Source organism: Staphylococcus sp. TE8 (assembly GCF_000692055.1).
Classification (GTDB): domain Bacteria; phylum Bacillota; class Bacilli; order Staphylococcales; family Staphylococcaceae; genus Staphylococcus; species Staphylococcus capitis.
In genome coordinates this window covers 115,343-346,028 of record NZ_JMGB01000002.1, presented here as the reverse complement: position 1 = coordinate 346,028, position 230,686 = coordinate 115,343, and the positions used below count along the sequence as shown (strand labels likewise).

At 32.7% G+C, this 230,686-nt stretch carries 211 protein-coding genes, 6 pseudogenes and 2 riboswitches (1 of these 219 only partly in view); of the genes and pseudogenes, 142 read left to right on the top strand and 75 right to left on the bottom strand.

Annotated features, from left to right (window positions below; translation table 11 throughout):
- The first annotated feature begins 126 nt into the window (after window positions 1-126).
- From CM54_RS08075 to CM54_RS08055, 5 genes are all read left to right on the top strand, one after another.
- A complete protein-coding gene (locus CM54_RS08075) occupies window positions 127-519 on the top strand; it encodes a CidA/LrgA family protein (RefSeq protein ID WP_037550491.1) in 393 nt (130 codons plus the stop codon).
- Window positions 516-1,205, top strand: coding sequence for an LrgB family protein (locus CM54_RS08070; RefSeq protein WP_002432680.1), 690 nt, complete (start codon window positions 516-518; stop codon window positions 1,203-1,205). Before CM54_RS08075 ends, CM54_RS08070 begins: the two co-directional genes overlap by 4 nt.
- A 46-nt stretch (window positions 1,206-1,251) precedes the next feature.
- Window positions 1,252-2,991 (top strand): pyruvate oxidase, encoded by a 1,740-nt coding sequence (locus CM54_RS08065; protein WP_023351115.1) that lies wholly within the window; start codon window positions 1,252-1,254, stop codon window positions 2,989-2,991.
- A gap of 259 nt (window positions 2,992-3,250) precedes the next feature.
- Complete coding sequence (gene ptsG / locus CM54_RS08060; protein ID WP_037550486.1) at window positions 3,251-5,317, top strand: glucose-specific PTS transporter subunit IIBC; 2,067 nt, start codon at window positions 3,251-3,253, stop codon at window positions 5,315-5,317.
- Window positions 5,318-5,455: 138 nt separating this feature from the next.
- Window positions 5,456-6,214 carry a CPBP family intramembrane glutamic endopeptidase gene (locus tag CM54_RS08055; protein WP_037550483.1) on the top strand — a complete coding sequence of 253 codons (759 nt, stop codon included), beginning with the start codon at window positions 5,456-5,458 and terminating at the stop codon, window positions 6,212-6,214.
- 112 nt (window positions 6,215-6,326) lie between these two features.
- On the opposite strand, the gene CM54_RS08050 is transcribed toward CM54_RS08055, so the two are convergent.
- Window positions 6,327-7,382: a zinc-dependent alcohol dehydrogenase family protein gene (locus CM54_RS08050; protein ID WP_037550466.1), complete on the bottom strand. Its 1,056-nt coding sequence runs from the start codon at window positions 7,380-7,382 to the stop codon at window positions 6,327-6,329.
- A 184-nt stretch (window positions 7,383-7,566) separates the two neighbouring features.
- Here CM54_RS08050 and CM54_RS08045 point away from each other — a divergent pair.
- The 4 genes and pseudogenes from CM54_RS08045 to CM54_RS08030 all read left to right on the top strand — a co-directional run bounded on the left by CM54_RS08045 (window position 7,567) and on the right by CM54_RS08030 (window position 10,448).
- Window positions 7,567-7,976 (top strand): annotated as a pseudogene (locus tag CM54_RS08045) (acyl-CoA thioesterase).
- 66 nt (window positions 7,977-8,042) lie between these two features.
- Window positions 8,043-8,369 (top strand): thioredoxin family protein, encoded by a 327-nt coding sequence (locus CM54_RS08040; protein ID WP_030058773.1) that lies wholly within the window; start codon window positions 8,043-8,045, stop codon window positions 8,367-8,369.
- 153 nt (window positions 8,370-8,522) lie between these two features.
- Window positions 8,523-9,371 (top strand): YitT family protein, encoded by an 849-nt coding sequence (locus tag CM54_RS08035; RefSeq protein WP_002432918.1) that lies wholly within the window; start codon window positions 8,523-8,525, stop codon window positions 9,369-9,371.
- Between the two features lie 105 nt (window positions 9,372-9,476).
- Entirely contained in the window at window positions 9,477-10,448 is a 972-nt protein-coding gene (locus tag CM54_RS08030; RefSeq protein ID WP_030058775.1) for an alpha/beta hydrolase fold domain-containing protein, read from the top strand.
- A gap of 92 nt (window positions 10,449-10,540) precedes the next feature.
- Here CM54_RS08030 and CM54_RS08025 read toward each other — a convergent pair whose 3' ends face one another.
- A complete protein-coding gene (locus CM54_RS08025; RefSeq protein ID WP_037550463.1) occupies window positions 10,541-11,461 on the bottom strand; it encodes a DMT family transporter in 921 nt (306 codons plus the stop codon).
- A gap of 103 nt (window positions 11,462-11,564) precedes the next feature.
- Here CM54_RS08025 and CM54_RS08020 point away from each other — a divergent pair, with 103 nt between their 5' ends.
- Entirely contained in the window at window positions 11,565-12,437 is an 873-nt protein-coding gene (locus CM54_RS08020; protein ID WP_037550461.1) for an AraC family transcriptional regulator, read from the top strand.
- Between the two features lie 20 nt (window positions 12,438-12,457).
- On the opposite strand, the gene CM54_RS08015 is transcribed toward CM54_RS08020, so the two are convergent.
- Window positions 12,458-12,778: a hypothetical protein gene (locus tag CM54_RS08015; protein ID WP_037550458.1), complete on the bottom strand. Its 321-nt coding sequence runs from the start codon at window positions 12,776-12,778 to the stop codon at window positions 12,458-12,460.
- Window positions 12,779-13,242: 464 nt separating this feature from the next.
- On the opposite strand from CM54_RS08015, the gene pgsB reads away from it, so the two are divergent.
- The 14 genes and pseudogenes from pgsB (at window position 13,243) to CM54_RS12580 (ending at window position 26,683) form a co-directional block, all read left to right on the top strand.
- Window positions 13,243-14,400, top strand: coding sequence for a poly-gamma-glutamate synthase PgsB (gene pgsB, locus CM54_RS08010; RefSeq protein ID WP_002432337.1), 1,158 nt, complete (start codon window positions 13,243-13,245; stop codon window positions 14,398-14,400).
- Between the two features lie 4 nt (window positions 14,401-14,404).
- On the top strand, window positions 14,405-14,857 hold the full coding sequence (pgsC, locus tag CM54_RS08005) for a poly-gamma-glutamate biosynthesis protein PgsC (protein ID WP_002432315.1): 453 nt from the start codon (window positions 14,405-14,407) through the stop codon (window positions 14,855-14,857).
- Window positions 14,858-14,880: 23 nt separating this feature from the next.
- Window positions 14,881-15,954, top strand: a complete 1,074-nt coding sequence (locus CM54_RS08000) for a CapA family protein (protein ID WP_030058782.1) — start codon at window positions 14,881-14,883, stop codon at window positions 15,952-15,954.
- On the top strand, window positions 15,944-16,105 hold the full coding sequence (locus CM54_RS12585; RefSeq protein WP_002432774.1) for a hypothetical protein: 162 nt from the start codon (window positions 15,944-15,946) through the stop codon (window positions 16,103-16,105). The genes CM54_RS08000 and CM54_RS12585 overlap by 11 nt, the downstream gene beginning before the upstream one ends.
- Window positions 16,106-16,107: 2 nt before the next feature.
- Window positions 16,108-17,712 (top strand): gamma-glutamyltransferase, encoded by a 1,605-nt coding sequence (locus tag CM54_RS07995; RefSeq protein ID WP_002432872.1) that lies wholly within the window; start codon window positions 16,108-16,110, stop codon window positions 17,710-17,712.
- A 269-nt stretch (window positions 17,713-17,981) separates the two neighbouring features.
- Window positions 17,982-18,863, top strand: a pseudogene (gene rbsU, locus CM54_RS07990) (ribose/proton symporter RbsU).
- A gap of 21 nt (window positions 18,864-18,884) precedes the next feature.
- Complete coding sequence (gene rbsD, locus CM54_RS07985; RefSeq protein ID WP_037550455.1) at window positions 18,885-19,289, top strand: D-ribose pyranase; 405 nt, start codon at window positions 18,885-18,887, stop codon at window positions 19,287-19,289.
- A 48-nt stretch (window positions 19,290-19,337) separates the two neighbouring features.
- A complete protein-coding gene (gene rbsK, locus CM54_RS07980) occupies window positions 19,338-20,261 on the top strand; it encodes a ribokinase (RefSeq protein WP_037550452.1) in 924 nt (307 codons plus the stop codon).
- Between the two features lie 205 nt (window positions 20,262-20,466).
- The gene (xylB, locus tag CM54_RS07975; RefSeq protein ID WP_037550449.1) at window positions 20,467-21,954 is read left to right on the top strand and encodes a xylulokinase; all 1,488 of its coding nucleotides are present in this window, start codon (window positions 20,467-20,469) and stop codon (window positions 21,952-21,954) included.
- 275 nt (window positions 21,955-22,229) lie between these two features.
- Window positions 22,230-23,027, top strand: coding sequence for a hypothetical protein (locus CM54_RS07970; RefSeq protein ID WP_037550446.1), 798 nt, complete (start codon window positions 22,230-22,232; stop codon window positions 23,025-23,027).
- Between the two features lie 536 nt (window positions 23,028-23,563).
- Window positions 23,564-24,607 carry a PTS sugar transporter subunit IIC gene (locus CM54_RS07965; RefSeq protein ID WP_002432706.1) on the top strand — a complete coding sequence of 348 codons (1,044 nt, stop codon included), beginning with the start codon at window positions 23,564-23,566 and terminating at the stop codon, window positions 24,605-24,607.
- 2 nt (window positions 24,608-24,609) lie between these two features.
- Window positions 24,610-25,290, top strand: coding sequence for an L-serine ammonia-lyase, iron-sulfur-dependent subunit beta (gene sdaAB, locus CM54_RS07960; protein ID WP_037550443.1), 681 nt, complete (start codon window positions 24,610-24,612; stop codon window positions 25,288-25,290).
- A 13-nt stretch (window positions 25,291-25,303) separates the two neighbouring features.
- The gene (gene sdaAA / locus CM54_RS07955; protein ID WP_002432338.1) at window positions 25,304-26,203 is read left to right on the top strand and encodes an L-serine ammonia-lyase, iron-sulfur-dependent, subunit alpha; all 900 of its coding nucleotides are present in this window, start codon (window positions 25,304-25,306) and stop codon (window positions 26,201-26,203) included.
- A 303-nt stretch (window positions 26,204-26,506) separates the two neighbouring features.
- The gene (locus CM54_RS12580) at window positions 26,507-26,683 is read left to right on the top strand and encodes a hypothetical protein (protein WP_016898584.1); all 177 of its coding nucleotides are present in this window, start codon (window positions 26,507-26,509) and stop codon (window positions 26,681-26,683) included.
- 41 nt (window positions 26,684-26,724) lie between these two features.
- On the opposite strand, the gene CM54_RS07950 is transcribed toward CM54_RS12580, so the two are convergent.
- Window positions 26,725-27,216 carry a GNAT family N-acetyltransferase gene (locus CM54_RS07950; RefSeq protein ID WP_037550441.1) on the bottom strand — a complete coding sequence of 164 codons (492 nt, stop codon included), beginning with the start codon at window positions 27,214-27,216 and terminating at the stop codon, window positions 26,725-26,727.
- 194 nt (window positions 27,217-27,410) lie between these two features.
- On the opposite strand from CM54_RS07950, the gene srtA reads away from it, so the two are divergent.
- The gene (gene srtA, locus CM54_RS07945) at window positions 27,411-28,022 is read left to right on the top strand and encodes a class A sortase SrtA (RefSeq protein WP_037550436.1); all 612 of its coding nucleotides are present in this window, start codon (window positions 27,411-27,413) and stop codon (window positions 28,020-28,022) included.
- A gap of 227 nt (window positions 28,023-28,249) precedes the next feature.
- Window positions 28,250-29,053, top strand: coding sequence for a Cof-type HAD-IIB family hydrolase (locus CM54_RS07940; protein ID WP_037550433.1), 804 nt, complete (start codon window positions 28,250-28,252; stop codon window positions 29,051-29,053).
- Window positions 29,054-29,111: 58 nt separating this feature from the next.
- Here the strand turns inward: CM54_RS07940 and CM54_RS07935 are convergent, their stop codons facing one another.
- The gene (locus CM54_RS07935; RefSeq protein ID WP_037550430.1) at window positions 29,112-30,104 is read right to left on the bottom strand and encodes a D-lactate dehydrogenase; all 993 of its coding nucleotides are present in this window, start codon (window positions 30,102-30,104) and stop codon (window positions 29,112-29,114) included.
- Window positions 30,105-30,402: 298 nt separating this feature from the next.
- Between CM54_RS07935 and CM54_RS07930 the strand changes: the two genes are divergently transcribed.
- Entirely contained in the window at window positions 30,403-31,062 is a 660-nt protein-coding gene (locus tag CM54_RS07930) for an NAD(P)H-dependent oxidoreductase (RefSeq protein ID WP_030058798.1), read from the top strand.
- A 278-nt stretch (window positions 31,063-31,340) separates the two neighbouring features.
- A complete protein-coding gene (locus CM54_RS07925) occupies window positions 31,341-32,834 on the top strand; it encodes an aldehyde dehydrogenase family protein (RefSeq protein WP_037550428.1) in 1,494 nt (497 codons plus the stop codon).
- A gap of 39 nt (window positions 32,835-32,873) precedes the next feature.
- Here the strand turns inward: CM54_RS07925 and CM54_RS07920 are convergent.
- A pseudogene (locus CM54_RS07920) lies at window positions 32,874-33,683 on the bottom strand (VOC family protein).
- Window positions 33,684-33,834: 151 nt separating this feature from the next.
- Entirely contained in the window at window positions 33,835-34,116 is a 282-nt protein-coding gene (locus tag CM54_RS07915) for a GNAT family N-acetyltransferase (protein ID WP_037550425.1), read from the bottom strand.
- Between the two features lie 154 nt (window positions 34,117-34,270).
- On the opposite strand from CM54_RS07915, the gene CM54_RS07910 reads away from it, so the two are divergent.
- On the top strand, window positions 34,271-35,224 hold the full coding sequence (locus CM54_RS07910; protein WP_037550422.1) for a metal ABC transporter solute-binding protein, Zn/Mn family: 954 nt from the start codon (window positions 34,271-34,273) through the stop codon (window positions 35,222-35,224).
- Window positions 35,225-35,276: 52 nt separating this feature from the next.
- Here the strand turns inward: CM54_RS07910 and aldA are convergent, their stop codons facing one another.
- The gene (aldA, locus tag CM54_RS07905; RefSeq protein ID WP_037550419.1) at window positions 35,277-36,704 is read right to left on the bottom strand and encodes an aldehyde dehydrogenase; all 1,428 of its coding nucleotides are present in this window, start codon (window positions 36,702-36,704) and stop codon (window positions 35,277-35,279) included.
- A gap of 158 nt (window positions 36,705-36,862) precedes the next feature.
- A complete protein-coding gene (locus tag CM54_RS07900; RefSeq protein WP_023351139.1) occupies window positions 36,863-37,912 on the bottom strand; it encodes a YkvI family membrane protein in 1,050 nt (349 codons plus the stop codon).
- Between the two features lie 365 nt (window positions 37,913-38,277).
- Between CM54_RS07900 and CM54_RS07895 the strand changes: the two genes are divergently transcribed.
- The gene (locus CM54_RS07895) at window positions 38,278-40,062 is read left to right on the top strand and encodes a cation:proton antiporter (RefSeq protein ID WP_023351141.1); all 1,785 of its coding nucleotides are present in this window, start codon (window positions 38,278-38,280) and stop codon (window positions 40,060-40,062) included.
- A gap of 237 nt (window positions 40,063-40,299) precedes the next feature.
- On the opposite strand, the gene CM54_RS07890 is transcribed toward CM54_RS07895, so the two are convergent.
- The 7 genes from CM54_RS07890 to CM54_RS07860 all read right to left on the bottom strand — a co-directional run bounded on the left by CM54_RS07890 (window position 40,300) and on the right by CM54_RS07860 (window position 46,820).
- On the bottom strand, window positions 40,300-42,264 hold the full coding sequence (locus CM54_RS07890) for a fructose-bisphosphatase class III (RefSeq protein WP_037550415.1): 1,965 nt from the start codon (window positions 42,262-42,264) through the stop codon (window positions 40,300-40,302).
- 171 nt (window positions 42,265-42,435) lie between these two features.
- Window positions 42,436-43,050: a DedA family protein gene (locus CM54_RS07885; protein ID WP_002432789.1), complete on the bottom strand. Its 615-nt coding sequence runs from the start codon at window positions 43,048-43,050 to the stop codon at window positions 42,436-42,438.
- A gap of 117 nt (window positions 43,051-43,167) precedes the next feature.
- Window positions 43,168-44,166 (bottom strand): HesA/MoeB/ThiF family protein, encoded by a 999-nt coding sequence (locus tag CM54_RS07880; RefSeq protein WP_023351143.1) that lies wholly within the window; start codon window positions 44,164-44,166, stop codon window positions 43,168-43,170.
- Window positions 44,166-44,933 carry a thiazole synthase gene (locus CM54_RS07875; RefSeq protein WP_023351144.1) on the bottom strand — a complete coding sequence of 256 codons (768 nt, stop codon included), beginning with the start codon at window positions 44,931-44,933 and terminating at the stop codon, window positions 44,166-44,168. The genes CM54_RS07880 and CM54_RS07875 overlap by 1 nt, the downstream gene beginning before the upstream one ends.
- A gap of 1 nt (window position 44,934) precedes the next feature.
- A complete protein-coding gene (gene thiS, locus CM54_RS07870; RefSeq protein ID WP_002469878.1) occupies window positions 44,935-45,135 on the bottom strand; it encodes a sulfur carrier protein ThiS in 201 nt (66 codons plus the stop codon).
- On the bottom strand, window positions 45,119-46,237 hold the full coding sequence (gene thiO / locus CM54_RS07865) for a glycine oxidase ThiO (protein ID WP_023351145.1): 1,119 nt from the start codon (window positions 46,235-46,237) through the stop codon (window positions 45,119-45,121). Before thiO ends, thiS begins: the two co-directional genes overlap by 17 nt.
- Entirely contained in the window at window positions 46,230-46,820 is a 591-nt protein-coding gene (locus CM54_RS07860) for a thiamine phosphate synthase (RefSeq protein WP_023351146.1), read from the bottom strand. The genes thiO and CM54_RS07860 overlap by 8 nt, the downstream gene beginning before the upstream one ends.
- A gap of 78 nt (window positions 46,821-46,898) precedes the next feature.
- Window positions 46,899-47,008: riboswitch (TPP riboswitch) on the bottom strand.
- Window positions 47,009-47,474: 466 nt separating this feature from the next.
- Here CM54_RS07860 and CM54_RS07855 point away from each other — a divergent pair.
- From CM54_RS07855 to galU, 11 genes are all read left to right on the top strand, one after another.
- Window positions 47,475-48,746: an MFS transporter gene (locus tag CM54_RS07855; protein ID WP_023351147.1), complete on the top strand. Its 1,272-nt coding sequence runs from the start codon at window positions 47,475-47,477 to the stop codon at window positions 48,744-48,746.
- Between the two features lie 145 nt (window positions 48,747-48,891).
- Window positions 48,892-49,182 carry a putative quinol monooxygenase gene (locus CM54_RS07850; protein WP_023351148.1) on the top strand — a complete coding sequence of 97 codons (291 nt, stop codon included), beginning with the start codon at window positions 48,892-48,894 and terminating at the stop codon, window positions 49,180-49,182.
- A gap of 183 nt (window positions 49,183-49,365) precedes the next feature.
- On the top strand, window positions 49,366-51,321 hold the full coding sequence (locus CM54_RS07845) for an FUSC family protein (RefSeq protein ID WP_037550410.1): 1,956 nt from the start codon (window positions 49,366-49,368) through the stop codon (window positions 51,319-51,321).
- A 75-nt stretch (window positions 51,322-51,396) separates the two neighbouring features.
- The gene (locus CM54_RS07840; protein ID WP_037550406.1) at window positions 51,397-51,810 is read left to right on the top strand and encodes a DUF2188 domain-containing protein; all 414 of its coding nucleotides are present in this window, start codon (window positions 51,397-51,399) and stop codon (window positions 51,808-51,810) included.
- 144 nt (window positions 51,811-51,954) lie between these two features.
- The gene (locus CM54_RS07835; protein WP_002432589.1) at window positions 51,955-52,650 is read left to right on the top strand and encodes a GTP pyrophosphokinase; all 696 of its coding nucleotides are present in this window, start codon (window positions 51,955-51,957) and stop codon (window positions 52,648-52,650) included.
- Window positions 52,651-52,806: 156 nt separating this feature from the next.
- Window positions 52,807-53,679, top strand: coding sequence for an alpha/beta fold hydrolase (locus CM54_RS07830; protein ID WP_023351151.1), 873 nt, complete (start codon window positions 52,807-52,809; stop codon window positions 53,677-53,679).
- Between the two features lie 96 nt (window positions 53,680-53,775).
- Entirely contained in the window at window positions 53,776-54,492 is a 717-nt protein-coding gene (locus CM54_RS07825; RefSeq protein ID WP_023351152.1) for a MerR family transcriptional regulator, read from the top strand.
- A 154-nt stretch (window positions 54,493-54,646) separates the two neighbouring features.
- Window positions 54,647-55,327 (top strand): GntR family transcriptional regulator, encoded by a 681-nt coding sequence (locus CM54_RS07820; protein ID WP_037550402.1) that lies wholly within the window; start codon window positions 54,647-54,649, stop codon window positions 55,325-55,327.
- A 25-nt stretch (window positions 55,328-55,352) separates the two neighbouring features.
- Window positions 55,353-56,894, top strand: a complete 1,542-nt coding sequence (gntK, locus tag CM54_RS07815; protein ID WP_037550400.1) for a gluconokinase — start codon at window positions 55,353-55,355, stop codon at window positions 56,892-56,894.
- A gap of 64 nt (window positions 56,895-56,958) precedes the next feature.
- Window positions 56,959-58,317, top strand: a complete 1,359-nt coding sequence (locus tag CM54_RS07810) for a gluconate:H+ symporter (RefSeq protein ID WP_037550398.1) — start codon at window positions 56,959-56,961, stop codon at window positions 58,315-58,317.
- 149 nt (window positions 58,318-58,466) lie between these two features.
- On the top strand, window positions 58,467-59,336 hold the full coding sequence (gene galU, locus CM54_RS07805; RefSeq protein WP_002469897.1) for a UTP--glucose-1-phosphate uridylyltransferase GalU: 870 nt from the start codon (window positions 58,467-58,469) through the stop codon (window positions 59,334-59,336).
- Window positions 59,337-59,384: 48 nt separating this feature from the next.
- On the opposite strand, the gene CM54_RS07800 is transcribed toward galU, so the two are convergent.
- Window positions 59,385-61,310 carry a glycosyltransferase family 2 protein gene (locus tag CM54_RS07800; protein WP_051600353.1) on the bottom strand — a complete coding sequence of 642 codons (1,926 nt, stop codon included), beginning with the start codon at window positions 61,308-61,310 and terminating at the stop codon, window positions 59,385-59,387.
- A gap of 262 nt (window positions 61,311-61,572) precedes the next feature.
- On the opposite strand from CM54_RS07800, the gene CM54_RS07795 reads away from it, so the two are divergent.
- Complete coding sequence (locus CM54_RS07795) at window positions 61,573-61,764, top strand: hypothetical protein (protein WP_002432938.1); 192 nt, start codon at window positions 61,573-61,575, stop codon at window positions 61,762-61,764.
- 377 nt (window positions 61,765-62,141) lie between these two features.
- On the opposite strand, the gene CM54_RS07790 is transcribed toward CM54_RS07795, so the two are convergent.
- Window positions 62,142-62,444, bottom strand: coding sequence for a DUF1413 domain-containing protein (locus CM54_RS07790; protein ID WP_037550392.1), 303 nt, complete (start codon window positions 62,442-62,444; stop codon window positions 62,142-62,144).
- A gap of 192 nt (window positions 62,445-62,636) precedes the next feature.
- Here CM54_RS07790 and CM54_RS07785 point away from each other — a divergent pair, with 192 nt between their 5' ends.
- Window positions 62,637-63,329, top strand: a complete 693-nt coding sequence (locus tag CM54_RS07785) for an SDR family oxidoreductase (protein ID WP_037550389.1) — start codon at window positions 62,637-62,639, stop codon at window positions 63,327-63,329.
- Window positions 63,330-63,434: 105 nt separating this feature from the next.
- Complete coding sequence (locus CM54_RS07780; protein ID WP_037550386.1) at window positions 63,435-64,667, top strand: acetylornithine deacetylase; 1,233 nt, start codon at window positions 63,435-63,437, stop codon at window positions 64,665-64,667.
- Between the two features lie 98 nt (window positions 64,668-64,765).
- Here CM54_RS07780 and CM54_RS07775 read toward each other — a convergent pair whose 3' ends face one another.
- The 3 genes from CM54_RS07775 to CM54_RS07765 all read right to left on the bottom strand — a co-directional run bounded on the left by CM54_RS07775 (window position 64,766) and on the right by CM54_RS07765 (window position 70,709).
- Window positions 64,766-66,931, bottom strand: a complete 2,166-nt coding sequence (locus tag CM54_RS07775) for an RNA degradosome polyphosphate kinase (protein WP_037550383.1) — start codon at window positions 66,929-66,931, stop codon at window positions 64,766-64,768.
- Window positions 66,932-66,995: 64 nt separating this feature from the next.
- The gene (gene ppx / locus CM54_RS07770; protein ID WP_023351160.1) at window positions 66,996-68,528 is read right to left on the bottom strand and encodes an exopolyphosphatase; all 1,533 of its coding nucleotides are present in this window, start codon (window positions 68,526-68,528) and stop codon (window positions 66,996-66,998) included.
- A gap of 645 nt (window positions 68,529-69,173) precedes the next feature.
- Window positions 69,174-70,709, bottom strand: coding sequence for an AbgT family transporter (locus CM54_RS07765; RefSeq protein ID WP_037550380.1), 1,536 nt, complete (start codon window positions 70,707-70,709; stop codon window positions 69,174-69,176).
- A gap of 281 nt (window positions 70,710-70,990) precedes the next feature.
- On the opposite strand from CM54_RS07765, the gene CM54_RS07760 reads away from it, so the two are divergent.
- A complete protein-coding gene (locus CM54_RS07760; protein ID WP_037550377.1) occupies window positions 70,991-71,809 on the top strand; it encodes an SDR family oxidoreductase in 819 nt (272 codons plus the stop codon).
- Between the two features lie 94 nt (window positions 71,810-71,903).
- Here the strand turns inward: CM54_RS07760 and CM54_RS07755 are convergent, their stop codons facing one another.
- Both CM54_RS07755 and CM54_RS07750 read right to left on the bottom strand, forming a co-directional pair.
- Window positions 71,904-72,095: a hypothetical protein gene (locus CM54_RS07755; RefSeq protein ID WP_037550375.1), complete on the bottom strand. Its 192-nt coding sequence runs from the start codon at window positions 72,093-72,095 to the stop codon at window positions 71,904-71,906.
- Window positions 72,096-72,117: 22 nt separating this feature from the next.
- Window positions 72,118-73,194, bottom strand: coding sequence for a M42 family metallopeptidase (locus tag CM54_RS07750; protein ID WP_037550372.1), 1,077 nt, complete (start codon window positions 73,192-73,194; stop codon window positions 72,118-72,120).
- A 189-nt stretch (window positions 73,195-73,383) separates the two neighbouring features.
- Between CM54_RS07750 and CM54_RS07745 the strand changes: the two genes are divergently transcribed.
- Window positions 73,384-73,848, top strand: coding sequence for a YehR family lipoprotein (locus CM54_RS07745; protein WP_037550370.1), 465 nt, complete (start codon window positions 73,384-73,386; stop codon window positions 73,846-73,848).
- Between the two features lie 73 nt (window positions 73,849-73,921).
- Here CM54_RS07745 and CM54_RS07740 read toward each other — a convergent pair whose 3' ends face one another.
- Window positions 73,922-75,499 (bottom strand): FMN-binding glutamate synthase family protein, encoded by a 1,578-nt coding sequence (locus CM54_RS07740; RefSeq protein ID WP_023351166.1) that lies wholly within the window; start codon window positions 75,497-75,499, stop codon window positions 73,922-73,924.
- A gap of 158 nt (window positions 75,500-75,657) precedes the next feature.
- Between CM54_RS07740 and CM54_RS07735 the strand changes: the two are divergent.
- From CM54_RS07735 to CM54_RS07715, 5 genes and pseudogenes are all read left to right on the top strand, one after another.
- Window positions 75,658-76,182 (top strand): annotated as a pseudogene (locus tag CM54_RS07735) (CPBP family lipoprotein N-acylation protein LnsB); the annotation flags it as partial.
- 46 nt (window positions 76,183-76,228) lie between these two features.
- Complete coding sequence (locus CM54_RS07730) at window positions 76,229-76,744, top strand: CPBP family intramembrane glutamic endopeptidase (protein WP_231469427.1); 516 nt, start codon at window positions 76,229-76,231, stop codon at window positions 76,742-76,744.
- Between the two features lie 151 nt (window positions 76,745-76,895).
- On the top strand, window positions 76,896-77,558 hold the full coding sequence (locus CM54_RS07725; protein WP_037550364.1) for an ABC transporter ATP-binding protein: 663 nt from the start codon (window positions 76,896-76,898) through the stop codon (window positions 77,556-77,558).
- A complete protein-coding gene (locus tag CM54_RS07720; RefSeq protein ID WP_002432324.1) occupies window positions 77,551-78,327 on the top strand; it encodes an ABC transporter permease in 777 nt (258 codons plus the stop codon). Before CM54_RS07725 ends, CM54_RS07720 begins: the two co-directional genes overlap by 8 nt.
- A gap of 140 nt (window positions 78,328-78,467) precedes the next feature.
- Window positions 78,468-79,643 carry an MFS transporter gene (locus CM54_RS07715; protein ID WP_037550361.1) on the top strand — a complete coding sequence of 392 codons (1,176 nt, stop codon included), beginning with the start codon at window positions 78,468-78,470 and terminating at the stop codon, window positions 79,641-79,643.
- Between the two features lie 39 nt (window positions 79,644-79,682).
- Here the strand turns inward: CM54_RS07715 and CM54_RS07710 are convergent, their stop codons facing one another.
- Both CM54_RS07710 and CM54_RS07705 read right to left on the bottom strand, forming a co-directional pair.
- Window positions 79,683-81,035: a carboxylesterase family protein gene (locus tag CM54_RS07710; RefSeq protein WP_037550359.1), complete on the bottom strand. Its 1,353-nt coding sequence runs from the start codon at window positions 81,033-81,035 to the stop codon at window positions 79,683-79,685.
- An 89-nt stretch (window positions 81,036-81,124) separates the two neighbouring features.
- Window positions 81,125-82,804 (bottom strand): APC family permease, encoded by a 1,680-nt coding sequence (locus CM54_RS07705; protein WP_002469890.1) that lies wholly within the window; start codon window positions 82,802-82,804, stop codon window positions 81,125-81,127.
- Between the two features lie 185 nt (window positions 82,805-82,989).
- Between CM54_RS07705 and CM54_RS07700 the strand changes: the two genes are divergently transcribed.
- Window positions 82,990-83,589 carry a YdeI/OmpD-associated family protein gene (locus CM54_RS07700; protein WP_037550357.1) on the top strand — a complete coding sequence of 200 codons (600 nt, stop codon included), beginning with the start codon at window positions 82,990-82,992 and terminating at the stop codon, window positions 83,587-83,589.
- Between the two features lie 139 nt (window positions 83,590-83,728).
- Here the strand turns inward: CM54_RS07700 and CM54_RS07695 are convergent, their stop codons facing one another.
- Window positions 83,729-84,781 carry a 2,3-butanediol dehydrogenase gene (locus CM54_RS07695; protein WP_037550355.1) on the bottom strand — a complete coding sequence of 351 codons (1,053 nt, stop codon included), beginning with the start codon at window positions 84,779-84,781 and terminating at the stop codon, window positions 83,729-83,731.
- A 526-nt stretch (window positions 84,782-85,307) separates the two neighbouring features.
- On the opposite strand from CM54_RS07695, the gene CM54_RS07690 reads away from it, so the two are divergent.
- From CM54_RS07690 to CM54_RS07675, 4 genes are read left to right on the top strand one after another with little or no spacing between them, the layout of a single operon-like run.
- On the top strand, window positions 85,308-86,579 hold the full coding sequence (locus CM54_RS07690) for a betaine/proline/choline family ABC transporter ATP-binding protein (protein WP_002432604.1): 1,272 nt from the start codon (window positions 85,308-85,310) through the stop codon (window positions 86,577-86,579).
- Complete coding sequence (locus CM54_RS07685; RefSeq protein WP_037550353.1) at window positions 86,579-87,214, top strand: ABC transporter permease; 636 nt, start codon at window positions 86,579-86,581, stop codon at window positions 87,212-87,214. The genes CM54_RS07690 and CM54_RS07685 overlap by 1 nt, the downstream gene beginning before the upstream one ends.
- A 21-nt stretch (window positions 87,215-87,235) precedes the next feature.
- On the top strand, window positions 87,236-88,180 hold the full coding sequence (locus CM54_RS07680; RefSeq protein ID WP_002432629.1) for an osmoprotectant ABC transporter substrate-binding protein: 945 nt from the start codon (window positions 87,236-87,238) through the stop codon (window positions 88,178-88,180).
- A complete protein-coding gene (locus CM54_RS07675; protein ID WP_037550351.1) occupies window positions 88,180-88,875 on the top strand; it encodes an ABC transporter permease in 696 nt (231 codons plus the stop codon). The genes CM54_RS07680 and CM54_RS07675 overlap by 1 nt, the downstream gene beginning before the upstream one ends.
- A 98-nt stretch (window positions 88,876-88,973) precedes the next feature.
- Here CM54_RS07675 and lrgB read toward each other — a convergent pair whose 3' ends face one another.
- Window positions 88,974-89,675: an antiholin-like protein LrgB gene (lrgB, locus tag CM54_RS07670; RefSeq protein WP_002453952.1), complete on the bottom strand. Its 702-nt coding sequence runs from the start codon at window positions 89,673-89,675 to the stop codon at window positions 88,974-88,976.
- A 3-nt stretch (window positions 89,676-89,678) separates the two neighbouring features.
- On the bottom strand, window positions 89,679-90,125 hold the full coding sequence (gene lrgA, locus CM54_RS07665; protein WP_002432718.1) for an antiholin-like murein hydrolase modulator LrgA: 447 nt from the start codon (window positions 90,123-90,125) through the stop codon (window positions 89,679-89,681).
- Between the two features lie 502 nt (window positions 90,126-90,627).
- Between lrgA and CM54_RS07660 the strand changes: the two genes are divergently transcribed.
- From CM54_RS07660 to CM54_RS07645, 4 genes are all read left to right on the top strand, one after another.
- Window positions 90,628-92,028, top strand: a complete 1,401-nt coding sequence (locus CM54_RS07660; protein WP_037550348.1) for an MFS transporter — start codon at window positions 90,628-90,630, stop codon at window positions 92,026-92,028.
- A 143-nt stretch (window positions 92,029-92,171) separates the two neighbouring features.
- Window positions 92,172-93,104, top strand: coding sequence for a 2-dehydropantoate 2-reductase (locus CM54_RS07655; RefSeq protein ID WP_002453949.1), 933 nt, complete (start codon window positions 92,172-92,174; stop codon window positions 93,102-93,104).
- 140 nt (window positions 93,105-93,244) lie between these two features.
- A complete protein-coding gene (locus tag CM54_RS07650) occupies window positions 93,245-93,718 on the top strand; it encodes a DUF1440 domain-containing protein (protein ID WP_037550344.1) in 474 nt (157 codons plus the stop codon).
- 49 nt (window positions 93,719-93,767) lie between these two features.
- On the top strand, window positions 93,768-94,619 hold the full coding sequence (locus CM54_RS07645) for an NAD-dependent epimerase/dehydratase family protein (RefSeq protein WP_037550341.1): 852 nt from the start codon (window positions 93,768-93,770) through the stop codon (window positions 94,617-94,619).
- 95 nt (window positions 94,620-94,714) lie between these two features.
- On the opposite strand, the gene yidC is transcribed toward CM54_RS07645, so the two are convergent.
- Both yidC and CM54_RS07635 read right to left on the bottom strand, forming a co-directional pair.
- Window positions 94,715-95,536 (bottom strand): membrane protein insertase YidC, encoded by an 822-nt coding sequence (yidC, locus tag CM54_RS07640; protein WP_002432847.1) that lies wholly within the window; start codon window positions 95,534-95,536, stop codon window positions 94,715-94,717.
- A 180-nt stretch (window positions 95,537-95,716) separates the two neighbouring features.
- A complete protein-coding gene (locus CM54_RS07635; RefSeq protein ID WP_037550338.1) occupies window positions 95,717-97,216 on the bottom strand; it encodes a serine hydrolase FLP in 1,500 nt (499 codons plus the stop codon).
- A gap of 290 nt (window positions 97,217-97,506) precedes the next feature.
- Between CM54_RS07635 and CM54_RS07630 the strand changes: the two genes are divergently transcribed.
- Window positions 97,507-99,336, top strand: a complete 1,830-nt coding sequence (locus CM54_RS07630) for an APC family permease (protein WP_002432693.1) — start codon at window positions 97,507-97,509, stop codon at window positions 99,334-99,336.
- Between the two features lie 126 nt (window positions 99,337-99,462).
- On the opposite strand, the pseudogene CM54_RS07625 reads toward CM54_RS07630, so the two are convergent.
- A pseudogene (locus CM54_RS07625) lies at window positions 99,463-101,670 on the bottom strand (cation:proton antiporter domain-containing protein).
- 248 nt (window positions 101,671-101,918) lie between these two features.
- Entirely contained in the window at window positions 101,919-103,322 is a 1,404-nt protein-coding gene (locus tag CM54_RS07620; protein WP_002432511.1) for an amino acid permease, read from the bottom strand.
- A gap of 336 nt (window positions 103,323-103,658) precedes the next feature.
- Here CM54_RS07620 and CM54_RS07615 point away from each other — a divergent pair, with 336 nt between their 5' ends.
- Complete coding sequence (locus tag CM54_RS07615; protein WP_037550335.1) at window positions 103,659-104,468, top strand: metallophosphoesterase; 810 nt, start codon at window positions 103,659-103,661, stop codon at window positions 104,466-104,468.
- Window positions 104,469-104,532: 64 nt separating this feature from the next.
- Here CM54_RS07615 and CM54_RS07610 read toward each other — a convergent pair whose 3' ends face one another.
- Window positions 104,533-105,144, bottom strand: coding sequence for a C39 family peptidase (locus CM54_RS07610; protein ID WP_037550332.1), 612 nt, complete (start codon window positions 105,142-105,144; stop codon window positions 104,533-104,535).
- A gap of 157 nt (window positions 105,145-105,301) precedes the next feature.
- Here CM54_RS07610 and CM54_RS07605 point away from each other — a divergent pair, with 157 nt between their 5' ends.
- Window positions 105,302-105,769: a GyrI-like domain-containing protein gene (locus tag CM54_RS07605; protein WP_016898598.1), complete on the top strand. Its 468-nt coding sequence runs from the start codon at window positions 105,302-105,304 to the stop codon at window positions 105,767-105,769.
- A gap of 46 nt (window positions 105,770-105,815) precedes the next feature.
- On the opposite strand, the gene CM54_RS07600 is transcribed toward CM54_RS07605, so the two are convergent.
- The 3 genes from CM54_RS07600 to CM54_RS07590 all read right to left on the bottom strand — a co-directional run bounded on the left by CM54_RS07600 (window position 105,816) and on the right by CM54_RS07590 (window position 109,057).
- Entirely contained in the window at window positions 105,816-107,024 is a 1,209-nt protein-coding gene (locus CM54_RS07600; RefSeq protein WP_037550329.1) for a multidrug effflux MFS transporter, read from the bottom strand.
- 143 nt (window positions 107,025-107,167) lie between these two features.
- Window positions 107,168-107,866, bottom strand: a complete 699-nt coding sequence (locus CM54_RS07595; protein ID WP_030063335.1) for a hypothetical protein — start codon at window positions 107,864-107,866, stop codon at window positions 107,168-107,170.
- A 33-nt stretch (window positions 107,867-107,899) separates the two neighbouring features.
- Window positions 107,900-109,057, bottom strand: a complete 1,158-nt coding sequence (locus CM54_RS07590; protein ID WP_002453937.1) for a glycerate kinase — start codon at window positions 109,055-109,057, stop codon at window positions 107,900-107,902.
- 179 nt (window positions 109,058-109,236) lie between these two features.
- Here CM54_RS07590 and CM54_RS07585 point away from each other — a divergent pair, with 179 nt between their 5' ends.
- From CM54_RS07585 to CM54_RS07575, 3 genes are all read left to right on the top strand, one after another.
- Window positions 109,237-110,724, top strand: a complete 1,488-nt coding sequence (locus tag CM54_RS07585; protein WP_037550325.1) for a DUF6056 family protein — start codon at window positions 109,237-109,239, stop codon at window positions 110,722-110,724.
- Between the two features lie 16 nt (window positions 110,725-110,740).
- Entirely contained in the window at window positions 110,741-111,121 is a 381-nt protein-coding gene (locus CM54_RS07580; RefSeq protein WP_037550322.1) for a GtrA family protein, read from the top strand.
- A gap of 230 nt (window positions 111,122-111,351) precedes the next feature.
- Entirely contained in the window at window positions 111,352-112,245 is an 894-nt protein-coding gene (locus tag CM54_RS07575; RefSeq protein ID WP_037550320.1) for a cation diffusion facilitator family transporter, read from the top strand.
- A 201-nt stretch (window positions 112,246-112,446) separates the two neighbouring features.
- Here CM54_RS07575 and CM54_RS07570 read toward each other — a convergent pair whose 3' ends face one another.
- Entirely contained in the window at window positions 112,447-112,857 is a 411-nt protein-coding gene (locus CM54_RS07570) for a hypothetical protein (RefSeq protein WP_002432800.1), read from the bottom strand.
- 407 nt (window positions 112,858-113,264) lie between these two features.
- Here CM54_RS07570 and CM54_RS07565 point away from each other — a divergent pair, with 407 nt between their 5' ends.
- Window positions 113,265-113,951 carry a 2,3-diphosphoglycerate-dependent phosphoglycerate mutase gene (locus tag CM54_RS07565; protein ID WP_002432310.1) on the top strand — a complete coding sequence of 229 codons (687 nt, stop codon included), beginning with the start codon at window positions 113,265-113,267 and terminating at the stop codon, window positions 113,949-113,951.
- 176 nt (window positions 113,952-114,127) lie between these two features.
- Here the strand turns inward: CM54_RS07565 and CM54_RS12575 are convergent, their stop codons facing one another.
- Entirely contained in the window at window positions 114,128-114,232 is a 105-nt protein-coding gene (locus CM54_RS12575; protein ID WP_000762708.1) for a putative metal homeostasis protein, read from the bottom strand.
- A gap of 195 nt (window positions 114,233-114,427) precedes the next feature.
- On the opposite strand from CM54_RS12575, the gene CM54_RS07560 reads away from it, so the two are divergent.
- The 5 genes from CM54_RS07560 (at window position 114,428) to CM54_RS07540 (ending at window position 118,662) form a co-directional block, all read left to right on the top strand.
- A complete protein-coding gene (locus CM54_RS07560) occupies window positions 114,428-115,870 on the top strand; it encodes an MDR family MFS transporter (RefSeq protein ID WP_037550317.1) in 1,443 nt (480 codons plus the stop codon).
- Between the two features lie 129 nt (window positions 115,871-115,999).
- Complete coding sequence (locus CM54_RS07555) at window positions 116,000-116,791, top strand: transporter substrate-binding domain-containing protein (RefSeq protein ID WP_037550313.1); 792 nt, start codon at window positions 116,000-116,002, stop codon at window positions 116,789-116,791.
- Window positions 116,772-117,491, top strand: coding sequence for an amino acid ABC transporter permease (locus CM54_RS07550; RefSeq protein ID WP_037550310.1), 720 nt, complete (start codon window positions 116,772-116,774; stop codon window positions 117,489-117,491). The genes CM54_RS07555 and CM54_RS07550 overlap by 20 nt, the downstream gene beginning before the upstream one ends.
- Window positions 117,488-118,213: an amino acid ABC transporter ATP-binding protein gene (locus CM54_RS07545; protein WP_023351196.1), complete on the top strand. Its 726-nt coding sequence runs from the start codon at window positions 117,488-117,490 to the stop codon at window positions 118,211-118,213. The genes CM54_RS07550 and CM54_RS07545 overlap by 4 nt, the downstream gene beginning before the upstream one ends.
- A gap of 104 nt (window positions 118,214-118,317) precedes the next feature.
- Window positions 118,318-118,662 (top strand): ASCH domain-containing protein, encoded by a 345-nt coding sequence (locus CM54_RS07540; RefSeq protein ID WP_037550307.1) that lies wholly within the window; start codon window positions 118,318-118,320, stop codon window positions 118,660-118,662.
- A gap of 49 nt (window positions 118,663-118,711) precedes the next feature.
- On the opposite strand, the gene CM54_RS07535 is transcribed toward CM54_RS07540, so the two are convergent.
- Entirely contained in the window at window positions 118,712-119,962 is a 1,251-nt protein-coding gene (locus CM54_RS07535) for an aminoacyltransferase (protein WP_037550995.1), read from the bottom strand.
- Between the two features lie 327 nt (window positions 119,963-120,289).
- Here CM54_RS07535 and CM54_RS07530 point away from each other — a divergent pair, with 327 nt between their 5' ends.
- From CM54_RS07530 to CM54_RS07500, 7 genes and pseudogenes are all read left to right on the top strand, one after another.
- A complete protein-coding gene (locus tag CM54_RS07530) occupies window positions 120,290-120,649 on the top strand; it encodes a DUF4467 domain-containing protein (RefSeq protein ID WP_002432307.1) in 360 nt (119 codons plus the stop codon).
- Between the two features lie 28 nt (window positions 120,650-120,677).
- A complete protein-coding gene (locus CM54_RS07525; protein ID WP_037550304.1) occupies window positions 120,678-121,265 on the top strand; it encodes a DsbA family protein in 588 nt (195 codons plus the stop codon).
- Between the two features lie 259 nt (window positions 121,266-121,524).
- Window positions 121,525-122,478: pseudogene (locus CM54_RS07520) on the top strand (metal ABC transporter solute-binding protein, Zn/Mn family); the annotation flags it as partial.
- Window positions 122,479-122,639: 161 nt separating this feature from the next.
- Window positions 122,640-123,107, top strand: a complete 468-nt coding sequence (locus CM54_RS07515) for an SRPBCC family protein (protein ID WP_037550297.1) — start codon at window positions 122,640-122,642, stop codon at window positions 123,105-123,107.
- An 84-nt stretch (window positions 123,108-123,191) separates the two neighbouring features.
- The gene (locus CM54_RS12765) at window positions 123,192-123,368 is read left to right on the top strand and encodes a hypothetical protein (protein ID WP_030063344.1); all 177 of its coding nucleotides are present in this window, start codon (window positions 123,192-123,194) and stop codon (window positions 123,366-123,368) included.
- A gap of 145 nt (window positions 123,369-123,513) precedes the next feature.
- Entirely contained in the window at window positions 123,514-124,335 is an 822-nt protein-coding gene (locus CM54_RS07505) for a formate/nitrite transporter family protein (protein ID WP_037550292.1), read from the top strand.
- A 171-nt stretch (window positions 124,336-124,506) separates the two neighbouring features.
- On the top strand, window positions 124,507-125,043 hold the full coding sequence (locus CM54_RS07500; RefSeq protein ID WP_037550289.1) for a GNAT family N-acetyltransferase: 537 nt from the start codon (window positions 124,507-124,509) through the stop codon (window positions 125,041-125,043).
- Window positions 125,044-125,156: 113 nt separating this feature from the next.
- Here the strand turns inward: CM54_RS07500 and nikA are convergent, their stop codons facing one another.
- Complete coding sequence (nikA, locus tag CM54_RS07495) at window positions 125,157-126,632, bottom strand: nickel ABC transporter substrate-binding protein (RefSeq protein ID WP_037550286.1); 1,476 nt, start codon at window positions 126,630-126,632, stop codon at window positions 125,157-125,159.
- Between the two features lie 343 nt (window positions 126,633-126,975).
- Here nikA and CM54_RS07490 point away from each other — a divergent pair, with 343 nt between their 5' ends.
- The 12 genes from CM54_RS07490 (at window position 126,976) to CM54_RS07435 (ending at window position 141,809) form a co-directional block, all read left to right on the top strand.
- Complete coding sequence (locus tag CM54_RS07490) at window positions 126,976-127,695, top strand: sirohydrochlorin chelatase (RefSeq protein WP_037550283.1); 720 nt, start codon at window positions 126,976-126,978, stop codon at window positions 127,693-127,695.
- A 96-nt stretch (window positions 127,696-127,791) separates the two neighbouring features.
- On the top strand, window positions 127,792-130,197 hold the full coding sequence (nirB, locus tag CM54_RS07485) for a nitrite reductase large subunit NirB (RefSeq protein WP_037550280.1): 2,406 nt from the start codon (window positions 127,792-127,794) through the stop codon (window positions 130,195-130,197).
- A 3-nt stretch (window positions 130,198-130,200) separates the two neighbouring features.
- Window positions 130,201-130,515 (top strand): nitrite reductase small subunit NirD, encoded by a 315-nt coding sequence (gene nirD / locus CM54_RS07480; RefSeq protein WP_023351207.1) that lies wholly within the window; start codon window positions 130,201-130,203, stop codon window positions 130,513-130,515.
- Window positions 130,506-131,444 carry a uroporphyrinogen-III C-methyltransferase gene (gene cobA / locus CM54_RS07475; RefSeq protein WP_037550277.1) on the top strand — a complete coding sequence of 313 codons (939 nt, stop codon included), beginning with the start codon at window positions 130,506-130,508 and terminating at the stop codon, window positions 131,442-131,444. Before nirD ends, cobA begins: the two co-directional genes overlap by 10 nt.
- A gap of 216 nt (window positions 131,445-131,660) precedes the next feature.
- On the top strand, window positions 131,661-135,344 hold the full coding sequence (locus CM54_RS07470) for a nitrate reductase subunit alpha (protein WP_037550274.1): 3,684 nt from the start codon (window positions 131,661-131,663) through the stop codon (window positions 135,342-135,344).
- Window positions 135,334-136,887, top strand: coding sequence for a nitrate reductase subunit beta (gene narH, locus CM54_RS07465; RefSeq protein ID WP_002432673.1), 1,554 nt, complete (start codon window positions 135,334-135,336; stop codon window positions 136,885-136,887). The genes CM54_RS07470 and narH overlap by 11 nt, the downstream gene beginning before the upstream one ends.
- Window positions 136,880-137,455 (top strand): nitrate reductase molybdenum cofactor assembly chaperone, encoded by a 576-nt coding sequence (narJ, locus tag CM54_RS07460; protein ID WP_002453914.1) that lies wholly within the window; start codon window positions 136,880-136,882, stop codon window positions 137,453-137,455. The genes narH and narJ overlap by 8 nt, the downstream gene beginning before the upstream one ends.
- Window positions 137,448-138,125: a respiratory nitrate reductase subunit gamma gene (narI, locus tag CM54_RS07455; protein WP_037550271.1), complete on the top strand. Its 678-nt coding sequence runs from the start codon at window positions 137,448-137,450 to the stop codon at window positions 138,123-138,125. Before narJ ends, narI begins: the two co-directional genes overlap by 8 nt.
- 19 nt (window positions 138,126-138,144) lie before the next feature.
- Window positions 138,145-138,597: a nitrate respiration regulation accessory nitrate sensor NreA gene (gene nreA, locus CM54_RS07450; protein WP_002432590.1), complete on the top strand. Its 453-nt coding sequence runs from the start codon at window positions 138,145-138,147 to the stop codon at window positions 138,595-138,597.
- Window positions 138,598-138,606: 9 nt separating this feature from the next.
- Entirely contained in the window at window positions 138,607-139,641 is a 1,035-nt protein-coding gene (locus tag CM54_RS07445) for a sensor histidine kinase (RefSeq protein WP_030062322.1), read from the top strand.
- Window positions 139,642-139,659: 18 nt separating this feature from the next.
- Entirely contained in the window at window positions 139,660-140,316 is a 657-nt protein-coding gene (gene nreC, locus CM54_RS07440; RefSeq protein WP_002432902.1) for a nitrate respiration regulation response regulator NreC, read from the top strand.
- Between the two features lie 320 nt (window positions 140,317-140,636).
- The gene (locus CM54_RS07435; RefSeq protein ID WP_023351214.1) at window positions 140,637-141,809 is read left to right on the top strand and encodes a nitrate/nitrite transporter; all 1,173 of its coding nucleotides are present in this window, start codon (window positions 140,637-140,639) and stop codon (window positions 141,807-141,809) included.
- Window positions 141,810-141,910: 101 nt separating this feature from the next.
- On the opposite strand, the gene CM54_RS07430 is transcribed toward CM54_RS07435, so the two are convergent.
- A complete protein-coding gene (locus CM54_RS07430; RefSeq protein WP_037550266.1) occupies window positions 141,911-142,327 on the bottom strand; it encodes an Hsp20/alpha crystallin family protein in 417 nt (138 codons plus the stop codon).
- A 290-nt stretch (window positions 142,328-142,617) separates the two neighbouring features.
- Window positions 142,618-143,064: a MarR family winged helix-turn-helix transcriptional regulator gene (locus tag CM54_RS07425; protein WP_002432941.1), complete on the bottom strand. Its 447-nt coding sequence runs from the start codon at window positions 143,062-143,064 to the stop codon at window positions 142,618-142,620.
- Window positions 143,065-143,229: 165 nt separating this feature from the next.
- Between CM54_RS07425 and CM54_RS07420 the strand changes: the two genes are divergently transcribed.
- The 3 genes from CM54_RS07420 (at window position 143,230) to CM54_RS07410 (ending at window position 145,795) form a co-directional block, all read left to right on the top strand.
- Complete coding sequence (locus CM54_RS07420; protein ID WP_002453908.1) at window positions 143,230-143,859, top strand: nitroreductase family protein; 630 nt, start codon at window positions 143,230-143,232, stop codon at window positions 143,857-143,859.
- A 109-nt stretch (window positions 143,860-143,968) separates the two neighbouring features.
- Window positions 143,969-144,334 (top strand): DUF3139 domain-containing protein, encoded by a 366-nt coding sequence (locus CM54_RS07415; RefSeq protein WP_037550263.1) that lies wholly within the window; start codon window positions 143,969-143,971, stop codon window positions 144,332-144,334.
- Window positions 144,335-144,514: 180 nt separating this feature from the next.
- A complete protein-coding gene (locus tag CM54_RS07410) occupies window positions 144,515-145,795 on the top strand; it encodes a cation:dicarboxylate symporter family transporter (RefSeq protein WP_037550260.1) in 1,281 nt (426 codons plus the stop codon).
- A 170-nt stretch (window positions 145,796-145,965) separates the two neighbouring features.
- Here the strand turns inward: CM54_RS07410 and CM54_RS07405 are convergent, their stop codons facing one another.
- The 4 genes from CM54_RS07405 to CM54_RS07390 form a co-directional block, all read right to left on the bottom strand.
- On the bottom strand, window positions 145,966-146,316 hold the full coding sequence (locus CM54_RS07405) for a DUF4889 domain-containing protein (protein WP_002432288.1): 351 nt from the start codon (window positions 146,314-146,316) through the stop codon (window positions 145,966-145,968).
- A 343-nt stretch (window positions 146,317-146,659) separates the two neighbouring features.
- Window positions 146,660-147,088, bottom strand: coding sequence for a pyridoxamine 5'-phosphate oxidase family protein (locus CM54_RS07400; protein WP_443027719.1), 429 nt, complete (start codon window positions 147,086-147,088; stop codon window positions 146,660-146,662).
- 62 nt (window positions 147,089-147,150) lie between these two features.
- Window positions 147,151-149,256, bottom strand: a complete 2,106-nt coding sequence (gene rsp / locus CM54_RS07395; RefSeq protein ID WP_037550254.1) for an AraC family transcriptional regulator Rsp — start codon at window positions 149,254-149,256, stop codon at window positions 147,151-147,153.
- Between the two features lie 1,001 nt (window positions 149,257-150,257).
- The gene (locus CM54_RS07390; RefSeq protein ID WP_023351217.1) at window positions 150,258-150,641 is read right to left on the bottom strand and encodes a UV damage endonuclease UvsE; all 384 of its coding nucleotides are present in this window, start codon (window positions 150,639-150,641) and stop codon (window positions 150,258-150,260) included.
- Between the two features lie 165 nt (window positions 150,642-150,806).
- Between CM54_RS07390 and CM54_RS07385 the strand changes: the two genes are divergently transcribed.
- Entirely contained in the window at window positions 150,807-152,249 is a 1,443-nt protein-coding gene (locus tag CM54_RS07385) for a sucrose-specific PTS transporter subunit IIBC (protein ID WP_002432683.1), read from the top strand.
- Window positions 152,250-152,311: 62 nt separating this feature from the next.
- Here CM54_RS07385 and CM54_RS07380 read toward each other — a convergent pair whose 3' ends face one another.
- The gene (locus CM54_RS07380; RefSeq protein WP_002432912.1) at window positions 152,312-153,259 is read right to left on the bottom strand and encodes a magnesium transporter CorA family protein; all 948 of its coding nucleotides are present in this window, start codon (window positions 153,257-153,259) and stop codon (window positions 152,312-152,314) included.
- A 70-nt stretch (window positions 153,260-153,329) separates the two neighbouring features.
- The gene (locus CM54_RS07375; protein ID WP_037550251.1) at window positions 153,330-153,941 is read right to left on the bottom strand and encodes a TetR/AcrR family transcriptional regulator; all 612 of its coding nucleotides are present in this window, start codon (window positions 153,939-153,941) and stop codon (window positions 153,330-153,332) included.
- Between the two features lie 162 nt (window positions 153,942-154,103).
- On the opposite strand from CM54_RS07375, the gene CM54_RS07370 reads away from it, so the two are divergent.
- The 6 genes from CM54_RS07370 to CM54_RS07345 all read left to right on the top strand — a co-directional run bounded on the left by CM54_RS07370 (window position 154,104) and on the right by CM54_RS07345 (window position 159,674).
- On the top strand, window positions 154,104-155,393 hold the full coding sequence (locus CM54_RS07370; RefSeq protein WP_037550248.1) for a YhgE/Pip domain-containing protein: 1,290 nt from the start codon (window positions 154,104-154,106) through the stop codon (window positions 155,391-155,393).
- A 247-nt stretch (window positions 155,394-155,640) separates the two neighbouring features.
- Entirely contained in the window at window positions 155,641-156,891 is a 1,251-nt protein-coding gene (locus CM54_RS07365) for a copper resistance CopC/CopD family protein (protein ID WP_037550245.1), read from the top strand.
- 11 nt (window positions 156,892-156,902) lie between these two features.
- Window positions 156,903-157,499 (top strand): YcnI family protein, encoded by a 597-nt coding sequence (locus CM54_RS07360; protein ID WP_037550230.1) that lies wholly within the window; start codon window positions 156,903-156,905, stop codon window positions 157,497-157,499.
- Between the two features lie 133 nt (window positions 157,500-157,632).
- Entirely contained in the window at window positions 157,633-158,049 is a 417-nt protein-coding gene (locus CM54_RS07355; protein ID WP_002432207.1) for a DUF2871 domain-containing protein, read from the top strand.
- Between the two features lie 164 nt (window positions 158,050-158,213).
- The gene (locus CM54_RS07350) at window positions 158,214-159,248 is read left to right on the top strand and encodes an NAD(P)/FAD-dependent oxidoreductase (protein WP_037550227.1); all 1,035 of its coding nucleotides are present in this window, start codon (window positions 158,214-158,216) and stop codon (window positions 159,246-159,248) included.
- 24 nt (window positions 159,249-159,272) lie between these two features.
- Window positions 159,273-159,674: a GNAT family N-acetyltransferase gene (locus CM54_RS07345; RefSeq protein ID WP_037550224.1), complete on the top strand. Its 402-nt coding sequence runs from the start codon at window positions 159,273-159,275 to the stop codon at window positions 159,672-159,674.
- A gap of 55 nt (window positions 159,675-159,729) precedes the next feature.
- On the opposite strand, the gene CM54_RS07340 is transcribed toward CM54_RS07345, so the two are convergent.
- The gene (locus CM54_RS07340) at window positions 159,730-160,728 is read right to left on the bottom strand and encodes an acrylyl-CoA reductase family protein (RefSeq protein ID WP_037550221.1); all 999 of its coding nucleotides are present in this window, start codon (window positions 160,726-160,728) and stop codon (window positions 159,730-159,732) included.
- Window positions 160,729-161,035: 307 nt separating this feature from the next.
- Between CM54_RS07340 and efeO the strand changes: the two genes are divergently transcribed.
- From efeO to CM54_RS07325, 3 genes are read left to right on the top strand one after another with little or no spacing between them, the layout of a single operon-like run.
- Window positions 161,036-161,890 carry an iron uptake system protein EfeO gene (efeO, locus tag CM54_RS07335; protein ID WP_037550218.1) on the top strand — a complete coding sequence of 285 codons (855 nt, stop codon included), beginning with the start codon at window positions 161,036-161,038 and terminating at the stop codon, window positions 161,888-161,890.
- Window positions 161,887-163,113, top strand: coding sequence for an iron uptake transporter deferrochelatase/peroxidase subunit (gene efeB / locus CM54_RS07330; RefSeq protein WP_037550215.1), 1,227 nt, complete (start codon window positions 161,887-161,889; stop codon window positions 163,111-163,113). The genes efeO and efeB overlap by 4 nt, the downstream gene beginning before the upstream one ends.
- Complete coding sequence (locus tag CM54_RS07325; protein WP_037550212.1) at window positions 163,094-164,812, top strand: FTR1 family iron permease; 1,719 nt, start codon at window positions 163,094-163,096, stop codon at window positions 164,810-164,812. Before efeB ends, CM54_RS07325 begins: the two co-directional genes overlap by 20 nt.
- Before the next feature lie 24 nt (window positions 164,813-164,836).
- Here the strand turns inward: CM54_RS07325 and tatC are convergent, their stop codons facing one another.
- Together tatC and tatA are read right to left on the bottom strand one after the other, a co-directional pair.
- On the bottom strand, window positions 164,837-165,616 hold the full coding sequence (gene tatC / locus CM54_RS07320) for a twin-arginine translocase subunit TatC (RefSeq protein WP_051600352.1): 780 nt from the start codon (window positions 165,614-165,616) through the stop codon (window positions 164,837-164,839).
- Entirely contained in the window at window positions 165,555-165,776 is a 222-nt protein-coding gene (gene tatA / locus CM54_RS07315; protein WP_002432296.1) for a twin-arginine translocase TatA/TatE family subunit, read from the bottom strand. The genes tatC and tatA overlap by 62 nt, the downstream gene beginning before the upstream one ends.
- 162 nt (window positions 165,777-165,938) lie before the next feature.
- Here tatA and CM54_RS07310 point away from each other — a divergent pair, with 162 nt between their 5' ends.
- The 3 genes from CM54_RS07310 to CM54_RS07300 all read left to right on the top strand — a co-directional run bounded on the left by CM54_RS07310 (window position 165,939) and on the right by CM54_RS07300 (window position 169,949).
- A complete protein-coding gene (locus tag CM54_RS07310; protein ID WP_037550206.1) occupies window positions 165,939-166,457 on the top strand; it encodes a GNAT family N-acetyltransferase in 519 nt (172 codons plus the stop codon).
- Between the two features lie 399 nt (window positions 166,458-166,856).
- Window positions 166,857-169,025, top strand: coding sequence for a bifunctional glycosyltransferase/CDP-glycerol:glycerophosphate glycerophosphotransferase (locus CM54_RS12360; protein ID WP_082243233.1), 2,169 nt, complete (start codon window positions 166,857-166,859; stop codon window positions 169,023-169,025).
- A gap of 324 nt (window positions 169,026-169,349) precedes the next feature.
- A complete protein-coding gene (locus CM54_RS07300) occupies window positions 169,350-169,949 on the top strand; it encodes a hypothetical protein (protein WP_023351232.1) in 600 nt (199 codons plus the stop codon).
- 55 nt (window positions 169,950-170,004) lie between these two features.
- Here CM54_RS07300 and CM54_RS07295 read toward each other — a convergent pair whose 3' ends face one another.
- Window positions 170,005-171,684, bottom strand: a complete 1,680-nt coding sequence (locus tag CM54_RS07295) for a CDP-glycerol glycerophosphotransferase family protein (RefSeq protein ID WP_023351233.1) — start codon at window positions 171,682-171,684, stop codon at window positions 170,005-170,007.
- Window positions 171,685-172,033: 349 nt separating this feature from the next.
- On the opposite strand from CM54_RS07295, the gene CM54_RS07290 reads away from it, so the two are divergent.
- Window positions 172,034-173,635, top strand: a complete 1,602-nt coding sequence (locus CM54_RS07290; RefSeq protein WP_002432694.1) for an L-lactate permease — start codon at window positions 172,034-172,036, stop codon at window positions 173,633-173,635.
- 53 nt (window positions 173,636-173,688) lie between these two features.
- On the opposite strand, the gene CM54_RS07285 is transcribed toward CM54_RS07290, so the two are convergent.
- Window positions 173,689-174,834: a glycosyltransferase family 4 protein gene (locus tag CM54_RS07285; protein ID WP_037550203.1), complete on the bottom strand. Its 1,146-nt coding sequence runs from the start codon at window positions 174,832-174,834 to the stop codon at window positions 173,689-173,691.
- Between the two features lie 344 nt (window positions 174,835-175,178).
- Here CM54_RS07285 and mqo point away from each other — a divergent pair, with 344 nt between their 5' ends.
- Window positions 175,179-176,657, top strand: coding sequence for a malate dehydrogenase (quinone) (gene mqo, locus CM54_RS07280; RefSeq protein ID WP_037550200.1), 1,479 nt, complete (start codon window positions 175,179-175,181; stop codon window positions 176,655-176,657).
- A gap of 133 nt (window positions 176,658-176,790) precedes the next feature.
- Here the strand turns inward: mqo and CM54_RS07275 are convergent, their stop codons facing one another.
- Window positions 176,791-178,158 (bottom strand): sensor histidine kinase, encoded by a 1,368-nt coding sequence (locus CM54_RS07275; protein ID WP_037550197.1) that lies wholly within the window; start codon window positions 178,156-178,158, stop codon window positions 176,791-176,793.
- Window positions 178,151-178,825 (bottom strand): response regulator transcription factor, encoded by a 675-nt coding sequence (locus CM54_RS07270; protein ID WP_030063514.1) that lies wholly within the window; start codon window positions 178,823-178,825, stop codon window positions 178,151-178,153. The genes CM54_RS07275 and CM54_RS07270 overlap by 8 nt, the downstream gene beginning before the upstream one ends.
- Window positions 178,826-178,957: 132 nt before the next feature.
- On the opposite strand from CM54_RS07270, the gene CM54_RS07265 reads away from it, so the two are divergent.
- Together CM54_RS07265 and CM54_RS07260 are read left to right on the top strand one after the other, a co-directional pair.
- A complete protein-coding gene (locus CM54_RS07265; protein WP_037550194.1) occupies window positions 178,958-180,013 on the top strand; it encodes an ABC transporter permease in 1,056 nt (351 codons plus the stop codon).
- Complete coding sequence (locus CM54_RS07260) at window positions 180,013-180,675, top strand: ABC transporter ATP-binding protein (RefSeq protein WP_023351240.1); 663 nt, start codon at window positions 180,013-180,015, stop codon at window positions 180,673-180,675. Before CM54_RS07265 ends, CM54_RS07260 begins: the two co-directional genes overlap by 1 nt.
- A 65-nt stretch (window positions 180,676-180,740) precedes the next feature.
- Here CM54_RS07260 and CM54_RS07255 read toward each other — a convergent pair whose 3' ends face one another.
- The gene (locus tag CM54_RS07255) at window positions 180,741-181,703 is read right to left on the bottom strand and encodes a YdcF family protein (RefSeq protein ID WP_037550190.1); all 963 of its coding nucleotides are present in this window, start codon (window positions 181,701-181,703) and stop codon (window positions 180,741-180,743) included.
- 185 nt (window positions 181,704-181,888) lie between these two features.
- On the opposite strand from CM54_RS07255, the gene CM54_RS07250 reads away from it, so the two are divergent.
- The 3 genes from CM54_RS07250 (at window position 181,889) to CM54_RS07240 (ending at window position 185,344) form a co-directional block, all read left to right on the top strand.
- On the top strand, window positions 181,889-182,344 hold the full coding sequence (locus tag CM54_RS07250) for a MarR family winged helix-turn-helix transcriptional regulator (protein WP_002453883.1): 456 nt from the start codon (window positions 181,889-181,891) through the stop codon (window positions 182,342-182,344).
- Between the two features lie 280 nt (window positions 182,345-182,624).
- On the top strand, window positions 182,625-184,022 hold the full coding sequence (locus CM54_RS07245; protein ID WP_037550188.1) for a zinc ribbon domain-containing protein: 1,398 nt from the start codon (window positions 182,625-182,627) through the stop codon (window positions 184,020-184,022).
- A 98-nt stretch (window positions 184,023-184,120) separates the two neighbouring features.
- Window positions 184,121-185,344 carry a multidrug effflux MFS transporter gene (locus tag CM54_RS07240; RefSeq protein ID WP_155980156.1) on the top strand — a complete coding sequence of 408 codons (1,224 nt, stop codon included), beginning with the start codon at window positions 184,121-184,123 and terminating at the stop codon, window positions 185,342-185,344.
- Window positions 185,345-185,434: 90 nt separating this feature from the next.
- On the opposite strand, the gene CM54_RS07235 is transcribed toward CM54_RS07240, so the two are convergent.
- Window positions 185,435-185,986 carry a TetR/AcrR family transcriptional regulator gene (locus tag CM54_RS07235; RefSeq protein WP_037550182.1) on the bottom strand — a complete coding sequence of 184 codons (552 nt, stop codon included), beginning with the start codon at window positions 185,984-185,986 and terminating at the stop codon, window positions 185,435-185,437.
- Between the two features lie 131 nt (window positions 185,987-186,117).
- On the opposite strand from CM54_RS07235, the gene CM54_RS07230 reads away from it, so the two are divergent.
- Window positions 186,118-186,765: an HlyD family secretion protein gene (locus CM54_RS07230; protein ID WP_002432737.1), complete on the top strand. Its 648-nt coding sequence runs from the start codon at window positions 186,118-186,120 to the stop codon at window positions 186,763-186,765.
- A gap of 12 nt (window positions 186,766-186,777) precedes the next feature.
- Window positions 186,778-188,829 carry a DHA2 family efflux MFS transporter permease subunit gene (locus CM54_RS07225; protein WP_037550167.1) on the top strand — a complete coding sequence of 684 codons (2,052 nt, stop codon included), beginning with the start codon at window positions 186,778-186,780 and terminating at the stop codon, window positions 188,827-188,829.
- Window positions 188,830-189,003: 174 nt separating this feature from the next.
- On the opposite strand, the gene CM54_RS07220 is transcribed toward CM54_RS07225, so the two are convergent.
- Complete coding sequence (locus CM54_RS07220) at window positions 189,004-189,642, bottom strand: hypothetical protein (RefSeq protein WP_037550164.1); 639 nt, start codon at window positions 189,640-189,642, stop codon at window positions 189,004-189,006.
- A 217-nt stretch (window positions 189,643-189,859) separates the two neighbouring features.
- On the opposite strand from CM54_RS07220, the gene CM54_RS07215 reads away from it, so the two are divergent.
- On the top strand, window positions 189,860-190,759 hold the full coding sequence (locus CM54_RS07215) for an alpha/beta hydrolase (RefSeq protein ID WP_023351247.1): 900 nt from the start codon (window positions 189,860-189,862) through the stop codon (window positions 190,757-190,759).
- A 51-nt stretch (window positions 190,760-190,810) separates the two neighbouring features.
- Here the strand turns inward: CM54_RS07215 and CM54_RS07210 are convergent, their stop codons facing one another.
- Both CM54_RS07210 and CM54_RS07205 read right to left on the bottom strand, forming a co-directional pair.
- Window positions 190,811-191,203: a hypothetical protein gene (locus tag CM54_RS07210; protein WP_002432953.1), complete on the bottom strand. Its 393-nt coding sequence runs from the start codon at window positions 191,201-191,203 to the stop codon at window positions 190,811-190,813.
- 2 nt (window positions 191,204-191,205) lie between these two features.
- Window positions 191,206-191,682: a thioesterase family protein gene (locus CM54_RS07205; protein WP_037550161.1), complete on the bottom strand. Its 477-nt coding sequence runs from the start codon at window positions 191,680-191,682 to the stop codon at window positions 191,206-191,208.
- Window positions 191,683-191,789: 107 nt separating this feature from the next.
- On the opposite strand from CM54_RS07205, the gene corA reads away from it, so the two are divergent.
- Window positions 191,790-192,737, top strand: coding sequence for a magnesium/cobalt transporter CorA (corA, locus tag CM54_RS07200; protein ID WP_037550158.1), 948 nt, complete (start codon window positions 191,790-191,792; stop codon window positions 192,735-192,737).
- 45 nt (window positions 192,738-192,782) lie between these two features.
- On the top strand, window positions 192,783-193,832 hold the full coding sequence (gene fni / locus CM54_RS07195) for a type 2 isopentenyl-diphosphate Delta-isomerase (RefSeq protein ID WP_037550155.1): 1,050 nt from the start codon (window positions 192,783-192,785) through the stop codon (window positions 193,830-193,832).
- Between the two features lie 129 nt (window positions 193,833-193,961).
- Here the strand turns inward: fni and gltS are convergent, their stop codons facing one another.
- Both gltS and CM54_RS07185 read right to left on the bottom strand, forming a co-directional pair.
- Entirely contained in the window at window positions 193,962-195,170 is a 1,209-nt protein-coding gene (gene gltS / locus CM54_RS07190) for a sodium/glutamate symporter (protein WP_002453872.1), read from the bottom strand.
- 403 nt (window positions 195,171-195,573) lie between these two features.
- Window positions 195,574-196,182: a DNA-3-methyladenine glycosylase gene (locus tag CM54_RS07185; protein ID WP_037550153.1), complete on the bottom strand. Its 609-nt coding sequence runs from the start codon at window positions 196,180-196,182 to the stop codon at window positions 195,574-195,576.
- 204 nt (window positions 196,183-196,386) lie between these two features.
- Here CM54_RS07185 and CM54_RS07180 point away from each other — a divergent pair, with 204 nt between their 5' ends.
- The 3 genes from CM54_RS07180 to CM54_RS12355 all read left to right on the top strand — a co-directional run bounded on the left by CM54_RS07180 (window position 196,387) and on the right by CM54_RS12355 (window position 198,044).
- Complete coding sequence (locus CM54_RS07180; RefSeq protein WP_037550150.1) at window positions 196,387-196,980, top strand: DUF805 domain-containing protein; 594 nt, start codon at window positions 196,387-196,389, stop codon at window positions 196,978-196,980.
- A 127-nt stretch (window positions 196,981-197,107) separates the two neighbouring features.
- On the top strand, window positions 197,108-197,305 hold the full coding sequence (locus CM54_RS07175; RefSeq protein ID WP_002453866.1) for a helix-turn-helix transcriptional regulator: 198 nt from the start codon (window positions 197,108-197,110) through the stop codon (window positions 197,303-197,305).
- Entirely contained in the window at window positions 197,298-198,044 is a 747-nt protein-coding gene (locus tag CM54_RS12355; protein WP_231469424.1) for a hypothetical protein, read from the top strand. The genes CM54_RS07175 and CM54_RS12355 overlap by 8 nt, the downstream gene beginning before the upstream one ends.
- A 44-nt stretch (window positions 198,045-198,088) precedes the next feature.
- On the opposite strand, the gene CM54_RS07165 is transcribed toward CM54_RS12355, so the two are convergent.
- Entirely contained in the window at window positions 198,089-199,708 is a 1,620-nt protein-coding gene (locus tag CM54_RS07165; RefSeq protein ID WP_037550147.1) for a ribulokinase, read from the bottom strand.
- Window positions 199,709-199,901: 193 nt separating this feature from the next.
- On the opposite strand from CM54_RS07165, the gene CM54_RS07160 reads away from it, so the two are divergent.
- From CM54_RS07160 to CM54_RS07140, 5 genes are all read left to right on the top strand, one after another.
- A complete protein-coding gene (locus CM54_RS07160; protein ID WP_037550144.1) occupies window positions 199,902-200,801 on the top strand; it encodes an ABC transporter ATP-binding protein in 900 nt (299 codons plus the stop codon).
- A complete protein-coding gene (locus CM54_RS07155) occupies window positions 200,794-202,029 on the top strand; it encodes an ABC transporter permease (protein ID WP_037550141.1) in 1,236 nt (411 codons plus the stop codon). Before CM54_RS07160 ends, CM54_RS07155 begins: the two co-directional genes overlap by 8 nt.
- A gap of 244 nt (window positions 202,030-202,273) precedes the next feature.
- Window positions 202,274-202,600 carry a YnfA family protein gene (locus tag CM54_RS07150; protein ID WP_002432587.1) on the top strand — a complete coding sequence of 109 codons (327 nt, stop codon included), beginning with the start codon at window positions 202,274-202,276 and terminating at the stop codon, window positions 202,598-202,600.
- A 29-nt stretch (window positions 202,601-202,629) separates the two neighbouring features.
- A complete protein-coding gene (locus CM54_RS07145; RefSeq protein WP_002453859.1) occupies window positions 202,630-203,640 on the top strand; it encodes an aldose epimerase family protein in 1,011 nt (336 codons plus the stop codon).
- A 224-nt stretch (window positions 203,641-203,864) separates the two neighbouring features.
- Complete coding sequence (locus tag CM54_RS07140; protein WP_002432473.1) at window positions 203,865-204,551, top strand: ribose 5-phosphate isomerase A; 687 nt, start codon at window positions 203,865-203,867, stop codon at window positions 204,549-204,551.
- A 168-nt stretch (window positions 204,552-204,719) separates the two neighbouring features.
- Here the strand turns inward: CM54_RS07140 and CM54_RS07135 are convergent, their stop codons facing one another.
- Window positions 204,720-205,796, bottom strand: coding sequence for a CPBP family intramembrane glutamic endopeptidase (locus CM54_RS07135; RefSeq protein ID WP_037550138.1), 1,077 nt, complete (start codon window positions 205,794-205,796; stop codon window positions 204,720-204,722).
- 246 nt (window positions 205,797-206,042) lie between these two features.
- Between CM54_RS07135 and hutG the strand changes: the two genes are divergently transcribed.
- Window positions 206,043-206,978, top strand: coding sequence for a formimidoylglutamase (gene hutG / locus CM54_RS07130; RefSeq protein ID WP_002453856.1), 936 nt, complete (start codon window positions 206,043-206,045; stop codon window positions 206,976-206,978).
- Window positions 206,979-207,097: 119 nt separating this feature from the next.
- On the opposite strand, the gene CM54_RS07125 is transcribed toward hutG, so the two are convergent.
- On the bottom strand, window positions 207,098-207,967 hold the full coding sequence (locus tag CM54_RS07125) for a LysR family transcriptional regulator (protein ID WP_002432524.1): 870 nt from the start codon (window positions 207,965-207,967) through the stop codon (window positions 207,098-207,100).
- A 269-nt stretch (window positions 207,968-208,236) separates the two neighbouring features.
- Between CM54_RS07125 and hutU the strand changes: the two genes are divergently transcribed.
- The 8 genes from hutU to CM54_RS07085 all read left to right on the top strand — a co-directional run bounded on the left by hutU (window position 208,237) and on the right by CM54_RS07085 (window position 217,762).
- Window positions 208,237-209,898 (top strand): urocanate hydratase, encoded by a 1,662-nt coding sequence (hutU, locus tag CM54_RS07120; protein ID WP_037550135.1) that lies wholly within the window; start codon window positions 208,237-208,239, stop codon window positions 209,896-209,898.
- On the top strand, window positions 209,898-211,133 hold the full coding sequence (hutI, locus tag CM54_RS07115; RefSeq protein WP_037550132.1) for an imidazolonepropionase: 1,236 nt from the start codon (window positions 209,898-209,900) through the stop codon (window positions 211,131-211,133). The genes hutU and hutI overlap by 1 nt, the downstream gene beginning before the upstream one ends.
- Window positions 211,134-211,360: 227 nt before the next feature.
- A complete protein-coding gene (locus CM54_RS07110; RefSeq protein ID WP_037550129.1) occupies window positions 211,361-212,539 on the top strand; it encodes a SulP family inorganic anion transporter in 1,179 nt (392 codons plus the stop codon).
- Between the two features lie 3 nt (window positions 212,540-212,542).
- Window positions 212,543-213,664, top strand: a complete 1,122-nt coding sequence (locus tag CM54_RS07105) for an amidohydrolase (RefSeq protein ID WP_037550125.1) — start codon at window positions 212,543-212,545, stop codon at window positions 213,662-213,664.
- Between the two features lie 131 nt (window positions 213,665-213,795).
- On the top strand, window positions 213,796-214,677 hold the full coding sequence (locus CM54_RS07100; RefSeq protein WP_037550990.1) for an SDR family oxidoreductase: 882 nt from the start codon (window positions 213,796-213,798) through the stop codon (window positions 214,675-214,677).
- A gap of 189 nt (window positions 214,678-214,866) precedes the next feature.
- On the top strand, window positions 214,867-215,457 hold the full coding sequence (locus tag CM54_RS07095) for a hypothetical protein (protein ID WP_231469420.1): 591 nt from the start codon (window positions 214,867-214,869) through the stop codon (window positions 215,455-215,457).
- A 71-nt stretch (window positions 215,458-215,528) separates the two neighbouring features.
- Window positions 215,529-215,625: riboswitch (SAM riboswitch) on the top strand.
- A gap of 195 nt (window positions 215,626-215,820) precedes the next feature.
- The gene (locus CM54_RS07090) at window positions 215,821-217,122 is read left to right on the top strand and encodes a Na+/H+ antiporter NhaC family protein (RefSeq protein WP_002432627.1); all 1,302 of its coding nucleotides are present in this window, start codon (window positions 215,821-215,823) and stop codon (window positions 217,120-217,122) included.
- A gap of 127 nt (window positions 217,123-217,249) precedes the next feature.
- On the top strand, window positions 217,250-217,762 hold the full coding sequence (locus tag CM54_RS07085) for an SRPBCC family protein (protein ID WP_002432851.1): 513 nt from the start codon (window positions 217,250-217,252) through the stop codon (window positions 217,760-217,762).
- A gap of 62 nt (window positions 217,763-217,824) precedes the next feature.
- On the opposite strand, the gene CM54_RS07080 is transcribed toward CM54_RS07085, so the two are convergent.
- Complete coding sequence (locus CM54_RS07080; protein WP_002432676.1) at window positions 217,825-218,586, bottom strand: MurR/RpiR family transcriptional regulator; 762 nt, start codon at window positions 218,584-218,586, stop codon at window positions 217,825-217,827.
- Window positions 218,587-218,798: 212 nt separating this feature from the next.
- Between CM54_RS07080 and CM54_RS07075 the strand changes: the two genes are divergently transcribed.
- Complete coding sequence (locus CM54_RS07075; protein WP_037550121.1) at window positions 218,799-220,397, top strand: alpha-glucoside-specific PTS transporter subunit IIBC; 1,599 nt, start codon at window positions 218,799-218,801, stop codon at window positions 220,395-220,397.
- Window positions 220,398-220,500: 103 nt separating this feature from the next.
- Here CM54_RS07075 and CM54_RS07070 read toward each other — a convergent pair whose 3' ends face one another.
- Window positions 220,501-221,031, bottom strand: a complete 531-nt coding sequence (locus CM54_RS07070) for a hypothetical protein (protein ID WP_037550118.1) — start codon at window positions 221,029-221,031, stop codon at window positions 220,501-220,503.
- A 260-nt stretch (window positions 221,032-221,291) separates the two neighbouring features.
- Between CM54_RS07070 and CM54_RS07065 the strand changes: the two genes are divergently transcribed.
- The 3 genes from CM54_RS07065 to CM54_RS07055 all read left to right on the top strand — a co-directional run bounded on the left by CM54_RS07065 (window position 221,292) and on the right by CM54_RS07055 (window position 223,151).
- Window positions 221,292-222,206, top strand: a complete 915-nt coding sequence (locus tag CM54_RS07065) for a bile acid:sodium symporter family protein (protein WP_037550115.1) — start codon at window positions 221,292-221,294, stop codon at window positions 222,204-222,206.
- A gap of 106 nt (window positions 222,207-222,312) precedes the next feature.
- Complete coding sequence (locus tag CM54_RS07060; RefSeq protein WP_037550110.1) at window positions 222,313-222,951, top strand: HAD family hydrolase; 639 nt, start codon at window positions 222,313-222,315, stop codon at window positions 222,949-222,951.
- An 11-nt stretch (window positions 222,952-222,962) separates the two neighbouring features.
- The gene (locus CM54_RS07055) at window positions 222,963-223,151 is read left to right on the top strand and encodes a hypothetical protein (RefSeq protein WP_002453841.1); all 189 of its coding nucleotides are present in this window, start codon (window positions 222,963-222,965) and stop codon (window positions 223,149-223,151) included.
- A gap of 131 nt (window positions 223,152-223,282) precedes the next feature.
- Here the strand turns inward: CM54_RS07055 and CM54_RS07050 are convergent, their stop codons facing one another.
- Both CM54_RS07050 and CM54_RS07045 read right to left on the bottom strand, forming a co-directional pair.
- Window positions 223,283-223,468 carry a hypothetical protein gene (locus CM54_RS07050; protein ID WP_037550107.1) on the bottom strand — a complete coding sequence of 62 codons (186 nt, stop codon included), beginning with the start codon at window positions 223,466-223,468 and terminating at the stop codon, window positions 223,283-223,285.
- A gap of 2 nt (window positions 223,469-223,470) precedes the next feature.
- Complete coding sequence (locus CM54_RS07045; RefSeq protein ID WP_037550104.1) at window positions 223,471-223,824, bottom strand: hypothetical protein; 354 nt, start codon at window positions 223,822-223,824, stop codon at window positions 223,471-223,473.
- A 275-nt stretch (window positions 223,825-224,099) separates the two neighbouring features.
- Between CM54_RS07045 and CM54_RS07040 the strand changes: the two genes are divergently transcribed.
- Window positions 224,100-225,518 (top strand): amino acid permease, encoded by a 1,419-nt coding sequence (locus CM54_RS07040; RefSeq protein ID WP_037550101.1) that lies wholly within the window; start codon window positions 224,100-224,102, stop codon window positions 225,516-225,518.
- An 88-nt stretch (window positions 225,519-225,606) separates the two neighbouring features.
- Here CM54_RS07040 and CM54_RS07035 read toward each other — a convergent pair whose 3' ends face one another.
- The 5 genes from CM54_RS07035 to CM54_RS07015 all read right to left on the bottom strand — a co-directional run bounded on the left by CM54_RS07035 (window position 225,607) and on the right by CM54_RS07015 (window position 230,401).
- The gene (locus CM54_RS07035) at window positions 225,607-226,479 is read right to left on the bottom strand and encodes a MurR/RpiR family transcriptional regulator (RefSeq protein ID WP_023351272.1); all 873 of its coding nucleotides are present in this window, start codon (window positions 226,477-226,479) and stop codon (window positions 225,607-225,609) included.
- A gap of 1 nt (window position 226,480) precedes the next feature.
- Entirely contained in the window at window positions 226,481-227,923 is a 1,443-nt protein-coding gene (locus tag CM54_RS07030; RefSeq protein WP_002432328.1) for a PTS transporter subunit EIIC, read from the bottom strand.
- A 12-nt stretch (window positions 227,924-227,935) separates the two neighbouring features.
- Window positions 227,936-228,823: an N-acetylmuramic acid 6-phosphate etherase gene (gene murQ, locus CM54_RS07025; RefSeq protein WP_037550100.1), complete on the bottom strand. Its 888-nt coding sequence runs from the start codon at window positions 228,821-228,823 to the stop codon at window positions 227,936-227,938.
- Window positions 228,795-229,871, bottom strand: coding sequence for a MupG family TIM beta-alpha barrel fold protein (locus CM54_RS07020; protein ID WP_037550098.1), 1,077 nt, complete (start codon window positions 229,869-229,871; stop codon window positions 228,795-228,797). The genes murQ and CM54_RS07020 overlap by 29 nt, the downstream gene beginning before the upstream one ends.
- 191 nt (window positions 229,872-230,062) lie before the next feature.
- Window positions 230,063-230,401, bottom strand: coding sequence for a hypothetical protein (locus CM54_RS07015; protein WP_023351276.1), 339 nt, complete (start codon window positions 230,399-230,401; stop codon window positions 230,063-230,065).
- A 51-nt stretch (window positions 230,402-230,452) separates the two neighbouring features.
- Between CM54_RS07015 and CM54_RS07010 the strand changes: the two genes are divergently transcribed.
- A protein-coding gene (locus tag CM54_RS07010) for a CPBP family intramembrane glutamic endopeptidase (RefSeq protein ID WP_037550096.1) crosses the window boundary here: on the top strand, window positions 230,453-230,686 show its 5' end (the start). The gene runs 513 nt beyond the window's last position; only the first 234 of its 747 coding nucleotides appear in the window; the start codon lies at window positions 230,453-230,455; the stop codon falls past the right edge of the window.

The following is a 230,686-nucleotide window of genomic DNA, read 5'->3' as shown; positions in this document are numbered from 1 at the left end:
TTAGAGGAATAGAAAACATTCTTAAAATGTATTTTTACTATAGAAGAGTCAGTATTATAATAGTAAATAACACTGAAAAAAGTTAGTAACAATTTAGACACAATTTGATAGAAAGGGATGTTGACTATGTATAGGGCTAAATTTTTGGTTAAGTTAGTACTTCAACTTGCACTGATATTACTGATTACCTATATAGGAACAGAAGTGCAGAAATTATTACACATCCCACTAGCAGGTAGTATAGTTGGTTTAATTTTGTTCTTCTTACTTTTACAGTTTAAGATTATTCCAGAAATTTGGATTGATGTAGGGGCTAATTTCTTACTCAAGACAATGGTATTTTTCTTTATCCCATCAGTGGTAGGTATTATGGATGTAGCTTCTGATATTACGTTAAATTATGTATTATTCTTTATCGTAATTATTATAGGTACATGTGTAGTTGCTTTATCTTCAGGCTTTATAGCTGAAAAAATGGTAGGAAAAGACAAAATAACTAAAGGGACAGATCAGTCATGAATGATTATTTACAAGCCGTTCTCATGATATTATTAACAGTCATTTTGTACTATGGTTCTAAGCGACTCCAAGATAAATATAAAAATCCATTATTAAACCCTGCGCTGATAGCATCAATTGGGATAATAATTATACTATTAGTTTTCGGAGTGAGTTACAAAGGGTATATGAAAGGTGGTACATGGATTAACCATGTATTAAATGCAACAGTCGTCTGTCTTGCTTATCCACTATATGAAAACAGACACAAAATAAAGAAATATCTGTCTATCATTTTTGCAAGCGTACTGACTGGTGTACTTCTTAATTTTGTGTTAGTATTTACAACGTTGAAAATCTTTGGTTATTCTAAAGACACGATTGTCACCCTGTTACCAAGATCAATCACTGCAGCAGTTGGTATTGAAGTTTCCCAAGAATTGGGAGGCACAGATACAATGACTGTACTCTTTATTATAACTACAGGTTTAATCGGCAGTATTTTAGGTTCAATGTTATTGCGTATGGGAGGTTTCAAATCCTCTATTGCTAGAGGATTAACTTATGGAAATGCTTCACACGCCTTCGGTACTGCAAAAGCATTGGAATTAGATATAGAATCAGGAGCATTTAGTTCTATTGGTATGATTCTTACGGCTGTCATAAGTTCAGTCTTAATACCAATACTGATTTTAGTGTTTTACTAAAGGGAAAGATGTACTCGTATACTAGAAAGGGAGGCTATTTGTAAAAATGGCAAAAATTAAAGCAAATGAAGCATTAGTTAAAGCATTACAAGCTTGGGATATTGACCACTTATATGGTATTCCAGGTGACTCAATTGACGCAGTAGTAGATAGCTTACGTACAGTAAGAGATCAATTTAAATTCTACCACGTTCGTCACGAAGAAGTAGCAAGTTTAGCTGCTGGTAGTTACACAAAAATGACAGGTAAAATTGGTGTTGCATTAAGTATCGGTGGACCTGGTTTAGTTCACTTATTAAACGGTATGTATGATGCTAAAATGGACAACGTTCCTCAATTAATTTTATCAGGTCAAACTAATAGTACTTTATTAGGTACTAAAGCATTCCAAGAAACTAATCTTTCTAAATTATGTGAAGACGTTGCTGTATACAACCACCAAATCCAAAAAGGTGACAACGTATTTGAAATCGTTAATGAAGCAATCCGTACAGCTTATGAGAAAAAAGGTGTAGCGGTAGTTATTTGTCCTAACGACTTATTAACTCAAAAAATTAAAGATACTACAAACCGTGCAGTAGATACTACTAAACCTAAACCAGTATCTCCTAAATTCAAGAGCATTAAAAAAGCTGCTAAATTAATTGATAAAGCTAAAAAACCAGTAATGATTATTGGTATGGGTACTCAACACGCTAAAGAAGAATTACGTGAATTTATCGAAGCTGCTAAAATCCCAGTAATTCACACATTACCAGCTAAAACAATCTTACCTGATGATCATCCATACAGCATTGGTAACTTAGGTAAAATTGGTACTAAAACATCTTATCAAACAATCCAAGATGCTGATTTATTAATCATGGCTGGTACAAACTATCCTTACGTAGACTATCTACCTAAGAAAAACATTAAAGCTATCCAAATTGATACAAACGAAGCTAACTTAGGTCATCGTTTCAACATCAATGTTGGTATTTTAGGCGATAGTAAAGTTGCTTTCCATCAACTAACTGAAAATATTAAACACGTTGCTAAACGTCAATTCTTAGATAAAACATTAGAACGTAAAGCTGTTTGGGATAAATGGATGGAACAAGATAAAAATAATAATAAATCACCATTACGTCCAGAACGCTTAATGAAAGCAATCAATGCTAACTTAAAAGATGATGCTATTATCTCAGCAGACGTTGGTACTGCTACAGTTTGGTCAACTCGTTACCTAAACTTATCAGTTAATAACAAATTCATCATCTCAAGTTGGTTAGGTACTATGGGTTGCGGTCTTCCAGGTGCTATGGCAGCTAAAATTGCTTACCCTAACCGTCAAGCTGTTGCTATCGCTGGTGACGGTGCATTCCAAATGGTAATGCAAGACTTCGCAACTGCAGTTCAATATGATTTACCAATGACTGTATTCGTATTAAACAATAAACAATTATCATTCATTAAATATGAACAACAAGCTGCTGGTGAATTAGAATATGCGATTGATTTCTCTGATATGGATCACGCTAAATTCGCTGAAGCTGCTGGTGGTAAAGGTTATGTTGTTAGAGATGCTAGTCGTTTAGACGATATCGTTGAAGAAGCTATGGCTCAAGACGTTCCAACTATCGTAGACGTACACGTTGATCCAAACGCTGCACCATTACCAGGTAAAATCGTTAACGAAGAAGCATTAGGTTATAGTAGATGGGCTTACAGATCAATCACTGAAGATAAAAACTTAGACTTTGATCAAATCCCACCAATCTCTGTAGCAGCTAAACGTTTCTTATAATAGATGATTTACAGAACTCGACTTATTAAGTCGGGTTCTTTTTATATAAAAAATAAAAAAATTGTCTTGTAAACGCTTTATTAACTGTGTATACTTAGTGTAAATAAATATTAAATATTGCGTGTTACTGGTTATGCAGGCATGAGCAAATGAGGTTTACCATCTTTTTGAGTTATTAAAGAAAATGATGGTCTTGTTTGTTCATGTCTTTTTTTATGCCATTACATGTATCAACTATAGATGGAGAGGAATGTTTAATATGTTTAAAAAGCTATTTGGGCAGTTACAACGTATTGGTAAAGCATTAATGCTACCAGTAGCAATATTACCTGCTGCCGGAATCTTGCTTGCATTTGGTAATGCAATGCATAATGAACAACTTGTTCACCTTGCACCGTGGTTAAACCATCCTGTGTTTGTAGCAATTTCTTCAGTTATGGAAGCCTCAGGACAAGTGGTTTTTGACAATTTACCATTATTATTTGCAATCGGAACAGCACTTGGTTTAGCAGGAGGAGACGGTGTAGCAGCACTTGCAGCACTAGTAGGTTACCTTATTATGAATGCGACAATGGGTAAAGTACTACATATCACTATTGATGATATATTCTCATACGCAAATGGTGCTAAGGAATTAAGCCAAGCAGCTAAAGATCCTGCTCATGCATTAATTCTTGGAATTCCGACACTTCAAACAGGTGTATTCGGTGGTATTATCATGGGGGCCTTAGCTGCATGGTGTTATAACAAATTTTATAACATTACATTACCAGCATTCTTAGGTTTCTTTGCAGGGAAGCGTTTTGTACCTATCGTGACATCAGTTGTCGCAATTGCGACAGGTATCATATTAAGTTTTGTTTGGCCGCCTATTCAAGATGGTTTAAATGGGCTTTCAAACTTCTTATTGAATAAGAACTTAACTTTAACTACGTTTATTTTTGGGATTATTGAGCGATCACTTATTCCATTCGGTCTGCATCACATTTTCTATGCACCATTTTGGTTTGAATTTGGCCATTATACAAATCACGCTGGAGATTTAGTACGTGGAGACCAAAGAATTTGGATGGCACAATTGAAAGATGGCGTGCCATTTACAGCTGGCGCATTCACTACAGGTAAATATCCATTCATGATGTTTGGTTTACCAGCGGCAGCATTCGCCATTTATAAAAATGCTCGCCCAGAACGTAAGAAAGTTGTTGGAGGTTTAATGTTATCAGCAGCTTTAACTTCTTTCTTAACAGGTATTACTGAACCATTAGAGTTCTCATTCTTATTTGTGGCACCCATTTTATATGTGATTCATGTATTTTTAGCAGGTACTTCTTTCTTGGTCATGCACTTGTTAGGTGTAAAAATAGGTATGACTTTCTCCGGAGGGTTTATTGATTATATTTTATACGGTTTACTTAACTGGCATCGTACAAACGCGCTTTGGGTTATTCCAGTAGGTATTGTGTATGCGATTGTGTATTATTTCTTATTTGATTTTGCAATTAGAAAATTCAAATTAAAAACACCTGGTCGTGAAGATAAAGAACAAGAGATACGCAATTCAAGTGTTGCTAAATTACCATTTGATGTATTAGATGCTATGGGCGGTAAAGAAAATATTAAACATCTATATGCTTGTATTACACGTCTTAGAGTTGAAGTCGCAGATAAATCGAAGGTAGACGTTCAAGGATTGAAAGCGTTAGGTGCCTCTGGAGTTCTAGAAGTAGGAAATAACATGCAAGCTATATTTGGCCCAAAATCAGATCAAATTAAGCATGACATGGCAAAGATTATGAGTGGAGAAATTACTAAACCTAGTGAGACAACAGTAACTGAAGAGATTTCTGATGAACCAGTTCATGTAGAAGACGTCATTGAAACTGAAATTTATTCACCTGGACATGGTCAAATGATTCCATTAACGGATGTTCCGGATAAAGTTTTCTCTGAAAAAATGATGGGCGATGGCGTAGGTTTCATTCCTGAAAAAGGCGAAATTGTAGCACCATTTGATGGTACAGTTAAAACCATCTTCCCAACGAAACATGCGATTGGTTTAGAATCAGATACAGGTGTAGAAGTCTTAATTCACATTGGTATCGATACAGTTAAATTGAATGGACAGGGCTTTGAAAGCTTTGTTCAAGCTGATGAAACTGTAACACAAGGTCAACCTTTAATGAAAATTGATTTAGCTTACCTAAAAGATAACGCACCAAGTATTGTTACGCCGGTAATTATCACAAATTTAGGTGATAAAACATTAACAATTGAAGATGTTAAATCTGTAGATCCAGGAAAAGTTATAATGAAAATTAAATAACACATAATTGGTAGTGCATATTTTTGAGATTTCAAAGATGTGCACTTTTTTTGTATAACATTGACAACGGTAACAATATATAGCAATGTAGTAATGTAAGTTACATAAATGTTGTCACTAAAGCTGGAGGTCAAAAGTATGTGTGATTCTAAAATAAACAAGAATTCTAGAGTTAGACATCAAGGGAACAAGATAATCAATGTTCTCATTTACGTAATAATGATAGTCGTAATACATGTTCCTGTGGGTTTATCACTTGTTGCACTTCCATTATCTTTAAGACTGAATGATTGGTATACCATAGCGATGAGTATGTTTATTCTAGGAATTACACTTTTAATAATTTGGGGGATAAGATCCTATTATTTATATCGTACTTATGAATATCAAGATTTTAAGATGAGTATTAAAGATATCTTTATCAATATTGGTTTTTTCTTTCTCGTAATACTCTGTAGTATTAGTGCGAATGCTTTAATGTTTATTTTTACAGGTAATTCAAACACACAAAATCAGGAAACAATAGATGACAGTTTAAGTTCACTTATGGATAAAAGCCATTTACCTCATCCCACTATTGTATTAGTAACCGTATTGTGTCTTTGTATCATAGGACCATATTTAGAAGAATTGGTATTTAGAGGAATCTTTAAGGAAACTTTATTTATGAAATGCCGCTTTTGGCTACCCTTAATATTTTCATCATTGATATTCAGCTCTCAACATCTATCATCAAATATATTTTCTTATGCAATTTATTTTTTAATGGGAATTATTCTCTATATTGCTTATGATAGAAGGCGAAACTTGAAGGACAGTATGATGGTACATATATTTAACAATTCTTTAACAACGCTACCTTTTTTAATTATTTACTTATATTTCTATTTTAAATAATAATGAAAGTTTTGATTTAGCAAAAAGCATTTAATTCAAACTTGGTCATCTGTCACATAATGATTAAGTAAGAATTAAATGCTTATTTTTTTAGTGTATAAAAAAGGGTATATTATACTGGAGTAATATCATTCTCTATAAGTAACTTAATTGCTTTATGGTCAGTTGCATTTCTAAATAATTCGTAGGCATTTTCAATATCACTTAATTTACTATAATGTGTAACTAATTGTTCAGGTTGAATAATTTTACTTTTTAAAGCTTCTAACAATTCTTCAGTTGTATTACCAGAAACTAATCCTGTGGTTACATTGATATTTTTAATCCAAAGTTTGTCTATATCAAATTGAACAGGTAGACCATGAACGCCGACGTTCGCAATCGTACCATCGACACCAATGAGTTTTTGACATAAGTCAAATGTTTGTGGGATACCTACTGCCTCAATGGCTACATCTACACCGCGAGAATTTAATTCTTTCACTTTTTGTATAGCCTCTTCGACATTTTTAGAATTAATTAAATGCGTTGCACCAAGGGAGCGGGCTGTTTGTAATCGGTTATCGTCTAAATCAATCATGATTATTTTAGAAGGAGAGAAGAATTGTGCAGTTAACAGTGTAGCTAAACCAACTGGACCAGCACCTACTATTGCAACAGTGCTTCCTGGTTTGACCTTTCCTTTTAATACACCAATTTCATAACCTGTTGGTAAAATGTCTGATAGCATTACAAGTGCTTCATCAGGTAAAGAAGCGGGGGCATGATATAAAGAGTTATCTGCGAAAGGAACTTTAACATACTCAGCTTGAGTACCATTGATTAAGTGCCCAAGAATCCATCCGCCATCATTTTCACAATGAGCGTATATACCTTTTTTACAGTAGTAACACTTACCACATGAAGAAACAGCAGATACGATAACTTTATCACCGACTTTAAAGTTATTAACGTTGCTACCAACAGATTCTACAATACCAATACCTTCATGACCTAAAGTTGTATTTTCAGTAACTTCAGGAGTATCTCCTTTAATAATATGTAAATCAGTTCCACAAATTGTTGTTTTAACCATTCTTATAATAGCATCAGTACTTTCAGTAATTTCTGGTTTTTCTTTATCAATGAGTTCGGCCACTCCGGGTTTAACATAGTTGTATGCTTTCATTAGCAAAACCTCCTAATATTGTGAATATTTTCACAATAATTATACCATGCTTCTTGTAAGCGGTTTAAGTCATCTTTATGACAAATAGTAAATTTACTCATATTAATCTTAATCAGTTTATCTAAATGAAAATCTGTAAATAACGTTGTAAAATAAAATTGAATATAGTAAAGGAGAATGAGTTATGAATCATGAAGGTAAATTAGTAGCTGAGAAAGAGATAGAAGTGAATAATTACGATATTGATGCTATGGGTATTGTTAGTAATATTGTTTATGTCAGATGGTTTGAAGACTTACGAACAGTATTTATTAATCAATATATGAATTACTCAGAGATGATTAAGAATCACATTTCGCCGATCCTTATGAAAACTGAAATTGAATATAAAAAGTGCCTATAACGATTCACGATCGCCCAGTGGGTAGATGTTGGCTTGTTCAAGCTAGTAAATTGAAATGGGTTTTTAAATTTGAAATCGCGTCAGGTGATAAAGTGCATTGCGTAGGGTCTCAAATGGGTGGATTTTATGATTTAGATAGAGAAAAAATCACAAAAATGCCACAAGTATTTCAAGATATTCTTAAAAATTAAATAAAAACTTTGCTAAAAGAAAAGTTTTAATTAATAATAATAGAAAATAAAAGTAAGGTGATGACCATGACTCAAACATTACAAAGTATTTATGCATTTAACCAGTTTATTCAATCTAATGAACTAGCAGTTATCCATGTTATGAGAGATCATTGTAGCGTTTGTCATGCTGTCCTTCCACAACTTCAAGACTTATTACAAGAATATCCTTTTGCAAAATTAGGTGTCGTCAATCAATCTCATGTAGAGGAGATTGCTGGAGAATTATCAATTTTTACAGTACCGGTAGATTTAATTTTCTTAAATGGTAAGGAAATGCATAGACAAGGACGTTTTATCGATATGCAATCGTTTGAACATCAACTTAAGTTAATGCATGATTCTCTTAAATAAAGAAATGGAACAACTTTTGTTTCATTTCTTTTTTTATTTAAACTTCATTGATTGGGTAGACTAAAGCTTAGTGTTATTATTAGAGACGTGTGACTTTTTCAAGAATAAGAAAAATCAAACATAAAAAAATGAAAACACTTGGAGGAGGCTCAAATGGAGAAAAAACGTCGTCAAGAACACTTTAAAAACGTTATTTTTTGTTTACTAGGGACGTTAATTATTGCGTTAGGAGTCAATTGCTTTGTTATTCCTGGTAATTTAGGTGAAGGTGGAGCAATTGGTCTATCGCTTATTTTGAACTATACATTAGGTATTTCACCGGCGCTAAGTTCATTTATTATTAACGCTATTTTAATTGTTGTAGGATGGAAATTTTTAAGCCGAACGACTGCTATATACACTGCAATAACTATTACAGCAAGTTCTATTTTCCTAGATTTAACAGAGCATTTTGGATTAGGTATTCATGAAAACTTTATCAATTCTGTTTTCGCTGGTTTACTCATCGGTATTGGCACAGGACTTGTTATTGCTGCTCAAAGTACATTAGGCGGAACATCAGTTATTGCTAGAATTATAAGTAAATATTCAGAAGTAAAAACCTCTCAAGCATTATTAATTTTAGATGCTTTAGTCGTGCTATCCTTCCTTCTTGTCTTACCGGTTTCAAATGTACTTTATACAATTGTTATGCTATTCATAGTGGAGAAAGCAATGGCTTTTGTAGTAGAAGGTTTTAATCCTAAGAAGGCTGTGACAGTGATTTCTGAATACAATAGACAAATAAGCTCTGACATATATCAAGCAACTGGCAGAGGGTCAACATTATTAAGTGGTAAAGGCGCTTATCAGCAAAACAATACAGATGTATTATACGCTGTTGTTTCACAAAGTCAGATTGGTACTGTGAAGAAGATTGTTAATTCTTATGATGAAAGTGCCTTCCTCGTTATACACGATGTGCGTGATGTCTTAGGTAATGGTTTTATTAATACTAAATAATTAATCTTCTTATTTAATTAGGGACTGTTGAAGCCATTTACTCAAAGTTTTTCTATTTTTGATTTAAAATGGTATTAAATAGAAAATGAGGAGGTCGACTTTCAGATGTTGAGAAAATTAGCAACCATTATAGGATCCACTATTGTCGGCACAATTTTATATGCAAGAGTCAAAGAAAAGAGAAGTTATAAGAGCTTTTTACAAGAAAAAATGATTCGCATGTCTGGAATGAAAAAAACGTTTGAAAATGTACAAGATGCAGAAAAAGCTCTAGAGGAAACGAAATACGAAACAGCGGGTAAATATAGTGGAACAGATTATGAATTTAGTCATGGAGTTCAAATTAAAGACTACGATGGTTCCTTAGTTTATATCGTCAATGATGAAGGACAACGCGATCAACGTACTATTTTGTATATACACGGTGGAGCATGGTTTCAGGACCCATTAGATTATCATTTTGAATACATGGATTTATTGGCTGATTCGCTAAATGCGAAGGTTGTTATGCCAATTTATCCAAAAATTCCACATAGGGATTATCGTACTACATTTGAATTACTGACAAAGCTGTATCATCATTTGCTAAATAAAATAGATGATTCAAAACAAATGATAATAATGGGGGATTCTGCTGGTGGACAAATTGCATTAGCGTTTGCTCAACAACTTAAAAAAGATAGTGAACCACAACCAAGCCATATTGTATTAATTTCACCTGTTTTAGATGCAACATTTAGTAATCCAGAAGCTCGAAAATATGAAAAAGAAGATCCAATGTTGGGTATTGAAGGTAGTAAATATTTAGTCAATTTATGGGCTGGCGATGCACCTTTAGATCATTACAAATTATCACCAATGTATGGAGATTTAGAGGACTTGGGGCATATTACTATAACAACGGGTACGAAAGAAACATTGTATCCAGATGCTGTTAAATTCTCAACTATGTTGAATGAAAAGGGTATTAATCACGAATTTATACCAGGTTATAGCTTGTTCCATATTTATCCTATTTTTCCTATTCCAGAACGAGAACGCTTCTTAGAACAATTAAAGCGTATTATCCTAAAATAATTTCGATAAGTTAAAAGCTCACATGAGAGAAATCACTCATTATGGTAGTTCCTCATGTGAGTTTTTTAAAATTTTAGTGGTTGGTAATCATTTTAGTTGTCGATATTGGGTTGCTTTTTCAAAGAAAGAACTAAAATAAGAACGACTATGATAATAATTCCTAATATTTGAAAAGCCTTAAATGATACACCTAGAAATAAACCACTTGCTACAACTGCAACTACAGGTTCTATCGTACCAAATAACGTTGTTTCTTTAGCTGATAGATATTTCAAGCTATCAATAAATAGATAATATGCTAGAGCAGTGCCTCCAATAATTCCAAATATTAAATAAAGAAACGTGGACACATGCCATTGAGTCATACTGACGTTCCAAATAGGATGACGTAAAGTCATAATTATACCGGAAATAATCATTGCCCAACCAACGACTAAAATGGAGGCATATTTATTCAATAATTTTTCCGCATAGATAGTGTAAAATGCTAGAGCTAATCCGGCCAAGATTCCCCAAAATAAGCTTGAAGGGGCAACAATTAATTTAGAAAGTGAACCGTTTGTTAAGAGCAGAAATGTACCGACAAGTGTCAAGAGTACAACAACTATATCAAATGCCCTTAGCTTTTCTTTACCTCTGAATGCAAACCATAGAATGATATATACAGGCGCAATATATTGTAATAAAGTAGCGACTGCTGCATTACCTTCATTAATTGATGCCATGTAAGCATATTGAACGATTAACATGCCAAAGAGACTATAAATTATCAAAGTAATCACGTGAGATACACGAGTAAAAATGACAAATATGGATTGTCTAGAATTCATTATTTTAAACATGACTAATAAAAATAAACCGCTAATTATTAATCTTGTAGTTACATACCAGTCTACATTGATTCCTGCATGCTTAAATAGAAAATCTGAAACAGTCCCCCCTAATCCCCATAAGCTTGCCCCTATAATAGCGAATAAGATACCTTTTAATCTCGATTTTTTATAACCTTTCAATTCGCCACCTCCATAATGATGATTAATCTCATGATATATAGTATATAATTAGAAATATATCTTTTTACTTTAAAAAAGTATCAATATATTGAGGTTGATATCCATGACAATAAATATCCGATTGAAAGAAAATTTAGAAGAAATTATTCATTACCCAGATTCCTTATGGCAACATATCATGTTACATACTCAACTTGACCAAACGATTCTAGGTTATATCCCTTTGCATTGGCACAATGATTTACAGCTGATGGTGGTCACTTGTGGGACTATTCAAATTGAAATTGCTAATCAAACCGTTGTATTAAAAAAGGATCAAGCTTTGTTTATTAATACAAATGTAGTTCATAAAATAGAAGGGTTTGAAGCGGATACTTCCTTTTACTGTTGGAATATTGGTTTACCTGATGCGACAGACTATGTAAATTATAAATATGTAAATCAAATTATTAATACGCTTGATAAGCATCCTTATATGAAAATAAATGGTGTCAATGTAGAAGAAAAGATATTAATTGAAAAGATAAAAAATGTAGGAGAATTATTTGAAGCAAAAGATAAGCATTATCAACTTAATATATTAAGTGAGTATTATATTTGTTTGAAATATCTCGTCATGCTGATTGATCAAACTCATCATTCCAAACAATATTATTACTTTGATCAAAGAATAAAAGATTGCATAAACTTTATTCAGAGTAATTACACATATAAAATAAAAATGCATGACTTATGTAAGATATCCTGCATTAGCAGTTCAGAAACGATTAAGCTCTTTAAAAGGTATGTAGGTATGACGCCTTTCCAATATTTATTACACTATCGATTGGAAAAGGGCGCAAAGCAACTTAAATTAACTCATAATAATGTAACGGAAGTAGCTATGGATTGCGGTTTTTCTACAACGAGTTATTTCATACAGATGTTTAAAGATAAATACAAAGTTACACCTAAACAATTTCAATTATCACATTAATAAAAATGCGAATTCTGTTATCAATATACCTGATAACTGGAATTCGCATTTTTTGGTGTTTGATGGTAATTATTTTGAGTGTTTTTCGAATCTACATTTTTGTAGTTAGAAGTTGTGAAAGAGTGTGAATGAGATGAATCTGAATGACTTGATGTTGAACTTACGTCCTCATCACTATTTCTAGATGTGTTGTTGATACGAGAATGATCACTATCTAAAACTGAATTACTCATATCTTTACCTTGTAAACTACCGATAAGTATAAAAGCAAGATAACAACTACAAACAACTAGTATGATTGCAAGATAGACGCCAACAGCGAGTTTTACTGGTTTATCCATCCATATCCTCCTAAGGTCGTAGTAACTTTCATATTTAAGGTAACATGTGTTTTTTAAGCTAATGTAAATTCAAAGTAAAATTCTCATTACTTTACTAAAGATATGAAATGAATTAAAAAATTCTACAATATAAAAATAAAATTTATCATTTTTTCTAAAAAATGCATAGTGTATATGAAATAACTTTACATTTATTTACATTATCTTAATGTTGGGTTAAAAGATTTAAAACTGAGTCAACACGCACATGATAGTCTACTACTAGTTAGAGAATAAAAAAATTTGTAATGAATTATGATGAATTATATAGATTATATTGACTTTTGATTAATTTTTTATTTAGACTTTACTATGATGGAAACGTTTTAAATTTTTGTAAAAATTGTGAGTTAATTAATTTAAATTAGTGTTTATCATTTTCCATTAACAATTTAATATTACATAGAAAAGCGAGGTAAGACGGATTGATTCTCATTATAGTGTGTGTCCTGTTGATTCTATGGCTAGGAATTAAAGAAAAAAGACGTCATGCGAATCGACTAAAGAAAATCCCTTTACGAATTAATATCAATGGGATTCGTGGGAAATCTACAATCACTCGAATGGCTTACAGTGTGCTTCGAGAAGACCATTACAGAGTAATCGGTAAAACGACTGGAACAGATGCAAGAATGATGTACTGGTTCACACAGAAAGAATACGATGTAATTAGAAAACCTCAAGGTGCAAATATTGGTGAACAGCGTGATATTATTCGTAAGGTTGTAAAGCAAAAAGCAAACGCACTTGTTAATGAGTGTATGGCTGTTAACCCTGACTACCAAATTACATTCCAAAAAGATTTAGTAAAGGCAAATATTGGCGTTATTGTAAACGTGATGGAAGATCACATGGATGTATTGGGTCCAACTCTTAAAGATGTAGCTCAAGCCTTTACAGCAACAATTCCATATAATGGTAAATTAGTTGTAATGAAAGATGAATATACTGATTTCTTCGCGAAAGAAGCTAAAAAGCGAAATTCGGAAATCATCGTTGTAGATAAAGACGAAATACCTGAATCATACTTAAGAAAATTTGACTACTTAGTCTTCCCGGATAATGTTGCCATTGTCTTAGGTATAGCAGAGGCTGTTGGTGTAGATTATGAAACAGCACTTCAAGGTATGTTAAATGCCCCAGCCGATCCAGGTGCGGTGCGTATTAAATATTTCCATGCAAATAACACGCAAAATGTCTTTGTTAATGCTTTTGCTGCAAATGAACCAAAATCTACAAAGGCAATTTTGAATAAAGTTGAATCATATAATTATCCATACAAAAAGAAAATTATCATTTTAAATTGTCGTTCAGATAGAATTGATAGAACACAATTATTCGTTGAAAATTTCTTAGAAGATGTTGATTATGATGTTTTAATTTGTACTGGTAAGAGTACGCAAATGGTTTCAAACCTAATGCAAAAAATGCCAGATAAGAAATATTTAAATTACGAAGGGCAAGAATTCTCTGAAATTGAAAAAGGAATTATGCATGAGTCAGAAAATGCACTTGTCTTTTGTGTAGGAAACATCCACGGCCCGGGTGGAAGAATAGCGGAATTCATAGAAGGGATAGAATAAAAAAATGATAGGTTCAGAGTTATATTTCTCCTTATTCGTAGGTGTTATTCTCAGTTTAATATTTGCTGAGAAATTCGGGATCAACCCGGCAGGACTTGTTGTTCCTGGTTACTTAGCTTTAATTTTTGATCAACCCATAATGTTATTATCAGTATTGATTATTAGTTGTTTAACTTACTTTATTGTTAATAACGGTATTAGTAAATGGGTGATTTTATATGGTAGAAGAAAATTCGCTGCTATGATTTTAACTGGTATGGTACTCAAGTTTATATTTGACTTAATTTATCCTCTCACGCCATTTGAGATGGTTGAAGTTTCAGGTATTGGTGTTGTCATTCCAGGAATCATTGCAAATACGGTTCAAAAGCAAGGTGTCGTAATTACATTATCAACTACAATGTTATTAACTTGTATTACTTATGTCATCTTGTTCTTATATAGCTTTATCAACTAATCACGAACAAGGAGCGCGTATTAATGAAAAAGAAAAAACGATTATCGCCCAGTGAGTGGTTACTTAAACAGTCTAAAAGACATAAAAGAAGAAACACGCTTTACACGGCGATTGTCCTTTTATTAGCTTTAATTCTATTAGTATTTGCGATCAGAGCAATACATGTCGATCCTGTCAAAAGTGATGCCAAAAGTGGAAATAGCCTTCGATTTACATACTTAGGCAACATTACTTTAAATAAACACATTCGCCAAAATAATTTGAATGATGTATTTGCAGGAATTCAAGACACGTTAAAGAATAGTGATTTTTCTTCGGCTTCTTTATTGGTTAATGAATTTTCAAAAAATCAAAAAGATGATCTTAATAAAAACATAGAAAATATCATGTTCTTACGTAAACAAAATATTAAAAGTGTAAATCTCATCAACAAGTCTATTGATAATATTCAAGCGACAGAGTTAATGAGAAAAGTTGAATCTCAAGCAGGTTATAACTTTTTAACAGGAAATGGTTCAAATCCTATAAATAGTAAAACTGTTCAACAAGAAATTAAAGGTAAGAAAATCGCAAATGTATCATTTACAGATGTTGAATCAAATTATACTAAACCTTTAAAAAATACGACTTCAATCAGTTTAGATCCGAAGATTTTTTATCCACTCATTAAGAAGTTAAAAGAAAACAATGATTACGTAGTAGTTAATGTTGACTGGGGTATTCCTAATGAAAGAAATGTAACTGATAGACAAAAAGAATATGCGCACGCATTATCAGATGCTGGTGCTGACATTATTGTTGGTCATAATTCAGTTGTACAGAAAATAGAAAAATATAAAAACACACCTATTTTCTATAGTTTAGGTAATACAACTTCAGATGACTTCTTATCGAAAAATCAAAAAGGCATGGTCGTACAACAAGATTGGAACGGAAAACATAATAAATTCCATATCACACCAATTCAGTCAAAAGACGGTAAAATCTCTAAAGATGATATGAATAAATTGGATCATGTAAGATTCCATAACAATATCAAAGATAAAACAGTTAATTTAAAATCAGATAATAGTGGAGGTTATACTTTTGAATATTAAAAAACATTGGTTGCCAATCGTCGTTGTCATCTTAGTTATTGTCATTTTCTTATTAGTGACATTTGCCAAAGCAAATGAAGGTTTAGATCATTATGAACAAAATGAATTGAAAAATGGAGAACAGCAATATCTTTCAAAAGGGGCAAGCTAAATATGAATATATATAATAAAGTGACCTTGAGTGTCATTTTAGTTATAACAATTGTGATTTCGTTCCTCTTTTATTTCTTAACAACAGAGAAGAAAGTGGACAAAGACACGTTATATGAAAATAAGATAGCGAACCATAAACAATCTGGTAACCAAAAAAATTATGGTGTTGCCTCTAATAATGCAATTGCAACTAAAGTAGGTAATAAAATAATTGAAGATGGCGGTAATGCAACAGATGCAGCTGAAGGTGTTGCTTATGCTCTAGCTGTAACTGAACCTCATTCGTCTGGTTTAGGCGGTGGGGGCGCAACGCTAACGTACAATGGTAAAGATGGAGAAGTCCCTAAAATGTATGAATATAAGACAATGTCTTCATACAATTATAAACAAGGCGACAAAATCGGTGTACCTGGCTTCGTTAGAGGTATGCATGATATGCATGAAAAAGAAGGTAAAATGGATGAGAAGAAAATCTTTAACTACGTCATTCCTTTAGCAGAAGATGGCTTCGAAGTAGATTCAGAACTTGAACGTAGTTTGAAAATTTACGGCTCTAAGATTGACCGTAATTCACCTTTCTTCAAAGGAAGTAAAACAGTACGTGAAGGTGACGTTGTTAAGCAAAGTAAACTTGCTGACACGTTAAAGAAAATCCGTGATAAAGGCCCAGATTACTTCTACAAAGACGTAGGTAAAAGTATTTCTAAACAGTTAAAAAATAAATTGACTGAAAAGGATTTCACAACCTTCAAAACTGAATCAAAAGAACCAGTAAGTACAACTTATAAGAATAACAAAATTTATTCAGCTTCTAACCCATTAGGTGGTACGCTAACTTTACAAGGTTTAAAAGTTGATGAACAAGAAAACCAAAATAATGCTGACCGTACTAGCTTTATTACTGCGATGATTAAATCACGTGATTTAATGTACCAAAACCGTGATATCGTTAATGGTTCAGAAGCAAGTAATGACCAACAATTATCGGATGATTACTTACTTGGTCAATTAAATAAAGTTAATGTTGGAAGCAACACAGAAAATGGTAGTGACTTTAACCAAATAAGAACTGATAATACAAGTACAACGCACTTTGTAGTTATTGATAAAGATGGTAAATTAGCAAGCACGACTAATACACTTTCAAGTTACTTTGGATCTGGTGATTTCATGAAAGAAGGATTCTATATGAACAACTCATTAGGAGACTTCTCTAAAGAATCAACGAGTCCTAACTATGGGGAACCTCATAAAGCACCAAGATCATTCATTTCACCATCAGTAGTGGTAGGTCCTAACTTCTATATGGGTATTGGTACTCCTGGAGGTAACAAAATTCCTACTATCTTAGATGAGGTTATCGTAGATTATTTAAATGGTAACGGTACGTTGCAAGAATCTGTTGATAAACCACGTTTTTATAATGATGGTGGTACAGTTTATTATGAAAATGCTACAAGCGATGAAGATATTAACATCTTCAAAAGTTTAGGTTATGGCGTTCAAGAAAAACGTAATGACCCTAACTTCGGTAGTGTTCAAGGTGCCGTGTATGATAAAAATAAAAAATCAGTAGACGTCGGTTCAGATGTTGGTAACCGTTAAAAATTAAATACAAATAATAGTACACCTTCAAAGTTGAAATCGTATCACTTTGAGGGTGTTTTTATGTATTTAGTGGAATCATATGATTAAAATATTTAATTTTAAAATGACTGATTTATGATTGCAATATTAATTTTCCCTCATCGTAAAAATTTTATGCATATCCGACAGTTTTATGACATTGGGTGTAAGCGTATACAGGTCAATTCATAAATAGTATGATGATTGAGTAAAAGTTTTACATATAATTTAAGACTTCGAGGTGGCTTATGGATATTATAGCTTTATTAATAGGATTAGGACCGTTATTAGGTTGGGGATTGTTCCCAACGATTGCATCTAAATTTGGCGGACGACCTGTGAACCAAATCTTTGGTGCAACAGTCGGGACATTAATCTTTGCAATTATATTAGCCGTGGTAAAAGGTATTGGAATACCCGTAGGTATGGCACTCATATTTTCAATTATTTCAGGTGCCGGATGGGCATTTGGTCAAATTATTACATTTAAAGCGTTTGGGTTAGTAGGATCATCTAGAGCTATGCCTATTACAACAGCTTTTCAATTATTAGGTGCTTCATTATGGGGCGTATTCGCTTTAGGTAACTAGCCTGGTGTAACAAACAAAATGATTGGATTCGTAGCACTCATAGTAATTTTAGTTGGCGCACGAATGACAGTTTGGTCAGAGAAAAGTGAACAAGAGTATAGTCAAAATCTTAGAAAAGCAGTGGTTTTATTACTTATTGGTGAAATTGGATATTGGGTTTATTCAGCTGCACCACAAGCTACAGATATAGGTGGATTAAAAGCATTTTTACCACAAGCTATTGGTATGGTAATTGTAGCAGTCATCTATGCTCTAATGAATATGAACAAAGGGAATGCCTTTAAAGAAGCAGTCAGTTGGAAACAAATTATTTCTGGTTTCTTCTTCGCCTTTGCCGCGTTAACATATTTAATTTCAGCCCAACCCAATATGAATGGACTAGCTACTGGTTTCGTTCTTTCCCAAACTTCAGTCGTTTTAGCAACTTTAACAGGTATTTTCTTTTTAAATCAGAAGAAAACACCAAAAGAATTAATGATTACTATTGTCGGATTGGTTTTAATTCTTATTGCTGCTTCCGTAACTGTATTTATTAAATAACTTAGTGAGGGATTGATATTTATGAAAAAGACAGCAGTATTAAATAGTCATGTTTCACAAGCTATCTCAACTTTAGGACATTATGATTTAATTACCATCAACGACGCAGGAATGCCTATACCTAATGATAAAAGACGTATTGATTTAGCAGTAACTAAAGGCTTACCGAGTTTTATAGATGTACTTGAAAATGTTTTAACAGAAGTGGAGATTCAAAAAATTTACTTAGCAGAAGAGATAAAAACAAATAATTCAACTCAGCTTAAAGCAATTAAACACTTAATCGAGGAACATGTAGAGATTGAATTTATTTCTCATAGTAAAATGAAAGAGATGCTTCAATCACCACATAATAAAGGGAACATTAGAACAGGAGAGACCACACCATTCTCTAATATCGTATTAGAATCTAATGTCACTTTTTGATAGAAAGCACGATTGAAGAATTATATATCTAAAAAGGGGGCTATTTCAATGAGTAGAAACAAGGTAGTTATAGTAGGTTCAACCAATGTTGATAAATTTATTAACGTGACGCGTTTTCCTAAACCAGGAGAGACATTACACATTGATCAAGCGCAACGAGAATTTGGTGGAGGAAAGGGTGCTAATCAAGCGATTGCAGCTGGTCGTCTAGAAGCTGAAACAACTTTTGTTACTAAAGTAGGTAAAGAAGGGAATGCCGATTTTATCATTGAAGATTTCAAAGAGGCGTCTATTAATACGGAATATATTTTAACCGCTGATAATGAAGAAACAGGACAAGCTTTCATAACAGTATCAGAAGACGGTCAGAATACAATTTTAGTATATGGTGGAGCAAATATGACTTTAAGTGCTGAAGATGTCATGGTAGCAGAACAACCAATTACTGAAGCGGACTTTGTTGTGGCACAATTAGAAGTACCAATTGAAGCTATAGAACAAGCCTTTAAAATTGCTAAAGCAAATGGTGTAACAACTATACTCAATCCTGCCCCTGCGATTGATTTGCCTAAATCTTTATTAGCATTAACAGATATTATTATTCCTAATGAAACTGAAGCTGAACTGATATCAGGTATCTCTATAACTAATCAAGATAGCATGAAAGAAACCGTAGAATATTTCTTCAAATTAGGAATTTCAACAGTACTTATTACGCTTGGGGAACAAGGTACGTATTATGCAACTGAGAATGAATTCAATATTGTTCCATCCTATAAAGTAAAAGCTATTGATACTACTGCTGCAGGTGATACATTTATTGGAGCTTTTGTGAGTCAATTAAACAAAGATTTGAGTAATTTGGAACAAGCTATCCAATTCGCTAATCAAGCATCATCTTTAACTGTTCAACGACAAGGAGCTCAAGCAGCTATTCCTACTAGAGATGAAGTAATCAATGTCTATAAATAATTAGTGAAAGGTATTTCATTACGTATTCATAATTAAAAAAATGCTCTAAGAAGTTGTGTTAAAACAATCATCTTAGAGCTATTATTTTTTTTAAAATACTATTAACTCTAAACTTTAAGTTTTCATATAGTATGTAAGCATATATGATATAAATATACAGAGATAACTTAATACATATTTGACATAAACGAAGGGTGATCAAAAGATGGAAGAAGTTGTTTTAGGTATTGATTTAGGAACGAGCGCAATTAAAATTATCGCAGTCAATCGCCAAGGCGAAGTATTGGAGACTGTAAGTGAACCATTGAAATTATTTCAAGAGCAACCTGGATATAGTGAACAAGACCCTAATGAATGGTTTCAAGCTACTAAGCGGGGCGTTAAGCGCATCATCTCTTCAAATGCTTTAAAGAATAAAGCTGTGAAAGGTCTTTCGTTCTCAGGACAGATGCACGGTCTAGTCGTCTTAAATAAAGAAGGACAGCCCTTACGCAATGCAATACTCTGGAATGATACTAGAAATTCGGAACAGTGTCGTCAAATTAAAGAAGTGTATGGTGAGAGACTCAACTATAATCCAATATTAGAAGGATTCACATTACCTAAAATGTTATGGGTTCAACAACATGAGCCTGAAATTTGGGAACAAGTGAATGTATTTATGTTACCTAAAGATTATTTACGATATTGTCTAACGAATCAAATTAATATGGAATACAGTGATGCGGCTAGCACGTTATTATTAAATCCTAAAACAAATTTGTGGACAAAAGATGTGGGCTCAATTTTCAATATCCCTGATATTTATCCATCATTAGTCAATTCACATGAATGTGTTGGGTACGTTAGCGAATTACTGGCAGATGAACTAGGTTTAAAGCATCAGGTTGCTGTATTTGCCGGAGGTGGGGATAATGCCTGTGGAGCTATAGGAGCTGGCGTAATTAATGATAAAGAGGCATTATGTAGTATAGGAACATCTGGCGTTGTATTAAATGTTGAACATAATCATGTTACAGAGTATGATCAGAATTTACATTTCTTCAATCACAGTATTCCTAATACGTATTATGCGATGGGAGTTACATTAGCTGCAGGTTATAGTTTGAATTGGTTGAAGACCACATTCTTTGAAAATGACTCCTTCGCTAAAATTTTAGATTATGCTGAAAGTGCCAAACTAGGAGGAAATGGCTTATTATTTGCTCCTTACTTAGCTGGTGAACGCACGCCACATGGGGATGCCTACATTAGAGGTAGTTTTATTGGTATTAGTGGACAACACAAAAAAGCAGATTTTGCACGTGCAGTTATAGAAGGTATTACTTATTCTTTATATGATTCAATCAAAATAATGCGAGAAGCAGGACACGAAATCAATTCAATTACCTCAATTGGTGGAGGGGCTAAAAGTAAGTTCTGGCTTCAACTTCAAGCAGATGTTTTTAATATGAAAGTGAAAAAATTAAAACATGAAGAAGGTCCAAGTATGGGAGCAGCTATGCTTGCAGCATACGGACTAGGTTGGTTTGAAAGTGTAGCTGATTGTGTTGAGACATTTATTAAAGTTGAAGAAGTTTTTAAACCTAATGCCGAAAATCATAAACGATACGAACAATTCCATAATGTTTATCAACGAGTCTATAAGCAAACGAAAGAACTAACAAAGGAACTGCTAGCGATTACAAAGTAAAGTACGAACTCTCGGACAATTCATGTGCGAGAGTTTTTTTATATTGATAACTCTAAATGTAAAACCTAGACTTTATATAGAAATTTATTGAAAAAAATGAATTATTGAAAAGATTGGAATCAATATTTGATTTTTAGTTTGAGCGACAAAAAAGAAAAATTATTTTCAAGGAAATGAATATTGACATTAAACTAAATAGAACGTTTAATAAAATTATATTTTAACAATTAATATATGAGCACAATTAAAAAATAAGACATCGAGAGGATGATAATATGTTAATTTTGAAACAAGAATTGTGTGAGTTTCTAAACCATATGTCGCCACGAACGTTTGCGTATATGAATGAACTCGACTATCCTAATTTATTACTTGAACTTGAACACCAAGATATTACACTACCCACTACATACCAACTTCAAAGGTCAATTCAATTCCCTCAATATCAACCACCTTCGCATCAAGTAAGTAATCAGTTTATCAATCTAAGAGATGAAGCTGAAAGTGATATTAATGATGAAAAGTTACGTTTTTTACAATTCTATCCTGTCAACCAGCACAGTGAAATGTTGAGTGCATACTCTAGAATGACCCAATTAAAAATCAAAACAACTGTTAAACCACTTAAATTATCATTCCCATTAGATCCAGATACATTAACTGATAAACTCAACCTTCCACCTGCTCATGAAAATCGCGACATTCCTTTACTCCTATATATGCTTCAAAAACTACTTTCAGAACTCAAAAAATGCAATTTAAAATTCTCTATTCAAGATAATATTATAGAAATCATCTATCCCAGTCATATTGTTAAAGTCTTCATTAATTTATATAAAAACAATCAAAGCATCTATCCTCTACAAATATTTGTTAGTGCTTACTGTAGATACGCACCATTTATTGAGCAAATGGAATCAATATCTATGTCTACATCTAAAAAAGTGTTAACAAATGTAGACAAACTTTTCTTACTTATACTTGAATTACCAGAAAGACTTACAAGACAAGAATTTTCATTGAGTCAAAAGAATTATGACTTAGCTGAAAAATTATTTTTCATTAAAGGGTAACTTTTACTTATTGAAAAGTTATAGAGGTAGAAGTCCGCCTAATTAATTAAACTGATATAGGTAAGAGTAGAAAATGATAAAATTCACCCGTGAATCTGAAAATAGGTTTAAGGGTAAAAAATACAATTTTAAATTAAACATTCATATTTAAGGGCTGGTTGCACTAGAAATTTGCAATAAGCCCTTAAAAATTGTGAGCAATTTGTTACATTTTGAGATAATAAGCGTTAGAATATATAAGTCGCCTAAATGATATGTACTAGTTATCTTGTACATCATATGAAGACGATTTTGAGGTAAGGGTAAATTAATGTTGATGATAGCGTTTACATTCGTCAGGGTTAGGTGTAAAATGTTTCGAATAAAATCAAATAACAAAATAATTTCTCTTTTGTACTTTTTGCAACAATAAAAATATAAATTAGTGAATTATTTCACAATATCTACTAATTTATTTGTTGTAAATTATTGAAATCGCTTTCTTAAGGGTGTACGATAGCTATGGCCTAAAAAAACAGAAAGAAGGTTATGGGGAAATGAATATAATCTTAGGAGTAGGGACACTAGTAATTGTACTTATCATCATGACGCTGTTCTTAAACTTTGCGCCATATGGTAAACAAGGTTTACAAGCTTTATCAGGGGCAGCTTGTGCCACATACTTACCACAAGCATTCTTAAGTTATGCTATCGGTGGCGTGTTCCACATTAAATTTTTTCAAGAAATTGGTGACTTAGCAGGGAGTTTAAGCGGAATTGCAGTTGGTATTTTAACATGTTTAAACTTGGGTGTATCTCCAGTTTTTGCTGTTATCGTTGGTTTAGTTTTACATGACTCAAAATTATTGCCAGCATTTATAGCAGCATATATTATTGCTTTTGGGATTAAATTGATAGAGAAAAAAGTTCCAGAAGGACTAGATTTAATTGTTGTAATTTTATTGGCTCCAGCAATTACATTTGGTTTAGCAAATTTAATTTCACCAGGGGTTATCGCTGTACTTAAACAAATTGGTTCAGCTATCTCATCTGTAGGTAATGATAATCCTTATGCTTTAGCAGTTATATTAGGACTAGTTATACCTGTAACAGGCATGACGCCTTTAAGTTCAATGGTCTTAACAAGCTTATTAGGGCTTACAGGTATTCCAATGGCAATCGGTGCATTAACATGTACTGGTGCTTCATTCGTTAACGCAGTACTATTCAGTAGACTGCATATTGGTAAGAAAACTAATGCGTTCGCAGTATTTATCGAACCATTGACACAAATAGATTTAATTGCAAAATATCCACTACAACTTTATGGTACGAATGCCATCATCGGTGTTGTAAATGCTTGTATCGTTACATTCAGTGGACTAGTAATCAATGTAAAAGGTATGGCTACACCGATCGCAGGTGCGATTGTATTATTTGGATTTAATAATGCAGTGACTTCTATCATAACTATCATCACAGTGGGTATAGTAAGTGTAGTACTAGCATTCGTTATGAGTTCAATTATCAAGAAATTTAACTTAATGAATATTAGTTTCAAATTACCAGGGAAAAAGAATCGAGTTAAGGAGAGTGTTTAATAATGGCTAAAAGCTATGATTACCAAAGTGCTTTTGACATTATTGGACCAGTTATGATGGGACCATCAAGTTCTCATACTGCTGGTGCAGTTAAAATAGGTAACTCAGCACGTGCTGTTTTAGGAGACATGCCTAAAACTTTAGAGATTCATTATTATGAATCTTTTGCTAAGACGCACCAAGGACATGGTACAGACGTAGCTGTAGTTGGTGGTGCTATGGGCTATAGCACCTTCGATAGCCGAATTAAATCAGCATTAGATATAGCTAGGGATGAAAATATCGATGTTGATATCATCGAAGAAGATGGAGAAAGTATCGGTCAACATCCTAACTGTGCTTATATTAAGGCGAACTCTGAAAGTGGACGTCACATTGAAGTCATTGGTATTTCAATTGGTGGCGGTACAATTAAACTTAAAGGCATTAACGTCAATGGCTTAGAAGTTGAAATTAACAATGGACTTCCAATGTTAGAAATAGACGGCGAAATGGATAAAGCTCAGGTGAATCACTTAATCAACGACATGACAGATATGGAAATTGATTTTGGTGATGAAACTGTCAAGACGAGCGACAATAATGGTCTAGTTGTATTACCTTTAAATAAAGCAATCTCAGAATCAACATTAAACAAAATTAGAGAAAAATACAGTGACTTAAACGTTTCCTATATCAATTAGAGGGGGATTATAAATGTTTGATTCAATTAGAGAGACAATAGATTATTCTGTTGAACATGACATTTCCTTCGCTGATATCTTGATCAACGAAGAAATGGAAAGAGAAGGTATATCACGCGACGAAGTACGTGAACGCATGAAACAAAATCTTGAAGTGATGCGTGATGCAGTAGAAAAAGGTACTACTGGAGACGGTGTAGAAAGTGTTACAGGTTATACAGGCCATGATGCGGCAAAACTTCGTGATTACAACGAAAACAATCATGCTTTATCAGGGAAAGAAATGATTGAAGCCGTTAAAGGCGCAGTTGCAACAAACGAAGTGAATGCAGCAATGGGTATCATCTGTGCTACACCTACAGCTGGTTCCTCGGGAACTATTCCCGGCGTTCTTTTCAAATTAGAGAAAACTCATGATTTAACTGAAGATCAAATGATAGATTTCCTATTTACTTCAGCATTATTTGGACGTGTAGTTGCAAACAACGCAAGTGTTGCTGGTGCTACAGGCGGTTGCCAAGCAGAAGTTGGTTCTGCGTCAGCAATGGCTGCAGCAGCTTCTGTAGCTATCTTTAATGGTACTCCAGAGCAATCTGGTCATGCGATGGCACTTGCGATAAGTAACTTATTAGGTTTAGTTTGTGACCCTGTAGCAGGACTCGTTGAAATTCCTTGTGTAATGAGAAATGCTATTGGTTCAGGTAACGCATTAATTTCAGCAGACCTTGCATTAGCTGGCGTTGAAAGTCGTATTCCAGTTGATGAAGTTATAGGTGCGATGGACAGAGTTGGTCGTAATTTACCTGCATCTCTTCGTGAAACAGGTTTAGGTGGTCTAGCTGGTACACCAACTGGTGAAGAAATTAAACGTAAAATTTTCGGTGAAGCTGAAAATATGGTAAATAATAAATAACTTATAAATATAATGATTAAGCACTTTAGTTTTGTATATAGCAAGACTAAAGTGCTTTTTTCTAAGGTTATAAAGATTAACTGTTTTAGTAAGTACATAGTTGAATGATTAAAAAGGATACCAATAGACTATGGTCTATTGCATTAAGAACACCGTCGAATTAGAATTCGCATATTAGATGAACACAATAGTCAAGAAACTATTATGTAAGAAGCACTAAAGAATTATTAATATCATAAGTGCTTCTTTAATATTGCAAAATGTGGGTCCCCAATCTAAAATAGCTTAAAAGGGGTTGATGCAATGCTAAGATTATTCCTTATCTTTCTAGCATTCATCATTAACACAACGATAACTTATTTATGGACTACAGAGGGGACATGGGTCAACTTATTATTTAAATCATTATCATTAAGTATGATTCTCGTTTTTATGTTCTACTATATTCGTTTTGTTATTGAAAATAAAAACAAAGAATGAAATTTAACCAAAGACATTCCTTAGTTAAATTTCATTCTTTTTTATTGATGTAAATCAAGCTGATAAAATGCTAAATCGAGCCATCTTTCAAATTTATATCCTACATTTTTAATTGTTCCAACGTGAGTGAAATTAAATTTTTTATGTAGCTCAATACTTCCTACATTAGAAGCATCTATCCCCGCTACAATTGTTCGATAATTTTTGGCCTTTGCGTCTTGAATGAGTGTTTCTAATAACTTTGAAGCTATACCTTGACCACGATAGTCGGGATCAACATAAATCGAATGTTCAATAGAATAAAGATAGGCTGGCCAATCTCTAAAAGAGCCATATGTTGCATAACCTATAACATGATGGTCTTTAACATATACCCATATAGGTTCTTCGGCTATTGATTTTGTTTCAAACCACTGAAGTCGTTCTTCTAATTCCTTGGGATCATATGTATATACTGCAGTAGTATTAATTATGGCGTCATTATAAATTTTAAGAATATCTGGCAGGTCTTCTTTTCTAGCATGTCTAATCATTGGGCACCCCTCTTTTTACATTCCATTAAATACCTTTATTTCTAATAAATCAATTATTTGTTAAGTAATTTCACATGCGATATTTATAAAAGATTTTATAAGCTCCTTTTATATTAGTGTTGTCGTGTCAAAATAATGCTATACTTATCTCAAACTACGATAAATCTTTAAAAACATTTAAAGGAGTTACAGTAATGAAAAAATGGACGAGTCGATTAACGACGTTCATTGGTGTCTTATTAATATTATTAGCAATATATTTATTTACAAAGCCACATATTGATAATTATCTTCATGAAAAAGATAACGACAATAAGATTGAGAAATATGACAACGATGAAAAAAAGGATACCTCGACGAAACAAAAGACACCTACAATTCCAAAGGATAAATCCAAAATGGCTGGTTATATTGAAGTACCAGATGCTGAAATTAAGGAGCCGGTTTATCCAGGACCTGCGACACTAGAGCAACTTAATAGAGGTGTGAGTTTCGCTGAAGGTGATGAATCATTAGATCAACAAAATATTTCTATCGCTGGTCACACATTTACTGACCGTCCGCACTATCAATTTACTAATCTAAAAGCAGCTAAAAAAGGAAGTAAAGTATATTTTAAAGTAGGTAATCAAACACGTAAGTATAAAATGACAAAAATTCATGACGTTAATCCATCAGATGTTGAAGTTTTAGATGAACAAAAAGGTAAAAAAAATCAATTAACGTTGATTACTTGTGATGATTATAATGAGAAAACAGGTGTCTGGGAGAAACGAAAAATATTCATCGCAACACAAGTGAATTAAGAACGATCAGGTAGGAGTATATACAAGATACTTCTACTTTTTACTATAGTAATAAATCATAAAGTTTAATAGACATTTAACAAACATTCACATGAGTTAAGTATTTTTAAGTGATGAAATCAATTTCTAAATGTGAATATAGTTTCATAGACTTATCTTTAACTTCATTCCATTCACACACACAGATATAATGAGATTAAAGTTGGTCAATTAAAGGGGATATTAAAATGATACGCGCAATTGCAGTAGATATGGATGGCACTTTTTTAGATTCAAATAAGCAATTTGATGAGGCACGGTTTGAAACAATTTTTAAAAAATTAAAGAAGCATAACATACAATTTATAGCTGCAAGTGGAAATCAATATGCGAAATTGAAGTCTATCTTTGGCGTTAGAGATATGTTCTTTATCTCTGAAAATGGGGCGGTCATATATAATGGGAATAAGCTGTACAACTATCGAAGTTTCAATAGACAAGATTTTCAAGACGTTGTTGATTATTTAAGCATTGACCACAAGATGGATGAACTCATTATATGTGGTGTGAAAAGTGCGTATATTTTAAAAAGTACACAAGCAACTTTTAAAGAGGACGCGCATTTTTATTATCATAAATTAGAAGAAATTGATTCACTACAACATTTACCTAAAGACGATTATGTTAAAATTGCTTTCAATATCAATCGAGAAACTCATCCTCACTTGGATGATGAGTTAGAGAGAGCTTTTAAAGATACAATTAAGCTAGTCTCAAGTGGGCACGATAGTATAGATGTCATTATGCCTAATATGACAAAGGGTCAAGCATTAAGACGATTACTTACTGAATGGGGGATGTCGTCTACTGAATTAATGGCATTTGGTGATGCTAATAATGATAAAGATATGCTAGAACTCGCACAATATAGTTATGTTATGGAAAATAGTAACGACGCATCATTATTTGAATTAGCGAGTGGTGTAGCACCATCTAATGATAAACAAGGTGTATTAACTACTATTGAAGAAGTAGTACTAAGTAACATATGAGCATAAATAAAGGTGAGAAGAAGTGGATATACCAACTTTTCTCACCCTTTTAAATATATTAGTTTAAACGTGTTTCACAAGTTCCAGTTTGAATAACTGATAACGCTGCATTTAAGCCGCCTTCAACTAAGTTTTGTACTGCTTCATCTGAGAAGAAAGCAATGTGAGGTGTTACTAAAATCTTTTCGTGTCTAATAAGCTCTAAAAGCGTTTGATCTTCGATTGTTTTGTTAGTCCAATCAAATGTAAAGTAGTCGGCCTCATTTTCATAAGTATCGATTGCAGCACCATATAATGTGCCATCGTTAACTGCATCAATAAGATCAGGTGTGTTAATAACAGCCCCACGAGCAGCGTTAACTAAAATAGCACCTTTCTTAACTTTCGCAAACATTTCTTTATCAAATAAGTGGAAGCTTTCTTTGTTTGCAGGTACGTGTAATGAAATGATGTCTGCATCTTTAATAGCTTCTTCAACAGAATCCTTATACTCTAAGAAGTCTAAAGAATGATTAGGATAAGCATCGTAACCAACAACCTTTGCACCAAATCCTGTGTAAATTTTAGCAGTGGCAGCTCCAATACGTCCTGTACCAATGATAGCGACTGTCATATTCTTAACTGGACGTGACATAATCGGTGCCGCCCAAGTAAAGTTGTGATCTTGTACGCGTCTTTCGATTGCAGGGAATCTACGTACAAGTTGTAATGCGATAGAAACAGAATATTCTGCGATAGTCTCAGGTGAATAACTAGGAATGTTAGAAATAACAATACCATGTTTTTTAGCAAGATCTAAATCGTACATATCGAATCCCGCAGTACGTTGAGCGATTTGTTTGATGCCGTATGCTTCGAGTTTAGGGTAAACTTCATCTTCTAATTTACCGAATTGCATGGTAGTTACACCATCATAATCCTTAAGTTGGTCGACAGTATCTTTACTTAAAAGTTCAGTAGAAGTAGTTACTTCAATGTTATTCTTTTTACCCCAGTTTAATGCCATTTCTTTCTCATATTCGCGTGTACCGAAAAACATAATTCTTGTCATTAAAAAATAACCCCATTTCTAAAATGTAAAAAATCGTACTAAATAATAAGTTATAAGAATAAAAATAAATAAGTAAGACTAAAACGTACAAGCTCATTATATTGTGAAAGTTTTCACAAATCAAGTACGAAATGACTTTAGGAAAAGAAAAATGTGAAAAATCTCTCATTTTAAAATAAAAAATCCTCTTTTTTATGAAATTCATTTACTTTTATCGTGTACAAAAGTCATTTATACTTTTGATGTAATGAAAATTGATATTGTTAACAATGTATTTTAGGAAGGATGAAACACTGGTATGAGTAATATGAATCAAACAATCATTGATGCGTTTAAATTTAGACACGCTACAAAACAATTTGATCCGTCTAAAAAAGTGAGTGATGAAGATTTTGAAACAATTTTAGAGGCAGGGAGATTATCTCCGAGTTCTCTAGGTTTGGAACCGTGGCATTTTGTTGTAGTCCAAAGTGAAACATTAAGAGATAAACTTAAACCATACAGTTGGGGTGCTCAGAAGCAGTTAGATACAGCGAGTCACTTTGTATTGATATTTGCACGTAAAAATGTAACTTCTCAATCTGAATACGTCCAAAACTTAATTCGTGGTGTTAAACAGTACGAAGAAAGCACAATTCCAGCAGTCAATGAAAAGTTTGATAATTTCCAAACCAATTTCCACATTAATGATAATGAACGTACATTGTATGATTGGGCTAGCAAACAAACTTATATTGCATTAGGTAATATGATGACGACTGCAGCACTCTTAGGCGTTGATTCATGCCCAATGGAAGGATTTGACTTAGATAAAGTGACTGAGATATTAGCTGATGAAGGTATCCTAGATACTGAACATTTCGGTATTTCAGTAATGGTTGGTTTCGGTTATAGAGCTGAAGAACCTGCTCATGGTAAAGTTCGTCAAAACAAAGATGACGTTATTAGCTGGGTATAATAATTTAAAATATTCAAGAACAGATTCTATAATTTTAGATTGTAGAGTCTGTTTTTTTGAAAATTTTTAAATTTTTCAGAAGTGAATAAGTCTTTATATATGCGGGTAATTCAAGACTAGGACTTCTTTTTGAGTATGCTCATAAACACATTGTTTTGAATCATATAGAAAAGAAGGTAAAATAAAAACTACAAAAGTAAACGTTTACATTTTTAATATATTTAAGTTAAGCAAGGTAGTTTCAACAATTCAAATATCACTATAAAGGATGGGTTAAAATGGCAAATATTAACGTAAGAGATTATATCGACGAAAGTTATGGCTTATTTATCAATAACGAATTCCAATCAAGTGGTAGTGGAGAAACATTAACAGTAACTAACCCAGCTAATGGCGAAGACTTAGCTAAAGTTGCAAGAGCTGGCAAAGAAGATGTCGATAAAGCAGTGCAAGCTGCACATGATGCTTTTGATAGCTGGAGTAAAATTTCAAAAGCTGAACGCGCTGATTACTTATTAGAAATTAGTCGTCGCATTCATGAAAAGGCTGAACATTTAGCTACAGTTGAATCATTACAAAATGGTAAACCATATCGTGAAACTTCTACAATTGATGTACCTCAAGCAGCAAATCAGTTTAAATATTTCGCAAGTGTTTTAACTACTGATGAAGGTACAGTCAATGAAATTGACGAAAACACTATGAGTTTAGTTGTCAATGAACCTGTAGGTGTTGTAGGTGCAGTGGTTGCATGGAACTTCCCAATTTTATTAGCTTCATGGAAATTAGGACCAGCATTAGCTGCAGGTAACACAGTGGTTATTCAACCATCTTCTTCAACGCCTTTATCATTAATTGAACTTGCTAAAATTTTCCAAGAAGTTTTACCTAAAGGTGTAGTGAACGTTTTAACTGGTAAAGGTTCTGAATCAGGTGACGCTATCTTTAACCATGAAGGTGTAGATAAGTTATCATTCACTGGTTCAACAGATGTAGGTTACGGCGTAGCAAAAGCAGGAGCTGAACGCATTGTACCTACAACATTAGAACTTGGTGGTAAGAGTGCCAACATCATCTTTGATGATGCGAATTTAGAACAAGTTGTTGAAGGCGTTCAGTTAGGAATTCTATTTAACCAAGGTGAGGTTTGTAGTGCAGGTTCAAGATTGCTAGTACAATCTTCAATTTATGACGAATTATTACCTAAACTAAAAGAAGCTTTTGAAAATATCACAGTTGGCGATCCATTTGATGAAAACGTAAAAATGAGTGCGCAAACTGGTCCAGATCAATTAGAAAAAATTCAAAGTTACGTAAAAATTGCAGAAGATGATGATAAAGCTAATGTCTTAACTGGTGGTCATCGTATTACAGACAATGGATTAGATAAAGGTTATTATTTCGAGCCGACTATTATTGAGTTAAAAGATAATAAACACAAATTAGCTCAAGAGGAAATCTTTGGTCCAGTTTTAGTAGTTGAAAAGTTTGATGATGAACAACAAGCGATTGATATCGCGAATGACTCAGAATATGGTTTAGCTGGTGGTATTTTCACAACTAATATCAACCGTGCATTAAATGTTTCTAAAGCAATGAGAACTGGTCGTATTTGGATTAATACGTATAACCAAATTCCAGCAGGCGCACCATTCGGCGGCTATAAGAAATCTGGTATTGGTCGTGAAGTTTATAAAGACGCAATTAAAAACTATCAACAAGTTAAAAATATCTTTATTGATACAAGTAACCAACCAAATGGTATGTATTAATATAAATAAAAAATTAAAAGAGGGCGAAAGCCCTCTTTTTTATGTGTTTAACACTAAGTTTTTATCACCATGAATCTTAATGTCAAAGCCTTCTGGTGATGTTAAATGTTTAATCTCTGCATTAGGTTGATATATATCTACATGAGTTAACCCATATGATAGTTGATTATGAGTTCTTGCTATATTTGACTGCCAAGTATTCACCGCAATGTGGTGATGATATTTCTGCGTGGACATGAAGAGTGCTTGGGGGAAATTAGAAATTTGTTCTAACCCTAGATCATCAATATAAAATGCGCGTGCTTGTCCTAGATCATGTGTTTTAAGATGTAAATGTCCAATTATCCCATCTTCTGGCCAACCTTGCCATCCTTCTTTAGAACGTTGAGCAATTAAATCATTGGCATCAACTTGTAGTGTATCCATTTTGACAAATCCATCATTCCATTGCCATCCTTCATCAGGACGGTCTTGATAGACCTCAATGCCGTTACCTTCTGGATCATTAAAATATAAAGCCTCACTTACAAGATGATCGCCACCACCAACCGCGATATTGAGTTGGCTAGCATGATAAAGGAAGTTTGCTAAGTCAACACGCGAAGGGAGAAGGTAGGCGATATGGAATAATCCAGCTTCTCTCAATCCAGGTTGACGACCATCAATCAATCTATTCAAAGTTAATGTATGTCCATGTTTACCGATATAAAAAATGGTTTATTGCTCAGTTTGTTTATTGATTGTAAAACCTAAAACATTAGAGTAAAAGTCAGTCATTGTATTTAAATCTTTAACGTTCAGAGTGATATTTGTAACTTGCGTTGCTTCTGATGAGTGAAAGGTATGCAAAGTGTAGTCCTCCTCAGATGAAAAAGTCATCTTTATTTAATATTTATACTAAGTATAATAAATATACTACAAGGAGGTGAAAAGAGCAAGTTTGAATCAAAAAAATTCCAAGAAGAATAATATCTCCTTGGAATAATTAACTATCAATGTATTAACCTAAATAAACATCTTGCGCATGGTCATCTTTTTCTAAAACATCTTTAGCAAATGGGCAAGAAGCAATGATTTTTAAATTATTATTACGCGCATATTCTACAACGCTGTTCACTAAATTTTTCCCTAAACCTTGTCCGCCTAGTTCATCAGATACACCAGTATGGTCAATATCGATTTCATTATTATCTACTTCTTTGAAAGTAATTACTGCTTGTGGATTATTCTCATCTTCTCCCACATAAAATTTATGATCGCCTTGTTTAATTTCTTCAGCCATTAACGTTCACTCCTTTAAAATGTTTATACATATATTTATCACTCATCTTAAATTTTAAAACATGATTAATGTTTTAAAGGCTTAGCTATTGCTTTTTTAGAAGGTTATAGATATAGTGATAAACGAAATAATTACGCTTTGTGGAGGGCTCATTTTGAAAAGAAAGGCAATTATCTTTATTACGTTATCATTAATTTTAATATTAAGTGGATGTAGTAAGAGTATAAATTCTAGCAAAAAAGACAATGTCAATAGTCACAACAAAATGAAAATATATACAACCGTCTTTGTATTTCAAAGTTTTACAGAACAAATTGGCGGTAAATACGTAGATGTAGAATCTATTTATCCTCCAGGTGCTGATTTACATTCTTATGAGCCTACGCAAAAAGATATGATTAATATTGCGAAAAGTGATTTATTCATCTACTCTAGCGATGGCTTAGACCCAGTTTCAGCTAAAATAACTCAATCAATTGAAAATAAAAATATGAAATTAGCCCTTGCAAGTGATTTAAATCAAAAAGAATTAATCCATTCCGATGATCACGATGAAGATGAAGGTCATAATCATGCTGAAACTGAAAACGACCCACATGTTTGGCTAGACCCAGTATTAGATCGCATTTTCGCTGAGAAAATCAAAGATAAGCTTATTCAAAAAGATCCTAAACATAAGTCATACTATGAAAAAAACTATAAAAAGTTAGATAAAGATATCTCAAATATCGATAAAAAGATGCAAAAAATCACTAAAAGCCCTAAACGTGAAAAAATTATTATTTCTCACGATTCTCTAGGCTATCTTACTCATCGTTATCATTTTAAACAAGAGGGCGTTAATGGAATGAATGATGAAGAACCAAGTCAAAAGAAGATATTGAGTATCGTAAAGAACATCAAAAATTCCAAGTCTCCTTATGTATTATATGAACAAAATATTACTTCTAAAATTACAGATGTGATAAAAAAAGAAACAGATACCCAACCTTTAAGTTTCCATAATTTAGCAGTACTTACTAAAAAAGAAAAAGACAATCAGTCAATCACTTATCAATCACTAATGAAAAAAGATATTGAATCGTTAGACAAAGCTTTAAATCAATAATTAAAAACCCTTTTAGAATGACATGTTCACTCTAAAAGGGTCTTTTCATATACTACTGATATCTTAAATAACTTACTGTAGTGTTATAGTATTCTTCAAAGCCGTGAATACCATCAGCGCCTCCTAAACCAGATTCGCGCCATCCTGCGTGATAACCGTTCACTACTTCTTCTGCTTCACAATTGGCGTAAACTTCACCAAATTTTAAACGTTCTGAAGCGGTCATCACTTCTTTAAAGTTTTCAGAGAAAATGTATGAAGATAAACCAGCATTTGTATCATTAGCGTCATCAATCACTTGATCGAAGTCGTTATACGTTGTAACCGCTAGGACTGGTCCGAATATTTCTTCTTTAAATACACTATCTTCAGGATTTACATGATCTAATACAGTTGGTTCGTAGAAGAAACCATCACGTTGTAATTTTTGTCCGCCCAATACTAATTTGGCACCGTTTTTCACTGCAGTTTCGACTTTTTCATGAATACTATTGAGTTGAGTTTGGTTAATAATAGCGCCGTAATCTGAATTCTCATCGAGTGGGTCTCCTACAGTTAATTGACTCATTTTGTTAGAAACCTTTTCAATAAATTCGTCATGAACATCTTCGTGAACAAAGATACGTTCAGGGCATGTGCACACTTGACCAGCGTTATTAATACGAGCTGTGACAATATAGTCTACAGCTTTGTCGATATCCGCATGAGGTGTAACGATAACAGGTGCGTTACCACCTAACTCAAGGTTTACCTTCTTAACTGTTTGTGCTGCATGTTCATATACTGATTTACCAGCACGCATACTACCTGTAAGTGAGATGAGTTGAATATCTTTATGCGTTGCAAGTTGTGTTCCAACCGTTTCGCCAGTGCCTGGAACAATTTGAATTAATCCAGCTGGTATTGTTGAAGCACGGAATAGTTCAGCTAATTTTAGTGTTAAAAGTGTTGTTTCTTCACTAGGTTTAATAACGACTGAGCACCCCGTAACAACAGCGGGAATAACTTTTCGCATTAAAACCATAATAGGGGCATTCCAAGGAACGATACCTGCTGTCACACCAATAGGTTTCTTCGTAATTTGGATAATTTCGTTTTCTACGCTATTTTGAAGTACTTCGCCTTTATTACTCATACTTAAACTAGTCATATAATCAATAAATGCGATAGACTTATCAATTTCACCATAAGCTTCAGCTAACGTTTTCCCTTGTTCTTTCACATATAATTGTGCTATTTCATCGCGATTTTGTTCTAATAATGGAATGAGTAATTTTACATGTTCAGCACGTGTAGGTTGAGGAACGCGTTCCCATTCACGTTGAGCATGTTTAGATTTTTCAATTGCGTTATTGACTTCTTCTTTAGTCGCAAATGTAATTGTATCGAATTTTTCCCCTGTAGCAGGATTAATCACATCCATCGTTTCATTCGATTGACTCTCGATAAATTCATTATTAATAAATAGTTGATTTGTCATTTAAGACACCTCCACAATTTATATTCCCGAAATTTTTTATCCTAATTTTGAAAATTAAAAACATATATAGAGTAATAATCTTTGAGAAATATGAAGGGGAAGTAAGATACATTTAACAAAAAAGCCAGACGAGCATTAACAGCTCGCCTGACTCATATTTAGTGTCTAAGAAAACCTTTATATATGACAGGGATAAGCAAGATAAAACCAAATAGTCCCATAATTGGGAATACCTTACCAATCAGTGAGATAAATCCAATAAATGTACAAATGAAAGTAATGATAGCCATCACAATAATTAAACTAAAATAACGTTTTGTAAAGGGTTGGCTAAAACGTGTAGCAAATGCATACATTAGACCTACAACAGTATTATATATTACTAACACCATAATCACAGACATAATTGTGCCGATAGAAGGTGAAATCTGTTTTGCTAAGAGTAGCGATGGTAATGCCACATGTTTTATTTTATCGAACTCAGTAATTAATCCTAGATTAATCATTAGCAATAGGAAAGTAATGATGAGACCACCAATTAAGCCACCATAAACAGTCGATTTCTGAAACTTCAACTTACCACCCATAACTGTTAGAAAACTGAAAGCAGCGGCAATCTGTAGACTGGCGTAGTTGATTGCATCGAACCACCAACCTGGAGAAATTGATTTATTGTTATTAGAATATTGATTCGCGGCAGTAAAATCAATGTGACCAGTAACAAAATAATACACAGCAATCATTACTACTACAGCGACTAGGAAAGGTGTAACCCCACCAAGTACAGCAATTAATCGATCAAACTGTAAAAACAACGTGAGTAATATTAGCACTACTAAGATTAAAGAACTTAGCCAAAAAGGTATGCCAAAGCTCTCGTTAATTGTTGATGCACCACCTGCCGTCATAATAATAGCAAGTGAAAATAAAAATATAGTCAGTATGATATCGAAAACTTTTGCAATCAAAGGATGTAAATAGAAATTGATTGATTCAGAATGATTTTGAGATTTAAGACGGAAGCCAGTGTGTAAAACAAATATTCCACCTAAAGTAACGATAAGACCAGTAATGATAATTCCAGCGATACTATAGATACCATTACTTGTGAAAAATTGAAATATTTCCTGACCTGTCGCAAATCCAGCGCCAACGACCACGCCAACGAAAGCGAAGGCAACGATGATGGATTCTTTAACAGTATTCATTTAACATGCATATCCCTTCAAATTTATATATTTTAAAGATGTCGTATGTATTCATTTATTTTAAAAAATTGAAAAATCACATCTATCTATTGTAGATGATATAGACGAAAAAATAAACAGTAAAGTTCATCACATATGTACTATTGTATAAATGTGACGTACGATAATTTGACTTTAGTGTATAATTAATATGTATCATAAACTTAAGATACTCAGTAATTGTAAGTTTAATTTTAATCAATTTAATTATTTTTATACATTTACAAAAGTTTTAAGCAAATAATAATGCATTTATACATCATTTTTGATAGTATTAGGCAATATTGAATATATTAGGCAAGTAAATAGATTAAGAAGGTGTTCATATGTCATTGGACTTACCCATTATGCTGATGATAGTTCTATTTCTAGCATTAGGGATTTTTAGTCAATGGTTAGCAGATAGAATTAAATGGCCATCTATAGTAGTTATGGCGATTGTTGGTTTACTCGTTGGCCCGATATTAGGTATCACTAATCCTAAAGAAGCGTTAGGATCTGAAGTGTTTAGTCCAATCGTTTCCTTAGCTGTTGCAATTATTTTATTTGAAGGTAGCAGTAATTTAGATTTTAGGGAACTTAAAGGAATTTCTAAAGCGGTTATTCGAATCATAACAGTCGGCGCAGTTATTGCATGGATTTTAGGTGCGATAGCCTTACATACAATCTTAAACTTTCCAATCTCCGTATCCTTTGTCATGGGAGGACTCTTTTTAATTACAGGTCCAACTGTGATTCAACCATTATTAAAACAAGCGAAAGTAAAGAGGAATGTTGACTCTATATTAAGATGGGAAAGTATTATTCTCGACCCAATTGGTCCGATGCTTGCATTGACAGCATTTTATATCTTCCAAATTATTGAACAAGGTATAAGTTTCATTGTTATTCTCATATTCGTACTGAAAATATTAGCCGTTGTCGTAATCGGCTTTGGTGCGTCATATTTATTTAATTGGTTCATACGCCAAGATATGATTCCACAAAATTTAATGCCACCTATCCAATTCGTTTTTATTCTCTTAACATTTAGTGTTTGTGATGCAATATTATCGGAATCTGGATTATTAGCGGTGACAATTTTTGGTTTAATAATGGCACGTAAAAAACGTCATGATTTAATCTTTAAAGAATCAGATCATTTCATCGATAATGCATCTTCTATATTAGTAAGTACAGTCTTTATTTTAATCACGTCATCACTTACGAAAGATGTATTACTTAATGTAGTATCATGGCAACTCTTTATTTTCTGTATTGTCATGATTGTCTTAGTTCGACCTATTTCAGTGCTTTTCTCAACATTTAAAACTGAAATTTCTAAGAAAGAACGAGCGATTGTTGCAATGATGGCGCCAAGAGGGATTGTCGTATTAACAGTGGCCCAATTCTTCTCAGGATTATTTATGGATGACAAAGTAGCTATGGCGAAGTATATCACGCCCGTGACATTCGGCTTAGTATTTATTACCGTGGTCATTTATGGCTTTAGCTTTACACCATTAAGTAAATTATTCGGTGTCGCTAGTAATGAACCGCCAGGTGTAATTATAGTAGGTGAGAGTGAGTTCTCATTCCACCTAGGGGTGAATTTACGAGATCATGGTATTCCAGTTATGATGTTCAATTTATTTGAAAATACATCTGAGAAAGCACATGAAGCGGGATTTGAAGTCTTCAAAGGTAATTTATTATCAAGTAATGATCGTATTTACTCCGACTTACTTCGATATAATAAATGTATCTTAATGACACAGTCATTTATTTTCAATAGTTTGGCATTTAATGAATTAGTACCAGAATTCGGATTAAATAATGTAGATATGATGCCTGTTTCTTTCAATGATGAACAGGCGAGAAATAACTTGAGTGGCCCGATTCGTAATCATATTTTATTTGATGAAAATCACAGCCCACGCTGGTTTAATAATTACATTACACAACACAATATAGTAGAAGTGCCAGCAGAAGAGTACCATGAACTTACAGATAAAGACATGTTGATTTACTACATTAGTGAAGATAAAGAAGTCACATTCAAACGTAGTAATAGAGAATTACCAGAAAATGACACAGGTGTTTATGGTATTTTAAGAGATGCACATGCATGATAATGACTAAGGTCATTTTAATGTAAACTAATAACCCGTAGATGAAGTTGAGTCATCTACGGGTTTATTTGTGAATATTATGATATAAAAAGGTCATCCGGCTCCTGTGGGAATAGGGCGAGTTAAAAACTTGCTGAGCAAGATTGAGACCGTCCCCACGGAGAGCAAGATGACCTTTAAATAGAATTCACTTTATTTATGACAAGAAACTAAGGATTTTATGCTTAGTATTCCTATTTATTTTAAATATCTATCATGCATTAGAATTTTTAAGATATCAATTTGGTCTTGCAACTCTTTACCAACATTGGTATCTTTTATTTTTTTACGTTGTAATTCTTCATCTACAACTCGCTTCACTGATAGTTCGTCAGATCCGTCTGATAATACCTTTTCTTTAGTATTGAACTCTTGATGAGCCACCAATTGCATACCGAATGAGTTATAAAGCAGTGTATACCCAGCAATACCCGTCGTTGATTGATAGGCTTTAGAGAAACCACCATCGATGACAAGCATCTTACCATCAGCTTTGATTGGATCTTCACCGTCGATTTCTTTAACAGGTGTGTGACCATTAATAATTCGACCTTCATCTGGATTTAATCCAAAGTCTTTCAACATCTTGCGAATCATATCAACATCTTCACGTAAGTGATAATATGGATTCTTTTCCTCTTTATGAGAAGCTTTGTCTTCTATAAAGTAGCGTTCAAATGTTGTCATTGCACGCTTGCCAAATAGAGATGAATACTTACCAGTCCATAAATACCATACTAGGTCAGTTGATATATCATCAGTGATTTCTTTATGGTCAAAAGCTTTGCGTACATGGTATTCAAAGACATCTAATAACTCACGTCCACTTAACTGCTCGCCTTCGATTTCGAAAGATTCCATTTCTCCATTTTCATCAACGGGGATACACCCATGAATCAGAAGGTTGCCATTGTATGGAAGGTATAGTTTACCTTCGCGCATTAAGAATGACATATGACGACGTAATTTCTCAGATTGTTGGAATGAAAGAAGTAATTTATCTACAACTTCCTCTTCTTCAGGCAATAATTTCGCCGGATCGTTTCGGTCTACAGTTTGGAAACAAGTATCTTTAAGGGGATAAGTTTTGCCATAAACTGTAATTTCATTGTTGTCATAATCAATTTTTTCTAATACTAAACGTTCTTCCATTTCGAAAGAAGAGCGACGCTTAATAATAGGCATTTCGAGTTTAAATTGAATCATAGCAATCGCTTGATGTATTTTAGTGATTTGGCTTTCTTCACGTTTGGTTAAACTTGCATCTTTATCAGGACGTTTCTTAGGCTTGAAAGCAGGGTTCTCAGCGTCGTAATACTTTTCAGCTAAAGTAAGTAAAGGACGTAAGTTAATGCCATAAGCATCTTCAATAATATCTAAGTTATCATAGCGTGCACAGATACGAAGTAAGTTAGCTAAACATACTTTAGAGCCTGCATAAGCGCCTATCCACAACACATCATGGTTACCCCATTGAATATCAACTGAATGATAGTTTATGAGTGTATCCATAATCTTGTCTGGTTTCGGTCCACGGTCATAAATATCACCAACTACGTGAAGATGATCTACTACAAGACGTTGGACGGTATATGATAAACCGATAATAAGATCGTCAGATTGTTCTAATTCAATAATTTGGTTAACTAAAGTTTCATAATAGGGCTTTTTATTATGAAATTCATTACTTTTATATAGTAGCTCTTCAATAATATAAACAAATTGTTCAGGTAAAGCTTTACGTAGTTTAGATCTAGTATATTTTGATGAACAATATGTAATGAGTTCTATCAGACGTTCAATAGTAGTGATATACCATACGTTGAGTTTACCTATGGAATCAAAATTATTTTTTACTAATTTTAATTTTTCTTCTGGATAATACACTAAGGCTGCTAAGTCATCAATCTCTTGTTGAGATAATTTATTTTCGAATATATCATTGATTTTTGCTCGAACGTTTCCTGAACCATTACGTAAAACGTGCTGGAAAGATTCATATTCACCGTGTAAATCACTCACAAAGTGTTCTGTGCCTTTAGGTAATTCTAAGATAGATTCTAAATTAATGATCTCTGTTGCTAATTTCTCAGCACTATCAAATTTTTGAGAGAGTAAATCTAAATATTTTTGTTTCATTTCACTTTCAGTAATAGGAGTCATGCTTAGTCACCTCTGTTAAATATTTCCATCACATATGCATTATTTTAAAAAGTAATGCGCTTACATAAATTATCTTTAAAATGTAGTGTTTTTTCAATGATAGCGTACTAAAAATTTTAATTTGTATGAAAAAAGCTGAGTAAACCCTAAATAAGGCTTACTCAGCTAAACTTATTTAACATTTTTGCGTCTTTTCATGAAGTAACGGATAACGAAGTAAATAATAGCGATAATGATGATGACATACATGATACGTGAGTATGTATGAATGCCATTCATTAGAGCGCCGAAACTATCACTTAATAAGCGTCCAAGTAAAATAAGTGCGAAATTCCAAATTGTTGTTCCTAATAAGGAAAGGATAGTAAATTGAACCACATTCATACGGTTAATGCCAGCCGGTATAGTAATTAGCACACGTAATACTGGTACGAAACGACACAAGAAGACAGCCCATGCACCATATTTTTTAAACCAATCATTGGCACGTTTTAAATCTTTACTTTTTAATTTCATCCATTTACCATGACGGTCCACAAATCGATATAATTTTTCCTCAGATATAAGTCTACAAATATAGTACAAAATGAGTAGACCAATAAACGAAGCTATAGTAGCAATAATTAATAGTGTCCATATAGATAAGTGGGATTTCACTGATAGTAAACCAGCAAAGGTAAGAATAATCTCTGAAGGAACTACAGGTAAGACGTTCTCTAATAAGATTAAAATAAATATAGCGGTATAGCCCCACTTACTAATAAACTCTGTAATAATCTGTTCCATTAATAACTCGTTTCTCCTTTAAATTAAGCAATGTTAATACATTGTATGTTAATTATAATAGATAATAACAATAATTGCTTAAAATTGATAATAAAGGCAAACTTACTTTGTACGAAATTATCGAATAGATTTGATTAAAGTATGATATAAACCACTAGCTTCTTCATCACTATGAACCCCGTAAGCATTCATACGTCCATCTTTAAATAGAGTAAATTCATAATTTTCATATTTGATAAGTTTAGCGAATGAAGTAGCTTTTACAATATTTCCAGGGAAATGATTTGAGTAATCAAATGCATGTTTAGGCATTCTAAATAGGTACGTGTGACCACACATTTGCTCAATAGTATTTTCTTGTTTTGTTTCTAATAAGTCATATTGATGGTTTTCACACACTGGGCATTCATTATTTTTCAATATATCTACGTTCATCGCTTTATAACCAAGATCAAACGCATCGATGGTAATCATTTGCTTTGAAAATCCTTTTCCACTTAAGTAGCGAATCACTTCAGCCACTTCATAACTTGCTACAATTGAAACAATAGGTGGGAGAACACCATTAATAGCACAACTTTCTCCAGTCTCAGGTATGGTTTGCATGAGACATTTTAAACAAGGACCTTGGTAATCAATGCCGTAAACAGTTCCTTTACTACCTACAGCTGCTCCATAGACCCACGGTATTTCATACTTATGACACACTTCATTTATGAGAAATCTTACTTTAAAATTATCCATTCCATCAATAATGATGTCTGGATTAATCTCACTTACGATATCCTCAATATTTGAAGAAGTGACTTCAACATCATAAGCAGTAAGAGTGACTTCTGAGTTGATTTGACTCACCTTATTTTTTACAGCTTCAACTTTAGAAACAAGATGATAGGCATCTTCTTCATCATAAAGCGTCTGACGATGTAAATTTGATGTTTCAACGATGTCCATGTCTATAACTGTAAGATGATTAGCACCCATGCGAGCAAGCTGGTCTATGATATGGCTCCCTAAAGCTCCAGCACCAAAGACAAGTATTTGTGATGTAGAAATTTGATGTTGTCCGTCTTCGCCAAAAGGGTGAAATCTCGTTTGTCTATCGTAGCGTGACATTATAGAAAACCTAAACCTTCAGTAGGGCTTGATGCTTGTGCAGTATATTTTACTGGTATTCGTCCAGCTTCGTATGAAAGTCTACCCGCATTAATTCCAAGCTTCATTGCTTCAGCCATTTTTATAGGATCTTTAGCTGCAGAAATCGCTGTGTTGAGTAATATACCGTCAGCGCCTAGCTCCATTGCATGACATGCATCTTTCGGTGAACCGATACCTGCATCAACAATAACCGGTACCTTTGCATTTTCAATAATATAACTTAAATTAAGTGGATTATTAATACCACGACCAGTTCCAATAGGGGATGCAAGTGGCATGACTGCATGTACACCTAGTTCTTCCAAACGTTTCGCCAAGACGAGGTCATTTGAGATATATGGACATACGATATATCCTTTTTCTAAAAGTACTTTACAAGCTTCATATGTTTCAAATGGATCAGGAAGTAACGTTTCGTCATCGCCAATAACTTCAACCTTTATCATGTCACATACACCTGCATGGTTAGCAATTTCAGCAATTCTAATTGCTTCTTCAGCTGTTTTAGCACCTGCTGTATTCGGAAAAGTTATAAAGTCTTTTAAGTTAACGTTAGCTAAAGGATTGGGTAAATCACGATCATATAAATTCATACGACGAACAGCAAAGGTTAAAACGTTTGTTTCAGAAGCTGCAATTGCTCGTGATTGAATATCTTCATTGTCAAATTTACCAGTACCTAATAATAAACGAGATTGTAATTCTAAATTTCCAATTTTAAACATTTTATCCGCCTCCAACAATTTCTAATAATTCTAATCGATCATCTTCTCTAACAGTATGTTCATGATACTTATCTTGTTTAATTAATTCTTTATTGAATTCAACGATAACGCGCTTAGGATCTAATTCTAGTGCTGTTAAAACATCATAAATTGATTGTTCTTGGTCAAAGCTGAATGAGTCTCCGTTAATAATACACTTCATAATTGTTCCTCCTTTTCACACTAAAGCTTGAATAACGGGGTGGTTTAATGCCAGAAATTAACCAATTTGCTATATCGCGTCCAATTACGGGAGATAATAAAATCCCATTACGATAGTGTCCTGTAATAACGAACAAGCCATCATCAATTTGATCCATCAGTGGCATTTCATTATTCGTGTAAGGACGAACACCTGACCATTCTTTTAGAACACGACTATTCTTAAGTTCTGGAACACGAGCGCTTGCATGATCTAAAAGCCAATTCAAACCGCCTTCTGATGTGCCTACAGAGTAATTGTTAAATTCACTTGTTGCTCCTATTAAGAAACGATTGGGTTGTTTTGGAACGATATAACATCCATTAGTCATAAATAATGTCTCTTCAAGATCTAGTTCATCGTTTTCAAGTAATAGAACTTCGCCTTTAACTCCAATGACTTCTCTAGGAAGAGAGTAGTTTTTTAATAATTGAGAGGACCAAGCACCACTTGCAACGATCACTTTATGTGCTTCAATAGGTGACATTTGGTCAGTACACACAGCGTAGTAGCCATTTCTTCTATCAATCGATTGAACCTCTTGGTGATAATATCGTGTGATGTGATGTTGTTGTAACGATTTAAACAAAGCTTTCGTGTATTTATTAGCATTGATTTGACCATCATTTGGTATATGAATTGCGCCATAAGCTGGTTCAACATTCCCATTGGTAAGCTGTATAAGTTCATCATTGGATAGTAGTTTGACACTAGAATCCATTTGTCTAAGGAACTCATATTGACGTGTGAGTGATTCGAGGTCATCTTCTTGGTTAGCAATCTTAATAAGTCCTGAATCTTTGAACTGTATGTCGATTCCAGTCTCATTTAATAAAGATTCGCTTAATTTAGGAAACATCTCACGCGATTCAATGGCTAATTTATATAAATCGTTATCTTCAGTAAATTCATTTTGTGCTCCTAACATGCCTCCAGCTTTATATGAAGCATGTTTACCTGGAACATCTCGGTCGATGATCGCGATGTCATAATTTGTTGCGCTTAACTGTCTAGCAATTGACATACCTATGACACCAGAACCAATAATAAGTACATCATGCATGTTGCAACCACTTCCTTCTTAATTCCTTAATTTCTTTTAAAGACGCATTCATGAAAAATGAAATAGCACAAATACCATCAAATCCATATTCCAACTTTGAAATCGTATGTTCAGAAATTCCTCCTATAGCATAAATAGGTATAGGTAGATTTAATACTTCTACGATTTCATCATGTGAACGTGGTGTATCACCCGGATGTGAGGGAGTAGGGAAAATATGACCGTAAAAAACATAATCAAGTCCTTCATCTATACATGTATAAATAGTATCTATGCTATGTGTGGACATACCCACTTGGATTTCTGGATGTGATTTTTTATATGCAAAAGCTGTTTTAACATTTTCTTTAAAATGAATACGACTAAGGTTTAATTCTTCTAATAATGCCGTGTCACTATGAATAATCATTTTATCCTTAGGAAAACCTTGGTTAATGAGTTGAATCAAAATCTTCTTTAATTCATTTTTTGGCATAGACGTTCGAAATAATAGAGCATCAATGCCTTCCTCGATATTTAAGAAGTGTTCTAAGTCTTGTGTTGTAAGTGTCTTATCGTAAGTTATTGCGGTAAATATGTGCATCACCTCAAATTTATAAATAAAAAAACGCTACCTCCCTGAATGGGAAATAGCGCTTAAATCATCTATATAAGTCCTAAAACTCTTTTGTCGCCACTTCCCTACGCCAGTATGAACTGGATCAGGTTCTAGGAATTATAAAGTCACTTCTTTACTCTCAGCCCTAAACAAAGGCACTTCCAGTGGATTGATATGAAATTGTATCAAAAAAATTTCAAACGTTTTCTTTGAATTCAGTTTACTATTTTTAGGAATATTCTTCAAACTTCTTTAGCTTTTATTAATCATATTCAATTTATGCATAAAATTACATATATGCTTCATATAATGAATAAAAAATAATTACTTTAATGTTTTAAGCTACTCAATTTTATAAAAATTATGGTTTTAGACTTCATTATATAAGTGAATCTAAATCACATGCTTAAAACTGGAGATTCCGGTAAAATATACGAAAAATATACATTTTTTAAAGAAATTTCGTCTAAACTATTGTAACCGTTTTCACAACGTGCTATATTATATAAAAATTGTAGCGCTACAACTTAAAAAGTTGTTCTAAAAAGGGTAGTTTTAACAGTCATCGCAGGGAATTTCTGAAACTTAACGACATCTTATATAGAAACAACATAATTTAAATGGAAGTAGGAAACAAATATGAATGAAAAACGCAGTAATGTACGCTGGTATTTTGCAATTGGGTTCTTTCTCATCGGCGTAATTGCATATATGGATAGGTCTAATATTTCATATATTGCAGCTCCAATGATGAAAGATTTAGGTATGACAAAAACACAATTTGGTTTATTAGCCTCATTTTTCTCACTAGGTTATGCATTTATGCAAGTGCCTTCTGGAATGTTAGCTGAGAAGTTCGGTCCTCGTAAAATGATTACTATAGCTCTCGTATGGTGGAGTGCATTTACAATTTTGACAGGTATGATTAAACATCACGGTTTATTATATTTTGTAAGATTTTTATTCGGAGTGGGTGAAGCCCCAATGTACCCATCGAATGCCGTATTTAACTCATTTTGGTTTGCTAAAAATGAAAAAGGAAGAGCTTCAAGTGCTCTTTTAGCTGGGTCTTATTTTGGACCAGTACTAGCACCGATTATCACAATTGCAATTGTTAATGCCTTTAACTGGCAAGCAGTATTTTATATCTTTGGTGCAGTTGGTATTGTTATGGCTATCTTATGGGCAATCATTGCTAAAGATTTACCTGAGCATCACAAAATGGTAAGTGAAGCGGAGAAGAAATATATCATTGAGCATCGTGATATTGTTGCAACTGAAAAGTCTTTACCACCCTGGAAACGTTTCTTAAGTCACTTTAGTTTCTATGCAATTGCACTACAATATTTTGTAGTACAATTCGTTATCGCATTATTCTTAATTTGGTTACCAACATATTTGGCTGAGCAATATCATGTGGATTTCAAAGATATGGCAATCAGTTCATTACCATGGTTGTTTATGTTCTTCCTAATACTCTCAGCTGGAGCAATCTCAGACAAAATTTTAAATTCTGGGCAGTCACGATTTGTAGCGCGTGGTGCGATTGCTATCGCTGGATTTGTAGTGTTCTCTGTATCAATCTTTTTAGCAGTTCATACTGATAACTTATACATGACAATTGTTTGGTTATCCTTATGTTTAGGTGGCGTAGGTATTTCAATGGGTATGAGCTGGGCAGCAGCGACTGACCTTGGTCGTAACTTCTCAGGCACAGTGTCTGGTTGGATGAACTTATGGGGGAACATCGGCGCACTAATTAGCCCATTACTTGCCGGTATAGTAGTCGATCAACTAGGTTGGTCAATGACATTACAATTATTAATTGTTCCTGCAGTTATAGCTGCTATTCTATGGTTCTTCGTTAAACCAGATCAACCACTTGTTGTAGATGAAGAACAATCAAATTAATATTTTTATCTCGAACATACTAAGATTCCCAAACCACTCATCTTAGTATGTTTTTTTATTTTCTTCTGAATTTACAAGAGTTTAAAGCATGATGTTTCAGGTTATCTATGTATTAAACTGTTAAGAAGTTGAGGAGATGACTCATATGATTATCATTAATGCTAAGATTAAAGTTGATGAAAATAAACGCGAAGATTACTTACAATTAATGGCTGACTTAGTGGAACATTCTAGACAAGAAAAAGGAAATTTATTCTATCATCACTATGAAGATGTAAGCGAAGCGAATACATTTGTGGTGGTTGAGAATTATAAAGATGAAAATGCTGTTGAAGAACACAATCAATCTGAACACTTCCAAATATTTAGCCAAAATATTAGTAAATTTATTACTGAGGAACCTAAGATAGATGTAAGTCGAACAGTAGAAAAATAATTCAATTCGCACGTTCAACATAAATGAATAATCAGTGTTATAATTGGTAAGTAAATGCAACACTTATGAACATCATAGATTATAAAAAATGAACGAGACAATGTTATTCAACTCATAAAATTCAATTGTCTCGTTCTTTCTTATGTTCTTATTTGGGGATGTAAATTAGAAAGGAAGATTAAAGTGAATCACGTACTTAATTCACTGACCCGTGTTGATAAATCTAAAATTGATTATTATAAAGGGTTAAGACAAGGATTATTACTTATTATACCTGCTTTAATAGGCTATTTTTTTGGATTTTTCAATTTTGGCTTATTAATATCAACAGGTACACTTGCACATGTCTATGTGTTTAAAGGCTCAACGCAATCTATGTTAAGAACAGTTATTATCTGCTCACTGTCGTTCTCACTTTGTATGATGTTAGGTACGTTAACGATTATACAGCCGATAGTATTTGGTCTTATCTTACTTGTTGTAGTTGCGGTACCGTATTATATTTTTAATGCACTCAAAGTAGCTGGACCGTCTTCTACCTTCTTCTTAGTAACATATTGTTTGCCTATTAATTTACCTCATGCGCCAGAAGAAGCATTACTACGTGGGTTAGGCATTCTTATTGGTGGTATATTAGCGACAATAACTGTAATGTTAACCATCTTATTTACCAAAGTTAAAGCAGAAGATAGAGCGATTAACGCGGATTTTGCTACAATTCATAACTTGTTACATCATTATAATGACCCTGAAGCGTTTAAAACATACGCGAGAAATGCTGTAACTGAATTTAGAACATCGGAAAAGCTCCTTATCACTTCTACATCAGGTGGTAATGGAAAGTTAAGTTCACGTTTCCAAAAGTTAATACTCCTACATACTGCAGCACAAGGTATCTATTCAGAGTTACTCGAATTAAATGAGAAAAATGTTCGTCCTATTCCACAAGATCTTATTGAAATGATGGATCATATCTATAATGGAATACAACAACCTCGAACTTCAAGACCATGGACAAAGCCTGTGGACGTACCTTCAGAATTTGAAAATTTATTGAATCATATATTGAAAATCGATGAAATGGTACATGCGAACGACAATCAAATTGAACATGAAGCCGATATTCGCAAACCACTTTATAGTAAACGTATTTATCAAAATTTAACTTTTGATTCAATCGTCTTCAGAAATGCGCTACAATATACGGTTATTATGGCTATAGCAATATTTATTGCGCTAGGATTTAATATTCAAAAGGCTTATTGGGTACCACTTTCAGCACATACTGTATTACTCTCAAATATGACGACAATCCGTTCACTTGACCGTGCATTAGCAAGAGGAATAGGTACAATTATTGGCGCCCTTATTTTGTCAGGCATATTAGCCTTAAATATTAATCCGTTAATTGCAATATTAATCATGGGTGTTTCAGCAGTGATGACTGAAGCATTTGTTGCGGCAAACTATGCATTTGCTGTTATTTTCATTACTACGCAAGTAATTATGCTGAATGGTCTAGCTTCGCATAATTTAAGTATAGAAATTGCTTATACACGTATCATCGACGTTATATTGGGTATTGTCATAACTGTTATAGGGATATTCTTAGTTGCCAGAAACACGGCTTCCTCCATGTTACCAGGAGCGATTGCAGAACTAGTTCGTAAAGAAGCCACGCTATTTCATTATTTATTTTCTAAAAATAAATACGAAACGGATGAAGTAGATAAGGGAGAACGTTTAAATTTAAACGTAAAAATCAGCAACGTCACTCAAATGTATAATTCTGCTAATGGAGAATTGTTCAGTAATAAAGAGGTTGTGCGATATTATTATCCTAGTATCTTTGCGTTAGAGGAAATTAGTTTTATGTTAGAAAGGGCGATGAATAACAAACATCGTATAACTATTGATGATGAGCAAATGGGTGAGTACCTCTTAGCGTTTGAAAATATTGCCAAACATTTCCAACTACAAGGTAGTTTAGAGGAAAGAGAGTTAAGTCATTTACCTCAATATAATTATATTCGATCAGCATTAATTAATATTCAGCGTAACAGTGTTCACGCACGTAAAGATATCACAGAGAATGAAGAAGAACATCATACTTCAAATGACTCTCAATCAAAAGGTTAGTAAGTGTACCTTTCGTTTAATAACTCATGATAGTGGTAAATACTATTAAAAGTTATTTTATTGGGAGGTAAAGTTATGCCTTGGACAATGGACGATTACCCACAAAGTTGGAAAAATTTCGATGAACTTGAACGTAAGAAGGCAATAGACATCGGAAATGCTATGCTAAAAGATGGCTATAAAGAAGGCGACGTGATTCCTATTGCTACACAACAAGCTGAAAATTGGTATAAAGACGCGTCTAAAGAAGAATTAGATGAATTAAAGAATAAACATATCACACAACACCAGAAAGATCAGTCAGCTAATCCAAAATTAAATGACGAAAATATACATGTTTATTACGAAGACAATGAATGGAAAGTTAAAACTGAAGATGCTAAACAAGCTTCAGATACATTCGATCAAAAGCAAGACGCCGTGAAACGTGCGAACGAGATTGCTGACAATAAAGGAACTAAAGTCATCGAACATAAAAAAGATGAATAGATTAAATTGAACCGCGTAAGTGCTCATACTTATGCGGTTTTAGTTTGCTTACTTAAATGAGGCGAAAGTATGATGGGCTAACGTTTCTCTATCGATTTCAATTCCGATATAATGGAGGTGTATAGAAAACGGAGGTCGAGATATATGTACGTAGAAAGAAAGCCTTCATTATATGTCGAAGACTTAAGAAATGAATTCAAAAATAGTTTAAATAACTTTCAGGATAGTGAGGCAGCATTTGATACACTATTAGGCTTTGTTGAACTAGACCATGTGTATTCTTCCGCACTTAAAGAAATTAGTACGAAGTTAAGTATTTTAGATGAAAATTTTAATTATCAATTTAAACATAATCCCATACATCATATGGAAAGACGAGTTAAAGAAATGCACAGCTTAGTTAAGAAACTAAGTCGTAAAGGGCTTGAAGTGAGTGCACAAAGCGCCAAAGAGAATATCATGGATATTGCAGGTATTCGAGTGGTTTGTAATTATTTAGATGATATTTATGTGATTGAACAAATGCTACTCAAACAAGAAGACGTTAAATTGTTGAAGCGAAAAGATTATATTGAACATCCCAAAGAAAATGGCTATCGTAGTTTGCATATTGTGGTATCCATTCCTGTCTTTTTAGCTGATGCTGTAGAAGTGACGCCAGTAGAAATTCAAATTCGTACAATTGGTATGGATATGTGGGCAAGTTTAGAACATAAGATTCGATATAAGAATGACGCAGACACTGAAAAGTATAAAGGATTACTTGAACAATGTGCGACTGATATTACAAATGTTGAAAGTAAGATGCAACAAATCCATTCAGAGATATCGAGTAATTAAAGTGTATTATAGAATGAATTTTATTAACCATCTGGTCACACAGATGGTTTTAATTATGTTAAATTCAATAACCACTTTATTTTGGCTATATTTATATAAAAATTATTTATATGTTATTATTATTTTAATTGATATATTAGAAATACGAGGTTATTTATGATTAAGCAGAATTTTACAACTAAGGTTTATCCACTGAAACGATTTAAAGATGAATATAGCGAAGTCGCATACGCAGGAGATATGAATTCTAATAATGTAATTGTCTTTATCCACGGAGCATTATTAACTTATAAAATAATGACAATGTTCGAACCCTATTTTAGAGAATATAAAATGATCTTTGTGAATTGTCCTAGTAGAGGAAAGAGTTCTGATTTAGACAGGGATACACACACGCTTGATGATTACTCTGAACGTATTTATGATGTCTTAACGCAAGTGGTTGAGGAACAACAAATTCACGAATTAAGTATCGTCGGTTATTCAATGGGAGGTATGATTGCAACGCGTCTACTTAAATACAATACTCTCCCCATTACTCATCTTATTTATTTACATAGCGCAGCTAAAATTACCCCAGATGCTAGTATGCTCGCGCGTCTATTTACAAATAATAGTAAGAGGGATATTTTGAAGGACGAAGTGAAAGCAGTTAAAAATCTTCCTCAATACATCTTGAACAAAACCATTTATGCTCATAAAGAGAATGCGTTAGATTTAATACAATTTGTCGCTCCAATAAAAACCATCATTACCGACATACTCTATACTATTAAGACAGATTACTTACCTGATATAGATGAAATAAAGCAGTTCCCTAAAATCATGTTCATGTCTGGTAAAGAAGATCAAATTATTCCATACACAGATTCACAAGCCACACTTGAAAAGTTTAAACAACTGGGTGGTGAAACAAAAGAAATATTATATCCAGGAATAGGTCATATCGATTTTCCTAGTGTGTTGGAAACAACTTCTAAAGATCAAATAGGCGTAGTAGACCACATTAAAAATTGGATTTCGAATTAAATGAAAAAGTTAGACGGAAGGGCGTCTTAAATTTACAAAAGGTGTTGCTAATGACGTTACGTTATTTAATAAAGTGTAATTAGGAGGTGAAAATCTATGTCTAATTATACAACGGGAGAGATAGCACAAAAATGTAGCGTTTCTGTGAGAACAGTTCAATATTATGATAAACAAGGGATACTTAGCCCAAGTCAAATGACAGACGCTAATCGGCGTCTTTATACAGACCAAGAAGTTAAGAAACTTGAACTAATTATTTTACTTAAGGAATTAGGTTGTTCAATAAAAGATATAAGATTGTTGTTGAAAAATAATCAATCCCTTAAGGCATTGAACGCTATGTTAAAAGTTAAAGAAGAAGAACTTCAAGAGGATATTAAATCTAAGGAAGTTATCATTAAGAAAATTAAAGATATTTGTAAGTACTTTAACACAACGTCAAATTCACCAATTACACATTTATATGACATAGATCATGTTATGAAACAAACGTCAAATTTAAATAGTTTTAGAAAGAAAATGTGGTTTAGTACCGGCGTTATAAGTCTCATTCAGTATACAGGACTCATCGCAACTATTGTGAAAAAGGACAAAACACCATTCATATCTACTGTGCCAATAACATTTAGTTATGCCTTAATATTAACTTTCTTCTATAAAAATAATGTTTCTTACTTATGTCCTAATTGTCAAAATGTATTTAATCCTAACACATTTGACTTTATTAGAGCTCAGCACACACCGAATACCAGAAAACTGAAATGTCCAAAGTGTCATGAAACACATTTCTGTGTTGAAGTTTCCAAAACTTAAATAGAAAATAGATACTAACCTTGACGTAATATTACGTTAAGGTTTTTTATTTTGAAAAATAATAACAACTAAAGAAAGCGCTTGCAAAATAAAAACGTGTATATTACCATACTTGTATACAAGTTAAGATGTTCAAGTTTGGAGGGTGGAGACAATGACTTATGGCTATCCTAAAAAGTGGATGGAAAGTTTAACAACCGGAGAGTCTATTGCAGCTGAAATACGTTTAGGAATCGTAAGCGGAGAAATCTTAGCTGACACATTATTAACAGAGAATCAAATAGCCAAGCAATTTAATGTTAGTCGCTCTCCAGTTAGAGATGCTTTCAAATTGTTACAAACTGACCAATTAATACATCTTGAACGTATGGGAGCTCAAGTTTTATCTTTTGGAGATCAAAAGAAAAGAGAAATGTATGATTTACGTCTCATGCTTGAATCTTTCGCATTTTCAAGATTAAAAGGTCATGACACACAAGCGATAGCTAAAGAAATGAAGAAACAATTAGAAATGATGAAAGTGGCGGTTCAGTTTGAGGATGCAGAGGCATTTACAAAACATGATTTCGAATTTCACGAAGTCATCATTTATGCTGCGAATCATCAATATCTTAAAACATTTTGGAATCACTTGAAGCCAGTAATGGAGTCGCTCATATTACTATCTATGAGACATCGAATGGCTACAGACAAACAAGATTTTGAAAGAATTCATCGCAACCACCAAGTATTTATAGAAGCAATTGAACATTATGATGCTGAGAAATTAAGAGAAGCGTTTCACTTAAACTTTGATGACGTTGGAAAAAATATAGAAAGTTTTTGGTTACGGTAAAGATTTGGAAGAGAGGGACCCTATAATGAAATATATGATTGGCGTTGATATCGGAACTACAAGTACTAAATCTGTACTTTACGATGAAAATGGTCAATTTATAATGAAACATAATATTGGTTATGACTTACATACACCCAATGTAGACGTATCAGAAGAAAATCCAGATGAATTATTTGATGCAGTGTTAATGACGGTGAAATACATCGTTCGAGAATCTGGTATTTCGAAAGAAGATATTAAGTTAATTTCATTTAGTGCTCAAATGCACAGCTTAGTGGCAATGGACGCTCAAAATAAACGTTTAACTGAGAATATTACTTGGGCTGACAATCGCTCAAGTCGCTATGCTGATTTAATTGAAAATGAATATAATGGCTTTGAAATTTATCAGCGAACAGGTACACCGTTACATCCAATGTCACCACTATCTAAAATTTTCTGGATGAAACATGAACAGCCTGACATATATAATCAAACAGCTAAATTTGCTGATATTAAGACTTACATTTTCTATCAATTATTTGATAAGTATGTCATCGATTATTCAATGGCGTCAGCAACAGGGATGTTCAACTTAGAACAATTAGACTGGGATGAAAAAGCGCTAAAACTACTAGGTATTAGTAGAGACCAATTACCAGAGCTTGTACCAACAACCCATATCTTAACTGGCATGAAGAAACGTTTTGCCGAGCTCATGGATATTGATGAAAATACTCCAGTGGTTGTGGGAGCAAGTGATGGTGTACTTTCGAATTTAGGTGTTAATAGCTATAAAAAAGGTGAAGTTGCAGTGACTATCGGTACATCCGGTGCCATTAGAACAGTTATAAATAAACCACGTACAGATTATAAAGGTCGTATATTTTGTTATGTTTTAGATGATGAACACTACGTCATTGGTGGTCCAGTGAATAATGGTGGAGTGATTCTACGATGGTTACGTGATGAGATTCTTGCAAGCGAAGTAGAAACTGCTAAGCGTTTAGGTGTTGATCCCTACGATGTGTTAACGCAAATTGCTAGTCGAGTAAAACCAGGTGCAGAAGGTCTTATCTTTCATCCATATCTTGCTGGCGAACGTGCCCCACTATGGAATGCAGACGCTAGAGGTTCATTCTTTGGTTTAACGCTCTCTCATAAAAAGGAACACATGATACGTGCAGCATTAGAAGGTGTACTTTACAATTTATACACTGTATATCTTGCGTTAATAGAAGTTATGAATGAGACACCAAATACAATTAAAGCAACAGGCGGTTTCGCTAAAAGTGAGATTTGGAGACAAATGATGGCAGATATTTTTGATACTAATCTTATCGTGCCAGAAAGTTATGAGAGTTCATGCTTAGGTGCATGTGTACTAGGACTGAAAGCAATAGGGGAAATTGATGACTTCTCTATTATTGAAAAAATGGTAGGAACAACAAACGCTCATCAACCAAATGAAGATACTGTAGCAATTTATCAAGAGCTTGTTAAAATCTTTATTAATATAAGTCGTTCTATAACTGAAAGCTATAGTGAAATAGCAAACTTCCAACGTAAACATATAAGCAATTAAGCACTAAGAGTATTAACTATAAACTTGCAACTCAGACATTTAAAAGAGAAAGAAGGGGAATGTTATGTTTGGAGAAATTTGGCCACTCATAAGTGTTGTACTCGGGATTGTTATCTTACTTACTTTAATTATATTCTTGAAATTAAATACATTTATTTCATTAATCATTACTTCAATCATTACGGCACTATTACTAGGAATGCCTTTAAATAAAATTATGGAAACGATTGAAAATGGAATGGGTAGTACCTTAGGTCATATTGCGCTCATCTTTGGATTAGGAGCAATTCTAGGTAAACTACTAGCTGATGGTGGAGGTGCTACTCGAATTGCAGATACGCTCATCGCTAAATTTGGTCAGAAACATGTTCAGTGGGCTATGCTCATCGCTGCTTTCATCGTAGGTATTGCATTATTCTTTGAAGTTGGTTTGGTACTATTAATACCACTCGTATTTACTGTAGCTAAACGTGCAAATGTTTCAATCTTAAAACTAGGACTACCAATGGTTACAGCATTATCAGTAACTCATGGTTTCTTACCACCACATCCGGGTCCTGTCGTGATAGCAAAAGAGCTTAAAGCTAATATTGGTGAAGTATTATTATACGGTATCATCATTGCAATTCCAGTGACACTTATCGCAGGCCCATTCTTTAATCATATGGCTCAAAAAATAATTCCTAGTGCTTATAGACGCGAAGGGGATATTACTTCATTAGGTACTCAAAAAGAATTCAAAGAGGAAGAAATGCCAAGTTTTGGTATTAGCTTACTCACAGCAACATTACCGGTTATTTTAATGTTAATTTCCACAATTGTGCAATTAGTGACAGGTCATGAAGATCCAACAAACTGGTTTGAACAAATCATTTACCTTATAGGTACAGCTGGTACAGCAATGTTAATTGCGGTTATCTTTGCAATTTTCTCCATGGGTGTAATGAGGCAACGTAAGATGGAGAATATTATGGAATCCGTTACAAATGCAATTTATCCTATAGGTATGATGTTACTCATCATTGGCGGTGGCGGTACATTTAAACAAGTGTTAATTGATGGAGGAGTTGGAGACACTATCGCTAAAATGTTTGAAGGTTCCAACATGTCACCTATATTGCTCGCATGGATTGTCGCAGCTGTATTACGTATCGCGCTTGGATCAGCTACAGTTGCTGCGGTCTCAACAACAGGAATTGTAATACCTTTATTACATCATTCAGATACAAACATAGCATTAGTTGTGCTCGCAATTGGTGCAGGAAGTGTTATCCTATCCCACGTCAATGATGCAGGTTTCTGGATGTTCAGAGAATACTTTGGTCTCACGATTAAAGAAACATTCTTAACGTGGTCATTACTAGAGACAATCATCTCTGTTTCTGGAATTATTTTCATACTATTTATCAGTTTATTTGTTTAATTAAATATAACCGAATGATTATCGATATGAATAACAGTCCCTTCACTAAGTAAATTGGTGAAGGGATTAACTCTACTATGAAAGCATTTTAAATAATGATACACTTTAAAATGAATACGATAAACAATATAAATAAAGGGGTTTACATATTGAGACAAATTAAAAAAGCAATTATACCTGCAGCTGGCTTAGGTACGAGATTCTTACCAGCTACAAAAGCTATGCCTAAAGAAATGTTACCAATATTGGATAAACCAACAATACAATACATAGTAGAAGAAGCTTCACGTGCAGGCATCGAAGATATTATCATCGTTACTGGAAAACATAAACGAGCAATTGAAGATCATTTCGATAATCAAAAAGAACTTGAAATGGTGTTAGAAGATAAAGGTAAAACTGAATTATTAGAAAAAGTTCAATATTCTACTGAATTAGCTAATATTTTCTATGTACGACAAAAAGAGCAAAAAGGTCTAGGACATGCAATTTATTCTGCTCGTCAATTTATAGGTGATGAACCGTTTGCTGTGCTTCTAGGTGATGATATTGTTGAATCTGATACACCAGCTATTAAACAATTAATGGAAGTATATGAAGAAACTGGTAATTCAGTGATAGGTGTTCAAGAAGTGCCAGAGTCAGAAACGCATCGCTATGGTATTATTGATCCTTTATCTAAAAAAGAACGTCGTTACGAAGTTCAAAAGTTTGTTGAGAAACCTGAACAAGGTACAGCACCTTCTAATTTAGCAATTATGGGACGTTATGTCCTAACTCCAGAGATCTTTGATTATTTAAAAACACAGAAAAAAGGTGCAGGTAATGAAATTCAACTCACTGATGCTATCGAAAGAATGAATAGTGAACATCAAGTATTTGCATATGACTTTATCGGTAACCGCTACGATGTTGGTGAAAAGTTAGGTTTCGTAAAAACTACTATCGAATACGCACTAAAAGACGAAAGTATGAAAGATGAACTTAAGCAATTCATCAAAAAACTTAATATTGATTAATATGAAAAGGCACACAGAAATTTTATTTCTGCGTGCCTTCTTAATGTATTAATGTAATACCTCTACAAACTTAACGTTAGCAGTAATGTAATAGCCATCAACGGTTTTTAATCTTGGAGTAAAATTATTTGTATAATCGATATCGATAATATTTAATTCATCTTTAGGTTGCATCGTTTGAATTGGTTCGTTTTTGAAAGTAACGTCAGTGTAAAGTTTACACTTCTTCAATACTCTAATTCTTTTAGGAATAGTAGAAACGTAGCAATCTTTCTTTTTCAATTCAGTAGGTTTAACAAAATTTACATTAGCAGTAATGAATCGCTTATCTTTAGTAATTAATCTCATTGTTCCCTTAGATGATTGACTCATATCTGATATGGGAATTAAACTACCTTTTTTTATAGTATTAAATTCTTCTTTAAAGTCTGCATCAATATAACTTTTAATAGTTTTTTTAGTAATTATAAAATTGGGTTTTTCGCTTAAATACTTAGTATCATTTACTTTATTTGTTGGGACATCCTCAATTTTAGATTGTTTATTTATAAATTCTAACTTAAAGTTTTGACGGTTTAGACTAACATCATCATTGAAATTAGGATAAGTAGCGAATACAAGTGCTGTTTTGTAAAAATTATATTTAATAGCAATATTAAAATCAAATTCATCAAAGATTAAATCATCAGTTTTAATATATATGAAGTTATCTTTATGTTCATAATTCACAGATTTAGAAAATCTTTCGTCTCTAATTTTAATTAATTCTACGTTATTGATTTCTACACTTGGTTTAGTAAATAATTCAATTACCTCATAAAATGTATCATCTATCATCTCTGTACCTTTATACACAGGCATACACGCTTCTTGTAGAGGTATTAAATGGTTATATTTATCAGGATATTTTAAATAAACACTTGTATTTTTAATAAACTTTTGTTTGTTAGAATCAAAAATTTTGTAATAAATGTATTCTTGCATAGCTTCTTTATCTGAGTGAAAAAGACTATAAACATTTTTATACTCATCTATAGTAAGTAAGTCTTCCACATTGTATCCAGTTTCTTTAATAATGGATTCTACTTTAGAAAATTGATTAAAAAAGAATTCTTTATTATCAGATTTTAAAAATGTTTTAGTCACTAAGAAGCGTTGCATGTAATCCACTTCTACTATACGACTCAAAATACTTTCCATAGCTATTTTAGGAATATCTAAATTAACAATTTGACGTAAAACTTCTAAATTGATTTTTGATTTTTCAATAACATCAGTAGATTTAACTAATGAGACATTATCTGTAAAGCGATTAACGTGATAGGTAGCTTCAGTTGTCATTGATGCACTTGTACACTTACTAATTAATTCCGCAAAGAATAATTTATCTTCACCAAATTTCATATGTTGAAATTTTATTTGATTATCTATTACTGTTGAACGCTTAAAGATTTTACCTGGTGGACCCACAGCACGAAAAATTTCATTGATTTCATATGGAATTAAACCATTGGCTTCCTTATATGAAGCGAAACGAGCCATTTTAGAAACATTTTTATCTTTATGCCTAAAGCTTTGTCCAAAGCCAATATCTGAATGATGTTCAGACATTTGAAATACTAATTTCGGAAAGCCCTTTTTATCTAACCAATCGTCAGCATCCAATAAAGCAATGTATTCACCGTTTGCCACCTCGATACCTACATTACGAGGTTCAGCTGGACTTCCAGAGTTTTGTTCTAATTGAATACATTTTATAAAATCGTACTTATCATCATAGTACTGAAGAATTTCATAAGATCTATCCGAAGAAACATCATCTACAAATATAGCTTCAATTAATGAATGGTCCATTTCTAAATCCACTAAAGATTGTACACATCTCTCAATAAAAGGTTCCTTATTATAAACAGGAACAATAATTGAAATTAACTTACTAATTTTAAACTCCCCCAAAACAAAAATATTACTCACTATATTTTTGTATAATAAAATAGTTATACTACAAGAATAGCGTTTTTACAAGAAACAGAATAGATATATTACCTAAAACTTTTTAAAGAACTATCACAAGGTTATTATAAATTATGTTGATGCTTAAATATTATCGAGAATTTACATAAAAAATAAGAAGTGATGATTTTGTGAAAAGTATCACAAAATACTTTTATTTTACATGAAAAGGTGTAGTATATGAATTGTAAGGAGTAAGTAATAAATTATGGAGTGATTGACTATGAGAAATGTAATTGAGAATTTAATTAACTCTGATGTAAGTAGTTACGAAATTTATGTACACACTGGCGTAAATCAAGGTCTTATAGGTGATCTTAAAGATGGATATTTAACAATTGACTCAATCCCTTATATTGATGCCGAGAGATTATATTATTATAGTCTAGAACGTAAATCCCTTGTTACAAGTTAACCAAACCAATAACGCTATTGATAACTCCCGAAAATGATGAAATGAACTTGCTCTCAAAGAGTAATTGAGAGCAACAAACACTCTATATACCCCTAAAATCTAGAATAATGTGTTAGAAGACCACATCCTACGCCCCAGTAAGATGTGGTCTTCGCTATGTTTATTAAAATTAATAATTATTTAATAAATAAAAAATTAAAATCCTAAAAATTCTCTATGTATTTAATATTTTTTGAAGGATGAACGAAAAATAAGGTCATCCGACTCCTCTGGGAATAGGACGAGTTGAAAACTTGCATAGCAAGGTTGAGACTGTCTCCAAGGAAAGCGTGATGACCAAATTATATTTATCTTCTAATGAATCATTCTAGACTAATCTATTGAGTAATTCGACCTCTTGGGTTTTCTTTTTTATCATTTTGTTTAAAGTTCTTTTTAATACCATTATATGCATAAGTGATATTGAATAACTTATTCTTTGCTGCATCTCTACTGGCAAATGGTAATCTCACGTCTTCCATTTTCTCAACTTCATGTCTAAAAGCTTTTTCTTCTTTTAGACGTTCTTTTATAGACATATTTAACCATTCTTCTTCAGTAAATAAATCCTCGAAATGAAATTCAAATGCAGTACGGTGCTTTTCTTCTCTTAATTTTAGAACGCGATCATGATAACACATCTCTCTCACTACCTCCTTCTAGTATATACTCATAATTATATATCACTACTTTATATTAATTATTAAGTACCCACACTAAAATTATAACATTTTTTAATTTTCGCAATCACTACAATTTTATAGAGTATTGAAAAACGTTAAGATAGATATAACTTATATTGAAATTCATTTTCCAAAAAGGAGACTAAAGATATGTCAGAGTTAAACAATAAAGTAGCAGTAATCACAGGAGCAGGTAGTGGGATTGGAGAAGCTATCGCCAAAGCGCTAAGCCAACACGGGGTTAACATTGCGCTTGCTGGAAGAAATGAAGAAAAACTACAAACCGTGGCACAACAACTTGAAACTGAGACAAAAGTCATCCCTACAGATGTCACTCAAAAAGACAGTGTTGACCAAATGCTACAAGTCGTTAAAGGACACTATGGCAAAGTCGACATCGTTGTTAATAGCGCTGGACAAAGTTTATCCTCTAAAATCACAGATTATGAAGTTGAACAATGGGACACAATGATTGATGTGAATTTAAAAGGGACGCTTTATGTATTACAAGCAGCATTACCACATTTATTAAATCAATCAAGTGGGCATATAATAAATATTGCTTCTATTTCTGGATTTGAAGTTACGAAGACAAATGCTGTATACAGCGCCACTAAAACAGCAATCCATACTATTACACAAGCGCTTGAAAAAGAACTCGCACGTACCGGCGTAAAAGTGACAAGTGTATCACCAGGCATGGTTGAAACACCAATGACTGAAAGGAATGACTTTGGCGGACGTAAAAAGTTAGATGCACGTGACATCGCCGATGCAGTTGTATATGCGTTAACACAACCAAGCCATGTAAATGTTAATGAAGTGACAGTCAGACCTGTATAGAAATATTAAAAAGCATACTATTAAGATGACAAGCACTTATAGAATGTTAAACTTGAATTGTAAACTATTTGATACTTTTAATTTACATAAAGGAAGGGATATCAAATGAATCAACGTCAATTCGAGATTTTAAACATGCTTGTTGAATTTAACACGGAGAGTCCTCCAGGAAGAAATACAGACCCATTACAAAATGAAATTGAATTATTATTAAGAGATTTAGGTTTCTCTATTCAGCGGGAACACCTTTATGACAATGATAGTATCATTGTGGCCACTTTAAAGGGTGAAGACCCTGAAGCACCCAAGTTAATATTAAATGGCCATGTTGATGTCGCGTCTGTAGATGATGATCAATATTGGCAATATCCTCCATTCAAATTAACAGAAGTGGACGGCTGGTTATACGGCAGAGGTGTCAGTGATATGAAAGGCGGCATGTCATCCTTATTTTATGTTTTGGAAAGGTTAAAACATGAAGGACGTCCTCCTAAAGGTGACATTATCGTACAATCAGTTGTAGGTGAAGAAGTTGGAGAGGCAGGTACGAAACGTGCATGTGAGATAGGTCCTAGAGGGGATTTAGCCTTAGTATTAGATACGAGTGAAAATCAAGCTTTAGGACAAGGTGGCGTTATCACAGGTTGGATTACTGTTAAAAGTAAAAACACGATTCATGATGGTGCCCGTAGTCAGATGATTCATGCGGGTGGTGGTTTGTTTGGTGCAAGTGCGATTGAAAAGATGACAAAGGTCATTCAAGCATTAAATGAACTTGAATCTCATTGGGCAGTGATGAAAAAGAGTCCAGGCATGCCACCAGGTGCGAATACCATTAATCCAGCAGTGATAGAAGGCGGTCGTCATCCAGCTTTTATTGCAGATGAATGCCGATTATGGATTACCGTACATTATTTACCTAATGAGCGATATGAAGATGTTGTTGAAGAAATTGAAGATTACTTAAATCGCGTGGCTGAAGCGGATATTTGGATGAGAGAGAATCCACTTGAGTTTGAGTGGGGTGGAGCATCTATGATTGAAGACAAGGGAGAAATTTTCCCAAGTTTTACAGTGCCAATAGAACATCCTGGATTTAAACAACTAGAAGATGCGCACCAACATGTGCATGGTAGTGCGTTAAGACATGGCATGAGTACGACCGTAACAGATGGTGGTTGGATTGCGCATTTCGATATTCCAACTATATTATATGGTCCAGGTAGTCTGGAAGAGGCACATAGTGTTGATGAAAAGGTTGAGAAACGTGAATTAGAGCAGTATAGCGAAGTGTTATATGAGTTTCTGAAACATTGGTATGAGCACCCTGAGAAGTAATATAGAATGTGAATAAAAACCCCTCACTATTTTGTATAGTGAGGGGTTGCTTCATATCAAGCGGAAATGACTTTTACTATTAGTAAAAATTTAAGATTTTATCTTCTAAACGATTCTTTCAATCTACTCATCCAACTACCACCGCGTTTTGAACGAACGGGTTGACCTGTTGGCTGTGCAGTTTGTTTCTTGAGCTCTTGTCCATATTTGATTGCTTTTTGCATTAAGTATACTTGAGAATTTAATGGTGACAAGTTGTTTTTAACATAGTGATATACACCATTTTCATCTTGGTAACGTCCTTTTTCATTATCTGAAAGTTGTAAGTTCATGTAATCGACTAAACGCTTACCAATGGTTTTATTTTCAACAGGGAACAAGATTTCAACACGTTTAATCATGTTACGTGTCATAACATCTGCTGAAGATAAGTAAATACGTTCGTCGCCATTATTATGGAAGTAGTAAATACGAGAGTGTTCAAGTAAACGTCCAACAATACTTACTACTTCAATATTTTCGCTAATTCCAGGAACACCAGGTTTGAGACAACAGATACCTCTTATAATAAGCTGAATTTTAACACCAGCTTGAGAGGCTTCAAAGAGCTTTTCAATAATAGCTTTATCGGTAAGAGAATTCATCTTCATCATAATCTTACCGTTTCCATATTCTAAGTGATTACTGATTTCTTTATCTATGCGATCGATAAAGACATCACGAATATCAAATGGCGCTACAATCAGTTTATTATATTCAGGTTTGATAGAGTAACCACTTAAATAATTAAAGAAGTTAATCGCATCCTCTGCAATTTCTTGATTTGTAGTGATGATTCCCATATCTGTATAAAGTTTGGCTGTTTTGTCATTATAGTTACCTGTACCAAGGTGTACAAATGATGTTAATTCGCCACCAATACGTTTAACTACCAGTGCGATTTTACTGTGTGTCTTAAGGTGCGTCATACCATAAATCACGTGACAACCTGCATCTTCAAGCATACGTGCCCAATGAACGTTATTCTCTTCATCGAAACGAGCTTTTAGTTCCACAAGTACTGTAACTTGCTTACCATTTTCAGCGGCTTCTTTCAGACTATTGATGATTGGCGAGTCTTTACTCACACGGTAAAGCGTCTGTTTAATCGCAATGGTATTTGGATCGTCAGCTGCTTCACGAATAAAATCAACGATAGGCTCAAATGATTCATAAGGATGATGGAAGAAAATATCTCTTTCTAAAGCTAATTTATAAATATTATTGTTCCCTAATGATCTAGGTACTTGTGGCGTGTATTTCTCATAAGTAAGATATTTAAGTTTATTCGAAAGATGGTCAACTAAGCCGAATAAAAATGTTAAATCTAAGGGACCATTTAAGAAGTATACGTCATTTTCTTCTACTTCTAATTGTTCATTAAGCCATTCGATATTCTCTCTTTGAGCTGTACGTCCATCGACTTCTAAACGCACGGCTGAACCACTTTTACGTTCTTTTAAAAAGCGTTCAATTTCAATCAGTAAGTCTTCAGCACCGTCTTCATGAATCGTTAAATCAGCATTTCTGGTAATTCTAAAAGTAAATGTATTTAAAACCTCGTATCCCGTAAATAGGTAGTTGATAAAGTATGTAATGACATCTTCAACCATTACAACATATTGTTTATTACCTTCGTTAAGTGTTAAAAAGCGAGGAATTAAAGATGGAATTTGTACAATTGCAGAATTAATAGCATCTTCAGTATCAATATCTACAAAAATATTTAAACTTTTGTTATTTAATTTTGGAAATGGGTGATACGCGTCAATACCTAGTGGCGTCAGAGTAGGTAGAATACGCATTTTGAATTCTTTTTCAAGTTTCTCTAAGAGCGTTTCTGATAAACAATCAGGTTTAACCATTTCAATATCATAATTACGTAACTCTTCAATAAGTTCGTTGTAGCGTTGATATTGCATATGAACATACTCTGTATTCTTTATCTTAATCGCATCAAGTTGTTCTTGAGGCGTCATTTGAGCTTTATTTTCAGGTTTATCATAACCCATTTTCACTTGGTCTTTTAAACCAGCGACACGAACCATGAAAAATTCATCTAAATTCGAACTGAAAATAGATACAAAATTAAGCATTTCGAGTAACGGATTATTCTTATCATAAGCTTCCTGTAAGACTCTATAGTTAAAATCTAACCAACTTAACTCCCTGTTATTATAGTACTGTGGTAAATTAATAGCCTTTTCTCCCAATTGAGTTTGCATAACTCTCAATACACCTCATTATTTAGTCTTTATAGTTGTGTAGTCTAAAAATATCATATGAATTTTAAGATTTTGTAAAGACGATTGAAACTTTCCCCTTTAAAATCTTTTCGATATGTTTCTTCTGTCTATTGGCTTGATATTCTTCTGCAATAGGCTCTCCTTTGTAGTAAACATAGAGTTCATATTTATCGTCTTTTTTTTCTTTAAGTTTAACCTCTTCTACAAAGCTGGTATGTGAAATATTTAACGCATTCACAAATTTAATGATGCCACCTAAAGCCTGAATGGTATCAACTTCCTTACCGCTAAACCATTCTGTTTCTTTAACATAGAACTTAAGTAATGATTTATTTTTAAAACTTGCAAGTAATGCTAGCTTCACGCGGTCTTTATGAGAAAATCCATTAATCATAGAATTCGCAATTAAGTAATAGGTATGTGGTGAACTTGAATCTGAATCTATAAAGCTACCAAGGTAATAAATGTAAGCACCTTCGACGAATAAAGCTTTTTCTTGATCTGAAACTTTCAAATTACCGTGTTTTAATAGTTGATCCAGTAAAGATTGAGCTAATTTTAATCGACGATTCGCACTATCTTCTTCAATGTTATACTCATTCGCAAGATGTCTTAATGCATCTTGACGTACGTTATCTTTTTTAAACTCATTAGGGTGACGTTGACGTATTAAGTTCATAACATAGCCTTCACGAATACCGTTTCTTGAGAAAGTGAATTGTGTAGCATCAATTTTCTTGAAAAGTGTTTTAAACACAGAGACGGCAGGTAGGATAATATCTACGCGATCTCGACTTAGGCCATCAAGGTTAGTTAAATCATCTCGTGAGCTTTTACGGATGATATCATATACTTCATCGATGTCTTTAAGTGACATGGTATAGTTATGAACGCCACCAATAGGGTAGGAATGTTCTGATTGATGGATTCGCGCAACGTTACGTGCAGAGCCACCTACACCAACGAGTGCAATCTCTTGATCTTTTAACCAATCAAGTTGATTAAACTGTTCGGATAAAAACTTTTCCATACTTTTAATGGCTGGTTTATCGTTATGGTCTTTGTCGCCAAAGAATTGACGTTTTAATGTTACTACTCCAAATGGAAAACTATGTGCCTCTTTAAGTTTCTTGTCTTTGAAGAGCGTCACTTCTGTAGATCCGCCACCAATATCTACAGAAATACCATTTTCAATATCTGTCGTATGTGAAATGGCATAGTATCCATAGAAAGCTTCATCTTCTTCAGGCACAATTTGAATTTCAATATTCAAATCTTTTTTGATTTGCTTAATGATGTCATCTCTATTTTTCGATTGACGTATTGCTGCTGTCGCAATAGGATGTAATTCTTGAACATCAAACTTGTCAGCAACTTTCTTGAAACTACGAAGCGCTTCTTTTAACACTTCAATACCTTCATCGTTCATTTTTGTGTCTTCAGTTAAATATTGACTAAGACGTGCAGGTGTCTTAATGTTGAGGATTTCATTTAGTCCTGTTTCTGTAGTGAAACCAAAAATAACGAGTCGAATCGTATTTGAGCCAATGTCTATTAAACCTATTCTTTCTTCCATCTCTGCCTCCTGTGATTCTTACGGGAAGTTTGAAATTACCCCTGTTTAATTTTATTTTACATGATATAGATAAATTGAAAAGATTTTTAAGAAACTTTTTGTTAAAGTTTTATAGTAATTTGGGAAAACTATAATATTTTAGGCAATATGTATTTAATTACGCAGATAAAAGGGTGTCTGTAATAAAATTTTGAATTTAAAAGTTGAAAAAGCTAGTACATCTAGAGGGAAGATATACTAGCGATTATTTTTATTGTAAGTGAGTTTAAAATGCCAGGAATGATAGACGGGCTTCAGTGAGCAGGTCAATCGACAATAATACACAACTCGCAAAAATTTGAGGAACAATTTTAGCTCATTGCTAGTTATTGCTCATGACCTAAGCGCTCACTTCCACACCTTGATAGACGGGCTTCAGTGAGCAGGTCAATCGACAATAATACACAACTCGCAAAAATTTGAGGAACAATTTTAGATCATTGCTAGTTATTGCTCATGACCTAACCGCTCACTTCCGCACCTTGATAGACGGGCTTCAGTGAGCAGATTGCTCAACAATTATACGCATCGCGCAAAAACTAAAGAACAGTTTTCGCTTGATGCTAGTAATTGCTCGCAACCTAACCGCTCACTTCCACACCTTTTTTACACCTTAATTGGTCCTCCGGGGCCTACTGGTATACCAAGTAGGAACCATATTAATGTAAAGGCTATCCATACAATAGTGAGGGCGATAGAGTAAGGCATCAAACTTGATAGTAGTGTACCGAGTTTCATATTTTTATCATACTTTTGTGCATATGAAAGTAATAATGGTAGATATGGCATCATCGGTGTAATAGGGTTTGTAATTGAATCGCCTACACGATAAATTGCTTGTGTGAATGCTGGATGGAATCCAACTAAGATGAGCATTGGTACAAAGATAGGTGCTAGAATACCCCATTTGGCAGAAGCGCTACCGACCAACATATTGACTAAAGCACTTAGTAAAATAATTCCTATAATTAAAACTATTCCATTTTGATGTTGTAATAATTTGGCACCTTTAACGGCTGCAATGACACCTAAGTTACTCCATTCTAAAAAGGCAAGTAATTGTGATGCGAAGAATACGATGACAATAAATGACCCCATAGAACCTAATGATTCTGCAATCATACTGCCTAAATCTTTAGTATTTTTAATTTCTCCACTTAATATCCCATAAATTGTGCCTGGTAATAAGAACACAACTAAAATAATTAATCCGACACCATTAATTAACGGTGCATCGTCGAGTAGACTTCCAGTCTTCGCATTTCTTAAGAAACTATGTTCTGGTATTGCGCATATAATGAGTAAAACGATGAGTACTACAAAGCTTATGTTTGCCCAAAAGAGTGCTTTATTCTCTCGCGATGTGATATGAGAAGATGTTTCTTCTGTGTCTTCATGGGCCTGGCTTTCATCATAGCGTCCTAATCTAGGAATAATGAGTTTTGTCGTAACCAAATGGATTGTTGGTAACAAGACAACAACACTTGCTGCAATAAAGTACCAGTTCATAGCCACGTTTGTCTTAATGTCTTTAGAAACAATACGTGCTGCTGGGTCTGTGAAAGAATAGACGAGTGCATCTTGCATCCCTACTACTAAATTTGCAGCAAAACCTCCAACTGCTGAAGCGTAGGCCATGGCTAAACCAGCGATAGGATGGTAGCCAATCTTAATAAATAACATTGCTGCAAGTGGTGGTAAGATAATTGTTGCCGCGTCTCCAGCAGTACTTCCTAATATGCCAATTAATATAATCGTTGGAACAATTAACTTTTTTGGTGCTTTGTTCACGACTGAAATCATTAATTTGTCGAAGTAGCCAGACTTTTCAGCAGCGCCAATTCCAATCATCACGCCTAATACTAAACCTAGTGCGGGAAATTCTGAAAAGTTCTTAATCGCGTTATTCATGATATAAGCGAAGCCGTCATGGCTTAATATACTCTTAATATGTATGACTTTCCCATCACCAGGATGTTTTACGGATACGTTGAATAATGATACAAACCAAGTAATGATTGCGAGTCCTACACACATAAAGAAGAAGAGTACCGCAGGATCTGGTAATTTATTCCCCACAAATTCGACTCCATTTAAAAATTTACTTACGAAAGACTTTTTCTCCTTTGCATTTGCCCCCATTAGTTATTTGCCCCCTTTGATTCATTATTGAATCTATACCCATCAATACCATCTTTAGGTAAGAATTTTCTGAAATTTAAAACTAAGCTTACATGATTAATACATATATGTAAACGCTATCTATAATATTAAAGTTCATTTTCCGGAAAATAAATATCATAAACTAAAGCGATATCATTGATATAACAGCGTTTAAGAAGAATTTAAAAGTGGAAGATATATATTGTAAATAATGAAGAAAGTTTTATGAAGGAATTAAAAAATCGGGAGAGTGACGAGCGATGAAACGTTTAGAAAACAAAATTGTAGTAGTAACCGGCGCAAGTACAGGTATAGGCCAAGGTTCTGCAAAGGTCTTAGCCAATGAAGGTGCACATGTCTTAGCATTAGACATTTCTGATAAGTTAGATGACACAGTGAAGGAAATTAATGAGGCTGGTGGTCAAGCTACAGCCTATAAAGTAGATATTTCCGATGAACATCAAGTAGAACAATTTGCCGAAGAAGCTAAAGATAAATATGGTCGTATCGACGTGATATTTAATAATGCAGGTGTAGATCATGGTGCGGGTCGTATTCATGAATATCCAGTAGAGGTCTTCGATAAAATTATGGCTGTAGATATGAGAGGAACTTTCTTAGTAACTAAGTTCTTATTACCTTTAATGATGGATCATGGTGGCTCTATCATTAATACGGCATCATTCTCAGGTCAAGCAGCTGACTTGTATCGTTCTGGTTACAACGCTGCTAAAGGTGGCGTGATTAACTTTACAAAATCTATTGCCATTGAATATGGTCGTGAAAATATTCGCGCAAACGCGATAGCACCTGGTACAATCGAAACACCATTAGTTGATAATTTAGCAGGTACCTCAGAAGATGAAGCGGGTAAAACATTCCGTGAAAATCAAAAATGGGTTACACCTTTAGGTCGTTTGGGTACGCCTGATGAAGTAGGTAAACTAGTGACATTCCTTGCTTCTGATGACAGTTCATTTATTACAGGTGAAACGATTCGTATCGATGGTGGTGTGATGGCATATACATGGCCTGGTGAAATGTTAAGTGACGATAGTTGGAAGAATTCAACGAAATAATGATGACCATATCATATATGATATAATCACAAACCCCCAGTTTCCATAAATGAGGAACTGGGGGTTATATGCGTTTCAGATTTAGGCATTTATTCTATTGTTGGGCGCAGTTTTCACATAATTTATATTGCGAATCAGCCCAATTTGCTAGATGGGTATAACCTTTTAAGTCTTTCGCTTTAACTTGTATTGTAAGATTTTCATCTTTATTGATTTCTTTGCCACAATTAGAACATTTCATTGCTCCAAAAATAGTTGTCTTTTTATCATCATTTTTAGAAAACATGATTTGCCTCCTTGTCTTTTTGTTACCACATTAATGATTGATAGCTGTCGTCATTTAACGAGCGTACGATCTCAGTAATCAGTTGAACAGAATTTTCATAATCATCTGTGTGCATGACTGAAACATTAGAATGCATATATCTTAATGCTACACCAATAGTGATTGTCGGAATTCCTTCATTGGCTACATGAATGCTACCAGCATCAGTACCGCCTCCAGGAGTTGTAGCCCATTGAACAGGAATATGATGAGCTTCTGCAACCTCTTTAATATGTTTACGGAAACCATCATGTGCAATACTTGTTGCATCCATCATGATAACAAGAGGGCCATCACCTAAGTTGCCTTGATTCTTCTCACTAGTCATACCTGGAACATCATATGCCACGCCGACATCTACTGCAATTGCAAGATCTGGTTTGATAAGATTAGCTGCGACTTTAGCACCACGTAAACCGACTTCTTCTTGAACTGTGGCACCAGCGAATAAGTTGATATCAATACTGTCATCTTTTAAACGGTTGAGGACATCAATAGCTAATGCGCAACCATACCGATTATCAAACGCCTTCGCAGTTAAATATTTATCATTTGCAAGTGTTTCAAATTCACTATATGGTGTAATCATATTTCCAAGCTCTACTCCCGCAGCTTCAGCTTCTTCTTTGTTTGCTACACCTATATCAATATACATATGTTTAATTTCAACTGGTTTCTTACGTTCTTCCTGTGAGAGCGCATGAGGAGGTTTTGAACCGATAATACCTCTAATTTCTTTACCATTTTCAGTAGTGATTGTTACTTTCTGAGATAACATCACTTGGTTCCACCAGCCCCCGATAGGTGTGAAATAAATATAGCCGTCTTTATCGATTTGAGTCACGATAAATCCGATTTCATCAAGATGACCTGAAATCAATAATGATTTTGAACCATTTTGGGCACGCTTTTTCCCGAAAATGCCTCCCAAATTATCCTCGACGATCTCGTCACTTACAGGAGTTAAGTAATCTTTCATTAGTGATTTAACAATTTTTTCATGTCCAGCAATGCCGTTAACGTCTGTTAATGATTTAAGTAGTTCCTTTGAGTCAGACATAGCTATCTCCTCCAATAATAAGTTTTCAATTTTAGTATAACATGCATGTGACATTCTTTATGATGTGGCAGTAGCTTTTGAGTTCATTTTCAAGAAATAAAATCAAATAGTGGAAAATAATATGAGTAACATATTTGTATCGATGGTGGTATAATTTATTTGAAAAAAAGACGAGAGAAGGCGACAACAATGAAAAAAGTGATTTCTCTTATAGCAGTGTTAGTTCTAAGTGTGGCTGCACTTTCTGCGTGTAGTAAGGAACAAACGAAGACATATGAGGGAGACGTTAATGGTAAGAATGTCATTACGTCATTAACATATAAGGATGACGAAGTACTTAAGCAATCTACCATTGGAACGGTTAAATATGATGATTTAGGAATTGATCAATCACAAGCTAAAGAAATGTTAAAAAAAGATGAGAAAGCTTTTAAAGGCGTTAAAGGTGTAACGTATAAAGTCGATTACAAAGATCAAAAAGCTGTCGAGCATATAGATGTCGATTATAAAGAAGTAGACGTAGATAAATTGAAAAAGAATTTAGGTTTCGAGTCTGCTAAAGCTAAGAAAAAAGATTATGTAAGTATGAAGAAATTAGTTAAACAATTGAAACGTAATGGTTTGAAAGAGAAAAGCAAAATGAATGATGAATAATTGTTGAAGTTGATTGAACAATTATTTTAGATGATGAAGAGTGCGGGACGTGAATCTCGCACTCTTTTTTTAGTTATGAAATTAATTTAAGTTTATAATCTTTAATTTTTTGAGTAGCTCCATCAAGCTCTCTATAAATAATATGTTCTGATGTGATTTCAGTCGGACTATTAACACCAACAGCCGCTGCGATATTAAATAGACCTTCATGTAAACTAGTTACATAATTTGTCACACGGTATTGTTTCTCATCAACGATGAGCGCTTTTTCTTTTTTAGGATCAGTTGTAGCGACACCAACTGGACATGTATTTAAGTGACATTGTTGACTCATGATGCAACCAACACTAATCATCATACCTCTAGCAATATTTACTAAATCAGCACCTAAACCTAACGCAATGGCAATTTTATCGGGAGTGATGAGTTTACCAGATGCAAATATTTTAATTTTATCTCTGACACCATATTTTTCTAACATACCTGAGACGATGGGTAGTGCGGTAAGTAAAGGTAATCCGACGCCATCTTCAAGTTCTTGGAAAGTAGCCCCCGTGCCACCTTCACCGCCATCGACAGTGATAAAACTTGGATAAGTATCGAGTTGAACCATTGTTTTTACTAGTTTTTCGATTTCATCAACTTTACTTACTACGATTTTAAATCCTACAGGTTTTTGACCTAGATTCTTAATTTGATCAACAAATTTGAGTAAGTCTTCTGGATTTTTAATAAAGTCAAAACGGTTTGGTGAATTAATTGTTTCATGGGGTTTAACATTACGAATTTTAGCAATTTCTTCTGTAACTTTATTGCCTTCCATATGACCACCACGTGTTTTAGCGCCTTGAGCTAACTTTAATTCAAATGCGCGAATATTTTCACGATCAGCCAATTGTAAAAACATGTCTTTATTAAAGTGTCCTTCTTTATCTCTCACGCCAAAAAGTCCTGGGCCAATTTGGAAAATGATATCACCATCACCCTTAAGATGGTAATCTGATAGCCCACCTTCACCTGTATTCATCCAAGTGCCTGCTTTAGATAACCCTTTTGATAAAGCAGTTATAGCATTTCTACCGAGTGCACCATAACTCATACCTGATTGTCCTACTAAACGTTTTACTTTATATGGATGTTTAAGTTCAGGTCCTAGGACAACTGCATGTTCATCTGATAAGAAGAAAGGATCGATTTGAGATCTTTTTCTATGTTCATCACGACTAAATAATCGTTCGTTTTCAATTTGATATAAAAATGTTGAGATTAAATCTGAATTATCGACATGTAATTCTGAGGCTTGTAATGGAAACATTGTGTTTTGTATGTAAAACCCATCTTTATATTCTCTTTGAGTACCGTAACTCGTCATGCGAGAGTTATATTTACCTGCAAGAACAATATGTTTATAATCATTTCTTGAAAATGGTTTGCCTTCATTATCATCAGCGAAGAAGTACTGACGAAGTTCGGGGCCTATTTTTTCAGAGATATAACGGATACGTCCTAAAACTGGAAAATTTCTAAGTACACTATGTTGATCTTGACCTTTATCTTTAAATAGCCAAATTAAACTCATGATAACAATACCTAATAGCACAATCATTATGATGATATTGACTATAAATTGCATCGTTGTCAATATAGACATAAACATTCCCCCTAAACTAGTTTCTTCATTATTATGATACATCAATGTATGCGTTTTACAATGAAAGCGTATAAAATTAATTTTAAAATTTCAATTAAATTATTACATTTACGTACTTTAGTGATAATGTTTAAGTGATAGGTAATAAGAGGTGAGCTATGAATAGAGAGACACAATCAATAGAGAGAAAACGACATATTCCTTTATGGAACAGTAAAAAGGTTGTTAAAAAAGACATTCTACTTATACCAGCATACATATTTTGTCAAAGTATAATACCTATCATCGTAGTCTTTGGAACACTAGGTATTACTGCAATGATTACACAGCATGCACCACCTGACTGGTTTTACAACCTTTCATTAAGTATAAGCTTTGTTCTGGCACAAGGTTTAGTGCTCATGCTGTTTTTTACCTTACATAAGTTTTATATTGCCAGTGTCGCAAGGAGACAGTTTAAAAACGCTAAAAAGTATGTACGTCAAATACTTATTGTAGTTATAATTACATTTGTGCTAATGTTACTTATTGAGTGGCTTGTTCAGTGGCTACCTGCTTCATTAAGATTTGGTGTAACACAATATGAACGGCGAGTGGAAGGATTATTTCTACACCCAATCGCCTTATGCTTTACGTTTATATCAATGGTAATTTTACGCCCTATGATTGAACAACTTATCTATTGGAAGTGTAATTGGAGCATTCATTTTACTAATTGTGTTTTATCTCATGCATAAAAACAACATTAAACCTATAGCTATATCACGATTCAAAGCACTTAAGAAACATATTATATTAATTATAGGATCTATCATCATGATTTATGTATTTGAATCTTTTTATCAGATTTTAATGCAGTTTTTACCGGAAAAGTTTCAATTTAATGATACTGAAAATAATAAAGATATAGCGAAAATGTTTACACATGGATGGTTAGTGCCATTTCTTTTTCTAGATATTGTTATACTCACACCTTTTGTTGAAGAGCTAATATTTAGACATTTGATTATTCATGAATTAGGTAAAAAATTAACTTACGGCCTCATGTATATAGTCTCGATACTTATATTTGCTAGCTTACATTGTGTGGGCGCTAAATCACCATTTGAAATAGGACCTTATATTATCATCGCGTCCATGATCGTTTTTGTTTATCATAAAACTGGTAGAAATTTAGCAGCTACCATTACGATGCATACTATAAACAATGCTGTTTCATTTCTAATAATGGTAATGGGTTTATAATGTAAATGAGTACACATTTGTGAGTGTGTACTCATTTTTTGTTTAATGATAAATATAATATTCAGAAAATATAAATATTTATTTAATGTTAATATAAAACTTAAAATAGGGAATATAAACAACAATAGTTTCATAGAAAGGAGCGTTAGTCTTGCTATTAAAAGTTGAGAATCTTACATATGAAGCGGATAAACGTACAATATTAAACAACATCAATTTAAATATTGAAAAAGGGGATACCATAGCAGTTATAGGGCCATCTGGAAGCGGAAAGAGCACCTTATTTAAGCAACTTAATAATTTAATTAGTCCTACTGAAGGTGAGCTATATCTAGATGGCAAAAATTACAATGACTATTCGCCGGAAGAATTAAGATCACGTGTAAGTTATCTTATGCAACAAAGTGGCTTAATAGGTTCAACGATTGAACATAATATGAAATTCCCTTGTGAGGCAAGAGGGGATAAGTTTGATAAGGAAAAAGCAAAACAACTTATTAAACAAGTCGGACTGGGAGATTATGACTTAGATGCTGAAATTGAACATATGTCTGGTGGGGAACGTCAAAGAATTACGATTGCACGTCAATTAATGTATGAGCCAGAAGTGTTACTATTGGATGAATCGACAAGTGCACTAGATACTAAGAACAAAGAAAATATTGAAAATATTATCTTTGATTTTGCTAAAAAAGGCGTAGCCATTCTTTGGATTACTCATAGTGATGATCAGAGTATGAGACATTTTAAAAGAAGAATCACCATTACTGACGGTAAAATCACTAAGGACGAGGAGTTGAATAATGATGAGTAATACAGCATTATGTTTAACAGCACTACTATTATTGATTCCAATCTTTATTTCATATAAAGAAGGTTTACATATCATTAAAGATTTAGTAGTGGCAACGATACGAGCTGCAATACAATTACTTATTTTAGGATTCTTGCTACATTACATTTTTAAAATTAATGAAAAATGGCTACTCATGCTATGTGTGCTAGTGATTATAATTAATGCATCATGGAATACTATAAGTCGTGCTTCACCAGTGATGCATCACGTATTCTGGATTTCATTCGTAGCTATATTTATCGGTACAGCATTACCATTAGCAGGCACTTTAGCTACAGGAGCGATTAAATTTACTGCGAATGAAGTTATTCCAATTGGCGGAATGTTGGCGAATAATGGTTTGATTGCCATTAACTTAGCTTATCAAAACTTAGATCGGTCATTTGTTCAAGACATTTCAGGTATTGAATCTAAATTAACGCTATCAGCAACTCCGAAGATGGCATCAAAGTCTTCTATTAGAGAAAGTATCCGTTTGGCCATTGTACCAACTATTGACTCTGTGAAAACGTATGGACTTGTATCTATTCCTGGGATGATGACTGGCTTAATTATTGGTGGGGTACCTCCATTACAAGCCATTAAATTCCAACTATTAGTAGTCTTTATTCATACGACAGCAACGATTATGTCAGCATTAATTGCAACTTACATGAGTTATGGCCAATTCTTTAACGCTAGACATCAGTTGATAGCGCGAAACTCAGATGTAGTAGGGGACGAATAATATCTAAATCCATTCTACACAAAACATAATTTCTTATTATATAATGAAACAGTTATGAACATTACAGCGTTTGTAGCTGTTTTATTTTTTGCTACAAACCTTTGCAATACAATTTAGTTTTAAAAGAAAGGAGTTTATTTATGTCTATCGTGCGTATTGCCACTTTTATATTGAGTGTGTTTATCGTGGGAATGGTGGAGATGATGGTAGCTGGTATTATGAATTTAATGAGCCATGATCTTAATGTTTCCGAAGCGGTTATAGGTCAGCTAGTTACGATGTACGCGTTGACATTTGCAATTTGTGGTCCGATTTTAGTTAAATTAACGAATCGATTTGCTGTACGACCAGTTTTATTATGGACGTTATTCACCTTTATCATTGGTAACGGAATCATCGCAATTGCACCGAATTTCACTATTTTAGTTATAGGACGTATACTATCGTCAGCTGCAGCATCATTAATCATTGTTAAGGTCTTAGCCCTAACTGCAATGTTAACGAAACCGAAGAATAGAGGTAAGATGATAGGGGTTGTGTATACAGGATTTAGTGGTGCTAACGTATTTGGTGTCCCTATTGGAACAATGGTAGGTGATTGGGTTGGTTGGCGCTTTACATTTCTATTTATTATGGCAGTTAGTGTTTTAGTAGGTATATTGATGATTATCTATCTTCCTAAAGAAAGCGAATTAGCACATGCCAATCGTTCTAATCATTCATCGGACCATGATTCCGAAACACCTTCACGTATCTTACGTCCTATGGAAATCGTAAAATATTTAATTATCACTTTCTTAGTTTTAGTAGCAAACTCAGTCACTTTTGTGTATATTAACCCATTAATTTTGTCTAAGGGACACGAGTTATCTTTTGTATCTCTAGCATTGTTAGTCAACGGTGTTGCTGGAGTAATCGGAACATCACTCGGCGGAGTCTTTGCAGATAAAATTACAAGTAAGCGTTGGTTGATGATATCAGTATCAATCTTCATTATCATGATGCTTGTGTTAAACCAATTACTTGCAGGAACTGTTATTCTACTCATTGGATTGTTTGTATGGAATATTATGCAGTGGAGTACGAACCCTGCGATTCAAAGTGGGATTATTGAACACGTTGAAGGTGATACAAGCCAAGTAATGAGTTGGAATATGTCATGTCTGAACGCCGGTATTGGTTTTGGTGGCATCGTTGGAGGATTAGTGATATCTCATATTAATGTTCAAGCCATAACCTATACAAGTGCTATAATTGGCTTACTCGGACTTATTGTTGTTTTAACTTTAAAGAATATTCATTACGCTAAAAATTAAAACCTGAATCGCTCATGTTAGTGGATGAGCGTTTCAGGTTTATTTATATATATGAAAGTATTCAGTATCTTCATGGTATTTAGACCAAGGCATTTTATTATATCTTACAAAGTGACCTAAATCTGCCATCATGTCATGACTTAATTGAATATCTGATTGCGTATAATGATAGTTATTTGCTGATAAAATATTTAAGTTGCCAAACCAAAATATCATATCGAGAATATGGTAAGCAGATTTAAAATGAATGCTTTTAGGTTTACACCAGTCGAAACGTGCTAACCATTTGTGTTGAGAATGCGAAGATTGTAGAAAGTTCAATGCCATATTTTTAAAATAAGATGTCGTTATTACTTCTCTTTGTTGTTGTGCATTTTGAACATCTTCTAAAATGGGAATATCGAATAAGCGCATGATTTCTTTAAAGCGCAATGGTGACAGTTTCCGTGAATCATTCTCTATATAAATATCTCCCTCAGAATTCGTGAAACCAACGAATACTGGTTTTGAAAATGCAGTTACAGATCGTGTCATTTCAGGGCTTTGGATAGGTTGATAAATCAAATCAAGACTTCTCGATGGCCCTCGTTCTACTTTATGTAATCTCATTAAATCTAAAATTTCATTACTAGTTAATGATTCAATTGATTTATCAAGATAATGCATGTGAACTAAAGATTCAAATTGTTGCGCCTTCTTATTTGCAGTTAGAGGAGAATCACTGTGTAATGTGCCACTGAGCAACATCACTTTGTGATAATACTGGTCTAATTCTGGTATTTGCATGAGTGCCATTATACTCATACTTCCTGCAGATTGACCCATCAACGTTATGTTTTGAGGATTACCACCAAAGTAGGCAATATGATGGTGTACCCATTTTAAAAGGTTGATTTGATCAGACATACCATTATTGTAATCATAATGATTATTGAAATAAGACCAGTCTAAATAACCTAGAGCACCTAAACGATAATTGAAGGTAATAACAATAATATCTTCTTGTTCTACGAGATGATAGGGATTGTATAAATCTGCTGTTCCGTGCCCTTGAGTAAATCCTCCTCCATAGAAATAAATAACAACGGGTTTTAAATTTTTGGTATTACTTGCTCGCCAAATATTAAGATAAAGACAATTCTCATCTTGTTTAAAAGTTTCAAACGTCTGAACACCATTTGAGAAGAAATCTTCAAGTGAATTATAAGGTTGGGGAGGAATAGGTTTAGCTTTCTTGGCATCAATCATTTCATCGATAATGTTGTATAACTGTGAATGTTGAAAACGTGTCTTAGAATTAAATGATTGGGCATAAGGTATACCTAGAAATGTATCGATATGATCGTCACTTGTTCCAATAACCGTTCCTTTATTGATATTTACTTTAACCACATTCCCATCTCCTTATCATTCTCTTAATTTAAACTATACCATTAAAAAAAACGCTCGAGACATTCATCTCGAGCGCTATAAGTTATGCGTTAGTTATTTTGTTCTTGACGATCTCTTTCTTTCCAGTCTTTACGTCTTGCTTTTCTGCGACGTTTTCTTAATTTATCGCCCATCTTCTTGTTTAATTTATTGGCACGTTTGAAGTAAATACTTTCGAAGTAACTTGTTGTACCTAATTGATAGAAGATTAAAGCTACAATTGCGATAACTAAGAAATCCCATGGGTAATGAATCCAGTTCATACCCTTGAATTCTTTACTTCCGATGAATGATAAGAATGCGAGTACGACTAAGTAAATAATAATCCATAAACTACCGCCGATTTGTTTTTTAGTGTTTTTCCAATTCATCTTATATTCATAGAAGAAATAAATTGGTAAACCTAAAATGATAATGAAAATAACTTCTGCAGTCGTAGGCCACATAGCCCAATAAATTGCTAGTGACGCAAGTACGAATGATAATGGCGCCATAAATTTTAATATATTTGCTTTAAATGGACGTGTCATTTTTGGTGCCATTTTACGTAATGAAATAACTGTTGTTGGGCCTGTTAAATATGCTACTAATGTTGCTGTAGAAATAACAGCTGCTAATGTACCCCAGTCACGGAAAAGTGTAACCATAATCATACTGATGATTGCGTTAAATGCAATTGCTACACGTGGAATATTATATTGTTCATTCATTTTACCTAAGAATTTAGGAATATGACCATTCTTTTCCATAGCGCGTAACACACGGCCAGTAACAGCTACGAATGATACACCTGTACCAAATGGTGAAACAACAGCCTCAACATAAAGTAGAATTGCTAACCAATTGATACCTAATAAAATTGCCATATCTGCGAAAGGTGAATTGAAATTAATTCCATTCCAACCATGTTCATGAATCATTGAACTTGGCATTGATGTAATAAACGTACTTTGAAGTACAATGTATAAGATTGCACTTAATGTAAGTGAAATCGCAATACCTCGAGCGATATTTTTCTCAGGATTTTTAATCTCAGATCCCATATTAATGATAGTTTGGAATGCGTTGAATGAGAAAATGATACCTGATGTAGTCGTTGCAGCGAAGATTGGTGCACTACCATATGGCATAAATGCACTTGCTGAGTGACCATAGTTATTTGTATCAAATCCAGAAATCATTAACATAATAATAGTTAATAAAGGTACTCCTAATTTAAACACTGAAATTAAACTAGTGAAAGAAGTTAATAGTTTGACAGACCAGTAGTTTAAAAGGGAGAATATTGCGATAATAACGTAAACGGCGAATAAACCAATTGTACTGATTGAGCCGTCTTTCATTAAAGCTCCCATAGGTTTAGCCCATTCCCAAGGCCACGAACTCATATATTGTACAGCTGAAACAGCTTCAATTGGAATAATTGTTACGAGTGAAACCCAGTTAGCCCATGCTGCTATGAATCCAAGTAGTGATCCATGTGTGTATTGAGCATAATTACTCATGCCACCTGATTGTGGGAACATTGTCCCAATTTCAATATAGTTATAAGCTATCGTTCCAATAACTATGAAACCGATGATCCATGAAATAATGGCGGCTGGACCAGCGATAGAAGATGCCTCCCATGCTCCGAATAACCAACCAGAACCGATTAATGAACCAAGCCCTAGTAAGACGAGTTGCGAGAGGTTAATCTTACTACTTTTTGATTTATTTTTATTTTCCATATTTACTCCTTCTTATGTGCTGAAAGATTTTTCAACAAATTACTGGTACAATTATACGCGAGTTTAATTAATAGTCAAATTGTGTTTTTGTAAAATTTTAATTAACGTTACATAATTAGATTTTTCTGAAAATTAATTATACAATAGCTAATAATATTTAATAAAAGGATTGAAGGGGGTAGCTAATGATGAATAAACAAAAAAATGAAAAGGTTGAACAATTTTTACAAAAAGATAGTCAATGGCAGGCGTGTTATAAATATTTGAGAAAGTTAATTTTTGAAGAAACTGAACTTGAAGAAACATATAAATGGATGCACCCATGTTACACATTAAATAATAAGAATGTAGTGCTTATTCATGGTTTTAAACATTATGTAGCACTACTATTTCATAAAGGGGCTATCTTAGAGGATAAATATCATACGTTAGTGCAACAAACTGAGAAAGTTCAAGCAGCCCGTCAATTGCGTTTTGAAAGTTTAGACGAAATTAAAGAACGAAAAGATGAGATTTTATTTTATATAAATGAAGCCATTCAAACTGAAAAAGCAGGTAAGAAAGTTGAAATGAAGAAAACTAAAGATTATGAAGTGCCTGAAGAGTTAGAGGAAAAATTCTCAGAAAATCCACAATTTAAAGAGGCGTTTGATAATCTGACTCCAGGTCGTCAGCATCAGTACATATATCACATTTCACAAGCGAAACGTAGTCAAACTAGAATTAATCGCATTGAAAAGTATTATGAGCATATTTTAAATGGAAAAGGCATGCAAGATAAGTGATGAAAAGAAAGAGCAGGCGCATGATTTTATTCTCTAAGCATAAATAAAAAACTGTCGACATCGTCAGAGACCATGCCGACAGCTTTAAAGCGAACAGATTCCACCCTGTTCGCTTATTTATTTCACTCTAATTGTTGAATTATTTTTGATCACCATTTAAACGGACTAAAATTTTAGCTTGCGATTTATCATTAACAAGTTGATTGAAACCACTTTCGACTATATTTTCTAATTCAATTTCATCGGTAACTACATCTTTAACATTTAAACTGCCATTAGCGATTAAATCGATTGTTTGTTGGAAAGTTGTTGGTGTATAGGCAATTGTAGTAGTTAATTTAACCCCTCTATTCATTTGAAGAAGAGGATTAAATTCTACTGGGTGACCGAAAATAGCTACGATAACTGAAGTACCACGTGGACGTGTCACTTCAATAGATTGTTGTAATGTAATACCAACACCAGCTACTTCGAATGAAACATCTACACCATTTTCAGTGTTATCATATACAGCTTTTATTGGGTCTACATTTCCAGAGTTAAAGGTATGAGTTGCTCCAACGCTTCTTGCTTTTTCTAAGCGTTCTTCAGATAGATCGAAGACAAAGATTTTACTTGCACCAGCTGCTTTAGCTGCTATAACAGTTAGTAAACCAATAGGTCCAGCTCCAAATACCGCAACTGTGTCACCGAATAATAATTCGCCTTCCTTAACAGCTTGAACAGCTACAGCTGTAGGTTCAACAAGTGCGCCTTCACGTGCTGATACATTGTCAGGTAAATGATACACGTTTGTTTCAGGTGCGTTAGTAAACTCTGCAAACCCTCCATCTGAACCTAAACCTATAAATGAATAACCATCATATAAATCAACATTTTCTTCTTTTTCACGTTTAGAAACAGTTGGGTTTACGACAACTCGGTCACCTTTTTTGAAACGTGTGACATCTTTACCAACGTTTTCAACTACGCCAGAAAACTCATGACCCAATGTTACAGGTGCTTTTTGACCTAACAACGGATCAGGTTTGTCTGTTGAAATGAAAATAGGTCCTTCTAAATATTCATGTAAATCTGTACCACAAATACCTGTCCATGAGACTTTCACTTGAACTTCATCATCTTTTAATACTTTTGGATCGCGGTCCTCTACACGAACATCTTTTTGTCCATACCAGACTGCTGCTTTCATAATTTAACAACCCCTCAATTGTTTATTTGACATCGAAACTACATCTTTAGTCTTTCATTTGGTGTAATAATTCTTATCACACTTTGAGAATAATACTATTATAGTATGTTTTCAATAGGTTAAAGCAAATTTATGTGAAAAAATTCACGAATTTTTGCGGTTTGATTTATTTTTTCATCGAAATTTAACTTTTAGATGGTAAATATTTATTTAGGCTCTATTTTATAAAAAAGTTAACATAGAAAAATATGACTTTGTAAGTTGACTGATGTTTAATAAATTAATATAGGGTATAGACTTATATAACTGCCGAAGTTCACGTGTGCACATATTAGTGTTAGTATGATATTCAGATTACTAACATAATTATGTGAAATATTACATATTCAAAATTTTAAAAGCAAAGGCCTCTGTGCTCTTGTTTAACTTATGAACCTATTTGTTTAACAACTGCTCTTGAGGCCTTTTATTTTTTGAAATTTGAGGAAACTTCGTCACTTTAACAATTGGAAAGGGGAACAAAACTATGTTAAGTATTAAAAACTTAACCAAAATTTATTCAGGGAATAAAAAAGCAGTTGATAATATTTCCTTGGATATTGAATCTGGTGAATTTATCGCCTTTATTGGGACAAGTGGTAGTGGTAAAACGACCGCATTACGTATGATTAATCGTATGATTGAAGCGACTGACGGTCAGATTACGATGAATGGTAAGGATGTACGTAATATGAATCCAGTAGAATTACGCCGTAGCATTGGTTACGTCATTCAACAAATCGGTTTAATGCCACATATGACCATTCGAGAGAACATTGTTTTAGTACCTAAACTTTTAAAATGGTCTAAAGAGAAGAAAGATAGTAAGGCAAAAGAATTAATTAAATTAGTCGATTTACCTGAAGAATACTTAGATCGCTATCCAGCTGAATTGTCAGGTGGACAGCAACAACGTATTGGAGTAGTGCGTGCACTTGCTGCTGAACAGGATATCATTTTAATGGATGAACCATTTGGTGCACTTGATCCTATAACTCGAGATACGTTACAAGACTTAGTTAAAGAGTTACAACAAAAGCTTGGTAAAACATTTATTTTCGTTACACATGATATGGATGAGGCGATTAAGCTGGCAGATAAAATTTGTATCATGTCTAAAGGGCAAGTTGTGCAGTATGATACACCAGATAATATATTAAGAAATCCTGCGAATGACTTCGTTAAAGACTTTATCGGTCAAAATCGTTTAATACAAGATCGTCCGAATATGAAGACGGTAGAAGGTGCGATGATTAAACCTGTAACAGTACAGGCGGATGATTCATTAAATGATGCAGTTAATATTATGAGAGAACGTCGAGTGGATACCATCTTTGTCGTGAATAATCATAATAAATTATTAGGTTTCTTAGATATTGAAGATATCAATCAAGGTTTAAGAGCAAAAAAAGAATTAATTGATACAATGCAACGTGATATTTATAAGGTACATATTGATTCAAAATTACAAGATTCAGTGCGTACGATTCTTAAACGTAATGTAAGAAACGTACCGGTAGTGGGTGATGATAATGAATTAATTGGTTTAATTACTCGTGCAAACTTAGTGGACATTGTTTACGATTCAATTTGGGGTGAGAGTGATGAGGGCTTAAGGAATGACTCATCTCATTTAAATAATCATCCTACCCACAACCGTGTTCAAGAGGAGCAAGAGGCTAACGTAGCTCAAGAGTCTGACTCACATAAAGGAGCTAATGAGCCTGATGATACTCAGAAAACGGGAGTTGATCAATAATGAGAGCATTCTTTCAAGAATACGGCGGTCAACTCATATCGAAAACAATTGAGCATTTCTATATTTCAATTATTGCTTTACTAATAGCAATTGTTGTAGCGGTGCCACTGGGTATTTTACTTTCTAAAACGACTCGCACAGCTAATGTTGTATTAACCATTGCAGGTGTACTCCAAACAATACCAACACTTGCAGTATTAGCAATTATGATTCCTATCTTTGGTGTAGGTAAGACACCGGCTATTGTAGCTTTATTTATCTATGTTTTACTACCGATTTTGAATAATACAGTATTAGGTGTAAAAAATATTGATAAAAATGTTATTCAAGCAGGTCAAAGTATGGGGATGACGAAGATGCAATTAATGAAAGATGTTGAATTACCACTTGCATTACCTCTTATCATTAGTGGTATCCGACTTTCAAGTGTGTATGTTATTAGTTGGGCAACTCTTGCAAGTTATGTCGGAGCTGGCGGATTAGGTGACTTGGTATTTAACGGTTTAAATCTTTATCAACCACCTATGATTATAAGTGCAGCTATTTTAGTAACACTTTTAGCGTTAATTGTTGACTTCTTACTTTCATTAGTTGAAAAGTGGGCAGTGCCTAAAGGTCTCAGAGTATCTAGATAATTAAAAAGGGAGGAAACGTCTTTGAAGAAACATATGAAATATACAGTCATTCTCATTGCATTGTCCCTCTTAGTATTATCTGGGTGTAGTTTGCCAGGCCTTGGTGATGGCAATGCAAAAGATGATGTAAAAATTACGACGACTGAAACAAGTGAAACAAAAATTATTGGTAATATGGAAAAATTAATGATTGAGCATGAAACAAATGGCAAAATCAAACCAACTTTAATTGGTAACTTAGGATCAAGTATTATTCAGCATAATGCGTTACAACGCGGAGATGTGAATATGTCGTCAGTTCGATACACAGGTACGGAACTAACAAGTGTACTTGATGCTAAACCGACGAAGGACCCTAAAAAGGCGATGTCAGAAACGCAACGCTTATTTAAAAAGAAATATGATCAAAAATATTATGATTCTCTAGGGTTTGCTAACACATACGCTTTTATGGTTACTAAAGAAACAGCTAAGAAATATCATTTAGAAAAAGTATCAGATCTTAAAAAGTATAAAGATAAATTGCGTTTAGGTATGGATACGCAATGGATGAATCGTGCAGGAGATGGCTATCCTGCATTCGTTAAGGATTATGGCTTTAAATTTGATAGTGCTCGTCCAATGCAAATTGGTTTAGTTTATGATGCACTTAAAAATAAAAAATTAGATGTAGCAGTAGGATATTCTACAGATGGGCGTATTGCAGCCTATGATTTAAAAATCTTAAAAGATGATCGTAAATTCTTCCCACCATATGATGGCAGTCCTCTAGCTACGGAGAAATTAATTAAAGATAATCCTAAAATTGATAAAGCATTGAAAAAACTACAAGGTAAAATTAATACTAAAGAAATGCAAAAATTAAATTATGAAGCGGATGGTAAAGGCAAAGAACCTGCCGTGATTGCGGAAGAGTACTTGAAGAAACATCATTATTTTGATGATGAGAAAGGAGGGCAAAAATAATGAAAGGCAATTTATTGCATTCAATCCTAGAGTATTATTCACTCAACTGGGCCTTCCTTTTAGAACTTTTCTTTAAACACTTACTTATGTCTGTTTATGGTGTGTTATTCGCTTGTATCATTGGTATACCCTTTGGGATTTTTATAGCGAAATATAAACGCTTATCATGGCCAATCATTACGATTGCTAACATTATCCAAACAGTACCTGCCATTGCGATGCTAGCGATTCTAATGTTAGCTATGGGTCTAGGACCAACTACTGTTGTTGTGACCGTGTTCTTATATTCTTTACTACCAATTATTAAAAATACGTACACGGGTATCGTAGAAGTTGATGATAACATTAAAGATGCGGGTAAAGGTATGGGCATGACGGGCAACCAAATTTTAAGAATGATTGAGCTTCCTTTATCATTATCTGTGATTATTGGAGGTATTAGAATCGCACTTGTAGTAGCAATTGGTATTGTAGCGATAGGTTCATTTATAGGTGCGCCAACACTTGGGGATATTATCATTCGTGGTACAAATTCTACAGATGGAACAACATTCATTATAGCTGGTGCCATTCCTATTGCATTAATCGCTATAATTATTGACATTGGATTACGCTTTTTAGAGAAGCGTTTAGATCCAACTCGCAAAAATAAAAAAACTCAGTCACAAGAAGACCAAGTTCAAAAATTAGGATAATATTCAGTGATTTGTAATTGTTAATAATAAAGAGCTACATTTCCTATTAAAAGTATAAGGAAATGTAGCTCTATTTTTATATTATAAAGTTTAAAAATTTATAATAAGATTGGTGCGAGAATAGGTACAACAGCTACGACAATTACGCCTACAATAACAACGGCGATACTTCCCATAGATTCTTCTGTTTCACCTAAATCTTTAGCAGCAGCTACACCCAGAGTGTGGCCACTAGTACCTAAAGCTAATCCTCTCGCAATGGGGTTTGAAATTCTAAACATTTTAACTATTTTAGCACCTAGTGCAGAAATAACTACTGCATTTAAAATAACAGCCAAGGAAGTTAATTCTTTTACTCCGCCAATGCCTTCAGATACAGGTAAAGCGATTGCTGTTGTTGCTGCTTGAGGTAGCATTGATGCTGTAATCTGAGAACCAAATTGGAATAATCTAGCAACTAGGTATATTAGAATAAGTGCTACGACTGTACCTATGGCAATTCCACCAAATATTTGAATCCAGTATTTTTTTAATACATCACGTTTTTTATATAAAGGTATCGCAAAACTAATAGTAGCCGGTTCTAAGAAGAAGTTAATGATATTACCACCAATTTTATAATCTTGATAGCTAATGCCAGTTACCTTTAAAAACACAATTCCTACAACCATACTGACAAATAATGGTGCCAATAAGAAGAAACCATTTGTTTTTTTATATAGGTATGTAGCAATTACGAAAGGAATTAATGAAAGTAATATTCCAAAGTATGGTGTGTGAATTCCTAAATGATCAAGCATTGTTTAACCTCCGATTTGACTAGTTTCTTCATTTTTTTCTTTAGATGGGAAAAGTGATTTCGTAACTAAAAGTTGTGAAGCAAAACCAGTGCTAATAAGTAATAAAATAGTTGAAATAATAATTAATAAAATAATTAAAACAGGACTCTTACTTAAGATTGGTAATGAGTTAATAACTGAAATACCAGCTGGAACGAAAAGGAAACTAATATTATTAGTTAAAGCAGTTCCTACAGATTCAACTTGTCCTAATTTGACTATGCCAGTGCATAGAGCGATGAATAATAATACTAAACCAATAACTGAAGCTGGCATAGGAATCGGGATAAATGATTCGATTATTTTAGAAATTAATAAAATAACTGCCAGTGTTAAGGCTTGTTGAAAAACATTATATGTTTTCTCTTGGGGGTTTTTATTATCTTCCTTATTTGAATTAGAGTTTGACAACTTTAATTCCTCCTTTGCTTTCTATAAAACACATTGTAATATGTATTTATTTTTTAAGGGTAATTCTATTGAAATAATACTAAAAACGTAAATAAATTGTCATGGAAATTATATTTTTTTGACTTATTTTTGTGAGTTCCAAGAATTCAATCAATAAATTAAGCCCTTACATATCTTAAACCTATAAGTTCAAACATTATAGTATGGAAATATTAAAGTAAATAGTGTAGAATAAGTTTCTATATTTACAAATTTTCTAAAAATTATAAGAAGTCATTTCTTGATAGAAGGTACTATACATAATAAGACTTAATTTAAAAATTTTACCATATTTGTTGGTATCATTTAAAAAGTAAATTTAAATGTGATAAAGTTTCTTAATGTAAAATTACGAAAAAATAATCAGGGGTATTTTCGTTAATTAAGATAAATAAATATATTTAAAGTGAGTTAGTCTTTCAGATTTAGGGTTTCTAATTCAAGTAGGAGGAATAAATGATAGATGAATACTTCAAAAGAATTTAGGGGAGATAACCGCCTTTTACTAGGGATCATATTAGGAGTTATCACGTTTTGGTTATTTGCACAGTCACTGGTTAACTTGGTTGTCCCGTTACAATCATCTTATAACAGTGATATCGGTACGATAAATATTGCTGTGAGTTTATCTGCATTATTTTCTGGCTTATTTATTGTTGGTGCCGGTGATATCGCGGATAAATTTGGACGCGTTAAACTTACATATATTGGATTAGCATTAAATATCATTGGTTCAATTCTTATCATTATTACACCATTACCGAGTCTATTAATTATTGGTCGTGCAGTTCAAGGACTTTCTGCTGCATGTATAATGCCCGCGACGTTAGCGATTATTAATGAATATTACATCGGCACAGCTAGACAACGCGCGCTCAGTTATTGGTCTATTGGCTCATGGGGTGGTAGTGGCGTCTGTACATTATTTGGTGGATTAATGGCGACAAATTTTGGCTGGCGTTCTATTTTTATTATCTCTATTATTTTGACGATATTAGCAATGTTTTTAATGAAACATACTCCCGAGACGAAAGCTGAACCTATCGGCAATAAACCTCTGGAACCTAAGAAATTTGATGTTATTGGATTAATCATTTTAGTGATTTGTATGTTAAGTATTAATGTTATTATTACTCAAACATCTAATTATGGCTTGATGTCTCCACTTATATTAGGTTTAATTGCCGTTTTCGTTATCTCACTCATCGTATTCGTTATGTATGAGAATAGAATCAAACATCCTCTTGTTGACTTTGATTTATTTAAAAATAAAGGCTATACCGGTGCAACAGTTTCAAACTTTATGTTAAATGGTGTTGCAGGTGGTACGTTAATTGTGGTTAACACTTATTATCAACAGCAATTAGATTTTAATTCTCAACAAACAGGCTATATTTCACTTACATATTTAGTAGCGGTATTAATTATGATTCGTGTAGGTGAAAAGATTTTACAAGCATTAGGACCTAAACGACCACTACTTATGGGAAGTGGTTTTACAGTTATAGGTTTAATTCTACTTTCTTTAACATTTTTACCTGACGCATGGTACATCGCAGCGAGTGTTGTAGGGTATTTATTATTTGGTACTGGTCTAGGTATCTATGCGACGCCTTCAACAGATACAGCTGTTGCTCAAGCACCAGACGAAAAAGTAGGTGTAGCTTCAGGTGTATACAAAATGGCTTCTTCTTTAGGGAATGCCTTTGGTGTCGCTATTTCAAGTACAGTTTATAGTGTGCTTGCTGCGCAATTAAATTTATCACTCGGTGGTTTTATGGGTGTGATATTTAACGCAATTGTAGCACTCCTCGCTCTAGTAGCTATCTTGTTCTTAGTTCCGAAAAAACAATCAAATTTATAAAAATCATGGATGGCGTATTGGCCATCCATTTTCTAAAATAAAAATTAACAGAAAATTTAGAAAAAAGAGCAAATGTGCATTGACGCTTTATCTTTTAAGTAGTAGTTTAAAAATAATATCACTTAATAAAGGGGATGTAAGGAATGAAAATAGCAATTGCGGGTTCTGGCGCACTTGGAAGTGGGTTTGGAGCCAAACTGTTTCAAAATGGTTATGACGTATCTCTTATAGATGGTTGGGAACCCCAAGTCACATCTATTCAACAGGAAGGCTTACATATTGATATTAATGGTGAGGGATATCATTTTGACATTCCTATGCATTGTCTCTCACAAATTCCGTCAAATGAACTTTACGATGTTATATTTTTATTTCCTAAATCTATGCAATTAGAGTCAGTGTTAGATGCAATCAAACCTCATATTCATAAAGAAACCATTGTGGTTTGTACGATGAATGGGTTAAAACATGAACGACTCATTCGCAATTATGTAGAAGATGCCCGTATTGTTCGTGGTGTCACTACATGGACAGCGGGTATAGACGTTCCGGGTCATACTCACCTTATGGGAAGCGGTCCCGTAGAAGTTGGTTGTCTTGTTCCAGAGGGGATCGATAACGTAAAAATTATCGTAGATATCCTCAATCAAAGTGAATTAAATGGAGTCGTAAGCGAAGATTTACATCAATCAATTTGGAAGAAGATTTGTGTTAACGGCACAGCGAATGCATTGTGCAGTATCTTGGAGTGTAACTTAGCCACTTTAAATGAAAGTAGCTATGCCAAAAATTTAATTTATAAATTAACACAAGAAATTGTTCATGTTGCAACATCTGATCATGTTCACCTTAATGTTGATGAAGTATTTGAATATCTAATAGACTTGAATGAAAAGGTAGGTCCGCACTATCCTTCTATGTATCAAGATTTAATCAAAGATCATCGTAAAACTGAAATTGACTATATTAATGGTGCAGTTGCACGATTAGGCAAAGAAAATCATATACCCGCTCCAGTGAATGAATTTGTGACAAATCTGATTCATTCAAAGGAAAGCCAGTTAAATGCACAATAAATAATAAAGTAGGACATTTGTTTTAACTTTTTTATAAGATGATGAAGAAGTTAATCGATGTGCTACTTCTTTTTTTACAATATGCTTTAGCTTTTTTGAAAAGGGTAAACACAAAACTGAGTAAAAAAGGAGATGTTATGATGTCTAGTACATGTAAAAGAATCATGGTTACAGGCCTTGTTGGAGGCTTCATTGGAGGCGCTATTAAAATGGGATGGGAAGCGTTAGTACCGCCGAGAACTCCTGAACGTGAAGAAGAGCCGCCACCTATGACATTATTAAATCAATTAGGCTTACCTGAGAAGGTTAAACATGCTACTTATAACTACAATCAAAATGAAATACCAATAGCTGTGATGGGCATTCATTATGGCTTTTCAATTGCACATGCGTTCGCATATGCGATTCTTGCTGAAAGATATTCCAAAGTAACTGTTTTAAGAGGGAGTTTATTTGGCATAGCTATAAATATTGCATTTCATGAATACTTGTTACCTCGTGTAGGTTTAACTCCTGAAATTGATGAGTTACCTAAAGAAGAACGTATTTCTGAATTATTAGGTCATATTGTTTGGATGAATACTATTGATTACGTTAGATCAGCTTTAAAATAAAGCTATTGAGGAAATTCATTTTAAAAAATAGAAAGAAAAGGTGAATAAAATGACTAAAATATTTGTAACAGGAGCAACAGGTTTAATTGGCACGAAATTAGTAAAACGTCTTAAAGAAGAGGGACATGAAGTCGCAGGTTTTACTACATCAGAACATGGTAAACAGAAATTGGAAAATGCAGGTGTGCAACCTTATGTCGGTGATATTCTTAAAGCCGACACAATTGATGCAGCTATAGAAGCTTTTAAACCTGAAATCATTATCAATCAAATTACTGATTTAAAAAATGTAGATATGAGTGCGAATACTAAAGTGAGAATTGATGGTTCTAAAAATTTAATGGATGCTGCAATTAAGCATAACGTTAGAAAAGTAATCGCGCAGAGCATTGCTTTTACCTATGAAGCTGGTGAAGGATTAGCTACAGAAGAAACGCCTTTAGACTATAATTCTACCGGAGATAGAAAAGTCACAGTCGATGGCGTAGAAGGTCTTGAAAATGAAACTAAACGTCTAGGAGAATATGTTGTTTTACGTTTTGGTTGGTTATATGGACCAGGAACTTGGTATGGCAAAGATGGCATGATTTATAACCAATTTATCGACGGCGATGTTACATTAAGCGATGGTGTTACATCATTTGTGCATCTTGATGATGCTGTAGAAACGTCTATTCAAGCGATTAATTTTGATAATGGTATTTACAATGTAGCAGACGATGAACCTGTAAAAGGTTCTGATTTTGCTGAATGGTATAAGAATCAATTACAGGTTAATCCAAAAATAACAATACAACCCGCACAACCATTTGAACGAGGTGTGGCGAATGACAAATTCAAAGCACAAGGTGGTAAACTCATCTATTCAACGTGGAAAGATGGTATGAATCCTATAGAATAAAAGAAATGCACTATTTAGAGTGTTTAGTTCGTCTTCTGTATAGATGTCTTCACGCTCTAAATAGTGCTATTTATATGGTTTATTAATTCAAATTATTACTCTGTTTTATTAGCTTGGTTTAGTTCTAATTGATCTTTAAGTTTGGCTGCTTCTTTTTTAGCTTGTTTTCCATAATAAGAGTGTGCAAGATGCATTTGAACTATTAGGAATGCTGCACTGATACTCCAGTATAGACCAAGTGCTGAAGCGGAAGTTAAAGAAGCATATGTAATGAATATCGGCGAAACTACCATAATTACATAATATGTTTTTCTTTGATCTTTAGGGTAATGAATTGAATTGACTAATGGTTGAATAAAGTACATACTAGCTGCGATAATTGTCATAATTAAATTTGGTTCAGTTAAGTTAAACCACAAGAAATGAGGATACTTAGTGATTCCATCACTTGTTGGATATTTCAAACTCATGTATAACCCCATTAGTATTGGTATTTGAATAATTACCGGAAAGCATCCAATCATGTTTTTAAAAGGGTTAATTCCATATGATTTATATTTCTTCATTAATAATTGATTAGCCGCATTACGTTCTTCTTGAGTGTCAGCCTTTTTGATTTTCTCTCTAATCGCATCTAATTCTGGTTTTACCACATTCGTTTTCTCACGCATCATATGCATATTTTTCACTTGAATTACCATTAAAGGTAGTAATATAAATCGTACAATAAGAACAATAACAATAATAGCTAAACCATAATTGTCATTAAATAATCTGCCTAAAAAGTGAAGTAAGCTGTCCATTGGTTTAACAAATAAATTATAGAAAAAGCCTGTTTGATTCTCTTTTTTCGAGTAATCACAGCCGGCTAAAAATATTATTAAACTTAACAATATTAAAGCAAGTCGTTTGTGCATAGTCATCTTCCTTTTTATCTCTATCTCTAACAATATAATTGAATTTTAACAAAAAATTACGTACAAAGTATTTATATATATAAAAAATTGCACACTCTAAAAGTATCAAAATTGAAACTTTAGAATGTGCAATCATTCTTAAATGTAAAGATTAATTGCTTAAGTGTTAAAATCTGATATTTAACTTTTGGGATGACGTGTCAAAACATTAATGGCTAACCATATCATCATCATTAACAAGAAAAGGTAAACACTCGTTAACAGCCACTTCGCATGTGCAGGTAACCATGATAATACAAATGTCCAACTTACATTTCCTAATATAAACAAAGGAAGTAAATAAATAACAATACTCAATATGACAAATAATGTGATGATCAGGAGGAATGTTATAAATGGAACTTTCCTTTTATCATAGATTACACGTTGGTGTTTTAAGTGATTAAGTCGTATTAAACTCAGAAGTAAAAACATGAATGCCCCAAGACCGGTTATAATAGTTATCGTATGATTAAAACTTTTAGACTCATCAATTTTTTGTTCAATAGTTGTATAGTGATCATTATTTAAAATTTGTGAACTTAAGTTTTCAGCTAGATTTGCCACTTGAGATGAATTCATATTTCCTAACACGACAATTCCGTAAGATTTAGTAGGATTGAGTAAAATTTCTGACGAGAAATTATTAAGAGTACCTGGATGAGAAATAATGTGGCTGCTCGAATTAATAAACCAACCTGCAGCATAACCATCATCGTCTGATTGATTTTCAGTTTCTGAAATCTTTTGATGTGAGTGTTTGATTATAGAATTCATTTTAGATGAAGGTTTTAATTGTTGTTTAACCCAATTTTCTAAGTCTTTGGTGCTCGTCATCATAAAAGCTGATGGGGTATCACCAATATTAAATTCAGGTGTAGTCTTTATAGCTTCACCACTTACTAATTCATAGCCAGTAGCTTCGTTTTTACCTTTTTTACTTGTAGTTTTGAAACTAGTATGTCGCATGTGTAACGGCTCTAATATATGTTCTTTAATATATGATTGATAAGATTGATGTGAGACGTTTTGAATAATTAAACCTAGGATATCATAATTCATATTTGAATATTCGAAGCTGTCACCAGGCGCATTATTCAATTCTTTCCCTTTAGCATATTCAACGATATGTTTCAGACTATTATAATCTTCCGAATAATGATCCTCTTCAGTAATATCACTCGGTATGCCACTTGTATGTCCTAGCAATTGTTTAATAGTGATATCTTTTTTCTCATCGTTATATGTCATATAAAAGTCTGGAATGTACTTTGATACTTTATCATTTAAATTTAATTTACCTTCTTCAGCAATTTGAAGAATCCCATATCCAGTAAAAGCTTTCGTATTTGAAGCAATTTCAAATTTTGTTTGAGGGGTCACTTTCATTTTTTGATCCACATTGGCATAACCATAACCTTTGTTTAAAAAGACTTTATTATCTTTAACAATAAGCACGGAGACACCAGGTATCTTACCATTATTCATTGCTGAGTGAACGATATGATCGATTTGTTTCTGTGAATGATGGGTAAGCATACTCTCCGTTTTACTATGAGCGGTATAATGTTTTGTTAATATACCACTTAATATAAGAATCATCATGGCTACAATAGTGATGATAAAATGTTTCTTTTTCATTGCGCTTTCCTCAATTAATCTTGGTATTTACATTAGATTGTGTACAACCCAAATGCGATAAGTGTTTATTATTATACCAGCTTTCTTGAAAAATACTTCATAAAAAGACTCGTTACATTGCTATCAATCTTTTGTATAGTTAAAAAAATTTGTAAAATGCAACTAAAAATAAGTGTACTTTAACACTAATGGAGTAAATGATATATTAAAAGATGACTTGAAAACCTATACATTTTATAGAGATGGGAGTATAGTTTAGCCATTGATAAAGAGTTAAAGAGGTAAGCGTTATGTTTAATCAATTTAAAAGACTTTTAATCGGGCGTCCCAAGAAAAATAGAGACTTAAAGGATGAAAAAATTACTAAATTTAAAGGTTTAGCAATCCTGTCTTCCGATGCTTTATCATCTGTTGCCTATGGACCAGAGCAAATATTGATCACTTTATCAGTAATTGGTGCTGTTGCTTCATGGTATACTTTACCAATCGCTGGTGCAGTTCTTATCTTACTTGCAGCTTTAATCATGTCATACAGACAAGTTATATACGCATATCCTAAAGGTGGAGGTGCGTATATGGTTTCTAAAACGAACCTCGGTGAGAAATGGGGATTGCTCGCAGGTGGTTCACTATTAGTAGACTATATTCTAACCGTTGCAGTTAGTATTTCATCAGGTGCAGATGCGTTTGTCGCTGCTTTTCCAAGCTTATACCATTTTAAAGTTTTAATTGCTTGTTTATTAGTTTTGTTCATTTTAATTATGAATTTAAGAGGGCTTACAGAATCAGCCACTGTACTTTCTTATCCAGTCTATTTATTCATAATAGGATTAATTGTATTAATTATTGTAGGAACATATCGTGTTGCTATAGGAGACGTGCAACCACATATGCATTCAACTGTTGGCACTGCAGTACCGGGGGTAACATTATTCTTACTGTTAAAGGCTTTCTCTTCTGGAGCTTCTTCTTTAACAGGTGTGGAAGCTATTTCTAATGCTGTCACCAACTTTAAGGATCCTGCTCCGAAAAATGCAGTCAAAACATTAGTAACTATGGGGACTATTCTAGCAGTATTACTTGTAGGAATCGTGGGGCTCTCTTACGTTTATGGTGTAATGCCTCAAACAGAGACTACTGTGTTATCGCAACTGGCCTCAAAAATATTTGGTAATAACGTTGCATTCTATTTCGTTCAAGCAACAACAGTAATGATATTAGTATTAGCTGCCAATACTGGATTTACTGCATTTCCAATGTTGGCTGCATCAATGTCTAAAGATAAGTATATGCCACGTATGTTCATAGTTCGTGGTGATCGTTTAGGATATTCAAATTCAATTATTGTTTTAGGTGTCTTGGCGATTATATTAATTATTGTGTTTAACGGAATGACTGAAAATCTAATTCCATTATATGCTGTAGGTGTGTTTATTCCATTTACATTAGCACAATTTGGTATGGTCTTGAAGTGGGTAAAAGAACGTCCTAAAGGTTGGGGTATTAAACTATCATTTAACTTAGTGGGTGGAACAATTACTTTTATCGTATTTATGATTCTTCTAATCACTAAATTTACTCAAGTATGGCCAATATTATTCTTCTTACCATTTGTAGTATCTGTATTTATGAGAATTAATACGCATTATAAGAATATAGCTCAACAATTACGCTCAGATATCGATGTACATGACATTCCTGTTGTAGATCGTAATTTAGCTATTGTGCCAATACCTAGTATTACGACGGCGGTTGATAAGTCAATTTATTATGCTCAAATGTTAGCTGATAATGATGTTATCGCAGTCCATGTCACTTTTGGAGATGAAGATGATAAAGCATTAATGGAGAAATGGAAACGACACTTCCCAGATGTAAGATTAGTTATTTTACATTCAGAGTATAGAAGTATCATTCGTCCAATCTCAAGATTTATCGACAAAATTCGTAAAAAAGCGAATGATCAAAACTATTTAATCACAGTAGTTGTGCCTGAATTCATTCCCAAAAAACCATGGCACAATCTACTTCACAATCAAACAAGCTTCAGATTGAAAATGCATTTGATCTATCAAAAAAACGTTATATTATGTACCATTCCATTTAAATTAACTAAATAATGTGAGACAGTATGAGAGAACAAGTAACAATACTAAATAAGGCTCAGAAAGATTGATCACAATCTTCTTTCTGAGCCTTTTTATATACATAGCTATTTTAAAGTCATATTTTTGAAATGATACGCCTTATTCTTTTGATTCATGAGATAAAACAATTTCATTGTAATTAATATTTTCACGAATTTGTGTTGCAACATCATTCGTTATTTTATTACGTTGGATTAACTTATCCAGAATAGTTCTTTGTTTATATAAACCTTCTAATTTTAACTTTCTTAAATTTTCCGGAACAAGGTCATTTTTACTTTGTGTTTGGGATTTAGTGGATTTAAAGTCTTGGCGTGAACGACTACGTAACATACGTAATAATGAATAATACTGATTGATTACTAAACTTACCTCTAAAACATTCGAGCTATCTTGTTCCTCTCGTAATCTCAACACGATATGGTGATTAACGATTCGCAAGATTTTTTGAACTTGTTTGTAACTATCATGGAACTGCTGTTTTCTCAATTTTCGTTCTTCTTTTAATTCTTGTCTTGCATTTTTATATGCTTCACGCTGCTCACGAATTCTAGTTTTATTGTCACTTGTTGATTGGTGTGATTCTTTAAGTCTCGCATGCTCTTGTTTATGAACTAAACGTTCTTCTTTTTTACGATTTTTTCTAGCTTTAAAACGCAAGTAAATCATTTTAAAGAGTCGAGTAAATTTCTCTACAAACGTTTTCTCATTATAAGCTTGAGTAGCATCCATGACATTACGATAGTCTCGAACATTTGTAGCATCAATTTTCCCATTATCGATAAGCTTTTGTAACGTATTTGTTTCCACATCTTCTGCAATATCTTCTTATCGTCGCAACTCTTTTGTATTTTTACTATCAGGTTCAATATTTAATAGAAATCCCAATTCTTGAAAGTATTGGTTCATCACTTGTCTATAATCTATGGAAGGATTGGTTTTAGATTCATTTTTAAAATGATCTATCACATTCTGAACGATAAATATTTTCGCTTCTTGGTAACTCATGCCTTTGAAATGAGATACTTCTTCAGAAGGCGTGATGAGCGGTAAAATGACTTGAGCTAATATTAAGCTGATTAATACCATCAATGATGCAATAAATAATAAATCGTTGCGATATTCAAAACGATGTCCATTACTAATTACATGCGGCAAGGTCAATGCCATAGATAGTGAAATCGTTCCGTGAATCCCACACATTGTCATTATAAAAGCATAGTGTGCTCGATTGGGAGGTGTTTCTTCTTCATCTGAGTTATCCATGTAATATTGAATATTTTTCGGGAAATAAAAGTCTTTATACCATACAAATACCCAAATAAAACGAAATACATAAATAGCAAGCGCAATGAGTAGGGTAATCATAATTAAGAATTTAATATTTTCAGGTTCATCTTTAACAATTTCCATAACAACCTCAGGTACGATGAATCCAAGTACAACAAAGACAAAGCCATTCAGTGCATAACTAAACGTATTCCAAATTTGTGTAAAGTTCATTTGTAATTCTGTTTGTGCACGGATTAATCTATCACGTTCTAAACCATGAATTAAACCTGCTACTACTACAGCTATAATACCTGATGCATGCAATGTTTCAGCTATATAGTAAATAGCGAAGGGTGTCAATAATTGTATAAATGTTAATGTGTTATTATCTTTTAATCCTTTGTTCGCTGTAAGGTAGATACGTATTCTCACGACAATAATACCGAAGATGGCACCGACTAATATTCCGATGATTGTCGAAATAATAAATTGTTCGATAGCGTTAATTGCTGAAAATGCACCAGTGACAAGCGCAGTGACCGCAATTTTAAATGAAATGATACCTGCTGCGTCATTCAGCAATGATTCCCCTTCTAGAATAGACATTGATCCTTTAGGTAAAACTTTCCCATTTGTAATGGCTGATACGGCCACAGCATCAGTAGGACATAAAATCGCAGCTATCGCGAAAGCAGCTGGCATTGGTAAATCGGTCCAAATCCAATGTATAAAGTAACCGACGCCAATAACCGTTGTAAAAACTAAGGCCATTGCCATTAAAATGACGGGTTTACGGTATTCCAATAATTTAGAACGAGACACATGCGTTCCTTCAACAAATAATAATGGGGCAATAACGGCCATCATAAATACTTCTGAATCAAATTCGAAATGCATTGGAATAGGTAGAGTAAAGATGACAACACCTAAACCAATCTGAATAAATGCAGTTGGAATTTTAGGAAACATATTATGTAAGACAGAACTTACAATGACTGCAAATATAAAAATTAAAAAAGCTTCTAATAATTCCATATGATTCTCCTCTATAAATCAATAACATATATTTTACCATTTAAAAATGTAAATCACATATACACAACTTTTAGCAGAATTTAACTTTAATTTGTATTAATTATTACCCCAAAAAAAGAAAGCGGAACAAAAAGAATTGTTTATAATTCTTTCATAGTTCCGCCACTCAAAGAGTAATAATTGAAGACATCTTATATAAGCGCAAGAATAACAAATTATATTCTTTAAGATGTTTTTAAAGAGAACATTTATATGTTTTTAGTTTGCTTTTGATTGCTTAAATGTTGTTTTTCAGCTAATGCTTTGGCATTTGATTTATATTTTTTATAGTAGAAGAATAAGAATATGAACCAGATTGGCGAAATAAAGATTGCTGCACGTGTATCAGCACTAAAGAATAATAATATAAATACAAAGAAGAAGAAAGCTAATACGACAAACGCGACGCCTTGACCACCGAATAATTTAAATTTACTATTTCTATGTGCTTCAGGGTCCTTTCTAACATAAACTATATATGACACGATAATCATTGCCCAAACTACTAAAAAGAGTACAGTTGATAAAGTCGTAACATATATAAATAGTTTGATTGCATCTGGGAAGATAAAATTTAACAACGCTGCTACAAGTAAAGTAATCGATGACACGAACATTGAAAGGTAGGGCACGCCGTTAGAATTTGTTTTAGTTAATACTTTAGGTCCCAAACCTTGTTTAGCTAAACCAAACAAGATACGACTATTTGAGTAAATACCGCTATTTGTAGCTGAAGCGGCTGCAGTTAGGACAACAAAGTTCACTATACCAGCCGCAAAAGGTATGCCAATAATACTAAATAGCTTTACGAAAGGACTACTATCTGGGTCAATGTTATCCCATGGAATGACTGACATGATGACTAATAAACCACCGATGTAGAAGAGTAAAATTCTAATAGGAACATTATTAATGGCTTTAGGGATGGTCTTTTCAGGATCTTTCGTTTCACCAGCTGTTACACCGATAAGCTCAATACCAATAAAGGAATAGACTGCTATTTGAAATGACATTAAGAATCCGAAAGGACCATGTGGGAACATGCCTCCGTGCTTAACTAAATTGGTGAATGAAGCATGACCATAATGCGTTTTAAATGATAGGAAAATTAAAACCAACCCAACAATTACCATCGCTACAATAGTTACAACTTTAATAATTGAGAACCAAAATTCAAGTTCTCCAAATAAACGGGCGCCTAATAAATTAAATGAAATTAAAATCAGTACAATAAATAACACAGTTAACCAATGAGGGACCTGAGGGTACCAAAATGCGAAATATTGCCCCATGGCTGTTAAATCTGACATACTCGAAACGACCCAACAAATCCAATAAGTCCAACCTATTACGAATCCTCCAAAAGGTCCTAAATATTCATTTGCGATATCTACAAATGAATTAAATTTAGAGTTACTTAATAACAATTCTCCCAAAGCACGCATAAATGCGAATAAAATAATCCCAATAATCATATAAGTAAATAATAGTGACGGTCCAGTTAAAGAAATAGTTTGCCCAGAACCTAGAAATAATCCAGTTCCAATAGCACCGCCAATAGCAATTAATTGGATATGCCTATTATTTAACTCCCTATGCAATTGTCTAGCCATAGACTTCCTCCTCAGAAAAACAAATGTTTATGAAAGCGTTTTCTTTCGTCTAATATTATAGAAACAATTTTGATAAAGCAATGATTTACAGAAATATAAGTAAATACATTTATAAGAGTGTTTATGATAATAAATACTTATGATTTTTTAGAATAATCAAAAAATTAGATTGATATTATTTGTATCTATAAAAATTCAGTAAAGCTAAAAAATATACTTAATTATAATCTTATTTTTGTAAATAGCAAGTAATATTACTAAACTGATTAATTAACTTTAATTTCTGGATATGTAATAATAAAAATTATTGTAATCTAATGTAAGAAGGGTCAAATCATGAAAATAGGTACAATTTCAGATTTACATATTGATCGCCACCCAAAACTCAAACCGGAAAGCTATCTCAATATTTTGGCAGAGGTAGTTAATGAGAGGAAATTGGATATATTATTGATTGCCGGAGATATTTCTAATGATTATAAAATGAGTTATCAGTTTATTGTCCATTTAAAAGCCATGATACAAATTCCAACTTATTTTATACCTGGGAATCACGACTTGTGGTCCGATGGCTCGGATAAATCATCAACTGAGATTTTAGAATTTTATAAAACACAAGAAGAATGTTTAATAGGACGTCCATTGATTGTTAATGATGAGTGGGCCATCGTTGGTCATACAGGTTGGTATGATTATAGTTATGCAGATAAGCGATTTTCATTAGACAAAATTAAAAAAGGCAAACATTACGGGGCGACATGGCAAGATAAAGTAAGAATTGACTGGACTACGTCAGACCAACAGTTGTCAAAAGTGGCTGCCCAAATGGTAGATGAAGATATCAAGAACGTTGATGACCGTAATATTATTTTAATGACACATGTGGTTACACATCCACAATTTGTTGTACCTACACCACATCGAATTTTTGATTTTTTTAATGCATTTATTGGGACGCAAGATTTTGATTATATTTATGAGAAATATCCTATTAAATATAGTATTATGGGGCATGTTCATTTTCGAAAAGAACTAAGAGATAGTGATACAACTTACATGTGCCCATGTCTAGGTTATCAAAGACAATGGAGAACATTAGATTTAGCTAAAGAAATCAATCATGCGTTAATAGATTTCCATATTTAAAATTTAATTGTAATTAAAAAATATCTCGAGACAACAACGCTTTGTCTCGAGATTTTACTTTTTATTATGGTTGAACGAATACACACATTTGGCCTGGTGCGTTATAACTACATTCTAATTTTTGTTTTTTAATTCTGATTATCTGTTTTTGATTTGGAATGATTGAAGGTATGACAATTCCTTTAGTTAGTTGTGTCCACAAAGGATCAATATAATAGTAATAAGTATCATCATAACCTATTAATAATGTGACATGAATGTTCGATACAAGTCTAGTAGGTTTATTATCAAGACGGAACACGCGGTGAAAGGGTCTAGCACCTAAACTTGTATGATATATAATGACAGGTTGTCCTTGATCAATTATGCGTTCAAGTTGTTTTAAGCTAGAACCTGAACCATCTTTAACACGATTGTCATATTGCTTGAGGAAAGGAACGAATGCAGCAGGAAAGATGGTTTGGTGGTAACCTAACTTCACTAACAGTGGGTGGCCTACGTAACCTTTATATGGATTGTTAGGATGTTTAGGCCATTTGCTCATAATTTCCGTTGCTTTAATTGAATGATGATTAAATTGTAGTAACATTGCTGCAGATACGCCTTCACATCCCATAACCATAGGGATTGGAAATAATTGACTTATAGGTTTAACTGGTAAAATGGTTTTCTTCATAATTTCTTCCTCAACAAACTGGTATTCATTTAATATTTAATATTATATAACGTGCCATTCATTTAGTATATTAAAATGTTTGTTCTATTTGATGAGGTTATTATTTTGAAAATGGGTTATAAGATAATTGAGTAAAATTAAAATGGGGGAGATGAACATGGACTATAGAATAGAAAATCTTGAAAGCACAAAAGTCATAGGCGCTTATAGGCATTATAAAAGCGGAGGACACGCTCAAAGTAATATTCCGGATTTCTGGGAAGATGTGCATACTATGAAATTAGATGAACGATTATTGCAAAAAAGCGATAACCAATTGAACGGTTTGTTAGGTGTTTGTCTGCCTAAAGAAGATAGAACAATGGATTACGCTATAGGTGTGACAAGTACAGAAGATCCTCATGATGGTTTAGAGACATTCAACTTAGAAGGTGGAAAGTATTTAGTTGTCGAAGCTAAAGGACCTGTCCCTAAAAGTGTTCAGCAAACAATGAATGATATACATCATGAACTTATTCCTAGAGAAAATATTGAAATAAAACAAGCTCCATTCTTTGAGCTATACGGACCAGGTGATACACAAAGTGAATCTTACGTCACTGAGATATGGATGCCAATTCAATAATTATAATGAAACCTCACTTCTACATTTTGAAGTGAGGCTTTACTTTTTAATGAGATATAGTGTTTTTTGAATAAAGCTTAAAATAAATGAATTGTAGTAAAACTAGTAAGATAGCAGTAACACTAATTATAAGTAAGTAGGGAGTCATATCATGTTCACCATTTAAACCAACTAATGGCGAGATAATCCCTCCTAATATAAACTGGAACAAACCTAGCAAGCTAGAGGCATTACCACTACCTCCTGTTCGCTCTTCCATTGCCATTGAAAAGCCTAATGGCGCAATTGAAGTAACTGGCGAAATATTAATGAAAAATGCGATGAGTAATACATATAAAGGAAGATGTAAAGCTAACGTCGCAATAAGTAATATTACGCCTACAATTTGCACAATCGTTAAATAAATTAATAATTTTTGACGACTAATTTTTTCTACTAGTAGTGCAACAATTTGGCTAACTACGATTAATCCTACACCGTTAATAGCAAGCATCACGCTGAATTGAGGTGCACTCATGTGATAAATTTTTTGAGTAATAAAAGGAGATGCTGATGAATAACTAAATAACATCACATAGGTTAAACCTTGTAGCAACATAGGAATAACGAATGTCGGTTTTTTAAGTAAATACAAGAAATCTTTAAGTATATCTTTAAATTGAAGACGTGTTTGCATTGTTTGAGTATGGGCTGGCATTTTTAAGAAAATACCAATTAAAACTATAAAAGCGATAAGCGTTAAAAATGCAAATATCATTCTCCAGTTAGATATAGATAATACAAAACCGCCAAGCAAAGGTGCTAATATGGAAATAATACCGTTAACTACCATTAATGAGGCTAAAAATTTAGCTAATTCATTACCATGATATTTATCTCCAACAGACGCTTTAGCGATGACGATAGCACCGCCACTTGTTAAACCTTGTATCAATCGTAGAATTAAAAATACCGTTAAGTGACCGGTAAATATAGATAAAAAAGTGGCTACTAAATATATCATCATCAATATCGTGGCAATTCGTTTACGACCAAAGACATCTGAAATAGGTCCAAATAAGAATTGCCCAAGCGCGAGTCCTATCATTGCAAAGGATAGTGTCAATTGGATTTCTGAAGTTGTAGTTCCAAAATCATGTTGTACTTTAGGTAAAGAAGGTGTATATGTATCGATCGTAAGTGGACCGAATGCTGTCATGACACCTAAGATAATGATTAATATTATTGAAAAGTGCTTGGCACTTGAATGAGTCATAAATAATCTCCTTTGAACAAATTACAACATCAATTATATACGTTTTACATGTGTTTGTAAGTACTAAACTTAAATACTAATTTGTGTATACATAAAAAACTAGCAAAGTCGTTACCCTAAACGACCTTGCTAGGTTAGTATGATTAATTACTTTGTCCATCAGAGCTTGAACCGTTTAATATACTTTCTAATTTTGATTTAATGCTATCAAATTTAGTGTTGATATCTTCAAGCATACTATTAATTTTACTTTGATTTTCATTGTTTTGTTGTGCGTTATTAGCATTTTTTAATTTATCAAGTTGTTTTTGATAAAATTGTGTGAATTTAGAATCAGCATTATTTTCTTCTTTTTGTTTTAATTTATCAATTTCATTTTGTAATTTGCTAATTTGAGATTCACTATTTTTATTATTTTTAATATCACTTTTCGCCGAGTCAACTTGTTTGTTGATATCATCATTTTGACTTTCAACTTGTTTTTTATAATTTTGAGACACATTAGGATCATTATTTACTTTATCATCATTGTGATTCATGATGGCACGGGTAACAAAAATGGCTACTATAATAAGTAAAATAACTATGATAGCAATAAGCCATTTTTTAGTTCGACCTGATTTTTCATTTTCCTCTTCAAGTTGTTGTTCACGACGATAATCACGACCATTATAGTAACGTTCTGGTTCATCATCAAATTCTCGTTGATTAGAACGTTGACCGTTCATTTTATTTGGAGATTGAGCTCGATTTCGAAATTCGTCTTCTTCAGCTCGACGTCGGTGGTTTTGATATTGATTATCGTATTTGTATGAATCTCTATACTTATCTGTTCTTTTCATAATGTCACCTCATTGTAATGGTAAACTTCAATTTTATGGTTTTAATTTCAAATTCAATTTGATGAGACGGGCGATATTTGTTGCAGTTCTTTGCATGAATTGTGGTCCATTTTCAAGGGTGGTCTTTAAATCAGAAGGATACTCAGTAATGCTAAAGACAGTGTCAATGCCGTGGCGGTAAACTTCTTGATACTGATCACCGAGGCTACCACAAATTGCAATAACCGGGATGTCATATGCCTTTGCAACTTTCGCAACGCCTATGGGTGTTTTACCATAAATCGTTTGCTTATCCATTTTACCTTCCCCTGTAATAACAATTTGAGCATCTTTCACTCTCTCTTGAAAACGTGTTTCATCTAGAACTACATCTATACCTGCTTGCAAATTAGCATCAAGAAAAGCTAGTAAAGCAGTACCCATGCCACCAGCTGCGCCTGCACCCGGTATATCTTTGACAGACTTTTGTAATTCTTCTTTAATTTTATCATGATAGTGACTTAATGCGGAATCCAACTTTGGTATCATCTTTTCAGTAGCGCCTTTTTGAGGTCCATATATTACAGTAGCGCCTTGGTCACCCAATAATGGGTTTGTAACGTCACAAGCTACTTTAATTTCAACGTTTTGTAGCAAAGGATTGAGATGAGAGGTGTCAATCTTATCAATTGTGTTTAACGCTGCTCCACCAGGTTTAATTTCATTATGCTCAACATCTTTAAAAGAAACTCCTAATGCTTGCAACATACCCACGCCACCGTCATTGGTCGCGCTTCCTCCTATCCCTAAAATGATTTTCTTTACACCATGTTTAAGTGCTTCATTAATGAGTTGTCCAGTTCCATAGGAGGAAGTTTGAAGTGGATTTCTCTCCTCATGGGTTAATAAATGAAGGCCAGATGCCTCAGCCATTTCTATAATAGCTGTTTCATATTGATCACTTCTTGCATAACTTGCATCAATATTTCTAAAGAGAGGGTCTTTAACTTGAACGGTATAGGAAGTCGCCTTTAAAGCTTCTTTCAAAGCTTCAGTTGTTCCTTCCCCACCATCCGCCATAGGTATAAGGTCGTAAGTAACTTGATCATTAAACACTTCTTGAAAGCCATTTTGAATTGCAGTAGCTGCCTCTTTCGCTGTCATACTCTCTTTAAACGAATCTGGGGCAATAACTATTTTAAATTGTGACACGCAATCACTTCCTATTATTATGTTTTATTGCTATTTTTTTTAAAATAAACTTCAACTAAAGTCACACTTATCATTATCTTTTGGAAAGGGATAGTCATTTATATGTTTTTAAGTCTATAATAAAATTAAATAAATTAAGCTTACGATAAAACATCATGAACATGCAGAGAGGACATCTTATGAAACAACTTAAACAACACGAACAATTATGTTGGTATATAGGTATTATATTATTTTATTTCATTATGGCTATTCTAACACCATTATCTTTTGTTGACTGGCATTGGTATTTAAATTCACACATAAGTTCACTTGGGCAAGATTTAATGAAAACGAATGCAAGATATCTCGGGAATTTTTTAGAGATTCTCGCGATGCATAGCGCTATTTTCAAATATTTAAGTTATACTGCTTTATCGTGTTTAATGATTTACTTTTGTTCAATGATAGTGAATGTAAATAAAAAGTTTATATATATTTTGATATGTTTTACATTTTTAATAATGATTCCAAGTGGAGTTTATAGTGAAACTTATGGATGGATAGCAGGATTCTACAATTATATTCCTTCATCAATAATCTCATTATTCATCTTATATACTATCATTTATATTCTTTATGGAGATGAAGAGGCTAGTATTAATCATCTTTGGCTGTTTCTCACAGCTTGTTTGTTTGGGCAGTTATTTATTGAAAATATCACTATATACAATAGTCTTATCATTTTAATTGGTGCTAGTATATATGCCATCCAACATAAAAAGCTAAACTACTATTTAATTGTGGGCTTTATGCTAAGTTGCATTGGCGCAATCATTATGTTTTTAAATCCTATTTACTTTAAAATCATCGATGGTAAAACAATCTACCATTCTATTTCAGATAAAGTAGGCATTATACATAAAATAGGAACGACTTTATTAATGGACTTTCCTAAGTATATATTTCTTAATCAATATTTAATACTCGTAGTTATTTCGGTAATCATTACAATACTTTTGGTTCGTAATACAATTTTTGTAAACCAACATGTTGTTATTAAATTTGCAATTATGTATGGTTTGTACAGTTTACCGTTTTATAAATTACTCATCTATGATCAATTCCATTTTGAAATATATACAAAATCATTTTCAATAGCTTTATTAAACTTCTTGATTTGTGCAGTTTTCTTTGCGGTCTTAATATATAGTACAGTCATATTAATATCAGAAAAATATTTAAGAGCCATCGCTTTAGGATGTTTAATTTCAATCGTGTTATCGACGCTACCATTATTGGTTGTGGCTCCAATAGGAAATAGAAACTTTTATTTCATATACGTGCTGTGGTTAATATTTTTACTTAGTTTTGTAAAGCAATTTGATGGAAATATCAATAAAGTAACGACTATCGTTAAGGCAATTGCATGTGCTCATAGTTTGATATTAGTAATAGGATTTAGCTTGATTTATCAAAGTAGTGTCAATAGAATTGAAAATGTTGAAGAACAATTAAAAAATGGTAAGCGTCATCAAAGTATTATATTAGAGAGATTACCTTTCGAAAAATATACGCATTTAACAACACCGTCAACGAAGACGGATTTCAATGACTTTAAAGCATATTATGATTTGCCAAAAGATCTAAAGTTTAAAGTAGTACCATTTGGTTATGATGGAGAATAATTAAAGGAGATAGAGAATGAGATTAACCCAGACACATTTTGAAATTATCAAATTTGTAATAGTGGGTGGAATCAATACTTTAAATTACTATATTGTATATTTATTACTTCTAAAGTTATTAGGTGTTAATTACTTGGTCAGTCATATCACAGGATTTATTGTGAGTTTCATCATTTCTTATTACTTAAATTGTTATTTTGTTTATAGGGTAAAACCAACGCTAAAAAAGTTTTTAAGTTTTCCACTTACACAGGTGGTTAATATGGGAATGCAAACATTACTTTTATACATATTTGTGCAGTGGTTTCATTTCCCTTCAGAGATAGTCCCATTTGTAGGATTAATTATTACGATACCGGTAACATTTATTTTGTCTAAGTGGATCTTACGAGATTAATTGAGTTTAGATAAAGCAACCGACTAAGTACGTTGTACTGAGTGGGTTTTTTTTTAAAAAGAGATTTGAGATTGTGATTAAATTTGAATAAATATAAATTATAAATTAGGCAAATCTAAAAATTTCATTAGTTTATTTTCATAAAAAATATAGAAATAAAAAAACGTTGTAATACCTCAGTTATTGTTTCATACTAAAGTTATTAAAGCATATTAAGGTGGTAAATAAGCATGTCTCAAAGTGAAAATTTGAAGATTGCTCAACGTGGTGCCTATCTTAGTTTAGTCGTGTATATTATTCTTTCAATAGCCAAATATGTTACTGGATATATATACCAATCTGCAGCGGTTCGAGCAGATGCGTTAAATAATATGACAGATATTATCGTCTCAATTGCAGTTATTGTCGGACTAAAAATTTCTATTAAACCTGCAGATAAAAATCATCCATACGGTCATTTAAAATCTGAGAATATTTCGACATTACTTGTATCTTTTATTATTATGTTTGTCGGGATACAGGTTGTAACGGAAAATGCACCAAGACTTATTACACAAGATAGACATGTACCTAATGTAATTACAATTATTGTCAGTGTAGTCAGTGGTGTGATTATGTTAGGTGTATTTTATGTTAATCATAGACTCGCTAAAAAAACTAATAGCAGTTCGTTACGATCTGCAGCAAAAGATAACTTATCCGATAGTTTAGTCAGTATCGGTACAGCTATAGGTCTTATATTCACGCAAATTGGATTTCCAATTGTAGATATTATTTTAGCGACACTTCTAGGTTTATTAATAATTTATACCGGGTTTGGGATTTTTAAAGAGTCAATCTTTACTTTAAGTGACGGATTTAATGAAAGAGATCTAGAAGACTATCGTAATGATATATTAGAAGTAAAAGATGTTATCGACGTTAATAATATTAAAGGGCGTTATCATGGAAGTAGTATTTTTCTTGATGTAACTATCGTCGTGAAACCGAATCTGTCATTGTATGAAGCTCATCAAATTTGTGATAGAGTAGAGCATCATTTACATGAAAAAGGTATTTCTTCAGTATATGTTCATCCCGAACCTTATAATCAAGAAGATAATAGTAAAACGATTAAAGAGTAAAAACATAATTAGAGTGAGAAAATAATTTAAAATAAACCCCTAAATGAATTGAATTTAAAAAGTTCATTTAGGGGTTTTGGCTATATTAATACGTAGAGAGATGTTTAATTATTAAGATAATAGTTGAAATATAGCTTTAGTTAATAGTAGATCGTATCTTAAACAATCATTATATTTTTATAGGTTTAACCTAATTATATATTACCAATACCCGTTAGCTTCGCGGAAAGAAATAGCATCATCTATAGAACCATAACGTTCTTTGGCATAATTAATCATGCCTTTAGTTTGAGTAGCGACTGAACCATATCCCCATGATTGATTAGTTTGACCTAATCCATGATATTGTCCATTAGATGCATTTGGGTCTCCGCCTGATTCAGGAAGTACGATTTTTTCCCAAAGTGCTTTTGTACCTCCAGCTTTTATGAATTCTTGATATACTTCGCTTGTTGACTCACTACTTGCATTTGAGCTATGGCTAGATGATGTTTGAGTAGCTGTAGAATTATAATTTTGATTAGTATTTTCAGCAGCATGTGCATTACCGGCTTCTAAACCTGTAGCGCCTATTGAAACTGTAGCTAGAATTGCTAGTATTGATTTTTTCATAATTAATAACTCCTTTTACTAGAATCTGTCTGAAAATGCAGTTCATGATGCAAATATCACAGATCTATTTTGATTTGTGTCTTTCTAAAGTTGTAAATACACTATATCATCGCAATTGTTTTCATAGGTTACATCAAAGTAAAAATACAAAGTCAGATATTTTATTCATAAAACAAACATTTCAATATATCAATGTCTTGTGACAATATATTACGAAAATAGCCATACAATTACTTGGGAAAATAAGTTTTAACGGTCTATAATAATAGTAGTGAGAGAGAAAAATGAGGTCAGTTATTCATGTAATCATTAAGTCATGTTAGCAATCTCATTGTTATATTTACGCTCATGTTTTGAGATTGTGTAGTGGTTGATTACGTAATTTTAAATTAGGAAGGTGTTTTTTTATGCCAAAATTAATATTATGTCGTCACGGACAAAGTGAATGGAATGCTAAAAACTTATTTACCGGTTGGGCAGATGTGAAGTTGTCTGAACAAGGAATTGAAGAAGCTAAAACTGCAGGTGAAAAAGTAGCAGATAATAAATTAGAAATTGATGTTGCCTATACATCGTTATTAACTAGAGCTTTAGAAACAACACAATATATTTTAGCAGGTTCTAATCAACAGTGGATTCCAGTGCATAAAAGTTGGCGATTAAATGAACGTCACTATGGTGGATTACAAGGTTTAAATAAAGATGATGCACGTGAAAAATGGGGAGAAGAACAAGTTCATCAATGGAGACGTTCTTATGATGTGCAACCACCAGCAGAAAGTGAAGAACAACGTGAAGAATATTTAAACAATCGTAGATATAGACATTTAGATAAAAGAATGATGCCATATTCTGAAAGTTTAAAGGATACATTAGATCGCGTTGTGCCTATTTGGACTGATCGAATTTCACAACATCTATTAGATGGTGAAACTGTACTTGTGTCTGCACATGGTAACTCCATTAGAGCATTAATTAAATACCTTGAAAATTTATCTAGTGAAGAGATTGTTGGTTATGAAATAAAAACAGGTGCGCCACTTGTTTATGAATTAACTGATGATTTGGAAGTGAAAGATAAATACTATTTATAATAAACCAGAATAGAGTAAGCCATTAAATGATAAGTTTAAATCATTTAATGGCTTTTATTATGTGAAGTTATAAGTTGAAAGAATAATAAGGAAATTGTCTGGGAAATATGTCTTACTCATTTCGGGTAAATGATTAACATATCAAATTAAATATAAGTGTTAGAATTTAAAAGATTTTATTTTGCTCTTTTATGTTGTTTTATTATTTTCAGAGCACGTTTTCTTGTTTTTATATTCGGGCTATTCAAATTGCGTCTAGCAGTTTGTAAATCTAATTTCATTTTATCTTCCTCCTTGTGTATCTATATTATGGAAGAAAATAATGCTTTTGTAAATAGTAATTATTACGATTTAACAGAAATACATAAGTCGTAGTATTTTTTTAGAAACAAAAGTGAGCCAACTAAATGATTAACTTATTCAAAATATGTATAATAGGCAAATATCTGTTTGATGTTATAAAAGGGGGGAAGGTCATGTCTTTAAAAACAAAGTTAGTCATGATTATCACTATGTTACTTGGTGGATTTTTTGGTTTGTTAAATGAGACATTATTAACAACAGCTTTACCAAGTATAATGAAAGATTTTCACATTCAGTATTCTCAAGTTCAATGGTTAACAACAGCGTTTTTACTTACCAATGGAGTGGTTATTCCATTATCAGCATTAGTTATACAACGATTTACTACAAGACAAGTTTTCCTAACAGGAATTTTAATCTTCTTTGTAGGTACAATTGTTGGAGGTTTTAGTCCCAATTTTACAACGTTATTATTTGCAAGAATTGTTCAAGCTTTAGGTTCAGGTATTATGATGCCTTTAATGATGACGTCGATTCTAGATATCTTTGAACCTCATGAACGCGGTAAATATATGGGATTCTTCGGACTTGTGATCGGTTTAGCACCTGCGATTGGTCCGACATTATCTGGTTATTTAGTTGAATATTTTAATTGGAGATCTTTATTCCATGTTGTTGCACCGATAGCAGCAATCACGTTTATTATCGCCTTATTCACTGTTAAGAATGTAGGACAAAATATTAAAGTTCCCATTGATGTAATCTCAATTATATTATCTATATTAGGATTCGGTGGTTTACTTTATGGTACGAGCTCCATTTCACATGATGGTTGGGACGATCCAATAGTCTTGTCTACGATTATCGGCGGTATTATTTTAGTGGTGTTATTCATTTGGAGACAATCACGCTTGAATACGCCTTTACTCAATTTTGGTGTCTTTAAAAATAAACAATTTGCAATTGGTTTACTTATTATGGCAGTAACAATGATTTCTATGATCGGTTCAGAAACAGTATTACCAATGTTTGTTCAAAATTTATTAAATAAGCCCGCATTAGACTCAGGACTCATTTTATTACCTGGCGCAATCGTGATGGCTATCATGTCAATGACTTCAGGAGCAATGTATGAAAAGTTTGGTGCTAAGCCTTTAGCTATCATCGGAATGTTAATTGTAATCATAACAACTTCGTATTTTGTGGTGATGGATGAACATACCTCAACAGTAATGTTAGCTACAGTTTACGCGATTCGTATGATTGGTATAGCATTAGGATTAATGCCAGTAATGACACATACCATGAACCAATTAACTCCTGAAATGAATGCGCATGGCTCGTCTATGACTAACACCGTACAACAAGTGGCAGGTTCAATTGGAACAGCTGGATTAATTACTATTTTAAGTCAAGCGAGTCAACATTTTTCACCTAAAATGAGTGATTATAAAGGTATGAATAAACAAGAAATGGTCAGTCAAATTAAAATAGATACGATGTTGCATGGCTATCATGCAGGATTTTTATTTGCAGTGATAATTACGGTGATCAGTTTCTTATGCACATTTATGCTTAAAAAACGTACTAAAAAAGAAAAAGAACAAACATCATGAACGGTATAAAAAATATATTAGAACTTTCTGAACACTTGATATAAGGGAACTTCTTATTGACTATTACACTCTAAAGGGATAAAATATTTTTATTCCGATTAGAATAATAAGATTAAGGAGTTTAACTAAATGAAGAGACTTTTATTTTGCATTATCGCTTTAGTATTTGTATTGGCAGCATGTGGTAATAACGATTCATCAAGTGATAAAGATAGCAAATCAAGTAATAAAGATGATAATACATTACGAGTAGGTACTGAAGGTACTTACGCACCATTCACTTTCCACAATAAACAAGATAAATTAACTGGTTACGATATTGATGTTATTAAAGCTGTAGCGAAAGCAGAAAACCTCAAATTAAAATTCAATGAAACATCATGGGATTCTATGTTTGCAGGTTTAGATGCAGGGCGCTTTGATGTCATTGCAAACCAAGTTGGTATTAATAAAGATAGAGAGAAGAAATATAAATTCTCTAATCCTTACACTTATTCAAGCGCAGTATTAGTTGTACGTGATAATGAGAAAAATATTAAATCATTTAATGATGTTAAAGGTAAAAAATTAGCACAAACATTCACTTCTAACTACGGTAAATTAGCAAAAGATAAAGGTGCCGACATCACTAAAGTTGATGGTTTCAACCAATCAATGGATTTATTACTATCTAAACGTGTGGATGCTACGTTTAATGATAGTTTATCTTATTTAGATTATAAGAAACAAAAACCTAATGCTAAGATCAAAGCTATTAAAGGTAACGCTGAACAAAATAAATCAGCTTTCGCATTTTCTAAGAAAGTAGATGATAAAACAATTAAAAAATTCAATGATGGTCTTAAGAAAATCAGAGATAATGGTGAATTAGCTAAAATAGGTAAGAAATGGTTTGGTCAAGATGTTTCTAAGTCTAAATAATGAACAGCAACACGCTTTAGATGCAGCTAAGCAAGCATTTGGTCCAATGTTAGAGGGATTGGTGAAATATTCAATCCCTATTACTATAGTTACATTTATTCTAGGCCTTGTTATTGCTTTGTTTACTGCATTAATGCGTATTTCAACAAGTAAAATTTTAAGAGGCATAGCACGCGTATATGTATCAATTATTCGTGGAACACCGATGATTGTTCAATTATTTATTATATTTTATGGTATTCCAGAATTAGGAAGACTCATTACGAATGATGCGGATAATCAATGGACTTTAGCACCGGTTGTAGCTGCTATTATAGGTTTATCATTCAACGTGGGAGCGTATGCATCTGAAATTATTCGTGGTGGTATTATTTCAATTCCTAAAGGGCAAACTGAAGCGGCGTATTCAATCGGAATGAATTATCACCAAACAGTTCAACGAATTATATTACCTCAAGCAATACGTGTTTCCATACCAGCATTAGGTAATACATTTTTAGGATTAATTAAAGATACTTCACTATTAGGTTTCATTCTTGTGGCTGAAATGTTCAGAAAAGCACAAGAAGTTGCGTCTACTTCATACGAATATTTAACTATTTATATTTTAGTAGCAATTATGTACTGGGTTGTATGCTTTATCATCTCAATTATTCAAGGATGGTATGAATCACGCATTGAAAGAGGGTATCGCTCATGATTGAATTAAAAAATATCCATAAGTCTTTTAATGAAACCGAAGTGATTAAAGGCATTGATTTAACTGTAGATAAAGGTGAAGTTGTAACTTTAATAGGGCGTTCAGGTTCTGGTAAGACAACGTTACTTCGTATGATGAATGCTTTAGAGATTCCAACAGATGGTACAGTCTATGTTAATGGTAAAACTTATACTGAAAAGGATAAAAAATCTCAAATCGAAGTGCGCAAACAGTCTGGAATGGTCTTCCAAAATTATAATTTATTCCCACATAAATCTGCTTTAGAAAATGTGATGGAAGGACTTGTTACGGTTAAGAAAATGAAAAAGTCTGAAGCCGAACGTAAATCAATGGAATTATTAGAAAAAGTTGGACTTGATCACGTGAAAGACCAACGTCCTCATGCTTTATCAGGTGGACAACAACAACGTGTTGCCATTGCTCGAGCATTAGCAATGAATCCTAAGGTCATGCTATTTGATGAACCTACATCAGCACTTGATCCAGAATTAGTTAATGATGTTTTGAAGGTGATTAAAGAACTCGCTGATGAAGGTATGACGATGGTCATTGTGACGCATGAAATGCGATTTGCTAGGGAAGTCTCAAATCATACAGTTTTTATTCATGAAGGTAAAATTGCTGAGCAAGGCTCGCCAGACGAAATGTTTAATCAACCTCAAACTGAGGAATTAAAACGCTTTTTAAATGTAATTAAATAAGTTTGATATATGCTATGCTGACGGTTATTTGACGTTTGCATAGCTTTTTTATGTTAAAATAATTATAAATTAATTTTCACAAAGAAGATTTGAGGAGTGAAATAATGGAACACTCGATGAAGTTAAATGTGAAGCCATTCGAAGCCATTCGTAATCATAGGAAAACGGTAGAAATTAGACTGAATGATGAGAAAAGACAAAAAGTTAAAATTGGTGACACGATTGTCTTTACAAATATAGACGACTCGGAGAAAAAATTGAGAGTCAAAGTAACTGAAAAGCGAGTTTTCGATACATTTCAGAAGTTATTTAACTACTATGATAATGCTGAAATAGGTTATGAGACAGACGCGACCTTGGCGCAAAAAGTAGCAAGTATTTATTCCATCTATAACCAAACTGATGAATTAAATTATGGTGTAGTTGCTTTAAAAATAGAGCTTGTATAATATAGAAGGATCACATCTAAAGGGCAGTTTAGATGTGATCCTTTTTAATTTATGATTTGCGATTTTCTAAGGTTTCTTTTAGTTTGTAGAATATAGGTTTTATTGGTTTAACAAAATCACCAATATATTCATAAACGTCAGCATTGAAACCTTCTTTGAATTTTTGTACACCTACGTCTTCAGCATCTTCACTAAAGTCTCCAGTGATACCATAGAAATTATAACGATTAATATCATGCTCTTTAGCAAATTTAATCATTTCCCACTGTAAACGGTAAGCACCCATATAAGCATTATATTTAGGGTTTGAACCACTAGAGAGATAATATACTTCATGGTCATTATAAATATATAACGCAGCGGCTAGATTAAGTACTTGTCCTTCTTCAGCAATCTTATCTTTAGTTTGATTAATTTTACGTTCATTACTATCATATTGCTGTTTTACTTGCGTGTGTTTAGTTTTATTTTTCTTAGAATTTGGATTTTCTTCTAATGTTTTTTCAACTTCTTTTAGTTGTTTTTCTAAGTTATCATGTTTTTCTTGTAATGTATTTAGGTAGTCTTGTAAGTCTATATAAGCAAGTTTCAGCATTGCATGATCTTCATACGTTTTTTGCATATCTTCGAAGTAAGGTTTTTCACGGAATTTGAAACCATGTTTTTCCTCAGCCATTTGGAACAATTCAAAGAATGTGTCTGTTTCTTCTATAGGAAGTGTTTTAACTTGAACACCCATCTCATAAGTTTTCTTAATATTACGACGTGTTTGGTAATCCATTTCTTTTAATAGTTGATCTTCAGTCTTGTCTTTAAGATCTAATACTGATAGCCAACGAATTTGGCTCATTGTATCATAGCCGACTGTATAACCTTGATGTTTATAACCTAAATCTTCCATTGTTTTGATGAATGGTCGATTGTCGAATGATTCGATAATCTCACCATCAGCGTTTCTCAAGTTTTCTAGTAGGTAAGGATCAACAAGAACGTATAAGCAGTTACGTTTTTTCAAGTAATCTGTAAGAGATTTAAAGAAGAAACGAACTAATGATTGATTATTATAATCCATTACTGGACCTCTATGTGTGTAGAAATATTTAAAGAATTTAAGCGAGCGTGCCTCTGTTAAAAGGCAACCAGCAATGACTTTGTCATCTTCATCTTTAACTCCTACAAGATGAACATCGCCTTTCATTTTATTACGGTTATCAAAATGTATACTTGATTGTGTATAATGTGAAAAAATTTCTGAAGTAAATTGATCGAATTCTTCAGAAGATAAGTTAACAAATTTCATCATTAATCTTCCCCTCTAAATCTATTTAGTTATCTAAATTGTCATGATTTATCTATTTTACCAAACCCAAGTCATCATTACACATAATAACACAAAACATTGCATCATACTTTTGTATGAGATAAATTTACCCCAACTTAAATTTAATTAATAGAAAAATCACAAAAAATAAAAACAACTAGCTTCGTTGTAACACTCATTATGTGATAATATTTATAATGAAAGAATGGAATCTAACATGGGACAATAAATGAAGAATGTATAGATTTTCAAGGTAATTTATTTTTTCTATAGATAAAATAGGTTGAAAAGGTAGGAGTGAGTAGTTTGAAGAAATTAGCAGTTGCTTTATCAGTAGTAGCACTTATATTGGCGGGATGTAGTAGTGGTAAATATACTGATAAAATTGATAAAGCTGTAAAAATGCAAGACAAAAAACAAGAAAAAATAGCTAAGCACGATACAGGAGATGAAGTAAAACACTTTGATAAGAAAGATGCGAATATTTATGTATTTAAAAAAGGGAAATACGTTATTCTTGCATATAAACCATTGAGTGATGATGCTGAAGTGCATTATTACACATATGAGTTTAAAGGCAAAAAAGCGCATTACAAAGAAAACTTTAACTCCAAAGGTTATTATGAAGAACATGAACCTGATTACAAGGAAGAAAACATGAATTAATCGTTGTATAGCTACAAAGGGAGTACTAATGAAAAAATTAATTGGAATTATAGCCATTTTAACCATCATTTTTATATATGGGTGTTCAAAACAACCAAGTTCTATTAAAGCTAAACAAGATGGCAAGCCATTAATAGTTATGTATGGAGATTTTAAATGTCCATATTGTAAAAAAGTAGAAGATAAAGTGATGCCAAAGTTGAGAAATAAATATATTGATAAAAATAAAGTTAAGTTTCAATATGTGAACCTTGCCTTTATAGGAAAGGACTCAATTATTGGTTCAAGAGCACAACAAGCAGTAAATCATTATGCACCAAAGTATTCACTCCAATTTCAAAAGTTAATGTTTGAACATCAAAAAGACGAAGATAAGAAATGGATTACACATACATTAATAGATAAACAAATTGATAAATTAAACATTAGTAATAAAACTAAAGATAAGATTAAAGCAAATTATAAAACTAAAAATTCAACATCATGGAAAGCTGCTGAAAAAGATAAAAAACTAGGTAAGGAACATCATATAAAACAAACTCCTACAGTATTCATTGAAGGTAAAAAAGTTAAAGATCCATATGATTTTAGTAGTTATCAAAAACTTTTAGAATAGTAATTTTCTTTAATGAAGAGTAGGGCATAAATAATTTTAAAGAATATAATATGTCAATCTTCTTTGCAAATGTCGACAAGGCTTAAGCTTTTGTCGGCATTTTTTATTTTTAAAAGTTACTTGCAGATGATGCACTATAAAACTACCAATAGTTCTATTTTCCAAATGATTGTGAGAAATATTGTTAAAAGCCCTTGTCAATTAAGAAATAAAAGTATATACTTTTAAATCGTAATAATTACTATTTAGGAGGTTGTTTATGAAAAGACTATTGAGTTTATTAGTCATTCTCCCTTTATTTGCCCTCATTTTAACGGCGTGTGGAAATGATAATAATAAAAAAGAAGATGGTAAGATTACTATCAATACTACAGTTTATCCACTTAAATCTTTTGCAGAACAAATTGGTGGTAAACATGTAAACGTTAAATCAATTTATCCAGCAGGTACTGATTTACATACCTATGAGCCAACACAAAAGGATATCTTAAATGCGAGTAAGGCAGATTTATTTATCTATACAGGTGATGATTTAGATCCAGTTGCTAAAAAAGTAGCAGGAACAATCAAAGATAAAGATAAGAAATTATCTTTACAAGATAAATTAAGTAAAAGTAGTTTACTTCCTGATCATCACCATCATGGAGAAGAGCATGAGGAACACGAACATCATCATCATGGTGAATATGACCCGCACATTTGGCTAGACCCAAAAATGGATCAAACATTCGCTAAAGAAATCAAAGATGCTTTAATTAAGAAAGATCCAAAACATAAGAAAGAATATGAAAAGAATTACAAAAAACTTAACAAAGAACTTGCTAATTTAGATAAAGAAATGAAGAAAGTAACTAAAGACAAGAAAGATAATGTTGTATTTATCTCTCATGAGTCAATCGGTTATCTAGCTCATAGATACGGATTTAAGCAAGAAGGTGTTCAAAATATGAATGCAGAGGATCCATCGCAAAAAGAATTAACTCAAATTGTTAAAGAGATAAGAGCTAGTAAAGCGAAATATATTCTTTATGAGGATAATGTAGCAAATAAAGTTACAGATACAATTCGTAAAGAAACAGATGCTAAACCGCTTAAGTTTTACAACATGGAATCTTTAAATAAAGATCAACAAGAAGAAAAAGACTTGTCTTATCAAAAATTAATGAAAGAAAATATTAAAAACTTAGATAAGTCATTATCAAGCAATGTGAAAGAACAATAATTAATTCTTAACCACCGAAGCATGATTTTTTATTACGTTGGTTAAACTGAGAGCCTCCATTCGTATGAGTGGGGGCATTTTATTATTTGTTATTTGACGAATTTTGTTACTATATAATCATTAAAATAAAAGATAAAGTGTGAGGGTTCGTTATGCCAATTAAAAAAGAAAAAAATAGAATTATTTTTTCTAGAACATTTCAAGCATCTATTGAAAAAGTATTTGATGCTTATACTAAGAAAGAATTATTTGAACAGTGGTTTCATCCTAAAGGCGCTTCAATAGAGGTTTATCATTTTAACGCTGTTGAGGGTGGAGAGGCGTTTTTCGCGATTCAAGCGCCTAACATGACAAGTTATACTGTTACTGAATATCAAAAAGTAGAGAAACCTAATCATATTGAATATCTAGATTACTTTGCTAATTCTAAAGGTGAGAAAGATACTTCAATGCCTGGTATGCAAATTTTCATGAATTTTGAAGAGCAAAATGGCCAAACAACAGTTACCTCAACATCAGTATTTCCAACTCAAGAAGCAGCTCAACAAGCATTAGATATGGGCGTTGAGCAAGGGATGGACTCAACTTTAGATCAATTAGATAAGTTACTTAAATCTTAGTTGTCAAAAATCTGTCAGAGTCAGTCGCTTCTTTTTCAATTATAATTGGTATAGAAATCAATTATTTGTTAAAGAGGTATTATTATGAAAAAAAGATATTTAAAAGTATTGGGATTGTACACATTTACTACAGGCATTTCGTCTATCGTAATTAACTCAAATTGTGTATCTAATAAAATGCTGAGATTTATTTTAAGAACTGCATTGGGTTATGGCATTTTCGCGTATAGTTTACATTTTTTAGCACAACGTAAACATTAACTATAACTAAAGGTGAATAGCTTTATATCGCCCTAGGTACAGGGCGATATTTTTATTAGAAATTTTATTATAGAGATACACAATACATAGATGAATTAATATAATGTATTATAATAAATGTTGAGTTTAATTAAGGAGAGATCGCATGATACATAATAATAAAAATGTTCAGGATACACATGCAACAAAGACAATTGTTCAAAATATTGCCGGTCAAGTACAAATGAAAGAGGTTATGGCTGATAAAACTCCGAGTCGATATGCTTTAAAATCAATGATGGCCGGTTTTTTACTTTCAATAGTTACAGTGTTTATGTTAGCAATCAAAGCCCAATTTGCTTCAACACATATTGACGGCTTAATCAATTTGATGGGTGCAATTTCATTTAGTTTAGGGCTAGTGCTTGTTGTATTAACTCATTCTGAATTACTTACAAGTAATTTCATGTATTTAACCGTCGGCTGGTATTATAAAGTTATAAGTATGAAGAAAGTGACGTGGATATTCATCTTTTGTTTTATAGGAAATATTGTTGGTGGATTTATACTATTCTTCTTACTTAAATTTTCTCATGTAATGACACCAGAGATGACCAATAGTTTAACGACACTGGTACATAAGAAAACAGTTGAATCTACATGGTTGAGTATATTAATTAAAGGTATATTTTGTAATTTCTTTATCAATATTGGCATCTTCATTTCTCTACAATTTAAAGAGGGCTTAGCAAAAGCGTTTTTCATCGCTTGTGGTGTAATTGTCTTTGTATTTATGGGTTATGAACACGTAGTATTTAACGCAGGTCTTTATGCAGGAATGATATTCTTTAATATCGAGGCATTGTCTTGGTTAGACGTGTTAAAGAATATTGTTTTTGCATTTATTGGTAACTATATCGGTGGCGGTATATGTGTTGGTTTAGTTTACGCGTATCTTAATGGGAAACGTGATAGTTTAACTGAATAATTGGTTAAGCAGGTTCATATAGATGGATCTGCTTATTTTTTTTTAAAGATGGTTAAAATTGAAAACAACTTTAAATATAGTTTGAGCTTCTTAAGCTTAATCAATGGACGTTCGTTTGATTAAAAGTTAGCCTATTATTCAAGTAGAATGTTAGATTTTGGGAGTGAAATTATGTCAGAGACAAATATAAGAATTGCCAACAAGGAAGATGCAGAGGAGCTACATCAATTAATGTATGATGCTTTCACACCATTAAGAGAGCTAGGAATTGATTGGCCTTCAGTCAATGCAGATTTAGAAATGGTTAAAAATAATTTAGAAAACAATACGACCTTTGTTATGGTAAAGGGTAATGAAATTATTTCCACAATTACTGTACGTTATCCTTGGGGCAGTGTGAGAAGTATTTCTGGATATCCTTTTATATGGTGGTTTGCGACTAAACCATCTTATGATGGTCAGGGCTATGGTAGTCAATTGCTACGTTATGTTGAAGAGAATTTTTTAAGAGATACATTAAAAGCGGCAGCTGTAACTTTAGGTACCTCTGCAAGACTCCATCCTTGGTTACTTAAAATTTATGAAAAAAGAGGCTATGAAGTATATGCTGAACATGAAAATGATGATGGTGATTTAGGAGTCATAATGCGTAAAATTTTAATCCCTGAACGTTTTGAAGAACAAATATTAGGGCAACCACCATTTTAAGACAACTATGAGTATCATTGTCTAAGTATTAAAAGTCTTTATTAGTAAAATAAAAAACTCCTTATAAAGTAGACATTTCAAAGTGAATACTTTATAGGGAGTTTTTTATATAATTATTCTTTTTTACTTACTTTGTAATCAATAAGGTAAATTGATTCAGGAGTGACATTGAAATTTTTAACTTTACTACTTACGCCATCAATTTGATCATTGTACGTAATATAACTATTTGGAATGTCTCCTTTAGACTTTTCTAAAATTTCATTGGTTACTGATGCACGTTGTTTTTCACCAAAAGAGGTGTTTAATTTTTTAATAAGTTGAGTGACTCCTTTATTATTATAATGTCCTTTATTGAGTGCACCATTAGGCAAATATGCAGTATTGAAGAAATAGCCAGTATCTCCTCGAGGTATAGTTAAATAACTATACATAGACACATCCCAAGCTTTTGGATCTTTTAGGTAACCATCTATATCATCTACATTACGTAACTGAATATCAATATTAGCTTTTTTAGCTTCTGATTGGATTACTTGGCCAATTTTAGGTAATTCTGGACGACCATCGTATGTGACCATGTTAATTTTAAGTGGATGTGACTTACTAAATCCTTCTTGTGCTAATAATTTTTTAGCCTTTTCAATATTTTGGGGTTGAACTTTATCGTTTTCCACATTTTTTAATCGATCATTAAATGGAGTTGAGGCAGGCTTAGCATAATTTTTAGAAATGTTTTTAGCGATTTCTTTACGATTAATAACCATGTCTAATGCTTCTCGAACATTTTTATTAATCTTTTTACTTTGATGATTGTATAACAGTAGATGTGTTCGGAAACCTGACGTACTTTGGATATTAAATTTCTTAGAATTTTTTACATCACTTATACGATCGATAGGAACATCTGTGGTTAAATCCGATTTACCAGATAATAAGTTATCAACGCGTGTATTACCATCTTCATGATAAGTGACATTTACTTTATTGAGTTTTGGTTTTCCTTGCCAATAATCTTTGAACTTTGTGAGTTCAAGCTTCTGTGCGCGTTTATAGTTATCTATTTGGTATGGACCTGTTCCGACTGGTTTGTCGGTAACTTTACTTTTGGCTTTAGTATCATAAATTGCCGCAAACGGACTGGCTAGTTCTGATTTTAATTCTGGATAAGGTTCTTCTGTAGTAATCGTCACTTTTTGACCTTTAGCAGAAATTGATTTAATAGGTAAAGACCCCTTTAATAAATCACTTTTTTTCATTCCCTCTTCTAAACTTGATTTCACAGCATTCCCAGTCAATTTATGACCATTTTGGAATTTAATATTATCTTTTAATGTCAATTCGAGGGTGTTATCAGATTTTTGATGTGTGCTTTTAACTAGTAATGGTTTAACTTTACCGTCTTTTGACATTTTGAAAAGTGATTCCAAAGCACCTACTTTAACAGGAATATCGGTTTCATAGGGGGCGATTGATTTTGTTTTCAAGGGAATTTCAACATTTAATGTATTTTTATCAGAGTTTGATTTCCCTCCACAACTTGCTAAAATAAAAGATACTAATATGGTAAGGATTAAAATTTTCTTCATTAAACAAGTCCTTTCTTAACATGAACATTGAATTTATTGAAGCAACTTATGTCTAACATTAAAAGTAACATTTATTTAGTATTTATGTTTGAAGTGATTGCGTTATGATGTTAAACCTTATTATTTTTAATTTTAGACATATTTGTTAACTACCAATATATTGATTATATAACTTATAAAGAAAAATTTAAAATTTTCGTCAGATTTAATGACATGACATTTATTATGAGGAATTCCCCTCATGTTTGAGATAAGGGTATTCCCTACTTTTCGAAAATAATGTGAATAAAATCACAATTAATCAAAAAATTATTATACAATGCAGATGAAAGGATTGGTAATAGTGATAGGTAATATCTTAGTGGCACACGGTATGAGGAAAGGTCAACAAAATGAGGCACTTGAGGAGTTTATTACTACACTTTTAAAAGATGAAGATTATCATTATGAGCTTGCATTTTTAGAAAGTGATACGCAAAATCTTGAATTGACTATGGAAAAAATGATTAAGCAAGGTGTGACACGATTTAGAATTGTACCCTTACTTATATTCAGAGCGATGCACTATATAGGCGACATACCTGAGATTTTAAAAAGCATGAAAGAGAAATATCCTCATGTTAATAGTGAAATGAGTGAGCCACTTGGTACGCATCCTTATATGAAGGATTTAGTTGAAAGAAGAATGGCAGATGTAGACTTACCAGCTAATGCGAATGTAGCAACAGTCATCATTGCACATGGTAACGGTAGTGGTCGTTTCACAAAAGCCCATGAAGAATTAAAAGAATTTGTGAAAAGTATTGATTCAAATAAACCAGTATACGCGAGAGCACTATATGGTGTAATGACTTTTAAAAATGATTTGGATGAAATATCTAAAAAATACGATGATTTAATCATCGTACCGCTATTTTTATTTGATGGCCGTTTAGTTAATAAAGTTAAGCGTTTAATATCAGAAATGGATATTCATTGTAATCTTCATATTACACCATCTATTAATTTTGACCACATTTTAAAATTAATTATTCGCGCACGTATAGAACAATTAGCTGTATAAATAATCACTAAATACTCAGCTTCCTTAGTTTAGACTCTTTTACCAATCCTTTAGTAATAAATTATAGATTAATTTTTACATTAGAGGAGCATATATATGTCTAAACAAAAATTAGTAATGATTGGTAACGGTATGGCAGGTATACGAACTATAGAAGAACTGATTAGTCGAGATGCGAATCGCTATGATATCACAGTAGTCGGTAAAGAACCTTATCCAAACTATAATCGAATTATGTTATCCAATATTTTACAAAATAAAATGACTGTCGAAGAGACGATTATGAACAGTTATGAATGGTATGAAGAAAATCATATTACACTTATCAATGATGACCCAGTTGAAAAGGTAGATCGACAATCTAAAAAAATTATTACACAAAAAGGTATAGAACTAGAATATGATATTTGTATTTTCGCAACAGGTTCTAAAGCTTTTGTGTTACCCATTGAGGGGTCTAACTTACCGAGTGTTATCGGGTGGAGAACGATACAAGATACAGAACAAATCATCGATATCGCTAGTAAAAAGAAAAAAGCTATTGTCATCGGTGGTGGGCTACTTGGATTAGAGTGCGCACGTGGTTTATTAGACCAAGGTATGGATGTCACAGTACTTCATCTTGCTGAATGGTTAATGGAGATGCAACTGGATAGAAAAGCTGGCGATATGTTGAGAGCGGATCTTGAAAAGCAAGGCATGAAATTTGAATTGCAAGCCAACTCAAAACGCATTATAGGTCATGAGGATGTTGAAGCTGTTGAATTAGCGGACGGACGTGTGATTGAGACAGATTTAGTCGTTATGGCTGTAGGAATTAGACCTTATACAGAAGTGGCTAAAGATGCTGGATTAGATGTTCAAAGAGGTATTGTAGTCAATGATTTTCTACAAACGTCCGATTCAAATATCTATGCAATTGGAGAATGTGCTGAACACAATGGTAAAGTTTATGGTTTAGTTGCACCACTTTATGAACAGGGTAAAGTTCTTGCTGACTATTTAACTGGAAATGAAACAGAGGGTTACAAAGGTTCAACAACTTTCACTTCTTTAAAGGTTTCTGGTTGTGATTTATACAGTGCTGGTCAGATTGTTGAAAATGATGACATACACGGTATCGAGATTTTTAATAGCATTGACAATATTTATAAAAAGGTATATTTAAATCAAGGACAAGTTGTAGGAGCAGTACTTTATGGAGATACAGATGATGGATCTCGATTTTATAATATGATGAAGAAACATGAATCCCTCGAAGATTATACGCTTGTCTCATTATTACACAAAGGTGATGATACAGGTTCAGTTTCAATTGCTGATATGGCAGATGATGAAACAATTTGTGGATGTAATGGTGTCAATAAAGGTACGATAGTGAATGCTATTACTAAAGAAGGTCTTACATCTGTCAATGAAGTAACCCAATCTACTAAAGCAGGTAATTCATGTGGTAAATGTAAAAAACAAATAGGAGAAATACTTCAATATACCCTCGGGGATGACTTTGTAGCTGCAAAACCTTCAGGAATATGTAGTTGTACAGAACTTACTAGAGATCAAATTGTGACTCAAATCAGAGCTAAAGGTCTTAAAACATCCAAGGAAGTAAGACATGTGTTGAATTTTAAAGATAAAAATGGATGCCCTAAATGTCGTCCTGCAATTAATTATTATCTAAATATGGTATATCCATTTGAGCATCAAGATGAACAAGACTCTCGATTTGCAAACGAGCGTTATCATGCCAATATTCAAAATGATGGTACATTTTCTGTCATACCTCAAATGAGAGGGGGCGTAACAGATCCAGACCAGCTTATTAAACTTGGAGAAGTTGCTAAGAAATACAATGTGCCACTCGTAAAAGTAACAGGATCACAACGTATTGGATTATATGGCTTAAACAAAGAAGAATTACCTAATGTATGGAAGGATTTAGGAATGCGTTCAGCTTCCGCTTATGGTAAAAAAACGCGTTCTGTAAAAAGTTGTGTCGGAAAAGAATTTTGCCGTTTTGGTACACAATACACAACTCGTCTAGGTATTCGTCTCGAAAAAACTTTCGAATATATTGATACACCTCATAAGTTTAAAATGGGCGTCTCCGGTTGCCCTAGAAGTTGTGTAGAATCTGGTGTGAAAGACTTCGGTGTCATCTCAGTTGAAAATGGATACCAAATATATATTGGTGGCAATGGAGGTACTGATGTTACAGTCGGACAATTACTAACAACAGTAGAAACTGAAGATGAAGTCATTCAATTATGCGGTGCTTTAATGCAATATTATAGAGAAACTGGTATTTATGCCGAGAGAACTGCACCGTGGATTCGTCGATTAGGTTTTGAAAATGTGAAAGAAGTTTTATTAGATAAAGAAAGACAAGAAGAATTATTTAATAGAATTATGGAAGCGAAAAAAGCTATAGAAAATGAACCATGGCAAGCCATTGTAGAAAATAAAAATGCACAAAAAATCTTTGAAGTTGAGAAGGTGTAAGAGATGAAAGCAATGGAAAAGGTGAAAGTTACAACATTAGATGCGTTAACACCACTTATAGGTAAAAAAGTCATTGTAGATAATAAAGAAATTGGAATATTTCTTACTGAAAAGGGAGATGTTTACGCTGTAAGTAATATCTGTCCGCATAAAAAAGGTCCATTGTCTGAAGGGACTGTAAGTGGAAATTATGTTTACTGTCCTTTACATGACCAAAAAATAGATTTGTTATCTGGAAAAGTACAAGAGCCAGATTCAGGTTGTGTCCAAACCTATACTGTTGAGGTTATCGATAATGGGGTTTATATATGTCTTTAAAATCAATGGGAAAGGTATATTTAATTGGGGCAGGACCTGGTAACCCTAATTTATTAACTAAAAAAGCAGAACGTATCATTAGAAATGCAGATGTCATTCTCTATGATCGTTTAGTCAATCCTCTTATTCTACAGTATTCAAGTTTTCAAACTGAACTGATTGATGTAGGGAAAAAACCTTACTGCAAACACATTCAACAAGAGGATATTAATCAAAAAATAGTTCAAATGGCTGAAAAATACCAATGTGTTGTACGCTTAAAAGGTGGAGATCCTGCTATATTTGGCAGGGTTACTGAAGAAATTAATACTTTAAAATCATATGGCATTGAACATGAAATTATACCAGGCGTGACATCAGCAAGTGCTGCAGTGGCTTCTCTCAATATAGGATTAACTATGAGAGGAATAGCGCCGAGTGTAACTTTTTCAACTGGACATTTTAAAGAGTCTACTAATAAAGATATTGATATAAGAAATTTAATGAATGGTGGAACTTTGGCCATTTACATGGGAATTAAACGACTAGGTGCAATCATCGAACAAATTAAAAATTATACTAGTGAAGATTATCCAATAGCTGTCGTTTTTAATGCTACTTGCTATAATCAAAAAGTGATTACCGGGAATCTAAGTACGATTGAACAACTATTAAATGAAGATAATTCAGAGGGACAACCGGGAATTTGTATATTAGGTCCATTAGTGAATGAAATAGATAAAATGGTACTGGATAGCACCATGGAAGATGTCAATCATATTTTGTACGTGGTTAATGGAGATAAAGAGAACGCTATGTTAAAAGCTGAAGCATTGTATGAAGAAGGGAAGAATTGTTTACTCAATTTTGATAACAGTTACCACCATACTCAACAAGTATTATACAAAAATATAATGGACCAACATGATATTAGTTATATTCAAGCATAAATAGAATTAATTTTGATACTCCTCGGAAGCGTGGGGCGACAAATTGGATTCACTCGAATTCAATATTGTCGTCCCTTTTTTTAGGGATTAAAACTATTCAATTAGGTATTTCCCTAATATTAAAACTTTGTGAAAAAATGTACAATCATTGTGAACACGAATACTACGATATAAATGCGAAATGATAAAAGCATTCAAAGTGGAAGGATGTCATTAATGGGAAAATTTGGATTAAATTTCTTTAAGCCTACTGAAAAGTTTAATGGAAATTGGTCAGTATTAGAGCAAAAGAGTAGAGAATGGGAGAAAATGTATCGTGAAAGATGGAGCCATGATAAGGTAGTTAGAACGACTCACGGCGTCAATTGTACTGGTTCATGCTCGTGGAAAGTATTTGTTAAAAACGGAGTGATTACTTGGGAAAATCAACAAACTGACTACCCAAGTTGCGGACCTGATATGCCGGAATTTGAACCTCGTGGATGTCCAAGGGGCGCTTCATTTTCATGGTATGAGTACAGTCCTCTAAGAGTAAAATATCCATACATTAGAGGGAAATTATTAGATTTATGGACTCAAGCATTAGAGGAAAATAACGGCAATCGAATCGCAGCATGGGCCTCTATAGTAGAAGATGAAAATAAAGCTAAAGCATATAAAGAATCTCGAGGAAAAGGTGGTCATGTTAGAGCAAACTGGAGAGACGTAACAGATATTATTGCAGCACAAATTTTATATACGATTAAAAAAGATGGTCCTGACCGAATTGCAGGATTCACTCCTATACCTGCAATGTCTATGATTAGTTATGCCTCAGGAGCAAGATTTATTAATCTATTGGGCGGAGAAATGCTTAGCTTCTATGACTGGTACGCTGACTTACCTCCTGCTTCACCTCAAATATGGGGAGAACAAACAGACGTACCTGAATCGAGTGATTGGTATAACGCTGCTTACATTATCATGTGGGGATCCAATGTACCATTAACACGAACACCAGACGCACATTTTATGACTGAAGTAAGATATAAAGGGACTAAAGTCATTTCAGTTGCACCAGATTATGCAGAAAACGTGAAATTTGCTGACAATTGGTTAGCGCCTCATCCAGGTACAGATGCTGCAGTAGCGCAAGCTATGACGCACGTTATTTTACAGGAATTTTATGAAAATGAACCTAACGATATGTTTATCAATTATGCGAAGCAATATACTGATATGCCGTTCGTTATTATGTTAGATCAAGATGAAAATGGTTATAAAGCAGGTCGATTTTTACGAGCAAGTGATTTAGGTATTGATAGTGAGAATAGTGAATGGAAGCCAGTTATTTTTGATTGTGAAAGTCAACAATTAGTAGTACCAAATGGAACGATGGGCCAGCGTTGGGAAGAAGGTAAGAAATGGAATTTAAAATTAGAGAATGAAGATGGAACAAAAATTAATCCGGCTTTATCTATGGTTGAAGAAGATTATGAATTACAAACTATCCAGTTCCCATACTTTGATAGTAAGGGTGACGGCGTGTTTAAGAGACCTATTCCATCTCGCAAGATTAGATTGTCTAATGATCAAGAAGTATATATATCTACTGTTTATGACCTTATGGCGAGTCAATATGGTATTCAACGTTTTAACCATGGACTTGAAGCTCAATCCTATGATGACGTTAAATCCAAATATACACCAGCATGGCAAGAATCTATTACTGGTATCAATAGAGGATTAGTCATTCAAGTTGCTAAAGAATTCGCTCAAAATGCAATTGATACAGATGGACGGTCTATGATTATTATGGGCGCAGGCATTAATCACTGGTTTAATTCAGATACGATTTACCGTTCGATTTTAAATTTAGTAATGCTTTGTGGATGTCAAGGAGTCAATGGAGGCGGTTGGGCACATTATGTAGGTCAAGAAAAGTGTCGACCTATTGAAGGATGGAATACTGTTGCCTTTGCTAAGGATTGGCAAGGACCGCCACGTTTACAAAATGGTACAAGTTGGTTCTATTTTGCAACAGATCAATGGAAATATGAGGAATCAAATGTTGATCAATTTAAATCACCATTAGCTGAGAATATTAAACATCAACATCCAGCAGATTACAATGTGACAGCTGCCCGATTAGGTTGGCTACCTTCATATCCTCAATTTAATAAAAATAGTCTGTTGTTCGGAGAAGAAGCCAAAGAGGAAGGGAACGACTCTAATGAGGCTATTCTTAAAAAAGCAATTGACTCAATAAAAAATAAAGAGACTCAATTTGCAATTGAAGATCCAGATTTAAGAAAGAACCATCCTAAAACACTATTTGTTTGGAGATCAAACTTAATATCCAGTTCCGCTAAAGGACAAGAATATTTCATGAAACATTTATTAGGCACACGGTCAGGTTTAATGGCTGAACCTAATGAAGATGATAAACCTTCAGAAATTAAATGGAGAGAAGATACTGTTGGTAAATTAGACTTATTAGTGTCATTAGATTTTAGAATGACTGCGACGCCTTTATATTCCGATATCGTTCTACCAGCTGCAACTTGGTATGAAAAACACGATTTATCTTCAACAGATATGCATCCATTTATACATCCTTTCAATCCTGCGATAGATCCTTTATGGGAATCACGCTCAGATTGGGATATTTATAAAACTTTAAGTAAAGCAATTTCAGAAATGGCAAAGGTTTATTTACCAGGAACATTCAAAGATGTTGTAACAACACCTCTAGGTCATGATTCTAAACAAGAATTAGGTTCTGAATTTGGAATTGTTAAAGATTGGTCGAAAGGTGAAATTGAAGGTATTCCAGGAAAAACAATGCCCAACTTTGCCATTGTAGAACGTGATTACACTAAAATTTACGATAAATTTGTCACGCTTGGTCCTTTACTTGAAAAAGCCAAAGTAGGTGCTCATGGAGTAAGTTTCAGTGTAAAAGATGAGTATGAAGAACTGAAAAGCATGCTCGGTACATGGAATGATAATGATAAAAACTCGGTAAGAAATCATCGACCTCGAATTGACACTGCACGTAAAGTCGCAGATGCAATATTAAATATTTCCTCTGCGACTAATGGGAAATTATCACAACTATCTTATGAAGATTTAGAACATCAAACTGGAATGCCATTGAAGGATATCTCTCAAGCTCGTGCTTCAGAGAAGATTTCATTTTTGAATATAACATCACAACCACGAGAAGTAATTCCAACGGCGGTATTTCCAGGTTCAAATAAAAATGGTCGAAGATACTCTCCTTTCACAACTAATATTGAGAGACTCGTACCATTTAGAACATTAACAGGTAGACAAAGCTATTATATCGATCATGAAATATTTCAACAGTTTGGAGAAAGCTTACCCGTTTATAAACCAACATTACCACCAATGGTATTTGGAACACGAGATAAGAAGGTTAAAGGTGGGCAAGATGCTTTAGTACTTAGATATTTAACCCCACATGGTAAATGGAATATTCATTCAACTTATCAGGACAATGAACGTATGCTAACGCTATTTAGAGGTGGGCCTGTAGTATGGCTATCAAACGAAGATGCAGAAGAACATGACATTAAAGACAATGATTGGTTAGAAGTGTACAACCGAAATGGTGTTGTAACCGCGAGAGCTGTAACATCACATCGTATGCCTAAAGGAACAATGTTTATGTATCATGCACAAGATAAACATATTGAAACACCTGGTTCAGAAATCACAGATACTCGTGGAGGCTCTCATAATGCACCTACTAGAATTCACCTAAAGCCTACACAATTAGTTGGAGGTTACGCTCAAATTAGTTATCACTTTAATTATTATGGTCCGATTGGAAACCAAAGAGATGTATATGTTGCGGTAAGAAAAATGAAAGAGGTGAATTGGCTTGAAGATTAAAGCGCAGATAGCAATGGTGCTGAACTTAGACAAATGTATTGGTTGTCATACATGTAGTGTGACATGCAAAAACACTTGGACTAACAGACCTGGTGCTGAATATATGTGGTTTAATAATGTAGAAACGAAGCCAGGTGTTGGCTATCCTAAACGTTGGGAGGATCAAAGCCATTATAAAGGTGGTTGGGTGTTAAATAAGAAAGGTCAACTTGAATTAAAATCTGGAAATAGATGGTCAAAAATTGCTTTAGGTAAAATCTTTTACAATCCAGATATGCCTTTGATTAAAGATTATTATGAGCCTTGGACATATAATTACGAGCATTTAACTACTGCTAAGGAGGGGAAACATTCTCCTGTTGCTAAGGCACACTCTCTCATTTCAGGTGACAAGCTTGACTTAGAGTGGGGGCCTAACTGGGAAGATGATTTAGCCGGTGGACACGTTACAGGCCCTAAAGACCCTAACATTCAACAAATTGAAGAAGATATCAAATTCCAATTTGATGAAACATTTATGATGTATTTACCACGTTTGTGTGAACATTGTCTTAATCCAAGTTGTGTTGCTTCTTGTCCCTCAGGCGCAATGTATAAAAGAGATGAAGATGGGATTGTATTAGTTGACCAAGACGCTTGTCGAGGCTGGCGTTATTGTATGACAGGATGTCCTTATAAAAAAGTATATTTTAATTGGAAAACGAATAAAGCAGAAAAATGTACGTTTTGTTTTCCTAGAATCGAAGCGGGCATGCCAACAGTGTGTTCTGAAACATGTACAGGTAGAATGAGATACCTAGGTGTGATGTTATATGATGCAGATCGAGTGCAAGAAGCGGCTTCTGCAACTAATGAAGAGGATTTATATGAAAAACAACTAGACTTATTTTTAGACCCATTTGATGAAGAGGTGATTGCCGAAGCCGAAAGAGAAGGTATCAGTCATGAATGGATTACTGCAGCTCAAAATTCTCCAGTGTATAAATTAGCAGTGGAATATAAGATGGCTTTTCCATTACATCCAGAATTTAGAACGATGCCGATGGTATGGTACTGTCCACCGTTAAGTCCAATTATGAGCTATTTTGAAGGGCAAAATGCTGGAAATAACTCAGATATGATATTCCCAGCAATAGAAGAGATGCGATTACCTATTGAATATTTAGCTAATTTATTAACTGCTGGTGATGTAGCACCAATAAAATTAGGGTTACAAAAAATGGCGATGATGCGAAGCTATATGAGAGCGAAAGTGACTCAACAACCATTCGATGTGTCTAAGCTTGAACGATTGAATTTAACAGAAAGTCAATTAAATGACATGTATCGTTTATTAGGAATTGCCAAATATGAAGATCGTTTTGTTGTTCCAACTTCGCACAAAGAAACATATTTAGATACCTATAGAGCACAAGGTAGTCAAGGTTATGGTGGAGAATACTTTGGTGCAAATTGTGAAGGTTGTGGTGTAGCAGTTGGCTCAGGTAAATCAGGACAAGAGATATACAATGATAACTTCTATGGAGGGATTTTCCGTGATTAATCTTCAGAAATTAGCTCAATATCAAGAAAGTTTAGGTTACTTGGGCCAACAAATTAACTTTCCAGAAAAGTTAACCTTTCACCCTAATGTGTTTCAAGAAACAATTGAAGCATCTCACCCAGCATACGAAGATTTATGTGCATTTAGAGAAATTATAATGAATTATTCTTTGTCCGAAATTAAAGCAATTTATACAGACACATTTGATTTCAGTAAAAACTATCCTCTTTACATGACATATAATCGATTTGATACTCAAAAAGAACGTGGGCAAATGTTAGCTAAACTTAAAGTGTTATATGAAATGTTTGGTCTTAAAATGATAGACAATGAATTATCGGATTACTTACCATTAATGCTTCAATTTTTGCAAGTAGCTCGCTGGGAAAATGATGTTCGTGCAGAAGACAATTTAAAATTAATCATCATGATTATTGAGGATGGAACTTATGAGATGGCTAATCATCTTGCTAAAAATAACAACCCTTATGCGTATGTCATCAAAGCGTTAAGACAAACTTTAAAAGCATGTATTGTTTCTAATAAAGAGGTGGGGAATCATGCTTAATCAATTTACATGGGTCATTTATCCTTATTTATGTTTAAGTATTTTTGTTATTGGACATATTGCTCGTTATAAATATGATCAATTTTCTTGGACGGCTAAATCAAGTGAATTAATTGAAAAGAAACAGTTAAAATGGGGAAGTTTAATGTTTCATCTTGGCGTGATTCCAGTATTCTTTGGTCATGTTGTAGGTTTGTTGATTCCAGCAAATTGGCTTGAATCTATAGGTGTTAATGATCACATCTATCACATAGGAGCAGTATATATTGGTAGTATTTTTGGTATAATAACATTGTTAGGAATGATACTTCTTACTTCAAGAAGATTAACTATTAAAAATGTTAGGAAACTTAGTTCAACTTCTGATATTTTCGTTAATATTTTATTAGTGATTATTTTAATTATGGGTTGTTATTCAACAATTTTCACCAACGCGGTTCAACCTGATTTTGATTATCGTCAAACTATAGCGATATGGTTTAGACATCTGTTTATGTTTACACCTAATGCTGATTTTATGATTCACGTCCCTTGGTCTTTTAAATTGCACATTTTACTAGGATTTACAATATTTGCTTGTTGGCCATTTACAAGATTAGTCCACGTATGGAGTGTACCGATTTCATATATGAATAGAAGATATATTATTTACCGCAAGAATAAAGTTTGATGACGAGAGGATGGGAAAATTGAGACCAGAATCCTTATTAAACAATCAAAGTTTACAGAATAATTTAGACCGATTGAGAATAGATGGTGGTTATGATTTTGGGGGGATTGCGATGTATGAACGTTCGCTTAGATCATCGCCAATAAAATGGAAATATGTTTCAGGTAATACGAATGAACGATATAAATTAATTATATTAAGAAAAGGAAGAGGTTTAGCTGGGACTGTAATGAAAACTGGAAAACGCATGGTAATTGCTGATGTAGATACAGCACTAACTCAAGCAGAGAAAATTGCCTTTCCAATTATTTTGAATGAATCGTTAACAGCTGTTGTAGCAGTTCCACTATGGCTTGAACATCAAATGTATGGAGTATTATTGTTAGGTCAAAGAAATCATCATCCTCTGCCACAGTCTTTAGAACAACTTGATATTCAAAGTCAAATAGGGTTTTTTACAGAAACGAATTAGGTGAATAGGATGCTAAATAAATTTGAATTAAATGTAGAAGACTTGTTGCATAAATATTATGATACTACGACTGAAAAGATTGTCTTTGTCGATCGTCTTGGCAAAATTATTGCAATGAACGGAGCTGCTAGAGATATATTATCTGAAGAAGATAATTATAAAGCAATGACGCATGCCATTTGCAATCGCTGTGAAGGATATTCCAATGAATACGATTTACAGTCATGTGAAGAATGCTTTTTAGAAGCGAATCATTTGCAGAAATCAAACTTCCAAGTATTTATGAAGACAAAGGACAATAAAATAGAACCTTATACAGCGACTTATCAAACTATTGATGATGAAAGAGGAATTAGTGCTTTTACTTTGCAAAATGTTTCTCCACAAATTGAAAGACAGGAGAAAATGTATCAACAGAAAATGCTTCACAAATCTATACAAGCTCAAGAGAATGAAAGAAAGCGCATTTCTCGTGAGTTACATGATAGCGTGATACAAGAAATGTTAAATATTGATGTTGAACTACGACTATTAAAGTACAAGTTTCAAGATGAAACAGTTGTTGAAAGTACGCAACAAATAGAAGGTTTAGTGTCGCAACTCATCGATGACATTCGTAATCTCTCAGTGGAACTACGTCCTTCGTCATTAGATGATTTAGGCATAGAAGCCGCTTTTAATTCCTACTTTAAGCAATTTGAAGAGAATTATGGTATTCAAATTAATTACCATTCCAATATTAAAGGATTACGGTTTGATAATGAAGTTGAAACTGTTGTCTATCGTGTGATTCAAGAAGCGGTTCTAAATGCGTTAAAGTACGCAGAAGTAAATGAAATAGAGGTTCATATTAGTAAAAGTGAACATCGCTTGTTAGCGGAAGTAGTAGATAGAGGTAAAGGTTTTAATTTGGATGACAAGCCCAGAGGATCAGGACTAGGCTTTTACGGTATGAGAGAACGTGCGGAATTAGTAAATGGAAATATTAATATTGAATCACACCTCAATAAAGGAACCATAGTCACACTAGACATACCTATTTAAAATAGTGGGGGAATGAATGTGAAGATCGTTATAGCAGATGACCACGCTGTAGTAAGAACAGGATTTTCGATGATATTAAACTACCAAGAAGATATGGAGGTTGTCGCAACAGCAGCTGATGGTGTTGAAGCATATCAAAAGGTTTTAGAGTATAAACCAGATGTTTTAATTTTAGATTTGAGCATGCCACCTGGTGAATCAGGGTTAGTCGCTACAAGTAAAATTTCAGAAAGTTTTCCAGAAACTAAGATTCTTATTTTAACGATGTATGATGATGAGGAATACCTATTTCACGTTTTAAAAAGTGGAGCGAAAGGATATATTTTAAAAAATGCACCTGATGAGCAATTAATTTTAGCTGTAAGAACAGTATATAAAGGAGAAACATATGTAGATATGAAGATGACCACTTCTTTAGTAAATGAGTTTATTAATCAATCTCATCAGGAAGAAGTGAGTTATTCTTCAGATCCCTTTAAGATATTATCAAAAAGAGAACTAGAAATACTACCGCTTATTGCAAAAGGTTATGGTAATAAAGATATAGCTGAAAAGTTATTTGTTTCAGTGAAAACAGTTGAAGCACATAAAACGCACATCATGAATAAACTCAACCTTAAGAGCAAACCTGAGCTTGTAGAATATGCATTAAAAAAGAAATTACTCGAGTTTTAAAAACATACTGTTGATTAATCAAGTCCTAAAAGATGATAAGCTTATCATTTTTTAGGATTTTTTGTGCTTTAAAATTAGCAGGTATCATACGATGTTAATTTTTAGAGTTACACTTTTAATTATTTTTATAGGGAAAAAGCTGAGTATATTAAGGGTAAATCCTTATGTTCATTTTTTCACAATAAAACTAAAATAAAGTTGTAATTAGTACTATGTCTATTCCCGTATGTATTATTTATAGATTTCATTATTTTGACCTCTCTTAAAAATAGACATGGTACTAATCATTATTCTATCAACTTAATGAAGGTGAAAAAGAAATGAAAAAAGGAGTTTACCAGCTTACATTACAAACGTTTAGTTTGATAGTAGGTTTTATGGCGTGGAGTATTATATCTCCGTTAATGCCATTTATCACTCAAGATATTAAAATTTCTGCTAGTCAAATTTCTATTATTTTAGCTATACCTGTTATTTTAGGATCAGTTTTAAGAGTTCCTTTTGGGTACCTTACTAATATTATAGGTGCCAAATGGGTATTCTTTAGTAGTTTTATAGTGTTGCTATTCCCAATATTTTTCTTAGGACAAGCCCAAAGTACGACGATGCTTATAATTTGTGGCTTCTTTCTAGGAGTCGGTGGGGCGATATTCTCAGTAGGAGTAACTGCGCTACCTAAATATTTTACAAAAGATAAAGTTGGATTAGCTAACGGAATTTATGGAATGGGCAATATAGGAACAGCAATTTCATCTTTTTGTGCACCTGTTTTGGCAGGATTAATAGGGTGGCAAAATACCGTAAGAAGTTATTTAATCATTATCAGCTTGTTTGCAGTATTAATGTTCTTATTGGGAGATAATAAAGAACCTAAAGTCAAAGTACCGTTAATATCTCAAGTCAAAGTATTGGCTAAAAATTATAAATTATACTATTTGAGTTTTTGGTACTTCATAACATTTGGTGCGTTTGTGGCATTTGGATTATTCTTACCAAATTATTTAGTGCATCATTTTACTATCGATAAGGTAGATGCAGGGATTCGATCAGGTATTTTTATAGCTCTTGCAACATTTTTACGTCCACTTGGTGGCGTTTTAGGGGATAAATTTAATGCTGTGAAAGTACTCATTATAGATTTTGTAATAATGATTATTGGAGGTTTAATTTTAACTTTATTCGATGGAATCATCTATTTTACTATTGGTTGTTTAACTATAAGCGTTTGTGCAGGTATAGGTAATGGCCTCGTGTTTAAGTTAGTACCTTCTTATTTCTCGAAAGAAGCAGGCTCTGCAAATGGAATTGTTTCTATGATGGGAGGTTTGGGTGGTTTCTTCCCACCTTTAGTGATTACATTTGTCACAGGACTAACAGGTTCAAGTCATCTTGCATTTGGTTTATTAGTACTATTTGCACTTATCGCTTTAATCACAATGGTTCATTTATATAAAAAAGAAACTGAAATAGGTACAACACTCTATAGTGACTAATGTTAGTTAATATGTAGATAAATAATTGTATTTAACATATTTATGCATATTATACAGTAAAAACCCTCAACTTTTTTTCAGAGTTGAGGGTTCTTTTATTATTATTGAATTGAAATTGTAGTAGCTTTGTCATCTTCATTGATTTGTTTAGGTAATGTGACATATAATACGCCATCAGTGTAATTAGCTACTATACCTTCTTTATCAATATCATCGAATTCAAAGCGTCTTTCTAATTCACCATTAGAACGTTCATTAAGTTGTGATTTATAATTTTCATTATTGATTTTTTTGTATGCTTTAATAGTTAAAATATGTTGTTCAAATTTAAGTGAAATATCTTCTTTGCTTAAACCAGGAAGTTCAGCTTCTAATACATAAGCGTCATTTTTATCATAAATATTAGTAGGAAATGCTCTTGATGAAAATTGATTGTATACTTGTTTCCTTAAGTCTTTAAATAATTCACTAGGATCATTTTTGAAGAAATTATTATTGAAAAAATCATTATTATTCATTAGAATTCACTCCTTAAAGTGTTAAATGAGTAGTTAGAATATATTAGAATAATTTTTCAACTACATTATATTAAGAGAGCGAAAAGAGGTAAAGTGATAACACTTAATAAAAAATAGGTATTCTATAAGTTTAGTAGGAATTAGGGGATAAAAAAAGTCAAAAATTGTACGAGAGAATAAGACAAAAGCTTACTATACATACTGATGTTATTAAATTGTGTCGTTAATGCTGAAGTTGAATTTGCCTAAGATTTTCAAAAAGTCTACTTTTGTCTTTTTCTCTACAAGTATCACTTTTCTATACTATTGTCAAAATTTTTAGATACAAAATTTTGCAAGTTTTCAATTAATTCTTTAGCTTCATCTTGATTAATATCGAATTCACTATAGACTTTCATTGATATTTCAGATAACGGTTTTTTAATTTCTTTACCTCGTTCTGTTAGTGAAATTTGAAGATTTCGTTCATCTTTCTCCTCACGACTTCGAACAACGTAATCTTTCTTTTCTAATTTCTTGAGCAGTGGTGTCAGTGTGCCTGAATCTAAAAAGACTCGCTCACCTAGTTTTTTAATATTAAGTTTCTCATCATTTTCGATCGCCATTAGTACAATATACCCTGTGTATGTTAATTCATACTCTTTGAGGTAATTTGTGTACTTCTTTATGATTTCTTTTGAAGAAACATAAAATAAAAAACATAATTGTTTACTTAAATAACTATTCTCTACATACATTTAATCACTCCTTGTTAAAGTAACAATATTATGAAGTGTATGACTTGTCAAGTGCCGATTTCATCACTATAATCAAATTGTTTTAAATTAAATTTAGACGACATTTGAATATATTTTGTTTGATTTTGAAACTCAAATAAATACAGAATAAAGGAGTATTATCTCATGACAAGATTAAATGATTTCAATGAAGTACTTAACGGAAGAAAATCAGTAAAGGTATTCGATAGTGAATATAAAATTCCTCATGAAGAAATGGATGAAATGATTACTAAAGCTACAAAGGCGCCTTCATCAGTTAATATGCAACCATGGAGAATTGCTGTTGTAGAGAGTGACGAAGGAAAAGAAAAAATCAAAGAAGCTTTTGGTTTTAATTCAAGACAACTTACTACTTCTTCGGCTATGGTGATTATTTTCGGAGATTTACAAAATTACGAAAAAGCTGAACAAATTTATAATGATGCAGTAGACCAAGCCCATATGACAGAGGAAATTAAAACTCAAATGTTAGAATGGATTCTTCCTTATTATAAAAGTTTGTCAAGAGAAGGTATGAAGGACATTGTAAATATTGATAGTAGTTTAATGGCTATGCAATTTATGCTAACTGCTAAAGCTTATGGATATGACACAAATCCTATTGGTGGCTTTGATAAAGAAAATATCGCTAAGATTATTGGTTATGATTCAGATAGATATGTCCCAGTATTAGCAATTGCTATTGGTAAAAAAGCTCAAGAAGCTCATGGTTCTGTAAGATTACCTGTTCATGAAGTGAGAGAATATTTATAAAGTAATATTCATGAGATGAGAACATTTTGTTACAATGTTGAATAATCTCTTTTATATAACCAACTTTTAGTTCATACTTAATAAGATAAGTATAAAAGGAGTTTCTATCATGAGTAGAAAACAAGTCATTTTAAGAATAATTATTATATTAATCATTTCACTTATTTTAGCTATAGTATTTTTCTTTGGTCTAAAAAGTTATCAAGGTCATAAAAATATCGAACTTATGGATAGTTATATCAAAGAACATCATTTACAAGATCAAATTAAAAAGCAAGATAACTTATATAGTGCTAAAAAAGGGATGTATTACAAAGAAATCGTTTTCAAAGGCGAATCTAATGTCACTTATGTTATGCAACCAATTAGTACGAATAAAGGTATATTTGTAGAAGGCTTTGATAGTGAAACGAAGAAAAGCATAAAGAAAGCGAAACATAGTGATTTTGATAAAAATTATAAACCATCAAAATAAATAATTTAGAGTACACACGACTTCATGATTCACTTTGAAGTCGTGTGTTTTTTCACTATTAAGAACATATTTGACTTCAAGTCATAAATATTTTATTTATTAATAGCTTTAAAATTTAAGTAGCTATTTTAATATTATCTGATATAATTAAGTGATGTCAGATGAAGGGGAGTTTGCATTATGGCTCTATTCAAGAGAAAAATAAGTTTACCAACGCAAGTTATTATTGCTTTGGTACTAGGTGTCATCGTAGGACTTTTATTATTTGAACAAGATAATTTAGCAAATTATATAAAGCCTTTTGGTGACATATTCTTAAATTTAATAAAAATGATCATTATTCCGATTGTATTCTGTGCACTTGCTTTGTCTATATCGAATTTAGGGGATTCGAAAAAGGTAGGCAGTTATGGATGGAAAGCAATCCTTTACTTTGAAATTATAACGACAGTTGCTATTGGGTTAGGTATTATAATTGGTAACCTGTTCAAACCAGGTGCCGGATTAGATTATAATAAACTACCTAAAGGTGACATTTCTAAATATCAATCTTCTGCACATTCAGCTGAACAAGCTTCTACATACGGTAATCATTTAATTGATACTATTGTAAATATTGTGCCAACCAATCTATTTGAATCATTAGCTAAAGGTGATTTATTACCAATTATATTCTTTGCAGTATTTTTTGGTTTAGGTCTCGCAGCAATAGGAGAAAAAGCTGAACCAGTTAAAGGTTTTCTAAGTGGCACATTAGAAGCAGTGTTTTGGATGATTAATAAAATCTTAAAACTTGCTCCAATAGGAGTATTTGCATTTATATGTACAACTGTTATGACATTTGGAGTATCAGCTTTAGTTCCATTATTAAAACTTCTATTAGTAGTAGTTGGAGCAATGATTTTCTTTGTTGTAGTTGTATTAGGAATTGTTGCTCGAATGGTTGGAGTTAGTATCTTCTCAATCATGAAAATTTTAAAAAGCGAGTTGTTACTAGCATTTTCAACTTCAAGTTCAGAAGCAGTATTACCAGTTATTATGAAGAAAATGGAAAATTTTGGTGCGCCAAAAGATGTAACGTCATTCGTTATTCCAATAGGTTATTCATTCAACTTAGACGGATCCGCATTATATCAATCAATTGCAGCATTATTTGTAGCTCAAATGTATGATGTACATTTATCGTTAACAGAACAAATAGTGTTAATGGCTACGTTAATGATTGCTTCTAAAGGTATGGCTGGGGTTCCAGGTGTTTCTATTGTAGTTTTATTAACAACATTAGGCTCTATGCACTTGCCAGCACAAGGTCTTGCATTAATTATCGGAATTGACCGATTACTAGACATGGTTCGCACATGCGTTAACGTAATGGGTAACGCTTTATCAACGATTGTTGTTGCGAAATGGGAGAAGGTATACGATAAAGAAAAAGGCCAAAAGTATCTTAATTCACTATAAAAATCTATATCTGACATTTTTTTTAGCGAATCTTAAAACTTAAGTTTTTAGATTCGCTTATGCATTTGTCGCAAGACAAATGAAAACAATATACATAAATAAATTAAAAAGACCTTGAGGTGGGGAACATTATTCCACTTCAAGGTCTTTTTAATTCTTTCAATATTCGTTTACATGCCGTGGTTCATGCCTTTCATATCATGAATTTTAGACATTAAACCATGAGGTACATCATCGTGTTTTACTTTTTTAACTTTTGTGATTTTTCCTGACTTTTCATCTTTAAAGATCATTACAAAGTCTTCTTTTTTTACAGAAACATTAGCGTTCGAAGGTAATTTAACATTCTTTTCAATTTTTTCATCTTTTTCGCTAATCATTTTATCTATAGTAGTACTATTTTTCATAATACCGTAGTATGTATCTTTTTTACCACCTACCATCATCATAATGACAAGTACGATACACAGCACAAGCATAATTGCGATAAGTCCAAAACCTAAAGCTTTTTTATTTTTCATAGTTGAATAAAACTCCTTTATTTTTGTTACTTCATTTATACAGAACTTGAGATTACATTGCAATCATATTTTCAAAAATCACGAAATAAAACACTTTCAAAATTCATAAAATTATAATATTTAAAACGTAAAACTTGGCTAATATATAAACTATTTTAGTATTTTAAAACATTCGGAATAGATAACTAAATTGAAAATACGTCTTTATTATTCTTCTTACAAATATATTAAACCTTACTGGTAAGGCCACCAATATACAGAGTTTCTTACAAAAGAAATTTTAAAAACAAATAGGGAGAGGAACAAATCAATGTCATTGTCCTCTCCGGTATCTTTTAAAATATTAAATTTCAATTGTGATAGGAGTATCTAACTCATCATCATTCATTAATTTAATTGATTTAGGAATTACTTTTAAGACGCACAATTCTGGATCTTGTTTAGAATCGAAGAATGTCTTATCTTGTGTTTCCCATAACCAATCAATGACTTTCTGATCTTTAACTATTTCAATTTGAGCATCAATTTCAACAAAGCTATTATTAGTTGTCTCATTGTAGCCTAAAAGAATGTAAGCGTGTGGATTATCTTCAATTTCATCAACTTTTACTGAATTGATACTAGTTTTAGTATATAAAGTTAAATCATCATTATAGAAAACCATATATCTACTATTAGGTTTGTTATTATAAGCAGTTGATAATACGCCAACTTTAGAAGTTTCTAATACTTTTTCAATTGCTTGAGTTGCTTTTTGTTTATCCAAAATCATCATCTCCTTAATAGTTACTATATCCATTCATTGATGATGATAAACTCAGACACTTGTAACACTTAAATGGGTTTAAAACATATATATTTAACTTCATCATGCTTCAAAGTCATTTGGAATGGTTTGTTGTTTTCTTCTTGAATAGCTAATTCTGTTTTAGGGCGATTACATTTATCTAATTCTTCAAGTATATTACGTTCTATATATAATAATTCTTTGCTTTTAGGAAGTAGATTTTGGATTGAACCGTGCTCATTATTTAACGTTTTTATAATAATGAGTGAATTCTGTTTTAAATTATTTTTGAAAATGAACTTCTGTTTACTATCAGATAAATAACGATCATTGATTTTATTAAATAATAAGATATGATAATTTCCATCTTTACGGCTTATTAGATAGTTATTCCCAAGTTCTAAAGGTTCGTCGACAAATGAATCACCCATTTTATAAATGTGCATTAAAGGTAAAGGGCTACCATAATTGTTAAATAAAGCTATATATTGTGAGTGATCGTCGATAAGTTGATAACTTATGCCACCACCGTATCTCATAAGGGCGATAAGGTGACATACTAAATCTGATAACTGTAATGGATTAGTGCCATTATTAGTATACTTAAAACACTTAAGTGATAAATTATTGTATACAAAATTTGTAGTTGGAATTCCTGAATCTAGCATAAATTGCTTGTAATTTTCAAAATGAGTAGATGAATGATGATATGTCTTACGTTTGGTTAATAACAAATTTTTAGTTTCAAGATTCTCAATGTCAATGAAATAGTAATCAAAGTTAAGACGTTTCATTATATCGTAAGTTTGATCAATGGAAGGCGAATCACGAAGTAAACCTTCAACGGTGATACCATACCTAATTTCACGATTTTTATTTTTAATTTTTAAATGGCATAAATGGATTTCGTTTACAGTCATATATTCTGAATTAAAAACAAGCATGAGTTTAACTAGCTTTTTATTATTCTTATAATCTTGATTGCTTTGTAAAAATGATAATATGATTTGATTAATTGCTTCAAATTGTTGCGTAGAATTAATTTGCATTGCTAGACCGATATCCATTTCGAATAACTTTTCAAAACAACGATTTAACAAATTAAGGTTAATATGACTAATTGCGATATCGTTAATATCTTGGATAAATACTACGGGTTGTGGCAAATAAGAGAAATCGATATCGTAGTACTCGTTAAAAACGAACTGGAATAATTTGTTAAAGTTTTCAAATCGGATAAATGCTTTAGAGCTTTTGGTATGATCTTTAGGATTAAATTGATTAAGATCTATCTCAGTAATTTCAGTTGCTAATTGATCATTAAATTCAAATTGATTGATTAAATCTTTGTAATCTAAAAAATGAGTTTGGCTAAAATCCATTACTGGATTTAATGAAATTTTAGAGATCATAGAACGGAATTGTTTGGGACTAAAGCCTAGATGATTTTTGAATTGATTAGTGAAGTTCGTATGACTACTAAAACCAGAGCGTTCAGAAATCGCATTGATTGAATCATCTGTAGATAATAGCAATTTTATGGCATAAATGACTTTTAAACTTGTAAAGTAATCTTTAAAGTTCATATTTAAGTAGCGAACAAATAAATTTGAACAATATGATTCAGAAATATTACAATAATTTGCAACTTCGCGTAATGATAACGTATCTGAAACTTTGGAATGAATGTAGCTAAGTCCTTGGATAAATATTGGATGATTGATAGCAACTTGAGGGATATATTTTTCCTTGTATCTTATCACTGTTTCCTTAAATAAAGTCTGAATAATTTTTGAAATAGCTTGAGTATCTTGCTCTTCTTCGTTCATATAATGATGAATTGATTGTAAAATAATATTTTTTACAAAACCGCTAGATTGAAGTAAATGTCGATCAAAATAACATTTGAAGAAATTTTCATCCTCACTATAGAAATAAAATACAGGAATAGAGAGCATAACCAAGTTCGAGGATTGATTTACATAAAAAATATCAGCTTGATTAATAATAGCAATATGATTATCTAAATCTTTAGTTTCACCATTAATCGTAATTTCTAGATGATTTGTAAGTGAGAACATTAAAATGATTCGATTGATATTTCGAGTTGGGGGTGAATGATACTGTTGATAAATATTTAAATGACATGTCATAATTCGGCACTGTGCTCCTTATAGAATAATAAATGTTATTATAATCGATTCGTCTTGAAATAGTAATAGAGAAATATAAAAATTTTTCCTTGTAAAGTTAAGCAACCAATCAAAAATTATAAGTAGCACACAATACAAATAATTATTTAGAAATATAGAGTTCTTATTTTGAAAATTTTGGATAGAGTGCAAACGAATTTTTTAGTACATAATAAATATAGATTTCGACCCAATTGAAATTCTAAAAAGAAGTTAATGTAAATTTTTAGACGATTTGCGATTAATTTTATAGTGAATTAATTTTTGGATGGAAATCGTAGCAATAAATGTACTATGTATGTTAATACATCAAGAATCAACAGCATAAAGAGAGAGACAACAAAGAATAGCACACATTTTCTATTATTTAATTGTTTAACTATACTAATAGAATAAACAACTAGAAAAATTCAGTTATACTTAATAATTTTCTCGAAACTTATTCATCAACCAACTCAAGTTAAGTCATCTAGAAAGAAATGACACCATGGAATAAGAAGAATGCATAACATCGAAGAATAAGATCAACAAGAATAAAATTCATTCTTCTCAAACATCAGGAATCAACATCAAGACTAATTAATGTTAAGACAAATTATTGAAACACATGAAATACTTACTATTTCAACAACAGGAATCAACATCTATGCACATTAAAGTATAATCGATCAACAACAATTGTTTAGTAGCAACAATTAGAAAATTTTTAATTAAAATTACTCTCCCCCGAAGTACTATTAAATTAAAGAAATATATTTCGTGTAGTGTCATGGTAAAGTTTTATATTTTATTAATTATCAGCTTAATGTTTTAATTATTCGAATGACATAGCTATAAGGCAAGATATTCCATTAGTGTTTTATTAACAAGCCTTAATGCTATTACAGTGTGAAACAACTTTGACAATTACTCTTTTTAGAAATAATATAACACGTACATTATTGCGAAAGACTTAGGTGTTTTCACCTAGGTCTTTTTTTATTTAGTATTGTACTTTCTTGAAGGTATTTAATGTCATACTTATTAGCAAGTTGACTCAAATAACTTAGTAGGGCGTCCAATTCAATTTGATGATTCATAAAGTCATCCTTTAACATCAATGCCTTATGTTTTTCATTATCAGTTGCTATATTTTTAAAATAACCCCACATGTGTTCATAGGCATTAATAATTGAGCCAGTTGTTGGAGAATGATTAATTGCTTCATTAATTTGAAATTGTACTTCCTCAAGAGAGGGTGATTCTTTTAGCAGTGCTCTAATTTTGTTATAGGCATTTTGATCATGTAGTAATACGCGATATTTCTCTTCTCGCCAAAGCTTTTCTATTTTTCCACGTTCTTTCATTAAATTATTCACCTCATCTTATATTATTAAGGTTACCCAGAAGTTAAGTTTCTAAATTAATATGATTACTAATAAACGATTGATGAGCTATTGCGTAAAAGTTTGGAACCGGTTACAATAAAGTTAAATAAATGGAACCGGTTTCTAAATAAGGAGGCTTATTTAATGAGCTATAAGAAATCTGCTGAAGATATATTACAAGCAATAGGTGGGGAAGAAAACCTTGATGCTATTGCACATTGTGCTACAAGATTAAGATTAGTTCTTAATGATGAAAGCAAAGTAGATGAAGAAACGCTAAATAATATGGATGTAGTAAAGGGAACTTTCTCAACTGGGGGACAGTATCAAATCATTATTGGATCTGGGACTGTTAACAAAGTATTTAATGAATTAGAGAAAATTACTGGCAAAGAGGCATCAACGACATCAGATGTTAAAGATAAGTCGACTAAAAATATGAATCCTTTACAAAAATTTGTGAAAATGTTGTCTGATATATTTGTTCCTATTATTCCAGCAATTGTAGCTGGTGGTTTATTGATGGGATTGAATAACATTCTAACTGCCAAAGATTTGTTCTATAAAGGACAATCATTCATTGATGTTCACAGTCAATTTGCTGGCTTGGCTGAAATGATAAACGTCTTTGCAAATGCACCATTTACTTTACTTCCTATTTTAATAGGATTTAGTGCAGCTAAACGTTTTGGGGGTAATCCTTTCTTAGGTGCCGCACTAGGCATGATATTAGTTCATCCTAGTTTAATGAGCGCTTATGATTTTCCTAAAGCAGTGGAAGCAGGGAAAGCTATTCCCCATTGGGATATTTTTGGATTACATATTAATCAGGTGGGCTATCAAGGACAAGTGCTTCCCATGTTAGTTGCTGCGTATATTTTAGCTACAATTGAAAAGTGGCTACGTAAAGTGATACCGACTGTTTTGGATAATTTACTGACACCATTGTTATCTATATTTGTTACAGCTTTTATCACATTTTTATTCGTTGGACCTATTACACGTCAATTAGGATATTGGTTATCAGATGGACTAACTTGGTTGTATGATTTTGGTGGGGCTATAGGAGGCCTCATATTCGGCTTACTTTATGCACCAATTGTAATTACTGGCATGCATCATAGCTTCATCGCAGTTGAAACGACCTTGATTGCTGACGCCACTAAAACGGGAGGTTCGTTCATCTTTCCAATTGCTACTATGTCTAATGTTGCTCAAGGTGGTGCAGCCATTGCAGCATTCTTTATAATTAAACATAATAAAAAACTAAAAGGTGTGGCATCTGCAGCTGGAATTTCTGCATTATTAGGTATTACGGAACCAGCGATGTTTGGTGTCAATCTTAAATTAAGATATCCATTTATAGGTGCTGTTGTGGGATCTGGATTAGGTTCAGCTTATATTTCATTTTTCAAAGTGAAAGCTATTGCACTGGGTACTGCAGGTTTACCAGGATTTATATCTATTAATCCAGCGCATGCAGGTTGGTTACACTATCTCATAGGTATGATGATTGCCTTTATTGTGTCAATCGTTGTTACATTTGTTTTATCGAAAAGAAAGACCTATAAAGCTGCAGCTAAATAATTAAAAAGTCCCGCTTGAATTTAAAATCAAATTCAAGTGGGACTTTTTAAATAAAATATGATTTAAAGCTTTTGTTTACGCCATAAATAGATACTCACTATTGCGACAAGTATCAATGATATACCTACAACGATTACCCATGAGACATAACTATGGTCGTCTATAGGTAATGGTACGTTCATACCGAAGAAACTAAACACGAGCGTAGGAAGAGTAAGTAGTACAGTAAACAGTGTTAATGTCTTCATTATTGTATTCATGTCGTTAGATAATAATGAAGCATAGGATGTTGTAATACTTTCAAGGATACGTTGATGTAATTCGGTTGTTTCAATAGCTTGATTATTTTCGATTACTAAGTCTTCAAGTAATTCTTCATCTTCTTCAAAACGTTTGATTGCAGGTAAACGAAATAGTTTTTTAATAATTGTATCATTACCTTTTAATGCCGCTAAGAAATAAACTAAGCTTTTTTCAACTTCCATAAGTTTAAATAATTGTTTGTTAGTAATGTTATTCTTTAAATCTTTCTCGATACGAATTCGCGATTTATTTAATAATCTTAAATTTCTATTATAGTGATTTGCAATTGTTAATAAAATTTCAAGTGCAAAGCGACTATGAAATTTTAAATTAATATCATCTTGTCTTGCAAAATTTTCAAGAAATTCATTTTCGGCATCACAAACGGTCATGATAATGCCATTACCTATAATGATACCTAGTGGAATAGTAACAAACGAAAGTACGCGACGGTTTGTAGAGTTGACAATAGGTAAGTCGATAATAATGAGTGAATAGCCAGTATCTTCGTCATATTCTATACGTGCACTTTCTTCAGAATCTAATGGGTCACGGATAAAGTCCTCTGGAATGTTGTAGAATTCCATTAATTCTTCAATTTCTTCACGTTCAGGTTCAACAACGTTAATCCAAGACGCGCTATGATCCACTTTAGTTTCAATGATTTCATTTGAATTTATACTTTCATGTTTATAAGCAGTAATCATAACTATAATTCCTTTCAAAGTCTTCTATATTCAATTTGATTAACAGTTAGATAGTATTTGAACGATTAAGTTAGGCATGATTCATTTTATATTTATATTCTGCCATAATTCGTAATGGTCCATTATAAACAATTTTATAAATATGATGTGTTAATTCATCAACTGAAATACGATTTCGGTCTAAAACCCAATATTTAATAGTATTTATTGTAGCGCCTGCGACATAGCTATGAAAATACATCTCTGGTATACCATCTATTTCATGATTAATACTCATATATCGATTCATATTTTGTTTAATTAATAAACTTATTTTCTCTTCAAGTTTACTTCGACGATCTAACTGTAGAATGATTTGATAAAAATCTAAATTATCATCTATATGTTGAAGGATTTTAGTAAGAACTCTATCTATAAAGAGTTCTGAAATAGCTTCAACAGTGTCCCCATCTATTTGATTAAAATCCGTTAGATGAGCTAGCTCTGAAATACACTCATCTTCCATATCTGAAAGCAACATATATTTATCTTCATAATGTAAATAGAAGGTTCCTCTATTCACATCAGCTTCAGTTGTAATATCTCTAATCGTAATTTTATCGAGCTCTTTGTATTGTAATAATGTTGTAAATGCCTGCTTAATGGAAGATTTTGTCTTTCTTATTCGCCTATCTTCTTTCAATTAAATATAACCTCCCAATGATTTAATAGACAATTTACAACAAAGTGTTCAATAACAGACGTATTTTATTAAATTGATTATTGTTAAATTGTTCTTACCTATTATAATAGACAACGTAAAAAATATTCAACACATTGTTCAATAAAAAAAGGAGGTCAATTCATGAATATCTTTAAAAGCAAATTATTATGGTTAGCACCAATTGCTGCGATTTTAATCTTAGTTATTTTTTCACTAGCATTTTATCCAGCATTTAATCCAAAACCTAAAGATTTACCAATTGCCATCGTCAATAATGATGAAGGTACAACTATTCAAAGTAATAAAGTTGATATTGGTAAGAAAATAGAAGATAAATTATTAGATAGTGATTCAGATAAAATTAAATGGGTTAAAGTTGATAAAGAATCTGATTTGAAAAAAGGATTCGATAATGAGAAATATTATGGGGCAGTTGTATTTGAAAAAGACTTTTCAAAAAATGCAATGAGTAAAACTCAAAAAGTTGTTATGGATAGTAAAAAGTCAGAGATGAAAGAAAAAGTTGAATCTGGTGAAATTCCAGCACAACAAGCTCAAAAAATGAAAGAAAAAATGGGTAATCAAAGTGTTGATGTAAAACAAGCAAAACTTAAAACGATTGTAAGCCAAGGTTCAAATTTACAAGCATCAAACATTGTTACAAATGTACTATCAGGTGTCGGACAAAACTTAAATAAACAAATTACTAAACAAATTACTAAACAAAGTTTATCTACACTTCAAAAACAGAACGTAGATGTAAGTCCTAAAGATATCCAAGGCATTACTAATCCAGTTAAAGTTGATGATCACAAAGTAAATAAAGTTAAAGATCATCAAGGTGGCGGTAATGCACCATTCTTAATGTTTATGCCAGTTTGGATGGGCTCAATGATTACTTCAGTGTTATTATTCTATGCGTTTAGAACTAGTAATAACTTTGCGATACAACATAGAATTATTGCATCTGTAGGACAAATGGTAACTGCAGTACTTGCAGCTTTCCTAGGCAGCTTTGCATATGTGTACTTTATGAAAGGTGTATTAGGATTCCATTTCGATCATCCTAATAGAGTTGCTTTGTTCATTGCTCTAGCAATAATGGGATTTGTTGGATTAATACTAGGAATTATGGTTTGGTTAGGTATGAAATCTCTACCTATCTTCATCTTACTCATGTTCTTCAGTATGCAAATGGTTACTTTACCAAAACAAATGCTTCCAGAAGGATATCAAAAATGGGCTTATGGATGGAATCCATTTACACACTACACTACTACACTCAAAGAGCTTATTTATATGAATAAAGCAATTGAGTTAAACAGTACAGTTTGGATGCTAATTGGCTTTATGATTTTCGGTATCATTTCAAGTTTAATCGCAGCAATAGTTAGAAAACATAGTACTAAACGTACTGAAATACCTTCATAATATGAATTAAACAGCGTTAGTTTATAATGAGCTAACGTTGTTTATTTAGTAGTTGATAAAGAAGAGTTGCTTCCAGAAGTATAATTTTAAAAGACAAGTTTAAGAGACGTTAGAGGATAAGGTTTCTTACTTGTCTTCTTTTTTGTCGAAATAGTGAAAAATTAGAATTGTTATTGTTAAGTGGAAATGTAAGCTATATTATTGGGAACAGGGCAAAATTTAAAAGCACATATATGGGGAGGTTTCAATGTTAGTACATAGTAGAATGACAAAGTACATGATTGCATTGATAGTTATAATATTAATGACATTGGTTCCAGCCTTTCAGCAACAAGCTTCTGCACATGCAACTTTAGAAAAAACAACACCGCAAGATAGAGGAGTTGTTAAAGATAAACCAGAAGACATACAGCTGGAATATAATGAGCCAGTCAATGCAAAGTATTCAAATATAACTTTATATAATGATAAAGGTAAAAAAATAAGTGAAGTTAAACCTACAACTTCAGGATGGTCAAAAACTTTAGAATTTCCTGGAGATCAAATTGCTAAAGGGACAAATACAGTTGAATGGCATGCGATTTCAGCAGATGGTCATGAAGTGAGTAATAAATTTGAGTTTTCAGTAGGCAAGGTGACTGCTAAAAATGTTGATACCTCTGATTCTTTTTATGAACAACCAAGCTTTTGGTTTGGTATATTTAGATACCTTACAGAAGGTGCAACGATTATTTTAGTTGGCTTGTTCTGGATGAATGGTATTGCTAAACGTCGAGGATTAAAGCAATTTAACATATTACCTAAACAGGTCGGTGTCGCATGGATAATGGGGATGTCGATTCTTATGTCGATACTCGTTTATATGATGACACTCACATCAGATGTGTTAAACGATATTTTATCTTTTAAAGCTAACGTCATTATGCAATTTCCATATATCATTAGTTCAATTGCGCTTATTGTATTATTTATATTAATGGTTCTTAAAGATATGGAAAAATTATGGTACTGGCTTGTGTCGTTTGCAATGATATTAGCTATAGCAATGTCTGGTCATGCGTGGTCACAACATGTGCCACTTTGGTCTATAGTAATTAGAACGCTACATTTAGCAGGAATGACACTATGGTTAGGCGTGTTAGTCTATCTGATTTGTTACGCTAAAAATGGACGTGGCAATCAATTAACAAATGTTAGACATATGCTTTTGAAAACGAATATTACAGCGGTAGCTATATTGATAATTTCTGGTGTCCTGATGGCTATTGATGAAACGAATGTCTTAGCTATATGGAATAATATACAAGCTTGGACAGTATTTATCATTATTAAAGTGATTGGTACATTAATCATGATGATTTTAGGATTTTACCAAACATACCGTGCTTTAGGTAAAAGAAATCATGTAAACAAAGTAACTCTATTTACAGAACTTATTATCGGCATTATTTTAATTTTTGCCGGTGTGATGATGAGTCAAATTAATATCCCAAGTTGAGGAGGAAAATCATGTTACGCAAATTGATATCAATGACAATTGTTTTATTTTTTGCGATTGGATGTTTTAAATACGCCGATGCGCACGTGACACTAAATCCCAACCAAAGTGAACCAGGATCTTATGACAAATATGATGTGAGGGTTCCAGTTGAGCAAGATAATAACACTGTCAAAGTTGAATTGAATGTCCCTAAAGGTGTCAACGTAGCAAACGTTGCACCTGTTGAAGGATTTAAACATCAATTTAAAAAAGATAAGAAAGGCAATATCACAAAAATTACATGGAAAGCTACTGGTAAAGGAATAGGACCTAACGAGTTTATAGAATTTCCGATTGTAGCAGCTAATCCTGAAGATGAGGGCACATTTAAATGGAAAGCATATCAAACGTATGATAACGGTGATGTTGTAAAATGGACTGGTAAAGAAAATAGCGAACATCCTGCTCCAACTACTACTGTGAAAAAAGGTGCAAGTTCAAATGGTAATAAATCTGAAGCATCTACTTCAAATGGTGGAGGCTCAATCGCTTTATGGATTGTGTCCATCTTTGCAATAATTATTTCATTAGTTGCTCTATTTAAACATGCACGCAATAAAAAATAAAGAGCTCAAAAATTCCTAAAAAGTTTACTTTATCTTTTTAGGAATTTTTTGTAATCATCTATATTCTTCGTGATTTTGTCACTTTAATATTTAGTAATATGTTCTATAATATAACCGTGAGGGAGGATTCATCATGCGTAGATTACTATATTCTTTTTTATTCTATATGATTATAGGACTATTAAGTGGTTTCTATTACAGAGAATTAACTAAAGCGCATCATTTTACGGGTGATACACAATTAGCATTAGTACATACTCATACACTTATACTCGGAATGTTTATGTTCTTACTTTTATTACCACTTGAAAAGGTATTTAAATTAAGTAGTTATTATTTATTTAATTGGTTCTTTATCGTCTATCATTTAGGTGTCATAGTGACAATAGGCATGATGACTTATAAAGGTACTTTACAAGTGATTGGTGCAAAATATTCACCAGAAGCTTTAGCAGGCTTTGCTGGTATAGGTCATACGGGAATGCTAGCAGGACTGTTATTATTATTCTTTTTACTTAGACAAGCAATTATTACTGAACCTAAGGATTAATTTTAACTCGTGAGTTTTTAATGACTCACGAGTTTTTTTATGTAGTGCTAATATGAATATCTTCAATACGCATTTCACATATAGTATAATATTGATGAAATAAATGATAATAATTATCACTGGGAATTAATTAATATGCTTTACATATTATAGGAGGAAGCAATATGGAAGACGTTACGATTATAGGTGGCGGTCCAGCTGGCTTGTTTGCAAGTTTCTACTCTGGGTTGAGAGGGATGTCAGTTAGAATCATTGATGTGCAAGATAAGTTAGGTGGTAAAATGCAAATTTATCCGGAGAAAATTATTTGGGACATTGGTGGTGTTGCACCTAAACCGTGCTACCAGATTATAGAAGATATGATTGAACAAGGTTTACATTTTAATCCTAAAGTAAATTTAAATGAACGTGTTACTGATATACGTAAAGTTTCAGAAAGACATTTTGAAATTGAAACAAGTGAAGGGCACATTTATGAATCCAAAGCAGTTATTTTCGCTATTGGAGGAGGAATCATTAATCCAAAACCTCTTGATATTAAAGGTGCAGAACGTTATCAACTTACAAATCTTCACTATGTCGTTCAGTCATTTTCAAAATTTAGAGATAAAGATGTCCTTATTTCTGGCGGAGGAAATACTGCATTAGATTGGGCGCGAGATATTGCGAAAATTGCCAAAAGCGTAACGATGATTTATCGAAAATCAGAAACAAGTGGTTATGAAGCTATGAATGGGATTCTAAAAGAACTTGGTGTACAATTACTGCCAAACACTAAAATTAAACAACTTATTGGAAATGACAATGATACACGTATTCATCAAGTGAAACTGGAGAATGTTGAGAGCGGTAAAATCGAAAATCAAGCTTTTGATGAAGTCATAATTAGTCATGGCTTTGATCATGAGAATCCATTACTCAAAGATTGTACATCACAATTTGAACTTTATGATGAATACCGAGTTAAAGGCTTTGGGAATACGACTACTAGTGTAGAGGGTATTTACGCATGTGGCGATATCGTGCACCATGATGCTAAAGTACATTTAATTGCGAGCGCATTCAGTGATGCTGGTAATGCTGCTAATTTAGCTAAGACGTACATCGAACCTCATGCAGCAACTGAAGGTTATGTATCAAGTCATAACGATATCTTTAAGGAATCAAACAAAGATATTGTGAACCAATATCTATACTAAGTTTATTGAAAGGATAGCATAGTGATGGTAGAAATTAATTTTGAAGCCCCTAAAGTTCAAGAATACTGTGATTTAAGACTCAACGCTGGTATGAGTCCTAAGTCAATTGAAGCTGCTGAAAAGGGGTTACCCAATGCTTGTTTTAATGTCACAATTTATGATGACAATAAGCTCATTGGTATGGGGCGTGTTAAAGTTGATGGTGGTACTGCTTTTCAGATTGTAGATATCGCAGTAAATAAAGAATACCAAGGTTTGGGACATGGGCGTACTATAATGGAAGAAATTATGAAGTATATTGATCGAGTGGCTGAAAAAGGAACATATATAAGTTTAATGGCAGATTATCCAGCTGATAAACTTTATGAAAAGTTTGGGTTCATAAGTACCGAGCCACATTCAAAAGGAATGTATATCAAGTATTAAAGATTTGAGCGCGAGTAGACTATGAGGTGTACTCGCGCTCTTTTTCTTATATTAATTATTTTGAAGCATTAAAATCTATTATAATGCGACCAGTATTTTCATGGTTAATCACTTTATCAATAGCTTGAGGAAGTTCATCAAAAGAAATGACATGCTTAATATCATGAAGTTGATTTGGTTTTAAATCTCTTGCTAATCTTCTCCATACACGACGACGTAACTTGATTGGTGTGAAAACTGAATCAATGCCAATAATACTTACACCTCTTAAGATAAATGGGAAAATCGAACTTTCAAACTCATTGCCACCAGTCATACCAATTACTGCTACACTGCCATTATTATCTAAACGTTTAACAATATAAGGTAAATTTTGACCACCGACAGGGTCAATGGCTGCTTGCCAAGTGCGTGATGCCAATGCTTTTTCATCATTATCTGGTAGGCGATTGATTACTTCAGTAGCACCAAGTTCTTTTAAATCAGCGTCAACATTCTTTCGTCCGGTACTAGCTATCACGTCATATCCCAGATTATCTAACATAAGCATAGCAAGTGTGCCAACGCCACCTGTTGCTCCTCTTACTAAAACTTCTTTTCCTTCAATAGTCATGCCAGCTTTTTCTAATTTTTCAATAGCTAAGCCAGCTGTATATCCAGCAGTTCCATAAATCATAGCTTCTTCAAGAGTAAGTCCCTCTGGTAAGTTAATAACCCATTCTGATTTCACACGTGCGTATTCACTGAAACCACCATAATGACTTACACCTAAGTCATAGCTTGTAACAATGACTTCATCTCCAACTTCTAATCCAGGTGCATTCGTTTCTTCAATAGTACCAGCCAAATCAATACCAGGCACCATAGGATAACTTTTTACAATTGCATTGTCATCTTGTGTAGCCAAAGCGTCTTTATAATTAATTCCAGAATAGTGAACCTTAATGAGAACGTCACCTTCAGGTAAATCCTCTTTACTTATCTTTTTAAAATCATGAGAAACGTTACCTTTGTCGTCTTGATCAACTATAAATGCTTGAAACTTTTCTACCATAGTATAGCCACTCCTATAAGTATCTTTTTAAATTCTAAAAATTATAGTAATCGTCAACTCTAAATTCCCTTATTCATAGTTTACCTAGTCATTTTATTTTTAAAAATAAATAACACATAAATGTCTCCTAATTTCTTTAAAATTTAAAAGGATTTTTAGATAAAAAATCAAAAGAGTTGTTATTGAAACAAATATCACCCACGAATATAATATTCTTGATAATGATTATCAATTGAGAACTTTAACTCCAACTCGATGTGAGTCACAATAGGTTAATCATTTATTTATCAATCTATGAGGTGAAGTAATGAAAAAGTTACCGGTTATTTTATTAGCATCAACGTTAATGTTAGCAGCATGTGGAAACGACAATAATAGTAAAGATAGTTCAAGTTCAACAAATAATAGTAGTGGTGGTAATAAAAAGGAATTAAATGAAGCTACTAAGAAGTATGAAAAGTACACAGATAAGCAACTCGATCAATTCTTAAAAGGTACGCAACAATTCGTTGATGCAATTAAAGATAACAATATGCAAAAGGCTAAAGAATTATATCCTAAGGTACGTATGTATTATGAACGTTCAGAACCAGTTGCCGAGGCTTTCGGTGATTTAGATCCTAAGATTGACGCTCGTTTAGCAGATATGAAAGAAGAAAAAAAAGAAGATCAATGGACTGGATATCATAAAATTGAAAAACAACTTTATCAAGATAATAAAATTGACAGTACAACTAAAAAGGATGCTGGTCAATTGTTAAAAGATGCTAAAGAATTACATGCAAAAGCTGATACGTTAGATATTACACCTAAATTAATGCTTCAAGGATCAGTAGACTTATTAAATGAAGTTTCAACATCTAAAATTACAGGTGAAGAAGAAATTTATTCTCATACTGATTTATACGACTTTAAAGCTAATATTGAAGGCGCGCAAAAAATATATGAGTTATTTAAACCTACTCTAGAGAAAAAAGATAAAAAGTTAAGTTCAAATATTCAAAAGAACTTTGACAAGGTAAATAAATTACTTGATAAATATAAAGACGGTGATGGTTATAAATCTTATAATGATGTAACTAAGAAAGATAGAAAAGCATTGGCTGATGCTGTAAATGCTTTAGGTGAACCATTAAGTAAGATGGCTGTGGTTACAGAATGAGTAAAATAGACAAAGACCAATCATCACAAATGTCACGCCGATCATTTTTAAAAATGTTAGGCATAGGTGGCGCTGGTGTAGTCATTGGTGCAAGTGGAGTAGGAAGTATATTCTCTTTTAAATCAATGTTTGATACACCAGAAGATGAAGAGAAAGATGCATATGAGTTTTATGGCAAAGTTCAAGCTGGTATTACTACACCCACACAACGTTCAATTAACTTTGTAGCTTTAGATTTAAAATCGAAAGATAAAGCTGCAATCAAAGATATGTTCAAACAGTGGACGAAAATGGCAGCGCAGATGACGGACGGAGATTCTGTCGGTAAAGAGAGTAGTAACCCATTATTACCACCTGTTGATACTGGTGAAGCAATTGGCTTAAGTGCGAGTAAATTAACGCTTACGTTCGGAGTAAGTAAATCTTTCTTGAAAAAGATTGGTATGAAAGACAAGATACCGAAAGATTATAAAGATTTACCACATTTCCCTAATGATCAATTATCGGATGATTTTAGTGATGGAGATATCATGATTCAAGCATGTTCAATGGATGATCAAGTTACTTTCCATGCTATCCATAACTTAATAAGACCATTTAGAGATATTGTACAAGTTAAATGGTCTCAAACAGGTTTTGTTTCAGGACAACTTCATGAAACGCCACGTAACTTAATGGCATTTAAAGATGGGACTGTTAACCCTCGCCATACTGACGAGTACAAGGATTATGTATTTATTGATGACGGTTGGGCTAAAAATGGTACATATTGTATTATTCGACGCATACAGATTCATATTGAAACATGGGACCGCACTGCACTCGAAGAACAAGAAGCGACGTTTGGACGTAAACGAATCTCTGGTGCTCCGCTAACTGGTAAGAAAGAATTTGATGAAATGGATCTCGGTGCAAAGGATAGTAGTGGAGAGTATGTAATTCCTGCAGATGCTCATGCACGTTTAGCGCATGAAGCGAAGACGTCCATTAAACGTCGTGCTTATAACTACACTGCAGGAACAAATGACAAAACTGGAGCTTTAGAAACAGGGTTATTATTTATTAGTTTCCAAAAGGCGACTCAACAATTTATTGATATTCAAAACCATTTAGGTCATAAAGATAAATTAAATGAATACATTACACATCGTGCCTCCGCAACATTTATCGTATTACCTGGTGTGAAAAAGGGAGGATACCTCGGTGAAACACTATTCGATTAAGATACTTATCGTCTTAATTCTAATATTAAGTTTATTTAAAATAGCACCAGTACATGCTGAAAATGCCTCAATGAGTGAAGCATATGTTTCAATTACGGATGCTAAATCAACGATTAGTGATAATTCAAAAAAGGATAGCGATAAGAAAAAAGCTATCAAGCAAGTTAGAAAAGAAATTAATGCTTTAAAAGTAAAAGATAATAAAGAAGGTAAAGCAGTCAAGAATAAACTGAAGGAAGTTGAAAGTGCTAAAACTTCAGATGACCAAGCTGATAAGTTATCAGACTTAACTAAAGCATTAATTACATATGAAAATACACAAAGTTCTAAAGATGCATCAGGTCAAATTAAAGAATTAAAGCAAGCAGTAGACGCCAAAGATGAACCTATTCAAAAAGCGATTAAAAATAAAAATCGCTCAGAACTCGAATCCATTAATAATAGTTTGAACCAAATTTGGACTAGTCATGAAACTGTCATTCGTAATTACGATGAAGGGAAATATGGCACGATTGAAGTGAATTTAATGCAACTTCGTGTAGCCATACAAAAGGAACCATTAGATCCAAAGAAAGTTAAGAACGCTTGGGATACGTTCAAATCAAGTATAGATACTGTGGACCAAAAACAATCATCAGAAGAAAATGGTAAGTACAAAGTGACACAATTAAATGATGAGTTAGATAAGGCGATAACTGGTATCAATAAAAATGATTTAAAACAAACGGATGCGGCTTTATCTAAATTTATTCAAATTTGGCCATATGTCGAAGGTAAAATTCAAACTAAGAATAGTAGCTTATATACAACTATTGAAGATAAAATACCTTATTATCAAAGTATTTTAGATGACAGCAACAAAGAGCGTGTCAAAGACGGTTTAAAAGAGATCAATAATGATATTAAAGATACGGTTGGAACAGGAGATTATACTTTCGTTGATGTAATGGTAATCTTCTTACGTGAAGGCTTAGAAGTACTATTAATCGTCATGACCTTAACAACCATGACCCGCAAGGTGAAAGACCATAAAGGTACATCTAGTGTGATAGGTGGTGCACTCTTAGGATTAGTATTAAGTATAGCGTTAGCAGTTGTTTTGATTTCAACAATTGGCAATAATGGTATTATTCGTGAGGGTATGGAAGCGGTACTTGGTATCGTAGCCGTTATTTTAATGTATGTGGTTGGTGTGTGGATGCATAATCGATCAAGTGCAAAACGTTGGAATGAAATGATTCAGTCGATGTACCAAAATGCAATTAGTAACGGTAACCTTGTTTTATTGGGAACAATCGGCTTGATATCAGTACTTCGTGAAGGTGTTGAAGTTATCATATTCTATATGGGTATGATTGGTAGTATTAAAACGCAAGACTTTATAATAGGAATAGTAATAGCGATTGTAATTTTAATCATCTTCGCTTTACTATTTAGATTTATTGTCAAGTTAATTCCAGTTCACTATATATTTCGAGTGCTTTCAATACTAATCTTCATTATGACATTTAAAATGTTAGGTGTAAGTATCCAAAAAGCTCAATTACTAGGTTGGATACCTCAACATAGTATCGAAGGTTTGCCTACAGTGAGTTGGATTGGTTTCTATCCTAGTGTCGAAACAATAGTAGCTCAAATCATTTTAGTTATTTTAATACTATTATTTGTATTTAAACAACGTAAAAAGAATCAACAATAAAGAAAAATCACAAATGAGACTCATTTAGAGTTCATTTGTGATTTTTTGTTTTCTATAAGTGAATTTTGCGATAAACATGCTGATTTCAAATAAGAGAATTAATGGAAGTGTTAATGCTAAGTTTAATATTAAATCAGGTGGTGCAATAATACTTGCTGCAACAAAACAAGCAAAGTAAACATATTTTCTATAATGACCTAACTGATTAACATCTATAAGTCCAAAATGAGCTAATCCCATAAATAATATAGGTAATTGGAATATAAATCCAAAAACGAGGAGCCATCTAATTAGCTCTCCTAGGTATGCTTTAAATCCAATAACTTGGTCTATATTGAGCATATGAGATAGTTTTTCAGAGAAATTAATAATCATTGGAAAGCCAACAAAAAATGCGAAGGCTACTCCTATAATGAATAATAAAGCACAGAAAAAACTATATTTATAAATAAATTGTCGTTCATAAACATGTAGGCCTGGTGCTATAAAAGACCATAGCTGATAGAAAATAATAGGTACAATTAAACATATTGCTACTGTGAAAATAATCATTACATAAATTTGTATCGTTTCGGTAAACGAGAAGGTATGTAAAGTAACATGTGCTCGTTTAATATATTTTATAAAAGGTTGCATCCACCAATGTGATGAAATATAAACTAAGAAGACTGAAACGATAAGTGCGATCAATACAATGACAAGCCTGTGACGTAACTCTCCAAAATGCTCTAATAGTGAAGAACTATTTTGATTGTTCTCGCTGTGATTTAGAAGCTTTACTGGGAGTCTCGTGTGAATCTTCATCAATATGTTCTGCTGCGGATTTAAATTCTTTTAACGTTGAACCAACAGCTCTTCCAAATTGTGGTAATTTTGTAGGTCCAAAAATAATTAATGCGATAATTGCGATTACGACTAAACTTGTAGGACCAGTGATACCTACGACAAACATATTTTCAAACATATAATAACCTCACTCTATTTTTTAAACAATTTTCATCTATAACTTTATACTCATTGATAAAGATTATCAATAGAAAAATGATAGTATTATAAAATAAAAAAGCGTGACTCGTCCAATAAAATAAGTTAAAGTAGTTTAAACGACAAAAAGGGGTTGTTTGGTATGAGTGAAAGTATCCGTGAGGTAAGAAGTGATGAAGTTGAAATATTGCAAGATATAGCTAAGAGAACTTTTTATCATACATTTAAATCGTCTTATGATGATAGAGATTTTAATAAATTTTTTGAAGAGGCGTATAACATTAATCAATTATCTCGTGAACTTCAAGAGAAAGATTCATTTCACTATTTTTTTAAAGATGAACAAAAAGTAGTAGGATATTTAAAATTAAATATTAATCATGCCCAAACAGAAAAAAAGGGAGAAGATTATTTAGAAATTCAACGAATCTATTTCGATGAGGCGTATCAAGGTGGCGGGAGAGGTAAAAAATTCATTGACTTGGCTGTCAAAAAAGCAAAGGAATATCATAAAACTAAGATTTGGCTTGGTGTATGGGAGCACAACCCACAAGCACTTCGATTTTATGAAAAAAGAGGGTTTGTCGTTACAGGTTCACATGAATTTTATACTGGTGATGTCGTAGATAAAGATTTAATTATGGAAAAAAGTTTAATTTAAAATATACCAAAAAGTATATAAAATTTGAACATTGAACTTGTTATTATTAGCGTAGGTATTAAAAATTAGATATAATTATCACGTTAAATTTTTATGAATTTTACGTAAAATTTTAGTAAAAGCAAGGCGTTGATTTTGTTATAACTAGTAATCATTATCGTCAATGTTTCAGTTGCTATGATGACAGTTAATCATTGAATTAAAATGTGTTTATGATAATCGTACATTTTATTTTAATGAGTATACTAGTTTTAATTATCCTAAGCATTTCACTTATGAAGAATTAAATACGTAATACAAAGTGAAAGAGGAATTACAAATATTAGATTTATAAAATCTAATAGCATGTCTGCCAAATCACGTTATATTCATATAGAGTTATTAGAAAGGACGTATAACATGAGTACACTGACAATTATTGTCACATATTACAACTCAGAAGAGTACATAAAAAGTTGTATTGAAAGTATTAAACAACAGAGAACTCAGGATTTTGAAGTGATTATCGTTAATGATGGTTCTACTGACAATAGTGAACAATTAATGAATGAAGCTTTAAAAGATTATGATAAAGATATTAATTATATCAAATTAGAGAGTAATCAAGGACATGCACATGCACGTAATGTTGCTCTAGAACAAGTGGAAACACCTTATTTTATGTTTCTTGATTCAGATGACGTTTTAGCCTCATATGCAATCACATTTTATCTAGATAAATTTAATTATACTGATGGCTTGATAGCGCCTATTCATTCATTTACACTTCAACGTCCTCAATACGTTGATTTAGATCGTGTTAGAGTTGAGTATTACAATGCTGACGCGAACGTTAATTCATTTTTAAGAAAGCAAACAGCTTGTAATATAATATTCCGAACTGCAATCGTCAAAGCACATCATCTGAAATTCAACGAAGATTTAAGTATTTATACTGATTGGTCATTTACGCTTGAATATATGAAGTATGTTAATAAGTTTATGCGTATTTTTAACTTCCCGTTCTACTTCCGTGGAGAAGTTTACGATCCTTTTGAAACAGTGACGTTAAGTGAGCAAAGTTTTGATGTTCTTTTTGAAGAATATGTAAAGAGCTTCTATGATGCTTTAGAACGTACTTCGAATAAAATGACGCGAACATTTATTATTAATAAAATGGAAAATAGAATTTCCCGTGATTTTGATCCAACTCATTATGATATTAAAGCAAGATATGAGGCTCACAAAGATACACTTGTTGAATTAGCACAATATCTTAACGTCCAACTTGTTAAACATCAAAAACTCATCAATATCATAGAAACGGTTTTATTGATGAATCAAGATACAGAGAATGCTTTTAAAGTGAACCAATTTAGAAAGACATTGCGTCACGTTAAAAATGTCTTACTCAGAAGAAAAAATAAAGATCGTTCTATATATGAACTTACTGATAAAGAAGAAAATGTTAATCAAGGAACGATTGTTTTCGAGGCATTTGGTGGTAAAAATTATAGTGATAGTCCGAAATATATATATGAATATATGCAAAAATACTATCCAAATTACAATTATGTTTGGTCACTTAAAAAACCTGATAAGAGTGTAATTCCAGGTAATGCTAAAAAAGTGAAACGTGGATCTGCTGAATACTATCAAGCATACTCTGAAGCAAGTCATTGGGTATCAAATGCACGTACACCGTTATATTTAAACAAAAAGGATAACCAAACTTATATTCAAACTTGGCACGGTACGCCATTAAAACGACTTGCAAATGATATGAAAGTCGTTCGTATGCCTGGTACAACAACTTCAAGATATAAACGAAACTTCAACCGTGAAACGTCACGTTGGGATTATTTAATTTCGCCTAATAGATATTCTTCAGAAATTTTCAGAAGTGCATTCTGGATGGATGAACCTAGAATATTAGAAATAGGCTATCCAAGAAACGATGTATTAGTGAATCGTGCAAACGATCAAGACTATATCGATGAAATCAAGACAAATCTTAACTTACCAAGTGATAAAAAAGTAATTATGTATGCTCCAACTTGGAGAGATGATGAATTTGTTAGTAAGGGTAAATATTTATTTGAGTTAAAAATTGATTTAGAAAATCTATACAATGAGCTAGGGGATGATTACGTTATCTTATTACGTATGCATTATCTTATCTCTAATGCTCTTGATCTAACAGGATATGAAAACTTTGCAGTTGATGTGTCTAATTATAACGATGTTTCAGAGTTATTCTTGGTAAGTGATTGTTTAATCACTGATTATTCATCTGTTATGTTTGATTATGGTATTTTAAAACGTCCTCAATTTTTCTTTGCATATGACATTGATAAATATGATAAAGGATTACGTGGATTCTACATGGACTATATGAAAGATTTACCAGGTCCAATTTATACTGAACCATATGGATTGGCTAAAAAACTCAAAGACTTAGATAAAGTTCAAGATGAATATCAAGACCAAATTGATGCTTTTTATGATAGATTCTGTTCAGTTGATGATGGTAAAGCTTCTCAATATATCGGAGAGCTTATTCACAAAGATATCGAAGAAAACAAGTAGAAATATAATATTTATATATAAGGCTGTGACTAATTTTATTGTCACAGTCTGTTTTGTATCTAAACTTAAGAAAATTCATTTGAAAGTTAAATCAATATATGGGACAGATGTCTCGAAAGTAATTTGAAAATGTATATTTGATGCTAATTAGAAGGGAAAGGACTTCTTATAGTCTGTATATAAATTTAATACTCAATTAATAAATATAGGGTATAATATTAATAAGGAATTAATATTATACTCTTTTTTTATGCTTTTTATAAAAATATGATGTTATAAAATGAGAGTAATGGTAGATAGATTCAAAAGCTGGAGGAGATATTCATGAAGAGATTATTCGCAAGTATCACAGTTCTAACATTAATACTAGCAGCATGTTCTCATAGTGGAAGTGATGAAAATGAGAAAAATGATGATAGTTCGAAGAAGGAACAAAAAGAGAAAAAGTCTAAAACTGATTCAAAGGATAAGTCTAAAAATCATAAAGATAAAGACAGTACATCTAAATCTAGTAGTAATAATAATGAACTTTCGTCGTCTGATTCACCAACTGAAAATACTAATACATCAAAACAGCAACCTCAATCTAACCAAGATAATAGTAAAAATAAGGACTATGTTGCACCTTATCAAAGCAATCACGCGACACAGGTCGCTAGAAGCTTGTCTCCATTTAATGGAAATGAAGGTCAAGCACTACAACAACTTCCAAATTTTGAAACAGCCCTAGATATAGCAAAGAATGAGGCAAACATGTTTGGTAACTCACATAAAAAATATAATGACTACTCCCTCGAGGCTACTAATGATGGATTTAGATATGTATTTAGCTTTAAAGATGACTCAAAAGACAATAGTTATTCGATAGTCACAGTGAATCGACAAGGTCAACCAACACTTATAGATCCAAACTATCATCAATAGTATATAAATAACGCGTTCACTTAATTTAAAAGTGAGCGCGTTATTTAAGTAATTATCAATTTATTTGCTGAGCTATTAAATGACTAAGTTTGTCTAATGAATGATTTTGTCTATTAATATATTTACTATTTACATGTGGTATTGAATCAGAAATTAAATGATTTGTAAGTAATTCTGCATCTGTATACCATACTTCTTTTAAGCTATTGAGTACATCTTCATATACACCACGTTCTTCAACATATTGAGCATGATTTGGCGTATATAAACATACCTTTTTATTAAGAGTGAGTGCATCAAAAATAATAGAAGAGTAGTCGGTTAGAACAATATCAGCTATCATAATTAAATCTTGTGTTTCTACACTTTCAGGTGGGACAATCACGCCATCAGGAATGTAATTATCTTTACTTTCAACGTGCCCTTTGAATATCACATTATATTTATTGAGTAACTTATCAGATAAAGGTAGTATATCTTCTTCAGATGTATTTGATTTCCAAGTTGGGGCATACAACAGAACTGGCTTAGAGGTATCTAATTGTAACCCTTTGATAATTCTTTTTCTTAGGGTGAGATCTTGAGATTTATTTAATAAATAATTGACTCTTGGATAACCGATAGGTAGGATATCTAATTTATGACTCGGAAAAGCAGATTCAAAATATTTTACAACCTCTGTAGAATCAACGACAAGATAATCTTGATGGACCCATTTATTATATTTACGTGCTCGATAGTTATAAATGTTTAGATTTTGATGCGGTTCTTTACTATCTAAAAAGAGACGCTTAATAGGTGTTCCATGCCATAATTGAATGACCTTTCCATTAGGACGAACATCATCAGGTAGATAGCTTTCTATGATTACAACACTAGCAGTTTCAATGACTTCCTTTGCACTCTCATCATTAGGAGATATGAAATGTGGGCCAGTTCTATCATCAGTAATAAAATATGATTCTACTGTAGCGTTATGTTTTACAAAGTAATTAAATAGATACTTAGAATTTCCTCTATAATGATAATCAAAACCTAAAAATACGACATGTGATTTAATTTTAGAATCATCTTTATCATAAATATAACTAATTTCCTTATGTTTACGTAATGAATAATTTTTAATTGGATTTACGAGCCATCTTGGTGCTTTGAATTTAGTACTTAATAACACGGAATCAGAATAACGTATACTATCATGATCATTGAAAGGTACACGTGTGAAAGGGATTCTACGTTGATGTTCATATGCAATTTTATTAAGAAAGAATTGATCTCTATAATTTAATCCATTACGGTCAAAACTTCTCCAGAATACCTTGCTTGTTCGGAGGGAGTCTTTAAAATCAAGTGCCACATGTCCTTCTACAGCTACATGGCCCTTAAGAATAGTAAATAAAGCTAAGTCAAATATCGTTTCAACCTCAAATTTATTCAATATCTTAAGCGCTGAATTGATTTCGTAAATAACATTAGGATATAAATTAATATTTTGTACCCAATCTTCAAAGTTAATATATGTTTTACCAAAGTATCTACAGTCATTAAGATACGTATTATGTATTGTATAATCGACAACAAATGAAGTTGAAGGTAGCTCAATGGATTTTAACATTGATTGATGAATCTGAATTTCATTTGAATAGGGTACAAAATGTGTGTAACCCTCATGTAAAGCTTTTTCTAATAGTCCTTCCAACTTCTCCATATGTGAAATGTTTATTTGTTTTATCATTCGTTTTCCTTCTATCTATTAAACTTTTATTACTACTATTTTATCATGTGGCTCACTATAATTCATGAATTCACTGCTTAAAAATGACTTTCAATGTAATAAATCTAAAAACTTAGTACTATATTTTTTTAGGAAAATATTAAACTTTGAGGTTTTGAAATCTTCTTGAATAAACTATAAAAAGTCTATTGTATTTTTAAAAGAAAGATGATATATTTTTCTTGTGAAAAAGTTCACAAATATTTGTGGGGATGACATACTAATTTTTATTTAATTTTTGTTAACTGTTTAAAATTAGTATGTTGCTAGTTAAATTCATAGAAAATTTTTAGGAAAGAAGAGTCAAAATATGTTAGTACAAACATTTAATCCATTTGGTAATTTAATATTATCAAGTTTAGTAGCAGCAATACCTATCATTTTATTTTTACTATGTTTAACAGTTTTCAAAATGAAAGGAATTTATGCAGCGATAACTACACTTGTAGTGACATTGCTCATTGCAATTCCATTTTTCAAATTACCAGTGGGAATCGCTTCTGGTGCAGTTGTAGAAGGTTTCTTCCAAGGGGTGATACCTATTGGTTATATTGTAATGATGGCGGTATTACTTTATAAAATTACTTTAGAGTCTGGGCAATTTTCAACTATACAAGATAGTATAACAAGTATTTCTCAAGACCAACGTATTCAATTATTACTGATAGGATTTTCGTTTAATGCGTTCTTAGAGGGTGCTGCAGGTTTTGGGGTGCCAATTGCAATTTGTGCTTTATTATTATCACAACTTGGCTTTAAACCACTTCAAGCAGCAATGTTATGTTTAGTAGCTAATGCAGCGTCAGGTGCCTTTGGGGCAATAGGTATACCAGTTGGAGTGGTCGATACATTACATTTACCGGGAAATGTTACAGCTATGGGTGTTTCACAAACCGCAACACTGACATTAGCCATTATTAACTTCTTTATTCCGTTTTTATTAATTTTTATTATTGATGGCTTCAAAGGTATTAAAGAAACATTACCATCTATTTTAGTTGTTTCTGTCACTTATACAGTTTTACAAGCACTATTAACTGTATTCAATGGACCAGAGTTAGCAGATATTATTCCGCCACTTGCATCTATGCTAGCTTTAGCTTTATTTTCTAAAAAGTTCCAACCTAAACATATCTTTAGAATTCAACAAGATGTTGAACCAGAACCAGTTAAACATCATAAAGGTAAGGAAATATTATATGCATGGAGCCCATTCGTTATCTTAACAATCATTGTCATGATATGGAGTTCTCCATCATTTAAAGGGTTATTCTTACCAAAAGGTAAATTATCATCACTTGTGTTTAACTTTAATCTACCAGGTACATTCAGTGATATAGCACACAAACCAATTGTATTATCACTTAATATTATTGGCCAAACAGGTACAGCTATTCTACTAACGATCGTTATTACTATATTGATGTCTAAGAAAGTAAACTTTGGAGATGCTGGTCGTTTATTTGGTGTCACTTTTAAAGAACTTTGGCTACCAGTCCTTACTATTTGCTTTATTCTGGCAATCTCTAAAATTACAACATATGGTGGATTAAGTAGTGCGATGGGTCAAGGTATTTCTAAAGCAGGTAGTGTCTTCCCAATCTTATCACCTATACTTGGATGGATTGGCGTATTCATGACAGGTTCCGTCGTCAACAACAACTCATTGTTTGCACCTATTCAAGCATCAGTTGCTCAACAAATAGGTACTAGTGGATCATTGCTTGTTGCTTCAAATACTGTAGGTGGTGTAGCAGCCAAACTCATCTCACCACAATCTATAGCGATTGCAACAGCTGCCGTTAAAGAGGTTGGTAAAGAATCTGAGTTACTTAAAATGACATTACGATACAGTATCGGTTTACTCGTATTCGTATGTTTATGGACATTCATCTTATCATTATTACTATAAAAAATAACATCTCCAAGCCTTTAAAAGTTCTTAGTAGGCTTGGAGATGTTTAATTATTTGAACATATTCATAAAGTCTTCATATACTGTATCCGGGTGATATAATTTTAAGGTTTCTTTACTATTTTGAATAATATGATCAAGTTCATGATAATTATGTGTTGTTAAATCAATTTGCTTGGCTAATTGTGATACATTTTCATACTCTACAAGATAACCATTATGGCCATTTTTTATAATAGCTTCAGGACCTACATTGCCTTTAAAACTAATAACTATATTATCCTGAAGCATCGCTTCTAAAATAATCATCCCAAAACCTTCATTACGAGAAGGTACAACAACAATTTTGCTTTGCGCTAATTTACTATTTAATTCTTGTGTAGACGCATTGATTTGAATAATATCGCTTAAATTATATTGATCGATAAATTCTTGTAATTGGTGTTGTTCTTTTCCATCCCCATAAAGATGTACTTCATAGTTTAAACTTCTTAAATAATCTTGTATAAGTCTCACACTCTCAAGAAGTAAATCAAATCCTTTTTCATGTTCTAAACGACCAGCGGCCAAGATAATATTTTTCTTCGGCGCAGCAATTTTTTTCTCAGTTACCATATTTGGTACGACGTATACAGGAGTTTTAAGTCGAGATTGATATTTTTTTTGATCACTTTCAGTTAATGTAGTGACTTTATTTAAGTTTCTATAGGCAGCAATAATTTCTCTTTGATATTGCTCAGGATGAGCATCAAAATTCATGTGTTCCATACCTATTTTGGTGATATGAGTTTTGGCATATTTTGAGATTAAAATATTGAAGCTCGCACGAGTACCAATTAATACATCTGAAGACACATTTTTGATGGCTTTAATCATTTTCTTTTCGACATAACTTGAAAACTGATTTAATCCTGGTTCATGTTGAGAAATTTTTTGTGGTTTTAAAAGTGGAGTATAAGATTTTACACGATTAGCGACAATCGCTTTGAAATTTTTGGCTTTAAAACGATAGTCAACTAATACTTTAATATTAATATCTTTGTTTAATTTAAAATAGGGCGATTGTGCGCCTCTAAATACTGAGATGATTGTAACTGAGTGACCTTTTTGAGACAGAGTATTAGCGAGCTGGGAAATAGATTTTACTGTTCCACCCATAGCATATATATTATGCATGAAAAACGTGAACGATTTCATGTAAAACACCTCATTGTTTCTATAATCTTGTAGTTCATTATAACATTAGTCAGACTACTAAAGGTAATATGTTAGAATGGATTAATAGCATTATTTAAGGGTAAGAGTTTAACAATTTATAGATATCTGACTTTTTATCCTTTTGTGAATAGCAATTTATAGTATATAATTAAACTAGTTTAATCAATGGTTATGATGAGGGAGAATCAAGTCTTCCTTAAATAACTCTTGGGATATATTTTTTATAGGTTTAGAAAGCGCTTTAATATAGGAATCTATATTAAAACAAATCCATTAGAGTCAATCGTTCCATTTATTCATTGAAAAGGGGGACTGTATTTGTTATGAGTACACAACATAGCAAAACAGATGTCATCTTAATTGGTGGCGGCATTATGAGTGCAACATTAGGAACATTACTTAAAGAATTATCACCTGAGAAAGAAATTAAATTATTTGAAAGATTGGACCAACCTGGTGAGGAAAGTTCAAACGTTTGGAATAACGCTGGTACAGGGCATTCAGCATTATGCGAGCTGAATTACACTAAAGAAGGTAAAGATGGCTCAGTTGATATCACTAAAGCGATAAAGATTAATGAACAATACCAAGTGTCTAAACAGTTTTGGACGTATTTAGTACGTACGGGTCAATTAGATAGCCCAGGTAAGTTTATCCAATCTGTACCACACATGAGTTTTGTTAAGGGCGAAAATAATGTGCGTTTCTTGAAAAGTCGTGTAGATAGTCTTCAAAAGAATGTTCTTTTCGAAAAAATGGAAATCTCTGAAGATCCTGAAAAAATTAAGAAATGGGTACCATTAATGATGGAAGGGCGTAAGTCAGAAGAGCCTATTGCTATCACTTATGATGAAACAGGGACAGACGTGAATTTTGGTGCTTTAACGAAAAAATTAATTAGCAATTTACAAGAGAAATATGTCGAAGTGAATTATAAGCATGAAGTTCAAGACATTAAGAAACAGGATAATGGTAATTGGAATGTTGTTATTAAAGATTTAACATCTGGTCAAATAACAAATTATGAAACGGAATTTGTATTTATCGGTGCTGGTGGCGCTAGTTTACCCTTATTACAAAAAACAGGTATTAAAGAATCTAAACACATTGGTGGTTTCCCAGTAAGTGGATTATTCTTAAGATGTAAAAATCCTGATGTTATTAAACAGCATCATGCAAAAGTGTATGGTAAAGCAGAGGTGGGAGCACCTCCAATGTCTGTACCTCACTTAGATACACGTTTTGTTAACGGCGAACGTTCTTTATTATTTGGACCTTTCGCAGGTTTCTCACCTAAATTCTTAAAAACTGGCTCATATTTAGATTTAATTAAATCTGTTAAACCAAATAATATAGTAACGATGTTAAGTGCAGGTGTTAAAGAGTTTAATTTAACTAAATATCTTGTATCTCAATTAATGTTATCTAATGAAGAACGTGTTGATGACTTACGTGTGTTCTTCCCTGAAGCTAAAGACGAGGATTGGGAAGTAATTACTGCAGGACAACGTGTTCAAGTGATTAAAGATACTGATAAATCTAAAGGTAACCTACAGTTTGGTACGGAAGTTATTACTTCTGAAGATGGTACACTAGCAGCTCTTTTAGGTGCTTCACCAGGTGCGTCAACAGCAGTAGATATTATGTTTGATGTATTACAACTTTGTTATCAATCAGAATTTAGTGGTTGGGAATCTAAAATCAAAGAAATGGTACCTTCATTTGGCTTGAAACTCTCAGAACATAAAGATGTATACCATGCCGTAAATAAAGAAATTACAAAGTATTTAAATGTTAAATAATTTGTAGAAGCTAAGTTAATGATAAAGTAAGTCAATTAAAAACAAAGGCTCTAAGATGGTTTCAAACTTGAAATCATCTTAGAGCCTTTTTTATGAAGATAAAGTATAAACTAAAACATGGTTAGGAGTTAGTTTATACAGTGTTTTTAATAGGTAATTGAATTGTGAAGATTGTAGCGTCGTTGGATTGAACAGAAATATTACCATTGTGCAATTCTACGATAGACTTTGTAATTGCGAGACCTAAACCATTACTACTCTGATCATTGTTTAATTTATAAAATCTTTCGAAAATGTGAGACATATCTTTATCACTGACTGCGCCCTCATTTTCGATGGTAAAAATTATATTGGATGCTTCTATTGATAGATGTATCTGGATTAAGCCATATTGTGGTGTGTATTTAATGGCATTGATGATAAGATTGCTCAACGCTTGATGAATAAGTCTTTCATTTCCTAGGAAATATACCTCATCTAATTCTGTCATAATTACTAAATCTTTTTCTTCAATATGGAATTGCTCATGTCTGACAATATCTTTAATTAAATCATTTAAGTGGATGCGCTTATCTAAAGTTAAATGTTCTGCGTTATCTAATTCAGATAGTAATAATAGTTCTTGCGTTAAATCACTGACTTGAGTAGTAATATTAAATAGCTCATTAACATGCATTTGTCTTTCTTCTTTACTTTTAGATAATTGTAGTTGAGTTAATATACTTTGAATGTGTGTGAGTGGAGTTTTGATTTCATGAGATACATTTTGGACAAAATGTTGTCTCATTTCATCTACTTGTCCTAAACGTTTGCGCATTGTATCAAACCTTGATTGTAAGGTGCCAATTTCATCTTGACGTGTTTGATTGATAGGAGTTTGAAAATCGCCTTTCATCAGTCTATGGGTTGCACTTTTCAGAGCAGAAACGGGTTTAATAATTGAATACGTAGAAGCAATAACTAATGAAATTGAGATGACAAGTAATAGCCCAAGTAACACGGCTAAAAATATTCTAAACTCACTAAATGTTTCACCAATATCAGGACGCATAAATACTGCAACTGGTTTATCGTTAGATTTAAAGCGTAAGCCTACCGTGTTATCCGTTTCATTATCGAAAAAACCTGTGACAAATAATTCAAATGGCTTATTTTTAATACCGTGATAATTTTTACCATTCATTACAGATTGAATAGCAGATTGTGGTAATGTATCTCGACGGAATGGTTCTCCATAAAAATGTTTTGTACCATGATTATCTACAGTAAGTATTTGATAATTCATATTTCCCAAATGTTTAAAATAAGAGGAGAGTGATTGAGTGTTTTGTGCGTTTTCATAATTGCGTGCTTCTTTTAAGGTTTTCATAATTTTAGCATCATTAGAGGCTTTTAAATTAAAATGATAATAGATATTTGTAAGGACAAAGCTTATAAAGGCGCTAAAAAGTATCACTGTGATGGTATAGATTGCAATTCTAGAATAAAGTGTTTTAAACATCTTGATTCACCTTATACCCTTGTCCACGGACCGTATGTATTGAAATTGATGCACCTAATCTAGACAACTTTTGACGCAGTCTTTTAATGTGTACATCAACAGTTCGATCATCTCCTTCATAATCAAAGCCCCAAATCTTTTCAATGATGTCATTTCGAGTGAAAATGTGTTTTGGATTAGACACTAATAAAAATAATAATTGGAATTCTTTATTAGGAAGATTTATCGTTTTAGCATCAACGCTTATCTCCATATATGGTTGATTGAGTGTTAAATTTCCAAGTTTAAGTTCAGACTCAGCATTAATTTGATATCTTCTTAACACCGCTTTGATTCTAAATAGTAATTCTTTCACCTCAAATGGTTTAGTTACATAGTCATCTGTCCCGCTTAAGAAAGCACGTTCTTTATCACTTAAAGCGTCTCTTGCCGTTAACATAATAACGGGTATATCATAATCCTCTTTTAAAGTTTTACATAATTCGAAACCATTTATGCCATTCATCATAATATCAACGATAGCTATGTCGACATTCTCTTTTTCAAGAAAATGAAGTGCCTCCTCACCACTTAAAAAAGCGTGTGTTTCAAAATGTTCATTTATTAGATGAGATTTTACATAATCTAATATTTTTCGATCATCATCAACAACTAAACAGCTCGCCATCATCTTTTCGCTCCTAAGTTTTTTATTTATTATACTATTTCCAATTTTAATTTAACATATCGAAGTTCGTTCATATTCAGTTCACATTCACTTCTTAAAATTCTTGTGACAAAGATAAAGGAGTGACTATAAATGAATTTAGCATGGAAGGAAATTAAATTTTATAAATTCAGATTTATACTTATAATGCTTATCGTATTTTTAATGTCTACGATGGTTTTATTTATCAGTGGGTTGGCTCAAGGACTTGCCAGGGAAAACATTTCTCTATTTGATCACCTTAAAGGGAACCAATTTATTATTCAGAAAATGAAGGAACCACAACTAGAAAAATCTTCATTAAACTCTAAACAACAATTTAAAATAAACAAAATCGTTAACGAGCAACCAATAAAAATGATGTCAAAAACTTTAAATATAAAAGGTAATGAAGAAAATGTCGTTGCATTAAACTATACGACCGAAAATAAATTTAATCTAAAATCTGGAACATACCCAAATCATAAAAATGAAATTGTAGTGAATGAAAAACTTATCGCAAAAGGGATTAAAAAAGGAGATAAAGTGAAGTTCACAAAAGAAGGTAAGCCATATAAAGTCGTAGGAATTCTTAAAGATGCTATGTATTCGCATAGTAATGTGATTCTTATGAATCAAAACGTATTTCAAAATAAAAATAATGGTGTGGCTTCATTTTATTCATTGAGTCATTTATCTAGTAAACAGAAGCATGAAATCAATTCAATTAAAGGTGTGCAACATGTAAAAGCACAAGAATTAACGAATCATATTGCTAGCTACAAAGCTGAGCAAAGTCCATTGAAAATGATGATTTATAGTTTATTTATTATCACAGCAATAGTATTAAGCGCATTCTTTTATGTAATGACGATACAGAAAATTTCCGAGATAGGAATACTTAAAGCTATAGGCATTTCCACACCACATTTACTTATTTCATTAATCGTTCAAATTTCAGTAATTACTCTGATTGGTGTAATTATATCTGAAGCTTTAATTATATTAATAAATCAAATTTTACCGGTTACAATGCCATTTCATTTAGAAGTGAGCAACATGTTAGTTGTATTAATAATATTTTTATTCGTTGGTTTAATTGGCGCGTCACTCTCGTTCATTAAACTTTTAAAAATTGATCCGATAGAAGCGATAGGGGGAAATGAATAATGACATTAATGGTAGATAATATTGTTAAAACTTTTGGAGAAAATGAATCTGAAACGCAAGTTTTAAAAGGAATCAATTTTGAAGTTCAGGATGGAGAATTCGTTATCTTAAATGGTGCTTCTGGTTCCGGCAAAACTACATTATTAACGATACTAGGCGGTTTATTATCACCTACATCTGGTAAACTCATCTATGAAGAAAGCCCTTTATTTAATAACAACAACAATACTAAAATGAGGCTCAACGACATCGGCTTTATATTTCAAGCGTCATATCTCATCCCGTACCTCACTGTAGAAGAACAACTGATCACTGTTGGTAAAGAAGCGGGAATGTCTAAAAGAGAAGCAAAGTTACGGGCTAATGAATTACTTGATGAGATTGGTTTAACACATAGGGTGAAAAGCTATCCCTATATGTTATCAGGTGGAGAAAAACAACGTGTAGCGATTATGAGAGCGTTTATGAATCATCCTAAAATCATACTAGCTGACGAACCTACCGCAAGTTTAGATGCAGAGAGAGCTAGAGATGTCGTAGCAATGATTAAAGAACAGATTAGTGACAAACGTATGATTGGTATAATGATTACACATGATGAAAGTTTATTTAAATATGCAGACCGTGTTATAGAACTTTATGACGGTAAAATAATCAACTAATAAAAAGAGCGAGGTAACGTTAGTCTACTTGAATAGTAGTTTTCGTTATCTCGCTTATTCATTTCTTAGACGATGATCATGCGTATAAGACTTACCCAAAAGATAATCGCAAAATAAATAGTTAGAATTACTTTATATTGATACATTAATCCTAAAAAATCTTTGATAAGCGCTATACTGAAAAAATGATAGGGTGTATGGCTCCCGAGACCATAGAATTCTAAACCTACTTTATTAGCAAGACGCAATGATCTTAAAATATGGAATTGGCTTGTAACACATAAGAATTGTGCCCGTCTTCCAAAAAGTTCTTCTATGATTGGCTTTGAATATTGAAAATTGGTATACGTATTAGTAGATTGTTCTTCCATTAGAATACGTTTCTCCGGCACACCCTTCGCGATGAGATAGCGTTTCATTGCTAGCGCCTCAGTAATGGGTTCATCGGGACCTTGCCCACCACTTACTAACATATATGGAGAATGCTTTTGAGATTCATAAACTTTGATTGCACAATTTAACCGTTCAGCAAGCATAGGAGTGACTTCCTCTGTAAAAATACCTGCTCCTAGTACCATAATTAGGTCTACATTTTTAGAAAATAAATGACTACCATAAGCTGATGACCAAGAAATATAACAAATAAAAGCGAATATAGTACTATAAGCGATGGTGGCGAACCATAAGGCCAATCCATTAATAATTGGGATGTCTACCGTACTAATATATATACATGCTGATAGGAATAACATGATGCGATAAAGGTAAATAAACATGTGTTTCAAAAATAGACGTCCACGTTTAAAGTTAAATAAATGTCGATGTTTAATGAGAATGAATAATGAAGCAATCAACATTAAGCTTGTTAAATCATACGGAATAGTTAAATGAATTAAATGATAAATTGTGATGATAAATCCGATAATAATAGTAGAAATATAAGCTCTTAAATTAAGAGTGAGTGGTTGATTGACATACAAAGATGTAATAAGGATAAAAGCAATGATTGTTAGTATAATTGATATCATGAATGGATTACCTCTACATTTATTGTATATATAATGTAGACTAGCTATTCATAATTAGCAATCTTTTAGCTATAAAATACGTGAGCTCATTAGAGGTTTCAATTTGATAGTATTCTTGCTATTATTTAAAAGTATGAAAAATAATTTTTTTATATAAATAGATAAAATAAATTAGGAGATTCTACATGGTAAGACGAATAGAAGATCATATCATTTTTTTGGAAAAATTCATAAATGACGTAAATACATTAACTGCAAAGCTTCTTAAAGATTTACAAATTGAATATGGCATTTCTATAGAGCAATCTAATGTGTTGAATATGTTAAGTAATGAATCATTAACAGTGAGTCAAATTACTGAAAAACAAGGCGTCAATAAAGCAGCAGTAAGTAGAAGAGTTAAAAAATTATTAGATGCTGACTTAGTTAAACTTGAAAAAACAAATGCCAATACTGACCAACGCTTAAAAATTGTAATTTTGTCAGAAAAAGGCAAAGAATATATTGTAAAAAGAAAAGCAATCATAAGTAATATTGCTAATGATATGACAAGTGATTTCTCAACAGAGGAAATAGAAAAAGTTAGACATGTTTTAGAGGTCATTGATCATCGTATCAAATCGTTTAATTCTAAATTATAAATATTCTGAGAATTAGACTATACACTGAATCATTGATAGGAATATAATGAAAAGTGTAAATTATTTTATGTATTTAGGACTAATTATGTATTTAACTTAAGCTGTTTTATTAATATAATTCGAATAAGTGCGTAAATGCTTTTTAATTAAAATAAAATGAAAACTACATATATTAGAAATTGTAATTTTAAATCAAAATCTGTAAAATAAACCAGGTGGATAAAATAATTATATAATATAAAAATTAAGTGAATGTAGTGTGGGAATAAGAGGTGATATAATGAATCAATGCCCAAACTGTGGACATACAGTTAGTGGTGATAATGAAAGCTGTCCAAATTGTGGGCAATCATTATCAAGAAATAAGAAAAGAAAAAATAAAACTAAACAGCAATCATCTCAATCGCAAAATAATAACGCTACGAACCTCAAATTACGTAGAATTGTTCCACTAGGAATCGTCTTTTTTATTTTAATACTTATTGTGGTTTTATTTTTCCTATTAAAGAACTTTAATTCTCCAGATGCACAAGCTAAGATTCTTGTTAATGCAGTAGATAATAATGATACGCAAAAAGTAGCAACTTTATTAAGTACTAAAGATAATAAAGTAGATCCAGATGAGGCGAAAGAATATATTAAATATATTAAAAACGAAGTAGGTATGAAAAGTTTTATTAGTAATATTCGAGAGACAGTGGACAAATTGAATAAAAATAATTCAAGTGTCGCATCGTATATCCAAACGAGAAGTGGTCAAGACGTACTGAGAATTAGTAAAAATGGTACGAGATATTTGTTCTTTGATAATATGAGCTTTACTGCACCCACGAAGCAACCAATTATTAAACCTAAAGAAGAAACAAAATATGAATTTAAAACAGGTGGTAAACGCAAAACTGTCATTGCAGATGCACACAAGAATACACCATTAGGTGATTTCATACCGGGTACTTATCACATGCCTGCTAAAAAGATTACTAAGAATGGTACATTCAATGGCTATTTAAATTTTGATTTTAGAGAAAGTAGTTCTGAGACAGTAGAAGCTTCGGAAGATTTTGATCAAACCTATTTAAATATCAAATTAAAAGGTGCAAGTAAATTAAGTGATAGTTCAGAAAAAGTAAAAATTAATGATCGTGAAATGTCATACTCAAATTCTAAAGAGTATGGTCCGTATCCGAAAACGAAAGATATTACTATATCTGCCACAGGTAAAGCAAAAGGTAGAAAATTTAGTTCAGAAACCAAAACAATTAGTGCTGATGATTTAAAAAATAATACGACTGTGACATTAAATTTTGAAAGTGATAAAATCAATAGTTATGTTGAGAAAAAAGAAAAAGAAGAGAACAGTCTCAAAAATAAATTAACGGAGTTCTTCAGTGGTTACTCAATGGCGATTAATTCAGCTTTTAACATGAATAATTTTGATTTTATATCAAGTTATTTTAAAAAGAATTCTTCTATTTATAAACAAATGAAAAATAACTTTGCAAATCATACAACTGTTTCAATGCTATCACCACAAGTAATAAGTGCGAGTAGAAGCGGAGATAAAATTAAAACCACGATTCAACAAATTGATAACTCAGGTAACTTTGTTAACAAAGACTATGAACTAGAAATTGACTCTGATAATAGTAATATGCAACTCACAAAAGGTGATGAATAAAAGCCAAATGCAAAATGCATTTGGCTTTTATTATAGCTATTTAGTAATATAATTAATTATCAGGAAAAGCTTAAGAAAAAAGCTTGATTTCCTTTTAAATGTATAAAGGAGGCTTCACTTTGGAGCAATCACAACCCAAACATCGCAATTCCCTATTATTTATCATCATTTTAGGTGCACTTACTGCTATAGGTCCATTGTCAATTGACATGTTCTTACCAGGTCTACCTAACATTAAGAATGATTTTCATACAACAGCATCAAATGCTCAATTAACAATTTCATTTTTCATGGTGGGATTAGCATTCGGTAACTTGTTTGCTGGTCCTATTTCCGATTCTAAAGGTCGTAAAAAGCCTCTTCTTATTGCGATGGTTATTTTCACGCTGGCAAGTTTAGGAATCATTTTTGTTACGAATATTTGGGTGATGATTATATTACGTCTTATACAAGGTCTAACTGGTGGGGCAGGTGCAGTCATATCCAGAGCAGTGGCAAGTGATAAATACTCAGGAAATGATTTAACCAAATTCTTATCACTTCTAATGTTAGTTAACGGTGTTGCACCAGTTATCGCACCAGCACTTGGGGGATTGATACTAAGTTTTACTGGTTGGAGAATGGTCTTTATTATATTGACCATTTTCGGTTTGCTTATGTTCATAGGAACACTCTTCAAAGTTCCAGAATCCCTTGAAAATGAACACCGTGTTAATAGCAACATTGGCACAATGTTTAAGAACTTTAAAGATTTATTTGCTACACCAAGATTTGTATTACCTATGTTGATACAAGGCGTGTCATTTGTTTTATTATTTACTTACATTTCAGCCTCACCATTTATTGTTCAAAAAATATATGGATTTTCACCTTTACAGTTTAGTATCATGTTTGCATCCATAGGTATTACTTTAATTATTTCAAGTCAACTGACAGGTAAGTTAGTAGATTACTTTGATAGACAATCTATACTTAGAATGATGACTGTAATCCAAATTTTAGGTGTCATCATAGTAAGTATGACATTAATCAATCATTGGAATTTCTGGTTATTAGCGTTTGGCTTTGTAATACTTGTAGCACCTGTAACAGGTGTAGCAACACTTGGTTTCTCTATTGCAATGGATGAAAGTAAAAGTGGAAAGGGGAGTTCTTCAAGTCTTCTTGGACTATTTCAAACATTGTTAGGTGGACTGATGTCTCCGCTCGTAGGTATTAAAGGGGAAAATGATCCAACACCCTACATTATTATTATTGTTATAACAGCTATAATTCTGATTATATTACAACTTTTAAATAGACGCGTATTTAAAAAAAGCTAAACCGTTTAAGATGATTTAATAGCAGTCTACTTCAGAGTTATAATTAACTTCGAAGTAGACTTTTTTCATCTTCAGTTTAGCTTTAAATGTTTACCTTTGCAGTTTAATAGTATTTGCGAGTAAGACTTCTGCTATGACTTTTGGAGACTCTACACAACCACGTCGTAACCAATCGATAATAATACCGGCTTGACCTCCTACAGAATAAACAACAAACATGTGTTTATTTTGAATTGAGGTTTCATATCTATTCATCACCTTTTCATAACAACCTCTAGTTTCATTAATATAATCCAAAGCAATATCTTTATTAGGATGAGTAATTAATGTTGCTTTATAAAAAGCTTCCCTACGTTTGATATAACTTGCAACAAGTAAAAAGAATTTATACATTTTCTTTTGATCTTGTTTAATGCTATGAAAGTCATGATAAAAAGAATTAAGTAAAGCTTTATATTTATTGAGATGATAATTTTGTATACGTTCTAATAAATGATATTTATCTTGAAAATGATCATAAAAAGTTGAGCGATTTACGTTACTATATGCACAAATCATTTTGATAGTAATGTCCTCAAATGGATATTCTTCAAGTAATTCAATAAGACTTTGAATGATTTTATATTTAGCACGTTGCTTCATTGTTTCACCTGATTAATTTTTTTATATAAGTTTTTATCCAACACAATTATAAAAATTGTTGGTGTTATTTTTAGATTCACATCTCTATAATAGATAAAGTGAATTTTAAAAGCAAATAGGAGGATATATTCATGAAGAAAATGGTATTAGTGAATGTCATTACTATCATTGTCTTAGTAGTTATAGGTGTTCTAGCTTTCTGGTTCTGGAACAATGCGACTAGCTACGTAACTACTGACAACGCAAAAGTAGACGGAGATCAAATTAAAATCTCAAGTCCAGCTTCAGGACAAATTAAATCTCTTGATATTAAACAAGGAGATAAACTTGATAAAGGTGATAAAGTAGCTGAAGTTTCAGCACAAGGTGAAGGTGGTCAATCTAAAGATATGAGCATCAAAATGCCTCAAAAAGGTACTATCGTAAAAACTGATGGTATGGAAGGGTCTATGGCTCAAGCTGGTAACCCAATCGCTTATGCATACAATTTAGATGATTTATACATTACTGCTAACGTAGATGAAAAAGACATTTCTGATGTAGAAAAAGGAAACGATGTAGACGTTGATATCGACGGTCAAAAAGCTTCTATCAAAGGTAAAGTTGAACAAGTTGGTGAAGCAACTGCAGCTAGTTTCTCATTAATGCCTTCATCAAACAGTGACGGCAACTACACTAAAGTGTCTCAAGTAGTGCCGGTTAAAATTTCTCTAGATTCTGAACCATCTAAAAATGTTGTTCCAGGTATGAACGCTGAAGTTAAAATCCATAAAAATTAAGGGGGTCATTTTATGACAGCGACCTTCATTATTGTTTATATTGTTATAGCGCTCATACTTATTGGTCTTATTAATGTTTTTCTTTCTAAATCTAGGAAAAAAGCAAAAGGTCAAAAAGCGGAACAACGTTCGACTAAGGATTCTAAGAATCAAAGTTATCAATCTAAATTTAAAGCAAGTGATCTAGATAAACAATCTGAGTCTAACAATGCTTCAAGTCATGTCAGAAATCATTCTGATAATATCGAAGATGATAAAAGAAAACATCACTTCGAATCTACTAAAGAGGGAGATCAAAGATCTTCTAATGCAACACATTCAGAAAGTAGATATGATGACTATCCTGGTTCTTTACGTCGTTCAGATCAACATGAAGAAGAAAACGTAGAGAAACACGATAATCAAAATAATCATTCTACAGAATCAAATGAAGAATCAGATGAAGTTTTAAATCCTATTAACCCTAATTCTGTAGAAGGTAGAGTTAATGAGAAGATTAAAAACCAAGAATCTAACTTCATTTTTGGTAAAGGTATTTCAAGAGGTAAGATTTTAGCTGCAATGTTATTTGGTATGTTTATTGCGATTTTAAACCAAACATTATTAAATGTGGCATTGCCTAAAATTAATACTGAATTTAATATTTCTGCATCAACTGGACAATGGTTGATGACAGGTTTCATGTTAGTCAATGGTATTTTAATTCCAATTAGTGCTTTCTTATTTAACAAATATTCGTATAGAAAATTATTTATTGTGGGCTTAGTGCTCTTTACGATTGGTTCACTTGTCTGTGCGATTTCGTTTAACTTCCCAATTATGATGGGAGGACGTGTGTTACAAGCCATTGGTGCAGGTATCTTAATGCCATTAGGTTCTAACGTTATTGTAACGATTTTCCCACCTGAAAAACGTGGTGTCGCAATGGGTACAATGGGAATAGCTATGATCTTAGCGCCAGCCATTGGTCCAACACTATCAGGTTATATCGTTCAAAACTATCATTGGAACGTCATGTTCTACGGTATGTTCTTTATCGGTTTAGTTGCAATTATTGTAGGTATGTTTTGGTTTAAACTTTACCAACGTACCACAAATCCTAAAGCCGATATACCAGGAATTATCTATAGTACAATAGGTTTCGGTGCTTTATTATACGGTTTCTCCGAAGCTGGTAATAAAGGCTGGGGTTCTACTGAAATTGTAACAATGTTTGTTATTGGTATTATCTTCATTGTTCTATTTGTAATTAGAGAGTTAAGAATGAAGGCTCCAATGTTAAATCTTGAAGTATTAAAATATCCAACATATACACTGACAACAGTTATCAATATGATTGTAATGATGAGTTTATATGGCGGTATGATTTTACTTCCTTTATATTTACAAGATTTACGTGGCTTCTCAGCATTAGACTCAGGCTTACTCATGCTTCCGGGTGCCTTAGTCATGGGTGCTTTAGGTCCTATAGCTGGTAAGCTATTAGATACTATAGGTATTAAACCATTAGCAATCTTTGGTATCGGTATTATGACTTATGCTACATGGGAATTAAGTAAATTGAACTTAGAAACGCCATATCTTCATATTATGGGCATATATGTATTGCGTTCGTTCGGTATGGCATTTATTATGATGCCTATTATGACAGCAGGTATGAATGCTTTACCTGCACGATTGATCTCACATGGTAACGCATTTGTTAATACAATGAGACAATTAGCAGGTTCTATCGGTACAGCTATATTGGTAACAGTAATGACGACTCAACAAACCAATCATGTTGCAGCATTCGGGGATGAATTAGATAAAACCAATCCTGTTATCCAAGATCATATGCGTGAATTAGCACAACAATATGGTGGCGAATCAGGTGCATTAAAAGTGTTATTACAATATGTTAATAAACTTGCATCTGTTGAAGGTGTTAATGATGCATTTATCATTGCTACTGTTATTAGTGCTATTGCATTAATCTTAAGCTTATTCTTACAAAGTAAGAAAAAAGCAGAAGCGTCAGCTAAAAAAGCTAACGCAGAAGATAAAACAGCTCACCAAGAATAAAAACTAATTAAGAGATAAAAATGTGTTGTGGGGACACTTAGAGCCACTTACAATCGGAAGATTGTTAGTGGCTCTTATGCATGCGCGAGAGCGCAGGCGAACCGCTTTAAACTATTAATACGAATAAAAGGCCAATCCAGAACTTTTAATCAAGTTCTGGATTGGCCTTTTGCATTATCTTATACGTGCTAGTCGATTACGGAAGAATAAACTAATGAATAAGAGTGCAATACTACAAGCAAGTAAAATGAGTGCATTATGTATTGCATCAGCTTCATTAATTACTTGGTCTGGAGAAACAGTTAAATAATATTGTTTAAGAGATTCAGAAATTTTTTGCGCAATTGTATGAATAATATAGCTAAAATACAAAGTAATCAGTAACATAGCTGCTAAAATAAATAAATTGAAAATCTTCAATAAAGTTCTATTAAGAATAATTGTAATTACAGTAATAAACATACTAACTAAACAAAGAATAAAGAATATATTAAACACCATTATGAGGTTATCTATAGATTTTTGTAGATCATCCATATTGCCCAAATTAATATTTAAATTACCGATTTTAGTTAGAGTATCTTGGAAGTTTTGAATTTCATGGAAATTAATTGTTTTATTAGCGAAAGCAAGGTTAAAAATAGGTTGTTTCAACATACTATAACCTGTTATAGCAGTTAAAATGAGTATGATCAGATGGATGATAATACTAACCCATGAACGCTTTTTCTTCCCATATCTTTTGCCTCGGTGTATTTCTTGCTCATGAAATTGAGCGTTGAAGTTACTTGGATTTTGATTAGGTTCAGACACTAAGATGCCTCCTTTAATTTTGCTGTCCTATATTTATCATTTTCACTTTATGTTTGTTATAATTGGCTTTATTCAAGACATATACGCGCAAACATAAAGTGGTTTAAGATTCATCTAACTCATATAATATTATATCTTTTTTAGAAAAATGAATATAGCACTTTAAACAAATTGTTTTCTAAATTTAAAATTTGAAAAGAGGTAGGTCAAGCAAGCTATGAAAAATCGTTTAATGAATAGAGTAGTCAATAAATATATACTTCATAACAGATCAATATTTTTCGAAAATGACGATGAGGTAGAGCAATTTTTAGAAAAAAGAAGAGACGAAAATAGTAAAAAACATAAACAACCCTCATCATTAAATGTAAAAGCAAATCTTGATAAATTATCTTTAGGGGATATGCAAGTATTCAGATTTAATTTCAGACATGAGTCTAATAATAAAATTCTGTATTTACATGGGGGATACAATACATTGCAACCCTCACCATTCCACTGGAGATTGTTAGATAAATTAGCATTAAATACATTACATGAAGTTGTGCTACCTATTTATCCTAAAGCGCCTGAATATCACCTAGAAGATACATACAACGCGATTAAGGAAGTTTATGATGAATTAGTAGCTGAAGTTGGTGTTGATCATATCGTCATCATGGGAGACGGTTCAGGTGGCGGATTAGCTATGCGATTTGTACAATCCTTAATTGAGGAAAATGAACCTGTTCCAAGTAAACTATTCTTAATTTCACCACTTTTAGATGCGACACTATCAAATAAAATGATTACCGAAGACTTAGAAGACGAAGATATATTAGTAAGTCGATTTGGTGTGAATGAACTTATGAAAGTATGGTCTAATGGTCTACCATTAACGGATAAACGTGTTTCACCACTCTATGGTGAGCTAAGAGGATTACCTCCTGTATACATGTATGGAGGAGGCAAGGAAATACAAAATCCTGATATGAAAGAGCTCGCACGTTTACTAGAAGATTATGGTCAATATGTTGAGTTTAATGAATACCCAAAAATGGTGCATGATTTTCCATTATATCCAATAAGACAATCACATAAAGTCATCAAACAAATTACGAAGGCTATTCGGAAATAAAGAACAAGGACTTTGGTTAAATCAAACTACCAAAGTCCTTGTTCTTTATTGTTATTCTATTATCGAATTAATATGTGTGACAATAAAATTTTGTCCCTTTAAATAGTAAAAAGATGCCATAAAATCATCAAATTGACGTGGTATGTCAGTAAAATTACTAAAAGTAAATTTCTTTTCTAAGTTTTGATCTTGAACATATTTTTCAAAATTATTATATTGAATAAGAAATTCTTCATCGATTTGGTTCTCATCAATAAGCGTAAATATTTCATCAATCGCAAACTTTTGTCCTTGTAAATAACTCATATGAATTGCTCGTTTAAAAAGTTGAGATGCAGGCCCATTGATGACTAATTCTTTCTGATTGTTTAACTCACTCAACTCAAATTTAACGTCATCTTTCAAATCTATAAGCTCGTTTTTTATACGTTTCCTAGTAGGCATAACTATTCTCCTTTCTTAGGTATACCAATGCGATGTCCTATTTGTTTAGGCCACTCAATTTTTTCCTGTTCTAAATCATAAGCTTCTATAATTTCCATATATTTCTCAGGAAATGGTGCAGAGCGCCGTTGATTCTTGTCGATACCCATCATCATTACTTCATTTGTAGCAGCTATAGTTCCATCTTCATGCAACATTCTTAAAAATAAGTGCGTACGTTTATAATCATAGTCGTAAAGGTATAATTCTACAGTGAATGACTGATCAAGAGACAGTTCTGCTAAATATGTAGTATGTGCTTCTATTGTAAATACTGTAAATTGACTTTCTTCTCTTTCTTTAAGAGATAGCCCATGACTATAATTAAACTCATTAATTACATCGCTAAAAATTACATTATAATATGCATCATGCATATGGTTATTATTATCAATCAAATCTTCAGTTACTTTTCGTGTTACAGTAAATGTTTTAGACATCTCTTATCCCCCTTGAATATAACTCTATCTTACTAAATTAAATTAACACATACACGTGATTGATTTCATGATAGAATGTAACTGAGATAATTGGAGGGGGAAGTAAGATGATAATGACCGTAAGATATCAATCTTTAACACAACCTCTTACGGAAGTATCAAATATTCAAGACGTCCCTAGTGATGCGACAATTATTTGGTATGATTTTGAAAATGCTTCAAATAAAGAAAATGAATTTCTAAGAAATAAATTCGATTTTAACTATTTAGAAATTGATGATGCTATTACAGGTATACCACGAGTTAAATACAAAGAATATAAAGAATATCAATATATGATTTTTCACAGTATTATTGATAAAGATTATTCACCCATCGCATTAAATGTATTTCTTCAAAATAATATACTTGTCACGTATCATCATAAACCTTTTCAATCTTTAAAGAGGGTCGCCGAATATAATGCTGAAAACCATGATTCAGAATTAGATTGCGCGGATATAGTGATACATATACTTGATAGTATGGTAGATAAATATTTCGATTTCGTATATGGTATTGAAGATAAAGTTTATAATTTTGAAGCTCGTCATGTTGATGATCGCTATAGTAAGAATGTGATGGAAAACGTTTTTCAGTTACGTTCAGATTTGATTAAAATTAAACGAGTTATGTTTCCAATGCAAGAAGTTGTTGATACGATTAAGAGTGAAGGTAATATCATTAAAGATGCTAAACACTCAATGTACATTCAACATATTGATGACCACCTTATTAAACAGAGAAATGTCATTAGAACAGCTCAAGAAATGACAAATGAAATTCGAGAAAATTATGAGTCATTCACCTCATTTAGAATGAATAGTATTATGCAAATACTCACACTTGTATCAGTTATTTTCTCACCTTTAACATTTATAGCTGGTGTTTATGGAATGAACTTTGATTATATGCCAGAGTTAAAATGGCATTATGCTTATTTTATATGTTTAGGCGTAATGCTTGTGATAACAATTGTTTTAGTCGTCTTTTTCAAAAGGAAAAAATGGTTCTAAAACTTTAACAAAAATATTTGAATTTAAACAAAGGAAGGTATTTCAATGAGTGATTCACTGAGAGAACAAAGAAAAAATGAACATGTAGAAATTGCTATGTCTCAACATGATGCGCCTCAATCTGATTTTGATAAATTAAGATTTGTTCATCATTCCATTCCTAGCATTAATGTCGATCAAGTTGATTTAACAAGTCATACTTCTCACTTTGATATGCAATCCCCAGTGTATATTAATGCGATGACGGGCGGTAGTGATTGGACGAAGCAAATTAACGAAAAGTTAGCAGTAGTCGCTAGAGAAACTGGACTAGCAATGGCGGTGGGATCTACACATGCTGCTTTAAGAAACCCTAAAATGGCAGATACATTTAACATTGTAAGACAGACTAATCCTGAGGGTATGATATTTAGTAATGTTGGTGCAGATGTGCCTGTTGAAAAGGCGTTACAATCAGTTGAATTACTTGAGGCACAGGCGTTACAAATTCATGTGAATTCACCACAAGAATTGGTTATGCCAGAAGGTAACCGTGAATTTGTAACTTGGATGGATAATATAGAAGCTATTGTGAATCGCGTGGATGTACCAGTAATTGTTAAAGAAGTTGGGTTTGGTATGAGTAAAGAGACCTTTAAGTCTTTAGCTGAAATTGGCGTTCAATATGTAGATGTAAGTGGTCGTGGTGGAACGAATTTTGTTGATATAGAAAATGAACGTCGTTCAAATAAAGATATGGATTACTTAACCCAATGGGGGCAATCGACAGTTGAATCTCTACTTGAAAGTACAGATTATCAAGATAAATTAAATGTATTTGCAAGTGGTGGGTTACGTACACCTTTAGATGCAGTAAAAAGTTTAGCCTTAGGTGCTAAAGCTGTTGGTATGTCTAGACCATTTTTAAATCAAGTAGAGCAATCAGGTATTACTAATACGATTGAATATGTAGAATCTTTCTTAAATCATATGAAAAAAATTATGACGATGTTAGATGCTAAAGATATTGATTCACTTACTCACAAAGATATTGTATTTAGTCCTAAACTACTTTCTTGGATTGAACAACGTGGCTTAGATATTCACAGAGGCTAAAGTTTAATATATAAAATGTACGAAAATATAAATTAAAGGCTGAAAGAAGGCTTCGTTACGAAGCTTTCTTTCAGCCTTTTTTAGTTTAATTATATGCACGATTGTTTTCATGCTATTAGACGTTACGTATTAACTAAAAAATTGTATAAAGCTCATTACAATAATAACGCCGATTAGATCTATTAAAAATGCACCAACTATAGGAACTACAAGATATGCTTTAGGTGAGCTACCATACTTTTTAGTAATAACGTCAAGGTTAGCCATTGCATTAGGTGTCGCACCTAAACCATGACCAATAAATCCACCAACCATTACTGCAGCATCATAGTCTTTACCTAGTCCTCTGAATAATACGAAGATAGAGAATAGTACCATGAAGACGACTTGTATCAATACAATGATGATTAAAGGAATAGCGAGTGAATAAATTTCGGTAAGCTGAATACTCATTAATGCTAAAGATAAAAAGATACCAAGTGAGATATCACCAATTTGGTCGTTAATTTTTAAATCAACAATGTTTAATCCAGCAAATTCTGATACATTTCGAATGATAACGGCAACAAACATTGAACCAACATACATAGGAATGTTGACGCCAGTCATGTGAGTGAATGTATCTCCGATATATGTCCCTAAAGCCATACAAAATACTAGAATTGTAAATTGAATGAAAAATATTTGTGTTGGTTTAAATTTATTATGAAGTGATTGGTTATATTCTACTTCACCATAATTCTTATATGATTCATCACGATGTTCTGGAGTAAGGTTATATCGTTTTATTAAGTATTTAACAACTGGTCCGCCGATTAATCCTCCAAAAACAAGACCTAGTGTTGCGGCAGCAAGTGCTGCGGTTACAGCGGAATCAATACCCATGTCTTGGATTGTTTTACCGTATGCAGCTGCATTACCATGTCCACCTTCCATTGACATAGAGCCAGCAGTTAACCCTAATAAAGGCTGGATATTTAAAATTTTAGCGAGAGATACACCTATAATATTTTGACATATCGCCATGATTCCACAAAACATGAAATAAAGAAGCATGACTTTACCGCCAATTTTAAACAACTTTAATGATGCGCCTAAACCAATAGTAGTGAAAAAGGCCAACATAAAGAAATCTTGTATAAATGATGCATCGAGTTTGATTTTAACAATATGTAAAGAATCAAGAATGGCTACGAGAATTGAAAAGAGTAAACCGCCTATAACTGGAGCAGGTATACATATTCTCCTTAATATCGATACATGATTAATGATTGATTGTCCGATTAAATATAGAACACATGCTAAACACAAGGTTGTGATTGCATCTAACTCTATCATAAAAATGCCCCCTTAGAAGTAGTCCCAAAACCTATGTTTAATACTTAATCTATATAATTATGTAAGCGTTATAAAAAGCCATAATAACCATTATACATGTAGAATTTAAATAAATCTAGGAAATCAAATAATATTATTTATATAAATCTAGTATTCAGAACATTTTAATTTGAATTAAATGTAAATTTAACAATAAATTAAAAAATGCACGTTAAATTTACATAATGTTAAAAATCAGTACCTTGCAATGTACAGTAGTGTGTTACTGTTTTAGTTTAAATTATTGTTTAGTAGTAAAGGGTATTTGCTTTGAAGAAATGAGCGAAAAAATGATTCAGGAGATATTAAAGTGAATTAAATACAAAGAAGCGAGGGTGCTCTTAACGAGTTCCTCGCTTTCTAATTATTTCCAAGTATGATCTGGGTTTTGAAAGTCTGATTTACGCATTCGTGATACATAGGGATTTCCTTTGACAGTATAACGTAAGGGTTTATCAGTCCATTCTCCTTTATTTGGGATGCCTATTCTTTCACTTTCAATTATTTCTTTAGGAAATTTTCTGTTTTTAGTATCTATGGATAATCTGCAATCATTTAATGTTGAGCCATCGATAGCTCTTGGTATATTTAAAGCTTTAGTCCATTTACCTGGACCGTTAGTTATCTCATATCCAGTTTTTCCACGATTAGCTTTCATTGCTTCAATACCGTCTTCTGGTTCAATTGCACGAATGAGTACTCCTTCTGGAACACCCTTAGTGCGAGTAACAAAATTAATCAATAAATGAGTATGCATGACATGTGCGTATATGGTCCCACCATTTTTGTATAGTGAGGTGACTTTGGGAGTTTGCTTTCCACCATAACCATGTGCAGCCTTGTCTTTAAAACCTAAGTAGGCTTCAGTTTCTACAATGTAACCAGAATAATATTGGTATTCATCTTGATATATGATTTTAACCCCTAATAAATCTTTTGCTGTTTGAATCGTTTGTTTATTAATAAAGTCCACTGTGATCTCACCTTAGAAATTTATAATAAGAATTCTTTTTGACTTTTAAAATTGAGAAATAAATTTAATTATATATTTTGATTAAACTTATGTTTTGATATACTCAAAATGCTAGTTACTTTCCAAGTGTACTCTTCTTAATTTATCAAAGAGTAAATAAATTTAAAACACTTTTACATAACAGAGCATAAAGGAGATTTAAATATGCGACAAAAAGCGAGATTTGGACAAGCGCTTAAATTATTTTGGTCTAACTATGTGAACTTCAAAGGACGCTCAAGACGTAGTGAATTTTGGTATGCTATGTTGTGGAATTTAATATTTATGATTCCTGGCATCATAGGACTATTTCTTGGGTACGTTTTTATTATTTCTGGTGCAATAAGTAATAAAGAAGGTAGTCTTCTCTTCGGTGGAGCGTGTCTTATTATAGGTGGTTTATGGTATCTAATCTATTTACTCGCAACATTAATTCCCAATTTAGCTATATTAGTGCGTAGATTTCATGATTTGTCACTTTCAATGTTGATACCTATTTGTTTTATTGTTGCCAATTTTATCATATATATCATATCTAATATTATTGTGGAAAATCCTAATACGTCTGAAAATGGATATGCTTTAACTTTTATTATGATATTAAATATATTCATCTGGGTTTTCTCAATTTATGTTTTAGTGATGACATGTTTAAATAGTAAAAAAGAAACTAATAAGTATGGTCCGAGTCCTAAATTTACAGATTTCAATCATAGTTTAGATGGCGAAAATCATAATCCATTAGATAAAGATGAATAATTTCAAATTTTAAGCGATCTCTTTATGAGGTCGTTTTTTTAGGTAAGGATGTCGTATATAATTGACTATTCATTGTTCATTTTATTATGATAAAAGTAATTATGATTGAGGAAAAGGGGCTGTAACATTGAATAGAGTAAAGCAATATAGAGCACATCAAAAAATATCGCAACTTGCTTTAGCCCGAGCAGTAGGCGTTTCTCGACAAACGATTAATATGATAGAAAATGATAGATATAATCCATCTTTGAAATTATGTATAAACATCGCTAAAGAACTCAATGTCACATTGAACGATTTGTTTTGGGAGGATAAAAATGGTTAGCAAGCTATTTAATGTCAAAGACGAGTATCAACTAGAACAATTTAATCGCTTATTTGCCAAAATAAGTGCCCTTGTATCTATTTTAATGTTGGCTTTGTTATATTTTGAAGCTATTTTTGATGTTGAGAGGTCTTATTTATCGCCTTATTTAATTGGCGTATTGCTTTGTCTCATCGTATTAGCATGTATGTTAATGACAAATGGATATAGTGTAGAATCGAAAGAAATATATGTTAGAAATGAAGAAGAGAAAAAGTGGCTTAAAAAAATGAGTTTTAAAAAACGTATGATAGCTTTCTGTCTCACTAGCATTTATTTACTTTTAGTAAATTTAATCATTGTGCCTTTAGTAACTAAGGGTCATATCTATAGGTTTCAATTATCGCTAATTATTCCATTTGTTGTACCATTTATAAATATGATATCAAGTGATAAAAGGATTAAAGTATCAAAGACACCTACCGCACCAGCTAAGGAAAAGCTGAATACCACAGATAGGTTACTTAATCTAATCTCTCAATACAATTTTAGCGATGAGTATGAACGAATGAGAATAGAAATGGAATATGCCAAAAATTGTATATGGTTATTACCTGCATTATTAATCATATCCATTGTAGATATCATCATTTCAGTGGTTATGCACCATATGCCGTATGCACCTTTGATTACATTTCTTATAATTGTCATTTTTATAGCCATTGCTTTATTCAAAGTACGAAAGATAAAAAAAGCTTAAAATAATAGTGGTCAAAGTAAAATATCTACTTTGACCACTATTTATTATTTGTGTATATAAGATAAAGTTGGATGTTCACGTCCAAGAATATCATGAAGTTGACGATACTTATCAAAGAGTCTTTCATAAGCTTTCACTTTTTCGCTTTCAGGTTCTTTAACGTAATGAATAGGTTGCTTCATATGTTTTACAGCATCTTTAAGCGTCGAATAAGCACCACCAACATTTGCGCCTAACATAGCAGCGCCTAATGCTGTTGCGTTTGATGATTCCAGCACAACTACTTTTTTATTTAACACATTGGCGTAAATATCGACTAAGAGTTTACTTTTTTTAGGGATACCCCCAGAAGCATAAACGGTATGAACAGGAATATGATGGTCTTCAAATTGATTCATTATCATTTTTGTACCGAAGGCAGTAGATTCTAAGTAAGCACGATGAATCATTTCGAAAGGTGTTTGTAATGTTAAACCGAACACACTACCTGTAAGGTGACTATCACTTAGAATACTTCTATTACCATTGTGCCAATCAAGTACTATAACATGTTGATCTTCTACATTAATATTACTTGCTAACTCTTCCAAGTACTCAAGTAAGGGGACATTATTTTCAAGAGCAGTATCTGTAATTGATTTTGGAGCCAGTTGTTCTGAGTAACTAAATAGATCACCAACTGCGGCTTGGCCTGCTTCATAGGCATATAAACCGGGTATAATAGCATCTTTGACTGAACCAGTAATTGCAGGAATAGGTTCTTGTTTAGGATCTAGCATAAGGTGGCAGGTACTCGTTCCAATTACAGCTGTGAATTCGCCTTGTTCAATGGCACCTGCTCCTAGAACGCCTGAATGTGCGTCAATCATGTATGGAGAAATTTGAACTTGAGAGGGAAGTCCCCACAATTCCTGATAATATTCAGCTAAAGTGCCTGCGCTTTCTCCAATATTAATTACTGGTGCTTCACATTTTTCTTTTACAATATTAGGTAAATCTTTGTCTACAGCTTCGAAAAACGCATAGTTAAAACCATTTTCTCTATTCCAAAAGCCTTTGAAACCTATACCGCAATTGGAACGTATATTTTTATATGTAAGTAAACTGGTAATGTAATCTCCAGCTTCCATAATATAATGAGTGTGTTCTAACAATTCAGGAGCTTTATGTTTCACTTCAAGTATTTTCGGAATCATCCATTCACTATTGACGCTTGAACCATAATAATCAAGCCAGTTCTGATTCTCTTGTTGATTAACTTCAACCATTTGTGTTGCTTCATCTTGAGCCCCATGATGCTTCCATAATTTGACATATGCATGGGGATTACTTTTAAAATTCTCATGTCTATGTAGAGGTTCGAAATGTTCATCTAAAAATACAATAGTACAACTTGTAAAATCTACACCAATTCCTATTACCTCATCTCTATTCACTTGACTTTCTTCTAATACATGCGTAACACCATTTTCAAGTATGTACTGATAATCATCAGCATTTTGTAAAAAATAATTACGCGGTAACGTTTCCCCGTATAGTGATTCAGCAATAGTACCGTGAGGATATGTCTCCTCATAACTTGAAATAATATCGCCACTTGATGTATCCACCAGAATCACTCGACCAGAAGCGGTGCCATAATCAATTCCAATACTGTAGCTCATTTTACTAACCCCTTTATTTTATGAAGATAAGCAACGTCTATTTAACGATGGATTGTTTGTGAATAATAATAGGGCTTTCAAAATTATTTGTAAAGTTTATTAATTTTATGAAGTTTACTTATATTATGCAATTAAATAATGTTATATTGAAAAAGAATTCAAAATAGAAATTTTAGTGTTAGGAGTAGAAACGATGGGTTTGTTAATTGAACATGTCACCAAGAAATTTGGAGATTTTACAGCAGTAAATGATATTTCGCTAAGACTTGATAAGGGGAAAATGTTGGGATTCTTAGGGAGAAATGGTGCGGGAAAAACAACGACATTTCGCATGATTCTTGGCTTAAGTGAAACTACAACAGGCCATATTACATATGAGGGGAAAAATATTAACAAACATATGTATAACAAAGTTGGCTATTTGCCAGAAGAGCGTGGCCTACATCCCAAAATGACTGTAGATGAAGAACTCACTTATCTTGCCACTTTAAAAGGTTTATCAAGTAGAGATATTCAACAACGTATTGATTATTGGTTAGAGCGATTTGCAATTACTGAGAATCGAAAGAAACGTATTCAATCTTTATCTAAAGGTAATCAACAAAAAATTCAATTACTTGCAAGTATGCTTCATGAGCCAGAATTACTTATTTTAGATGAACCTTTTAGTGGGCTAGATCCCGTTAACGTTGAATTACTTAAACGTGCAGTTAAAGATTTAAATGATAAAGGATCTACTATAATATATAGCTCACATCGAATGGAGCACGTTGAAGAACTATGTGATGACGTTTGTATTATTGATAAAGGACAACTTGTTGTTTCAGGAGATATACAGAAAGTTCGCTCTGAACATGGTAATAAATTAGTTGTCGTCGAATCAGATCACCAGATAGATGGTCTTGATGATATACCAGGAATCTTGAAAAAGGAGCATCGTAAACATGATGTTCGTTTAACGATTGAAAATGAAGCGGTTGCGGAAAAGATTTATAATACTGTAATTAAACAGGGATACGTGAGACGTTTTCAAGTATTAGAACCATCGCTTAATGATATATTTATCGATAAAGTAGGTGAACTACATGAGTAAATTTTGGTCAACATTCAAACTCACTTATATGAGTAAAATTAAATCAAAAGCATTTATTATATTTATGGCCATCGTTGTTGTGCTCATGGTTGGACTTTCAAACATAGATAAAATTATGGGGTTATTTGATCATGGTCCAGATAAAGTAGGTATAGTTACACAGAATGAACAAATATATAAAGTGTTAAAGCAACAAGGACATAGTCTTGAAGATGACGCGAAATTTAAAAAAGTAAGTGAAAACAAAGCAGAAAAGTTAGTTAAAAATGAAAAATTAGATAGAGCCTATGTAGTTAAACAAAATAAAGATAACCAATTGTCAGGTACTATATTAAGTAAGGACAATGTTGATGTTGAAGATAAACAGCGGTTTACTGAAGTATTAACAACAATGCAATCTCATTTAGTTGCCTCAAAGCTTGACTTAAGCCAAAAAGAGTTAAAACAATTGCAATCGCAAAGTCATGTAGATAGTAAAATCATGTCTGATAAAGAAGATAGTCAATTAAATTCTGGCCAAAAAACGCTAAATTACATTTTGATTTACGCAACATTAATGCTAATATTTTTCATCATTTTCAACTTTGCAGGTCAAGTGGCAATGGAAATTGCTACGGAGAAAACTTCACGGGTGATAGAAATGATAATTACAAGTGTTTCACCAGTTGTACATATACTTGCTAAAATTGCTGCAGTAATTGCTGTTGCTTTCACTCAAGTTATCATGATTATTCTTACGGCATTAATATGTATATTTGCATTTGATTTAAAGAAATTGTTCAAAAGCTTTGATATACAAATGAATCACCTTGCATGGCAAATTATTGTTGTGAGCTTGCTATGTCTGATTGTAGGTATTTTCTCTTATGTGCTGCTTGCAGCTATTCTTGGATCGCTCGTCTCAAGAATTGAAGATATGAATCAAACTTTAATGCCATTAACATTATTAGCTATGATTGCATTTTACATCGCGATATTTAGTATCATGAAGCCAGATATGTTACTCACTAAGATTACAAGTTTTATACCATTTTTAGCACCGTTCGAATTATTAGTACGATCTCAATCATCTGATCTAGACATATGGGAAATTATTGTCAGCATGGGGTTATCAGTGATTGTGATTATTTTACTACTATGGATAGCAGTAAAAACATATAAAGATTCTGTTCTCACATTTGAGAAAGGATTATTTAAATCTATACATCGACTCATTAAAAATAAATAACTCAGTAAAGCCAAGTATTTGAATTTTCATCAAATATTTGGCTTTTTATGTGGTTAACCTATGGAATAATAAAAGAAAAAGTGTAACAATATGTAAGTGAAAACATCGTCGTTAAATTAATGATAGATTTATAGAATTTAACATTGATACAATGTAACTTAACATATTAAATAAATTTCTTTTGAGTTTATCTACCTCTAAACAATAAAGAATGAGACTATTTGATAGGGTGGTGCATTGTATCGTGTTTTATCCAGTATTTATTTTTATATTAGCAGGCCTTTGTGAAATTGGCGGAGGCTATTTAATATGGTTATGGTTAAGGGAAGGCCATACATATTGGCTAGGTTTAATGGGAGGCATCATACTCATACTTTACGGCGTGGTTGCAACGTTTCAATCATTTCCTACTTTTGGTAGAGTATATGCAGCTTATGGAGGCGTATTTATTATAATGAGCCTGTTTTGGGCTTATGTAGTAGATAAACAATCGCCAGATAAATATGATGTTATAGGCGCTATAATATGTATCATCGGTGTGCTTGTCATGTTATTACCTAGCAGAGCTTAATTTAACGTGGTTGAAAGGGAGATTATGTAATGATAGTTGAAGTTGAGCATCAAAGACATGATGTTGATTTAATTAAAATCGATAATGATGAAACAAAAATTGTATTCTCGAACTACGGTGCTAGAATTGTATCGTGGAAATATCATGACAATAACATTATTTTAGGGAATGTAGTAGAAGCGGATGAATTCTATTTTGAAAATCCATTTAACTTTGGTGCGACAATTGGTCGTTATGCAGGTAGAATTAAAGATTCATCATTTAAATTAGATGGTCAAACATATGAATTAGAGGACAATGATAGCCCACATCATATTCATGGTGGCTCCAAAGGCCTGGATAAACGTATCTTTGATTATGAAATTATTGATGAAATTGGACAAATTAAAATTATATTCACTACAACAATCAAAGAAATGGAAGATCATTATCCTGGAGATATGACTATTAAGGTAACGCATACATATGATGCTGACCATCGATGGACTATACAATATGAAGCTGAATCAACGAAAAGGACATTATTCAACCCTACAAACCATGTATATTTTAATTTAAATCGTGATAATAATGTGGTTGATAATCATCGAATGTCCAGTTCATCGTTAAAGATGTATACACTTGATGATGAAAATATCGTGACAGGAGATGAGCCACTCAACTTTAGCCAAATATTTGAAGATGAACACATTCTTTTTAAAGATATATTTGATAGTACGAATCAAAAGCTTCAAGAACAAATGCAACGTTATAAAGGTTTAGATCATCCATTTGAAGTGGGTGACCAACAACTTGCTATAGATAATAAAGAGTTTGAACTTCTGATCGAAACGGACATGCCCAATATGGTTATATTTACATTTAACGAACCTCAAAATTGGGACAGCGATTTTAATATTTATAAATCTCATTCTGGTTTCACAGTAGAAACGCAACATATTCCTAATGACATTAATATGTATGGAGAAAAAGCACAATCAATTTTAAACCCCCATACACCATATTTTTCTAAAACAAGTTATCAAATCAACGAAAAGTAACTCATATCGGATACATTGCTTTATAGCAGTAGTATCCGATTTTTTAGTTTTAAAATTATTTATTATCTCAAAATATAAAGGTTGCTTCGGCAACACTTTCAAAAATTTAAAAATTGATGAAGTAATAATGTACAGACTTTTTTAAAAATAATCGGGTATTCAAAAATAAACAAAGTCATGTAAAATAATATTAAGGATTAAAGAGAAAAGGAGACTTTCGGCTAATGAAAGACGTAAAAGAACTTAAACTTATGACATTAGATGATGTAACGAGCCAAATAAAAGATGGTATGACACTCGGAATCGGTACAGGAAGTACTATTGAGTTGTTAGTACCTAAAATTGCTGAGTTGATTCATCAACATCATTACGAAATTACAGGCGTGTGCACATCAAATAAAACTGCTTTTCTTGCCAAGGAGTTAGATATAAACATTGTTGAAGTCAACGACGTAAAAAAAATTGATCTTGCTATAGATGGTGCAGATGAAGTTGATCCAAATCTCAACCTTATTAAAGGTGGGGGCGGTGCACTGTTCAGAGAAAAAGTGATTGATGAAATGGCTGAAAAATTTGTTGTCATTGCCGATGAAAATAAAATCGTTGACTATTTAGGTCAAACGTTTGTTTTACCAGTTGAAGTTGATAAATTTAATTGGTATCAAGTTTCCAAAAAGATTGAGAGTATTAAGGGCGTAAAAGTGAATAGACGTGTGAATGAAGACGTTCCATTTACAACAGATAATGGAAATTATATATTAGATTGTAATTTACCAGAAGGCATTGATCCGTATGAAATGCATGAATTTTTGATTCATTTAACAGGAGTATTAGAAACAGGATATTTTCTCGATATGACTGATCAAGTGATTGTAGGTACCCAAAATGGCGTAAAAATCATGGATAAATAAATTGAGCTAAGATGATGAGATAAATTTTTGAAATGACTTATATAGGTGTATTGTCATTAATTCTGGTATCAAAATATGGTTTTGCAAATGAAATTTGGAATTTGAATAAACAAAATTAAAAGGCAACTTCTACTGAATTAATTTAGAAGTTGCCTTTAATATACTTAATTATTCTTTTTTAGTTGAATCACTCATGTCTTGTTTATCAACTTGATTAATTTCTTTCTTTACATCGCTAACAACAGATGAATGACGATCTTCTGTATATTTAGCGCTGTCCTTTAAATCTGTATCACTCGTGTTTGAATGCTCTGAACTCGCTTCTGAATTATTATCTTCTTTATTAGTAACGCTATCATTTTCAAATTGATGATTTTTTGAATCATCATTTTTATGACTTTCAAAATCATCTTCTTCGGTGTGGTCTAAATAATTATTGGGTTGCACTTCATCTAAACTTTGTTTCGTTGTTTTGTAAGCAATGGCACGAATAATTAAACTGATAATGATAAACAATACACCTACAATTGTAGTGGAAAGTGCAATCACTTTCATTGAGAAAAGATCACCAGTTTCTTCACTGAAAAGAAAAACTAAGGCAAATGTCATTGCTGCATGGAATATAGTCGCAATATAGATTGTACGTCCATGTGTTGCTCTGATTAATTCACCAATAATCATCGAGAACATAAATGTATATAAGAAATGGTAACCAGCATATTCAATACCATAAGTAGTGTTTGCGGTGAAGATTGAATAAATTACACCTACAATAATACTAGCAAAGAATGTGTTCATCTTAGATTCAAGAATATTTTGTAAGTATGAACGGAAACCAAATTCAGTAACAAACGCCATTAATAAATGGCCAAGTAGAATTGTAATTAAAGATACTGATAAATCTGATGTTTGTAAAAGGATAAAACTGTCAGCAAAAGTATTGAAACAGAACATACCAATCATAAAAATGATAAGCGGTAAAATGAGTGCTAATAGGATACGTTCAATAACTTTTAGACTGAATGAAAATTTTAATCCGGCTAATTGTTCTTTTTTATACTTAAATACTAAAATACATACTAATGATGCAATAAATGGAGCTAAGTCTTTGATGTCAAAAACAAATCTTTTAACTCCAATGGACGCTTGGAAATCTCTAAGTATAATGGATAAGGCCATTGTAATAACAAAGAAGACAAAGACCATCATTGCCCATTGAAACCCAGAAATTCGAGAGTTTTTCATTTTTGTAACCTCCATTAGGTAACAGCCAAATTTCTTTTATTTACAATTATACATCTTACAAGCATATGTTTAAATTGTCTATTTTAATTATCATAAAAATGTAATAGTCCTGAAGTATTTTGTTAGATAATCGTAATTAATCAATTTTAATAGAGGGTATCACTTAACTACTAGCGTTGAATTCGATAACATCAATAGTTATACTTTAAATAGTTTATATAATAAATAAATTAAGGGGGAAATATCATGTATAGACTTGCGGAACCGGATTTATGGAAAGGTCGTTTAGATAGTGAAACAGATTCAAGACAATTTAGACATTTCCAAACTGTAAAATTTGGAGATTTAACTAAAGTTGAAAAAACTAATAACCCCAAAGGTGTAGGTATACTTGGATATGCTGTAGATAAAGGGGTTGAATTAAATAAAGGTCGTGTAGGTGCTAAAGAAGGACCTAATAAAATTAAACAAGCCTTTGCTGGATTGCCAGATTTAAATCAATGTGAAGAGCTCATTGATTACGGTAATGTAGAACATGATCATGATTCACTTATAGATACGCAACAAGAGTATGCTGAGCTTGCAGCGAAATCAATTCAAAATCATAAACAAACTTTCTTACTTGGTGGTGGACATGATATTGCTTATGCACAATATTTAGCCACGCGTAAAGTTTATCCAAATGAGTCTATCGGTGTTATAAATATTGATGCACATTTTGATACTCGTGACGAAGGTGAGTCTACGTCGGGTACTAGTTTTAGACAGATTCTAGATCAAGACGATAATGCTGATTACATGGTATTAGGTATTTCTCAAGGTGGTAATACTCAAGGTTTATTCGATTATGCTAAAGAGAAGAATGTTCAATATGTGTACGCAGATGAGTTGCTACACCAAGTTTCTCCCCCGATTAAAGATATGATTGAACATTTTATACATGATCATGATGTCATCATGTTTACTGTGTGTATGGACGTTGTAGACAGTGCATTTGCGCCTGGTGTGAGTGCGCCTGCCGTTTTAGGTATCTATCCTCATACTGTATTTGAGCTAGCGAAACGTATTATTCCTAGTGAGAAAGTGGCTTCGATTAGTATAGCAGAGATGAATCCTGAGTATGATTTAGATAATCGTACTGCAAAACTAGTAGCAAACTTAGTTCATCATTTCTTAATTTAATACCTTTAAAAAATGGATTACTAATATTGAAAAAATAAATATTCATGATATACAACAGCCCAATTAGCGTCACAAAGATAATTTTAACGCTAATTGGGCTTTTTTTAATATAAGTTTATTTAAGTATCCCAATACGCTATACAAAGTTGTATTAAAGACATTACTTGTTCAGAATGCTTACGCTTATTTAAATAATTAATAAAAATCTTACGTCCTAAATTCGGGCGAATTTTAATACTATCCAAATCATTAGTAAAATTTGATTGATAATAAAAACGAGGTATCACTGCATAACCTAATCCTAAATGAACAAAGTTTGTTGCTGATTCAAAGCGATCGGCTTCTAAGACTATATTAGGGTGTTGATTCATACGATTGAAATAATCATCTAAATGGTCACGTACTTGTGAATTTTTGTTTGGCATTATTAGAGGAAGATGCTCAATAGTAATTGTCTTCTGATTTGGAAATTCATCCTTAGGAGTAATTAACACATAAGGTTCCTTATACAATGGAATAGATGCGATATCTTCATGAGTGATTTCTTCATTCGTTAGTGCAAAATGAACATCAAAATTAAGCAATTTGTCTATAGATGAATGACGGTCATGTACTTCGTACATACGATATTGTTGATTAGGATAATCATTATGATGTTGTTTTATCACTTTACCCATCCATTGACTTGTGGATTCTAACATTCCCATTTTAATTCTAGGTTCAGATGTAATATTTAAGTCATACATTTTTTCAACTGTGGAACGATATTCCTGTACGATATGTGTCGCATGCTTATAAAATTGAATGCCTTTTTCAGTGATTTTAATGTCTTTAGTTGTACGCATAAATAAGTCATAACCTAAATCAGCTTCCATCTTTTTAATTGTTGCTGTTAGCGAAGGTTGGCTTATATGAAGAAAATTAGCCGCTTTAGTAAAACTATTATATTTAACTATAGCTAAAAAATATTCAAGTTGAATAATCTTCAAGAGTGACACCCCTATTTATAGTTTTAAGTTATAAATAATTAGTTTATTTATATTTGTTGTCTATATCTTAGTACATTATACTATAAATGTAAGATATTTAAAGCAGTCTAAATGTTTGGAATTTGAATTATTTGAATATTTAATTAATTTTCTAATGAAATTAAAGCTTCTTAATTAATATTCGTTTAGAAGGGGGTTCATTTTTCAAATAGGACTGCTAAGCTCATTTAAATTGGTTTGAACGATTATTCCAGATGGGAGAGATTAATATGAGAAAAATTCAAGCAAAAAAGGGTTTAGATATTGAGTGTAAAGGTTGGGAGCAAGAAGCGGTATTAAGAATGTTATATAACAACTTAGACCCAGAAGTTGCTGAACATCCTGAAGAATTAGTTGTTTACGGAGGTATTGGTAAGGCTGCTCGTAATTGGAAAGCGTTTGAAGCAATTGAAAACACTTTACGTGATCTTGAAGCAGATGAAACGATGTTAGTGCAATCTGGTAAACCAGTTGCCGTATTTAAAACGCATGAAGAAGCGCCACGTGTCTTAATATCAAACTCAGTTTTAGTTCCAGAATGGGCGAACTGGGATCACTTTAATGAACTAGATAAAAAAGGGTTAATCATGTATGGTCAAATGACCGCTGGAAGTTGGATTTATATAGGTTCACAAGGTATCGTTCAAGGAACTTATGAAACCTTCGCTGAATTAGCTAATCAAGAGTATAAAAGTGATTTAACAGGAACAATTACTTTAACTGCAGGTTTAGGTGGTATGGGTGGGGCACAGCCACTTGCTGTAACTATGAATAACGGAGTCGCAATTTGTGTGGACGTTGATGAAACACGTGTTGATAAACGTGTAGAAACAAAATATTGTGATGTTAAATCTACGGATTTAGATGAAGCTCTAAAAATGGCTCAAGAGGCAAAAGACAAAGGTGAAGCTCTATCAATTGGTTTAGTTGGTAATGCAGTGGATATTCATAAAGCAATTTTAGATAAAGGTTTCAAAATTGATATCATTACAGACCAAACGAGTGCGCATGACCCATTAAATGGTTACGTGCCACAAGGATATTCTGTTGAGGAAGCGAAGAAATTACGTCAAGAAGATCCAAAAAAATACGTAGAATTATCTGAAGCTTCAATGGCTAAGCACGTTGAGTTGATGTTGGAATTCCAAAAAATTGGTGCTGTAGCATTTGATTATGGTAATAATATTCGTCAAGTTGCATACAATAATGGTGTTGAAAATGCTTTCGACTTTCCAGGATTCGTTCCAGCATATATCCGTCCACTCTTCTGTGAAGGTAAAGGACCTTTCCGATTCGCAGCATTAAGTGGTGATCCTAAAGATATCGAACGTGCTGATGAAGAAATGAGAAGATTATTCCCAGATAATGAAAAATTATTAAGATGGTTAGATTTAGCTGAAGAAAAAATTTCGTATCAAGGTTTACCATCAAGAATTGCATGGCTAGGTTATGGTGAACGTGCGAAAATGGGTCTAGCTTTAAATAAGCTTGTACGTGATGGAGAAATTTCAGCACCCATAGTTATAGGACGTGACCATTTAGACTCTGGTTCAGTAGCAAGTCCTAACCGTGAAACTGAAGGTATGCAAGATGGCAGTGATGCAGTTGGTGATTGGGCTGTACTTAACGCATTGATTAATACTGCAGCTGGTGGTTCTTGGATTTCATTCCATCATGGTGGCGGTGTAGGTATGGGTTATTCATTACACGCTGGCATGGTAGTAGTAGCAGATGGTTCAGAACGTGCTGATAGAAGATTAGGACGAGTTTTAACTACAGATCCGGGTATGGGAGTAGCGAGACACGTTGATGCAGGATATGACATCGCTATTAAAACGGCTAAAGATAAAGGTGTCCAAATTCCAATGATTGATGAAGCAGGTGATAAATAATGAATGATTTAATAATCCAAAATATTCAAGAATTAATTTTACCTAAATCTACTGACAAACCTTTAAAAGGGAGAGAGTTGGACGAATTAGAAGTTGTAGATAATGGTACAGTTGTAATTAAAGATGGGAAAGTGGTTTACTCTGGACCTCATACAGATGACTATGAGGCTAAAGAGGTCATTGATGCTAGTGGTAAAGTGGTATCTCCTGCACTTGTAGATGCGCATACACACCTCATCTTTGGTGGCTCACGTGAACATGAAATGTCATTAAAACGCCAAGGGAAATCCTATTTAGAAATATTGGAATCTGGTGGAGGTATTCTTTCAACTGTAAAGTCTACACGAGAAATTAGTGAGGAAGATCTTTTCAAAAAAGCAGAGCATGATTTACTAACAATGATTAAACATGGTGTGTTAACAGTAGAGAGTAAAAGTGGCTATGGTTTAGATAAAGAAAATGAATTAAAACAGTTAAGAGTATCGAACCGTTTAGCTGAAAAATATAACCTAAACATGAAACACACTTTCTTAGGACCGCATGCAGTGCCTGAAGAAGCTGAATCTAATGAAGCGTTCTTAGAAGAAATGATTAAATTATTACCAGAAGTTAAAGAATATGCAGATTTTGCTGATGTTTTTTGTGAAACTGGTGTATTCTCAGTTGAAGAATCTAAGCGATATATGGAAAAGGCTAAAGAAGTTGGATTTAAAGTTAAAATTCACGCTGATGAAATTGATCCATTAGGCGGATTAGAGTTGGCTATTGATGAAGGTGCAATTTCAGCTGACCATTTAGTTGCTTCTAGTGAAGAAGGTAAAGCTAAACTTAAAAATAGTGATACTGTGGCGGTATTATTACCAGCTACAACATTTTACTTAGATAAAAATGACTACGCAGATGCACGTGGTATGTTGAATAATGGTGGTGCGATTGCAGTAGCAACTGACTACAATCCAGGTAGTAGCGTAACAAATAATTTACAACTTGCGATGGCGATTGCTGCATTGAAATTAAAATTATCACCAAATGAAGTTTGGAATGCCGTGACAGTAAACGCAGCTAAAGCAATTGATGCTGATGCAGGTACGATTAATCAAGGGGACCAAGCAAATATTGTAATTTGGGATGCGCCAAACCATGAGTATATCCCATATCATTTCGGTATTAATCACGCTCAAAAAGTGATTAAAGATGGTAAAGTTATCGTGGATAATGAATTTAAGTTAGATTAAAGTAAATCAGTTACTTGTAAATGAGCTAGGCGGTTATGTTATCAAAAAGAGTTAAAGCGTTCGTTTATAGTCTTTAGCGAGTCCTTTGAGGGCTCGCCTTTTTATATTCAAACGAGAGGTTTATAATATAGTGAAAAAGTGAAAATAATGATTATACTTATATCGATATGAGAGGTTTAATAGTTTGAAATGAAGCCTCTAAAGCTTAGAAAAAAGGGGATGTATTAATGACCGAGTTGCATAAATTTGCTTATATAGAGGAATGGAAAGGTCATTATGGTCAAAATATTTTAGCAGGTATACTCATGGCATTAGCACTATTACCAGTCGCTATTGCTTTTTCTTTTATAGTACATATTAAGCCAACGTTAGGACTGATGAGTTGTGGTTTAATGATGTGTCTCATTTCTTTGTTCGGAAAAAGGTTAGCAATGGTTTCAGGACCAAGTAGTGGTATTTCTATCATAGGTGGGCCTTTAGTAGAACAATATGGGGTTCATTATTTGGCTCTTGCAACAATACTCATGGGAATGATTTTATTTATATATGGTTTATGCCATATTGATAAAATATTAAAACTCATACCTAATACTGTTGTGATGGGGTTTATGAACGCCTTGGGACTTCTATTATTGTGGACACAAATGAAGTATATATTTGGTATCTCAATAGCAACTTATGTGGTAAGTGCACTCACTTTTATAATTATTTTTATCTCATCTAGAACAATTAAAGTAATTCCGGCACCGCTGATTACTATTATCGTATTAACATTTGCGACATGGCTTATTCATCCGAATTTGCAATACGTACATGATATGGCGGATATACACTTTTCAATGCCATCGATTCATATACCTCAAGAAATGTTTGAACTGAGTGCTTTCTTCATTGCTTTAAAATATGCTTTCACTATGTCCGTTATTTCAGTAATCCAAACCAACTTAACAAATAATATGATGAATATGATTTCACAACATCCAACTAATAAAGACAGAGAGATTGTAGGACAAGGGTTATCAAATATTATCGTTGGTTTATTCGGAGGATATGGTTCAAGCGGTTTAGTTGGACAATCGAAATTTAATTATCGTATGGGAGCAAGAACACGAGTAGCGACGCTCACTACCGGTATTTTCTTATTATTATGTGTGTTCGTCTTAGGACAACTCGTTGGTTTAATACCAATGGTGGTACTCGCTTCGGTACTCATTACTATTTCTTTTAATACCTTTGATAGACGCACTTTTCAACATATTAAAGGTGCACCAGTTAAACGTGGATTGGTTATGGGATTAACGATGATTTTAATTTTAATTACTAATAATTTAGCTATTGGAGTTATTGCAGGCACGTTATTTTACTACATTTTACGTTTATTTTTTAAAAAAGAAGGGACTGAATAGCTTATGCCATATTATTCAGATTATGTTAATTGGAGACGTACATTTCATCAATTCCCAGAGCTTTCTGATAAAGAGTATGAAACTACAAAGCGACTTAAACGTATACTTGAAAGTTTTGATATAACCATTTTAGATGTACCTTTAGAAACGTGTTTAGTGGCTGAAATAGGTAGAGGTGAACCGGTGATTGCAGTAAGAACTGATATTGATGCATTACCGATAAACGAACAAGTTGTGCACGAGTTTACATCTACAAATGAAGGAGTAATGCATGCATGTGGTCATGATATCCATATGGCAAGTATTTTAGGCGTAGCAACTCAACTTAAAGAGCTTGAAAACGAATTAAGCGGACGAGTGAGAATATTGTTTCAAGCTTCTGAAGAATTAGGTCATGGTGCAATTAGGTTAAGTGAAACTGGAGTACTTAAGAACGTTAAAGCAGTCTTAGGTTTTCATAATTATCCTTCACTAGACATTGGTGAATTCGCGATTAAAAGTGGTGTAATCACTTCCGCTGTAGATCGTTTTGAGTTTCATATTCAAGGAAAAGGTGCTCATGCAGCAAAACCAGAACAAGGAAATGACCCGGTCATTGTAGTAGGTCAACTGATTAACAGCCTACAATCTATTGTGAGTCGTAATTTATCAGCATTTGATAGTGCGGTCGTTACGATAGGGGAAGTGTCATGTGGGAATACATGGAATGTCATCGCTGATCAAGCTTATATTCAAGGTACTGTTCGTTCATTTGATTCTAAAAAACGTCAACTTATAAAGCAACGTATGCAAGAGATTTCAGATGGGTTATCTCAAGCATTTAATGTAGATATTAAATTCGAATATACACAATTACCGGGTGCTGTCGTAAATGATGAAACACTTACCCGTCAAGCGATTGAAGCAGCTAAGGAAGTAGGTTACAACATTCAAATGATGGAAGAACCACTAACGATTGGTGAAGATTTCTCAGGTTATACGAAAGATTATCCTGGTGTCTTTGCTATCATTGGCTCCAATAGTGAATATGATTTGCATCATCCTAAATATGACCCAGACGAACGTATTTTAGAGAAAGTACCAACGTATTTTGTAACGCTCGTTAAAAAATTATTGAATGGTTAATCTATACGGCAATAGTTGCCATGTAGCTATTTAAAGTGCTATTGAATTCATTTTCAGAGATAAAATGATGATTAAAATATACTTTATGATGGGTAAATAATATTAAATCTTAAATATGGAGATGATGAATGATGTCAGCACAAGATCCTAGAAATAAATTTAAAACGTCTGATTATGATCAACAAGAGCAAGAGTTACCAGGTCTACAATCGAAAATGACACCTCAACCTGATTGTGGTGAAACATCTTACAAAGGTCATGAGAGATTAAAAGGCTATAAGATGTTAGTGACTGGAGGAGATTCAGCAATTGGACGCGCAGCTGCAATCGCTTATGCTAAAGAAGGTGCAGATGTGGCTATTAACTATTTACCGAGTGAAGAAGAAGACGCACAAGAAGTAAAACAAGTGATTGAGGATGCTGGTCAGAAAGGTATTCTAATTCCTGGAGATTTAAGGGATGAACAGTTTAACTATGATATGGTAGAAACGGCTTATAATGAGTTAGGCGGTTTAGATAATGTAACGTTAGTTGCCGGCCATCAACAATATCATGATGATATTCACGGATTTAATACTGAAGCTTTCGCAGAGACGTTTGAAACGAATGTATATCCAATATTCTGGACAGTTCAAAAAGCGTTAGAATATTTAAAACCTGGCGCATCAATTACGACGACGTCTTCCGTTCAAGGATATAATCCGAGTCCAATTTTACATGATTACGCAGCTTCTAAAGCAGCAATTATTTCATTAACGAAAAGTTTCTCTGAAGAACTTGGTGCGAAAGGTATTCGAGTGAATTGTGTTGCCCCTGGGCCATTCTGGTCACCGCTTCAAATTACTGGAGGTCAACCTCAAAGTGCAATTCCTACATTTGGACAACAAACGCCACTGGGTCGTGCCGGTCAACCAGTTGAATTATCAGGTACTTACGTTTTACTTGCTTCAGAAGATTCAAGTTATACTACTGGCCAAGTCTTTGGTGTAACAGGTGGTACGCAAATCGACTAACAATTGATTTACTTTTAATAGGCAAATTATATATTGTTTATTTTAAGGTGATGGGGACTCGACTGAGTTCCCATTTTTTTGTGTGAGAGTAGAAAGTTTGCACCATATTAAATGGTGATTTGATAATAGTTGAAGCTTTCATGTAAGATGTATGTGATTGGTGAAATATAGAATAAAGGTGATTATAAAATGAAGAATTTTTTAATCAGATGGTTACCTAATATCTTAATTGCTTTAGCTTTACCGTCACTAATATTGTGCCATCATAATCTAATAGTAATATTAGCTATAGCTGTGATTATTTGTACATATATTTCTGCAGTTAATGTTTATTTAGTTAACGAGAATGTAAAAAAAGGTATAACTTGGTTTAATCCTATGATTGATTATATTTTAGCAATTGTTTCTGCACTTGCTTATTTTGGAATGTTCAGTTGGATTATTACACAACCTGTTTCAAATGTTACGATGCTACTAATCATTATTTGTTCTGGAAGTATTGCTTACGTCCTTGAAGTGAAGCTTAAAATTAGTGAAGCAAAAAATGGTAAATTTCTTCATGGCGACGAAATGAGTGAATATAAAATTGTATCGGTTAGAACTGAAAAAATTTTCAAAAGGGTATCTTTATGTTTAACAATTATAAGCATTTTACTCATATTTATAAGTCTTTATTTGAAATGGTGGATTGTTTTTGGTGTAGCTATTGTGTTATTGATTATTGTTGCTTTAGCAATCACGATTTATGAGAAATTTTTCACTACACAGATTGAAGAATAATTTTAAAATACAATAAACTTTATGTATTGACGTGTCTATAATTATCTTGTAACGTTAGACACAATTCGAATAACTTATCGAGAGAAGTGGAGGGACTGGCCCTAGGAAGCTTCGGCAACATTTTATCATGTGCCAATTCCAGTAACCGCTAAGGTTAGAAGATAAGCTGAAATGCTATGCCAACAGAGTATAAATGGTGAAATAACATATCTTTTAATCACTTGTTGGTATGAGTTGACTCTATTGATACACACTTGGGTTAGTTTTCAAATAAAGTCACTTGCCGGAGCGGAATGAAGAAATGATTCATTGAGAATGAAATTTCTGTTTCGCTCCTATTTTTATGGAAAGTAGGTCAAATTTATGGAGAAAGTAAAGAAAGGTAACGCGTGGGCCCTGCTCCCATTACTCCTATTTGTATTACTCTTTTTAGGTGTAGGAATTATTTCAGGAGATTTTACAACTATGCCTTTAAATGTTGCAATTACAATTACAGTAATCGTTGCCTTACTTATGAATAGAAAAGAATCTTTTGCCAAGAAGGTAGAAGTATTTACTAAAGGTGCTGGACATTCGAACATTATCTTGATGATGTTAATTTTTATCTTGGCAGGTGCGTTTTCAACTACTGCTGAAAAAATGGGTGGTGTTACATCAACTGTTAATTTAGGTTTATCATTGATTCCTCAAAATTTAATCATTGTAGGCCTATTTGTTATTTGTATGTTCGTGTCTATTTCGATGGGGACATCAGTTGGGACTGTTGCAGCGATAGCCCCAGTAGGATTTGGATTCGCACAAGCAACACATGTGCCCGCAGCTTTAGCTATGGCTACGGTAGTCGGTGGTGCAATGTTTGGTGATAATCTGTCAATGATTTCGGACACTACCATTGCTGCAGTAAGAACTCAAAAGACTAAGATGAATGACAAGTTTAGAGTTAATTTTAAAATCGTTTTACCAGGTGCTATTTTAACGATTATAATTTTATTTTTCTTAACGAATGGTATTTCAATCGATCATGCCAAAAGTTATGATTATAACTTAATTAAAGTTATTCCATATTTATTAGTACTGATACTCGCACTTGTAGGTGTAAACGTCATCATTGTACTCATTGGTGGTACAGCCTTAGCAGGTTTAATAGGATTAATTGATGGTTCCTTTGGTTGGAAAGGACTTCTCAGTGCCGTATCTAAAGGTATAATTGGAATGGAAGATATTGCAATGATAGCATTACTGATTGGTGGCCTTGTAGGTATCATTCAACATAATGGTGGCATAGATTGGTTACTACAGTTTGTACGTGCTAGAGTTAAATCTAAACGTGGTGCAGAATTAGGTATTGCCAGTTTAGTAAGTGCCGCGGATATATCTACTGCTAATAATACAATTTCTATTATTATGGCAGGACCTTTAGCCAAGAATATTGCTGATGAGTATGATGTCGATCCGCGTAAGTCAGCTAGTATATTAGATATATTCGGAGGATGTTTCCAAGGGTTACTCCCTTATAGTCCTCAAGTTATTTCAGCAGCTGGTGTTGCTGGTATTTCTCCATTCTTACTTGTTCCATATAGTATCTATCCAATTTTATTAGGAATCTGTGGTTTAGTGGCTATAATTTTGAGAGTCCCTCGTTTGAAAGATAAACCTCAAAAATAAATATATATTAAAAGGAAGCTACTCATTTAGATTTTAGCTTCCTTTTAACTTTTTCAGAGCTTTCAGAGTTTGTGACATAGCTTAAATACGTTAAAATAGAAATAAGAGTGAAAGTAGGTGAAAGAGAGTGGCAAAATATAATGTAGAGAATGAACACGTAGAAATCGACATCGAACGTTTACTAAAATTTACTCCAGAAGTTGTTTATGAAGCATGGACAAAAGTGGAGATTCTTAAACAATGGTTCATGACAACACCACGTACAAATAAGACTTTTGAAGCGGATGTCCAAGAAGGCGGTACATATCGTATAGTAGATAGTAGAAATGGGAAGCAAAATGTTATCGAAGGTAAATACGAAGAGCTTGTAATGGATGAATACATTAAAATGACAATAGGTATGCCTGGTTTAAGCGCTGAAGAGGATGTCATAGAAGTAGAATTCTTTGAACGTGAAAATGGTGGTACTCAAATGTTGTTTTACTACCGCTCATTAGTTGAAAAGGAAAGACGTTTAACTGCGTTGGAGTACAAACAGAAGAAGAAAGAATATCATGATTCAACTGCGCATGGTTTTGAATTAATGATTGATCAAATGCAACATATATTAGAAGAACTAGAAGAACAACAGCATAATTAAAAACAATCGCAAGCATTAAATGAGTAGCCCCTAGGTGTTACAAATAATGCTTGCGATTTAATTTATAATAATTCATTTTTTTCTTTACGTTCATTATATTTTCTTAAAAGTGTTTCAAAAAAGATATGGTAACTAATAAAGCTTGAATAATCGGTACCGTCATTTAAATAAAATGTATTACTTGATACATATATATTATAGTTTGCTTGTTGAGCGAGTGAGTTATCTTTCATCGTTGTTACTGAGATAAAATATTTCTGTCTTAATTGAAGAAGCTGTGTAACTTCGGTCAATTGATATGTCTCGCCAGATAATGAAATAATAAAGAATAAATCCTCTGGAACAGTTTTATTTAACACCATTTTTAATTCATGAACATCATGTAGGATTATAATGTTTTTATGCATTGTAAGTAAAATACGTTGTGCTTCTTCAGCCACATTCATTTGAGCGCGTCCTGTTCCGTAAAGATAAATCGTAGTGGCTTCATGCATTTTATTCGTTAATAATTGATAATCAATGCGATCTAAATAACTAAAGGTATTTGCTATTTCTTGTTTAAATTGTTCCATTGAATCAGAAGGAAGCTGATTCTTTTTTTCATTTTCAAATTTCAAAAATGATTTAAAATCACTGTAGCCATCAAATCCTAGTTTACGTGTAAAACGGTGGATAGTGGCATTTGATGCATGCGTATGTACAGCTAAATCTTGAATTTTCATATTTTTACATTCTTCTATATGTGTATTAACATAACTTGCGATTTGTATATCATTATCATTCAATTTATCGAAATGAGTGTTCACACGTTCATCTAGTATCATTTAAGCACCTCATTGTTTTGCATGAAAAAATTTCCGTTCAATGAAAATATAATCTGATTATACAAAATAGTTTCAAAATGCGTCAACGTCGTTGTTATTATGTAAGCGTTTACTATATATTGAAATTAACTTATTTAGAGATACTAACACTTACTAACAAACATATAAGTAAATGATAGTGTGAAATAAATTGGGATGTGGAGGTTTTAATTATGAATGCTATCAAACGATTCGGTAGTGCGATGATCGTGCCAGTGTTGATGTTTGCTTTCTTTGGTATCGTACTTGGGTTTGCGACACTTTTCAAAAATCCAACAATCATGGGCGGTTTAGCAGATCAGCATACATTCTGGTTCAAATTCTGGTCAGTGATAGAGTCAGGCGGATGGGTCATCTTTAATCACATGGAGATCGTCTTTGTTGTGGGTTTACCTCTATCTCTAGCTAAAAAAGCACCAGGGCATGCAGCATTAGCCGCGTTGATGGGTTATTTAATGTTTAACACATTTATTAACGCGATTCTAACGCAATGGCCTCATACTTTTGGTGCTAACTTAAAGAAAGGCGTAGAAAACGTCACTGGATTAAAAGCTATAGCAGGGATAGAAACGTTAGATACAAATATTTTAGGGGCTATTATTATTTCAGGGATTATTACATGGATACATAATCGATACTATAGTAAAAGATTGCCAGAAATGTTAGGGGTTTTCCAAGGCCTCACATTTGTAGTTACCATTTCATTCTTTGTAATGTTACCTATTGCAGCAATAACATGTGTGGTTTGGCCAACAATTCAACATGGTATTGCATCAATTCAGCATTTTATCATTGCTTCTGGATACGTTGGCGTGTGGTTATACCATTTCTTAGAACGCGTATTAATCCCTACAGGATTACATCACTTTATATACGCGCCAATTGAGGTAGGACCTGTGGTAGTAAATCACGGTTTAAAAGCAGAATGGTTACAGCATTTGAATCAATTTGCTGAAAGTAGTAAACCTTTAAAAGAACAATTCCATTATGGTTTTATGTTACAAGGCAATGGTAAAGTATTTGGATGTTTAGGAATTGCGCTTGCAATGTACTCGACAACACCGAAAGAAAATCGTAAGAAAGTGGCAGCACTACTCATACCTGCAACGCTAACAGCGATTGTTGCTGGTATTACTGAACCTCTTGAATTTACATTCTTATTTATTGCACCATATTTATTTGTGATCCATGCTATCTTGGCAGCTACAATGGATACTTTAATGTATGCTTTTGGTGTTGTAGGTAATATGGGAGGCGGTGTGCTAGATTTCTTAGCTACAAACTGGATCCCGTTAGGTAAAGATCACTGGATGACATATGTTGCTCAAGTAGTGATTGGTTTTATATTTGTGGGAATCTACTTCTTCCTATTTAGATTTTTAATTCTTAAATTTGATATACCACTTCCAGGACGAAAAAAAGGAACAGAAGAAGTAAAACTATTTTCTAAACAAGATTATAAAGACAAGAAAGGTGGCACTGCTTCATCAGAACAACCAAAATCAACTGGGAATGAATATGATGACAAAGCAGCTTACTATTTAAAAGGCCTAGGTGGTAAAGAGAATATTAAAGACGTAACAAATTGTACAACTCGCCTACGTTTAACAGTGAATGATGAAAGTAAAGTTCAAGATAGTAGTTACTTTACACATAATCAAATGGCTCACGGTTTAGTGAAAAGTGGTAAAAGTGTGCAAGTTGTAGTCGGTATGTCTGTACCTCAAGTACGAGAAGCGTTTGAACATTTAGTTTACGAGGAAGAAAAGTAATTAAATATCACAATAAGCGTCTCAAGGAGAAAGAATTATATCTTCTTGAGATGTTTTATTGTCAAAAAAACCAGTGCTATTAACAACACTGGTCTTTAAATTATTATGAAATTCTAGCTTTATGAAGCATTTTGGCACGATAGCTTGCTGATAAAATATCTATATTACGTGTTGCAATTGTATGTAGCAATTGAGCGAATATCTCTGGAGAACATACGACACTTGCACAATTGTTATTCAATGTATAGTTTACATCGTGATGGTTAGCAAACATATTCATGATATCAATTACTTTGTCTTTAATGAAAGCATCTTGTAAACCATCGATAGCTAAATCAAAACGTTTGGCTGATTGATAGAGATGTTCTGAATCAAGAAGTTCATCGAAATGCTTAGGAGACAAAATTTGGTAAATAGAATAATTGTGGAAGCTCAAAAAGCTTATTAAATATGGTAACTGTTGCTTAGGTAAACTGACCTCAAGTGCAAACATGTTATTTTGTTTGAAAATCAAAAATTGAAATGACTCACAAAATTTTATTTCTTTACATAAATGAGTTAATTTTTTTCGCGTTGAGCGAGATTTCAAACCTGCAATATTGATAATGTAGGTTTCAAATTTATCAATCAACATGTTATGACCTCCCGTGAATTTGGCATATAACTGAAGCATACGATGTTCGTTTAAATAGATTGTACCACTCTTTTTTTATATAATCACTAAGACTTTTGAACGAAGTTAAAAACTTATTCTTTTGTAATCTTTTCTTTACAAAATATATAAATGTAAAAGTTATTTCGAGTTAAATAATAAGAAAATTCTGAAAATTATATTGAGTTTGTCTTTGTCTTGTGATAATATGTGAAATTATCGCATTTAGGGAAGTGTTCATTATGTTAAATAGAGTCAGTCAGTTTGCGACTAAAACGTTTTTATTTTGGATGTTGATTGCAGCAATTATAGGATTTGTTTTTCCGAAATCATTAGCGCACTTGGGAACTTTAGTGCCATACCTTTTAGGTATCGTTATGTTAGGAATGGGAATGACAATTAATCCAAAGGATTTTAAGGTGGTATTTAAATCACCTAAACCGGTCATAATTGGGGTGATACTACAATTTACAATTATGCCTACATTAGCTTTTATAATAGCAAAGATTTTTCATCTACCACCTGAAATTGCAATAGGTGTAATATTAGTAGGATGCTGTCCAGGTGGGACATCAAGCAATGTTATGAGTTACTTAGCAAATGCTAATGTAGCTTTATCAGTAGCTATTACAAGTGTTTCCACATTGTTAGCGCCAATAGTGACTCCTGCATTGATTTATCTTTTTGCAAATGAATGGTTAAAAGTTTCATTTCTGAGTATGTTTTGGTCAGTGGTTCAAGTCGTTTTAATACCTATAGCAATTGGGTTTATTTTCCAAAGTATTACTAAAAAAGTTGCAGAGAAAACTGTGGCTATATTACCAATTGTTTCTGTAATAGCAATTTCGCTTATTCTTGCATCTGTTGTAGGTGGCAGTAAGGAACAAATTCTTAAAACTGGTTTACTTATATTTTTAGTTGTCATAGTGCATAATGTTCTAGGATATACTATCGGCTTTATTTTAGCACGTGTATTTAAACTTGAACGCCGTGATCAAAAAGCAGTATCAATTGAAGTAGGTATGCAAAATTCAGGTCTTGCAGTATCATTGGCAACTGTTCATTTTAGTCCTCTAGCAGCTGTGCCAGGTGCAGTATTTAGCTTTGTACATAATATTTCAGGTCCTATTCTTGCTAAATATTGGTCAAAACGCTAAAAATTACGTAAGGACTTTGATAATGCTTATGACTATCTCGTCACGATAGTCATTTTTTTATGTTAATATGGGAAATAAATAGCTACATTTACAAGGAGAAAAATGAATGTACAGAGCAGTTATCTTTGATTTCGATGGAACAATTATCGATACAGAACGTCATTTATTTGAGACAATAAATAAACATCTCAAATTTCATAAAGCTGAACCTATTTCAGTAGATTTTTATAGAGAATCTATCGGAGGGACAGCTACAGATTTACATCAGCATCTCGAGCAGGCCATAGGCGCAGATAATAAAGAAAAAATATATCAAGAACATCATCAAACTAGTGGTAATTTGCCAATTATCAGTACAATCAAAGAGTTAATGGATTATCTTAAAAAGCGTCATATACCTATGGCAATTGCAACTAGTAGTTATCGAGAAGATATATATCCAACATTTAAAAAGTTGGGTTTAGATAACTATATTGATGTCATTATTGGTAGAGAAGACGTTGATAACGTTAAACCAGATCCAGAACCTTATTTAATGGCTGTTCAAAACCTTAATTATAATCCAACAAATTGTTTAGCAATTGAGGATTCGTTGAATGGTGCTACAGCTGCTATGATGGCAGGATTAGATGTTGTCGTTAACACGAATTTGATGACAGCTGAACAGAATTTTTCAACTATTAATTACGTCGGAAAAGATATGTCGATTGAAGATATTGTGACATCTTTATTTGAGAAGAAATAGGAGGTATAAGCGTGGGTTACATTATACTTTTCTTTATAGCTGGTCCAATTATTTTAGCAATAGGGAATCTGGTTCTTGGTCCTATTTTTAATAAACGTACACCATTTCATGTTCAAGTTAGATCATTCATAATTGGATCTATTGTTTATCTTTTACTTGCAACCATAGGATATTTTCTTTTATTGCAAGGAAAGCTTTAAAAGAATTATAAATTTTTTAGCAAATGATAATTTAACACTGTAATGAAATCTTTTCTTAGTGGAATCTTAAATTAAAAAAGTCTATAAATGAATTTGGATAACTAAATTCATTTATAGACTTTTATTTTGTATTAACTATTCATTTTTAAAATTAATGTTATAGCGATGAGTACGATTAAAATTAAATCGATACCTACCATAATTGTGTATCGTGTAGGTTTCTGACCTTGATTTTTAGCTAATTTCATTGCTTGATAATTTGGTATCAAACTAATTATTAATAGTATGATAATGACTACACCAATAATTATTGTCATGATTACTTACCTCCATGATTTCCTCTTGTTATAAGCTCCCATATAACGCCTGTTATAATTCCAATAATTAAACCACTAATGATTCCTATTTGAGGTGTGAAGAACAAAGCTCCAACTAATATACAAATTATAAGTGCTATTGGAATGGTTGTGCCATAAATCATTTTTCGTTCTGGAGAACTTAGAATGGTAAAGGCAACTAAATAAAGAATGAAGAAGGCTACCGTAGCAAGAAGTGTTCGACCTACGACAGACATGATATCAGGTTGTTTCATAGTAAAATAATTAAGTAGGAAAAATATAATCATAAATATTAATGTAACTTTAATTGAACGATTAATGAGTGCCTTATTCATATCCGAACTCCTTAAACTATTTAGAAAAAGTATATCATACTCCATAATTCATTTAGAAAGAAAGCAAATTATGTAATAAAAATGCAAATAGCTTTAATTTTCAGAAAAATATCAAAATAGGTGTTTTCAAAAATCAAAAAGCTTGCTATGATACATGTGTAAGCGATTTCATTAAATTGTAAAAATTTTGTTTCAATTTCGTCAATTTGTAGTATAATTACGGAAATAAGATTATCATTAAAATAATAATCTAGATTTAGAGATGGGGTAAAGTTATGGAAAACAATGAATTACAAAGGGGACTAAGTGCACGTCAGATGCAAATGATTGCACTTGGGGGAACAATTGGTGTCGGTCTGTTTATGGGGGCAACAAGTACAATCAAATGGACTGGCCCATCAGTTATTTTTGCATACTTAATCGCTGGAATATTTTTATTCCTAATTATGAGAGCAATGGGGGAAATGATTTATCTTAATCCTACAACTGGATCATTCGCAACATTTGCAAGTGATTACATACACCCAGCAGCGGGTTATATGACGGCTTGGAGTAATATATTCCAATGGGTTGTAGTAGGGATGAGTGAAGTTATCGCAGTTGGTGAATATATGAACTATTGGTTCCCAAATTTACCAAACTGGATACCTGGTATCGTTGCAGTAGCATTATTAATGGGAGCAAACCTTGTTTCAGTTAAAGCCTTTGGGGAATTTGAATTTTGGTTTGCATTAATCAAAGTTATTACAATTATTTTAATGATTATCGCAGGTTTTGGTTTAATCTTATTCGGAATTGGTAATGGTGGTCACGCAATAGGGATTTCAAATCTATGGTCTCATGGTGGATTTATGCCACATGGAATCGTTGGTTTCTTCTTCGCACTGTCAATAGTTATTGGATCTTATCAAGGGGTTGAACTCATTGGTATTTCTGCTGGAGAAACTAAAGATCCTCAAAAGAATATTGTTAAAGCAGTGAATGGAGTTATTTGGAGAATATTAATCTTCTATCTTGGTGCAATTTTTGTAATCGTTTCTGTTTATCCTTGGGACAAATTAGGTGACATAGGAAGTCCTTTCGTTGCGACATTTGCTAAAGTAGGGATTACTTTCGCAGCTGGTTTAATAAACTTTGTTGTATTAACAGCTGCTATGTCAGGTTGTAACTCAGGTATATTTAGTGCTAGCCGTATGATTTATACATTATCTAAGCAAGGACAAATGCCTAAGATTTTCTCGAAAGTATTAAAAAATGGTGTTCCGTTCTACACAGTACTTGCAGTATCAATCGGTATCTTAATCGGCGCATTACTAAACGTCATTCTCCCTTTATTTATTAAAGGTGCAGCAAGTATTTTCGTTTATGTTTATAGTGCATCTATATTACCAGGAATGATTCCTTGGTTTATGATTTTATTCAGTCATTTACGTTTTAGAAAGTTACATCCTGAAGAAGTTAAAAATCATCCGTTCAAAATGCCAGGAGGCGCATTTGCTAACTATCTTACAATAGCATTCTTAATTTTAGTCTTAATCGGTATGCTATTTAATAAAGAAACAGTTGTTTCTGTAGTTATTGGTATTGTGTTCCTATCAGTTGTGACACTTTATTATTTCGTTCGTTATAATAAAAAGGATCAACAAGCTAAAAAAGCAGCATTAACTCAGAAAAACCAAAAAGGCTTAGAATAATAGCTATATAGTTAAACAAAAAAGCGATTCGTTCATACACTCTAATATAAAGAAATTTAGAGTATGACGAATCGCTTTTTTTATTTATTTAATGTTTAAATTCAATATTTGATAAATGTTTACGGTAATTATCCAAAGCCATTTTAGATTGTGTTATAAAATCTAAGGATGATTGATAATTTAGAGCAATGTAACGATAATAAAGTACATCTATTGTAAACATTTGTGCAAACAATGAAGTCGTTGCACCCATGCGCATTTCATTTTCATCAGTTTGGCCGTAAGACAAGACGATATCTGAACGATTGGCTACTGGATTATCTTTCGTACTAGTAATAGTAACAACTGGTATATGATAGTCTGAAACAACTTTGGCTATTGAACGCATTTCACTTTGCATACCATTGTTTGTAATAAATACGACGCAGTCTTTAGCATTATGTGTCGCTAACATGGTCGTGAAGATATGTGTTTCTTGTACCAATTGTATATTTAAACCAATGCGAGATAATTTTTGATATAAATCTGTAGCCACTACAAATGAAGCACCATAACCATAGATGAAAATGGTTTCTGCACATTTAAATAAATCGCAAATTCGGTCTATCGTCTTATCGTCAATTTTTTCATTGGCGTTGTTAAGCGCACCTTTAGCACGAGAGTGCATTTTCTTTTTGAGAGAATCTGTATTTTCATTGTCTACAAGTTCAACATTGTATACAGATGCTTCTTTAGGCAGAAATTTAGATAAACCAATTTTAAGTTCGTGAAAGCCACCTTCAGTTATTTTCTTACTAAACCTTATTATAGAGGAGGGGCTGGTATCTAAAACTTCTGCTATATCTTGAGAATTCATATTAACTACCTTATGAGGTGAGTTGAGTATGAATTGAGCTATCTTTTTTTCATTTTTAGTTAGGTAGGGGTACTGGTTGTCAATTTCATTTAAAATGTTTGGCAATTTAATCACCCATTTGATCAGAATTTCTCATTTCTTTAGTCGTGCCAAAGAAATAAGTGAAAATGAAACCTCCAGCGTAAGCAGCAAGTAAACCTGCAATATAACCGAGGTACATATGATTATCTATTAACGGTAGAAGAGAAATACCACTAGGCCCTACAGCTGTAGCACCGATATGACCAATACCACCAACAACAGCGCCACCAATACCGCCGCCAATACAAGCTGTAAAGAATGGTCGACCTAATGGTAATGTGACTCCGTAAATTAAAGGTTCTCCAATACCTAAGAAACCAACAGGTAGAGCACCTTTTAAAGTATTACGTAATTTAGTATTTTTACGACATCTAACCCATAAAGCTAATGCGGCACCGACTTGTCCAGCACCAGACATAGCTGCAATAGGTAACAGATAAGTAGAACCCGTTTTATTAATTAATTCGATATGAATTGGTGTGAAAATATGATGCAATCCTAGCATGACTAGTGGTAAGAAGAAAGCACCAATGATGAAACCACTAAATATGCCTCCTACACCAATAATCCAGTTAATGACATGCACCAATCCATCAGATATAAAGCCAGCAACTGGCATTATAATAAACAATGTTAATAAACCAATAATTAATAATGAAATAGTTGGAGTTACAATAATATCGATAGCATTTGGGACTATTTTATGTAATCTTTTTTCAATTAAACTAAGCAACCATACTGCAAATATAACGCCAATAATTCCACCTTGACCAGCGACGAGGTGTTCACCAGTAAAGATATTTTTAATTGGGTTTTCATCAGTTATACCAGTAAGTAAGGTTGCACCACCAATTACACCACCTAATCCAGGCGTAGCGCCGAACACCTTCGCTGCATTGATTCCAGTGAAGATAGCTAAGTAGGCGAGCATCCCATCTTTAATGACACTCAGCACTGAAACAACTTGTTTAAGCCAATCTCCAGATAGAGTTCCAGCTGTTAATAAGTTATTCAATATCGCTGCAATACCACCTATTAACCCGGCACCTATAAATGCTGGGATTAAAGGTATGAAAATATTAGCAATGGACTTTAAAACTTTATTCCATTTACTTTGTTTGCGATGACTTTGAAAATTCTGTTTATTTTGTCGTGCTTGTTCTTCAGCTTGCGCTTTATAGCTTTTATTTTCAGTATGAGAAGTATCATCATCTAAAGGTGCGCCACTTGTTTCAGACATATAATTTGCAACTTTGTTAACAATGCCTGGTCCAACTACAACTTGGAGGCGTTCATCTTCAACAACACCTAAAACACCATCAATACTTTTCAATTCATTGTAATTAACTTTATCGTAATCATGAATTTTAATTCGAACACGAGTCATACAATGAATAATATTATCAATATTATGATTACCACCAACGGCGTTAGTGATATCTTTAGCAAGACGTTCTTCTTTGTTCATGGAAACTCCCCCTTAAACGTTGATGGCTTGCTTGATCACTCCATTACTTTTATATAAACGCGTCTCAGCGTCTTCTTTAGTTGTATTACATAAATACATGACAACTGCCGTTTTAATATGATTTCCCGCTTCTTCATACAATGTTTGTGCATCTTGTTCATTTAAATCACATATATCTTGAATAATGGTGATTGAACGATTGACCAATTTTTTATTCGTAGGTCGTAAATCCACCATTAAGTTATCATATACTTTTCCGACCCCAATCATTGTCATTGTAGAAATCATATTTAATATGAGTTTTTGAGCAGTGCCAGATTTTAAACGAGTAGACCCTGTTAAAACTTCAGGTCCTACATTAACTTCTAAAATATGCTCTGCACAAGCACTAATTTCACTATTTGTATTACACGAAAGAGCAACAGTATCAGCATGAATATCGTTTGCATAAGTGAGGGCACCTTTAACGTAAGGTGTGCGACCACTTGCAGATATCCCAATAACAATATCATTATCATTTAGCTGAATATCTTTTAAGTCTTGCGCGCCTTGCTCGCTATCATCCTCAGCCCCTTCTACTGCTATGGTCATCGCTTTTTGACCACCCGCAATAATACCAACGACCTCCTCAGGACGTGTATTAAAAGTTGGTACACATTCAGCAGCATCTAAAACGCCAAGACGTCCACTTGTACCAGCGCCTATATAGATTATTCTTCCTCCACGATTAAAACGTTGGATAGCACTAGTTATAACCTGTGATAACTGAGGAATCACTTGTTCAATGGCTTTGGGTACTTTTTGATCCTCACGATTTATTGTTAGTAGTGCATCTTGAATAGTCATTTCATCTAAATGCATCGTTTGAGTGTTACGAGTTTCTGTTGTTAAACGATTCATTGTCATTCTCCTTCGTATATGTAAATTTAAAAGTATCTCCAGGCTGAATCAGTGTTAATAATTGAAGATCTTCATCGCTCACTGTTGCAATATGGTTAATATGAGAATGTCCTTTGAGTGGTGTTTTAACGACTTGAATTTCACCTTCATATCGACCATTTAGTTGGTTATCTACAGTGATATCCCCAATGTCTCTTTCACTTATTCCTATAGGATTTATAGGAGTATCATTGTTTACACGTGAATGTTGAGAACGTATGATATGCTCTGGTGCGTCAATGCGCGATGTATGTGTTCTTAAGACTCTCTCAGAAAATGATGGATCCAAGTCTTTAAGCTTGAGCGTAAAATGTCGACGATGCATCATATCAGACAATTGTTGAGCAATTAATAAATTGATTGCTGTGTCACCGATAATAACATGAGAGATATCTAGAGATTGTAATTCATGCGTAGCAACTAAAGGATGTGATGAACGATGTGACTCAACTGTTGGTAACCCTTTATGTAAAGGGCCTCTTAGCTCTGTTCCTGGTATAAAGGCATATATTTTTGCATGTTTATCGTAAGTTTTAATAAGTTGATTTTTATATTCAATGAAAGAATATGAAAGACCTGTATCAGGTCGTGGATAATAATTGTGACAGTATAATAGTTGAGACTGATAATCTTGTTTATAAATGCGCTTCAACATATCTTCTGTGATATTACTCGCATTAAGACAGCATTGGAAACCATGACTTTGAACTTCATGGATGAGTTCAACATCCAATTGATCATCAATACGTATAGAAAATGCCCCATGTGGCAATTGATTTAAATAACTGTAAAGCGTTGGATTAAGTAAAGAAGGATTAACATCAATAATATAAGTGATATTATATGATGAAAGAAGTTGACATAATTCCCCAAAATATGACAACTGATGTTGCTTGTTTTCTTCAGGGATTTGTAAAGATGTAAAGATCACATCATAACCTATAGAAGCCATGTTAAGAATATACTCTTTATCTAAAGCATTTCCTAAATAAACTGAGAAGCCAAGCACATCTAACACTCCTTTTAATTACTTAATCAGTACGATTATAACGCTATTATTAAACGTTTACAATTTGAGGTATTTTTTGAATAATATAATATTAAAATTTAAAGCACATGATGTTTTAAGTTATGTGAGATTTAAATAAGTGCAATGTATCGAAACGTTGATAAACGAAATTAAAGATAAATTTATAATAATTAGGAAGTCGAAGGTTTGATTTTTAAAAGTTGTTCATGTAATAAAAGTTGTTTGATATGAATATAAAAAAGCATGTCTCCTTGTTTGATTGGTATAAGAGGGTGTTTTGATAAATGAAGAATGACATAATAGTAAGATGTTAATTCTGGTGTGGTACTTAATATTGATTTATGCGATTCTATCCAAATTTTTTCAACTTCTACTTCTTGATTAAATACGTTCAAAGTTTCTTCAAATTTGTTATGATGATTGAGTACATAATATTTAGCATTTTCAGTCAGAGAGAGCAATTTTATAATTCGTTGTTCAATGTGTCGTGTGATTTCTAAATAATTCATAATTCCTCCAATAAATTTTAAAAATGATTGAGTAATAGAAAGGAAACATCTATGATGCAGAAAAAAGTTAAGAAAAAATATAAATTTAGTGATATTGCGTGGAGAGATTTAAGTCTAATTGCAGTAGTATTGGTGGGACTTTTTCTATTTAGCGTTGCAGGTATGGCGCTAGGAGCGCTTTTTCTAAAACATATGTCACAGTTACAATTAGCGATGATTAGTACATTAGCGCAGTTAATGGCTTATGTTGTTGTGATATTTGTATTTTACTTTTTACACATCCAT

What these genes read in the sequence shown, in the direction of transcription:
- CM54_RS07385 (WP_002432683.1), top strand. Translation starts at nt 150,807, where the DNA reads ATGAGCTATAAGAAATCTGCTGAAGATATATTACAAGCAATAGGTGGG.
- CM54_RS07505 (WP_037550292.1), top strand. Translation starts at nt 123,514, where the DNA reads ATGATACATAATAATAAAAATGTTCAGGATACACATGCAACAAAGACA.
- yidC (WP_002432847.1), bottom strand. Translation starts at nt 95,536, where the DNA reads ATGCACAAACGACTTGCTTTAATATTGTTAAGTTTAATAATATTTTTA.
- CM54_RS07430 (WP_037550266.1), bottom strand. Translation starts at nt 142,327, where the DNA reads ATGAATAATAATGATTTTTTCAATAATAATTTCTTCAAAAATGATCCT.
- CM54_RS07970 (WP_037550446.1), top strand. Translation starts at nt 22,230, where the DNA reads ATGTTAATTTTGAAACAAGAATTGTGTGAGTTTCTAAACCATATGTCG.
- CM54_RS07685 (WP_037550353.1), top strand. Translation starts at nt 86,579, where the DNA reads ATGAGAGCATTCTTTCAAGAATACGGCGGTCAACTCATATCGAAAACA.
- CM54_RS07575 (WP_037550320.1), top strand. Translation starts at nt 111,352, where the DNA reads ATGTCTCAAAGTGAAAATTTGAAGATTGCTCAACGTGGTGCCTATCTT.
- ppx (WP_023351160.1), bottom strand. Translation starts at nt 68,528, where the DNA reads ATGGAAGAAAGAATAGGTTTAATAGACATTGGCTCAAATACGATTCGA.
- CM54_RS07610 (WP_037550332.1), bottom strand. Translation starts at nt 105,144, where the DNA reads ATGAAGAAAACCATTTTACCAGTTAAACCTATAAGTCAATTATTTCCA.
- CM54_RS07240 (WP_155980156.1), top strand. Translation starts at nt 184,121, where the DNA reads ATGTATAAAGGAGGCTTCACTTTGGAGCAATCACAACCCAAACATCGC.
- CM54_RS07595 (WP_030063335.1), bottom strand. Translation starts at nt 107,866, where the DNA reads ATGAAAAGAACAGATAAGTATAGAGATTCATACAAATACGATAATCAA.
- CM54_RS07040 (WP_037550101.1), top strand. Translation starts at nt 224,100, where the DNA reads ATGGAAAACAATGAATTACAAAGGGGACTAAGTGCACGTCAGATGCAA.
- CM54_RS07570 (WP_002432800.1), bottom strand. Translation starts at nt 112,857, where the DNA reads ATGAAAAAATCAATACTAGCAATTCTAGCTACAGTTTCAATAGGCGCT.
- CM54_RS07790 (WP_037550392.1), bottom strand. Translation starts at nt 62,444, where the DNA reads ATGTGTTATCATGATCGCGTTCTAAAATTAAGAGAAGAAAAGCACCGT.
- CM54_RS07585 (WP_037550325.1), top strand. Translation starts at nt 109,237, where the DNA reads ATGAAACAACTTAAACAACACGAACAATTATGTTGGTATATAGGTATT.
- tatC (WP_051600352.1), bottom strand. Translation starts at nt 165,616, where the DNA reads ATGAAGATTCACACGAGACTCCCAGTAAAGCTTCTAAATCACAGCGAG.
- CM54_RS07720 (WP_002432324.1), top strand. Translation starts at nt 77,551, where the DNA reads ATGAGTAATACAGCATTATGTTTAACAGCACTACTATTATTGATTCCA.
- CM54_RS07310 (WP_037550206.1), top strand. Translation starts at nt 165,939, where the DNA reads ATGAGTGAAAGTATCCGTGAGGTAAGAAGTGATGAAGTTGAAATATTG.
- CM54_RS08075 (WP_037550491.1), top strand. Translation starts at nt 127, where the DNA reads ATGTATAGGGCTAAATTTTTGGTTAAGTTAGTACTTCAACTTGCACTG.
- CM54_RS07295 (WP_023351233.1), bottom strand. Translation starts at nt 171,684, where the DNA reads ATGATAAAACAAATAAACATTTCACATATGGAGAAGTTGGAAGGACTA.
- gltS (WP_002453872.1), bottom strand. Translation starts at nt 195,170, where the DNA reads ATGATAGAGTTAGATGCAATCACAACCTTGTGTTTAGCATGTGTTCTA.
- CM54_RS07880 (WP_023351143.1), bottom strand. Translation starts at nt 44,166, where the DNA reads ATGTCACGCTACGATAGACAAACGAGATTTCACCCTTTTGGCGAAGAC.
- corA (WP_037550158.1), top strand. Translation starts at nt 191,790, where the DNA reads ATGATAATGACCGTAAGATATCAATCTTTAACACAACCTCTTACGGAA.
- CM54_RS07925 (WP_037550428.1), top strand. Translation starts at nt 31,341, where the DNA reads ATGGCAAATATTAACGTAAGAGATTATATCGACGAAAGTTATGGCTTA.
- CM54_RS07760 (WP_037550377.1), top strand. Translation starts at nt 70,991, where the DNA reads ATGAAACGTTTAGAAAACAAAATTGTAGTAGTAACCGGCGCAAGTACA.
- CM54_RS07110 (WP_037550129.1), top strand. Translation starts at nt 211,361, where the DNA reads ATGACCGAGTTGCATAAATTTGCTTATATAGAGGAATGGAAAGGTCAT.
- CM54_RS07350 (WP_037550227.1), top strand. Translation starts at nt 158,214, where the DNA reads ATGGAAGACGTTACGATTATAGGTGGCGGTCCAGCTGGCTTGTTTGCA.
- CM54_RS07785 (WP_037550389.1), top strand. Translation starts at nt 62,637, where the DNA reads ATGTCAGAGTTAAACAATAAAGTAGCAGTAATCACAGGAGCAGGTAGT.
- rsp (WP_037550254.1), bottom strand. Translation starts at nt 149,256, where the DNA reads ATGACATGTCATTTAAATATTTATCAACAGTATCATTCACCCCCAACT.
- CM54_RS07620 (WP_002432511.1), bottom strand. Translation starts at nt 103,322, where the DNA reads ATGGCTAGACAATTGCATAGGGAGTTAAATAATAGGCATATCCAATTA.
- CM54_RS07400 (WP_443027719.1), bottom strand. Translation starts at nt 147,088, where the DNA reads ATGATTTTGGATAAACAAAAAGCAACTCAAGCAATTGAAAAAGTATTA.
- mqo (WP_037550200.1), top strand. Translation starts at nt 175,179, where the DNA reads ATGAGTACACAACATAGCAAAACAGATGTCATCTTAATTGGTGGCGGC.
- CM54_RS07940 (WP_037550433.1), top strand. Translation starts at nt 28,250, where the DNA reads ATGATACGCGCAATTGCAGTAGATATGGATGGCACTTTTTTAGATTCA.
- CM54_RS07535 (WP_037550995.1), bottom strand. Translation starts at nt 119,962, where the DNA reads ATGAAATTTGTTAACTTATCTTCTGAAGAATTCGATCAATTTACTTCA.
- lrgB (WP_002453952.1), bottom strand. Translation starts at nt 89,675, where the DNA reads ATGCTTGATCATTTAGGAATTCACACACCATACTTTGGAATATTACTT.
- CM54_RS07935 (WP_037550430.1), bottom strand. Translation starts at nt 30,104, where the DNA reads ATGACAAGAATTATGTTTTTCGGTACACGCGAATATGAGAAAGAAATG.
- CM54_RS07090 (WP_002432627.1), top strand. Translation starts at nt 215,821, where the DNA reads ATGGAGAAAGTAAAGAAAGGTAACGCGTGGGCCCTGCTCCCATTACTC.
- CM54_RS07095 (WP_231469420.1), top strand. Translation starts at nt 214,867, where the DNA reads ATGAAGAATTTTTTAATCAGATGGTTACCTAATATCTTAATTGCTTTA.
- sdaAB (WP_037550443.1), top strand. Translation starts at nt 24,610, where the DNA reads ATGGCTAAAAGCTATGATTACCAAAGTGCTTTTGACATTATTGGACCA.
- CM54_RS07830 (WP_023351151.1), top strand. Translation starts at nt 52,807, where the DNA reads ATGATTAAGCAGAATTTTACAACTAAGGTTTATCCACTGAAACGATTT.
- CM54_RS07655 (WP_002453949.1), top strand. Translation starts at nt 92,172, where the DNA reads ATGAAAATAGCAATTGCGGGTTCTGGCGCACTTGGAAGTGGGTTTGGA.
- sdaAA (WP_002432338.1), top strand. Translation starts at nt 25,304, where the DNA reads ATGTTTGATTCAATTAGAGAGACAATAGATTATTCTGTTGAACATGAC.
- CM54_RS07630 (WP_002432693.1), top strand. Translation starts at nt 97,507, where the DNA reads ATGTTTAATCAATTTAAAAGACTTTTAATCGGGCGTCCCAAGAAAAAT.
- CM54_RS07885 (WP_002432789.1), bottom strand. Translation starts at nt 43,050, where the DNA reads ATGGAACAGATTATTACAGAGTTTATTAGTAAGTGGGGCTATACCGCT.
- CM54_RS08065 (WP_023351115.1), top strand. Translation starts at nt 1,252, where the DNA reads ATGGCAAAAATTAAAGCAAATGAAGCATTAGTTAAAGCATTACAAGCT.
- CM54_RS07605 (WP_016898598.1), top strand. Translation starts at nt 105,302, where the DNA reads ATGGACTATAGAATAGAAAATCTTGAAAGCACAAAAGTCATAGGCGCT.
- CM54_RS08040 (WP_030058773.1), top strand. Translation starts at nt 8,043, where the DNA reads ATGACTCAAACATTACAAAGTATTTATGCATTTAACCAGTTTATTCAA.
- CM54_RS07895 (WP_023351141.1), top strand. Translation starts at nt 38,278, where the DNA reads ATGTCATTGGACTTACCCATTATGCTGATGATAGTTCTATTTCTAGCA.
- CM54_RS07550 (WP_037550310.1), top strand. Translation starts at nt 116,772, where the DNA reads ATGTTTCTAAGTCTAAATAATGAACAGCAACACGCTTTAGATGCAGCT.
- CM54_RS12355 (WP_231469424.1), top strand. Translation starts at nt 197,298, where the DNA reads ATGGTTAGCAAGCTATTTAATGTCAAAGACGAGTATCAACTAGAACAA.
- CM54_RS07105 (WP_037550125.1), top strand. Translation starts at nt 212,543, where the DNA reads ATGCCATATTATTCAGATTATGTTAATTGGAGACGTACATTTCATCAA.
- CM54_RS07650 (WP_037550344.1), top strand. Translation starts at nt 93,245, where the DNA reads ATGTCTAGTACATGTAAAAGAATCATGGTTACAGGCCTTGTTGGAGGC.
- CM54_RS07525 (WP_037550304.1), top strand. Translation starts at nt 120,678, where the DNA reads ATGAAAAAATTAATTGGAATTATAGCCATTTTAACCATCATTTTTATA.
- CM54_RS07700 (WP_037550357.1), top strand. Translation starts at nt 82,990, where the DNA reads ATGATGAATAAACAAAAAAATGAAAAGGTTGAACAATTTTTACAAAAA.
- hutG (WP_002453856.1), top strand. Translation starts at nt 206,043, where the DNA reads ATGTATAGACTTGCGGAACCGGATTTATGGAAAGGTCGTTTAGATAGT.
- CM54_RS07435 (WP_023351214.1), top strand. Translation starts at nt 140,637, where the DNA reads ATGAAAAAAGGAGTTTACCAGCTTACATTACAAACGTTTAGTTTGATA.
- CM54_RS07065 (WP_037550115.1), top strand. Translation starts at nt 221,292, where the DNA reads ATGTTAAATAGAGTCAGTCAGTTTGCGACTAAAACGTTTTTATTTTGG.
- CM54_RS07565 (WP_002432310.1), top strand. Translation starts at nt 113,265, where the DNA reads ATGCCAAAATTAATATTATGTCGTCACGGACAAAGTGAATGGAATGCT.
- CM54_RS07370 (WP_037550248.1), top strand. Translation starts at nt 154,104, where the DNA reads ATGAATATCTTTAAAAGCAAATTATTATGGTTAGCACCAATTGCTGCG.
- CM54_RS07255 (WP_037550190.1), bottom strand. Translation starts at nt 181,703, where the DNA reads ATGATATCAATTATACTAACAATCATTGCTTTTATCCTTATTACATCT.
- CM54_RS07780 (WP_037550386.1), top strand. Translation starts at nt 63,435, where the DNA reads ATGAATCAACGTCAATTCGAGATTTTAAACATGCTTGTTGAATTTAAC.
- CM54_RS08000 (WP_030058782.1), top strand. Translation starts at nt 14,881, where the DNA reads ATGAAAAAGAAAAAACGATTATCGCCCAGTGAGTGGTTACTTAAACAG.
- CM54_RS07405 (WP_002432288.1), bottom strand. Translation starts at nt 146,316, where the DNA reads ATGAAAAATAAAAAAGCTTTAGGTTTTGGACTTATCGCAATTATGCTT.
- CM54_RS07015 (WP_023351276.1), bottom strand. Translation starts at nt 230,401, where the DNA reads ATGAATTATTTAGAAATCACACGACACATTGAACAACGAATTATAAAA.
- fni (WP_037550155.1), top strand. Translation starts at nt 192,783, where the DNA reads ATGAGTGATTCACTGAGAGAACAAAGAAAAAATGAACATGTAGAAATT.
- pgsC (WP_002432315.1), top strand. Translation starts at nt 14,405, where the DNA reads ATGATAGGTTCAGAGTTATATTTCTCCTTATTCGTAGGTGTTATTCTC.
- CM54_RS07045 (WP_037550104.1), bottom strand. Translation starts at nt 223,824, where the DNA reads ATGAATAAGGCACTCATTAATCGTTCAATTAAAGTTACATTAATATTT.
- CM54_RS07515 (WP_037550297.1), top strand. Translation starts at nt 122,640, where the DNA reads ATGCCAATTAAAAAAGAAAAAAATAGAATTATTTTTTCTAGAACATTT.
- CM54_RS07230 (WP_002432737.1), top strand. Translation starts at nt 186,118, where the DNA reads ATGAAGAAAATGGTATTAGTGAATGTCATTACTATCATTGTCTTAGTA.
- thiO (WP_023351145.1), bottom strand. Translation starts at nt 46,237, where the DNA reads ATGCATGATGTACTTATTATTGGTTCTGGTGTCATAGGTATGTCAATT.
- CM54_RS07380 (WP_002432912.1), bottom strand. Translation starts at nt 153,259, where the DNA reads ATGATTACTGCTTATAAACATGAAAGTATAAATTCAAATGAAATCATT.
- rbsK (WP_037550452.1), top strand. Translation starts at nt 19,338, where the DNA reads ATGAGTAGAAACAAGGTAGTTATAGTAGGTTCAACCAATGTTGATAAA.
- CM54_RS07860 (WP_023351146.1), bottom strand. Translation starts at nt 46,820, where the DNA reads ATGCACATATTTACCGCAATAACTTACGATAAGACACTTACAACACAA.
- CM54_RS07795 (WP_002432938.1), top strand. Translation starts at nt 61,573, where the DNA reads ATGAGAAATGTAATTGAGAATTTAATTAACTCTGATGTAAGTAGTTAC.
- hutU (WP_037550135.1), top strand. Translation starts at nt 208,237, where the DNA reads ATGAGAAAAATTCAAGCAAAAAAGGGTTTAGATATTGAGTGTAAAGGT.
- nikA (WP_037550286.1), bottom strand. Translation starts at nt 126,632, where the DNA reads ATGAAGAAAATTTTAATCCTTACCATATTAGTATCTTTTATTTTAGCA.
- CM54_RS07810 (WP_037550398.1), top strand. Translation starts at nt 56,959, where the DNA reads ATGTTTGGAGAAATTTGGCCACTCATAAGTGTTGTACTCGGGATTGTT.
- CM54_RS07245 (WP_037550188.1), top strand. Translation starts at nt 182,625, where the DNA reads ATGAATCAATGCCCAAACTGTGGACATACAGTTAGTGGTGATAATGAA.
- CM54_RS08070 (WP_002432680.1), top strand. Translation starts at nt 516, where the DNA reads ATGAATGATTATTTACAAGCCGTTCTCATGATATTATTAACAGTCATT.
- CM54_RS08055 (WP_037550483.1), top strand. Translation starts at nt 5,456, where the DNA reads ATGTGTGATTCTAAAATAAACAAGAATTCTAGAGTTAGACATCAAGGG.
- CM54_RS07160 (WP_037550144.1), top strand. Translation starts at nt 199,902, where the DNA reads ATGGGTTTGTTAATTGAACATGTCACCAAGAAATTTGGAGATTTTACA.
- CM54_RS07645 (WP_037550341.1), top strand. Translation starts at nt 93,768, where the DNA reads ATGACTAAAATATTTGTAACAGGAGCAACAGGTTTAATTGGCACGAAA.
- CM54_RS07425 (WP_002432941.1), bottom strand. Translation starts at nt 143,064, where the DNA reads ATGTATGTAGAGAATAGTTATTTAAGTAAACAATTATGTTTTTTATTT.
- CM54_RS07285 (WP_037550203.1), bottom strand. Translation starts at nt 174,834, where the DNA reads ATGAAATCGTTCACGTTTTTCATGCATAATATATATGCTATGGGTGGA.
- CM54_RS07740 (WP_023351166.1), bottom strand. Translation starts at nt 75,499, where the DNA reads ATGTCTATATTGACAACGATGCAATTTATAGTCAATATCATCATAATG.
- CM54_RS07415 (WP_037550263.1), top strand. Translation starts at nt 143,969, where the DNA reads ATGAGTAGAAAACAAGTCATTTTAAGAATAATTATTATATTAATCATT.
- CM54_RS07835 (WP_002432589.1), top strand. Translation starts at nt 51,955, where the DNA reads ATGTACGTAGAAAGAAAGCCTTCATTATATGTCGAAGACTTAAGAAAT.
- aldA (WP_037550419.1), bottom strand. Translation starts at nt 36,704, where the DNA reads ATGACAAATCAACTATTTATTAATAATGAATTTATCGAGAGTCAATCG.
- tatA (WP_002432296.1), bottom strand. Translation starts at nt 165,776, where the DNA reads ATGTTTGAAAATATGTTTGTCGTAGGTATCACTGGTCCTACAAGTTTA.
- hutI (WP_037550132.1), top strand. Translation starts at nt 209,898, where the DNA reads ATGAATGATTTAATAATCCAAAATATTCAAGAATTAATTTTACCTAAA.
- CM54_RS07070 (WP_037550118.1), bottom strand. Translation starts at nt 221,031, where the DNA reads ATGTTGATTGATAAATTTGAAACCTACATTATCAATATTGCAGGTTTG.
- CM54_RS07390 (WP_023351217.1), bottom strand. Translation starts at nt 150,641, where the DNA reads ATGAAAGAACGTGGAAAAATAGAAAAGCTTTGGCGAGAAGAGAAATAT.
- CM54_RS08030 (WP_030058775.1), top strand. Translation starts at nt 9,477, where the DNA reads ATGTTGAGAAAATTAGCAACCATTATAGGATCCACTATTGTCGGCACA.
- nirB (WP_037550280.1), top strand. Translation starts at nt 127,792, where the DNA reads ATGTCTAAACAAAAATTAGTAATGATTGGTAACGGTATGGCAGGTATA.
- CM54_RS07140 (WP_002432473.1), top strand. Translation starts at nt 203,865, where the DNA reads ATGAAAGACGTAAAAGAACTTAAACTTATGACATTAGATGATGTAACG.
- CM54_RS07825 (WP_023351152.1), top strand. Translation starts at nt 53,776, where the DNA reads ATGTCTAATTATACAACGGGAGAGATAGCACAAAAATGTAGCGTTTCT.
- CM54_RS07100 (WP_037550990.1), top strand. Translation starts at nt 213,796, where the DNA reads ATGTCAGCACAAGATCCTAGAAATAAATTTAAAACGTCTGATTATGAT.
- CM54_RS07060 (WP_037550110.1), top strand. Translation starts at nt 222,313, where the DNA reads ATGTACAGAGCAGTTATCTTTGATTTCGATGGAACAATTATCGATACA.
- CM54_RS07690 (WP_002432604.1), top strand. Translation starts at nt 85,308, where the DNA reads ATGTTAAGTATTAAAAACTTAACCAAAATTTATTCAGGGAATAAAAAA.
- CM54_RS12360 (WP_082243233.1), top strand. Translation starts at nt 166,857, where the DNA reads ATGAGTACACTGACAATTATTGTCACATATTACAACTCAGAAGAGTAC.
- CM54_RS07080 (WP_002432676.1), bottom strand. Translation starts at nt 218,586, where the DNA reads ATGATACTAGATGAACGTGTGAACACTCATTTCGATAAATTGAATGAT.
- CM54_RS07360 (WP_037550230.1), top strand. Translation starts at nt 156,903, where the DNA reads ATGTTACGCAAATTGATATCAATGACAATTGTTTTATTTTTTGCGATT.
- CM54_RS07855 (WP_023351147.1), top strand. Translation starts at nt 47,475, where the DNA reads ATGAATGAAAAACGCAGTAATGTACGCTGGTATTTTGCAATTGGGTTC.
- nirD (WP_023351207.1), top strand. Translation starts at nt 130,201, where the DNA reads ATGAAAGCAATGGAAAAGGTGAAAGTTACAACATTAGATGCGTTAACA.
- CM54_RS07470 (WP_037550274.1), top strand. Translation starts at nt 131,661, where the DNA reads ATGGGAAAATTTGGATTAAATTTCTTTAAGCCTACTGAAAAGTTTAAT.
- CM54_RS07275 (WP_037550197.1), bottom strand. Translation starts at nt 178,158, where the DNA reads ATGTTTAAAACACTTTATTCTAGAATTGCAATCTATACCATCACAGTG.
- CM54_RS12580 (WP_016898584.1), top strand. Translation starts at nt 26,507, where the DNA reads ATGCTAAGATTATTCCTTATCTTTCTAGCATTCATCATTAACACAACG.
- CM54_RS07410 (WP_037550260.1), top strand. Translation starts at nt 144,515, where the DNA reads ATGGCTCTATTCAAGAGAAAAATAAGTTTACCAACGCAAGTTATTATT.
- CM54_RS07600 (WP_037550329.1), bottom strand. Translation starts at nt 107,024, where the DNA reads ATGACTCATTCAAGTGCCAAGCACTTTTCAATAATATTAATCATTATC.
- CM54_RS07930 (WP_030058798.1), top strand. Translation starts at nt 30,403, where the DNA reads ATGAGTAATATGAATCAAACAATCATTGATGCGTTTAAATTTAGACAC.
- thiS (WP_002469878.1), bottom strand. Translation starts at nt 45,135, where the DNA reads ATGAAGTGTATTATTAACGGAGACTCATTCAGCTTTGACCAAGAACAA.
- CM54_RS07775 (WP_037550383.1), bottom strand. Translation starts at nt 66,931, where the DNA reads ATGCAAACTCAATTGGGAGAAAAGGCTATTAATTTACCACAGTACTAT.
- CM54_RS07900 (WP_023351139.1), bottom strand. Translation starts at nt 37,912, where the DNA reads ATGAATACTGTTAAAGAATCCATCATCGTTGCCTTCGCTTTCGTTGGC.
- CM54_RS07965 (WP_002432706.1), top strand. Translation starts at nt 23,564, where the DNA reads ATGAATATAATCTTAGGAGTAGGGACACTAGTAATTGTACTTATCATC.
- CM54_RS07950 (WP_037550441.1), bottom strand. Translation starts at nt 27,216, where the DNA reads ATGATTAGACATGCTAGAAAAGAAGACCTGCCAGATATTCTTAAAATT.
- CM54_RS07205 (WP_037550161.1), bottom strand. Translation starts at nt 191,682, where the DNA reads ATGTCTAAAACATTTACTGTAACACGAAAAGTAACTGAAGATTTGATT.
- CM54_RS07820 (WP_037550402.1), top strand. Translation starts at nt 54,647, where the DNA reads ATGACTTATGGCTATCCTAAAAAGTGGATGGAAAGTTTAACAACCGGA.
- CM54_RS07165 (WP_037550147.1), bottom strand. Translation starts at nt 199,708, where the DNA reads ATGAGCTACAGTATTGGAATTGATTATGGCACCGCTTCTGGTCGAGTG.
- narI (WP_037550271.1), top strand. Translation starts at nt 137,448, where the DNA reads ATGCTTAATCAATTTACATGGGTCATTTATCCTTATTTATGTTTAAGT.
- CM54_RS12575 (WP_000762708.1), bottom strand. Translation starts at nt 114,232, where the DNA reads ATGAAATTAGATTTACAAACTGCTAGACGCAATTTGAATAGCCCGAAT.
- CM54_RS07995 (WP_002432872.1), top strand. Translation starts at nt 16,108, where the DNA reads ATGAATATATATAATAAAGTGACCTTGAGTGTCATTTTAGTTATAACA.
- CM54_RS07540 (WP_037550307.1), top strand. Translation starts at nt 118,318, where the DNA reads ATGGAACACTCGATGAAGTTAAATGTGAAGCCATTCGAAGCCATTCGT.
- efeO (WP_037550218.1), top strand. Translation starts at nt 161,036, where the DNA reads ATGAAAAAGTTACCGGTTATTTTATTAGCATCAACGTTAATGTTAGCA.
- CM54_RS07580 (WP_037550322.1), top strand. Translation starts at nt 110,741, where the DNA reads ATGAGATTAACCCAGACACATTTTGAAATTATCAAATTTGTAATAGTG.
- CM54_RS07225 (WP_037550167.1), top strand. Translation starts at nt 186,778, where the DNA reads ATGACAGCGACCTTCATTATTGTTTATATTGTTATAGCGCTCATACTT.
- CM54_RS07850 (WP_023351148.1), top strand. Translation starts at nt 48,892, where the DNA reads ATGATTATCATTAATGCTAAGATTAAAGTTGATGAAAATAAACGCGAA.
- CM54_RS07050 (WP_037550107.1), bottom strand. Translation starts at nt 223,468, where the DNA reads ATGACAATAATTATTGGTGTAGTCATTATCATACTATTAATAATTAGT.
- CM54_RS07875 (WP_023351144.1), bottom strand. Translation starts at nt 44,933, where the DNA reads ATGTTTAAAATTGGAAATTTAGAATTACAATCTCGTTTATTATTAGGT.
- CM54_RS07750 (WP_037550372.1), bottom strand. Translation starts at nt 73,194, where the DNA reads ATGTCTGACTCAAAGGAACTACTTAAATCATTAACAGACGTTAACGGC.
- murQ (WP_037550100.1), bottom strand. Translation starts at nt 228,823, where the DNA reads ATGAATCGTTTAACAACAGAAACTCGTAACACTCAAACGATGCATTTA.
- CM54_RS07755 (WP_037550375.1), bottom strand. Translation starts at nt 72,095, where the DNA reads ATGTTTTCTAAAAATGATGATAAAAAGACAACTATTTTTGGAGCAATG.
- CM54_RS07915 (WP_037550425.1), bottom strand. Translation starts at nt 34,116, where the DNA reads ATGGCTGAAGAAATTAAACAAGGCGATCATAAATTTTATGTGGGAGAA.
- CM54_RS07445 (WP_030062322.1), top strand. Translation starts at nt 138,607, where the DNA reads ATGCTAAATAAATTTGAATTAAATGTAGAAGACTTGTTGCATAAATAT.
- CM54_RS12765 (WP_030063344.1), top strand. Translation starts at nt 123,192, where the DNA reads ATGAAAAAAAGATATTTAAAAGTATTGGGATTGTACACATTTACTACA.
- efeB (WP_037550215.1), top strand. Translation starts at nt 161,887, where the DNA reads ATGAGTAAAATAGACAAAGACCAATCATCACAAATGTCACGCCGATCA.
- CM54_RS07260 (WP_023351240.1), top strand. Translation starts at nt 180,013, where the DNA reads ATGACATTAATGGTAGATAATATTGTTAAAACTTTTGGAGAAAATGAA.
- CM54_RS07250 (WP_002453883.1), top strand. Translation starts at nt 181,889, where the DNA reads ATGGTAAGACGAATAGAAGATCATATCATTTTTTTGGAAAAATTCATA.
- CM54_RS07695 (WP_037550355.1), bottom strand. Translation starts at nt 84,781, where the DNA reads ATGAAAGCAGCAGTCTGGTATGGACAAAAAGATGTTCGTGTAGAGGAC.
- CM54_RS07745 (WP_037550370.1), top strand. Translation starts at nt 73,384, where the DNA reads ATGAAAAAAGTGATTTCTCTTATAGCAGTGTTAGTTCTAAGTGTGGCT.
- CM54_RS07355 (WP_002432207.1), top strand. Translation starts at nt 157,633, where the DNA reads ATGCGTAGATTACTATATTCTTTTTTATTCTATATGATTATAGGACTA.
- CM54_RS07145 (WP_002453859.1), top strand. Translation starts at nt 202,630, where the DNA reads ATGATAGTTGAAGTTGAGCATCAAAGACATGATGTTGATTTAATTAAA.
- rbsD (WP_037550455.1), top strand. Translation starts at nt 18,885, where the DNA reads ATGAAAAAGACAGCAGTATTAAATAGTCATGTTTCACAAGCTATCTCA.
- CM54_RS07135 (WP_037550138.1), bottom strand. Translation starts at nt 205,796, where the DNA reads ATGAAAAACTCTCGAATTTCTGGGTTTCAATGGGCAATGATGGTCTTT.
- CM54_RS07730 (WP_231469427.1), top strand. Translation starts at nt 76,229, where the DNA reads ATGCATAAAAACAACATTAAACCTATAGCTATATCACGATTCAAAGCA.
- CM54_RS07765 (WP_037550380.1), bottom strand. Translation starts at nt 70,709, where the DNA reads ATGGGGGCAAATGCAAAGGAGAAAAAGTCTTTCGTAAGTAAATTTTTA.
- CM54_RS07715 (WP_037550361.1), top strand. Translation starts at nt 78,468, where the DNA reads ATGTCTATCGTGCGTATTGCCACTTTTATATTGAGTGTGTTTATCGTG.
- CM54_RS07635 (WP_037550338.1), bottom strand. Translation starts at nt 97,216, where the DNA reads ATGAAAAAGAAACATTTTATCATCACTATTGTAGCCATGATGATTCTT.
- CM54_RS07420 (WP_002453908.1), top strand. Translation starts at nt 143,230, where the DNA reads ATGACAAGATTAAATGATTTCAATGAAGTACTTAACGGAAGAAAATCA.
- CM54_RS08035 (WP_002432918.1), top strand. Translation starts at nt 8,523, where the DNA reads ATGGAGAAAAAACGTCGTCAAGAACACTTTAAAAACGTTATTTTTTGT.
- CM54_RS08020 (WP_037550461.1), top strand. Translation starts at nt 11,565, where the DNA reads ATGACAATAAATATCCGATTGAAAGAAAATTTAGAAGAAATTATTCAT.
- CM54_RS07210 (WP_002432953.1), bottom strand. Translation starts at nt 191,203, where the DNA reads ATGCCTACTAGGAAACGTATAAAAAACGAGCTTATAGATTTGAAAGAT.
- cobA (WP_037550277.1), top strand. Translation starts at nt 130,506, where the DNA reads ATGTCTTTAAAATCAATGGGAAAGGTATATTTAATTGGGGCAGGACCT.
- xylB (WP_037550449.1), top strand. Translation starts at nt 20,467, where the DNA reads ATGGAAGAAGTTGTTTTAGGTATTGATTTAGGAACGAGCGCAATTAAA.
- CM54_RS07030 (WP_002432328.1), bottom strand. Translation starts at nt 227,923, where the DNA reads ATGAACAAAGAAGAACGTCTTGCTAAAGATATCACTAACGCCGTTGGT.
- gntK (WP_037550400.1), top strand. Translation starts at nt 55,353, where the DNA reads ATGAAATATATGATTGGCGTTGATATCGGAACTACAAGTACTAAATCT.
- ptsG (WP_037550486.1), top strand. Translation starts at nt 3,251, where the DNA reads ATGTTTAAAAAGCTATTTGGGCAGTTACAACGTATTGGTAAAGCATTA.
- CM54_RS07075 (WP_037550121.1), top strand. Translation starts at nt 218,799, where the DNA reads ATGAATGCTATCAAACGATTCGGTAGTGCGATGATCGTGCCAGTGTTG.
- CM54_RS07365 (WP_037550245.1), top strand. Translation starts at nt 155,641, where the DNA reads ATGTTAGTACATAGTAGAATGACAAAGTACATGATTGCATTGATAGTT.
- CM54_RS07265 (WP_037550194.1), top strand. Translation starts at nt 178,958, where the DNA reads ATGAATTTAGCATGGAAGGAAATTAAATTTTATAAATTCAGATTTATA.
- CM54_RS08015 (WP_037550458.1), bottom strand. Translation starts at nt 12,778, where the DNA reads ATGGATAAACCAGTAAAACTCGCTGTTGGCGTCTATCTTGCAATCATA.
- CM54_RS07180 (WP_037550150.1), top strand. Translation starts at nt 196,387, where the DNA reads ATGCGACAAAAAGCGAGATTTGGACAAGCGCTTAAATTATTTTGGTCT.
- CM54_RS08050 (WP_037550466.1), bottom strand. Translation starts at nt 7,382, where the DNA reads ATGAAAGCATACAACTATGTTAAACCCGGAGTGGCCGAACTCATTGAT.
- CM54_RS07500 (WP_037550289.1), top strand. Translation starts at nt 124,507, where the DNA reads ATGTCAGAGACAAATATAAGAATTGCCAACAAGGAAGATGCAGAGGAG.
- CM54_RS07270 (WP_030063514.1), bottom strand. Translation starts at nt 178,825, where the DNA reads ATGGCGAGCTGTTTAGTTGTTGATGATGATCGAAAAATATTAGATTAT.
- CM54_RS07545 (WP_023351196.1), top strand. Translation starts at nt 117,488, where the DNA reads ATGATTGAATTAAAAAATATCCATAAGTCTTTTAATGAAACCGAAGTG.
- CM54_RS07340 (WP_037550221.1), bottom strand. Translation starts at nt 160,728, where the DNA reads ATGGTAGAAAAGTTTCAAGCATTTATAGTTGATCAAGACGACAAAGGT.
- CM54_RS07155 (WP_037550141.1), top strand. Translation starts at nt 200,794, where the DNA reads ATGAGTAAATTTTGGTCAACATTCAAACTCACTTATATGAGTAAAATT.
- CM54_RS07345 (WP_037550224.1), top strand. Translation starts at nt 159,273, where the DNA reads ATGGTAGAAATTAATTTTGAAGCCCCTAAAGTTCAAGAATACTGTGAT.
- CM54_RS07660 (WP_037550348.1), top strand. Translation starts at nt 90,628, where the DNA reads ATGAATACTTCAAAAGAATTTAGGGGAGATAACCGCCTTTTACTAGGG.
- CM54_RS07290 (WP_002432694.1), top strand. Translation starts at nt 172,034, where the DNA reads ATGTTAGTACAAACATTTAATCCATTTGGTAATTTAATATTATCAAGT.
- CM54_RS07890 (WP_037550415.1), bottom strand. Translation starts at nt 42,264, where the DNA reads ATGACTCCTATTACTGAAAGTGAAATGAAACAAAAATATTTAGATTTA.
- CM54_RS07615 (WP_037550335.1), top strand. Translation starts at nt 103,659, where the DNA reads ATGAAAATAGGTACAATTTCAGATTTACATATTGATCGCCACCCAAAA.
- srtA (WP_037550436.1), top strand. Translation starts at nt 27,411, where the DNA reads ATGAAAAAATGGACGAGTCGATTAACGACGTTCATTGGTGTCTTATTA.
- CM54_RS07215 (WP_023351247.1), top strand. Translation starts at nt 189,860, where the DNA reads ATGAAAAATCGTTTAATGAATAGAGTAGTCAATAAATATATACTTCAT.
- CM54_RS07705 (WP_002469890.1), bottom strand. Translation starts at nt 82,804, where the DNA reads ATGGAAAATAAAAATAAATCAAAAAGTAGTAAGATTAACCTCTCGCAA.
- CM54_RS07235 (WP_037550182.1), bottom strand. Translation starts at nt 185,986, where the DNA reads ATGAAGCAACGTGCTAAATATAAAATCATTCAAAGTCTTATTGAATTA.
- CM54_RS07675 (WP_037550351.1), top strand. Translation starts at nt 88,180, where the DNA reads ATGAAAGGCAATTTATTGCATTCAATCCTAGAGTATTATTCACTCAAC.
- CM54_RS07300 (WP_023351232.1), top strand. Translation starts at nt 169,350, where the DNA reads ATGAAGAGATTATTCGCAAGTATCACAGTTCTAACATTAATACTAGCA.
- CM54_RS07560 (WP_037550317.1), top strand. Translation starts at nt 114,428, where the DNA reads ATGTCTTTAAAAACAAAGTTAGTCATGATTATCACTATGTTACTTGGT.
- CM54_RS07840 (WP_037550406.1), top strand. Translation starts at nt 51,397, where the DNA reads ATGCCTTGGACAATGGACGATTACCCACAAAGTTGGAAAAATTTCGAT.
- CM54_RS07555 (WP_037550313.1), top strand. Translation starts at nt 116,000, where the DNA reads ATGAAGAGACTTTTATTTTGCATTATCGCTTTAGTATTTGTATTGGCA.